The organism is Nocardia cyriacigeorgica (assembly GCF_029868385.1).
Lineage (GTDB): Bacteria > Actinomycetota > Actinomycetes > Mycobacteriales > Mycobacteriaceae > Nocardia > Nocardia cyriacigeorgica_F.
This window is the reverse complement of sequence record NZ_JARWNX010000064.1, coordinates 1-230,686: the sequence shown is the minus strand read 5'-3', so window position 1 is coordinate 230,686 and position 230,686 is coordinate 1. Positions and strand designations below refer to the sequence as shown.

Genomic DNA, 230,686 nt, shown 5'->3' with positions numbered 1-230,686 from the left:
AGGAGTGGATGAACGAGTAGTAGCGGAAAGGCATCGGCGGGTCGGGAATCCACCGATGCCTTTTTCTATGCGCTGATCGCGGTCGCCCAACTCGGGAAACCCGGTGGCAGGTAGTGGAACTGTGTGCTGCCACCGCTGCCGCGGATGATCGGTAGTGGCCGCCGGTGTCGATCACCAAGCGAGACAAGCTCATCGAGAGCCTGCGAGCAGCGCCGTTCTCCGCGGCGCACCGCCGCCGGATCTGCCCGATTCTCCCGTTTTATTGCTGAGTGAGGCGAAGATCACAGCACTGATTTCGGTAACCCCGATGCTGCTGATCTGTCTGGACCGGACGTGCTTCGGCGGGCGTTTTCGTGACCGGATAACCCGCCGGTTAACTATGCGTAGGTACACGTAGATCGGTCGCTACACGATGCTGATCGTGTTTGTTCGGTAGTAAACAAACCTCTGGTCGCTTTCACGGCGTCGTTCGTTCAGCTATCCCCATTATCCACAGGGAATCCCCAGGTAGATCGGCATGTTGTGAGTACCGACCGGTAGCGGACAAGGCGGCGTGGCTAATCGCCTGAGGGTGTCCGCCGGGGTAGTGCCGGTGACCTCGAAAAACGAAATGCAATTGCAGATGAAAGGACCAAATCGCGGTTCACATCGGGCGCTGTGAGTTAGCTGGAACCGTGAAAAACGAGGTGTTCACAAGGGTTTGCCAGTGAGCTGCTTTATACGCTCGACCTCGGCGCGGAGGGTTGCACGGGCATAACGATTGTGTAGAGTCAACGGCAACGCTGGCCGCAGCTGAGCACGACTCGCTGCGGCCAGCGGAACTCAAATGGGGGAGTTCTTCACCGATCCGATTCCCGGCGTTGCCAACCGTTGCCCGAACCGTGATCGCTCACCGTGTGCTCGCCGATGGCTATCGCGATGCGATAACCGAATCGGCTACCGGCTGGTCGGTTTTATCGAGGTCCTGTTCCAGCGCCGCACGCCGCCCCGCACCGAACACGTACAACAGGAACAACGCCTCCGCTGCGAACCCGATCGCGATCCGTAGCGGCGCCGGCAACCCGCTCGGTGTCACGAAACCCTCGAGCAGGCCCGCCACCAGCAAGACCCCGACCAACCCGAGCGCGATCGTCGCGGTGGCCCTGCCCTGCCGCGCCACCGCCTCCAACCGGCTCGACCGGCCCGGATCCACCAGCGTCCAACCGAGTTTCAGCCCCGCGCCACCCGCGACGAAGACCGCGGTGAGTTCGAGAGTGCCGTGCGGCAGGATGAAGCCGAAGAACGAATCGAGCCGCGCCGCCTCGGCCATCAGACCGCCGGTGACGCCGAGGTTGAGCGCGTTCATGAACAGCAGATACATCGCTGGCAGGATCAGCACGCCGGTGAACAGGGCGATCGCCGACACCCAGGCGTTATTGGTCCACACCTGCGCCGCGAACGCCTCGTTCGCATGCTCGGAGTAGTAGGTCTCGAACGTGCCACCCGGTGCGGTGATCGCATCGGTGTCGTCGGGAATGCCGAGCACTGAACGCGCCGAATCGGAGTCGGCCACCCAGCCGCCGATACCAGCGGCGACCGCGAGGAACACCGCCGCCACCGACACCCACCACGGCCAGGCGCGATATACGGCGGCCGGGAAGCGGTGGGTGACGAAACGCCCGATCTCCGACCAGGTATCGGCCCTGGTGCCGAGCACCTTCGCCCGCGCCCGCGCCAGTACCGCGCTCAGGCCCGCGACCAGCTCCGGGTCCGGACTGTGGGTCTGCAACCGGGCCAGCTGCTGGGAGGTGCGCCGATACAGCGCGACGAGTTCGTCGGCCTCGGCCCCGGTGAGTTTGCCCTTACGGGCCAAGAAGTCCAGCCGGTTCCATGACCCGCGATGCGCGTAGCTGTATGCGTCCACGTCCATTCGGTTGCCTCCCACTCCCGCTCTGGGAAGAATGCTAGGCGACATGGCTGAGTTCACCACCGGCGAAGCAGTGGCCCTGGAGCTGCCCATCGCGCGCATACCCACCAGGGCGGCGGCGTTCTTCGTCGATGTGGTGATACAGGTGATCATCGGATGGATGCTGATGTTCGGCATCGTCGCCGTCTTGCTGCCCAGCGATCCGGACGCGGCCTGGCTGGCCACCGCGGTGCTGGTCACCGTCATCATCGTCCTGGTCGGCTACCCCGTCGCCAGTGAGACCATCGGCCACGGCCGCACCCTCGGCAAACTGATGTTCGGGCTGCGGGTGGTACGCGCCGACGGCGGCCCCACCGACTTCCGGCACGCCCTCACCCGCGGTCTGGCCGGTGCCATCGTCGATTTCTGGATGCTCGGCGGTTTCGGCGCCATCGCCATGATCACCTCACTGTGCTCACCCAATGCGCGTCGCGTCGGTGACGTACTCGCGGGCACCGTGGTGGTCTACGGACAGCAGCGGCTGCCGTTCCCCGCACTCGCGGTGCCGCCGCCCTGGCTGGCCGAATGGGCCGCCCGGCAGGACCCGGCCGCCCTGCCCGACGATCTCGCGCTCGCGGTCCGGCAGTACCTGACCAGGATCCGCACGCTCACCCCGGCCGCGCAGGCCGAACTCGGCAATGCCCTCACCGCCGCGGTCTGCACGCGCCTCGGCATCGCCCGTCCCGGTGACTATCCGCCGCCGCAGATCCTCGGCAGCATCATGGCCGAACGGCAGCGGCGCGCGCTGACCGCGCCGGTGGTCGTACCACCCGCCATCGGATGGGCGGCGAAGCCCGCGGCGATCCGGTAGGCGGTCTACATGCCGCCGGACTGCTTCAGCTCCAGGTATTCGTCCGCGAGCGCCTCGGGCAACCGATCCGGCGGCGCGGCCACCACGTCGATACCTTTGCGTCGCAGCGACTCCTGGACCAGCGCCCGCTCGGCGAGCAGCGATTCCGCGGCGGCCGCGCCGTAGAGATCGCCGGGGGCGTCGCGGCGGGTGGCCGCTGCCGCGACCTCCGGGTCGGTGACCGAGACGATCAGCACCCGATGGCGGTGTGCGAGCACCGGAAGGACCGGAAGCAGGTTCTCTTCGACCGCCGCGCCGTCGAGGGTGGTGAACCAGACGATCAGGCTGCGGCGGCGGGTACGGTCGATGGCCGCGCGGACCAGGGCGGCGGTATCGGTGTCGACGAGAGCCGGGGTCACCCCGGCCAGCGCGTGCATCAGTTTCAGTTGCAGCCGTTTACCGCCGATACCGCGCACCTCGGCGCGCACCGCACGGTCGAAGGCCAGGAGATCGACCGAATCACCGGCCGCGGCGGCCAGCCCGCCCAGCAGCAGCGCGGCCTCGATACTCGCGTCCAGTCGGGTGCCCTCGGCGCCGTCGGTGCCGACCCGTCCGGCGCTGACCCGTCCGGTGTCGAGCAGCATGAGCATGTGCCGGTTGCGTTCCGGGCGCCAGGTGCGCACCAGGACGTCGGTGGCTCGGGCGGTGGCCCGCCAGTCGATGGTGCGCACATCGTCGCCCGCGACGTATTCGCGGAACGAATCGAATTCGGTGCCCTGGCCACGCAGGTTCGCGACATTGCGGCCCTCGAGATGTTGCAGCCGTTTCACTTTCGAACCGAGCAGCCGTTCGCTGCGAAACGGTGGCAGGGCGCGAACCCGCGCGGGCACCGTGTGCCGGGTCTGGCGACCGGCCAGTCCGAGCGGTCCGAGCGCACGTATCGTGATCGGCCCTGCCACCCGATCACCCCGCCGGGCCGGCGTCAGGGTGGTGCGATAGCGCGAGCGGGTACCGGGCTCGAGTGCGATGCGGTGGGTGCGCCCGGCCGCATGCGCGCTGCCGGGCCAGTCGTCCCACAGCACGCCGCGCACGGTGCGCGGACCGGTATTGGTCACCACCAGCTCCACCTCGGTGCTGCGGCCGAGCCGCACGACCGTCAACGGGTCCCTGGTGAGAGTCAGCGCACGGGCGCTACCGGCGGCACCGAGATCGGCGAGCACCGCGCTGACCAGCAGCGCGCTCACCAGCGCGACGCCGAGCCAGGACGGAAGCACGAACGTGACCAACAGCGCCGCCACCGCGGCGACGGCGGCCAACCGGCCGGTGACGACCACGGCCCTACACCGGAACCGGGACCGCGAGCAGCAGCGACCGCATGACCCCCTCGGCGGTCACCCCGTCCAATTCGGCCTCAGGACGCAGATGCAGCCGATGCCGCAATACCGCCACCGCAACGGTTTTCACATCGTCGGGGGTCACGAACCCGCGCCCGTTCAACCAGGCGAACGCACGTGCCGCCGCCATCAGCGCGGTCGCGCCACGGGTGGATGCGCCGTGCTGAACGGCGGGCGCCGAGCGGGTGGCGCGGCAGATGTCGACGATGTAGGCCAGCACCTCAGGACTGATGGTGACGGTGCCGATCGCGGCTCTGGCGGCGGCGATATGCGCGGGACCGGCCACCGGACGCAACCCAGCTGCGGCCAGATCACGCGGATCGAAACCGCCCGCATGCCGTTGCAGGATGCGGAATTCGTCATCGCGTTCGGGCAGATGGATATCGACCTTGAACAGGAAGCGGTCCAGTTGCGCCTCCGGCAGCGGATAGGTGCCTTCCTGTTCGATCGGGTTCTGGGTGGCGACCACCACGAACGGGTCCGGCAGCGGTCGCGGCCTACCGTCGACGGAGACCTGCCGCTCCTCCATCGATTCCAGGAGTGCGGACTGGGTTTTCGGTGGGGTGCGGTTGATCTCGTCGGCGAGCAGCAGGTTGGTGAACACCGGGCCGGAGCGGAAGGTGAACTCGGTGGTGTGCGGATCGTAGATCTGCGATCCGGTGACGTCACCCGGCATGAGGTCGGGGGTGAACTGCACCCGCGAATGTTCCAGGTCGAGCGCGGTGGCCAGCGCACGGACCAGCAGCGTCTTCGCCACGCCGGGAACGCCTTCGAGCAGCACATGTCCACGGCACAGCAGCGCGAGCACCAGATACATGATGGCGTTGTCGTTGCCGACCACCGCCTTGCCGATCTCGGTGCGCAGCGCCGCGAACGCGGCCGCCGCCTCCTCGGCGCTCGGGGCTTTGCTGGTGTCAATGCTGGTCACGAGACCTCCGCTTCGATCCATTCGAGTTGCGCGGCAACCATTTCCAAGGTGGGTTCATCGGGCACCGGACCGTACAGCGCGGCATGCGCCCAGGCCGGGTCCGCCCCGGTCCGAGTGGTGACGGCGGCGACCACCTGCTCCGGCGCCGTGTCTGCGGTGACGCCGAGGGCCGCCCTGATCCGGCGCAGGGTGGCCGCGCGCAGCTTGGCCGCGACGTATTCGTGATCGCCCGAACGCCGGTACAGCGCCGCCTGCCCGGCGAGCAGTTCATTGGCGGTGACCTCCACCGGGCGCGGTTCACCGACCAGGGCGCCGCGGCGGCGCGCCCGCCACCACACCAGCAGCGCGCCCGCGATCAGGAACTGCAATCCGCCGAAGGCGATCGGTGCGGGCAGGCGTTCGAAGATCGAATCGGAGCCCGCGCCGACATCGCGGTCGACGTCGTCCGGGGAGTCGGGTTCGGGCAGATCCGGTGGTGGCGGAATATCCGGCGGCGGTTGCGGTGGCGTGGGAGCGTCGGGCGCACCGCAGGATTGCAGTGCCGCCCACAGCAGCACCGCCAGCGCGGCAACAGCAGCCACGGTGGCCCAGAACCTCGGGTCGCGCAGCAGATCCGGCAGCGGCGGTAGCGTGCGCCGGGTGCGGGCTCGCCGTTCGGTGGCCTCGACTTCGCGTGGTCCGGCCACCGGGGGTGGTGCGGCCGCGGAGTACTGATCGACGAAATCGAGCCGGCGGTATTCGTCCTCGGTGGCGCGTCTGCCGCCGTAGACGACCTCGTCGAAGCTGTGCGCGGCCGGGCGGAATTCGTCGGCGTGCGCCACCGGGACGGTCGCGGTGCTCACATCGTCGGCGGTTTCGGCCGCGGTGCGGGAGCGCCGGATCTCCAGCATGCCGCGCTGTTCCAGCCCGCGCAGTGTGGCACGGAAGCGTTCACGTAGCGCCAGATCGTAATCGCGGCGTTGGAGCGCGGATTCGGCGGCGGCGCGGTGATCGGCGGCGGAACCGAGCGCGGGCGGTTGCGGCGCGGGAGGGTCCGCGGGCTTGTTCAGGTCGGCCATGCCGCCCCCTCGATCACGGGCTGTCGCGTCGGCGCGGGGAGCCGGATGTCCATACCTTCGCGGCGGCAGCGCCGGTCCACATAGGCGACGACGCGGGTGGCGGATTCGACGATCTCACCGAACGCGGTGATCAGCAGGAACGCCGCGGTGGTCAAGACGATGACCGCCCAGCGATGGGTGCCGGAGAAATCGGAGAGGAACCAGGGGATGCCGAGCAGCGGCAACGCCATCAGGACCAGCAGCGCCCGGACGCTGAGCCACAACAGCGCGGTGGGCCAGTTGGCGCCGTCGACCAATAGTTTCGATCGCGCCACGGCATCGCGGTGACGGGCGCCCTCGGCGAATATCACCGGCATCGCGACGAAGCGCCGTGCCCGCAGCCAGGCCAGCCAGAGCACCGCGAACGGGAAGGTGATGATGAGCAGGGCGCCGAGCCCGAGCACCGCGACGCCGACCAGTGTGAACAGCGATCCGAACAGCAGTTGTGGGCCGAGCCGTGCACCGAATCGCCCCAGCGCGGTGCGCCAGTCGATCGGTGCGCCCGCGATCGCGGCGGTGCCGATCGCGGTGGTGATCCCACGCAGGACGAACCGGATCAGCCAGGCGCAGACCAGGGTGCTCAGCACCACCGCCCAGGCGACCGCGGCATCGGAATTGTCGCTGAGCCGTATGGTTCCGGCCGTCACCCCGGAGATCACGAGTTCGCCCGCGAGCAGCAGGGTGGCGCCGAATCCGGCGAGCGCGCGGATCGACGACTGGATGAGCGCGAACGGCGTATCGAGCAGTTCGCGGAAGGTCATCGGACGGATCGGCACCGTCGTTCCGAGAGACCCCGGCACCGGATCGTTTCCCGCCCCGACGGCACCGGCCGTTTCGGCTGGTGGCACGCGGCCGAGTCTAACCGGTCGTGGCGACGGGAGCCCGACGTTGCCGTGATGGGTGTGCTGCCCGATCGAAGCCTGGCGGTGCGGGTTCGCCCGTGCGGCGGTGGCCGCGCTCGCTAGACGGAGGAAGGGGCTGGGTCGCGCGGTCCCATGGTGCGCAGGTGGTGCTGGGCCGACATGGGCCGTTTCCCGACTCGAGCGCGCTCTGCCGTCAGCGCAGGAGGTGCTCGACCACCTGCCGGTATCGCGCCGGGTCGACCGGGGGCAGGCCGAGCAGGGCGCGCAGGTACACACCGTCACCGACCAACCGGATCAGATCCGCGCGCACCGGATCGTCGATCTCGGCGTCCAGGCCGTCGGACCAGGAGTTCATCATCTCGACGAGGGCCTGCTGGACGGCATCGGTCTCCGGGCCCGCGGTGGCGTCGACGGTGCGCATGGTGGCGAGCATCGATCGGTACAGCTCGAGTTCCAGCGCCTCGTCGGCGGAGTCGGTGTTCGGGATCTGGAGGTACCACTCGGCCACCGAACCACCCGCGGCGACCGATTCGTCGAGCTGGGTGTGGGCGCGTTCGGTGAGCCGTCGCACCAGACCGGCGAGCAGGGCGTCCTTGCTCTTGAAGTGATAGAGCAGCCCGCCCTTGGAGACGCCGGCGGCGGCGGCGACGCTCTCGAGCGTCACCTGGGACATGCCCTTGTCCAGCAGCAATGTCTCGAGCGCGTCCAGGATGCGATCACGGGTGGTGGTTGTCACGGGAATAACTGTACCGGCTGGACGGTAATGTTCGGTACTATACCGTCTGGACGGTTGGACACTGACGACGAAAGTCGAGAAGGATCATGGACATCACCACGGGGATCGGCCCCGACCTGCGCGACACCACGCCCCGCGCCACCACACGGGACTGGATCGGCCTGGCCGTGCTCGCCCTCGCGCTGCTGCTACTCGCGGTCGACGCCACCGTCTTGGATATCGCGGTGCCCGCCATCAGCGCCGATCTGGCGCCGAGCACCACCCAGCTGCTGTGGATCATCGACGTCTACTCGTTCGTGCTCGCCGGTCTGCTCGTGGTCATGGGCAACCTCGGCGACCGGATCGGCCGGCGCCGGCTGCTGTTGATCGGCGCCGCCGGATTCGGCCTCGCCTCCCTGCTCGCGGCATGGGCCGTCAGCCCCGAGATGCTGATCGCCGCCCGCGTGTTGCAAGGCGTCACCGGTGCCACCCTGATGCCCGCCACCCTCGGTCTGATCCGTTCGATGTTCCTCGACCCGCGCCAGCGCACCTTCGCCATCGCGGTCTGGGGTGCGATGGCGGGCGGCGGCGCCGCGGCCGGACCACTGTTGGGTGGTTGGCTGCTCGAGCACTACTGGTGGGGTTCGGTGTTCCTGGCGAACATGCCGGTCATGATCGCGCTGATCGTATTGGGACCGGTGCTGATCCCGGAATCGAAGGACCCGAATCCGGGCCGCTTCGATATCCCGAGCGCGGTGCTGTCGATGCTGGCGCTCGTGCCGTTCGTGTACGCGGTCAAGGAGTTCGCGGCGCACGGTGTGAGCGCGGTGCCGCTGGTCGCCGGTGTGATCGGACTGGTCTCCGGTGTGCTGTTCGTACGCAGACAGCGCACGCTGGAGCAGCCGATGCTCGACCTGCGGTTGTTCGAGGTGCCCCAGTTCCGCACCGCGGTGCTGACCAACCTGCTCGCGGTGTTCGCCCTTGCCGGTGTGCTGTTCTTCGGCTCGCAGTATTTGCAGCTTGTGCTCGGCCGCTCGCCGATGCAGGCCGGTGTGCTGTTGCTGCCCGGCCTCGCAGCCAGCGTCGTCGGCTCGCTGCTGGCGGCGGTGCTGGTGCAGCGGTGGCGGCCGACGGCCGTGCTCGGTGGTTCGCTGGTGGTCGCGGCGCTCGGTGCCGCGCTGTTCCTGTGGTTGACCGCCGATCCCGCGACCGGTGTCGCACCGTTCGTGCTCGGCTTCGGGCTGATCGGCACCGGCGTCGGCATCGCGTTGACGGTGTCGTCGGATCTGGTGGTCAGCTCGGCGCCGGTCGAGCGCGCGGGCGCGGCGGCGGCCATCTCCGAGACGGCCTATGAGACCGGTATCGCGCTCGGAGTGGCATTGCTGGGCAGCATGGTCATGGCGGTGTTCCGCAATGGCCTCGATCTCTCGGCCATCCCGGCCGGAGCCGATGGTGCGGCAGCCGAATCGCTCGGCGGTGCGGCGGATCTGGCCGGGCAGCTACCGGAGGCGGTGGGTGCGTCGTTCCTGGCATCGGCGCACGAATCCTTCGTCACCGGTATCCATCTGGCCTCGATCGGTACCGCTGGCATCCTGCTGGTCGCGGCGGTACTGGCGTTCCGGTCGCGCGCCGCGCGCGGCTGAACACCTGGAGCGAGCGTCCGAGGGCCGGGTGCCGCCGGGCGCTCGGCGTTGCACCGGCGCCGAGCGCCCGGTCGAGTGGTGGTTTGGGTCGAGTGGCGATGTGGGGTCGAGCAGTGGCGCCGGGCCGCACGGCGGCGCTCGGTCGCACGGCGGAGCAGATTGTCGCGTGGGAGTCGCCGGATGTGTGGCTCGTGCGCTCGGCCACACAACCGCACTCAGTTCGTCCGCGGCCGGGCGAGTTCGGTGCGCTGGGTGCGCCCACGCAGCGTGACCGATTCACCAAGCTTCCAGTGCGTCGCCTCCTCGGCGTCGGCCGCCGCGACGGTGGTGGCGGAGGTCAGCAGCAGGCCCGGATCCTGTTTGGCCAGTTCACACAACCGCGCGGCCTCGTTGACCGCGTCACCGATGACGGTGAACTCGTACCGCTGATGCGCGCCGACATTGCCCGCGACCACCCGTCCCGCGGCGACGCCGATGGCGGCGGAGAAATCGGAGGTGTGCGCGTCCAGCCGGGTACGGATGGCGCGGGCGCAGGCCAGTGCCGCGCCCGCGGCATCGGGCAACGGTGCGGGCGCACCGAACACCGCGAGCGCCGCATCGCCTTCGAACTTGTTGACCAGTCCGCCGTGGCGTTCCACTTCATCCACGACGATGGTGAAGAACTCGTTGAGGATGGCGACGATCTCGGTGGCGGCGCGGGTCGCGGTCATGGTGGTGGAGCCGATGATGTCGATGAACAGCGCCGCCGCTTCGCATTCCTGTCCGCCGAGGCGCGGATTGCTGCCGATCGCTGCGACCGCGACATCGCGACCGACGTGCCTACCGAACAGGTCGCGGATCTGTTCGCGTTCGCGCAGCCCGTGCACCATCCGGTTGAAACCGCTTTGCAGCTCACCCAATTCGGTGCCGTCGTAGACGGTGACAGCTACATTCAGATCGCCGCCCTCCACCTGACGCAGAGCGCGGCGCACCCCGCGGATCGGCGCCACCGTGGCGGCCGAGGCCTGCATCATCAACAGCATCCCGAAGACCAGGGTGGCGCCGCCGAGAGTGAGCACACAGACCGCCATGCGCTCGGTGCTGACATCGAAGCCGGTCAGCGACAGCAGCGCCACCACCATCGACAGCGCCACCGGCACCGCCGAACCGAGCAGCCACATCAGCATGGTGCGCCCGAAGACGCCGATGCTGTGAATGGCTCGACCCGGCGCCGCGTCGAGCACCCGCGCCGTCACCGCACGCAGCGCGAACTCGGCGATCAGATAGCTGTTGGCGCACACCACGATCGCGCTGAAGCCGATGCCGAGCACGATCTTCGGGATCAGCGCCGGATCGGCCAGGCCGTAGAGCAGGCTCAGGACCACCGCCGCGCCGAACCACAGCCAGGCCTGCTGGCGCACCAACCGTCGCGGTACCCGGACGGCGGTGCGCTGCTCGGCCTCGGTCGGGACGTGATCGGGATCGGTCGCCCAGCGCAAGGTGCGCAGCCCCGACACCGTTCCCCAGAGCGTGCCGATCACCAAGGCCAGCGCCGTGTACAGCGGGGTGGCAATCGCGTTGAGCGGTAGCAGCCGCAGCGTGAAGACCGTCGGTCCTGGCAGCACGAAGCCGATGAGCACGATCGCGACGGCGATACCGATCAGATTGGCCCCGAGCAGGGGGATCGTCAGCAGCAGCTGGATCCGCACCCGCCGGATCCCGGTCCGCTCGTCGGCGGGCCCGAGCAGGCGCGAACCCCACGGTTTGGAACCGAAGGCCGCTGGCGTCAACTGGCTGTCGGGCATGGTTGGCAGCGTAGGCGCGGACCCGTGCGTGGCCCGTCCACCTGCGGTGCCGGTGGTGACGTCGGACAGCTGCGTGTCCCTATCGTCGTGAGTCGTCCCGGATGCCCGGCGTCCGGCCGATCGGCGACGACGGGCGGTCACCGGCAGACCCCGACCGCGCGAGCGGAGGTCTCATGGCCCGAGCCGGAGACGCGGAACTTCACCGGCGCGCCGGACATGTCCTCAGCGACCCGGCGGGAGTTCGCGCGGGCCCGGATGTCCTGGCAGTTCGGGGGTATGGCGGCCCGGCAGTTTGTCGTGCGAGGCCGGGGGCAGCCCGTAGGTGGCCGAGGCCTGGGGGAGGGCCGAATAGCGCGGATCGGTCGAATAGCGCGGGTCGGTGGTCGGATAGTAGTGCGGCACGTTCGGGTCGACGGCCGCGGCGGCGACGCGCTGGGCATGCCAGTACTCGGGCGTACCCGGCGTCAGCTGATAGGGCTGGTAGCCGACCTGCGGTGCGGGCGGTGCGGCCGAATCCTCGGAATCGACGGTCACCTTGCGGGTGCGGCGCAGCGTGAAGGTGATCTCCTCGACCTCCTCGAAGGCCTGCCGTGCGGTGCGCAGCGGATGCGTCGCGGTGTCGATGGCATTGGCGACGAAGGAGGGAACCAGCGGGCGGATCCACCGGGCGGCCGTATCGGTGAACGGCACCTGACCGATCAGCGGCAGCGCCAAGCCACCACGCTCGGCGGTCGGTTCCTCGGCGGCCGTGGATACCGCCGGCGTGAGCGCGCCGGATACCGGGGCGATGGCATGCGCGCCGACCGGGGCGGGCAGGTTCGCGGGTGCGATCCCGTCGTATGACACGGTGGGGTCCTTTCGGTCGGCGGCCGCAGGTCCGGCCGGTAGTTCGGCGGGCGCGTCCGCGCCGACGGCGCGTCGCGAGGGTTCGGTGATACCGATCTCCAGCCCGCCGATGGCCGCGATGACGCGGGTGCGTTGGCGTTCCCGGTCGATCGCGGTATCGGCCTCGACGGCCAGCCGCGCGGCGGTGAGCTGCTGATCGGCGCGCAGCAGTTCGGCTTCGGTGCGCACCTCGGCCCGCTTCACCGCGATGGCCGCGTCGGCGGTGCGCTCGGCTCGGTCACGGATGGTGTCGGCGGCCAGCCGTCGGTCCTGTGCGGTCTCCCCGCGCCAGCGGCGCAGGATCAGCGGCAGCAGTGCCAGCAGGACGAACGCCGTGAGCGTCAGCAGTCGCAGCAGTGATGCACCGACGTGGGCGGTGGTGTGGTCGTGCATCGCGACCCAGCGGGCGCCGAGCCCGCGGTCCGCGTCGGCCAAGGCGGCGGTTTCGGCATCCTCGACCCGCCGCTGCGCATCGGTGATCCGCTGGTCGAGCGGTGCGATCCGCGCCTGCGCCGCCGCGAGCTGGGTGCGCGCGTCGTCGAGCATGTCGTCGGCCGTCTGTGATTCCGGCCCGCGGCCCGGTACGCCGGTGATCCTGGTCTGCGGGCACTCCGAGGTGGGGTTGTATTCGCAGCGCGCGGTGACCAGTGCCTTATCGATATCGGCCTGAGCCTGCGTGATCGTCTGGTTCAGGTTCGTCCGGTCGGTGCTGGCCCGGTCCAGATCGGCGCGGGCATCGCGGACCGCCGGTACCGAGGCTGCCGAAGCCGCGCCGCGCTCGTCGAGCAACCGGTCGACGGTGCCGCCGAACAGCACGGTCGAAGCGAGTTCGGCCACCAGCGCACCGGTGATCACGGCGACGGCGATTCGGCCGAGTGAGCCGCGCCGATCGGCGGTCGCGCCCTCCCCGCGCAGGACGGTCTCGGGGCCGACCGTGGCCAGCGCCTTACCGACCGCCGTGGCGAGGAGCGCGACGACGACAGCGGCGGCGAGCACACCGACCGTCGGCCAGCGCGCCGCCGCACCGGCCACGGCGGTGACGGCGCCCGCGACCATCGCGAACAGCGCGACCACCGCACCGGTGAGCGCGTATCCACCGCGCTCTCGGCGGCTATCGGTGTTGTCGTCGATGTCCGGGCGGGCGTCGGAGTGAGCACCGCCGAGCCAGGTGAGCATGCCGATGACGGTCATGGAATCCCCACATCCTCTACATCCGAGTCCTTGTCGCGCTCGGCTGGCGATCTGGCGCGCCGGGCCGGTCCGCCGCCTGCGACGACGGTGCGCCCGCACTTGGCGAAAGTGTCACGGATTCGTTGTCACAGCGTGACAGGCGGGCTGCCGATCCATCGAGTGTGGAGCCGGGGATGTGGTCAGCTTCACAACGGGCCCGATCGTCGTCGCCCGGTCGGCGCGATGGCCGTCGCGGGGGACCGGCCGGTTCCGATCGTGCAGGTAGCGCCCTGTGTGACGAAGACCGCGGCGCGGCAACGACATCCGGATCCGCCCACCGGCCGGCGCGGCGCCGGAAAGATGTGTCGAAGACCACTTTTCGACTATTTGCTGCGAGTGTGCTGAACCGCACTCCAAGTAAAACAGGCCGAACGGTCGGATCATGTTCTGTGCTCGTCACAACCCTGTCGGAAATATCTCACCGGCCCGCGCAATGGTTAGCCGCACCACGATTGGTTTGCCCGGCTCGGACGAGGGGAAATCTGCTTCGATGCAGGTGAAAGCGGGTGTTCGAGCGCAACGGCGCGCTCGGTCATCAACCGGGAAGTCCCCTGAGAAACCCTCCGACCTGCGCGGAACGGGATCGATCAGTGCCCGGAAGCTGCTTTACACTGGACGACGCGCACACGTGGAGGACCTGAATGAAGAAGCCCAGCTAGACCCGGGTATTAGTGCAACCTAAGTTGGTTGGGCTCGAGTCCTGACTTATCGTTTGCTCTTACGCCGAACACAGAATGTTCGGCGCCCAACCGCCCGCACGGGCAGCCCGAACCGTGCCGAGCGTAGTGGGCACACCCCGCACGGCGGTAAGGAACACGTAAGCGTTCCGTTACTTCCGAGCACCCCTACTGCATAACAGGAGCGGGTGGACAACTGGAGACGTGACTGCACGCCGAAGACCATCAGCGCGGCTGGATTCGGAACGTACGGACGCAGTCTTGACGGAGGCGTTCGACAAGGCCGTTATTTCGATGGCCGCCCGAATCGAGGGCCGACTTTCTTGAAGGCAGAGGCATGACGCAACTTCCCGGCCACAGGTCACCTGGACCCATCGGTCTCTACGACCCGGCGAACGAGCACGACGCGTGTGGCGTCGCATTCGTCGTGGACATGCACGGCCGCCGCAGCCGTGACATCGTCGACAAGGCCATCACCGCCTTGTTGAACCTGGAGCACCGTGGTGCCGCGGGCGCCGAGCCCAACAGCGGTGACGGCGCGGGCATCCTGATCCAGGTGCCCGACCGCTTCTTCCGTGCCGTGGTCGACTTCGAGCTGCCGCCGGAGGGCTCCTACGCCACCGGTATCGCCTTCCTTCCGCAGGCCCGCCGCGAAGCCGCCGTCGCCGCGTACGGCGTCGACAAGATCGTCAAGGAAGAGGGCCTCGCGGTCCTCGGCTGGCGTGAGGTCCCGATCGACGAGTCCTCGCTCGGCGCGCTCTCGCGTGACGCCATGCCGACCTTCCGGCAGATCTTCATCGGTTCCCCCGCGGGCGGCGAACAGCTCACCGGTATGGACCTGGAGCGTCGCGCCTACGTGGTGCGCAAGCGGGTCGAGCGTGAACTCGGCAAGGCCGGCGCCGGTGAGGGTGCGGTCGGCCGCGAGTCGGTGTACTTCCCGAGCCTGTCCGGGCAGACCTTCGTCTACAAGGGCATGTTCACCACCCCGCAGCTGCGCGCCTTCTACCTGGACTTGCAGGACGACAGGGTGGAATCGGCGCTCGGCATCGTGCACTCGCGCTTCTCCACCAACACCTTCCCGTCCTGGCCGCTGGCCCACCCGTTCCGCCGGGTCGCGCACAACGGCGAGATCAACACCGTCAGCGGTAACGAGAACTGGATGCGCGCGCGTGAGGCGCTGCTGCGTTCGGATGTCTTCGGCACCGACACCGCTGGCAAGAACCGGCTGGAGAAGATCTTCCCGGTCTGCACCCCCGGCGCCAGCGACACCGCCCGCTTCGACGAGGTGCTCGAACTGCTGCACCTGGGCGGACGCAGCCTGCCGCACGCGGTGCTGATGATGATTCCTGAGGCATGGGAACGCAACGAGACCATGGACGCGCAGCGCCGCGCGTTCTACGAGTACCACTCGATGCTGATGGAGCCGTGGGACGGCCCGGCATCGGTGTGCTTCTCCGACGGCACCGTCATCGGTGCGGTGCTCGACCGCAACGGTCTGCGCCCGAGCCGCATCTGGGTCACCGACGACGGCCTCGTCGTCATGGCCTCCGAGGTCGGCGTGCTCGACATCGACCCGGCCCGGGTGATCAGGAAGGTCCGCTTGCAGCCGGGCCGCATGTTCCTGGTCGACACCGCGCAGGGCCGCATCGTCGGCGACGACGAACTCAAGGACCAGCTCGCCGCCGAGCACCCCTACCAGGAATGGCTGGACGCGGGTGTGAGCCGGTTGGCCGATCTGCCCGACCGCCCGCATGTGCACATGTCGCATGATCGGGTGCTGATCCGGCAGCAGATCTTCGGATACACCAACGAGGAACTGAACCTGCTGATCGCGCCGATGGCCAAGACCGGCGGTGAGGCGCTCGGTTCGATGGGCACCGATACCCCGATCGCGGTGCTGTCGAGCCGGTCGCGGCTGCTGTTCGACTACTTCTCCCAGCTGTTCGCGCAGGTCACCAACCCGCCGCTGGACGCCATCCGGGAAGAGGTGGTGACCAGCCTCAAGCGCAATATCGGTCCCGAGGCCGATCTGCTGCATCCGGGACCGGAGTCCTGTCAGCAGATCGCCATCGAGCAGCCGATCCTGGACAACGACGAGCTGGCCAAGCTCGTGCACATCAACGATGACGGCTCGCAGCCGAATCTTCGTTCGGTGGTCGTGCGCGGTCTGTACCCGGTCGCCGAGGGCGGTGCGGGTCTGCGCAGGGCGCTGGCGGCCATCAACACCCAGGTCTCGGCCGCGATCGACGGTGGCGCGCGCATCATCGTGCTGTCGGACCGCGAGTCCAACGAGAAGTTGGCGCCGATCCCGTCGCTGCTGCTCACCTCGTCGGTGCACCATCACCTGGTCCGCGAACGCACCCGCACCATGGTCGGGCTGGTCGTCGAGGCCGGTGACGCCCGCGAGGTGCACCATATGGCAATGCTCGTCGGCTTCGGCGCGGCGGCCATCAACCCGTACATGGCGTTCGAGTCCATCGAGGACATGCTCGAGCGCAACGGTCTGGAGATGCCGGGCAGCACCGGCGATCATGCCGTCGATTTCCGCAAGGCGGTGGCCAACTACAACAAGGCCGCGAGCAAGGGCGTGCTGAAGGTGATGTCCAAGATGGGCATCTCCACCCTCGCCTCGTACAACGGCGCCCAGCTGTTCCAGGTCATCGGCCTGGACCAGGAGCTGGTCGATGAGTACTTCACCGGTCTGCGCTCGCATCTGGGCGGTATCGGTCTCGACGACATCGCCGACGAGGTGGCCGCGCGGCATCGGATTGCATTCCTGGAGAACCGCACCGAGCGCGCGCACCGCGAGCTCGAGATCGGCGGTGAGTACCAGTGGCGGCGCGAGGGTGAATACCACCTGTTCAACCCGGACACCGTGTTCAAGCTCCAGCACGCCACCCGCACCGGGCAGTACTCGATCTTCAAGGAGTACACCAAGCTGGTCGACGATCAGTCCGAGCGGTTGGCCGCGCTGCGCGGGCTGTTCAAGTTCAAATCGGGTGAGCGCGCGCCGATCTCGATCGACGACGTGGAGCCCGCCAGCGAGATCGTCAAGCGGTTCTCCACCGGCGCGATGAGCTACGGCTCCATCTCCGCCGAATCGCATGAGACCCTCGCCATCGCGATGAACCGGCTCGGCGGCCGTTCGAACTCCGGTGAGGGCGGCGAGCATCCGGCCCGCTTCGAGGTCGAGGCGAACGGCGACTGGCGCCGCAGTGCGATCAAGCAGGTCGCCTCCGGCCGCTTCGGTGTGACCGCGCACTACCTGAGCAACTGCACCGATATCCAGATCAAGATGGCCCAGGGCGCCAAGCCGGGCGAGGGCGGTCAGCTGCCCGCGCACAAGGTGTACCCGTGGGTCGCCGAGGTGCGCCACTCCACGCCGGGCGTCGGCCTCATCTCGCCGCCGCCGCATCACGACATCTACTCGATCGAGGATCTGGCCCAGCTCATCCACGATCTGAAGAACGCGAACCCGCAGGCGCGGATTCACGTGAAACTGGTCGCCGAGCCCGGTGTCGGCACCGTCGCCGCCGGTGTGTCCAAGGCGCATGCCGATGTGGTGCTGATCTCCGGCCACGACGGTGGCACCGGCGCCTCGCCGCTCACCTCGCTCAAGCACGCGGGTGGTCCCTGGGAACTCGGCCTGGCCGAGACCCAGCAGACGCTGCTGCTCAACGGTCTGCGCGACCGCATCGTCGTGCAGGTCGACGGCCAGATGAAGACCGGCCGCGATGTGATGATCGCCGCGTTGCTCGGCGCCGAGGAGTACGGTTTCGCCACCGCTCCGCTGGTGGTCTCCGGCTGCATCATGATGCGGGTCTGCCATCTGGACACCTGCCCGGTCGGCGTCGCCACGCAGAACCCGATCCTGCGTCAGCGCTTCACCGGTAAGCCGGAATTCGTCGAGAACTTCTTCATGTTCATCGCCGAAGAGGTGCGCGAACTGCTGGCCTCGCTGGGCTTCCGCACACTGGACGAGGCCATCGGCCGGGTCGATCTGCTCGACACCGCCAAGGCCAAGCAGCACTGGAAGGCGGCCAAGCTGGACCTGTCGCCGATCCTCGACGATGTCGAGACGGCGTTCATGTACCAGGACCGCCGCTGCACCAAGACCCAGGACCACGGGCTGGACCGGGCGCTGGATCAGCAGTTGATCGCCCAGTCCGCCGATGCGCTCGAGCGTGGCAAGCCGGTCAAGTTCGACACCAAGATCACCAACGTGAACCGGACGGTCGGCACCATGCTCGGCCACGAGGTGACCAAGCTCTACGGTGGCGCCGGCCTGCCCGATGACACCATCGACATCACCTTCACCGGTTCCGCGGGCAACAGCTTCGGCGCGTTCGTCCCGGCCGGTATCACCCTGCGGGTGCAGGGCGATGCCAACGACTACGTCGGCAAGGGCCTGTCCGGCGGCCACCTGGTGGTTCGCCCGGCGCCCACCGCGCCCGCGGAGTTCCGTGCCGAGGAGAACATCATCGCGGGCAACGTGATCCTGTTCGGCGCGACCAGCGGACACGCCTTCATCAACGGCATCGTCGGTGAACGGTTCGCCGTGCGTAACTCGGGCGCCACCGCGGTGGTCGAGGGTGTCGGCGATCACGCCTGCGAATACATGACCGGCGGCAAGGTCGTGATCCTCGGTGAGACCGGCCGCAACTTCGGTGCCGGAATGTCGGGCGGTCTCGCGTTCGTCTACAACCCGGAGGGCACCTTCGAAGCGAAGGTCAACCCCGACCAGGCCGAGGCGATCGAACCGCTGTCCGGCGATGACTTCACCTGGCTGCGCGACATCATCACGCAGCACCGCGACCAGACCGGTTCGGCTGTCGCCGAACGGATTCTGAGTGATTGGTCGCAGCAGGTGAACCACTTTGTGAAGGTTATGCCACGCGAATACAAGAAGGTGCTGCTCGCTATCTCCGAGGCTGAGAAGAGCGGCAAGGACGTGGACGAGGCAATTATGGAGGCTGCTCGTGGGTGACGCGCAGGGATTTTTGAAGCACACCTCGCGTGAGCTGCCCAAGCGGCGTCCGGTGCCGCTGCGCCTGATGGACTGGAAAGAGGTCTACGAGGAGAACTTCTCCCACCAGACCCTCCAGCGTCAGGCCAGCCGGTGCATGGACTGCGGTATTCCGTTCTGTCACAACGGTTGTCCGCTGGGCAACCTGATCCCGGAATGGAACGACCTGGTCTACAAGGACCGCTGGCGCGACGGTATCGACCGGCTGCACGCGACCAACAACTTCCCGGAGTTCACCGGGCGGCTGTGCCCGGCGCCGTGCGAGGCATCTTGCGTGCTCGGGATCAACCAGGATCCGGTGACCATCAAGCAGGTCGAGGTCGAGATCATCGAGAACGCCTTCGACGAGGGTTGGGTCACCCCGGTGTACCCGACCCGGCTCACCGGTAAGAAGGTCGCCGTGGTCGGTTCCGGCCCGGCCGGTCTGGCCGCAGCCCAGCAGTTGACCCGTGCCGGTCACACCGTGACCGTGTTCGAGCGGGCCGACCGCATCGGTGGTCTGCTGCGCTACGGCATCCCGGAATTCAAGATGGAGAAGCGCTTCATCGACCGCCGCCTCGCGCAGATGGAGGCCGAAGGCACCATCTTCAAGACCGGGGTGAACGTCGGCGTCGACATCACCGCCGATGAGCTGCGCGAGCAGTTCGACGCGATCGTGCTCGCCGGTGGCGCCACCCTGGCCCGCGATCTGCCGATTCCGGGCCGTGAGCTGGACGGCATCCATCAGGCGATGGAGTTCCTGCCCTGGGCCAACCGGGTGCAGCACGGCGATCCGGTCACCGACGCCGACGGCCTGCCGCCGCTGCACGCGCACGGTAAGAAGGTCGTCATCATCGGTGGCGGTGATACCGGCGCCGACTGCCTCGGCACCTCGCACCGGCAGGGCGCGGAGAGCATCCACCAGTTCGAGATCATGCCGCGTCCGCCGGAGGAGCGCGCCGGTTCCACCCCGTGGCCGACCTACCCGCTCATGTACCGGGTGTCCTCGGCGCACGAGGAGGGTGGCGAACGGGTGTTCTCGGTGAACACCGAACGCTTCGTCGGTAAGAACGGCAAGGTCACCGGCCTAGAGGCGCATGAGGTCACCATGGTCAACGGCCGTTTCGAGAAGGTCGAAGGCACCGACTTCACCCTCGAAGCCGATCTGGTGCTGCTCGCCATGGGCTTCGTCGGCCCCGAGAAGCCCGGCCTGCTGACCGACCTCGGCGTCGGCTACGACCAGCGCGGCAACGTCCAGCGCGACAAGAACTGGGCCACCAACATCCCCGGCGTCTACGTCGCCGGCGATATGGGTCGCGGCCAGTCGCTGATCGTATGGGCCATCGCCGAAGGCCGCGCCGCGGCCTCGTCCGTGGACAAGTTCCTGGAGGGTGAGACCGCCCTCCCGGCGCCCATCCCGCCGACCGCGGTCGCCCAACGCTGAGCTGAACAACCAAGGGGCGTTGTGCCGGCCCCGAAACCAGAAGGGGTGCGCAGGCAATCGGCCTGCGCACCCCATCTGGTGCTATCAGCTCAGATCAGGGCTGACCGGTCGCGAACGCGATCAGTGCGTCCAGGAACGGCTGGCCGCCCATCACGTAGCCGCCGATGACCGCACCGGCCGGGATGGTGATGATCCACAGAAACGGGATGAAGCAGCCGATCAGGGCGCCGATGGCGATGCCAGGCAGGTTCTTGTTGACCTGGTCCATCAGCCGGTCGTAGGAGCTGATGTCCTTCAGCTCCGCGACGTCCTTCAGCTTCGAGCTGTCCTCGGGCGTCATGGTGGCGGTCAGCGTCACGCTGCGGCCGTCCGCGCTGATCTCCTCGTCCACCGCGATCGGCAGCCCAGCAACCTCGGAGCGCAGTGCCACCTGGTCCACCGTCGCGCCGGTGTCCGACTTCAGCAGCACGGCCGAACCGTCCGATGCCAGCTCGAACTTGCCGCTGTCGACCGACCAGGTGATGGTCTTGTCAGAAGGGGAAACGGTGGTGTTGTAGTTGATTCCGCTCACAACACCGGAAGTCGCGTCCCCCGAAGTCACCACGGCCGACTCGTTCGCCACAGCGGGCTGACCATTGGCGGTGGCCGCGGTAATCCCCACCGCGGTGACAGCCATGAAAACGGCAGAAGTGATCTTTCCGAACTTCATTCTTTGAATTCCCTCCGCTTTGTCCGTCCCTCTGGATCGGACACAAAACGACCCTATCGTGTGGAATACGCTGCCGTGCAACGGGGTTCGTAACCGGCACCGTCAGTCATTTGCTGAATCGGTTCGATTGTCGAATGATTCGATGTCGAGAAGTCGAATATCCAGGTAGTCCAGGGTATTCGGTGCATTCGCTCGCGGTATGCTGCATCACGCTCTGGTTGCGCGAGTCGCATGATGAACCGGGTGTGCGCGACCGGGAAAGTCCGCCCGCCACCGGGTTCGCGCCGGACGGCAGCGCTAGTCCGTTCCCAGGACCTTGCGGGCCTTGTCGTAATACTCTCGGCGCTCGGTGAGGCCATTGCCGCCACCGTTGATCGTCTTGGTGATCGCGTCGAAATCCGAGGTGCTCCGCACCCGGTCGGCGTCATCGTTGAGCCGTTTCGACTCCCAGAACCAGGTGGCGACGTCGAAAGCATGCTCGGGCTTCGCAGCCAGGCCGGGGTCGCGGATCAAATCGACGTCGAGCGCCTCGCCCGCCTGCTCGTAGTTGTACCGGCCGGTGATCTGGAGCGCGCCACGGCCGCGGAAACGCGCACCGTCGCCGGGCCTTTCGTTGCCGAGGTCGCGACCGACCGTCGTGCCCGGTCCGTAATTGCGTTCGAAGTATCCCTTGTCGCCGTATTCGGTGAGTGTTCGCAGCTTGTCGGTTTCGTGAAGAACCTGCGCAAGGAATGCGGCCTTGCGTTTCGGGTTGACGATTCCCGCTTCTCGCATCGCTGTATTGAGATGCGGCAAGTAAGCCGCCAGCTTGTCCCGATCCGTCTTGGGGGCGAGGGCTCTCAACTGCTCGAGAGTGATCGGCTCGATGTTGTCACGGCTTTCCTTGATGTAGCCCGTCGCCGCCTTGTACTTGGTCCAGACCCGCTGTAACGACAATCCGAACGTGTCGAGCAGTGCGGTCTCGACATCGCGCGCGAGCTTGCCGCTTCCGACGGCAGCGACGGCCTCGCGGAGGTCGACCACCTCGTCCCAGATATCGATATTGAGCCTGGTGCCCTGCCGGGCGGCCGCGACCACCTCGGCGGAGACGTCCTTGTCGCGGGCGACGAGATTCTGTGTGATCTTCGCTATCTCGCCTTCGTTGTCGTCATAGGCCGACATCGCGATGGATGTGCTCTTCGGGTCGTACAGCCCGGCCTTGCTGAGCAACTGCGTCACGTCCGGCATGTCCGCGGGCTCGCCGACGCCGAGTTGATCGACCAACAACTGGAAGATGGCTCGGATCATTCCGATGGTGTTCTTGGCGGGTTCGGAGGCGCGCGGCGGAGGGTCCAGCTGGACCTGCCAGCCGAACCATCCGTAAGTAGGGCAGATGGGTGCGTTGTCGGGACCGGCAGCGCCGGGCGATGTCGCCCGAGATGGGCCGGAACGATCGGTGTCGATCGGCGCAGACCGCGCCGCCGGTGTGTCGCTCCTTGGCGCCATACCGACCAATTGTGGCAGGGGCACGCAGGCGAGATCGGCCAATTGTGGCAAGAACCGTGGCGCGGCACCGGTGAAAATCGGTCAACCGATCTCGTTCGGTTGGCGGGGGTACGGGTGTGGCCCTATTGTTATTCGCGGTGTGTGCGTCGGGGCCTCGGATGTTATCCGGGTGTGCGCACTCGGTGGGATGAATGGTGTTCACTTCGTGTGCACCGGTGCGACATCCGCCGAGTTCAGCATCGAAGCGACAGCGTGTACGGGAACGCCCTCACCAGGGCATGGGTTGACTGGAGCAGTATGCAGTTCAAGAAGGTTGCCGCGACGTTCGGCGCGTGCGCGGCGATCGCATCCGGGTTGGTATTCGGAGGTAACACCGTGGCCTCGGCCGCGCCCGGATGCCCGAGTCTGTATGTGGTCGCCATCCCTGGCACCTGGGAAACCGGCCACGACAAGAAGCCGCAACCGGGCATGCTCTCCGGCGTGACCAATGGGCTGGGGCCGGAGACCAAGGTCGACTACATCACCTACGCCGCCACCGCGTTCCCGTGGGAGGGCGACGTCTACGGCCAATCCAAGCGGGAAGCCACCGATAAGGCGCGCGGCCTGGTCAGCGCCATGGCGCAGCGTTGTGGTGCGACGAAGATCGGTCTGCTCGGCTACAGCCAGGGCGCCGACGCCGCCGGTGATCTCGCCGCCGAGATCGGCACGGGTGTCGGTGTGGTTCCGCCGAGCCGGATCGCCGGTGTCGGTCTGATCTCGGATCCGCGTCGCTCGCCGACCGACGCCCAGGTCGGCCCGCATGCCGGTGGCGCCGGTGCGGGCGGCCCACGGGTCGGCGGCTTCGGCTTCGTCAGCGACCGCACGCGCACCATCTGCGCGACCGACGATCTCTACTGCGCGACCGCCTCCAACGATTTCGTCACCCGCTTCGCCGGATTCCTGGCGCAGAGTTCGGATGCCAACCCGGCCAATATCTGGCGCTACCAGCTGGAAGCCGGTGCGATCATCGGCGATCTGATGGCCAACGGCGGTATCCCGACCTTGCAGGCCCAGCTCACCGACTCGGCCAACCAGCAGCGGGCCAACGACCTGGAAGCGTTCTACAAGTCGCACACCCACACCAGCTACGGCACCTACCAGGTGGGCGGCGGGCAGACCGCCATCTCCTGGATGCACAACTGGTTCGCGCGCATGGCCTGATCCCACCGCGGACTCGGCTGCGGCCACCCGCTCGGCGTCTGCCGGGTATGGGTGGCCGCAGTCTTTTGCACGGGCTTCGGGATACCGGTGCGATGGGGCCGGAAGACTGTCGGGAATCGCTCAGGCGCTGATATTGCGCGGCAGCAATTCCCATACATGCCCGTTCTCGTTGATCGTCGCGGCGGTGCGCCGACCGGTGCGGGAGAACAGGATCCGGGTGACCGAGCAGTAGTCGATCGGGAACGTCAGCGGCCGCGCCAGGCCGAGCACGTCTTGCAGCAGGATATTGATCACGCCGCCGTGCGCGAACGCGACCACCGTATCGGCGTGATCAGCGGTCACGGCGATCTCGGTAATGGCATCGAGCACTCGCGATTTGAACGCCGGTTCATCGATCACCGTCGGCAGATGCCCGGCCTTGATCCGGTCGTATTCCGCCTGGAACTCGACCTTGGCGTCCTCGATGGGGATATAGGCGGGCAGATCCCGGTCGTATTCGGCCAGACCATCGAGCACCTCCACGTCGAGCCCGAGCTTCGCGGCCGTCGGCCCCGCCGTCTCCCGCGCCCGCCGCTGCGGACTGCTCAGCACCCGCTTGATCCGGTGATGTCCGAGCGCCGCGGGCACCCGCTCCGCCTGCTCCACCCCGATCCCGGCCAATCCGGGGTCGGCCGCCCCCTCGACCTGCTCGATCCGAATGGGTTGCGCATGGCGAACGAGAATCAACTGCACCCCCATACTGTGCCGCATCGAGGTCGACGCTGCCCATCGGGAGCCCGGTCGCGTCCACCACCTGCCCCGCTCCGCTCACCAGCCGGACGATCGGGCCGATGACGCAGTCGACCACCAGTACCCGGCGGTAGACGCACGGGACTCGGCGGCGGACAGTCATTCGTGCCCTGGATATGAAACGGCCCGGGTCGCGCTTCGCGACCCGGGCTCGGGTGTTCGGAATGCTCAGTGATTCTGCGGCGGGTACTGGCTGCCCTGCGGTGGGTAGGGGTTCTGTTGGCCGTGGGGTGGGTACTGGCCCTGCTGGGGGAATTGCCCTTGCTGCGGGTATTGGCCCTGCTGGGGATACTGCCCCTGCGGGGGGAATTGGCCCTGCTGCTGGTCGAATCCGCCCTGCACCGGCTGCTGCCCGGACTGGTTGTTGTTGCGGCTTTTCAGGAAGAGTGCGACCGGGATGGCGATCAGCAGGACGACGACGACCAGGCACAGGATGATCCAGATCCCTCCGCCCTTCTTCTTCCCCTTCTTGGCCAGCTCCTGCTCCATCGCCGACGTCAACACCTCCGGGCTCGCCCAGGTCGAATGGTCGAGGGTGCTGGCATTGGTCAGCAGGTCAAGGTAGTACAAGTGAAACCCCAATCGAAATCGTCGGCCGCCTCCTCCGGGCGAACCGATCCTTCTCCCTAGTGCCCGGACCGATATCCGGCGAAACATGCGATTCGAGCTTTTCGAATCCATTCCTCCGCCGGGCGATTCGAGCGCGTCCGATAAGCTACCTCGGCTTCACCAGTGGGAATGGCAGGGTCTCGCGAATACTGCGGCCGGTGATGAGCATGACGATGCGGTCGACGCCCATGCCGAGTCCGCCGGTCGGCGGCATGGCGTGTTCGAGGGCCTGGAGGAAATCCTCGTCGAGTTCCATGGCCTCCGGATCGCCGCCCGCCGCGAGCATCGACTGTTCGGTGAGTCGGCGCCGCTGTTCGACCGGATCGGTGAGTTCGCTGTAGGCGGTGCCCAATTCGACGCCCCACGCCACCAGATCCCAGCGTTCGGCGACCCCGGCGATGCGTCGATGGCTGCGGGTCAGCGGTGAGACCGAGGTGGGGAAATCGATATAGAAGGTGGGTTCCGCGGTCCGGTCCTCGACCAGATGCTCATACATCTCCAGCACGATCTGGCCCGCGTCCCAGGCGTGCTGATACGGGATGGCGTTGGCGTCGCACAGTTCCCGCAGCCGCTGCACATCGGTGCGCGGCGTGATCTCGGTGCCGATGGCCTGTGAGATCGCCCCGTGCACCGTCTTGACCGGCCATTCACCGGAGATGTCGACCGCTTCGAGGGTGCCGTCTTCCCTGGGTCGCATGGCCACCATGGCGCCGTTGGCGGCGAGGGCCGCGTTCTGGATCAGCTGGCGGCACAGGTGCATCATCCGCTCGTAATCGCTGTGCGCCTCGTAGGCCTCGAGGATGGTGAATTCCGGGTTGTGGCTGAAATCCACGCCCTCGTTGCGGAAGGTGCGGCCCAATTCGAACACCTTCTCCACGCCGCCGACGCACAGCCGTTTGAGATACAGCTCGGGTGCGATGCGCAGGTAGAGATCGAGATCGTAGGCGTCGATATGGGTGCGGAACGGTGTCGCGTTGGCGCCGCCGTGCACCTGTTGCAGGATCGGCGTCTCGACCTCGATATAGCCCCAGTCGGTGAGCGAGTCCCGCAGCGAACGCACCACCGCACTGCGTTTGGTGAGTACCTCGCGGGTCTCGGGGTTGATCATCATGTCGACGTAGCGCTGCCGCACCCGCGATTCGGGATCGGCAAGGCCTTTCCATTTGTCCGGCAGCGGGTGCAGGCATTTGCCGAGCATCCGCCAATCCGCGACGAGCAGCGAAAGTTCGCCGCGCCTGCTGCGCCCGATCCGGCCGCTGACCTCGATCAGATCGCCGAGGTCGAAGAACTCGCCGAACTCCGCGCACCGTTTGGCGCCGAGGCGTTCCCGGTCGAGCACGAGCTGGATGTCATCGGACCAATCGCGCACCACCGCGAACACCACACCGCCGTAGTCGCGGATGCGCAGCAGCCGCCCGCAGACCCGAACGGTCGTGCCGCGCGGTGAGCGGCGCGCGGCGGCGACGGTGTGAGTCGGCGGATAGGCCACCGGATAGGCGTCGACGCCGGTGGCGGCCAGCCGGTCCAGTTTGGACATCCGCACCCGCACCTGTTCGGGCCTGCGCGCCAGCAGCAGCTCCTCCTCCGATTCCGGCGCTTGCGGTGGGCTTCCGTCGGCGTGCAGGCCGGTCATGGTGGCCGGGACCGCGCTGTGGCGTCCGGTGTGGGTGGTGGCATCGGGTTCGGCGCCGAACCGCGGTAGGAATCCCTCGGCCAGCCCGCTGGCCATCGCCACCCGCGGCAGTTGCCTGCGTTCCTCGAACAGGAAGAACCGCGGCACCCAGTTCGGCTGGTATTTCACATTCGACCGGTACAGCGCCTCGAGCTGCCACCAGCGGGAGAAGAACAGCAGTATCCCGCGCCAGGCCCGTAGCACCGGTCCGGCGCCGATGCGTCCGCCCTCTTCGAACACCGAACGGAACACCGCGAAGTTCAACGAGATCTTGGTGATGCCGTATTGGTCTGAGGTGAGCGCGAGCTGCGAGATCATCAGCTCCATCACGCCATTGGGGCCGAGCGGGTCGCGGCGCATCAATTCCAGTGACACCCCGGTCCGGCCCCATGGGACCAGCGACAGCATCGACAGCACCCGGTCGTCGGAGTCCACGGCCTCCACCAGCAGGCAGTCACCGTCGAGCGGATCGCCGAGTCGGCCGAGCGCCATGGAGAATCCGCGTTCGTTCTCGGTATCGCGCCACGCCTCGGCCCGCGCCACGATCTTGGCGAATTCGCGAGCGGGGATCTCGGAGTGTCTGCGGATGCGCACCGAGACGCCCTGCCGGCGCAACCGGTTCACGGCCTGGCGCACCGGTTTCATCTCGGCACCGGCGAGGGAGAAGTTCCTGGTGTCGAGTACGGCCTCGTCGCCGAGCCGCACCACCGACAGTCCGGCCCTACGGTAAGCGGTCGCTCCCAGTTCGCTGGCACCCATCACCGCGGGCGCCCAACCGAACCGATCGGCCAACCGCAGCCAGGCATCGATCGCCTGCGGCCACGCCTCCTTGAGGCCGATCGGATCACCGCTGGCCAGACAGACGCCGAGTTCGACCCGGTAGGTGACGGCGGCCTTACCGCTCGGCGCGAACACCACCGCCTTATCGCGGCGGGTGGCGAAATAGCCGAGCGAATCCTCCACATCCGAGCGGGCGAGCAGCCCGCGCAACGCCGATTCGTCCAGGCCGGTCATGGCGTTGTCGGCGCGCTGGGAACGCAGCAGCACCAGGAACGCGCTGAGCAGCGCGACCGCGCCGAACAGGCCGAGCAGGAAGTTCACGAAATGGTGTGGTGAACCGTCGAACTGTTCGTTGTCCACCAGGATCGCGCCGGTCACCCGGTACACCGCCCACAGCGGCCGCTGCGCCCCACCGGGCAGCGAGCCGGGGAACATCTCGACCAGCCCCCAGCCGAGCAGACAGCCCAGCGCGAGCCCGCCGACCAGCGCGACCAGCGCTTTCCGGCCCGCACCGCGCCGGACCCTGGTGTAGAACTCGGGCCAGGCGGCGATGAGCACGCCGATCACCGCCAGATGCACCACCCCGGCGACGAGCGCGTTGATATCGCGGTCCTGGATGAAGGCCACCGCGTTGTCCAGCACCCAGGTCACCAGATAGATGACGAGCAACCACCAGGCGATACGTTTTCGCCCGGCCGTCGCCGCGGCCAGCAGACCGACCACCAGCGCCCAGACCAGGCTGGTGTCGGGGGCATCGAAGTAGTAGTCGTCGATGTAGTGGCGCGGGGCGTGGGTGAGATAGCGCAGCGCGGGCGACAGGCTCCACAGCAGACAGGCCACCGCGAACACACCGAGCACGAGTCCGGCGTAATGCGGGACCTCGGCGAACCTGCCGCGCCCACGATGCGGTACCGGCGGAACGGGTCTGCCCACTGATAGCTCGGTGGTGCTGCGTAGGTCGTCCGGCGCGGAAGTCACCGATCCAGTGTGACCGTTGGGGTGGATTTGCCGGTAGTTTGTCGCGGCGTGTTCTCGGCCCCTTTGCGCCGTCTCGGCAATGGCGGAATACGGCCGGATACCGGGGTGGCGCTCGGCCGAGCGGGCCGGGGGAGTAAGTATTTAGGACATGTCGGAACCAGTCGATGTGCCGATCGATGACGAAGCCATTCGGCTCGGCCAGTTTCTCAAATTGGCCAATCTGATCGATTCCGGTTCGGAAGCCAAGACGGTGATCGCCGCCGGACTCGTGCGGGTGAACGACGAGGTCGAGCTACGGCGCGGACGGCAATTGCACGTCGGCGATATCGTCGCCCTCGCCGGTCACCAGGCCCGAGTCGCGGATTAGCCGACCGATCAGCTCTCGGCGCGCACCACGACGCCGTCGTGATCGCTGTAGAGCATGTCGCCGGGGACGAAGGTGACCCCACCGATCTCCACCGGAACGTCCTTGTCGCCGGAACCGGTCTGCGTGCTCTTACGCGGATTGGTGCCGAGCGCCTTGATCCCGATGTCGAGGGTGCGCAGAATGGCCGAATCGCGGACCGCACCATTGACGATGACACCGGCCCAGCCGTTGTCGACGCCGCGTCCGGCGATGATGTCGCCCACCAGCGCGGTGTGCACGCTCGCGCCGCCGTCGACGACGAGCACTTTGCCCGCGCCCGGTTCGCTCAACGTCTGCTTCACCAGCAGATTGTCCTGGAAGCAGCGAATGGTGGTGATCCGGCCGGAGAATGCGGCCCGGCCGCCGAACTGGATGAACTGGGTATCGCAGCTACGAATTTCGGGGCCGATCTCATCGGCCAGGTCCGCGGTCGCCACAACATCTGTCGGTTCGGTCATGGCAGTCAGCTTAAAGGTGGCCGAATTCCAGCCCGAACGGACCGTTGGGTTCGTTCCACGTGAATCACGACGCGCTATCGATGTCCGTGGCGCAGTTCGTACATATGACGTTCGTGTTCGGAGATCTTGCCGTGATCGACCAGATCCGGATCGAGACCGTGCTGCACCAGCCGGTACCGACGCCACACATAACTGAGCGCGACCGTGAAGATGACCATCGGAACGATCATCATCACGATCAGCCCGATCTTGAGCGGCATCGGACCGGGAAACAGCAGCACGAGCGCGAAGAACGGAATGATCGGCCCGAGGAACCTGACGAGATAGCGCTCCATGGCCCCATGCCCGATGAGGTCGTTGGTCACCCACTCGTGCAGGTTCGCGGGGAGTTCGCGACCCAGATCGTAGGCAATGCGCTGCCTGAAGGTGGGTTTGTTCATACCTCGAGGCTATGCCTGTGACGTGCGTCTCGCCAGGGTCGAGCGGGCCACACCTCCGGCATCGGCGACCGGCCGGGCACCTACGGCGATGATGACCCTCCGCGCGCTCACTCCGCGCTGTTGGCGGCCCCGCCCGCGCGGTGGAATTCCTCGATCTGCTTGGTGAGGTTCTCGGTGCTGTGCTTCACCGCGATCTTGACGAACGGTTCGATCGTCTTGCCGAGCGCGCGCCCGGCCAGGCCGCCGCCGACCCGGTAGTCGACGATGGCGTCGACGGTGCAGCGTTCGGTGCCGGTGGCATGGAACAGGAAGGTCGATTCGACTTCGAAACCCTTGATCGACTTCACCCCGATGGCGAAGTTCTCCTCCCAGCGCACGATTTCGATCCGGGAGTTCAGTGAGACCGGACCGAGCTTGATATGGCCGTCGAACGTCGCCCCGAGACCTTCGATCTGGCTACCCACCGGCGTGAACGATTCCACCTCGCGCAGGAAACGCGGCAGATTGCGGTAATCGTTCACATAGGCGAAAGCGGTTTCGGCCGAGGCGTCGCATTCGGCGACGATCTTCACTTCGGTCATGGCGCAACTGTAACCGGGAGTTCGCGCAATTCCGTCATGCCGTGACGGCCAGGGTGGCCGCCAGGCCGAACGCCACCGCCATCACCACCACCTCGATGGTGGCCCGGCGCAGCGAGGCCGCGGCCGTCATCCGATGATCGGCGGCCCGGTCCACCCAGTCGCGTCGCCACCACCAGCCCAACGCCAGCAGCACGAGCAGGATCAGCGTCTTGGCCAGCAGCAGTCGGCCGTATCCGGTCTGCACCAGCGGCGCGAGGCCGCCGATGCGGACCAGTCCGTTCACCAGTCCGGTCACCGCGACGACCGCCACCAGCGGCATCGCCACCGCCGAATAGCGTGGCAACGCGAGCGCCCATTCACCGCGCGAGCGCACCACCAACGCCAGCCCGAGCAGCAGACCCAGCCAGGCGCCCGCGGCGAGCGCATGCACCGCCGCGAGCACCGAGCCGAACGGTTGCTGTGACATATGACCGGTGATCGGCCGCAACGTCAGCGCCACCGCGGCGAAGACGAGCACCAGATCCGGGGAGGCGATATCCGGGCGCCGGAAACCGAGCGCGCAATAGCATGCGATGGCGCCGGTGCCGAGCAGGATCGCGATACCGACCTGACCACCACTGAGTTCGGTGAGGAAGGTGCCGAAGCGCCCGCCGTCCAGCGCGCCGATCGGTACGCCGACGATATCGGCGGCCTCGAACACCAGCACCACGAATTCACTGCCGCACCACAGGCCCGCGACCACGGCAAGCAGCCGCCACGACGGCCGCAGCCGATCGTGCAGCCGTGGCAGCGCCGCGAGCCCGAGCACGGTGGCACCCGCGATATCGGCGAGTACCCGGACCGCGCTCTCGGCGCTGACCGCGGTCAGCGCCCAGGCGATCAGAACGCCGAGCAGCCCGGACGGGACGACCAGCAGCAGTGCCGGGCGGCGGTCACGGCCGCCGGTCGTCCGTGCGGTCACCGGCCGCTCTTACCGCTGCCGCCCTTGCCGAACAGCCCGGTGCCGAACAGGGCGAAGGCGAGGCCGCCGCCGAACAGCACGATGGCGCCGAGGATGAACACCCAGATCGGGATGCCGCCGGAATCACCGTTGCTCGCGTTCGCGGCGCCGACCTCGGGGCCGGGCGTTCCGTTACCGGCGGTGGTGAGGGTGAAGGTGAGTTTGCCCTCCACCGGATGGCCGTCGGCCGAGGTGACCCGATAGCCGACCCGGTAGGTGCCCGCCGGTCCGAGATCGCCGACCGCGACGCTCACCGTTTTGCCGTCAACCACCGGATCGCCCTTGGACCACAGCCGATCGTCGGGACCGACGACGGTCAGCGACGGGAAGTTCGGCTGCAATGCCTCGTTGAAGGTGATGGTGACCCGCTCCGGGCCCGCGTCCAGCGAGGCGCCGTCCTCGGGGGAGGTGCCGACCACCGCGGAATGGGCCGATGCCGGTCCGGCGGCGAGAGCGCCGACGCCGAGGCACAGTGCCCCGATCACGAACGCGAACAGCAGTCTGCGCAGTTCGAGGCGTCGCCCACTCATGACTGCCGTCCCCGGATCACCGAGCCGACACCGAGTCCGAGCCCGAGCAGCCCGGCGGCGAGCCCGATCCCGCCGAGCCAGCGCGCGGTGGTGTCGGTGCTCGCGTCATCGGATGCGGAGGCCGCTGTCTCGGTGTGGTTCTCACTTTCGACGCCGTGTTCGCCGGTGCCGTTTCCGGTGGCGGCGCCCAGTGTGAGAGTGGGCGCCGGGCTGGGGACCAGGCCCTTGTCGGCGGGCTGGTTCCAGTCGACGACCTTGCCGTCGCTGTAGGTCTGCTTGGTCGGGAAGCTCACCGAATCCTGTTGCGGCATCGGGCCGAGCGCCACCGCGAACTGCTGGAACTGGCCGGGCCCGATACCGGGCGCGCCGGGGTCCGCGGTCCAGGTGACCGCGACGACCTCGTTCTTGTCGTTGCGCTCGACTCTGGCCGTCCAGCCGGGGACCGGTTCGGTCATGGCCATCCACAGCTTCGGCACCGTGACGGTGACCGAGGTCGTTGCCGCGGTATCGGATTCGGTCGGAACCCGGAAGGTGGCCACGGCCATCGAACCCTTGGTGGCGCCGGGCGCGTCGACGGTGACGTGCGCGTTGGCCAGCCCACCGGCCGAGGCGAGCAGCCCGCCACCGAGCGCGGCCGTGCACAGGGCACGCGAAATGAACCTGTTCATGAATGAAAAGCTTTCTCTCCGAAATGAATTGATGCTGTCAGGCGCGCGCCAGCGGCGGCGCGCGTGGACCGGCAGCACCGATCGGAGCGAAGCTCGGTGGTCCGACGACGGAGGTGAACGCCTGCGCTCGATGTCGTGGCACACCCGCACGAGGCGTGCCGAGCACGACTCGCAGCACCGCTGACACGGCGGCGTACAGCCGTTCGGCGAGCGGGATCAGGGCGGCGCAGACCAGGGTTGCGCCCAGATGGGCCAGCAGCATTGCGCCGGAGGGCAGATAGCCGCCGAGTAGTTCGCCCGCGAGTGGAGCGTGGGCCGCGGCGGCGTGTTCATGGTCGTAGAGCCCGGTGAGCGCGACGTGTCCGGCCGCCTGCCCGGCGAACAGTGCGACGAGTACCGGCAGCGGGCCGTACCGCACCGGCATGGCACCCGCCGCCGCCCCGGTGACCGCGGCGACGAGCAGGATGAGCGCGAGCTCGGCCGAGGACGGATAACCCCCACCGCCGAGCCCGTGCGCGGCCACCGCGAGCGCACCGGCCAACGCGCCGACCAGGATGCCGCGCGGGCTATCGGTGGTCGGGCGTCGGTGCATCGGCGGAGTGGATCAGCGCACGCCGAGCCGGGCCAGCACGTCGGATTCGATTCCGGTCAGCTCGGTGGCGATGGAGGTGTGCACGGCGCGGCGACGCTGCGCGGGCATCTGGTCGGCGGTGCGAACCGCGGCGGAGAGGGCCTCGAGCCGGTTGCGGGTGGCCGCGACGAACTTGTCGGATTCACCCTTGTCGCCGTTCGTGCCGATCTTGTCGAGCGCGGCCTCGGTAGTGGCGATCCTGGCGTGCAGTCGCGCGCCGTGTCCAGTGTACTCACCGAGCTGCTCCACCCCGATGCCGAGCTGATGGGCCTTGCGGTTGTCGAGCTGACCGCGCACGAAGGTGGCGCCCCGGTAGGCCAGCGGTGCCAGCACCGGAACCAGGATCCGGGCCACACCGATGTACTTCTTGACCTGGTTCACGCTGAACGGATCGCGTTCGGCCTTGGCCGCGGTCTTCAGTGCCGCCTTCTCCTCGGCCTGCAATGCGGCGATCTGCGCCTTGGCGACCTTCTTCTGGGTTCGGCTCTCGGCGCGACGCTGTTTGCGGTCGTTCTTGGCGCCGAGCTTGGCTTCCAGACCGGCCTTGTGCTTGAGGGCTTTCGCCTCGGCCCGGCGGCTCGGGCGCCGCTTGCGCTTCCTGAACAACCCCATCGATGGCCCTCCGTCATGCTGGTTCGCCCTGGCGGCTCGGCGCGCGAAATGCCCGTCCGCCCATGTCACACGGTTTGCCGACACCCTATCCGGTCGTGGCCGCTCGCTGCGAGGGCGGCGGTCCGATCGCGGGCGGCCGCACCGACGATTCGTGGATCTGTCGGGGGTAGGGACCATACTGCTTACGTGCATCCGGGCAGTGCCGACCGAGAGGGTCGTGAAGTGGGCGAGGGAACCGAACAGAATCGGTCCGCCGTCGCCGCGACCGCGTTTCTCGACGCCAGGAGTCTGATCGGGTGCAGGCATCGGCTGAACATGAACGCCGCCCATCCCGAGATGCTGGCCGGTGTCCGGGAGGATCCCGGCGTCCAGCAGCGCCGCGACGCGGCCGTCGCGCACCGCGAACGGGTGCGTAACGCGCTGGTCGGTGCGCGCCCGGAGCAGTGGGTGGTGATCGATCCACTGCTTCGTGCGGGGGAGCGGGCCGAATCCACCCTGCGGGCCTGCGCCGCGGGCGCCTTGTACATCTGGGGTGGACTGTTGCCGCAGGAGCCCGATACCGGACGGCGTGGCGGCGCCGAGATCCTGATGCGTGATCTCGACCGCGGCGGCTATATCCCGGTGATCGTGGTCAACCACAAGGTCACCGATCCCCGGCAGCCCGAACCGGCGGAGTTCCACCCGACCACCTCCGACCTCTATCACTGGGATCCGCAACCAGATCCGCATCGCAAACTGCGTCAGCAGCCGCGCGATCAGCAACGTCTCGCGCATCTGTATCGCATGTTGCAGCGGCACGGCCTGGCCAGCCCGGCCCTGGTCGGCGGGGTGATCGGCTTCCATTTCGACCGCATCCTCGTGCACGACCTCACCCATGTGCTCGCCGATTACGACAAGCGCTACGCCGACCGGATCGCCGTGGTGCGCGGTGAACTGCCGACGGTGCCGTCCAAGGTGCCCGAATGCAGGCAGTGCCCGTGGTGGACCCGCGGCGGCGCCGACGGCCGCGGCTGTGAGGGCTGGTTGATCGACCACCGCGACGTGAGCCTGGTCGCGCCCGGTTCACGCGCGGATGTGCTGCACGGGCACGGTGTGCGCACCATCGACGATCTGGCGGCCTGGTCGGGCCCCGAACCCGAGGACTGGCAGCACGGCCCGTTCGACGAGGCGGTGGTCACCGCACGCGCCTGGATCGCCGGTGCGCCGCTGGTGCGCAGGTTCGAGCAGGTGCGGGTGCGCCGGGCCGATGTCGAGGTCGACGTGGATCTGGAGAGCTTCCAGGAATTCGGCGCCTATCTGTGGGGCACCCTGCTGGACGGGGTGTACCGCCCGTTCGTCACCTGGGATCCGCTGCCCACCGAGGACGAGGGCCGCTCCTTCGGCGAATTCTGGACCTGGCTGATGCGGGTACGCGCCGAGACCGTTGCCGCGGGCAAAACCTTTGCCGCCTACTGCTACTCGCGCACCGCTGAGGACAAATGGCTCTACGAGTCGGCCCGCAGGTTCGCGGGTAAGCCGGGAGTGCCGACGGTGGAGCAGGTGCGCGCCTTCGTCGATTCGCCGCAGTGGGTCGATATGTTCCAGGCGGTCACCGAGCAGTTCATCTGCCCGAACGGCAAGGGCCTGAAGAAGATCGCGCCCGTCGCCGGTTTCTCCTGGCGCGATTCCGAGGCCAATGGTGAGGCGTCGATGAGCTGGTATCGGCTGGCCGTCGGCTATGACGGCGAACCCGATCTCACCCAGCGCACCCGGCTGCTCGAATACAACGAGGACGATGTGCGCGCCACCATGGTGCTGCGGGAATGGATGAATCCGCGGGTGCCCGGCCCACATCGCGCCGATCTGGAGGTTCCGGCGCTCGCCGATTTCGCGCGGGTATCGGGGGCTGTCACCGGCGGCGGTATCATCTCGGCGTGACAGAGCACGTCGAACACCTCGAGTTCCAGGCCGAAACCCATCAGCTGCTCGAGCTGATGATCCACTCGGTCTACTCCAACAAAGACACGTTCCTGCGGGAGCTGATCTCGAACGCTTCCGACGCGCTGGACAAGCTGCGGCTGGAGTCCTATAGGGACAAGGACCTGCATGTCGACACCTCCGATCTGCACATCGAGCTGGAGGTCGACACCGACGAACGGGTCCTGACGGTCCGGGACAACGGCATCGGCATGTCGCGCGCCGAGGTGGTGGATCTGATCGGCACCCTCGCCAAATCGGGCACCGCCGCGCTGCGCAAACAACTCAGCGAGGCCAAGTCCGAAGCCGCGGCCGAGGAGCTGATCGGCCAGTTCGGTATCGGCTTCTATTCGACCTTCATGGTCGCCGACAAGGTCACCCTGACCACCCGCCGCGCCGGGGAAGCCGAGGGGACCCGGTGGGTCGCCGAGGCGGGCAGCTCCACCTACAGCATCGAGACCGTCGAGGACGCCCCGCCGGGGACCGCGGTGACCTTGCAGCTCAAGGCCGCCGACGAGGACGATCACCTCTTCGACTACACCAAGGAGTGGAAGCTCCGCGAGATCGTCAAGAAGTACTCCGATTTCATCGCCTGGCCCATCCGCATGCAGGTGGAGCGCACCGTCACCGAGGGTGAGGGCGAGGACAAACAAGAGAAGACGATCGTCGAAGAGCAGACGCTCAACTCCATGAAGGCGCTGTGGACCCGCCCCAAGAGCGAGGTCAGCGACGAGGAGTACCACGAGTTCTACAAGCATGTCAGCCATGCCTGGGACGAGCCGCTCGAGACCATCCCGCTCAAGGCCGAGGGCACCTTCGAATATCAGGCGCTGCTGTTCATCCCCTCGCAGGCGCCGTTCGATCTGTTCACCCGCGAGCACAAGCGCGGTGTGCAGCTCTACGTCAAGCGGGTGTTCATCATGGACAACTGCGAAGAGCTGATGCCGGAGTACCTGCGCTTCATCAAGGGTGTGGTGGACGCGCAGGACCTCTCGCTCAATGTCTCGCGCGAGATCTTGCAGCAGGACCGCCAGATCCAGATGATCCGCAAGCGCCTGGTGAAGAAGGTGCTGTCCACGGTCAAGGACATCCAGGGCGCCGAGGAGCAGGACAAGTACCAGACCTTCTGGCGCGAGTTCGGTCGCGTCCTCAAGGAGGGTCTGCTGTCGGACTTCGACAACCGCGACACCATCCTCGCGGTCTCGTCGTTCGCATCGACCGACTCCGACTCCGAGCTGACCACGCTCGCACAGTATGTGGAGCGGATGAAGGACGGTCAGGACTCGATCTACTACATGACCGGCGAATCGCGCCAGCAGGTGGAGAGTTCGCCGCATCTGGAGGCCTTCCTGGCCAAGGGTCTCGAGGTGCTGATCCTCACCGATCCGGTCGATGAGATGTGGGTCGGTTCGGTGCCGGAGTTCGACGGCAAGCCGTTCGTCTCGATCGCCAAGGGCGAGGTGGATCTGGAGACCGAGGAGGAGAAGAAGGAGTCCGAGCAGCTGCGTGAGCAGCAGGACAAGGACTACGCCGAACTGCTGACCTGGCTGGGCAAGACCCTCGAGGACAGCGTCAAGGAGGTGCGCCTGACCAACCGGCTCACCACCTCACCGGCCTGCCTGGTCGGCGATGTCTTCGACTTCACCCCCATGCTGGAGCGGATGTACCGGGCCTCGGGCCAGGCGCTGCCGGAGTCCAAGCGGATCCTGGAACTCAATCCGACCCATCCGCTGGTGACCGGGCTGCGCGAGGCCTATGACACCCGCAAGCAGGACGCCGACGAGGGTAAGGTTCCCGAACTCACCGAGACCGCCGAATTGCTGTACGGCACGGCCGTGCTTGCCGAGGGCGGCGAGTTGAAGGATCCGGCGAAGTTCGCGCACATCCTCACCGATCGGCTCACCCGCACGCTCTGATCGGTCATCCGGTAGGGCGAGGGCGGTATCGCGGATGCCGCCCTCGCCCGTCTGTAGCTACCTTTCGGCTACCGTGTGTCGCGGCGGAATCGGTCGGCCGCTGCGCAGCTCGTAAGGGGTGAACCGCACTTTATTGTGCTGCGGTTTGTAATACCTCGGTATCGACAGCGATAGCTCGGTCTGAAGTGTGCGCACTGCACACCGGATAGGAGATCGAACATGTCGAGCACGACCACGCGCAGACGCAGCATCCGCCGCGCAATGGCACAGACCGTGCTGCTCGGAGCCATCGCGCTGGCGCCGGTGCTTGCTGCCGCGCCTGCGTCCGCCGAGCCGACAACTCAACCTGCGCCGACCACTCAGCCTGCGCCGACAACCCAGCCTGCGCCGACCCACAATCCGCCGAAACCGTGCCCGGGCGGCGGATTCGATATGGGCACCGGCTGCCCGTACGACCAGCACGGCTACGACCAGCACGGCTACGACCGCTCCGGTTATGACCGTTTCGGCTACGACCGCAATGGTTACGACCATTCGGGCCGTGACCGTTCGGGCCGCGACCGCAACGGCTTCGACCGTTTCGGCTACGACCGCTTCGGATATGACCGCTTCGGTTACACCCGTGAAGGCTGCGGTGTGAACGGTAACGACCGTCCCGACGCCGATCGTCGGGTGTGTGAGGAGCGGCGTTCCCGTCCGGCCACCGGTAGCGCGGGCTGATCGCCCGCAGGGTCAACCGGTGCCGCTCCTCGTCGTGGCACCGGTGGGCCGGGCGGCGGTGGACGCGGTGGTGAACGCACTACGCCCGCCGTCCCGGTCGGCCGGAACAGCGGGCGTAGTGGTGGTTCGCCGAGATTACCGCGGCGCCATGCGCAGTGCGCCGTCCATGCGGATGGTCTCGCCGTTGAGGTAGTCGTGCTCGACGATGTACTGCGACAGCTGCGCGTACTCGTCCGGGCGGCCGAGCCGCGACGGGAACGGCACACCGGCCTCCAGGCCCTTGCGGTACTCCTCGGTGACACCGGCAAGCATCGGGGTGTCGATGATGCCGGGGGCGATGGTGTTGACCCGGATGCCGAACTGGGCCAGGTCACGTGCGGCGGGAACGGTCATGCCGTGCACACCACCCTTGGATGCCGAGTAGGCGATCTGGCCGATCTGGCCCTCGAACGCGGCGACCGAGGCGGTGTTGATGACGACGCCGCGCTGGCCGTAGTCGTCGACCGGATCGGTCTTGGCGATGGCGTCGGCGGCCAGGCGCATCACATTGAAGGTGCCGAGCAGGTTGACCGTGATGACGGTGCGGAACAGCTCCAGATCGTGCGGGCCGTTCTTGGACAGGATGCGACCGGCCCAGCCGACACCGGCGCAGTTGACCACGATGCGCAGCGGCACACCGGATTCGACGACCTTCGCCACCGCGGCGCCGACCTCGTCATTGCTGGTCACATCGGCCGGAAGGAGGGTGACACCGGCGGGCACATTGTCCCCGGCGCGCTCGATCGATTGCGGCACGTCGAGTCCGAAGACGGTGGCGCCCAGTTCGGCGAAACGCTTGGCGGTGGCGGCGCCGAGGCCGGACGCACCTCCGGTGACAATGGCGGCGGAACCCGAAATCTCCACGATGGTCCTCTCGTTCGTGACAAGCCAGTTGGCCCTTCGTCAATTGCACCCTAACCGGTGTGGGATGAGGCGCGGATCACGGCTCCCACGGTCGGCGTCCACCGGTGCGCGATATTTACGAACATCAATGTTCGCAAGTGGTACGGTCGGCCGTATGACGTCGATATTTGGTGGCTCGGTCGCTGGACGCCGGGTGCTGATCACCGGTGCGGCCCGCGGTATCGGAGCCGCGCTGGCCAGGCAGTTGTCCGCGCACGGCGCCCGAGTGGCGCTGCTCGGACTGGAATCGGGAGCATTGGCGGAGGTGGCGCGTGAATGCGGCGGTGCCCCGTGGCGCTACTGCGATGTGAGCGACCGCGCGCAGGTGGACGAGGCGGTGGCGGCCGTCGTCGGTGAACTCGGCGGACTGGATGTGGTCGTCGCCAATGCCGGTGTGGCCAAACAACTGCCGCTCATCGGCGGTGATCCCGAGGTGATGGAGCAGACGCTGGCGGTCAATGTGCTCGGCGTGTACTACACGGTGCGGGCCGCGGGTCCGCATATCGCGCATTCGGACGGTTACGCATTGGTGGTCTCGTCGCTGGCGGCGGCGGTCCACCTGCCCCTGCTCGGCGCCTACAGTGCGTCCAAAGCGGGCGTCGAGGCACTCGGCGACACCCTGCGTCACGAACTGCGCCATACCGGCGCGAAGGTGGGCACCGCCTATTTCGCCGAACTCGACACCGATATGACCGCGCGCGGCTTCGGCACCGAAGCCGCGCGTTCACTACTCGGCCGGGCCTCGGTATCCGGTGTCGCGCCATTGGCTCCGGCGATCGACGCGGTCGAGCGGGCCATCGCGCGGCGCCGCCGCCAGGTGGTTTCGCCCTGGTGGGTGGCGTTCGTCCTGCCGTTCCGGCCGATCGCGCAGCGCGTCACCGACCTCGGGTTGCGCCGCGGGGTGGCCGAGGCCCTGCGCATCGCCCGCACCGAAGCGACACCCTTCACGACCGAACAGCCGACGCGTACCAGCAGAATGGATCGGCACCCGCCCGACCGAACACCGGAGTAGCCCGCATGACCGACCCGGCCACCCGTCTCCGACAGCTGCCGCGCGGCAGGCATGGTCTGCCGAGAGAGCAGGTGGTTGCCTCGCAGCGGGAGCGGATCTTGCAGGCGATGGCCGAGGCGATGGTCGAGGGCGGCTATGTGGGGACCTCGGTCGCGGCGATCCTGAAGAAGGCCGGTGTCTCGCGGGAGACCTTCTACGAACAGTTCCGCTCCAAGGAGGATTGTTTCGAGGCCGCCTACGAGCGCGCCGTCCAGCAGCTGCTCGAGCGGATCGCCGAGGCCGACGCTTCGATCGCCGATCCGACGCTCCCCGAGCCGGACCCCGTCGACCGGATGCGCATGCTCCTCGACACCTATCTGCGGCAGTTGGTCGATGATCCGGCGGGCGCGAGACTGTTCCTCGTCGAGGTCTACGCGGTCGGTCCGGCGGCCATCGCGCGTCGCGTCGAGCTACAGGCGCTGTTCGTCGACCGGATCGTCGATGTCCTCGACGCCCGCACCGCCGAACAGCGTTTCGCCTGCCGGACCCTGGCCGCCGCCATCGGCGCCATGGTCACCGGCAAGGTCGCCGCCGACGATATGCCGGGGCTGCTCGCATTGCGCGAGCCGCTGCTGGATCTGGTCGTTCGTGGCAGGGAGTTGTACGGGCAGGCGCTGGCCTGACGGGGCCTGCCCGGCCGATGGCGACGCGTGTGGGCGGGTCGCCATGGGTCGGGTCGGCGCGTGCGATTGATCGGAATCAGGCGTTCCCGCTGCTGAAGTAGCGACGGCGGATCGTGCGGCGCGCCGCCTGCTCGGTACGGGTACTACCGCAGTTCGTCGGTCGGCTGCGCGCGGAGTGCATCCGCGTCGATGCGAGCGGTATCCGCGTTCCGCCGGATCAACGCGTACAGCACCGCCCCCGCAATGAGCGCAATCACGATGGCCACGGCGGCTCCCGGCAGTGTGCCGAGGTTCGGCCACACAATGCCGGTGAGCGTCAACGAGCCGAAGAACAGGAACAGCAGGCCCGAACCGATGCCGATGGCGCGTTCGGGCAGATGTTTGCCGACGAGGATGCCGACGGCGATGGCGAGGGCGTCGGCGGCGACCATGCCGATGGTCGAGCCGAGCCAGACACCGGCCCAGTCGTAATCGGTGGCCAGCGCCGCGGTCGCGAACATGGTGCGATCACCCAGTTCGGCCAGCAGGAACGCCGAGAGCACCACGAAGAACGGGGCGGCGGTGGCGAAGCGGGAGACCTTGGGCGCTTCGTCCTCGTCGTCGGGATGGACGTGTTCGCGCAGCGTCCAGATGCCGACGGCGAGGAAGGTGAGTGCGGCGACCAGTGCGATGGCGGTGGTCGGCAGCGCCGCACCGAGGAAATGTCCGACCGCCACCGAGATGACGTGCACCGCGGCCGTGGCGGTGGCGATACCGCCGAGGACCACCCACCAGCGATAGCGCAGCGCGAACGTCAGCGCCATCAGCTGGGACTTGTCACCGAGTTCGGCGAGGAAGACGATGCCGACGCTCAGCAATACGGTGGCGATCATTGGTGTGTACTCCCGTGTCTCCGGCCAGTCGGTCGGAAAACGGGACGCCTCCGGCCGACAACGAAAAGGTTGTCTCGGCCGAAGGTCTCGCCCACCGGATGGGATCCGGTTCACGCAGCCGGACCCGCGCCGCATGCGGCGGTGGATCAGTATGTCGACTGCGCGATTGGGGGCTACTCCCCTTCGCTGCCGCCGACTCTACCCGCACCGGCATCGCCGCGGCAACTCACTGCTTCCGAAATCGCAAAGCGCACAATAAGTTTGGTGATCCGCGCGGTAGTTTTCGGGTTCCCTTACGCGGCGAGCAGCATGGCAAGAACCGCAGTATCGGGATCACTGATCGGATCGAGCCCGACCCGGCTGACCAGCGAGGTCACCGTCCCGTCCAGCTCCGCCTCGGCCCACGCCGCGCGGTGTTCGAGCCCGAGATGCGGCACTCCTGGCAGCAGCACACAGCCCGAAGCGGCGCCGCTGCATTCGGGCAGGGACGGATTGGTTTCCGACGGCGGATGCAGCATCAGCAGAGCGGGTGGCACATGATCGGCAAACTTTCCCGGCGTCACCGCGGCCTCGCCGAGCACCGGTCCCTCGGCCAGCACCAGGCCGACGGTGCCGGGTTCCGGATCTTCCGGAAGATCCTCGCGCGCCCCGAAGACCGTCGAGGTGGACAGCAGCCCAGGCATGCTGGCCACCCGCACCGCGAGCACCAGCAGCTGCGCCCATTCCTTGGTGGTGTCGGGCCAGCGCCCGGAGATGACGAACCCGCACAGAGATCCGCGGGCCTGGAACGGCGTGACGCCGATCGGACCGTTACTGCGCATGATGCCTCCCGTCACGAAACCGGGGGCGGCTTTGCCCGTCCTCGAACTGTGGAATTGAAGGATGAACCACAAGCCATCTGGCACACAAGTACCAAAGAGTGCTAGAGCCAGTGTCCTTGGCCGCTGGCGCGGCGGGTTCGCGGCCCCTGGGTGTCTAGCGTCTACGCGAACGGGGCTTGGGATCGGGTTGCGCCGGGGTAGCGGAGCCGCGAGACGGGCCGCGAACTTTGGGGCTCGGTCTCGCTTCGCTCGAAAAATGGGGTGTGACCGGCCGTTGTTCGGTGGCGTTCCGGTCGAGGTGGGGTTCCGGTGGAGGTGGGGTAACGGTGCATCTGCGCCGTGCGAAAGGGCTCCCCGCCGATCCGGCGGGGAGCCTCTTACTCAATGCAGTGGCTTTCTCAGCCGAAGATCAGGCCCTTGCCCTGGCCGACGGCCTTGGCGAAGCGGTCCTGCACGTCGGCCCAGTTGACGACGTTCCAGAACGCGGTCACGTAGTCGGCCTTGACGTTCTTGTACTGCAAGTAGAACGCGTGCTCCCACATGTCGACCTGGAGCAGCGGGATGATGCCGAGCGGCACGTTGGCCTGCTGATCGTAGAGCTGGAAGGTCAGCAGCTTCTGGCCGAGGGTGTCGTAGCCGAGCACCGCCCAACCCGAACCCTGGAGGCCGTTGGCCGCGGCGGTGAACTGCGCGCGGAACTTGTCGAACGAACCGAACTGGTCGTCGATGGCGGCGGCCAGCTCGCCGACCGGCTTGTCGCCACCGTTGGGCGAGAGGTTCTTCCACCAGATGGAGTGGTTGACGTGTCCGCCGAGGTGGAACGCGAGGTTCTTCTCGTTCAGGAAGATGGCGCCGTGATCACCGGCTTCGCGAGCGGCTTCGAGCTTCTCGAGCGCGGTGTTCACACCGGCGACATAGGCGGCGTGGTGCTTGGAATGGTGAATCTCGTTGATCTGCCCGGAGATGTGGGGTTCCAGGGCGCTGTAGTCGTAATCCAGATCCGGCAGCGTGTACTCAGCCACGATGTCCCTTCCTTGTCGGGCCGCGCGCTCACGAACCTCGTGAGCGCTCTCGACCATCATTCGTACACCCGATCGGTTCCAACTCGCCCCGATGCCCCGGCATTCCGGTGACGGTGCTCACTCGGGCTGCCGGGACGTGCGCACGTCACGCGCGCCGACGACCGCCGGAACCGCACTCGTAGCATCGAACCACGTCCTGGTACGACGAACTAGTCGGGCGGGAGAGGTGACTCGCGCGAGCGCTACAGCGGCGGCGCGATGCCCGGACGCCTGGTACGCGGATCGCCCGCGTCGTGCGCCTCCCACCAGCGCACCCCGCCGGAGACGAAATCGTTCAGCGGGATCTCGTTGCCGTTGGCGTCCTGGATGGTGATGGTGTCGAACCAGACGCGGACGTCGAGTTCGCGCGGGTCGAGGCCTTCCTCCTGGGAGAATTCGAGTACATGCGCCGATACCCGCTGATCGATCATGGTGTCGAAGCTCAGCAGTTCGCTCCACAGCGCCCAGCCGCTGTCATCGATATCGATGAATTCCCAGCCGTGCATCCGGCCGCCGCCGAAACTGGTGATGGCATCGCCGAGCCCGGACAGCTCGAGCGGCAGCACGGTGGGTTCGACGTCGTCCCAGCGGTGGATGCGCAGCGAGGCCGCGACCCGGCTGACGCCGTGCAAGGTCATGCGGACCCTGGTGTCCGCGGAGGGCTTTTCCTGTTTCGGAAGTGTCAGCACCTCCAGGTCGAGTCGTAGTGTGCCGGCAGCGGCGTCGACGTCGAGACCGAGGCACGCGGCCTCCGACAGTGCTGTGTCGATTCCGGCGGTATCCAATCCGTCAAGTAGCCCCCTGCTCGAGTTCATAGCGCCAGGCTACCGAGATCGCCGCCCAGATCGGCGCATTTCAAGTTTTCGCTAGCGTTGTCGTTTTTTTATGGAACCGAATCCGGGTTGCTTCCGTCCAAGTACATGTCGGGAGCTTCGACGGCGCAGCTCCCGAAGAGGCGGCGGATGACCGCTCCGGGATGGCTGGAGGGGAGTCCCGGATCGGTCGTTCGCAACCCGCCCAACCGTGATCACGCTGATGAGACACCCGATAGCGTCTCCCTGTGGGCGGTGCGCTCACCGATAGCCGACCCCTGTGGATCAGGTTGTGGAATCTGTGGATAACTACACCGATCCATCCACATGCCCCCGGAAATCGGGGCATCGGTGCGGCGGTGGCGCGGCATAACCTACGCGGAGCCCGCTGCGCCCGGTGCGGGCGGGGCATCGGTGTCCTCATCGGTGGTCGGGCACGGAAGTCCGCGATCGTACGGCACGCATGGCAGGATCGAACACGTGACGAGCTCCGAGGTCCCGACGGTACCGCTGCACGAGGTGCCAGGTGCGTTCGACGACAGCGCACGCGCCGCGGCCCAGCGGGCCGAGGCGATCCTGCTCGATGTGCGCGAACCCGATGAGTGGGCGCTCGGCCACGTGCCGGGCGCGATCCACATCCCGGTGGACGACATCCCCGCGCGGCTGGACGAACTGGATTACGACGCCCAGCTCTACGTCATCTGTCGACAGGGCGGCCGGTCCATCGAGGCGGTCAAGTACCTGACACATGTCGGATTCGACGCCGTGTTCGTCGTCGGCGGCATGGTGGAGTGGCAGCGCACGGGTCGCCCGCTGGTCGGCGAGGGCGAGCACGAGCCCAAGATCTACTGACGAAAGAGCGAGGTGCGACGTTGAGTACGGTGGTGCAACCCTGTGCGCGCTGCGGCGCGCGCTGGGCCGTACAGCAGTCGGCGCCGATGCACTGGTGCCCGCGTTGCCGTGGCGTGCTGCTCTCGCCCGGCCCGATCGACGCACCCGCCGAGCGCCGCAACTACCGCTGGGTCGCCCGCAGGCCCGATCATCGTCCGCGCGGTGCGGCCGCGCCCGGCGCCACCGGACCGACCCCGACACCCCGCTACACCCAGATTCCGCGCTGGGGTCTGCGTGACGTTCCTGCTCGGGCCGCCGCCACGCCGCGCAGACCGCTGAGTGTGCTCGCGGGCTGGCTGCCGGGCCTGCTGGTTGGTGTCGCGCTGATGTTCGGCATCGCCGCAGGCGCCGAACTCGGCCGTTATCTGCTGCTGTTGCGCAATCGCACCAAGTTGATCGATCCGCTGCTGCTGAATTTCTCCGATGCGCTGGTCAACGCCTCCGCCCTGTTCGCCGCGGTGCTTGCGTTGATTGCGGCCGTCGGTGCGGTCGGCTGGTTGATCGAAGCCAGGCATACCGCCTACGCCCGGCTCGGCAGGCGTGATCCGCGCTCGCCGCGCACGCTGGTGCTCGGCTGTGTGATCCCGGTGGTCAACCTGCTCTGGCCGGGTATCTTCCTGACCGAGATGGTGGCCGACCGCGCGGATCCACGTGCCCTGCGCGCGGTGCGCGTGTGGTGGGCGATATGGGTGTTCGGCGGTGCCTGCGCGGTGGCCGCCCTGTTCTGGCGGACCGCCGACTCGCTACAGGCCGAGGCCGACGGCGTGCTGTTCAGCGCGTTCACCGATGCCGTTGCCGCCGTTGCCGCGGTGGCAACGCTGTGGGTGGTGCGGGTCGTCGAGGGCCGGGATCTGCGCGGTCGCGACCATATGGCCCATCGCTGGGTCATGGCCGCCGATCCGGCGGTGCCGGTCATCGAGCCGGTACAGCCGGGGACGGCGGCCGCGCGCGCCGAGGTCGACGATGCGGAACCGGCAGCGGAGCCGAGCCGCGAGGTCGGCCGTGAGCATCTGGAGCAGGAGGTTGTCGCGAAGTGAGTCAGACCGATCGCGCACCATTCGTCGTCGCGCATCGTGGCGCGTCCGCGGATCGCCCGGAACACACCCTCGCCGCCTATGAACTCGCCTTGCAGGAGGGCGCCGACGGCGTCGAATGCGATGTCCGGCTGACCAGGGACGGTCATCTGGTGTGCGTGCACGACCGCACCGTCGACCGCACGTCCTCGGGGACCGGGCTGGTCAGCGAACTCACCCTGGACGAGCTGAAATCGCTGGACTTCGGCGCCGCGGGCGAGCCGGCCTCGGTGCTCACCCTCGCCGAGCTGATCGGCCTCGTGCTCGACTGGCGCAGCCGCCCGACCAAATTGTTCATCGAGACCAAACATCCGGTGCGCTACGGCGCGCTGGTGGAAAACAAACTGCTCGCCGAACTCCAACGCTTCGGCATCGCCACCCCCGCCTCGGCCGACCATTCCAGGGCCGTGGTCATGTCGTTCGCGGCCACCGCGGTCTGGCGGATCCGGCGGGCGGCCCCGCTGCTGCCGACGGTGCTGCTCGGTGAATCCTCGCGCTACCTGGGCGGTAGCGCCGCGACCACCGTCGGCGCCACCGCCGTCGGCCCGTCGGTGAAGACTCTGCGTGAGCATCCCGATCTGGTGGACAAGGCGGCCGCGGCGGGCCGCGCCACCTACTGCTGGACCGTCGACGACGCCGACGATGTGCGGTTGTGCGCCGATCTCGGCGTGAGCTGGGTGGCGACCAACCATCCCGGCCGGACCAAAGCGCTGCTGGCCACCGCCTGAGGCGGTCGAGCCCGGAGGCGGTAGCGCAGCGTCACCATGGAGGGCCCCCGGCTCAGGCGCATCGGAGACCGTCTGAGGCGGCGCGCCCACCTGAACGAAGGCGTGACGCGCGGAGGATGGGTGTAGTTTGACCAGCCGTGGGTAAGAGCAAGCGCAACAGTCCGAAGCCCGGCGGGAACCGGGCCCAGCGTCTGGCCGAACGGCGGGCCGCGCAGGAACAGGCCGCCAAGGCCGTCACGCGCCCGTTCGAGGGTCTGGCCGCCGAATGCGATCTCGTCGCGTTGCGCGAGTTCGTGCCTTCGGCGACCGCCACGTTGAAGCTGTCGCCCGGTGCCGCGGCCGAACGTTCGGTCGTACTCGCCACCGTGCTACCCGGTGCGGTCGCCGCGCTGGTGCGCGCCGGTGACGAGCCGACCGGCTATGTCGGCGTGCAGGTGCAGGCCGAGGGCGAGAACCCGGCCGCCGATATCGCCGCCGCCATCCTGTGGACCCAGTCGGCCGAACCGGGCGAATCGCTGCCCGCGGCCGAGAGCGTCGAGGGTGGACCGGCGTTGGCCGATGTCATCGATCCGGGCGCTGCTCTCGAGCTGACGGTGCATCAGGATTTCGACTGGTGGGTGCCCGAAGGTGTGGAGCCCGATCCGCAGGTCGCCGCGACCATCGAGCAGGCCAAACAGGCCATCATGCCCTCGGATCGGCTCGATCTCGGCGCCGACGCGATCGGCGCGGCCTGGTGGGTCGACGCGGGCGAGAAGGCGCATGTGCGCTGGGTGCGCCCGGAGCCGGAGGACGATCTGATGCTGGCGCTGGCCCGGCTGCACGCCGCGGGCGGTCTGCATCTGGGTGAGGGTTCGCGTTTCGCGGGTTCGTTCCGCACGCACGGGCTGCTGGTGCCGGTGTTCGATCTGGACCCCGAGCGTCATGCGAGCGAGTGGGCGGCGCCCGCGATCGAGTTCGGGGCCCGGCTGGCCGAGGCGTTGGCCTCGGACGCGCCGCTGTCGGCGGAGGAGCGGCGTTCGCGGGACGGGCTGCGGTCGCGTCAGGTCACGCTGCGCTGAACCACACCGTGAAGGGCGGCTTCGGTGTCCGGCGATATGCCGGGCCCGGAGCCGTCGCTGTTTCCGGCGCAGAATTCCAGTGGAGTAATTTTGTGAAATACGCTCCTTTCTAATCTCGGCTGGGCTACCTTCTCAGCATCACCGAAAGCTGGTGAAGGTGAGGGAGACCTCACCGGCCGATGAGGAAAGTAGGGAAATCATGGACGCCATTCTCGAGCTTGTGACCACGCTTATCAGCACCCTGAGCGCCAGCGCGGGCTGACCCGTGCGAAATACGGCAGCCCCAGCACGTCGCGAAGTGCTGGGGCTGCCGTCGTTCGGCGAATGGTGAGCCGTACTACACGGATCCACCCGCCGCCGACGGCGCACCGGAAGTATTGCTGGGGCCGCTCATCTCGCGGGCGATGAATTCCTCCAGATCGAACAGGTTCGACCCGGCGCGATCGGCGATCGTGAGCAGGGTGTTCATATTGGCGACTTCCTCGACCTGCTCCTTGAGGAACCACTGCATGAACTGCTCGCCCAGGTAATCGCCCTCTTCGCGGGCGGTGCTCGCCAGCTGGATGATCTGGTCGGTGACGGTCTTCTCCTGCGCGAGTGCCAGCGCGATGGGCTCGCGGGCATTCTCGAAATGCGATTTCGCGCCGTCGATGCCACCGATTTCGATGCTGATATCCCGATCGAGGAAGTACTGCACGATCATCATCGCGTGGTTACGTTCCTCGACGGCCTGAGCGTAGAAGCGTTTCGCCAACTGCGGCAGGTCGGCATTGTCGAACCAAACCGCAATCGCGATGTACTGATGCTCGGCATTGAATTCATGCCGGATCTGATCGTGGAGCAGGCTGTGGAATTTGCTGCGCGGGCTTTCCGGATGGCTGGACATGACACAGACGTTAACGCTGGTCAGCGCACTTGTCATCCAAGTCCACCCTTATTGAGGATAGTGTTTCCTAATTTAGTTGCGCACTGTCCCAGCCATTTTCGGCAGCGAGCCGGCGACCGGCGCGGGGGTGGTGCGCAGTTCACGCGCGGCGAACTCCTCCACATCGAACAGGTTGCCGGCGGCCCGCTCGAATACGGTCAGCAGAGTGGTCATCCCGGCGACCTCGTCCATCTGCTGCTCCAGGAACCACTGCACGAACTGCTCGCCCAGATAGTCGCCCGAGGCGCGGGCGGCCTTCGCGAGTTCGACGATCTGATCGGTCAGTGTCCGCTCCCGCGCCAAGAGGAAAGCTATTGCGGTGTGCGGTGATTCGAAGGTGGGCCGCACCTCGTCGAGGCCGCCGACGGTGACCTCGAGATCGCGGTCGAGCAGATGCTGCACCATGCGCAGCGCATGCCCGCGATGCTCATCGGAGCGGCCGTAACAATGTCGGGCCAGCTGGGGCAGCCGTTCGGCTTCGAAGTAGACGGCGGCGGCCAGATACTGCTGGCCCGCGGTGAATCCGTGCCTGATCTGATCGCGCAGCATGGCCGGGAAGGACCGGTCGACATCGTTGTCGGGCATGTGTCCGACGTTACTCGCCGCGCAGGTCCTCCGGAATGGGTCGGCCGGCAGCCAGCGCTTCGAAAAAGCGGCTCGCATTCGCCTGGTCCCACAGCAGCACATTGCCGCTGGAGGTGTCGGTGAACCCGCCGATCGGCACCGTGGTGGCCAGCGTGTCGCCGCGCAGCGCCCAGCCGAGCCGGGCCAGATCCCAGATATGATCGCCATTGTCGACGGTGAGCGATTTCGCGGTGTCACGGGCCATCGGCCAGAGCTTGAACGGATTGGCCAGCGTGCTCGGACTCGTGGCCTGTTCCAGCAGCGCGGACAGGAACAACCGCTGGTTGTTCATCCGGTCGATATCGGCGAGCGCGGTCGCGCGGCTGCGTACGAAACCCAGCGCCTGCGGACCGTCGAGGCGCTGGCAACCCGCGGCGAGGTTGATACCGGCGAGCGGATCGTCGATGGGTTGCGGTACACAGACGTCGATTCCGCCGAGCGCGTCCACCACACCGGCGAATCCCGCGAATCCGATCTGCGCGTAGTGGTCGATGTGCAGGCCGGTGGCGATCTCCACCGACTGCACCAGCAGCTGGGGGCCGCCGAAGGCGAACGACGCGTTGAGCTTGTCCTGGCCGTAGCCGGGAATGCTGACGTAGGAGTCGCGCGGCAGGCTCACCAGCGTCGTCCGGCCCGAGGGCGGGACATGCACGAGGATGATGGTGTCGGTGCGCTCCGGCCCGACGTCGCCGCCGGTGGCGAGACCTTGCTCCTGATCTGCCGACAGCCCCGATCTGCTGTCCGAGCCGACGAGCAACCAGTTGGTTCCCGGAGTGTCTCCGACGCGATCGGTGTAGTCGGCCAATGCGTCGATGCGGCTCAAGGTGCGATCGAGCTGGATGACGGCGGTCACGATCAGCAGTGCGAACACCACGAGCATGACCAGAATCCACCGGAAGATATGCCGTTTGCGCTTGGGGCGCGGCGGTCGCGGGGCCCGGCCACCACCGCGCGGGGGACGGCTCGGCGGCGGCGGGGGAACATCGCCACGTCGCCTGCGCGGGGGCTCGTCCTCGCGGAACGGGACGGGTTTCTGCGTGGGCGCGTGGGTGGCATCGCGCGGTGGCGCCGTCTGCCGGGGTGGGGCGTACGCCGGATCGGGGGAGGCGACCGTCTCGCGCAAGGTCGCACCGTCGCGCGGGGGAGGCGGCGGCTGTCGGTGGGTGGGTACCTCGGACCAGGCCAGCGGCGGTGCGTGCTCACGGCCGTCGCGATGCAGGACCTGGGTCGGCTCGATATGCCGCGGTCCCTGTGCACCGGGACCGTTCTTGTGTAACCCTTGACCGCCTTCGGGCCGTCGCATGACCGGTTCGCCGGGGCGTCCTGCCGGGTTGTCGCGATATCGGTCTGCTTCGAAGCCACGCGGGCCTTCGGCGCCCGGACGTCGAGGCGCGGGCCGGTCGGCTGCCGGGGCGGGCTCACCGGGCCTGCCGCCGTATCCGTCCTGACGAGGACCGGGACCGCCGGGTCCTGGCCGCCGCGCGCCCGGCTCACCCGCGGGATATCCGCCGCGTTCGGTGGGCCTGGCATCCGGGCGGTAGGCGCCGGGGTCTGGTCGGGGGCGATGTTCGTCCGGTGCGGGCCGCCTGCCGGGCTCGGGCTCACCTGGCCTCGGACGGCGCATACCGGGTTCGGCGGGACGCCCCGGTTCGCCTGGTCGCGCGTCCGGTCGGCCGGGTGCGCCCTGCGGCGGGACCCGGCGCCTCCGTGGGTCGTCGCCGTTCATCATGTTGAACTCTACTTACCCACTTCGGCCCGCTGTGTTACCCGACGGCGCGCCGAAACGCCGGTGTCATCGCTCACGGGCGGGTGTTCGCAACCGGCTGCGCCGGACGTCCGCGGCGTCGCTCACGGCAGCCAACCGACTCGTCCACGCAGCACCGTGTACCCGGTATAGGCGACCGCGTCGATCACCGCATGGGCGATCACCAGCGGCCACAGTCGGCCCGTGCGCTGCCAGTATCGGCCGAAGACCACGCCCATCACGATATTGCCGAGCCCACCGCCGAGGCCCTGGTAGAGGTGGTAGCTGCCGCGCAGCAGCGCCGAGGCGAGCAGCGAACGGTTCTCCGACCAGCCGAGCGCACGCAGGCGGGTGATCAGATAGGCCACCACGATGATCTCTTCGGCGGCGGAGTTCGCGCAGGCGGACAGGATCAGGGTGGGCAGCCGCCACCAGTGTTCGTCCAGTGCGCTCGGCACGATCGTCACGCTGACGCCCGCCGCGTGCGCGATCAGATACAGCGCGAGTCCGGGCAGGCCGATCACCGCGGCGAGCACCAGACCGTGCAGACCGTCAGGCCGCCACCGCAAGCGGGCCAGGCCGATGGCGCGCGGTCCGATACTGCTGCGCCACAGCAGGTACAGCCCGAGTGCGGCCCACGCTGTCAGTCGCAGTACTCCGAGTAGCTGGAACAGCAGGTCGATGATCGACTGCGCCGAGCGCGACGCATTGAGCGCGACGGTCTGCTCGCCGACCCCTCCGGGCTCGAGCGCGCTCTCCACCAGCGACAAGGCGGCGTTGAGCCCGCTCAACCCGAAGGTGACGCCGAGAACCACCAGGATCTCGAGCCGGATACCGGTCCGTTCTCGATCGGTCAGCTCACCGGTGCCCGCCCGGCCGACGTCATCGCGCATGGGCCGAATCTATTGCCCGGCGGCCAGGAGGGTGGTCTCAGATGCGGCGTAGGCCGTTGAGGAAGGGGCAACCGGCCAGGATTCGTACCGCCCGGCTCAGGGATTCGACGTCGTCGGCCGGGGTGGCGAACGGCAGCCGGAAGTCGTGGTCGCCGTCGGTGCCCTCGACCCGCAGGGTGAGCCCGTAGCGGTCGATGGCCAGCGGATGCACCCTGCCGCGCTGCAACCGCGGCGGCAGATGCCTGGCCAGCTGGGCGACGACATCGGCGTGGTCGGCGTCCATATGTTGCAGCCAGGCCGATTCCATGGTGCAGAACGGATCGGGCCGAGCCATGCGCAGCTCCTCGGCGCACACCGATTCGGCACCGGTGGAGTCGGCGACCACGGCCGAGTTGATCACCAGCCGCAGCAGGGTGGCGGTGTGGCCGACGTCGAGCAGTGCCGGATCGGGGTTCTCCTTGGCCACCTCGGTGGCCAGCGCACGCTGTGCCTGTGCGGGGACCGCCCGCACCCAGCCACGCAGCCACACCAGTGCGCGCACCGGTTCACGCAGCGGAAGCGGGGCGTGATCGGTGAGTTCGAGGACGGCGGGCGCGCCCGCGGTACCGGAGGCGGCGGCATGGGCGGCGGCGCTGTCGCGCGGGACGGCGATCACCGCGTCACCGCATTCGCGCAGATGATGTACCGAGGTGGAGATGGGATCGGTGCCGGGCAGCGCCAGCACCGAATACTCGGCATGCGCACACGCGCTACGGACCCGCTCGGCGGTCGTCGGTGCGCTGATCGTCTCCGGCATACAAAACCTCCACTGGGTGAGCCGTGCCCCACTTCACATCTGCTCAATTAGGTTAACCTAACCTAAGCGAACCTGGGGATGTCCGCAACACCTGTGTGCGGCCGATGGGTAAGTTGAATGTCATGAGCAGCGAGCCGGTCCTGGTCGCGTTGACGGTGCCTGCACGGCGAAACCTGGTCGACGGCCTCGTCGTCGCGCCCGGTGCGGCGCCCGCGGGCCGGGTGATCGAATCGGCGGCCGAGATCGCCGAGATCGCCGATATCCTCGCCGCGGCCGCCCATTCCGACACCGGTCTGATCGCACGGACCGCCGACCCCGACCGTGCGCTCGCCATCGTCGCGGGCACCGCCGCCGCACTGTGCGGTGAGGACATCCGCACCGCGCTGACCACACCCGATACCGCCTTCCTCACCGGCCTGAACCCGCAGGCGGTCGAAGCGGTGCGCGGGGTGTTGCTCGCCATCGAATCCGAGCGTCCGGATCAGCTCACGCAGGCGCTCGGGGCGATGCTGCGCCCGGTCGCCGACTGATAGCCCGGCCGTTCCCTACCTCGGGAAGTCGGCGGGGCGCGCCGGACAACGCAAGTAATCTCGTAGGCGTGCCGCGAATAGCGTATTTCGGGCCCTCGGGAACCTTCACCGAGATGGCCCTCGCCGAACTCGAAACCTCGGGGTCCTTCGACGGGCCGGTCGAGCGGATCGCCGCGCCGAGCCAGGGCGCGGCGCTCGACCTGATCCGTTCCGGCGAGGTCGACGGCGCGGTGGTGCCGATCGAGAGTTCGGTGGAGGGCTCCATCCCGGCAACGCTGGATTCGCTGGCCGTCGGGCCGCGGCTCCAGATCATCGCCGAGACCGAACTCGAGGTGAGCTTCGCGATTCTCGCCCGTGCCGGGACCACGCTCGCCGATGTGCGGTCGGTGGCGGCCTATCCGGTCGCCGCCGCGCAGGTGCGGCTCTGGCTCGAGCGCAACCTCCCCGATGCTGCGCGCTACGTATCGGCCTCCAATGCGGCCGCCGCCGAGGACGTGCTCGCCGGACACGCCGACGCCGCGGTATCCACCACCCTGGCCGGACAGCGCCTCGGCCTGGTGGCGCTGGCCGAAGGCGTGGCCGACCACGAGGACGCGATCACCCGGTTCGTCCTGGTCACCACCCCGCGCGTGGCGCCGCGGCCCACCGGCGCCGACCGCACCTCCCTCGTACTCGAACTACCGAACGAACCCGGCGCGCTCATGCGGGCGTTCGGCGAATTCTCCACCCGCGGTATCGATTTGACCCGTATCGAATCGCGGCCGACCCGAACGGGAATGGGCACCTACCGGTTCTATCTGGACTGCGTCGGCCATATCGACGATACGGCTGTCGCCGAGGCGCTCAAGGCGCTGCACCGTACGGCCCGGATCCGGTACCTCGGCTCCTGGCCCGCCACCTCGGCGACCGGGACGCCGCCGCCATCGGACGAGGAGTCCGCGCAATGGCTGGACCGATTGCGAAAGGGGGTTGCCGACCTGTGACCGGCAAACTGATTCTGGTGCGGCACGGTGAGACCGAGGGCAATGTCGCGCGCATCCTCGATACCAGCCTGCCCGGCCTGCCCCTCACCCAACGCGGTGCGGCGCAGGCCAAGACCTTCGGCTCGCGGCTGACCATCCCGCCGCGACTGCTGCTGTCATCGCAGGCATTGCGGGCCCGGCAGACCGCGGGTTTCATCGAGGGCGCGACGGGCGTATCGGCCGGGGTGCTCGACGGTGTGCACGAGGTGCAGGTCGGTGATCTGGAGGGGGAGAACAGCCAGGAGGCGCATGAGCTGTTCCTGCGGGTCTACCGGTCCTGGCACGAGGGGGAATTGGCGCAGCGTCTGCCCGGCGGGGAGTCCGGGCAGGAGGTGCTCGACCGATTCCTGCCCGCGATCACCGATCTGCGCGACGGCTATCTGGCGGGCGCGGACGCCGGTGATGTGCTGCTGGTGAACCACGGTGCCGCCATGCGTTTGGTGGCGCGAACCCTCACCGGCGTCGCACCGCCGTTCACCATCGACAACCATCTCGACAACACCGAGACCATCGAACTGGCCCCGCGCCAGGACGGCACCTGGGAGTGCGTGCGCTGGGGCCGCTACACCCCACCGTTCGGCCGCGCTCCCGCGCTCGGCGCCGACGACCCGATGGGCTGAGCGGCGCAGTCGGATCTGTTCGCGTCCAACCGAATCGGGCGTGCGCGACTCGACGGACGTGGGCCGAATCGGTGCGTGCCCGACTCGACGGCTGAGCGGGTCGAACTCGCATCCGAGTCGACGGTCGGATCCGAATCCTTGTCGTGCCGAATCGATATCGCGGTCCATTCGGCTGTCGGTACCCGAAAACGATGCCGTGTCTTCCCTGTCGGGCCCGCGGTCGCTGCCTGCCGGAGTCGGCGGGTGGGCGGACACCTGGGGCCGAGGACAGGGCCGCGAAACGACACCGCGCCCGGTCGTGTGGCGTGACCGGGCGCGGTGCGCGGATGGATTGACGGATCGGTCGATCAGGCCAGGGCCGGATTACCCGGAAAATCCTCGCGTTCCGGCAGGGAATTGATCAGATCCAGGAGCGCCGTACGCAAGCGGGCATTGTTGCCGCTGCTGAACGAGGTCCATTTGACGCCGTCGTCGGACATGCTGGCCGTCGCGATGAAGCGACCGGCGCGGGTGTTGTAGACGGCGATATGGTTGTCGGCGATTTCGCGGGTGCCGTCGCCGTAGACCACACCGACGATCTCGGCATGCGATTCGAGATGCACCAGCGCCGAGGCGAGTACCTGCGCATCGCGCGGCGGATTGCACACCTCGCTGAGGCGGGCGGTGGTGGCCGCCGCGTCACCGAGATCCTCGAAGATCGGCAGCAGCTGCTCGGTCGGCGCGTTCATGCCGGTGAGCTCGAGCCCCTCCGCGGGGCCGAGCGCCGACAGGACCGGGCCGGGCAGATCTTCGTCGGCCTCGTCGATCACGTAGGACGTGGGCCCGCGGAGGGCGACGGTCACCAGATCGTCGCCCTTCGACAGACACATCCGGCTCACCTGACCGGCGACGACCAACCGCAGCGCGATCACCCAGTGCGGGCGGTACAGTCCGCGCAGCCGATCGGCGAGTTCCGGGTGCACGACCTCACCGTCGAGCAGTTCCCGTTCGGTGAGCGACTGGGCGGCCACGGCCAGCGCCGCATCGTGCGCCGTCTCGTTGTCGTAGCGCCCGATCGCGTTCAACACGACGGGAACCTCGTCGATCTGCAAATGTTCCAGCAGGAACTGCATTTCGTCGAGCGACAGCGTGACGGCGCCGAGCGTCGCCGGGCCGCGACCGGCACCGAGTACCGTCATTTGGCCGTTCCGGCGGGATCGCCACCGATGACACCGTCGGCGGCGAGGCGGCCGTCGGTGAAGTGGTCGGCCCGCAGGTAATCGGCGCCATTGTGCTCGGACTCGTCGTCCTCGGAGTTGGCCGTACCGCGACCCATCAGCGGACTGGTTGGACCACTGTTGGCGGGACGGATCGGCGCGGCCGATTCGGTACGCGCGACGGCGACCTCGGTGACCGGAGCGGCGGCACCAGCACCGCTGCCGACCGGCGGCGCGCCCCAGCCCTCCGGCACCTTGAACGTGCTGTTGCCGCCCATGCCGACGGAGGCACCCATACCGGCGGCGCGCGTGGACGCGCCCGCGGCGGCTGCGGCGCCACCGGTCGCGATGCCCATCGGCGCCATGGCCGAGGCGCCGGGCGCACCCGAGCTGGTGACGGCGGCGATGGCATTGGCGCCCAGGTTGCCGACGGTGCTCACACCACTGGTGGCCACCGAACCGGCCACATTCGCGACCTGGGTGACCGCACTGCTGATCGCCGGGTTCTGCACCACCGCACCGGCGGCGGCGAGTGCGGTCTGCACCGGATCGCCGCTGCCGCTCTGGAAGGCCTGATCGGCATTGGCGGCGGCATCGGCGGAACCGGCACCGTTGGCGATCGGCGGCGGGTTGATGAACTCACCGGGAGTGACGACGGTCGCGGTGGTCGCGGCCTCGTAGGTTTCCATCACCAGTGCGGCGCGAATGTCCATGGCGTGCTTGGCGATTTCGGCCGCCTCGAACGCACCCGACATCGCACCGGCCGGGTTGGCGGATACGGCGACGGCGGTATTGGTCGCGATGATCTCGGGCAGGCTCGGCATGGCGAGCGAGGCGACGGTGTAGGCAGTGGCGTTGGCGGCGGCCTTGCTGCCCATCGTGGCGGCCATGACGCTCTGCTGTCCGGCCCAGGCGGTGAAGGCGCCGAGCCGGGCCAGCGCGCCGATGCCGTTGATGCTCTGCAAGCCGAGGCCGACCTCGGCCATCACCCGCGTGACGGTCGCGGTCGCGTCCACCCAGGCGCCGGTCAGCGTCCCCCACGAGGTGGCGGCGGCGGAGATCGGAACGGCGTGCGCGCCCGCGTTGAGCGCGACGGAGTTGAACTCGGCCATGCGGGGCAGCCAGAACACCCCGGTGATTCCTGCGGTCATGATTGGATTCTCCCCTTGTGTGAAGCTCGGAGCCGGATCAGCGGTCGGCTAGGCGACGATCGAAGTGAACGGCGCGCCGGTGAGCGTGACGATGCCAGCGGATGTGGCGTCCTCGGCCAGGTACTGCGCGAGCTGGGTACGCAGGATCGCGGCGGCGTGGTGCAATTCGAGGATGGCCTGTGCGACCGACCTGTCGTGGGTGAAGGCCGCGTGGTTGAAGTGGTTGGCGGCCATCAGCGACACCTCCTCGGCGCCGGAGGGGAGGACATGGGTTGCCGGGCCTGCCAGAGCGGCCGCACCTGCCAGACGGTCGGCGAGCAGATCCAGCTCGACACTCGCGGCGAGGATGATCTCCGGTGTGACGTGCACGTTGCCGATCATGTCTCGACTCCTTCTAGTGGTAGCTGTTCGGTGGAACCACGAGAATTCCCCCTACGAGTACATTGGACGCGACAGCACCGCGATCGGTTCCCTCGAGTCCAGAGTTTCTTCCGGTCTTATCTGCCGGATGCGAACCCCCATCCATAGGTTCGCATACAGCTCGGGCTAAGGCTAGCCCCATCCCAGCTGATGGAGCCGGTCTTCGTCAATCCCGAAATAGTGTGCTATCTCGTGGATCACGGTGATCGCCACCTCCTCGACCACCTCGTTCTCATCGGCGCATATCTCCAGCAGGGCATCTCGGTAGATGGTGACCGTATCCGGCAGCGCGCCACCGTACTGACTGTCGCGCTCGGTCAACGCGATTCCGTGATACAGCCCGAGCAGATGTGGATCCTCCGGATTGCGAGGTTCGATCAGCACCACGACATTGTCGATGGCTCGGGCGAGTTCGGGCGGAATGAGATCGAGGGCGTCGGCGACCAGCTCTTCGAAGCGGTCCTCGGACATGGCGACCGGCATGGACGTCGTCGACCGCCTATCGCGGCTGCGCGGGCAGCGGTGCGGCGCCGGGCAGTGGCGGCGGGGTGTAGCGGCCGTCGCTCGGCGGCGGAACCGGAGCCTGGCCGTTGATCAGGATGTCGCCCTTGGCCGATCCGGTGATCGGTGCGAACCCTTCCTGATCGGCGCCCTTGCCGACCATGCAGTCGAGCTTGCGGCTGCCCGCCAGCCAGCTGCGCGCATCGATGTAGTCGAAGAACAGCGTCAAGGTCTTGTTGCGCAGCACATCCGGGCCACCCAGGTAGTCGGTGGACAGCCGGGCACATTCACCCTCGACGAACTTGTCCTGCTCCTCCTTCGGCGGCGGCGGTCCCTGGAAGCGCGTGCCGAGATCGACGGTCGCCACGATCTCCACCGCATGCGGCTGGGTGCAGTCGACCGGATCGGTGGGCAGGTTCTGGTTGATGCCCAGGCAGACGCCGGGCGCGAACACCTTGGATTGATCGTTGTCCCGCACGGTTCCGGTGGTCGGCAGCGGTGCGGACGCCGCACCGGTCAGACCAGCGGCCTGAAGACCGCAGCGCAGCTTGCGATCTCCGGTCTTGGCCCAGCCCTCCGGGCTCGGGTACATCAGGCCGACGACGAAGCGCCCGCGCGGATCGAACTGTCCGCCGAGGTACTGCTGCGCGGCGGTGACGCAGTGCTCCTCTTTGAGTTCGGTGAACCGCAGCGAATCCGGGAAGCGTGAACCGGGGCCGAATTCCTTGCCCGGATACCTGCTCAGGTCGATATCGGCGGTGACCTCGAACATATGCTTGTCGGCGCAGTCGACCTCGACTAGATCGGACCGGTCGGGCGCGGTCCAGCTGAGGCAGTCGCCGCGGGTGGCGGTGCCGAAGGTCTTCTCGGCGCCTGCCGGGACGGCGACGGCCGGGTTGTGCGCCTCCAGGCCGGAATCGTTGTCGAAGCCGGTGACGAACAGCGTCACCATGGCCGCGGTCACCGCGCCGACGGCGACCGCGAGCAGGCCCCAGCGCAATTTCGGCGCGGACAACAGCAACTTGGACCCGGACGCGGCATCGGTGCCCTCCGCGGGGCCCGCCGCATCCTGCGACGGCCGTCCCTGCCGCGGTTTCGACCGGCCGAACGGGGCACCGGACGAACGCCGACCGGCGGAGCCGCGAGCGGAGCGGCCATCGGTGGGCCGCGACGGATCACCGTCCCGAGCGGGCTCGGGCACCGGCGGGGGCGTTGGCGCGTTATCGGAGGTCATCGCGATCCATCATGGCAGTGTTGTGCGCCACCGTGCCATGAGGCCGTCGGTTATGGCGTGTGACCGGGGGTGTCGCCTCACCCGCGCAGTGCCGAGGCGAACACCCCCGGCAGCCGGGCCGGGTTGCCCGCCGCGTAGAACTCGGTGAGCCTGCGCCCGGTGGACGCGGCGGTGGCGTTGTCGACGAACCACGGCGGCTTGGGCGAGAGCGCCCACTCCGCGTGCAGCACCGAACGCGGCGCCGGGCGGAACGGGCCGCGCACGACGGTGCGCTCCACATCGTCGAGCAGCAGCGCGTTGTGCACGATGCCGATGCCGCTCTGCACATCCTCCAGGGTGTGCCCCGGGTAGGCGCCCCAGGACGCGCGGGGCGTGAGGAACGCGAGCCCGGTCCAGGCGTTGATCGCGACGGTGCCGTAGCGCAGCCGCTCCACCGCCCGGTCGAAGGCGATACCGAGCCGTTTGATGCTGGTCGGATGCGCGATGATGTTCGCCCCGAGGGTGCCGGTCAACTCATCATTGGCGAAGTCCACCGCCCGTGACAGGAACTCACCACCGCTCGTGGCGGTCAGTTCGACGACGCCGAGCACGGGCGCGAAGTACTCGGTGCGCAACAGCGCGGTGTCGGCCGCGGGCAGATCTTCCACCAGCAGCCTGCCGGGGCCGAGCCGGGTGGCATCCGGATACGAGGCCAGCGCCTCCGATACCCGCTTATCGCTGCCCGGGTAGTAGGCCGGACGCTGCGGCGCCTCGGCGATCGCCTTGCGCAGCTCGCGCAGGAACCGCTCCTTCTGCGGCCACTGTGCGCTCAGCACCACGGTCTGCGCGGCCACACAGTTGTAGCCGCCGTTGTGCAGCCGCTGGGTGGCCACATGCGCGGCCTGGTAGCGCAGATCGGCCTCGGACCATTCGCCCGGCACCACGATGGTAGGCGAGACGCCGCCGAGTTCGCTGGTGATCGGCTTGTCCAGCAGCGGCCGCCGGTCGTGTCGGCGTTCCGAGTGCATCGAGGCCGGTGCCCCACACGATGGCGTCATGGGTCAGGGCGCTGCCGGTCATATGCACATGCGCGACGTCGGGGTGCCGCACCAGGTAGCCGCCCTCGGCCGCGCCGCCGGTGAGGATGCGCAGTACGCCGAGTTCGATGAGCGGGGCGAAGATCATCTCGAACACCGTGAACAGCGGATCGGTGATCGGATTCAGCTTCAGCGCCACGACCCGGTTGTTCGCGTACAGCTCGTACAGGGTGTCCAGCGGGGCGATCGACATGATGTTGCCCGCGCCGAGGACCACGCCGACCCCGCCCGTCGCGGCCGGTTCGAGCTGGGCGAGTCCCGCCTTACGCCGCGCGGTCTCGGCATCGACGCCCTTCCGCAGCCATACCTCCCCGGAGAACCCGCTGAGCAGCAGTTTGTCGTGGGGCCCGTGCGGCAGTACCGGCACCGCGACCCGGCCGCCGGGCGCGGAGGTCAAGGAGATGCCGTCGAGCGGGCTGCGTCCGGACTCGAGCGCGCGCAGCGTTTCGGCGAGTGCGGTGGTGGCCTGCAACAGGGTCAGCGGCCCCGACATCCATTCCTCGCCGACCAGCGCGGAGTCTTCGTCGAGCTGTTTGATGGTGCATGCGGCCCGTACCCAGTCGGCGGCGAAGCGCGCGGTACGGGCATGCAGATCGTCGAGGAGTTCGCGGCGGCGGCGCAACGGCGTGCTCGCCCACACCTTCTCGCCCGCGGCCAGTTCGGCCAATGCGTTGTCGATTGCGGTGTCGTCGAAAGTGGTGGCCACAGAACAACTATGCGCCTGCGGGCGGGGTCGCGGCGAGTATCCGGTGATCCGGGCGCGCGGTAGGGGCGGCGTTCCACGGGGTCGAACCGATATCCGATTACGTCCGGGGGGTGCCGCCAACTAGGCTGGTCAGCCATGATCGACCTCCGATTCCTGCGCGAGCATCCCGACGCCGTCCGCGCCTCGCAGCAGGCCCGTGGCGAGGATCCCGCCCTCGTCGACGCGCTGCTCGAGGCCGACGCCGCGCGCCGGGCCGCGGTCGCCACCGCCGACAATCTGCGCGCCGAACACAAGGCGATGGGCAAGAAGATCGGTAAGGCGAGCAAGGAGGAGCGCCCGGCGCTGCTCGCCGAGGCCACGGAGATGTCGGCCAAGGTCAAGGAGGCCGAGGCGGCCCAGCACGCCGCCGACGCCGATCTCGACGCCGCGCAGCGCGCCATCTCCAATGTCGTGCAGGAAGGCGCGCCGTCGGGTGGCGAAGCCGATTTCGTCCTGCTGGAAACCGTCGGCACGCCGCCCGAGTTCGACTTCACCCCCAAAGATCATCTCGAGCTGGGCGAATCGCTCGGCCTGATCGATATGGAGCGCGGCGCGAAGGTCTCGGGCGCGCGGTTCTACTTCCTCACCGGTTACGGCGCGCTGTTGCAGCTGGGCCTGTTGCAGCTGGCGGCGCAGCGCGCGGTGGCCAACGGTTTCACCATGATGATCCCGCCGGTACTGGTACGGCCGGAGATCATGGCGGGCACCGGATTCCTCGGCCAGCATTCGGCCGAGGTGTATCACCTGGCCGATGACGATCTGTACCTGGTCGGCACCTCGGAGGTGCCGCTGGCCGGATACCACTCCGACGAGATCCTCGACCTGAGCGGCGGCGCCAAGCGCTACGCCGGTTGGTCGTCGTGCTTCCGCCGGGAAGCGGGCAGCTACGGCAAGGACACCCGCGGCATCATCCGGGTGCACCAGTTCGACAAGGTCGAGATGTTCGTCTACTGCCGTCCCGAGGACGCCGACGCCGAACATCAGCGGCTGCTGGCCTGGGAACGCGAGATGCTCGCCGCCATCGAGGTGCCCTACCGGATCATCGATGTCGCGGCGGGCGATCTCGGCAGCTCGGCCGCCCGCAAGTTCGACTGTGAGGCCTGGGTGCCGACCCAGCAGACCTACCGGGAACTCACCTCCACCTCGAACTGCACCACCTTCCAGGCCCGCAGGCTGTCGGTGCGTTACCGCGACGAGAACGGCAAACCGCAGATCGCCGCGACGCTCAACGGCACGTTGGCCACCACCCGATGGATCGTGGCGCTGCTGGAGAACCACCAGCAGGCCGATGGTTCGGTGCGGGTGCCCGATGCGCTGGTTCCGTTCGTCGGTACCGACGTGTTGACGGTCCCGAAGTAGCCCGCGTGTTCGGCCATGGTCGGTCCTGATGTCCGATTCCTGTGATGTGGCAACCGGGGGGTCGGGTCTTGTCTAGGCTGTCGGTCGTGCGAGGAATCGGGTCTCGCGGCGATACCCGGACCCGGGTGCGGGCCGCGTCTGCGTTGGCGACGGCCATGGTCATGTCGAGGACCACGGGGGCCTTCTATGTGATGGGTGGTGCGCTCGGCCTGGTGATCACGGCCGTCGCGCCCGGCGACGAGGGCAATCGCCCGCTGGTGGGCAGTGCGGCCGCGGTCGCACTACTGCTCGGCATCAGCCTGCTGGGCTGGGGTCCGCGGCTGCCGCACAGCATCCACCACGGCTACGTCGCCATCGCGACGATCCTGGTCACCATCGCCGTTTACGCCTTCCCGAACACGGTCGGCGCGATCACGCTCGCCTCGTTCTATGTGTTCGTGGCCTGTGATGCGGCGCTGTTCTTCGTCTGGCCGCTGGCGATGGCGCATATCGCGTTCGCCATGGCGGCCTGTCTGTTGGTGCTGCCGACCCGTGACGGGCTGCCCTGGTGGTCGGGCCTGATCCCGGCCGGGGTGACCTTCGGTGTCGGCGTCGTCGTCGGGATTCTCACCCGGATGGCCTCACAAGCCGATATCGATGTGCTGACCGGACTGCTGAACCGGCGCGGATTCGATCGGGCCCTCAATACCGCCATCGAGAACGCCACCCGCTCCGAGGAGGGGCTCGCGCTGGTCCTGGTCGATCTGGACCGGTTCCAGAAGGTCAACGACCATCTCGGGCACCGCGCCGGTGACGCCGTCCTCCAGCGCGTGGCCGATACCTGGGGCAAACTGCTCGCCCCCGATCAGCGGCTGGCCCGCTACGGCGGCGACGTCTTCGCCCTGCTGCTGCCCGGCACCACCGAACAGGCCGCGATCCTGCTGACCGAACAGCTGCGCGCCGCCGTCACCACCGGCTGCTCGGCCGGTGTGACGTCCTGGCAGCCGGGCGAATCCGGTTCGCTGCTGGTGAGCCGCGCCGATGTGGGGCTGTACCGGGCCAAGCAGGCCGGACGCAACCGGACGGTGCTGGAATCCTCGCGGCAGCTGCCGCTGGCGGTGGAACTGCGCGAGGCCATCGACCGGGGCGCGCTCGATGTGCACTATCAGCCGATCGTCAGCCTGAGCGAGGGCGGCGGCAAGGCGGTCGGGGTGGAGGCGCTGCTGCGGTGGTCGTCGAGCGCGCAGCCCGACGTCACCACCGAGGGCCTGATCCGGGTGGCCGAGGAATACGACCTCATCTCCGATCTGGACGAACTGGTGTTGCGCAGGGCCTGCGCCGACGCCGCGCGGCTCCAGGAAACCTTCGCCCAACTCGATCTCACCCTCAATGTCAATGTGAGCGGGCTCGAGCTGGCCGAGACCGGGTACGCGGATCGGGTCACCGACATCCTGAACAGCACCGGATGGCCCGCCGATCAGCTGGTGCTCGAAGTGACCGAGAGCGAACTCGCCGCCGAATCACAGACCGCCATCACGAATCTGCACACGCTGCGCGACCGTGGCGTGCGCATCGCCATCGATGATTTCGGCACCGGCTACTCCTCGCTGAGCAGGCTGGCCACGCTGCCCAGCGACATCATCAAGGTCGACCAGTCCTTCGTGGCCGCGATCCGCTCGGATTCACCCGCGCCGCCGCTGCTCGGGGTGATCGCCGCGCTGAGTAAATCGCTGGACCTGCAAGTGATCGCCGAGGGCGTGGAGACCGAATACCAGGCCGCGGTGCTCACCGAACTCGGTTTCGCGCTGGCCCAGGGCTACCACTACAGCGATTCGCATCCGGTCGCGGAACTGATCAGCGATCTGAACCAGAATCAGGGTCGGGTCGGTCCGGGCGCCGACGCCGATCGCAATGGCTGGGTCCCGCTCGGCTGATAACCCCTTGACCGGTGTTGCCGTCTACGACGATGCTGATCACATGCGTTTGCTCATCTACGGCTGTTGATTCGGTCCGGTCGGATCGGCCGAGGCGATCGGCATGCGTGCGCTGACCGTACGGGCGGTGCTGTTCGCCGCACTCGGCGACTTCTTCCCGCTCTACGCCGTCTACGCCCTGCTGTTCGCCGACCACGGCCTGAACGCCGGGCAGATCTCCTCGTTGTTCGCCCTGTGGTCGGCGACGGCGTTCCTGCTCGAGGTGCCCTCCGGCGCGTGGGCCGATACCGTCTCGCGACGCGGCCTGCTGATACTCAGCGGCGTGCTGCTCACCGCGGGATTCACGCTGTGGACCGTGCTGCCGACCTACCTCGGCTTCGCCGCCGGGTTCGTGGTCTGGGGCATATCGGGGGCATTGCAGTCCGGGACGTTCGAGGCGCTGCTCTACGACGAACTCAGCGCACGCGGTGAACCCTCGGCCTTCCCACGCATCCTCGGCTATTCGAGGGCGGCCACCGAAACCGCCGCGCTGATCGCCATCCTGGCCGCGACCCCGCTGTATCTGGTCGGCGGTTATCCGTTGATCGGCTGGGTGAGTGTGGCGATGGCGGCCGCGCACACCGTCGTCGCGTGCACCCTGCCCGCCGCACCGAAAGCGGTGTCGACGGCGGAGGTGGACGAACTCGACGACGAAACCGCCGAGCCAGCGGCTGTAGAACCGCGGTCGACCGCTCGACCGATCGCACGCTATCTGTCCATGCTGAGATCCGGTGTGCGCGAGGCGACCCGGATCAAGAGCGTGCGCAACGGCGTTCTGCTCGGCGCCCTGCTGTACGGCATCACCGCCTTCGACGAGTATTTCGCGCTGGTGGCGGGAGAGGCGGGGGTCGCGACCGCGGTGGTGCCGCTGCTGGTGGCTGTCACGGTGGTCGGCTCGCTGATCGGTTCGGTGACGGCGGGCCGGACCGAGACGATGCGGGCACGCACCATGGGTATCGCCGTCGCGGTGGCCGGTGTGCTGTTCATCGCCGGTGCGGTGGTGGTCGGGCTCGCGGTGCGGTGGCCCGCGGCGGTGTACGTGCTGACCGGTTCGGGATTCATCGCACTCGGTATCTCGTACGGCATCGTCTACAACGCGACCGTGGTCGCCGAGGCGCGGCTCCAGGACGCCATCGAGGGTCCGGCGCGAGCCACGGTGACCTCGGTGTCCGGGCTGCTGTCGGAGGTGGTCTCGCTGATGGCCTTCGGCTTCGTCGCACTGGTGACGGTGTGGTTGTCGATGTCGGCGACGGTCGCATTGCTCGGATTCGCAGTGCTGGCGATCGCGGCGGTGACACCGGCGTGGTTGCCGCGCCGATCGTCGGTGCCGAGCCGGGTGGTCGACCACAGCGGATGACGCGTGCCCTCCGCTGTGTGCGGTGGACGGCGATGGTGTCGACGCAGGGGCGCGTGTTGCCGTCCTCGATATCGGTATTACTGGTCGGCCGAAGCTCGCCGGTACACACCGTGGTGGCCGGGCCGTACGCGGTTAAGGTGGCGCGGTGGCGGTGCACATGCGGCTCGGGCTCGGTCTCGGCATGTCGATCGGGGCCGGGGTGGCGGTGCAGGCGCGGATCAACGGTGCGCTCGGCGCGCGGCTGCACGACGGAATCGCCGCCGCTGTCGTCAGTTTCGGCACCGGTCTGCTGGTATTGGCGGCGGCGTTCGCCTGCTCACGGCGGCTGCGTACCGGGCTCGGCGATATCCGGCGTGCGGTGGCGGCGGGGCAGTTGCGGCCATGGCAATTGCTCGGCGGACTGTGCGGTGCGGCCTTCGTCGCGAGTCAGGGCCTGACCATCACCGCGCTCGGGGTCACCGCATTCACCGTCGCCGTGGTGGCGGGTCAGTTGACGAGCAGCCTGGTGGTGGACCGGCTCGGGTTGGCGCCGGGCGGCCGCACTCCGGTGACGTCGCGCCGCGTCGGCGCCGCTGTCCTCGCGGTGTTCGCGGTGGCATTGGCCGGGCTCGGCAGCGCACAGGTGAGCGGTGCGCTCTCGGCGCCGACCGCCCTGGCCGAGGTCCCCGCGGCGGTGCTCATCCTCGTGCCAGCGCTTGCGGGTATCGGTCTGGCCTGGCAGCAGGCGGTGAACGGCCGAGTCGGCGCGGTCGGCGGACCGTTCCCGGCGACCGGCATCAACTTCGCCGTCGGCCTCATCGGACTGCTCGTCATCGAGGCCATGGTCGTCGCGGGTGCGGGCCTGCCCGCCGAGTTCCCGACCGAGCCTTGGCTGTATCTCGGCGGCGTCATCGGCGTGGTGTTCATCGCCCTCGCCGTCCTCGTCGTTCGCTGGATCGGCGTGCTACTGCTCGGACTCACCTCGGTGGCCGGTCAGCTGATCGCTTCGATCGCCCTCGATATCGCCACACCCACCGGCGCTGGACTGTCCATGACGGCTGTCGTCGGCTGTGTCCTCACGCTGGTCGCGGTGGCATTGGCGACGGGCGTACCGATGGGCAGGCGTACCGAACGGCCGACCTGACCCGGCCGCCGATCCGGTGCCGCCGTCGACCCCCTATGGTCCAGGGCCCGCAACCGGCCCGCTGCGAGCCGGGCCCCGGCGATCGGGATCCGCCGTGCGCGCTCAGACCAGCTTGCGCGAGCGCAGCTCATGCCCCTTGGAGGTCTTGCAGCGCCCGGATTCCAGATCCCACTGCCAGCCGTGCAGATTACAGGTGAGCGTATTGCCTTCGACGACACCGAATTTGGACAGGTCGGCCTTGAGGTGGGGGCAGCGGCGTTGCACTTCCCAGCCCGCCAGCTCGGTGGACGCGGAATCGTCGTGGGCTTCGGCGAACCAGCCGTCGGCGTAGGCGATGCGCTCATCGGTGAGGCATTTGAAGAAGGTGTAGAGGAACTCGTTGTAGCCGCCGATGCGCCACGCCTGGAACCGGGTGGACAGGAAGATGGTGTTCACCCAGTCCGGCTCGTTATCGCGCAGTACGGTGCGCACCAGCTCCGGCGCGATCCGGAAGCCGTAGCGGTATTTGCCCTCGCCCTCGATCGGGCCGCGCACCAGGCGCTTCGGGAAGTCCAGCACCACGGTTTCCTCGCCGATCACCAGGCCGACGGGATAGCCGATGCCGTCGCAGATGAGGTCGCTCTGCACCATGATCGGCTCGAACAGCGCCTTCAGCGGTTCCAGCAGCGATCCCTCGCCGGTCGCCCAGGATGCCTTCTCGGCAGCGATCACCGGCGCCATGCGCTCGGCCATCCGCTCGATATAGGCGGCCTTGTCGTCGTAGATCTCCGCCGGATCGAACGGGTGGGTCAGGGCCAGTTCGCCGCCGTGCACCTCGGCCACCGAACCGGGGATCATCAGGATCCCGCCCTCGTTGCCGTGGATCCGCATCTGCTCGAGGAACACCATCTGATCGGGGAAGATGTTGCCCTCGTCGCCGCGGTCGTCGTTGAGATAGCGCAGCTCCTCGTCGAGGAAGACCGGCGGCCCGGCCGACGGCACCACCCAGGTCGCGCCGACCTGTTCGATATAGCTACGGGCCCGGTCCATACCGCGCTGCCGTTTCTGCTTACCGAAATTCGACTTGGTGCGGTTGGGGATGTCGTAGACCATCGGGTACCAGATGGCGCCCGAATATTGCAGCAGGTGGATATCGATGTGCCCGAACGCGTCGTGCAGCACGTCCATATCCACCGGGCGGGCATCGTTCATATTGAAGCAGGTGGTCTCGCCGTCGGAAACGATGAGTCCGGAGTCGCCGATCGGGCCGTCGGCGGGGGCCCGCAGCGCGATGATCATGATCTCGAGATCGCCGCCGGGCCCGGTCACCGTGTGCTTGACCGAATCCTCGGTCTCGAAGAACTTGTGGAAACCGAGTTTCTCCAGCTCCCGGCGCAGATCCGGGACCGGATAGTCCGGCAGCAGGACGGTGGCGTCCTTGTTGACGTGGGCGGCGAGGTTCTCGGCGTCGAAGTGGTCGCGGTGCAGATGGGAGACGTAGAGGAAATCGCAGTTGCCCAGCGCGTCCCAATCGAGCTGCGTGTTGTCCGGGAACGGGACCCAGGAGGCGAAATAGGCGGGATTCACCCAGGGATCGCAGAGGATCGATCCGGCCGTCGTCTGGATATGGAAACCCGCATGTCCGACGCTGGTGATCTGCACGAGCCTATTCCTCCTGAACCGCGGTGTTTCCGTACTGTCAGCCGGTCGTCCAGGGTAGTCGTTACGGGGAAACGTCCCCGATGCAGTAGCCGTCTGCGGCCTCACCGAGAGTGAAGGTGCGGTTCTGCGTCACACCCGACGAGTTGGTGACCGGCACCTGGACCCGGACATATCCGGCACGCAGCGGCGATGAGTTGATCTGCTGATCGGCGAAGGCGGTCGTGCCGGTCAGCTGTCCGGGATTGTCGGCCAGCGGTGCGCGCACCGGGCTTCCGGTGCCCTGTGGATCCCAGGTCGCCGGAGTCGCCGGGCACAGCAGCGGATGGGTGCCTTCCTGATCGGCCGCATCCAGCGGGTCGCCGGTGAGCCGGGCCAGATAGCGGCGCACGGTGTGGCGGGCGTCGGCATCGTCGTAGCCGGGTTCGACGCCTGCGGGGTATACCCGTGGACAGGCGTACCCGGAGTCGAGCGCGGCTCGCTCGACGGTGACGGTGGTGCCCGCACCACGCCAGGTGACGACGTCGTCGGTGGCCGTGCCCGGCTGGGCCAACGCCGCGAGCACCGGCTGCGGGTCGGCGTACATTTCCGCGACGGTCAGCGGTGGCAGCGTCCAGCAGGTGGCCTGCAACTGTGCGATGGTGCGGGTTTCCAGGTCGACGGCCCAGCGCTGCATCGCGGGCGCCGCCGCCGGCAGTCCGGGCACCGCGCCCACCGGGGGAGCGTCGGCCGGAACCGGCGGGGTGGGCGGTGCGGGCGGCGTCTGCGCCGGGATCGCCGCGGGCGGCGTTGTCACGGGGGTGGTCGTGGCCGGATCGTCGCCGGGGATGCCCACCGCCGAATCGCATCCGGTGAGCAGGACGGCACCGGCGACCGCCAGGCCGATCACGACGGGACGCGCCACCGTGGCGGCCCGCCCCCGGAACGTCGTCGCACCATCGGTCCTGCGTCGAGGATCGGCGTCGGAGCCCGCCGGATGTGTCGTCGAGCGGGGACGAGTGACGTTCGAGGCGCTACGGCGGGGTACCTGCGACATCTGCTCGACGCGTTCCACTTCGACGATCACCTTTCTTCGTGCCTGTGACAGGACGTGCGTTGGCCGATCGCCCGACCACCGCCGACGCGGTGCGCACCGGTCGCCGCGCGCGCACCCGGACCGCACGCGGAGCGGACGGCGGGTCGCTGCGCCGAACGTGTTATCGCGGCGCACTGCCGGATCGGACGGGCAGCGACTACGCTAGCGGAATTGTGGAACCCGTCTACCGGACGATCATCGGCCTGGCCCGTACCGTCTTCTTCGTTGAAGGTCTGAAGTTCACCGTCACCGGCGATGAACACATCCCCGCGTCCGGTGGCGCCGTTCTCGCGGTGAACCACACCGGATACATGGACTTCACCTACGCCGGACTTCCGGTGCGCACGCCCAAGCGCTACATCCGGTTCATGGCCAAAAAAGAGGTCTTCGACAACAAGATCTCCGGCCCGATCATGCGGGCGCTGAAACATATTCCGGTCGATCGCGGCGCGGGCGCGGATTCCTATCAGGCCGCCCTCGACTATCTGCGTCGCGGCGAACTGGTCGGGGTGTATCCCGAGGCGACGATCAGCCGCAGCTTCGAGATCAAGGAATTCAAATCCGGCGCGGCGCGCATGGCCATCGAAGCCGATGTGCCGATCATCCCGATCGTCATCTGGGGCGCGCAGCGGGTGTGGACCAAGGGCTTCCCGAAGCGCCTCGGCCGCACCAACACCCCGATCTCCATCGCGGTCGGCGAACCCATCCAGCCCTACGAACCGGCCGCCGACCTCACCGCCCGGCTACGCGAGACCATGCAGCGCATGCTGCTCGAGGTGCAGCGCGACTACCAGCACGAACCCGGCGCCTACTGGGTCCCGGCCCGACTCGGCGGCTCCGCGCCCACGCTGGAGGAGGCCGACGCCATGGACGCCGCCGAAGCCGCGGCGAAGGCGGCCGCACGGGCCGAACGCAACAACGCCGACCAGCAGTAGACCTTCACCGGCGAAAGACACCCGGTGACAAGCCGGTTTGGTAGCAGACGCGCCTTACCGCTAAAGTTTGGCGTCGCACGATGACGCCGAGCGGATATCCACTCCGAGCCGATATCGCGCAATGCGGATGTAGCGCAGCTGGTAGCGCATCACCTTGCCAAGGTGAGGGTCGCGGGTTCGAATCCCGTCATCCGCTCTCTGATTCCTTTGAACTTCTTGTTCACAACGATTCGACACGAATGGGCGGGACGGCCGATCGCCGTCCCGCCCATTCGTCGCTGTGCCCCTACCGCGCGGTGGAGCGGAAGTTGCGCAGCCGCAGGCTGTTACTGACCACGAACACCGAGGAGAACGCCATCGCGGCGCCCGCGAGCATCGGGTTCAGCAGGCCCGCCATGGCCAGCGGAATCGCGGCCACGTTGTAGGCGAAAGCCCAGAACAGGTTGCCCTTGATGGTGGCGAGGGTGCGCCGCGAGAGCCGGATCGCGTCCGCGGCGGCCCGCAGATCACCACGCACCAGGGTCAGATCACTGGCCTCGATCGCGACATCGGTGCCGGTGCCCATCGCCAGACCGAGATCGGCCTGAGCCAGTGCGGCAGCATCGTTGACGCCGTCGCCGACCATGGCCACCACCTTGCCCTCGGCCTGCAACCGCCGCACGGTGTCGACCTTGTCCTGCGGCAGCACCTCCGCGATCACCTCATCGATGCCCACCTGATCACCGATCGCGCGGGCGGCGGCGGCATTGTCACCGGTCAGCATGATCGGGGTCAGGCCGAGCGCACGCAGCTGGGTGATGGCCTCCGCCGAGGTCGATTTCACCGCATCGGCGACAACCAGCACCCCGCGAGCCTTACCGTCCCAGCCGATCGCGACCGCGGTCTTGCCCTCGGCCTCGGCGGCCGCCATGGACCGTTCGAGATCCACGCCGAGAGGCTGCGACCAGTCCGCGAGCAACCGCGCCCGGCCGACGATCACCGCGCGACCGTCCACCACACCCTGCACACCGAGGCCCTCGATATTGGCGAACCCCTCGACCGGCTTCAGCTCACCGACAGCCTCCCGCGCACCCTTGGCGATGGCCTGGGCAATCGGGTGCTCGGAGGAATCCTCCAGCGCACCGGCCAGGGCCAGCACCTCATCGGCGTCCTCGCCCTCGGCCGCGATGACGTCGAGCAGGGTCATCTTGCCGGTGGTGACGGTGCCGGTCTTGTCCAGCACCACGGTGTCCACCCGGCGGGTCGATTCCAGCACCTCCGGTCCCTTGATCAGGATGCCGAGCTGGGCGCCGCGCCCGGTGCCGACCATCAGCGCGGTGGGCGTGGCCAGCCCGAGGGCGCACGGGCAGGCGATGATCAGCACCGCCACCGCCGCGGTGAACGCCGCCGCGATCGCACCGCCGGTACCGAGCCAGAAACCGAGCGTGGCCACCGACAGCGCGATGACGATCGGCACGAAGATACCGGAGATCCGGTCGGCCAGCCGCTGGGCCTGCGCCTTACCGGTCTGCGCGTCCTCCACCAGCTTCGCCATCTGCGCGAGCTGGGTATCGGAGCCGATCCTGGTGGCGCGCACCACGATCCGCCCGCCGACATTGACGGTCGCCCCGACCACCGTGTCGTCCTGACCGACCTCGACCGGGACCGACTCGCCGGTCAGCATGGACGCGTCCACCGCCGAGGACCCCTCGACGATCACGCCGTCGGTGGCGATCTTCTCACCGGGCCGCACCACGAACCGGTCGCCGACGACCAACTGCTCCACCGGAATCCGCTGTTCACCGTCCGCGCGCAAAACCGAAACTTCCTTCGCGCCCAGCTCGAGCAGTGCCCGCAACGCGGCCCCTGCCCGTCGCTTGGACCTGGCTTCGAAGAAGCGTCCGGCCAGGATGAAGGTGGTGACGCCCGCCGCGGCCTCGAGGTAGATGCTGCCGGACCCGTCCATCCGGGAGATGGTGAATTCGAACGGGTGGGTCATACCCGGCGTGCCCGCCGTACCCCAGAACAGCGCGTAGATCGACCAGCCGAACGCGGCGAGCGTGCCGATCGAGACCAGCGTGTCCATGGTGGCGGTGGCGTGGCGCAGATTCGTCCACGCCGCCTTGTGGAAGGGCAGCGCGCCCCACACCACCACCGGCGCGGCCAGGGTGAGCGAGAGCCACTGCCAGTTGGTGAACTGCAAGGCCGGGATCATCGCCATGGCGATCACCGGGACGGTCAGCACCAGCGAGACCAGCAGCCGGGTGCGCAGCGAGGCGGTCGGATCGTCATCGGCGGGCGCGGCCTCGGCCGCCTCGGCCTTCGGTGCGGGCAGTTCGGCGGTGTATCCGGCCTGCTCCACCGTGGCGATCAGCTCGTCGGGGGAGATGTCGCCGGTGAAGTCGACGCGGGCCTTCTCGGTCGCGTAGTTCACCGTGGCGGTGACGCCGTCGAGCTTGTTGAGCTTCTTCTCGATGCGGTTGGCGCAGGACGCGCAGGTCATGCCACCGATCACCAATTCGACCTGCCCGGTGGCTGGTGGTTGTGTCACGGTGGTCATGGGTCGCTCCGTTTCTGTGCTGCTGAGGAAATTGTCGCTCGGTGGGTTCGGACGGGCTACGGGGGCGTGTCAGTGCCCGTGGCCTGGTTGTTCGTCGTGTCCCGCATCGGAGGCCGAACCCGGTGCGGCCGTCGCGGTGAACTCGGCGGTCCGCACCGCGCCCTCGTGCTGGAAATCGAGGAAGAGCCGGTAATCGCCGGTGGTCGGCGCCGTCGCGTAGAAGGTGATGCCGGGGCCCGCGGCGGTGACGCCGTCGCCGGGCTCGCCCTCCGGGTGAACGTGCAGGTAGGCGAGGTCGGCGGCGCGCAATGCGACCAGATGACCATAGGCGCCGAGGTAGGGCTCGAGGTCGGAGACGGGCTGGCCGTTGCGGCTGACCGACAGGGTGAGCTTCGCGGACTGACCCGGCGTGAGGGCACCGTCGAGGGTGACGGTGTACTCACCGACCGTGGCGGTGGTCGCCGGTGCGGGCAGCGGCTGTGCGTCGTACTGGCCCGCGACCCGCAGATCGGCGCCGAGGGTCAGCGCTTCGCCGCCTTCGGGCGTGAAGTCGGCGTAGACGCGGTATTCACCGGCCCGCGCGAGGTTCAGCGCAACGCTCCAGGTGCCCGCGCTGTCCAGGACCGGGTGTACGTGCTGGAAGGCGGCCATATCCCGGCGGACCACGATCAGGTGCAGATCCTTGTCGTGCGATCGCACATATCGGGTGACGGGTGCGCCCTGGTCGTCGAGGATGCGGAATCGCAGCTGGGTGTCGGCGGCGGCGGTGGTCGTCGCGTTGTCCAGAGTGAGCGTGTAGCCGTTCTCGCTCGCGAGCAGTCCGCCCGGCAGTTCGGCCGAGCCGGATCCGCCGGTGGCGGCGGATCCGGCCGGGTGCGCGGTGTCGTGCCCGGCCGGATCGGCAGGTTCCGGACCGACCGCGGCACCGACGCCGAGAGCGATCCCGAAGACCGCCGCGAGGCCGAGGGCGAATCCGGCGAACTTGGTGGTTGTGTTCATCGGGAGGCTCCGTTTTCCAGGTAGTGGTTGTGGATTGCTGTGGATGGATTCAGTCGGCCAGCTGGAAACCGGCCGCGCTGACGGCCGCGGCGAGGGCCTCGCGTTCGATGGGTGCGCCGTCGACGGTGACCGTGCCGTTGTCCAGGTCGACGGCGACGTCGGTGACGCCGGGCAGGGCGCCGACCTTGTCGCGGACCTTGTTGACGCAGCAGCCGCAGGTCATCCCGGTGATGGTCGCGGTGGTGGTGCTCATCGAGTTCTCTCCTTCTCGGTGACGGACGATCCGTCGAACGTGGTTCTTACCATACCCCCCTAGGGTAACTTGTCAATTCCCGGCGGCGACTCCCTCCGGTGCGGGCGAGCGCATGATGGCGGCGGTGATACCGGCGCCCGCGACAGCGATGACGGCGGCGCCGAGGAAGGCCGCGGCGAACCCGTTGGTCAGTTCCGGCAGGTCACCGGCCTGATCGGCGCCGAACGCGGCCGCGACCGCGGTCATGGCGGCCAGGCCGATGGCCGAGCCCACCTGGTAGCTGACATTGACGATGCCGGAGGCCAGGCCGCCCTCTTCGGGACGCGCCGCGGAGATGGCGGTACCCAGCGAGGGTATGAACGCCAGCGACATGCCACCGGCCGCCACCAATGACGCCGGGAGGACGTCGACCCAGAAATTGCCGGTCGGCCGCACCAGCGACATGATCGCCAGGCCAGCGCCGAGCACCAGCAGACCGGTCACGATCATCGGCTTGGCGCCGAAGCGCTGCATCGCCCGCGGGGCGAGCACGACCATGCCGAGCATGATCAGCGTCGTCATCGGCAGCAGTGCGGCGCCCGAGGGGAATGCGCTGTAGCCGAGCACCTGCTGGAGGTAGAGGTTCAGGAAGAACCACATCGGCACCCAGGCCGCGCCGAGCAGTAGTTGTGCGATATTGGCGGCGGCCAGATTCGGTGCGCGGAAGATGCCCAGGCGCATCAACGGTTCACTGCGACGCGACTGGAGATAGACGAATCCGGCCAGCAGTGCCGCCGATACCGCGAGCACGCCCCATGTCTGCCCCGAAGCCCAGCCGACCTCCGGCGCCTGCACGATCGCGTAGACCGCCGCGGCCAGACCCGCGGTGACGGTGACCGAGCCGAGCAGATCCACCGAACCCGAGCGGGCGGGCGCGGCAGGCATCAGCAGTGGAACGGCGATCAGCGCCAGGATCGCGATCGGCACATTGATGTAGAAAACCCAAGGCCAGCTGATGTATTCGGTGATCACACCGCCGAGGAACACACCCGCGGTGCCGCCGGCCGGTGCCGCGGCGCCGTAGACCGCCAGCGCTTTGGTCAGCTCCTGTGGCGACGAGCCGAACAGCATCATCAGCAGTGTCAGTGCCGATGGCGCGATGAGGGCAGCGCCGCCGCCCTGGATGGCGCGTCCGGCCAGCTCGGTGGCCACAGTGCCCGCGGCGCCCGCAACCACCGAACCGGCGAGCAGCACCACCCAGCCCGCGGCGAATACCCGGCGCGCGCCGACCAGATCCGAGAGTCGGCCGCCGAGCAGCAGCAGACCGCCGAAGGCGATCACATAGGCATTGAAGACCCAGGTCAGATTCTCCTGGGAGAAACCGAGTTCGGCCTGCATCTTCGGTAGTGCGATGCCGATGATCGAGGTGTCCATGATGACCATGAACTGTGCGGCGGCGATCACCGCCAGCGCCCACCACTTCTTCGTGGTGGATCTGGTCTGCGTAGTCATGAGAGGTCCCTTCCTTCCCGGAAGCCGTATCAACTGCGCAGTACCATACCCCCCTAGGGTATTGAGATGTCAAGGCTCGGGCCACAAACGACTGCGCCGACACCGCGGAGGTGTCGGCGCAGAGCTGTTCGATATGGGGTAGCGGGCGATGAGCCACGCTTCGATCACGGGGCTCGGTTATCCGGGCCGACCTGCTCGAACGGGCTGTCGGGGGCGCTGGTTCAGGCCGAATGCAGGCGGCGGGCCGTCGGCGAGGTCGGCGTCATGGCCGGATCGGGGCAGGTTCCGAACAGGCGGTCGGCCGTACCCGAACTGGTGACCGTGAACCAGTAGTGCTCGTTCTTGTAGTGGTGATGGCGGTGGTTGCGCCAGATCGCCCGGTAGAGCGAATGTTTCGGCTTGTAGTCGGTGTGGATGAGATAGTGCGTCCACTCGTAACCGAGGCCGAGCGTGGTGACGGTGAGCAGGAAGGTCAGGCCGAGGCCGAGGCGCGGGAAGGCCAGCAGCGCGAGCGCGACCAGGACCACGACCAGCACGATCAGCGTCTTCGTCGGGATGAAGATCAGTGGGATATCGCGCGGATCCACATGATGCTCACGGTGTTTGCGCGCCAGTTCGCTATCGATCGCGATCGGGCCGACCTTGCGTGGGCGCCAATGCAACACCGTGACATGCACGACCCATTCGAAGATCGGGAAGACGGCCAGCATGGCGGCGGGAACCAGCGCGTCGGTGAGTTGCCAGTCGCCCACCATGATCCGCCCGACCAGTGCCGCGACCAGCGTGATCCCGATCAGCCACGGCGAGGGATGCCGGACGAATTCGCGGGCCGCCGCGCGACGGGTGAGGCCGCGACGCACTGCGCGTTCATCGCGGCGGACCAGGGCGCGCGCGGTGGTGTCGATCGAATCGGGTTCGGTGGTCATGGCTACTCCAAGGAAATGTGCTCAGTGCCCGTCGAGGACAACGATCAGGGCGTTGGTCGCCGGTTCGAGCAGCGCCCGAGCCTGCTCGGCGGCCTCGTGCGGTCTGCCCGCGACAATGGCGGCGGTCAGGGTGCGGTACCCGTCGGCATTGCCCACCTCGGCCGACATCACCGGGGCGAGCGCCGCGAGCGCGGGCTCGTACGCCGCGCGCAGCATGTTGAACATCAGTCGGAATACGATCGAATCGGCCGCGTCGACGATGTGATCCCAGAATTCGAGCGCGATCCGCTGCTGTGCGACCGGATCCGCCTCGGCGGCTATCGCGTCCACCAGGCCGTTCAACGTGCCGGCCAGCGCGCCGGATTCCGCCGGATGCCGCGCGGCGGCGAGTTCGGCCACCTTCGGACCGTTGTGCAACCGTGCCTCCAGAATGCTGCGCGCCACAGCCGGATCCAGCGCACCGGACCGCACGAGCAGCCGCGGCAACACCTCCAGCCCCGCCCCACGCCGATAGTCCAGCACCGTCGTCGCATCCCCCTGCCGCACCGACACCAGCCCCGCCGCCGCCAGCCGCTGCAACGCCTCCCGCACCGCGGGCCGCGACACCCCGAGCGCCTCCGCCAGCTGCCGCTCACTCGGCAACGCCGTCCCCGGCGCCAACTCACCGCTCAGCACATCACCGGCGATCTGCTCGAACACATCACCGGACACCGACCGCTTGACCACAGGTTGCAACGCCATACCTCACTGTGCGCCACATAGGTAAGGAGGTCAAGTGGTCAGACCAATTTGCCAGCTATTCGGCGCGCGGCTTCTAAACGGGCATGAACTTTCGGATACGCCTGTCGATCGACGTGACCGCGCCGCCCGCCCAGCAGGATGCGCCGTGGGCGTCGACGCGAACGGGCTACTTCAGCTCGGGTCCGAGCCGCGGATGGCGGAGAGCCAGAGGGCGGTGGCGGCCGCGACGCAGGTGGCGGCGGTGAAGGCGGGGATGCCGCCGCCGTCGATGTAGATCCAGAACAGGGCGGCGAATGGGGCCGCGACGATGGATTGTGCGTCGAGGAGTAGCCGTCGGAAGGGCGAGGCGGCCGCATTCGCCTGGGCAACGGCATCGGGATCGGGGCGGGAAGGGTTGTCGATCAGGCGGCCCGCTGGCTCGGTATCGCGCACCCGGCCCGATGGGTAGAGCCGGACTCCGTTCACGGTGATCGCCCGCTCGTCGAGTTCGGCCGTCGCCTCGGTCAAGGTGATCAGCGCGGGATCGAAATACACCGGAAGCCAGCGGGTCTCGCGACCCTGCGTGAACTCCAGCCACGATCGGCTGATCAGCCGATGCTGCTGCCGCACCCGCCGCACCGCCAACCGCTCCCGAGCCCCTATCCCACTACCGAGCCACCCGAGCGCCCGCGCCATCCGAACCCCGGCGTACCCGACGATCCCCACCGCGACTGCGGCGAGCGCACTGAGCTGGTCCACATCGGCGAACGGCGCCCACGCGGTGATCACCGCGAGGGCGCCGAAGGTGACGGTGAGCGGATAGGCCAGCGGATGTTCGGTCCGGCCTGATCCGCGGATCACTTCAGGAAGCCGATTTTCGTGTAGTCGAGCGAAGCCAGGCCCGCCGCACCGTAATTGGCGAGATCGGCACGTACGCCGACGTTTCCGGCCGACTGGAACAGTGGAAGTGAATGCCCTTCCTGCCAGATCTGCTGATCGACCTGGTTGGCCAGCTCGATCGCCTGCTGCGGATCAAGCTCCGAGATGGTCTGCTCGATCAAGGCGTTCAGCTCGGGCGAGCCGATGCGACCGTAATTGCCTTGCAGATCATCCGGGTTGTAGGCGTAGATCTGGTTGAGGCTGCCGAACGGGAACGGGTCGCCGACCCAGACCCAGAGCGCGACATCGAAGTCGCCGGGCTGGATGACATCGGTGAAATAGCCACGGCCCGGCTTGGTCTCGATATTCATCTTCACGCCGACCTGGGCGAGATTCTGTTGCATGATCTGCGCGACCTGCACCCAGGTGTCGTCGTTGTACATGACATTGCGGATTTCGAGCTTGCGGCCGTCCTTTTCCCGGACGTCGCCGTTGAGCTTCCAGCCGAGTTCGTCGAGTTCGCGGGCGGCGGCTTCCGGATCGAACGGTAGGCTGTTGTCCTGATATCCGTGCTGACCTTGCAGGTAGATGTGGTTGTTCAGCGGTTTCGGATTCTCCACCAGCCCGTTCTGCACGGCGGTCGCGATGCCCTGGCGGTCGATGGCCTTGGCGATGGCGACCCGCAGTTGTGGATCCTCCAGAATGGAGCCGGGTGCACCGTTGTAGGTCAGATGTGACCAGCTGTTGCCCGGTGCGCGGCGGATCGCCACGCCCGCGGTGTTTCTGGCCGTCTCCATATCGTCGCGGGTGGCGAGGCCGACGGCGTCGAGTTCATTGTTGGCGAGGGCGGGGACATACGCCGAGCTGTCGAGCACCGAGAAGGTGATCGTGTCGAGTACAGGCTTATCGCCCCACCAGGTGGGATTGTGCCCCAGCGTGATGCGGCCCTGCCCGCGGTCGGTCGACTGCACCATGAACGGGCCCGCGGTCACTTTGATCTCGTCGACGAGGCTGGTGTTGAACGCTTCGGGCGTCGCGGTGACCGATTTGGGGAACAGGAACGAATTACCGGCGAACTGTCCGCGCCAATCGGCATAGGGCCGGTTGAAGGTCAGCACCGCCTGGCGGTCGTCGACACCGCGTTCGACCTTCTCCACACGATCGAATCCATTGGTGCTCGCGATCAGGAAGCTCTTGTCCCTCCCGCTGAGCGCATTGGCCTGGGACGCGATATCTTCCCAGGTGATGGGGGTGCCGTCGGACCAGACCGCCTTGGGATTGATGGTGTAGACCACCGTCTGCGGATTGGTGTCGGTGAGCTGGATATCGGTGAAGTAATCGGTGTTGATGGATACTTCGCCCGCGGCATCGATCTTGTAGGACCGCGGCAGCATCGGTCGCTCGATAGCGCCGATATCGTATTCGTTGCCGTCATTGGACAGCGAATTCCAGTTCGCCGGATACGCGGTGACGGCAAGCCGCAGATTGCCGCCGGGCCGGAGTTCGCTCACATCATGCGGATTGATGTCGTTGGTTGCGCCGATCTCGGCGACGGCGCCCTCGGGGGCACCGCTGTCATCGCTGGCGCACCCCGCCGCGATGAGGCTGAACGCGAGCAGTGGAACCGCGAGTCGTCTGCGCAGCAATCGATTCCTCATGATCTGACCTTCCTGCTCGATCGTGCGTGATCGCAACGATTGTTCGCTCACTTCACGAACCCGACCTTCGTGTAGTCATAGGACGCGAGTCCGGGTGCTCCGTAATTGGCGAGGTCTGCGCGGACCGCGACGTTACCCGCCGACTGCACCAGGGGCAGCGAGAAACCGATCTCGAACAGTTTGCGGTCGATCTCGTTGGCGATCTCGATCGCTTTGTCGGGGTCGAGTTCGGCGAGCGCCTTGTCGATGAGGTCGTTGATCTCCGGTGATCCGATGCGACCGTAATTGCCCTGCATATCGTCGGGGTCGTAGCGGTAGATCTGCGGCAGGTTCTTCAGCGCGAATACATCGCTGGACCACACCCATTGCGCGGCATCGAAATCGCCTGGCTGGATGACATCGGTGAACAGGCCCTGGCCGGGGCGGGTATCGATGTCCAGCTTGACGCCGATCTGCGCGAGATTCTGCTGCATGATCTGCGCGATCTGCACCCAGGACTGTGCGTTGTACATGACGTCGCGGATGACGAGTTGGCGGCCGTCCTTTTCCCGGACGTCACCGTTGAGCTTCCAGCCGAGTTCGTCGAGTTCGCGGGCGGCGGCTTCCGGATCGAAGGGCAGGCTGTTGTCCCGGTATCCGTGCTGACCCTGGACGTACACGTGGTTGTTGAGCGGTTCGGGGTTCGCGACGAGGCCGTTCTGCATGGCGACGGCGATGCCCTTGCGGTCGATGGCCTTCGATATCGCCACCCGCAGCCGGGGATCTTCCAGAATCGAGCCGGGGGCCCCGTTGAAGGTCAGATGTGACCAGCTGTTGCCCGGCGCCCGGCGGATCTGCACGCCCGGTGTGCTCTGCGCGGTGCGCATATCGTCGATGGAGGCGATGCCGACCGCGTCGATCTCATTGTTCTGCAAGGCCGGGATCACCGCCTCGTTCGCCAGCACGGTGAAGGTGATGGTGTCGAGTTTCGGGGTGTCGCCCCACCATTTCGGATTCCGGCCGAGCACGAAACGGCCCTGCGCCTTGTCGACGGACTGGATGATGAACGGTCCGGCGGTGAGGCCGAGCGCCTCGAGCTGGCTCTTGTTGAACGCTTCCGGCGTGCTGGTCACCGAGGCCGGGAAAAGGAAGCCCTCACCGGCGAACTGGCCCTGCCAGTCGGCGTAATGCTCCTTGAAGGTGATGATGGCCTGCCGGTCGTCGACACCGCGTTCGACCTTCTCGACCCGGTCGAAACCGTAGGTCATCTTGATCAGGAATTCGGGGTTGGTCCCGCTCAACGCCGCGGCCTGTGAGCGCAGATCCTCCCAGGTGATCGGCGTGCCGTCGGACCAGACCGCCTCCGGGTTGATGGTGTAGACCACCCGCTGCGGGTCGGTGCCGGTGAGTTCGATACCGGTGAAGTAGTCGGTGTTGAGCGACAGTTCACCCGAGGCGCTGGTGTTGAAAGCGCGCGGCATCAGCGGGCGTTCGACGGAGGCGACCTCGCCGTCGGCGTCGATATTCAGCGCGTTCCACTGTTCGGGGAACGAACTCAACGCCAACCGCAGATTGCCGCCGTCACGCAGCTCGGAGACATCGCGCGGATTGATGTCGTTGGAGGTGCCGAGTTCGGCGACCTCGGCGCCCGGCGCCGGATCGTCGGAATTCGAACACCCGGAAAGCACCAGACCGGTCGCGAGGGCCGCGATGGCCAAACGTGAACCGAGGGAGTGTATCCGCACGGCAAACCTCCTATCGGCTCACGACGGGTTCGGGTACCGCGTCGATCAGTGACCGGGTGTATTCGTGTTCAGGGTTGCCGAAGATCTGCTCCGCCGGTCCGGATTCGACGATCTTGCCGCGATACATGACCGCGATGTCGTGGGCCAGATTGCGCACCACGGACAGGTCGTGGGAGACGAACAGATAGGACAGTCCGCGTTCGGCTTGCAGATCGCGCAGCAGATTGAGCACGCCCGCCTGGATGGAGACGTCGAGGGAGGAGACCGGTTCGTCGAGGACGAGCAGTTCCGGGTCGAGGGCGAGGGCACGGGCGATGCTGATGCGTTGTTTCTGGCCGCCGGAGAAATCGGCGGGATAGCGGTCGGCGTGTTCGGGGCGCAGCCCGACCTGGGTGAGCAGTTCGGGGACCCGGCGGGTGATCTCGGCGCGTGGGCGGCCGTCGATGCGCAGCGGTTCGGCGATCGCGTCGTGGATCGGCAGCCGTGGATCGAGCGAGGCGGTGGGATCCTGGAAGACGATCTGCATCTTGCGGCGGATCTCGCGCCTGCGGGCCTTGGTCAGGGTGGCGACATCGCTGCCCATGATCTCGATGTGGCCCGATTCCGGGCGCACCAGATCCAGGATCTGGGTGAGTGTGGTGGATTTGCCGGAACCCGATTCACCGACCAGCGCGAGTGTGCGGCCCTTACGGACCTCGAAGCTGATGCCGTCGACGGCGCGGACCTCGCCCTTGCGGCGGCGGAACACCACTCCCGACGTGATGGGAAACGTCTTGACCAGGTCCTCGACCCGCAACACCACCTCGGTATCCGGTTCGGCGACGGCCTCGGGTTCGGTGATCTCGCTGCGATAGGCCTCGAACAGCTCCGTCGACCCGACCTCGGCGGTGCGGATGCAGGCGGCGGAATGTCCGGCGGCAATACGTTCCAACGGCGGTTCGGCGGTGCGGCAGTCATCGATGGCAATGGGGCAGCGCGGTGCGAATGAGCAGCCTGGCGGTAGGGCGTGCATGGCGGGCGGCGCCCCGACGATGGGGATCAGCGGGCTGCGGGCCGGGCCGTCCATCCGCGGGATGGAACCGAGCAGGCCGACCGTGTACGGCATCCGGGGTGCGTTGAACAGCTCTGCGGTGGTGGCGGTTTCGACGATCTTGCCCGCGTACATCACCGCAACCCGATCGGCGAGAGTGGCGGCGATACCCATGTCGTGGGTGATCATGATGACGCCGGCGCCGGTGATATCGCGCGCCTTGCGCAGCAGGTTCAGGATCTGCTTCTGCACGGTGACATCGAGCGCGGTGGTCGGCTCATCGCAGATGATCAGCGCCGGATCGTTGGCAATGGCCATCGCGATGACCACGCGCTGACGCATACCACCGGAGAACTCGTGCGGAAACGCCTTCGCACGCATCTGCGGGTCCGGGATACCCACCAGTTCGAGCAGTTCGACGGCCCGTTTCGCCGCATCGGACTTGCTCATCGAACCGTGCGCCAGTAGCGCCTCGGCGATCTGATCACCCACCCGGTACACCGGCGTCAATGCCGAGAGCGGGTCCTGGAACACCATGCTGATCGAGCTGCCGCGCAATGCGGACAGCTGCTTGTCGCCGAGTCCGAGCAGTTCACGACCACGCAACCGGATGGACCCGTTGATCCTGGCCTGTTCCGGTAGCAGGCCCATCACCGCGAGCGAGGACACCGACTTACCGGACCCGGACTCGCCGACGATCGCGAGGACTTCCCGATCGGACACGGTGTAGTCGACCCCGCGCACGGCATCGACCCTGCCCTCCTCGCTGGGGAAGGAGACCCGCAGATCGGTGACCTCCAACAGCGGTGCGGTGGAGTTCTTCTCCAGCGAAGTCTTCTCGGCCGTCGTCCCGGCAGTATCCGTCATGCCTTTGCCTTCGCCTTCCGCGACCGGGCCCGCTTGGCGCTCGGATCGAACGCGTCGCGCAACCCGTCACCCACCAGATTCGCGCACAGCACCGTGATGATCAGCAGACCACCGGCGAACAGGAACAGCCACGGGTAGGTCAGCGCGGATTTGGTGCCGGAGGCGATCAGCGAGCCGAGCGAGACATCCGGCGGTTGCACGCCGAAGCCGAGGAAGCTCAGTCCGGTTTCGGCCATGATCGAGGCGCCAACGGTGAGGGTGGTGTCGATGATCAGGATCGAAGCGATGTTCGGCACGATATGGCTGATGATCACCGTCCGGGTGGGCGCACCCATATACCTTGCGGCCCGGACGAATTCGCGTTCGCGCAGGCTCAGCGTGAGCCCACGCACGATCCGCGCGCTGATCATCCAGCCGAACAGCGCCAGCAGCACGATCAGCAGCGCGATCGAACCGCTGCCCTTGGTGCGCGGTGCGAACAGGGCGATGATGATGAAGCTCGGCACCACCAGCAGCAGGTCGACCAGCCACATGATGGCCTTATCGGTCCAGCCGCCGAGCAGTCCGGCGATGGCACCGGCCAGCGCGGCGATGGTGGTGGAGATGATCGCCACGCAGAATCCGATGATCAGCGATTTCTGGAGTCCGCGCAGCGTCTGGGCGAGTACGTCCTGGCCGATCTGGGTGGTGCCGAACGGATGCTCCGGGCTCGGTGGTTTCAGCAGTGCGGTGTAATCGAGCTGCTGATAGTCGTAGGGCAGGAACGGCGGCAATGCGAAACTGACGATGAACAGCACCACCAGCGTGATCGCGCCCGCGACGGCGGGCTTGTTGCGCAGGAACCGGCGCAGTACCAGTTTGCGTCGTCCGGTGGCGGCGACCTCCGGCGCACCCTGGACGATGATCTCGGCTTCGGTCACGGTGCCCCCATGGTGGGATTCGCGGGCTCTACGTGGTTACGCAAGCTGCCTCCTCCGGGCCCGACGCTCATGCTTGCGCCCATGGTGGGATTCGCGGGCCCTGCGTGGTTACGCAAGCTGCCTCCTCCGGGCCTGACGCTCATCCCACACGCACCCTTGGGTCGAGAATCGCGTACACGATGTCGGACAACAACCCCGACACCAGCACCACGAGACCGGCGAACGCGGTCACCGTGACCACGACATACAGGTCCTGGGCATTGATCGAATCCACCAGCCATTCGCCGACGCCGTGCCAGCCGAAGATCTTCTCGGTGAAGGTGGCGCCGGTGATCAGGCCGCCGAGGCTGTAGGCGAACAGGGTGGCCATCGGGATCAGCGCGGTGCGCAGGCCGTGTTTGTAGAGCGCCTTGCTCCTGGTCAAGCCTTTGGCGCGGGCGGTGCGGATGAAATCGCTTTGCAGCACGTCGAGCATGGCGTTGCGCTGGTAGCGGCTGTAACCGGCCATACCGCCGAGGGCGAGCGTCAGTGTGGGCAGCACCAGATGCTGGAGCCGGTCGAGCAGCTGTGGGCCGAACCCTTCGATGGTGCTGGCCGAGGTCTCGCCGGTGTAGAGGAAGATCTGCTGGCCGGTCATCGAATTGATCTCCAGCGCACCGTATTTCAGCAGCGTCGCGAGCAGGAACACCGGTGTCGACAGGATCAGCAGCGAGACGATCGTGGTGAAGTAATCGCTGAATTTGTATTGGCGTATCGCCCCGGCGGCGCCGATCAGCACACCGAGCACGGTGCCGATCACCGAACCGATGATGAGCAGACGCAGCGATACCGCGACCCGGCGCGGCAACTCCTCGCTCACCGGCTGCCCGGACAGCGTGGTGCCGAAATCTCCTTGCGGGATTCCCTTCAGCCAGGTGAGATAGCGCTGCGGAATCGGCTCGTCCAGATGCAATTCGGCGGCCTTGGCGTCGATCACCGCCTGCGGCGGCCGCGGATTGCGCTGTTCCAGGCTGTCCAGCGGACGAAAAGTCAGCGACGCGAGGCTGAACGTGAGAAATGAGGCCAGCAGCAACAGCACGACATAGTTGAGCGCACGTCGTAGCAGAAAGCCGGTCATCGGTCCCCTCGAGTCCTGGTGTAGCCCCCGATCATAGGGAGCCACCGGCCACCGCGCGCGCCCGACGGGTTACCAGCGTGTTCATCGGTCGGCAATCTCGAATGCGTGCGCCGGGCAACCCTTCGGCGTCGACGGCCGGGGGGGCGCGGCGCCCGCGGTGGAGAGACAGCACAATGGAATGGGTGACCCGTGTGCATCTGCCGAAGCCGGAACTCGTCGCCTCCGATGTGGACGGCACCCTCATCGACCCCGACGAGCGGGTGACCGCACGCACCAAAGCGGCCGTCGGCGCGCTGGTCGCCGACGGTGTGCCGTTCGTGCTCGCGACCGGAAGACCGCCGCGCTGGATCCGTCCGGTGGTGGACGGCCTCGGCTTCGCGCCGCTGTGCGTCTGCGGCAACGGCGCCGTCATCTACGACAGTGCCGCCGACCGGGTGCTGACCAGCCACACCCTCGATATCGACACCCTCGGCTGGATCGCCGACCTCGCCGAGGCGACGCTGCCCGGCTGCGGCCTGGCCGCCGAGCGGGTCGGCGCGAGCGCGCACGACGCGGTGACCCCGCAATTCGTCAGCTCCCCCGAATACGAGCACGCCTGGCTCAATCCCGACGACACCGCCGTCGCGCGGCACGAGGTGATCGACGCACCGGCGATCAAGATGCTGATCCGGCTGCCCGGCGCCCGCAGCGGCGATATGCTGCGTGCCCTGGCACCGCTGGTCGGCGACCGCGCCGACATCACCTACTCCACCGACCACGGCCTGATCGAACTGTCGGCGCCCGGCGTCACCAAGGCGTCGGGTCTGCGCACGGTCGCCGAACGCCTCGGCGTCGACCCGAGCGCCGCCATCGCCTTCGGCGATATGCCCAACGACATCCCGATGCTCACCTTGGCCGGTCGCGGCGTCGCCATGGCCAACGCCCACCCCGAGGCCCTCGCCGCGGCCAACGAGGTGACCACGACCAATGCCGAGGATGGTGTGGCGCGGGTTCTCGAACGCTGGTGGATGTAGCGGTCGCGCTCGCGCTATCGAGTCGCCGCGACGGCTTCAGTTGTGCATACCGACAAGGCCCGGCGCGGTCGATGCCCTCGCACGCGGCGTGGCTCGGCAGCTGTGCCGATGTCGCGTTGGGCCGGGAGGCGTCGTGCCGGGCCGCGTCACCGTCGCGTCGGGCCGCTGTCGCTGGGCGGCCGCAGTGGTGTCGGGTCGGGGCGATCGCCGTGTCCGAGGACCTACCGAGTGGCGCTTCGACCGGAACCCATGGCCTGAAGCGGCCGAACCCGGGGCCCTCCGGTCGGATCTGCGTGCGCAGTCGGCCGTGCGACCCCGGGGTCGGTATGCGGTGGCCGTCGGACCGGCCAGTACCGCGGAGGTGGATGGTCGTCAGCCGACCGGTGCGGGTGCTTCCGGTGCGGGTGCCGTTTCCGGCGTGACGGCCGGTGCCGGGACCGGTGCTTCCGGTGCGGGGGCCTGAGCGGCGTCCGGTGCCGGAACTTCCGGTGCGGGCGCTGCCTCGGGCGCCGGGCCTGGGAACGGTGCCTGCTCATCCGCGGGAGCCGGTGCCTGCCCCTCCGCGGGAGCCGGTGCCTGCCCCTCCGCGGGAGCCGGTGCCTGCCCCTCCGCGGGAGCCGGTGCCTGCCCCTCCGCTGGCGTTGGGGCCGGTGGCTGCCCCTCCACCGGGGCGGGCGCCTCGACCGGTGGGGCGGGTGCGCCGGGATCGGGTGCCGCGACCGGGTTCGGACGGTTCATTTCCTGCTGATAGGTGTCGTTGTAGGTCTTCCAGACGGTGGTGACGATGCCGGTGACCTGGTTCAGGATCAGCGAGCCGTGCTGGAAATCCTCGCGCAGACCGTCGGGGACGGCGTAGGAGTTGCCGAGTGGCAGGCCGAGCACGCCCGCATCGGCGCCGAGTTCGAGGAAGCGGTCGAGGATCTTGCCCACCACCTCGACCGCGGTGCCCTCGGGTGTGGCGTACACGTACCCGTTGACGAACTGGGCGTACTGCCCGCCCTGCGCCGCGGGCAACGGTTCGGATGCGGCCTGTCCCAGCGGGCCCTCCGGTCCGCCCTTCGAGGCCCAGTACTTGGCGATGATGTTGTCGTTGACCATCGTCAGCAGCTTGGCGGTCAGATTGGCCAGCGCCGCCACATCGGATTGCACCCGTCGTGAGGGCGGGGAGCCGCCGGACGAGCCGGGCGCGCCGGCGGCGATATCGCGGATCCGGTCCATCATCGCGTAGGCCGCATCACCGGGGCAGCTGGTGTTGCCGACATCGCGGTGGGCGAACACCACCGGCAGCTGCACCTCCTCACCCTGGGCGTACGGGGTGAACTCGGTGCCTTCGGAGTACATGGTGGTGTAGCCCTTCGGGTCGAGCCCGGCGACCTTGGTGCGCCAGCCGACGAACCGCCCGGCCGAATTGATCGCCGCGCTCGGCGGCGTCTCGGATTCGTAGTTGCCCATCAGCGCCACACCGGAGGTGTTCTCGTTGAATCCGCCCGCGTGCGCGCCCTGCACCGCCTTGTCGAGTCCGCCGAAGCGACCCTCGAAGATCTGGCCGTACTTGTCGACCAACGCGTGGTATCCGATATCGCACCAGCCGAGGGTTTGGGCGTGATAGGTGTAGATCGCGCGGACGATGCCCGCCGATTCGGCCTTGCTGTAGTCGTTGCGGCCCGCGGTGTGGTGCACGGTGACGCCGCCGAGGCCGTCGTCGTAGGTGGGGGAGTCGCAGCGGATGGATTCGTCGGCGCCCCACTGACCGCGGGTGATCACATTCGGGCCGCCGCCGGGCAGCGCGGCCGCGACATCGCCGAGCGCGCCGTCGATGGCGCCGCGGCCCGGATCGATCAGCACCGCTTTGAGTTCGGGTTGTGGCTGGTCGACGGGTGCGGCGGCGGGCGTCGGCTGGATGGGCGCACCGTGGTCCTGCGATGCGGGCGCTCCGGCGGCGGGTTTGCGGGTCACCAGGACCTGCACGGCGGTGGTGTTGCCGACATAGATCGGTTCGGTGCCCTCGGTACCGGTCGGTGCCGCGTTATCGGCGGCGGCGGTATCGATCGGCTCGGTCTCGTACCAGGGGCCCCAGGTGCCGTCGGGCTGTTTGGCCCGGACCATGGCCTTGGTGTTCACCAGGTCCTCGGCGGTGAGGGCGACGACGCTGAACGGCGTGTCGCGGGAGAGTTCCTTGACCTGTGCGCCGACCTCGGACATGAGTTCCGGCGGTACCGCGCCCGGACTGAGGGCCGGGGTGTTCGGGTCCGTGCCCACCGCGGGGTCGGCGATGAACTGCGCGCCGGTGGGTATCCGTCCGGGAACTGCCTCGAGCTGCGGTGCCGACGGTTGCTCGGCGTCGAATTGGGGTAGCGGGATTTCGCTGGGTAATTGAATGCCGGGCGGTAGCGGAAGGCCCTGCGGCACCGGGACCGATGCGGGAAGTGGGATCTTGCGGAGATCGGAAAGTCGCAGGTCGGGCAGGTCGAGACCGGTCAGTTCACGCAGTGGGAGCACGATATCGGGCGCCGAGTTCAGCACCACCTCGGCCAGTTGCGCTGGGACGGCGGCGAGCTGGGCCTCATTGGCGGTGCGGTAGTCGGAGTCGCTCGGCAGCAGAGTGGCGAGCGGGGCCGCGACCGCAAGCGTTGTGACCACCGGGAGCACGTAGGAGCGTTTCGGTTTGCGGTACGGCACGAGCTTCTCCAATCGGGTCGAACCAGTGATCCGTGTGCGGTCGATGCTTGCGTCCAGATGTCCCAAGGATCACACTAGTCACAACTTTCACATATCTAAACCTCTGGTTGAGGATTATGTGTGCTCGAATGTAGCTCTCGGATCGTGGCCGGTCGCAACGACATGCCGACAGGCGCCGAACCCTGTTCGGCTCTTGAAAACCAAGGGGAGTGAACGGATGCCGCAACGAAACGACGGCGCCCGCGCGGAATTCGCGCTACGGGCGAAGAATGTGCTGGCAGCGCCGCATTTACCGCAGTCGATGCATCGGCGCCGAGGCAGGCGGAGTTCGATCCTCGTCATCGGCGCGACAGCCTTGCTCGCCGCCGGTCCACTGCTGCTGTGGACCGGCGGCGATGTGTATAGACCGCTTGCCGGGCCGGGGCACGGCCGTGGCATGAGCCAGCACGGCGCGCTGCACAGCGCGCAAGACGGCTGGACAGCCGAACAGATTCTCGGGCACTACTATCCGGGCGCGACGCTCGGCGCCGTCGGACCGACGACGCTCGCCGTCCGGCTGATGGCACAGGACGACTCGACCCTCGACGCCTACTCCGACGCCGGTGCGCGGGTGGCGGGCCGGATCATCGGCCCCGGCGAGGCCGCCCATCTCACCGCACTGCCCGACGGCGGCGCGAATGTCGTGGTCACCTCAGGATGCGACGGTGAAGTGCTGTGGCAGACCTCGACCGCCGACCCATGGGTCTATCCGGTGGACCCCGCACCCGGGCGGCCCGCCACCGAACATCTGACCCTGTGCGGCGGCACCGCGTATCGCGGTTCGCTCGGCGTGGCGACCGAGGACGGTGCCGCGCGCACGATCAACCGGGTCGATGTGGAGGACTATCTGCTCGGTGTGCTCCCGGCCGAGGTGCAGGCCAACTGGGCCGACAAAGGCGCGGTCGAAGCCTTGCGCGCACAGGCCGTCGCGGCTCGCTCCTACGCGCTGGCCGAGACGCGCTACCCCTACGCGCAGACCTGCGACACCACCGACTGCCAGGTCTATCCCGGCACCATCAAGGAGGATCCGCGCACCGCGGACGCCGTGGCCTCCACCGCAGGCATGGTGCTGTTGCGTGACGGGCACATCCTGCGATCGGAATACTCCGCCGCGCCCGACGGCGGGCAACCGGCCGATATCCAGACCTTCGAGGTGGGGCCGACGCCTGCCGAGCTGAGCGTCGGCTCGCCGCCGCCCGGCCCGGCGCCGCGTACCAGGACCTCCGACACCGAATCCCCGATCGATATCGAATACGCGCGGCTCGGTGGCGCGGCGAGTTCGGTGGGCGAACCCATCGGACCGGAGATGGTGCTGCCGGAGAACGCAGGGATCTACCGGCTCTACAGCAACGGCGTCATCATCTACACGCCCACCCTCGGCGCCCAGGTCGTCGATTTCACGACCCTGCTCGAACTGGTCCCCGACCTGACCACGTCCGCACCCGGCAGCGCGGAATCCGGGATGTCCGACACGCCCGCTGGGCGCACCATTCCCGACGGTGTGGTGCCCGGGCCCGGTGAGTCGGCCGAAAGTCCGGGCGCGCCGGGGACTCCCGCTGCGCCGGGTGAGTCAGGAGGGGCGGTGCCCGGGACTCCAGCGGCGCCAGGTGATCCCGAAGGGTCGGCATCAGGGGCACCTGCGATCGAGGGCCCCGAGGGGTCGGCACCAGCGCCAGGCGGTCCGGCAGGGTCGGAGTCAGGAACGCCGGGCGGTCCGGCAGCGTCGGAGCCGGGAACGCCCGGCGATCCGGCGGCCCCTGCGCCAGGAACTCCGGCCGCCCCGGGAGACCCGGCGCCGCCGCCCGCCACCGACACACCCGATGCGCAGGGCGCCCCGGCGGCCGCGACGCTCGAGATCCAGCCCCCGGGTGCGGCGGTGTGGTCGGAGCTGCCGACCGAGGCCGATGTTTTCGGTGATCCCCGAGTTCGGGGCGGTTCCTGACAGTTCCGTGCGCAGGCGCGTGCGTTTCCGCGCCTGGAACCGTGCGTGTCCGCACCCAGAACTCGGCCGCCCGAGAGAACTCTTGACCTTGACGTAGCGTCAACTTGCAAGCTGGTTGCACTGCCTCGACAAGGAAGGAGTTCAGGCCATGGGAACGGGCGCCCGGACCGGTGAATGGTCCATTCAGGATCTGGCCAAGGCAGCCGGTACCACCAGTCGCACGCTGCGCCATTACGGCGAGCTGGGGTTGTTGCCGCCGCGCCGGATCGGGACCAACGGGTACCGCTACTACGACCAGGACTCCCTCGTGCGGTTGCAGCGCATCCTGCTGCTGCGAGAACTCGGCCTCGGCCTTCCGGTCATCGCCGAAGTCCTCGCCGGTGCGCAGGACACCACCGCTGCACTGCATACGCACCTGGAACTGCTTCGGCAGGAACAGGATCGGATCCGGCGTCGGATCGAGTCGGTGCACACCACGCTGCGGAAAATGGAAAGAGGTGAAAAGCTCGTGGCAGCAGAAGTTTTCGACGGGTTCGATCACACCCGGTACAAGGACGAGGTGATCGAGCGGTGGGGCAAGGATGCCTACGACAGTGGTGACCGGTGGTGGCGTTCGCTGAGCGAGGCCGATAAGCAGGCCTTCCAGCAGACCCAGCTCGATATCGCCGCTGATTTCGGTCGGGCCCATGCGGCGGGCCTGGACGCCGGAAGCGATGAGGTGCAGGCCATCACTGCCCGCCACTACGACTGGGTGGCCGCAGGTTCGCAGGGCACGCGCCCCGGTGACGACCACTTCGCCGGACTCGGTGAGATGTACGTCGCCGACCCACGATTCGGGCAGAACTACGACCGGCACGGCGCGGGCACGGCCGAACTCGTGCGTGAGGCCATGCGGGTCTACGCGGAGCGCAACCTCCGCTAGCCCCTCGACGGTGCCGACGCATCGGCTGTTTCGACGACGCCCGCACGGGGAACCTCCCGCGTGCGGGCGTCTTCGGCTGGAAGCCTGTCGTGGCGGCACGGTAGAGTTCCGCCGACATCGAGGAGGGGGGAATTCCCATGAGCTATCCATATGGTCATCCGGGTCAGGGTCAACCCGGTTACCCCGCACAATCCGGGTACGGACCGGGATACGGCGCGCCACCTGCCTACGGCCAGCCGCCCGGTTACGGATATCCACCGCCACAGCCGCAGCAATCGGCAAGCGGCGGAACCGGTATCACGGCCGGCATCCTGGCGCTGATCTGCGGTGGTCTCTACGTCTGGGGAGTCATCCGGGCGGTGCAGCTGACCAACCAGCTCGGCGCACCGGTGATGAGCGGAGCCCGCCGTCGTGGTGGCGGGGGCAGCAGTTCCCGCAGTGATATCGACATCGACCTCGATCTCACCCACAACACCGCCGATCTGATGCTGTGGCTGTCGGGCCTGATCGCCTTCCTCATGCTGCTCGGCGGCCTGCTGCTGTTGTGCCGCACCAAGTTCGGCCGCGTGACCGTCATCATCGCCAGCGTGCTCGCCCTGCTGAACATCGCCTGGGCCATCAGCGTGATCGGCACCATGGTCGGGCAGATGTTCATCGACCTCGCCCTGGTAGCCGCCATCCTGATCCTGGCCTCCCTCAGCGCCACCGGCCGCTGGATCCGCGCCCCCCGCACCCCGACCCCCGCCCCGATGTACGGCCAGTACCCCTACCAGTGAGCAATCCCGCCGCCAGCTGAGCGGACCAGCCGTGCTCGAGCGGCTCGAGCGTGTCCGTGCAGACGGGCACCGCGACGGCTGTCGTCGCTTGCTACAGCCGAGCGCCCCCCTCGGCGACGGCCGCCGCTGATCCCGAGGCTCCCGCCGCCGCCGGCCGATAATTGGACAACTGATCAGCTCTGCCGCGCATCGCATCGTGCGCCGGTTTCGGCGACCTGCCCGCCCTGCGCGGCCACCGACGGAATCAGGGCGATCGATCCGTGAAACCGGTGGCAGGACGCTCGGCGGGTGCGCAGGCTGTGACTCGGCCGGGAGCTTGCGCCGAAGTCCGATACTCTGGGCTCCCGTGACCGTCGCATCAACACCCTTCGACCTGATCGTCGTCGGCTCCGGCTTCTTCGGGCTGACCATTGCCGAACGCACCGCCACGCAGCTCGGCAAGCGGGTGCTGGTGCTCGATCGCCGCTATCACCTCGGCGGTAATGCCTACTCGGAGCCCGAGCCGGAAACTGGTATCGAGATCCACAAGTACGGCGCGCACCTGTTCCACACCTCGAACAAGAAGGTGTGGGATTACGTCACCCAGTTCACCGAGTTCACCGGCTACCAGCACCGCGTCTTCGGGCTGCACAAGGGGCAGGCCTACCCGCTGCCGATGGGCCTCGGCCTGATCTCGCAGTTCTTCGGCCGGTACTTCACCCCGGAAGAGGCACGCAAGCTCATCGCCGAACAGGCCGCCGAGGTCGAATCCGGTGATGCGCAGAACCTCGAGGAGAAGGCGATCTCGCTGATCGGCCGCCCGCTCTACGAGGCGTTCATCCGCGACTACACCGCCAAGCAGTGGCAGACCGACCCGAAGGAACTGCCCGCGGGCAATATCACCCGGCTCCCGGTCCGCTACACCTTCGACAACCGCTACTTCAACGACACCTACGAGGGCCTGCCCAAGGAGGGGTACACGAAGTGGCTGGAGAACATGGCCGCCTCCGAGCTCATCGAGGTGCGCCTGAACACCGACTGGTTCGATGTGCGTGAGGAGATCCGCGCCGCGAACCCGGACGCACCGGTCGTCTACACCGGCCCGCTGGACCGCTACTTCGACTACGCCGAGGGCGAGCTGGGCTGGCGCACGATCGACTTCGAGACCGAAGTCCTCGACACCGGCGATTACCAGGGCACCTCGGTGATGAACTACAACGACGCCGACGCCCCCTATACCCGCATCATCGAACCGCGCCATTTCCATCCCGAGCGCGATTACCCGACGGACAAGACGGTCATCATGCGCGAGTTCTCCCGCTTCGCCCAGACCGGCGACGAGCCGTACTACCCGATCAACACGCCGGAAGACCGCGCCAAGCTGCTGGCCTACCGCGAGCGCGCCAAGAACGAAACCGCAACGGCCAAGGTCGTTTTCGGTGGCCGTCTGGGTACCTACCAGTACCTGGACATGCATATGGCCATCGGTAGCGCGCTGAGCATGTTCGACAATGTGCTCAGGCCGCATCTGGAATCGGGCGCGCCGCTCATCGACGGCGAGCAAGCGTAGCTGCCCGAGCAGTCCCGGCCGAGCGACCACAGGGAACGAATGACCTCGCAATCGATTCTGGAAGAGATGACGACCGAGACCCGAGCGAAGGCGCTGCTCCAGCGCATCATCCTGCCTCGGCCGGGTGAGCCGCTGGATGTGCGGACCCTCTACCTGGAGGAATCACCGACCAACGCCCGCCGCGCGCACGCACCCACCCGCACCTCGCTATCGGTGGGTGCGGAGTCGGAGGTGTCGTTCTGCACCTACTTCAACGCACTGCCCGCCAGCTACTGGCGTCGGTGGAGCATCCTCGGTTCGGTGGTGCTGCGGCTGGAACTGGCCGGTCACGGCCGCGTCGACGTCTACCGTTCCAAGGCCGACGGCTCCCGCATCCATGTGCAGGGCCGGGAGTTCGCCGTGGCACCGGGCGCCGATTCGGTGTTCGTCGAGTTCGAAACCGAGCTGGCGCCGTTCGAGGACGGCGGCTGGATCTGGTTCGACATCACCACCGACACCGCGGTCACCCTGCTGGCCGGTGGCTGGTACGCCCCCGTCGAGGCGCCGGGTGACGGCAGCATCGCGGTCGGCATGCCCACCTTCAACCGCCCCACCGACGCGGTGAAGACCCTGGCGGCGCTGGGCTCCGATCCGCTGGTGCTCGATCAGATGAAGGCCGTGATCATCCCCGATCAGGGCAACCGCAAGGTGGTCGACGAACCGGGTTTCGCCGAGGCAGCCGCCGTACTCGGCGATCGGCTCGCCATCCACGATCAGCCCAACCTCGGCGGCTCCGGTGGTTACAGCCGGGTCATGTACGAGGCGCTGAAGACCACCGACGCGCAGTACATCGTCTACATGGACGACGATATCGAGATCGAACCCGATTCGATCCTGCGTTCGCTGGCCTTCGCCCGGTTCGCCAAATCGCCGATCCTGGTCGGCGGGCAGATGCTCAACCTGCAAGAACGTTCACATCTGCACACCATGGGCGAGGTCGTCGACCGCGGTATCTTCATGTGGACCGCCGCGCCGAATGTCGAATACGACCACGATTTCTCCAAGTACCCGCTGCGCGACCGGGACAATTCCAAGCTGCTGCACCGGCGCATCGACGTCGATTTCAACGGTTGGTGGACCTGTGTCATCCCGCGTCGGGTGGCCGAGGAGATCGGCCAGCCGCTGCCGCTGTTCCTGAAGTGGGACGATGTCGAATACGGGCTGCGCGCCCGCGGCGCCGGATACCCGACGGTCACGCTGCCGGGTGCGGCGGTATGGCATATGGCATGGTCGGACAAGGACGACGCCATCGACTGGCAGGCCTACTTCCACCTGCGCAACCGCTTGGTCGTGGCCTCACTGCATCTGCCGGGTGACGGCAAGCCGATGATCGCGAACACCATCAAGGCCACCCTCAAGCATCTGCTGTGCCTCGAATATTCGACGGTCGCGATCCAGAACGAGGCGATCCGCGATTTCCTTGCCGGTCCAGAGGGTCTGTTCGATCTGCTGCCGAGCGCCCTCGGCAAGATCCACGCGATGCGCAAGGAGTACCCGGACGCGGTGGTGCTGCCGTCGTCGACGGAACTGCCGCTGCCGAGCCACCACGGTGTCGGCGCGGTCGGCGAGCCGGGCAACCCGCTCGCCAAGGTCGCGCGCCTGGCCAAGGGTGTGGTGCACAACTTCCGCAAGGCCGATCCGGCCAACCACGAGACCCCGCAGTTGAACGTGCCGACGTTGGACGCGCGGTGGTTCCTGCTCTCCCAGGTCGACGGCGTCACCGTGACGACCGCCGACGGCCGCGGCGTCGTCTACCGCAAACGCGATCCGCGCAAGGCGGCCGCCCTGTTCAAAGAAGCGTTGCGGCTGCGCAAGGAACTCACCGCACGCTTCCCCGAGATGCAGCAGCGCTACCGGGCCGCACATGCCGAGCTGACCAGCGCGACGGCCTGGGAGCAGACCTTCGGCGTCAGTCAGAACGGAACCGAGAAGTGAACGCGATGAACCCGAGCCTGCCCGCGGTCGAATTGGTCGACGAGGGCTGCGGCGGCGACTGCGCCTGTAGTGGTGGGTACGTGGAGGTCCCCCGCGAGGTCGCGATCATCAACGCGGTGCAGGCCACCATCGGCGCCAAGCCCGCCGTGGTGTCGGCGGCGCGCGGGATGTCGCATTTCGGTGAGCACGCGCTCGGCTGGGTCGGCATCGCCGCCGCGGGCTGGCTGGTCGACAAGCCGCGGCGCAGGCAGTGGGCCGGGGTCGCGGTCGGCGCGGTCGGTGCGCACGCGGCCTCCATCGTGATCAAGCGGGTGGTCCGGCGTCCACGCCCGAACGACCCCTCCGTGCAGGTCAACGTGTCGACGCCGAGCAAACTGAGCTTCCCGTCCTCGCATGCGACCTCCACCGCCGCCGCTGCGGTGTTGCTCGGCAGATTGACCGGGCTACCCTTGCCTGCGGTGCTCGTCCCACCGATGGTGCTGTCCCGGGTCGTCCTCGGGGTGCACTATCCCTCGGATGTGCTCGCCGGTTCCGCGCTCGGTGCGGCCTCCGCGGCCGCCCTGCTCGGTGCCGAGAAGCGACTCGCTTCGCGATCCGAGCGACGACGGGCCCGGAGGAGGCAGCGTGCGTAACCACGGAGGGCACCGGGAGTACCGCACATGGACACAGTGACCGCTCGAGAAAAGGCCTTGGTTGAGATGAGTGAAGAGCCGACCGGCGCGGATCTGGCCGAAGCCGTCGTCAAGGGGCCGCCCAAGACACTGGCCGGTGGCCTGATCAAGGCGGTCCGGCCGCGTCAGTGGGTCAAGAACGTCCTGGTGCTGGCCGCACCGCTGGCCGCTGGCCCCGATGTGCTCAGCGACGTCTCCGTGCTCGGCCATGTCGCGATCGCGTTCGTCGTGTTCTGCATGGCGGCCTCCGGCATCTATCTGGTCAACGACTCGATGGACGTGGAGGCCGACCGCGCCCACCCGACCAAGCGTTACCGCCCGATCGCCGCGGGCGTGGTGCCGGTGAACCTGGCCTACATGCTGGCCGTGGTGCTGCTGGTCGGTTCGATCCTCGGCTCGCTGCTGGCGTCGTGGCAGCTCGCGGTGGTGATGGCGGTCTACATCGGCATCCAGCTCGCCTACTGCTTCGGGCTCAAGCATCAGGCCGTGCTCGATATCTGCATCGTGTCCTCGGGCTTCCTGCTGCGCGCCGTCGCCGGTGGCGCGGCAGCCGATATCGAGTTGTCGCAGTGGTTCCTGCTGGTCATGGCCTTCGGCTCGCTGTTCATGGCGGCGGGTAAGCGCTACGCCGAATTGCAGATCGCGCTGGGCACCGGCGCCAAGATCCGCAAATCGCTGGAGTACTACACCCCCACCTATCTGCGCTTCGTCTGGACCCTCGCGGCGACCGGCCTGGTGATCTTCTATGGTCTGTGGGCGTTCCAGCAGGGCGAGAAGAACGAAACCATCTGGTACGCGATTTCGATGGTGCCGTTCACCATCGCAGTCCTGCGGTACGCGGTCGACGTCGATGGCGGCGAGGCCGGTGAACCCGAAGAGATCGCACTGGGGGATCGGATCCTCCAGTTCCTCGCAATCGCCTGGATCGGAGCGGTAGGTGTCGCTGTCTATCTCACCTGACGAGATGCTGGTAGCGGGAGTGGAGGGAACCGAATACGCGGACCGGGCGGCTGCCGAGGAGCAGACCGCCCCGGCTTCGCGTTTCACCCGACTATCCCGGGCCACATTCGTCGGTGGGGTGGTGCTCACCGCCGCACTGTTCGCGATCGGCGGCTGGCAACGCCGCTGGATCGCCGACGACGGCCTGATCGTGCTGCGCACCGTGCGCAATCTGCTCGCGGGCAACGGCCCGGTGTTCAACGCGGGCGAACGGGTCGAAACCAATACCAGCACCGCGTGGACCTACATCGTCTGGTTCTTCAGCTGGCTCACCCAGGCCCGCCTGGAGTACGTGGTGCTCGGCGTCGCGATGACCTTGTCGGTGCTGGCGATCGTGTTCGCCATGCTCGGCGCGGCGCGGCTGTGGGGCGGCACGTCGTCATCGCTGCTGCTGCCCGCGGGTGCGCTGGTCTATATCGCGGTGCCGCCCGCGCGTGACTATGTGACCTCCGGGCTGGAGAGCGGCCTGGTCATCGCCTGGCTCGGCCTGCTGTTCTGGCTGATGGTGTGGTGGAGTCAGGCCGAACGGGTGCGGGTGCCCGCGCTGTTCGGGCTGGTCTTCCTCGCCGGACTTGCCCCGCTGATCCGGCCGGAGATGACGCTGGTCGGCGGTCTGGCGCTGATGATGATCTTCCTCGCGCCGATGCCCGAATCGCGGCTGCGTCCCGCCGTGCTGCGGGTGATCATCGTCGCGGTGGCGGGCCTGGTGCCGCTGGGCTATCAGATCTGGCGGATGGGCTACTACGGCCTGCCGTACCCGAACACCGCGGTGGCCAAGGACGCCGGTGGCGCCAAATGGGGGCAGGGTTTCACCTATCTGTGGGATCTGGTCGGCCCGTATTCGCTGTGGGTTCCGCTGCTGATCCTGCTGATCGCCGGGATCGTGGCGGCCCGTGCTGGGCGCGCGGGCGCCGCCGCCGAGGCTGGCTCCGACGATGACGGCCGCCGCTGGACGGCACGGGCCCGCATCTGGCTGCGTTCGCCCGCCGCGGTGGTCACGCTCATGCTCGGCAGCGGCGTCATCCTCACCATCTACGCACTGCGGGTCGGCGGCGACTTCATGCACGGCCGGATGCTGCTGTCGCAGTTGTTCTGCCTGATCGCGCCGGTCGCGGTGCTGCCGGTGCGGTGGCCGGAGGGCGGGTTGCGCTCGGTGTCGGCCAGCAGCGGCGCTTTCGTCGCCACCTCGGTCGCGCTCGTCGCCACGGTGGTGTGGTCGCTGTTCGCCATGGGCACGACCGCGATCACGACCGGCACCAAGATCAGCTCCTCCGGCATCGTCGACGAGCGCGTGTACTACGTGCTCAACACCGGCCACGACCATCCGATCCTGGCCGAGGACTACCTCGATTACGCCCGGATGCGGCCCATGGTCAACGACATCATGGCCAACCCCAACGGCGGTCTGCTGCTGAATTCGCCGTCGTTCATGTTCTGGTACGTCGCGCCGCCGCCGCAGCCCATCCCCGAGGGCGGCGTCGGACATACCGTCTACTTCCTGAACCTGGGCATGACCAGTATGAACGTGCCGCTGGACGTGCGCGTGATCGACCCGATGGGCCTGTCCTACCCGCTGGCCGCGCATACCGACCGGCTCGAGGACGGCCGCATCGGCCACGACAAGAGCCTGTTCCCGGACTGGGTGATCGTCGATACCGGCATGGTGGACCAGAAGCCGTGGATGCCCTGGTATCTGGACGAGAAATGGGTGACCCAGGCCAGGGTCGCGATGTCGTGCCCGCAGACCCACGCGCTGATGCTCTCCTACCGTGACGAGCTGACCTGGGACCGGTTCAAACACAATCTCCGCAACGCGCTGAGCTTCGCGAAGTACCGTATCGACCGGGTACCCAAGTACGAGATCCAGCGCTGCGGGTTGGTCGATCCCTATCCGCAGCCACCGCGCTGAGTGTGTTGTCGAGCGCGCCGTGCACAAAGCGGCGTGCCTCACTTTGTCTCTTTTTGATAACGCTCCGGCATAGGTCACGGGTTAGGCTGCCGTGGTACCCCGGCGTGCTCTGCCCGAAACGTGGGCGTGGGCACGGCGGCACCAAGTAACGCGGCGACCCGCCGCATGACGAAAGGCCGAGAACACATGCGAGGCGTGATCGCGCGCAGAGCGCACGGTGGCCGACCGGGAGTCCGAAGAGCCGGGTCCTGGTTGAAGCGATCGATGCTCATGTCGCTGGCAGTGCTGCTACCGCTCGGGGCGTCGGTGGCAGGCCCCGGCGCGACGGCGTCGGCGGCATTCAACCCCGCCGGAATCGACTTCTGGGTCGATTCGGAAATGGGGCCGATCAAGTCCCGCGTCTTCCGCGCCGCGGACGGCAACACCGGCCGGGTCGTATACGCCCTCGACGGTATGCGGGCCCGTGGCGACCTGAACGGCTGGGAGATCGAGACCGAGGTCGTCCGTGAGCTGACCAAATGGAACATCAACGTGGTCATGCCCGTCGGTGGACCGTCCAGCTTCTACGCCGACTGGAACGGCCCGAGCGATTTCCTCGGGCTCAACACCGGTTCGGCGGGCTCGTCCTCGGGTTCGTCGTCCGGTTCGGCCGCGACCGGCTCGTCGGGCTGGACCGAGACCCTCGGCAAGACCAACACCTACAAATGGGAAACCTTCCTCACCAAGCACCTGCGTTGGGCGCTGCGTGACCGGCTCGGTTTCAACCCGAACAACAACGGTGTCTTCGGCCTGTCGATGGGCGGTAGCGCCGCCCTGACCCTGGCCGCCTACCACCCGGATCAGTTCAGCTTCGCCGGTTCCTACTCCGGTTATCTGAACAATTCTGCGCCCGGTATGCGTGAGGCGCTGCGCGTGGCCATGCTGAGCGCGGGCGGCTACAACATCGACGCCATGGCACCGCCCTGGGGTCCGCAGTGGCTGCGGATGGATCCGTTCGTCTTCGCACCGCGACTCAAGGACAACAACACCCGTCTCTGGATCGCCGCCGGTAGCGGTCTGCCAGGCCCGGCGGACGCCACCGCGCCGCTCGACGTCATCCAGGGCATGCCGCTCGAGGCGCTGGCGCTGGTCAACACCAGGGCCTTCCAGGTGCGCATGATGACGCTCGGCGCGAGCAACGCGACCTACAGCTTCCCGGCCGTCGGTGTGCACAACTGGCGCAACTGGGAGTCGGAGGTCTACCGGATGATCCCCGACCTCTCGGCCCACATCGGGTAGCGATAACAGCTCGAACGAACAGGCCGTCCGGCGCGTCACGCACCGGACGGCCTGCTTCGTCCGGTGGGAAGTCCTCGGTTCGCTCGGCAACGAATGTGCATACGGAAGGCCCTTGGAGTTGTGGGATGGATCACCATCCAGCAACATGGAGGCGTTCATTGTCGATTGATACACCAGGAACATGCACACAGGTGGGCGCGCTCCGAGATCGTCGAACGCGGTCATCAGGTGTCCGATGAGGTGCCGGTTTCGTAGCCATGTGATTGCTGACCGGCTGTCCAGGCGAAAGGTCTAGTCGAATGCGAAGTGCGCGCAGGCCCGGTAGATCGGTGCGGTCCGGCTCATGGGTGAAACGTGCGGCGATGGGAGTCGCCGCGGCGATGCTCGTTCCCATGGGGATATCGATAGCCGGTCCGGCCGCGCCCGCCTCGGCGGCCTTCGACCCGTCCGGCTTCGATTTCTGGGTCGATTCCGGGATGGGCCCGATCAAATCGCGCATCTTCCGCGCCAAGGACGGCAACACCAACCGCGTGGTCTATGCCCTCGACGGTCTGCGCGCCCCCGAGACGCTGAGCGGTTGGGAGATCGATACCAATGTCGCGCAGCTGCTGACGGACTGGAACATCAATGTCGTCATGCCGGTCGGCGGTATGTCCAGCTTCTATGCCGACTGGAATGCGCCGAGCAGTTTCGTCGGTGTTCCGCCCGGCACCGGCTCGTCCTCGGGTTCGGGCGCGCTCAACGCGTTCGCCGCTGGCCCGGGTAAGAGCTACCGGTACCAATGGGAAACGTTCCTGACCCAGAATCTGCGCTGGGCCCTGCGTGATCGACTCGGATTCAATCCGAACCGTAATGGCGTATTCGGTTTGTCGATGGGCGGCAGTGCGGCACTGACCTTGGCCGCCTATCACCCGGATCAGTTCAGTTTCGCCGGTTCGTACTCCGGTTACCTGAACATTTCCGCGCCGGGTATGCGTGAGGCGATCCGGGTGGCCATGCTCGACGCCGGCGGCTACAACGTGGACTCGATGGCGCCGCCGTGGGGCCCGCAGTGGCTGCGGATGGACCCGTTCGTGTTCGCGCCGATGCTGCGTGACCACAACACCCGCCTGTGGATCTCGGCGGGCAGCGGTCTGCCAGGTCCGGCCGACGGGCCGACGGCGGGCACCGTGAACGGTATGGCACTCGAGGCGCTTGCCCTGGCCAATACCAGGGCCTTCCAGGTCAGGATGGCGACGCTCGGTGCGAACAATGTCGTCTATTCGTTCCCGAATGTCGGTATTCACGCCTGGTCGTACTGGCAGGACGAGGTGTACCGGATGACGCCGGATCTGTCGGCGAATATCGGCTGACCCGCACATTCGATCGGGCCCTGTTCGGCGCATCCGCCATGGATGCCCGAACAGGGCCCGAATTCATGTGCTGAGGCTATTTCCGGGCCGATTCTCGGCGATATTCGTCGAATCGATGTGCGATGTGCGAAGTGCGCGGGAAAGTTGCCGGGCCGGTTGTCCGGAGAGATCGTCGCGGCGTGTTCATGTTCGCGTCATGTGATGTGCGGGTGCGTACGGTGCGATGCGGTTGATCTTGGTGTCCCGGTGTGGATTCGGGATAACGAACAAATAAAGCGGTCCGCCGCGACATCAACGGCGAGACACGGTAGTGTCACCGCACGATCACCGATTGTCGCGGGCGGATTTCGGCCACCACATCAACCCCGGTCTTGCTAAGGATTCGGGGGTCGAATATCGTCCAGCGAGCATCAGTGTGACCAGATCGTTGTAGCGCCGTCGACGGCTGTACCGGAAGGTCGGGATTCGGGTACAGGCCCCGGCGGCGTCTCGTTGACACAGAACGGGTGTCGCCCGCGGACCGTGGGTGGCTCCACAACAGCAGAAAGAGAGCAGGATTCATGCGTTTCGGCAGGGCGGCCGCCCCGAAGAGGACCACGGGACGGCGAGGCGCACCTCGCGGTTGGCGTAACCGGATTCTGGCCGTCGGCGCCGCGGCGCTGGCGCTGCCGATCGCCGCGGGCGTTGCTGCTCCGACCGCCATGGCGGCGCCGGTGCACGGCCCGGTCCTGCGCGCGCCCGCCGGTGGCTACGAGGAACTGATGGTTCCCTCGAGCATGGGGCCGATCAAGGTCCAGGTGCAGTGGGCCAAGCGCGGCGGCAACGCGGCGCTGTACCTGCTCGACGGTCTGCGCGCCCGCGACGACCGCAACGCCTGGTCGTTCGAGACCAACGCGATGGAGCAGTTCGGCAACGACAACATCACCCTGGTGATGCCGGTCGGCGGCCAGTCCAGCTTCTACGCCGACTGGTACTCCCCGTCCAACACCAACGGCCAGAAGACCACCTACAAGTGGGAGACCTTCCTGACCAAGGAGCTGCCGACCTTCCTCGAGGGTTACGGCGTCTCCCGCACCAACAACGTGGTCGCGGGCCTGTCCATGGGTGGTAGTGCCGCCCTCGCCCTCGCCGCCTACCACCGCGATCAGTTCAAGGCCGCCGCGGCGTACTCCGGCTACCTGAACATCTCCGCGCCCGGTATGCGTGAGGCGATCCGTATCGCGATGCTCGACGCAGGCCGCTACAACGTCGACTCGATGGCCGCTCCGTGGAGCCCGGCCTGGCTGCGGATGGACCCGTTCGTGTTCGCGCCGCAGCTGAAGGGTCTGCCGATGTACATCTCGGCGGCCAGCGGCCTGCCCGGTGAGCACGACCACCCGAACTCGGCGATCGGCGCGTTCAACACCGGTAACGCGATGGCCCTCGAGGCGCTGTCGCTGGTGAACACCCGCGCTTTCCAGGCTCGCCTCGGCAAGCTCGGCATCCCGGCCCACTTCGACTTCCCGGCCTCGGGTACCCACAGCTGGAAGTACTGGGAGGGCCAGCTCTTCGCCTCCCGCAAGATGTTCCTGGACGCCACCGGCGGCTGGTGACCATCGCACGCTGACGCATTCGACGGCGCCGCTCGTTTCCTCGGAAGCGGGCGGCGCCGTTTGCTGTGTGGTGACCGGTGGATCGGTTGCGGCACAGCCGAATACGCGCCGAACCGCCGGATGACCAGAGCGGACCGGCAATCCGCGGCTGCGAACCAATTGGTTTGCTCCTGGCGCGTCCTCCCCGGAACATCGCCGCGACCGGAGTACAAACATCCATGTGGTAGGTATTTCGCGCGGTAGGCGGGGCAGCGGCGGACGGTCCGACCGGCAGCCGCGTTCGATCCTGCCCGCGCTCGCCACCGGCCTGGTGTTGCCGCTGGCCGCGGGACTTTCGCTCGCCCAGGTGCCCGCCGAGGCCCAGCCCGCCGTCACCGCGGCGGCGCCTGCCACCTTGCGCAATGTCGTCTGGTTGACCGACCGGCATGTCGAGCTGTGGGTGAACTCGCCCGCCATGGGCGCCCCGATCCAGGTCCGTCTGCTGCTGGCCAGGGACTGGAACACCAGCCCGGAGGCCAAGTTCCCGGTCCTGTACATGCTCGACGGATTGCGCGCCACCGACGAGGTCAGCGGCTGGATCCAGGATGCGGGCGCGGTCGATTTCTTCGCCGACAAGAACGTGACCGTCGTGCTGCCGGTGGGTGGTCAGTCCAGCTTCTACGCCGACTGGCTGGAGCCGAACAACGGCAAGAACTACAAATGGGAGACCTTCCTGACCAAGGAACTCCCGCCGCTGCTGGAGGGCCAGTGGCGGGCCACGAATGTGCGTGGCATGGAGGGCCTTTCGATGGGCGGCACCGCCGCCATGTTCCTGGCCGCACGCAATCGTGATTTCGTCAAGTACGCGGCCTCGTATTCCGGTTTTCTCACCACGACCACGCTGGGTATGCCGCAGGCGATCAATTTCGCCATGCGTGATGCGGGCGGCTACGACTCGTCCGCGATGTGGGGTCCGCCGACCAACCCGCAATGGGAGCAGCACGATCCGTATCTGCTGGCGGAGAAGCTGAAAGGGATCAGCCTCTACGTGTCCAGCGGGTCCGGTGCGACGGGGCCGTTCGACTCGCCGGGTGGCATCGTGCCCGGCGTCAGCACGAACCTCGCGGGTATGGGTCTGGAGATCCTGTCCCGGATGTCATCGCAGAATTTCGTGACCAAGCTCGGCGACCTGAGCATCCCGGTGCAGGTGAACTACCGCGCCTCGGGCACTCATTCGTGGCCGTACTGGGATTTCGAGATGCGCCAGTCCTGGCCGCACGCCGCCGCCGCACTCGGTGTGGAAGCCGATAAGCCCGCCTGCGAGGCCGGTGGCGCCATCGCCCCGGTGGTGGCCGCCAATGGTTGGCTCGGGGATTGCCTGACCGGCGAATATCCGGTGAACGGCGGTGTGGCCCAGGACTTCCGGCACGGCCGGGTGCTGTTCTCGAAAGACGGTGGGGCGCATCCGGTCGCCGGCATGATCGGCGGCGGCTACCAGGCCGCCGCGGGCCCGGCCGGTGCGCTCGGCCTGCCGACCGGACCGGAGCGCGGCCTGCCCGACGGTCGCGGCAGGGTGCAGCCGTTCCAGCACGGTTCGCTGTACTGGACCCCGCAGACCGGCGCCCAGGTGGTGCGCGGCGCGATCCTCGCGGAATGGGGCAGACAGGGTTTCGAGGGCGGACCCGCAGGCTATCCGGTGGGCCCGGAGATCAGGACACCCAACCGCGACGGCGCGGTACAGGGTTTCGAGGGCGGCCCGATCTATTTCAGCCCCGCCACCGGCGTGCACCGGGTCGAGGGCCTGATCCTCGGCAAGTACGCCGATATGGGTTTCGAGAACAGCTGGCTGGGCTTCCCGGTGTCGGCCGAGCAGCCGTTGAAGGACCTCGGCCGCTACAGCCGCTTCGAGGGCGGCAGTGTGTACTGGAGCCCGCTGTCGGGTGCGTGGGCGGTGCGCAACGGCCCGATCATGGACGCCTGGCGGTACGCGGGCTATGAGAACGGCCGCCTCGGCTTCCCGATCAGCGACGAGTTCGCCATCCCCGGCGGGATACAGCAGAACTTCCAGACCGGATTCATCACCGTCCGCGACGGGAAAACCGAAGTCCACCCCTGATCGCGGTGTGGGAACGCGTGGCACCCTTGACGGCGAGTCGGGCGCCCGGCGCTCCACTGCCTCACCCCCTGTGTCATGCGCCACACTTCGCAGCCGAGCGGCCGTATCCGCAACTGGGTACTACCCTCGGTGTTCGCCCCCAAGGAAACCTCAGCGGTTTGCGGCCCGTCTCGTGTTTCCGGGGCCGCTGCGCCCGCCGAAGGCAAGCAGCGGCCCCGGGAAACACGAGACACCAGGGGCCGCAAACCCCGCCGCGCCAGCGGCCAAAAACAAAGGACTCTCATGTTTCGGACCCGTGGCAAGGTAGTCGGCGTTGCGGTGGCGATCGCCGCATCCGGGCTGTTGCTCACCGCTTGCGGTGACAACGATTCGACGGCGTCGAGCACGCCGACGCTGACCCCCTCCACGTCGGCGCCGGCACAGGCGTCCGGATCGGCAACGGCTGCGCCCGCGCCGGAGGGCGAGTCCGCTCCGCCCGCGGAGCCGAGCCCCGAGGAGAGCCCGCAGGACGCGCCGCAGGAGCGCCCGGCCCCGGTGTCGCCGGAGGCGATTCCGCCCGCCGAGACCGCGAATCTCGGTGACAAGGAGAAGAAGTTCATCGATGAGCTGAACAAGCAGGGCGTCAACCCGTCCAACCCGCAGGACGCGATCACCATCGGCAACTACGTCTGCGGTGCCGTCGCCGCGGGTCAGCCCGATGATCAGATCGCCGTCTACGCCAACGCGATGGCGGGCGCCGATCCGGCGTTCGATCCGGCCAAGATGCCCGTGGAGCAGGCCGGGAAGATCTACATCGACGTCTCGAAGCAGACGTACTGTCAGTGAGCGCGCGTCGCGGGTCGAGATCCCGCCGGTCCCGGCCGGTGGGATGTCTGGTGCTGCTCGCACTGGCGGTGCTGGTTGTCGTCGTGATCGTGCTGGCGTGGTATCTGCTGGCGGGGCGGCTGCGCGAACCGGAGCCGGGTCCGAAGCCGCCGCCGGAGCGGCCGACCAGCCAGCCGGCGAGCTGCCCTGATGTGCAGATGATCTCGGTGCCGGGCACCTGGGAGTCGAGCAGCAATGACGATCCGCACAATCCGACGGCCAATCCGGCCTCGCTGATGCTGAACGTCACCGGGCCGTTGCGGCAGCAGTTCCCGGCCGAGCGGCTCGATATCTTCACCGTGCCCTACGTCGCGCAGTTCTCCAATCCGATCGCCCTACCACCGGACGGCCAGCAGTCCTACAACAACAGCCGCTCCGAAGGCACCGCCAGGATGGTCGACGCGCTCACCGCACGGCACGCCGAATGTCCGCTGACTTCGTATGTGTTCGCCGGGTTCTCCCAGGGCGCGGTGATCGCGGGCGATATCGCGGCCCAGGTGGGTGCGGGCAGCGGCCCGATTCCCGCCGATCTGCTGCTCGGGGTGACCTTGATCGCCGACGGACGCCGCACCGGCGAGACCGGGCCCGGACAGCCGACGCAGATCGGCCCCGTTCCGGCGGGTGTCGGCGCCGAGGTGGCGTTGGCCGGGCTCAACGTCCCAGGGATCACGATGACGGGTCCGCGCCCCGGTGGGTTCGGTGAGGTCACCGATCGCACCTACACGATCTGTTCGCCCGGTGATCTGATCTGCGACGCCCCACGTGACGCGCTGCGCCCGACCAATATCGTCGGCAGCCTGACCACGTTGATCGGTGCGGTCGGCAATCCGGTGCACAGCCTCTACAACGGTTTTGTGGTCGATCCCAATGGCACCACCGCGACCCAGTGGACCGTCAACTGGGCAAACGGCCTGATCGAGGCGGCGCCGACGCCGCCGCATTCGTGAGGTCCCCACAACGTCGGACGGCGCGGCCGGTGCCCGCCGTCAGGCTGTAAAGTGCGCTGATGATCGCGCGCCCGCCCCTGCACGGCCGGTGGGCCCGCGCAGGCAATTTCCGATAGCCAGGAGCATGAGTTCATGACTGAAGCCGCCGCACCGGCTGGTGAGTTGAGCGCGCTGGGTTCGCCGCTGCGTCCGTTCCGCTTCGCGGCTGCGGGTGAGGGAAACAAGCAAGAGGGCGGAGCCCGCAAGTTCATCCAGACGGCGCAGCAGGCCGAGGAGTACGGCTACGACACCTTCGTCGTCCCGGATCACCTCGGCGACCAGATCGGCCCGATCGCCGCGCTCGGCGCGTTGACGCAGGCCACCGAGCGGATCCGGCTCGGCACCTCGGTGCTGGCGAACGGGTTCCGCAATCCGGTCGTGCTCGCCAAGGATCTGGCCACCATCGATGTGCTGTCCAAGGGCCGGCTCGAGGTCGGCCTCGGCGCGGGCTGGAAGGCCGACGAGTTCCAGGCCGCCGGTCTGGAGTTCGATTCCCCCGGTGTTCGCCTGGCCAAGCTCGATGAGGCGTTGAGCATCCTTGACGTGTTGTTGCGCGGCCAGGAGTGCACCTTCGAGGGCAAGTACTACCAGGTGCGTGGCATCAAGGGCACGCCGCGACCGCGGCAGGGCCCGCGCCCGCCGATCTGTACCGGCGGTGGTGGCCCCAAGATGCTGCGGCTGGCCGCCAAGCACGCCGATATCGTCTCCGTCGTTCCGGTCACCACCAAGAACGGCAAGGGTCTGCTCTCCGGTATCACCATGGAGAAGACCCTGGAGAAGGTGAATCTGATCAAGGAAGCCGCGGGTGCGCGCTTCGATCAGATCGAGCTGAACTGGGCGATCACCGCGATCGTCATTACCGATGACCGGGAGAAGACCGCCGAGATGGCGTTGGCCGCCATCGACCGCGGGCTGCATCCCGATCTCGAGGTCGACGTGCAGCTCTCGGTCGAGGAGATCTTGAACTCGCCTTATGTCGCGATCGGTTCGTTCGAGGAAATCGCCGGCCAGATCCGTCGGGTGCGGCAACTCACAGGGATGTCCTATGTCGGCGTGTTCCCCACCCAGATGGACGCGTTCGCACCGGTGATTCCCTTGCTGCGGGACGAGTGATTGGCTCTTCTCTGTAACATGTCTCTGGTTTGAGAACATCTAGCCGATAGGCGGTCACCGCGCAGACCGCAACAAAAAACTGCTGGGCCGTCCCGGTGCAGACCGGGCTCCCGCGGGCGAAAGCGAGTCGGGGCCTCACAGGGAACAGCGGCGAATGTCGTCGTCTGGCTGCGTGTGCCTCGGAGGAGAAGGAATGGACGAGACTTTCGACGATTACCTGGACGAGAGCGGGAACATCACAATTCCCGAGGATCGGACCCTGGTCGATCACGTCGAGAAGCACACACGCAATGACGCGAACACGCTCGCGTACCGCTACATCGATTACTCGCGTGAGCGAGACGGTGAGGTGCACGAGCTGACGTGGCAGCAATTCGGGGTGCGCCTGCGCGCGGTGGCCGCCCGCCTTCAGCAGGTGACCAACCCGGGTGACCGGGTCGCGATCCTCGCACCGCAGGGCCTCGACTATGTGATCTCCTTCTTCGCCGCCATCTACGCGGGCAATATCTCGGTGCCGCTGTTCGATCCCGACGAGCCCGGTCACACCGACCGGTTGCACGCCGTGCTCGGTGACTGCGAGCCGTCGGCCATCCTCACCGCGAGCTCCTCCGCGGCCGGGGTGCGCCAGTTCTTCCGTGGTCTGCCCGCCGCCCAGCGCCCGCGCATCATCGCCGTCGACGCCATTCCCGACAGCGTCGGGGACAGTTGGGTTCGCCCGGATATCGCCGTCGATGACATCGCCTACCTGCAATACACCTCGGGTTCGACCCGAGTCCCGGCCGGTGTGGAGATCACCCACCGCGCGGTGGGCACCAACCTGTTGCAGATGGTCGACGCGATCAACCTGGACTGGAATTCCCGCGGCGTCACCTGGCTGCCGCTGTTCCACGATATGGGCCTGCTCACGGTGATCCTGCCCGCGGTGGGCGGCAAGTACATCACCATCATGTCGCCGAGCGCGTTCGTGCGGCGTCCGTACCGCTGGATCAAGGAATTGGCCGCGGTCTCCGATGGCGCGGGCACCTTCGCGGCCGCCCCGAACTTCGCCTTCGAGCATGCCGCGGCGCGTGGTCTGCCGAAGAACGGCGAGTCGCTGGACCTGTCCAATGTCATCGGCCTGATCAACGGCAGCGAGCCGGTCACCACCTCGTCGATGAAGAAGTTCAACGAGGCGTTCGCGCCGTACGGTCTGCCCAAGACCGCCATCAAGCCCTGCTACGGCATGGCCGAGGCGACGCTGTTCGTCTCCGCGACCAAGGCCGAGGACGAGGCCAAGGTCACCTACGTCGACCGCGATGAGCTGAACGCGGGCCGCATGGTCAAGGTGGATCCGGGCGCCGAGAACGCCATCGCGCAGGTGTCCTGCGGGTATGTGGCGCTGTCGCAGTGGGCCGTGATCGTGGACCCGGAGACCGTCGAATCCGATGGTGGCGGCCATGAGCTGCCCGACGGCCGGGTCGGTGAGATCTGGCTGCACGGCAACAATATGGGCATCGGCTACTGGGGCCGCCCCGACGAGACCGCGGCGACCTTCCAGAACAAGCTCACCGAACGCCAGCGCGAGGGCAGCCACGCCGAGGGTTCCGCCCCCGATGGCAACTGGATGCGCACCGGCGACTACGGCGTCTACTTCGACGGTGAGCTCTACATCACCGGCCGCGTGAAGGACCTGGTCATCGTCGACGGACGTAACCACTACCCGCAGGATCTGGAGTTCTCCGCGCAGGAGGCCAGCAAGGCGCTGCGGCCCGGTTTCGTCGCGGCGTTCTCGGTGCCCGCCAACCAGTTGCCCGCCATCGTCTTCGAACAGGGCAGCCATTCCGGGCTGAAGTTCGACGCCGACGACGCCTCCGAGCAACTCGTCATCGTCGGCGAGCGTGGTCCGGGTGCGGGCAAGGCCGATCCGCAGCCGATCGCCGACGCGGTGCGCGCGGCCGTCGCGCAGCGCCACGGCGTCACCGTCCGCGATGTGCTGCTGGTGCCCGCGGGCTCGATCCCGCGCACCTCCAGCGGCAAGATCGCCCGCCGCGCCTGCAAGGCCGAGTACATCGGGGGCACCCTGCGGGGTGGCTACACCCAGCAAGCCTTCCCGGACGCCCCCGAGGATTGAGTTGTCCGGCCCGTCGCGGTTGTGCCGCGGCGGGCCGAGTGCCCTGTTCGAGTCGGTAGCCGGCTGAAACAGTGGCCGGGTCGTCGACCGATATGGCTGTTCGAGAGACTTCGTGTTCGACCGATCGATGCCCGCCGCCGGGCGTCGTAGAGAGATGGGCGACGGTGCCCATTCGCCGCCGCGCCCAGCGCGCTTACAGGTAGCTTGAGGATTGATGGCTGAGAACGAGGGCATGGCACCCGAGACGACCGACAACCTTCCCGTCGATCCAGGCGCGGATGCCGAAGCGGCTGCCCCCGTGGCCTCGTCCGGCGCACCGGCGAACCCGGATATCTCCGTGGCGGAGTTGCAGGAATGGCTGCGCAATTGGGTCGCGGACGCGACGGGTCAGCAGCTCGAGCAGATCACCGTCGACCGGCCGATGGAGGAATTCGGTCTGGCCTCGCGTGATGCGATGGCGCTCGGCGGCGATATCGAGGAACTCACCGGCGTCATCCTGAACCCGACGGTGGTCTATCAGCATCCGACGATCGCCTCGCTGGCCGATGTCATCGTCAACGGTGAGCCGGAATTGCCCGCCGAGTCGGGCGACGAACTGTCCTACACGGCCGGATACGCCCCTGGCGAGGCGCACGATATCGCGATCGTCGGCCTGTCCACCCGGCTGCCGGGTGCGGGCGACACCCCGGAATCGACCTGGGAATTCCTGATGAACCGCGGTGACGCGATCCGGGAGCTCCCGGAAGGTCGCTGGTCGGAATTCCTCGGTGAACCCGCGGTCGCCAAGGCGGTGGCCGAGGGCAATACGCTCGGCGGCTACCTGGACCAGGACGTGGTCAAGGGTTTCGACGCGGAGTTCTTCGCGATGTCGCCGATCGAGGTGGAGCGCGTCGATCCGCAGCAGCGGCTGATGATGGAGCTCACCTGGGAGGCGCTCGAGCACGCGAGGATTCCGGCGAGCGAACTCAAGGGCGCGCCGGTCGGCCTGTTCATCGGCTCCTCCACCAGCGACTTCCAGATGATCGCCGCGCTCGGGCTCAGCGACCCCGATCCGACCCTGCCCGCCTCCGCCGAGGCGTACGCGATCATGGGCAGCTCCAACGGCATCATCGCCAACCGCGTCTCCTACTTCTACGATTTCCGCGGCCCATCGGTCACCGTCGACACCGCGTGCTCGTCCACCTTGGTCGCGGTGCATCAGGCGGTGCGCGCGCTGCGTGAGGGCGATGCCGATCTGGCGCTGGCCGGTGGCGTGAACATGCTGCTGATGCCGATGACGACGCTGGGGTTCGCGCCCGGTGTCGCCAAGGACGGCCATATCAAGGCCTTCTCCGCCGACGCCGACGGCATGGTCCGTTCCGAGGGCGCCGGTCTGGTCGTGCTCAAACGTCTCGCCGACGCCGAACGCGACGGCGACCACATCTACGCGGTGGTCAAGGGCTCGGCGGTCAACAACGACGGCCGCTCCAACGGTCTGCTCGCGCCGAACCCGGACGCCCAGGCCGATGTGTTGCGCCGCGCCTACCGCGACGCCGGTATCAAGCCGTCCACCGTCGACTACATCGAAGCGCACGGCACCGGCACCCCGATCGGTGATCCGATCGAGGCCGATGCGCTCGGCCGGGTGATCGGCCGCGGCCGTGACGCCGATAAGCCGGCGCTGCTCGGTTCGGTCAAGACCAACTTCGGTCACCTCGAGTCGGGTGCGGGTGTACCCGCGTTGGCCAAGGTGATCATGGCGTTCCAGCACAATGTGGTGCCGCCGAACATCAACTACGCGGGTCCGAGCCCGTTCATCCCGTTCGAGCAGGCGCGGCTGAAGGTCGTCGACGAGCCGACCGAATTCCCCCGCTACAGCGGCACCGCCACCGTCGGTATCTCCGGTTTCGGCTTCGGCGGCACCAACGCGCATGTGGTGTTGCAGGAGTATGTGCCCGCGGATGCCGCGGCGGCGCCGAGCACCGATGCCGCCGATACCGATGTCGAGACGACCGATGTGGTCGCCGAGGCCGAGGGCATCGTCGCCGAGTCCGAAGCCGCCGAGCGGGCGAACCCGGTCGCGGAAACCGTTGCGGTAGAAGCCGAATGGTCCGCCGATCGAGCCGAGCCGCTGCCGGTGATCCTGCCCGTCTCGGGTTATCTGCCCTCACGCCGTCGCCGCGCCGCCGCCGAACTGGCCGATTGGCTCGAGTCCGAGCGGGGCGCCGAGACGCCGCTCGCCGATGTCGCGCGGTCGCTGGCCAAGCGCAGCCACTGGCGTTCGCGCGGTGTGGTGCTGGCCAAGGATCACGCCGAGGCCGTCGCGGGTCTGCGCGCCATCGCGGCCGGCAAGCCCGGCACCGGTGTGTTCACCGCCGACGCCCCCGCCATCAAGGCTCCGATGTGGGTGTTCGCCGGTTTCGGCGCACAGCACCGCAAGATGGGTAAGCAGCTCTACCAAGAGAATTCGATCTTCCGCCGCACCGTCGACGAGGTCGACGAGCTGGTGCAGGACGAGGCCGGGTACTCGATTCGGGAGATGATCCTCGACGATGCCCAGGACTACAACGTCGGCACCTCACAGGTCGGTATCTTCACGATTCAGCTCGGTCTCGCCGCGCTGCTGCGCGCCCACGGCGCCGAACCAGCCGCCGTGGTCGGCCACTCCATGGGTGAGGTGGCCGGTGCCTACATCAGCGGCGGTCTGTCGCTGGAAGACGCGGTGCGCGTGATCTGCGCCCGCTCGCGTCTGATGGGCGAGGGCGAGCAGATGATCACCGATGACGATGTGCGCAATATGGCGCTGGTGGAACTGAGCGCCGCCGATGTGGCCGAACTGCTCACCGAGTTCCCCGATGTCGAGGTGGCGGTGTATGCCGCGCCGACCAACACCGTGATCGGCGGTCCGCAGGAACAGGTCGCCCAGATCGTCGCGCGGGTCGAGGAATCGGGCAAGTTCGCTCGGGTGCTGCAAACCCGCGGCGCGGGCCACACCTCGCAGATGGATCCGCTGCTCGGTGAACTGGCCGCCGAGCTGGCCGGTATCGAGCCGACGAAGATGACGGTCGGCCTGTACTCGACCGTCGACAAGGAACAGTTCTATCCCGCCGGTCACGACCCGGTCCACAATGAGGACTACTGGGTCAAGAACATGCGCCACAGCGTGTACTTCACCAATGCGGTGAAGCTCGCCGTCGATTCCGGCCACACCACCTTCCTGGAGTTGGCGCCGAATTCGGTGGCGCTGATGCAGGTGCTCGGCACCACCTTCGCGGCCGGGCTGCACGATGCGCAGCTCATTCCGACGCTCAAGCGCAAGGAAGACGAATCGGCCGGTGTGATCTCGGCGCTGGCGCAGCTGTACGTGCACGGTCACGCCGTCGACCTGCCGTCGCTGCTGCCCGCGGGCGAGTACGCCGACATCCCGCGCACCGCGTTCGTGCGCAAGGAGTACTGGCCCAAGGCCACCATGTCCGCCGGTGGCAACAACCGGGCGCCCGGTGCGCATGTCGCGCTACCGGACGGCAGGCATGTGTGGGAGGTGCAGGCCGGTGCGGTCGCCGATCTGGCCGCACTGGTGAATTCGGCTGCCGCGCAGGTGCTCGGCGAGGTGGCGCTCGGCGCGTCGATCGCACACAGCGCACCGCCCGCCTCCGGCACACTGACCACCACGCTGACCCCGCATCCCGGTGGCGCGTCGGTGCAGGTGCACGCCCGCGAGGGCGCCGGGTTCCGTTTGCTGTTCGACGCCGTCGTCACCTCCGGCGCCGCGCTGCCCGAACCCGCCGCCGCGGTCGCGGCCGCTCCCGCCGAGACCACCGCGGCCGCCGAGGTCGAGGTCGTCGAATCCTTCGGTGACCGCTGGGATCCCAACGGTTCCCAGACCGTCGAGGAACGGCTCGCGCTGATCGTCGCCGAATCGATGGGCTATGCCGTCGAGGATCTGCCGATGGAGATCCCGCTGATGGAACTCGGCCTCGATTCGCTGATGGCCATGCGCATCAAGAACCGCGTCGAATACGAATTCGATATCCCGCAGCTACAGATCCAGGCCGTGCGCGACGCCAGTCTGCACGAGGTCGGCAAGGTGCTGCGCTACGCCATCGAGCATCGTGACGAGGTGCAGGCCATCGCCGAACGTCAGGCGGCGGGCGAAGACGTCACCGTCGACGAGGGTTTCGTTGCCGCCGCGCGGGCCGCGCTCGAGGCGGGCGAGGACCCGGCCGCGGTGGTGCAGGCGGCCACGGGTGAGTCGGCGCCGAAGACCGACGCCGAGAACACGACCGTCGAGGCCGAAGCGGAAAAGATTGTCGCGGAAGCGGAGTCGGCGGCGAAGGCCGAGCCCGTCGCGGCGGCCGCGATCTTCGGCGGCGGCGCCACCGAGACCGAAGACGACGTCCCCCCGCGCGACGCCGCCGAACGCCTGACCTTCGCCACCTGGGCGGTCGTCACCGGAAAATCCGCCAAGGGCATCTTCAATACCCTGCCGATCCTCGATGAGGACACCGCGGAGAAGCTGGCCGCACGGCTGACCGAGCGGGTCGGCGCGGAAGTCACCATCGATGATGTGCTCGATTCCGAGACCATCGAAGAACTCGCCGACGTGGTGCGCAGATTGCAGGACAGCGGCGCCGATGTGGACGGGTTCATCCGCCCGCTGCGCCCGCGCGCCGAAGGTTCGAATGCCGTGCCGGTGTTCGTGTTCCATCCTTCCGGCGGCAATACGCTGGTGTACGAACCGCTGTTGAAGAAGCTGCCCGAGACCACGCCGATGTATGGCCTCGAGCGCGTCGACGGCGAGATCGACGAACGTGCCCGCCAGTATGTCCCGGAGCTGCGCAAGATCCAGGGTGACGGACCGTACGTGCTCTACGGCTGGTCGCTGGGTGCGGTGCTGGCGATGGCCGTCGCGCAGATCCTGCGCGCCGAGGGCGCGGACGTCCGTGTGGTCGGCCTGATCGATCTGGCGATCCCGACCGAGCCCGAGGACGACAGCCCGCAGGAGCGGGTCCGCCGCATGCAGCGCTACCAGGCCTTCGCGAAGAAGACCTACGGTGTCGAGGGCGAGCTGCCCGACGAGCAGCTCGAGGAGCTGGCGGCGGCTTCCGACGAAGACCAGATCAAGATCGTCACGGACCTGGTCAAGATGACCGGCGCCAAGATCCCGGGCGGTGTGCTCGAACATCAGCGCACGTCGTGGATCGAGAACCGAGCACTACAGAAGGTGCGCCCGACACGTTACGACGGTGACGTGGTGCTCTACCTCGCCGACCGCTACCACGACGGCATGCTCGAACTGGAGCCGCGCTACGCCGACCGGCTGCCCAACGGCGGCTGGGACGAGTACGTGCCCAACCTCGAGGTCATCCATATCGCCGGTGACCACCTACAGATCATCGATGAACCACGCATCGGAAAGATCGGTGCGGACCTGTCCGCGAAGCTCGCGGAAATCGAGGCGAAAGGGGCCAAGTGAGCACTACTGCCGAGAAACTCGCGGACCTGCGTAAACGCCTCGAGCTGGCGCAGGAACCCGCGGGCGGAGCGGGGGTGGCCAAGCGGGCGAAGAAGGGGATTCCCAGCGCCCGCGACCGGATCAACATGCTGCTCGATCCGGGCACCTTCGTGGAAGTCGGTGCGCTGGTGCGTAAACCGGGCGACCCCGACGCGCTCTACGGCGATGGCGTGGTCACCGGGCACGGCCTGGTCGGCGGCCGTCCGGTCGCGGTGTTCTCCCATGATCAGACCGTCTACGGCGGTTCGGTCGGTGAGATGTTCGGCCGCAAGGTCGCCGGGATCATGGAGTACGCCGAGAAGGTCGGCTGCCCGGTCGTCGGTATCAACGACTCCGGCGGTGCGCGGGTACAGGAAGCGGTGACGTCGCTGGCCTGGTACGCCGAACTCGGCCGCCGCCAGGAACCGCTGTCGGGTCTGGTGCCGCAGATCTCGATGATTCTCGGCAAATGCGCCGGTGGTGCGGTGTACGCCCCGATCAACACCGATGTGGTGGTGGCGACCGAAGAGGCGTACATGTTCGTCACCGGCCCCAAGGTGATCCGTGAGGTCACCGGCGAGGAAGTGAGCCTCGAGGAACTCGGCGGGGCCAACAGCCAGGCCCAGTACGGCAATATCCACCACGTCGCCGAGGACGAGAAGGCCGCCTTCGAATGGGTGCGCGCCTACCTCGGCTATCTGCCGACCTCCTGCCAGGAGCAGCCGCCGATCGTGAATCCCGGTCTGGAGCCGGAGATCACCGATTCGGACCGGGAGCTGAACGGGATCGTCCCCGATTCGGACAATGCCGGTTACGACATGCACGACATCCTGCTGCGCATCTTCGACGACGGCGATTTCCACGAGATCGGCGCGACGGCCGGACGCAATATGATCACCGGCTTCGCCAGGGTCGACGGCCGCACCGTCGGTGTGGTGGCCAACCAGCCGATGGTCTACGCGGGCGCGTTGGATGCGCGGGCCTCGGACAAGGCGGCGCATTTCGTGCGGATGTGCGATGCCTTCGAGATTCCGCTGGTCTTCGTGGTCGATACGCCCGGATTCCTGCCGGGGGTGGAGCAGGAGAAGATCGGCGTCATCAAGCGCGGTGGCCGGTTCCTGTTCTCCTTCGTCGAGGCGACCGTGCCCAAGGTGACCGTGGTGATCCGCAAGTCATACGGCGGCGGATACGCGGTAATGGGTTCCAAACAGCTCGGCGCCGACGTGAACCTGGCCTGGCCGACCGCGCGGATCGCGGTGATGGGCGCCGAGAGCGCGGTGAGCCTGATCGGCGGTAAGCAGATCGCGGCCGCGCCGGAGGAGCAGCGCCCGGTGATCCGTCAGCAGATGATCGACTTCTACAACGCCACCGTCGCCACACCGTGGGTGGCGGCCGAACGCGGCTATATCGACGCCGTCATCGAGCCGTCGTCGACGCGCCTGGAACTGCGCAAGGCCCTCCAGTTGCTGCGGGACAAGACCATCGTGCGCAGCCCGCGCAAACATCATCTGCTGCCGCTGTGATCAGGCAGCCGTAGCGGGCGTCGACCGCCGAGGTATCACATCCATCGGTCGGTAACGGCCCGTTTTTCGGGCGAAGCGAGACCGAGCATCGCAGTTCGCGGCCGGCTCGCGTTTCCGCGCCCGCCAGATAAGTAGCGGGCGGCGGAAACGCGAGACATCGAGGGTCGCGAACCGCGCCAGCGCAGGTCCTACGCAGCGACTTTCGCGGATTCGATCACCACGGCTTCGGCCGGAACGTCCTGGTGGACGCCGTGCGAGGAGGTGGAAACGGCGGCGATCTTGTCGACCACCTCGGTGCCTTCGGTGACGGTGCCGAACACCGCGTAGCCCCAACCCTGGCCTGCGGGCTGGGTGTGGTTGAGGAAGTCGTTGTCGGCCACGTTCACGAAGAACTGCGCGGTCGCCGAATGCGGGTCGTTGGTGCGTGCCATGGCGACGGTGTAGCGGTCGTTCTTGAGGCCGTTGCCCGCCTCGTTCTGGATCGGAGCGTTGGTCGGCTTCTGCTTCATATCGGCGTCGAAGCCGCCGCCCTGGATCATGAAGCCGGGGATGACGCGGTGGAAGATGGTGCCGTCGTAGTGCCCGGCGTTCACGTACTCCAGGAAGTTCTTCACCGTGTTCGGCGCCTTGGCGTCGTCCAGCTCCAGCCCGATGGTTCCGTAGTTCGTCTCGAGATTCACCTTTGTCATACCCACAGCTTTCCATGCTGGGTTTGATTTGCCGCTGGCGCGGCGGGTTCGCGGCCCTGTGTGTCTTGCGTTTCCGTGGCCACCGCTTGCTCCTTCGTCGCGGGCGCGGCGGCCACGGAAACGCGAGACGGCCGCGAACCGGGCTCCTCGGGGTCGCCCGTCCGGGGTCGGGTCGAGTGGTCCGGGTGCTGATGGCATGCGAGGCTGCTGCGAAGGGGTGGCATTCGAGGCTGCTGCGAAGAGGCAATGTCCTACTGGACACGCCTTGTCGAAGGCCGCGCTCTAGACTTCCCAACCGTGTCAGATGCAGTCGCTGTTTTGCCGGAGACGCCGCCCGCCCCGCAGGTCGCTCCGCGCGATTTCCGGACCGCGCGGCTCATCGCGCTGCTCGCGGGCGTGCTCGGCGCCCTGTTCGCGCTGGCCACGCCGTTCCTACCGGTATCGCAGACGACGGCGACGTTGAGCTGGCCGCAGCACGGTCAGCTCGGCAATGTGCAGGCACCGCTGATGTCGCAGGTGCCCATCGAGCTGAGCGCGACCATTCCGTGTTCGGCGATCGAGCAGTTGCCGCCGCAGGGCGGGATGCTGCTGGCCACCGCGCCGCCGCAGGGCGATCAGGCGGCACTGGAGGCCCTGTTCGTCCGGGTCTCGGACAGCTCGGTGGATGTGGTCGACCGCAATGCCGTGGTGGCCTCGGCGCAGCGTTCCGAACTCGCCGGGTGCACGAGCATCACCATCACCTCCGATATCGACCGGACGCACGCGGTCTTCGACGGGCTGACCACCGAGACCGGGCAGCCGGTCGAGGGCCAGCTGCTCGGTGATCTGCGCCCCCAGGTGGTCGGCGTGTTCTCCGACCTCGAGGGCGCGGTGCCCGCGGGCCTGGCCTTCGATATGGAGATCGACACCCGGTACAGCTCCACGCCCACCGCGATCAAGATGATCGCGATGATCGCCGCCGTGCTGTGCACCCTGATCGCGTTGGCGGCGCTGGCGCGTCTTGACACCAGCGACGGTCGCGGCCATCGACGGTTCCTGCCCTCGCACTGGTTCAAACCGACCTGGGCCGACGGCGCCGTCATCGGCACGCTGCTGGTCTGGCATTTCGTCGGCGCCAATACCTCCGACGACGGCTACATCCTGAGCATGGTCCGGGTCGCACCGGACGCGGGCTATATGGCCAACTACTTCCGCTGGTACGGCGTGCCCGAGGCGCCGTTCGGCTGGTACTACTACGTCATCCAGCTCTTCGCCGAGATCTCCACGGCCAGCCCGTGGGTGCGGTTGCCCGCGCTGGTGTGCGCGATTCTGTGCTGGATGGTGATCAGCCGCGAGGTGGTGCCGCGTCTCGGTCGCGGTGTGCGCAGCAGCCGGGTGGCGCTGTGGACCGGCGGGCTGGTGTTCCTCGCGTTCTGGCTGCCGTTCGACAACGGCCTACGTTCGGAGCCGATCGTCGCGCTCGGCGCGCTGCTGACCTGGGTGTCGATCGAGCGGGCCATCGCGACCGGCCGGTTGCTGCCCGCCGGTGTCGCGGTACTGGTCGCCGCGTTCACACTGGCCGCAGCACCCACCGGCCTGATGTGTATCGCGGCCCTGCTGGCCGGTATCCGCCCGCTGGTGCGGATCGTGGTGCGCAAACGCAAGGAACACGGCACGCTGCCGTTGCTCGCGCCGATCGCGGCCGCCGGTCTGCTGGTCTTGACGGTCGTCTACAGCGATCAGACCTTCGCCGGTATCCAGGAAGCCAACCGGGTGCGCCAGCTGACCGGCCCGAACCTGGCCTGGTACGAGGACTACCTGCGCTACTACTACCTGTTCGTGGAGACCGTCGACGGTTCGGTCTCGCGCCGGTTCGCGTTCCTGGTGATGCTGCTGTGCCTGTTCACCACCATGCTGGTGCTGCTGCGGCGGCGCCGGGTGCCCGGTATCGCCAGCGCACCGACCTGGCGGTTGATGGGCGTGGTGTTCGGAACCATCTTCTTCATGATGTTCAACCCGACCAAGTGGACCCACCACTTCGGCGCCTACGCCGGTATCGCCGGTTCGCTGGCAGCGGTGACAGCGGTCGCGGTATCGGCCAGCGCTCTGCGGGCCCGTAAGAACCGGGCGATCTTCCTGGCCGGGCTGCTGTTCGTGCTCGCGGTGGCGTTCTCCGGGATCAACGGCTACTGGTATGTGTCCAGTTTCGGTGTGCCGTGGTTCGACAAGCGGGTCTCGGTGAGCGGTATCCAGTCGAACACGGTGATGCTCATCCTGTTCGGGCTCGCGCTCGCGCTGGTGGCCTGGCATACGCTGCGCGAGGGCTATGCGAAGCCGCCGAGTTCGGCCAAGACGGCGCGCGGTAGGCGGATTCGCAAGTTCGCCGCGATCCCGCTCACCGTCGTCGCCGCCGCGATGGTGCTGTTCGAGGTGCTGTCACTGGTCAAGGGCGCGTATTCGCAGTATCCGGGCTATTCGTTGGCACGTTCGAACATCGACGCGCTCTCCGGTGACAGCTGTGGTCTGGCCAATGATGTGCTCGTCGAGGCGGACCCCAACGGGGGACGGCTCAACCCGATCATCGATCCGGCGACCCCGCCCACCAACCCGAACGATCCGCTGGCCGGTGTCGATCCGGTGGGCTTCGATCCCAACGGTGTGCCCGATGATCTGTCCGCCGACGCGGTCGAGGTGAAGCCGGGTACCGGCAACACCTCCACCCAGTCGGTCGGCGCCGCCTTCGCCGAGGGGCAGAGCGCGGGCACCGGTGGTGGTCAGGGTGCGCAGGGTGTCAACGGCAGCACCGTGGCATTGCCGTTCGGGCTCGACCCGGCGTCGACGCCCGTGCTCGGCAGCTACCAGAACGGCGTGCAGCAGCCGGCCTTCGTGACCTCGAGCTGGTACGGGCTGCCCGAGCGTTCCGAGGACAAGCCGCTGATCGTCATCTCCGCCGCCGGTCGCATCCTGTCCTACGACGACACCGGCGCCATGCAGTACGGCCAGTCGCTGACCGTCGACTACGGCAAGCGCCAGCCCGACGGCAGCGTCACCCCGCTCGGCACCTACCTGCCGCGCGATATCGGCCCGTTCCCGTCCTGGCGCAATCTGCGGGTGCCGCTGGACGAAATCGCACCCGAAGCCGATGCGGTGCGCATCGTCGCCAACGATCCGATCCTCATCGGCGACCAGTGGCTGGCCTTCACCCCGCCGCGGGTGCCGACGCTGGAGTCCATCAACAGCTTCATCGGCTCCGAACAGCCGGTGCTGCTGGACTGGGCCGTCGGCCTCCAATTCCCCTGCCAGCGCCCCTTCGCTCACCACAACGGTGTCGCCGAGGTCCCGCGCTACCGCATCCTGCCCGACCGCCCCCTCGCCATCAGCTCCACCAACACCTGGCAGGCCGAAGAATTCGGCGGCCCCCTCGGCTTCTCCCAGATGCTGGCCAAGTCGGTCACCATGCCGACCTACCTGAAGGACGACTGGGCCCGCGACTGGGGTTCCCTGGAACGCTACGACCAGTACTACGACGCGACTCCGGCCGAACTGGACACCGGCACCGCTTCGCGCCACGGGTTGTGGATGCCGGGGCAGCTGCGGGTCTTCTGAGCAGGCTGGACTGTTGTAAGTCTGACGGTACGCTCGTCGGCATGACGAGCGGCGCCCCGAGCGATTGGTACCGGTGGATTCCCGAGCAGATCACTGCGGCGGAATACGAGGCGCTGCCTGCCGATTTCAGCCGCACAATCGAGGTGGTCGACGGGCATATCGTGAAATGCGAGAGCCCGTCTCGGCTGCACAACCGGGTGGCGCGCAGAATCGCGGCGTCACTGGAGAGTGGCCGTAAGCCTGAGCCCTGTTTGATGGTCGAAACGGATGTCGACGTACGGCTCAGCGATGTTCCGCTGAGCCTTCGTCGACCGGACGTGACCGTGTACCACTGCTTGGAGGATGACGAGCGTCTTTACGCCGGAGACGCTGTGCTGGTGGTGGAGATCGTTTCACCGGACAGCTCCTTCCGGACCGACACCGTCGAGAAGAAGGCGGTCTATGCAGCTGCGGGCATTCCGGCCTACCTGATCGTGTATCCCAACGAATCCGGTGACGGGATCTCCCAGATCGAAGAGTTCCGCTTGTCCGACGGGCGTTACCACTTGGTCTACCTACACACTCGTCGCCTGACGATGGAGGACCCGGTGCCGGTCGATGTGTCGTTCGCCGATCTGATCTCCGGGTGAGCGGAGGCCATCGCTCAACCGGATCGGCAAGATTATTGGGCCGCTGAGCTGACGAAGGGCGGCGCTCGTCGAATGACGAACGCCGCCCTTTGCTTGGCCGACGGGATGCTGCTGGTCTACGCGTTTGTCATACGCCTACCGAGTTCACGACGTAACACCTCTTGGTCGGGTAGGCGGTTGAGCACCCGTAGCACCGACGGGCGTAGTTCTCGTTGCTCCTCGTCGGTGAGCAGTCCGACGAGATCGCGCAGGGGCATATCTTCGAAGGCCGGAGTCATACGTTCAACTGTACGACCCGTCGCTTGGTAAATCCTGAGATCGAAACAAGCAGTAGCGCAACGTTTCCCGGGGTGAAACTGAGTGACCGATGAGTTACTGCCGCATGTCGGCTGCGGCCGGAAAAATGCCGTTCCCTACTCGGGGAGTGCCCACGAGTGGGGAGGGCATGTCGTATAGGTGATTGAGGTCAGAGCGTTGTCGGCAATCCTGTAGCGCCGCTCATGGCGCCCCAGTGAGGTCCGGCAGGCGACGAGCACCGCTGGCAAGCTCGAACGACAGGTCGCCATAGCCGAGTGACAGCTCGGCAAGTCGCTGCCAGGCGAAGTGCAGTTCCCATGGCCTGGTGTCGCGGGTGAGGGCCGCGTGGGCGAGAACGGAGTATCGAGCCAACCGATCGACAACCGCACCCATGGTTTCCGTGTGCATGTAGGCGGCGCCAAGCGGGGCGGGCATGAATCCGGCGACCCACCGGTCGACGCGCTGCATCAAGATGACTCGTTCAGAGTTCGTCTCGCCCAGGGCGACGGCGGTTGCCTCTGGTCGAGCTTCATGTAGCGCGGCGAGTTCGTAGGCAGCCTCCAGCACCGGATGTGGTTGATGGATCGTCCCTGAGCAGGCCTCCAGGACAAGGTCTTTCGAGGGCAGTGTGAGCATGCCAGTTCCTTGGGATCGGCCCACGTCGCCATATCGGGGTCGCAATCTTGCGCACGTGGGTGGGCGGTCGTCCAACGATGCTGTGAAGCAGCACAAGCGAGAGAGCAGAGGCGAAGCTGCTACCAGTATGTCTTCTATAAACTAGAAGTCAATGGATTGTTGAGATGGAGTTGATCGTCGGATAGGGTTCTGGTCGCCCTTAGCGGAAGGAGTCGAACCATGGCCCCAGCGTCGCCGATCGTCGCCCGATGGGAGCTCATGCTTCGGCTACGCGACCGCAGGAAAGAGCTCGAGGTCAGCCCGGCCACGATTGCGAAGAAGCTCGGTATCTCCAGCGGGTACTGGTCCCACATCGAGGGAGAGCGGAACCTCCTATCCGAAGACAAACTTCGGTCCCTGCTCGATTGGTTCGAGTTCGATGAAGACGAGAAGCAGGAGTTACTCGGACTCCGCGTAACCGCCAAGGAGCGTGGCTGGTGGAGTCGATACTCCGGGATGCTCGGCCCTGAGCAACTGCGACTGATCGGGCTCGAGCACGGCGCGCAGAGCCTCCGCACCTTCGAAGGTGTGTTGATCCCCGGCTTGCTGCAAACCGAGCGATACGCGCGCGCTCTCATCGCGTCGACACCAGGGAATGTGCGGCCCGCTGAGGTCGAGCAGCGTGTTGATGTGCGCATGCAGCGCCAGCGCCGGCTGGGCGGACCCGATGCGATACAGCTGACAGCGGTGGTCGGAGAGGCGGCCTTGGTGCATCGAACGGGTGGCTCTGAAGTGCTCCGCGAACAGCTCCTCAGCCTCATCGACCTGGTGGAGAAGCATGAGGAGAACCTCGACCTGCGCGTTATCCCATTCGAATCGGAGGAGGGTAATGCATTGGGCGGTGGGACATTCCACCTGGTGGACTTCGAGAGCACGAAGCTCCCGACGTTGGCCTGGCAGGAGGCCGCAGTCTCGAGCGAGACCAGCGACAACGACGCACTCGTCCGTGACTTGTCGTACGTTTACGGTAAGGCCCGGACGATGGCGTTGGGGCGCGATGAGTCTCTAGCCCTGATAGAGCGGTCGGCCAGCCAGCTATGATCACGCCTATGAGCACCACGAACACCGCTCGGAATCTGGACGGTCGCTGGATCAAGTCATCCCGGTCCAACGCCAACCAGAATTGCGTCGAGGTTCGGTTCGATGGTGCCGTGGTGCTCGTTCGGGACAGCAAGTACCTGCGCGATCCAGCGAATGATCCTCTGGAGCAGCCAATTATCGCGATTCCCATGGATACTTGGCCCGAGTTCCTAAACTCAGCAGTCGATGGGGCAACACGCGAAACGACAGGAACGCCACAAATCAAGCGCCACACAGATGGCGTGACTGTCAGCGCAGGTGATGTTGTCCTGGACTTCAGCGCAGGAGAGTGGGAAGCATTCGTCGACGGTGTTGGCATTGGCGACTTCGAGGCCGCATAAGTATTGCCAGTAAGCGCAGGTAGTGAGTCTAAGGACTCGTGGGCGTACATCTAAGAATGCGACGAGAAGATGGGGGTTATGCGATCGAGCGTCGGCACGCTAGTGATGGCGGGTCTTCTGGTTGGGCTACCTGCTTTGGTCGGGTGCGGCTCATCAACGCGCGGCACGGAACCGAGTATGCCCTTGTTGTCATTTGCCGCGGAGGTGCCACAGGGATACAACTCATGTCAAGACGTGCCGCAGGGTGTGCTGGACGCAGAGCAGTTGCACAGCAAGGAGCCCGTCGAAGGCGAGTCACGCCTGCCTGTAAGCGTGGTCGAAGATCCGTGGATGAAGTTCCGGGGCTGCCGGTGGGTTCGGACGAACAGCCATCGCGTGGAGGTCACCACGACTGTGCTCACCGTCGACGTCGCCCTGTGGACCCAGAGCCGCCGCAGCGAGCTTCCGGCTGCACATGAGTTCACCATCGCAGGCGGCGGGCGATCTTGAGACGTCCGAACCTCTACCTGATCAACATCGCGTGTGTGGTGAATGCCGATATGAAAGGCGGCAGCCTCCAAATCGAAGTCTAGGATGTGGCTCCACGAGCGAATCCCGGAGTCAATCCGACGCCAAAATTGAACCCTGGCAGTACCGACGTATGTGTGCGCGCAGGCAGTCTGGCGGAACAAATCGCGCCCGGCCTGCCCTCAACTGCCTGACCGGCAGGCACTGGCCACGCACAAGTCCGCAGCTGGAGCAATCGCGTCGGGTTGGCTGGAATCGAGGCTGGCCGTTGACCGGCCGGCGCAACCCGGGCTCGCCAACTCCCTCCAGGTGGATGGCCGAGCCGCTTCTGATAGCGTCGGCGTAAACCACGGGAACGGGGGCAGACGAGTGGCAGAGGCAGACATCAACTTTGGGCAGGCACAGATCGCTGCGTTCAACGCGGCCGCAAGGTCTGGTGTAGTCCGGTACGAACCAGAGGTCGCCCAGCAGGCCGCCGCTGAGTATGGACGCGTAGTCAACGAACTGCTTGCAATCCGGGAGAAGCTTGCTGAGGCGACGAGACCCGCAGGATTCGGCGGCCTCGAGTCGGGCAAGCAGTTGCAGCAGGGGTTCGCAACGAAGGCTATTGATGGCGTCGACGTGCTGAATAAGTTGGCTGTCGGAGCGATGCAGTTGCAGGAGGCCTATCTTCGCGCTGGGAATCTACTTGAAGATGCTGACGCGCAGAACGCTGTGACCATGCGGTTCATGGCAGATACGGCTTCTGAAGGTCCACAGCGATGAATCGCAAGTTTGGTGTAGGTCTTGCCGCATTCATGCTGGCCCTTTCGGGGTGTGGAAGCGATTCCGACAATGCTCTCGAATCCCGAACGCCCACGCCGACAACTGCACCGCAACTGTCGGTTTCTGTCCAGCCGGCTCCCGTTCAACACAACATCGGGCGCGATAAGGTCGAGTTTGATCCCTGTGTCGGAGTAGGCGACGACAAAATTGTTGCTGCCGGGTTCGAACCTGGGAGTCGGGAAAGAAGCGACTACATATTCGATGATTACTCGTTCATCGGGTGCTCTTTCGAATTCAAAGAATCGGTCCATGGACAGAAGGTGACGACTCGGACGCTGACGGTGTGGTCGGGAAATATCACACTTGAAGAGTATCGAGATAGATATGGAACAAACTCGACCGAGTTGACAATCGATGGTCGCGCTGCGATGCACTACTCAAATCCGGAACTTCATGATGAGTCATGCAGCGTAGCGATACAATCGTCAGATGGTGTCCTGGATGTAACAAAGAGTACTCGCTCGGTATTTACTACAGAGAAACCTTGCGATCGAATTGAAGAGATATCGGCGATTATATCTGATGCTACTCCGGATTAGCAGGCTGTGCTCCGAATGCTACCGAATCACTACGCAATTGGGTTACTCCGGGATTCAGGCCGCCCCCGGTACTTAAACGAAGGGGCCTAGTTGTCATTCGTTGGAGTCGGAGTGATTCGCGTGCGCGGTGGGGGTTCAAGAGATCTGCACTCTTGTAGTAGGTCTATTCCGGAGGAGGTTGCATAGAGTAGGAGGCGCGGTTCCGTGGTCTTCTGCCCGCCTCGTGACCATTTTGTGGTTCTCATCACGTAATACTTGACCGGAAGAATACGTACAGGCTGTGGTTTGAGTTCGCCACCTTCCTGGATTCTGTAGAGTCCAGGTGTGTCGAACTCGCAAGCGCCCACTTCGAACGTGTCGACATTCGGTCCCGGTGATACTCGTATTATTCTTCCGGTCAAGCCGCCAGTTTCATCAATCCCTGGCCTGGATCCGCTGAAGTTGGGAGCTATGCGATTCTCCCATTCGGAGAGCAAATCGCCGTTGGAATTTGCATCATTGCCGATGTTCAGTGATTCGGCCACAAATTCCGCGATTTTCTTTTGGTCGGCCGGGAGGTCTCCCACAACTTCCCAGTTGCTCACTGATGGCGGGTAACGCGGGGGATCCTCACTGGAGAGGACGCAGGATGACATTGTGAAAGAACCCACGACGGCAACGAGGGCGGAAGTCAGACGCCTACTCATTAGCTTGATTCCACAATTTTCGCTCACTTTCCAGGGTCCCTGCCGGTCAAGATCATCTCCAAGCTGGATCCACTCTTCCCGATTCCCTGTAGAACCTCGATTCCGTGGGTCTGATGGTAGTCAGTAACTATTTGTGCCAGCCCGGCATTGCTGATGAAATCGGTGAGCGCTTGATGCTTAGTACTCGGAAGGGTCGAACCCATTCCTTCTTCGGTCACATTAATCGGCTTTCCCGTTTGGGGGTTCATTAGTTCGGGTGGGATCTCATGGCCAGCGTTGAATGCTGAGTTCAGAATCTCTTGCTTGAAATCTCGTGAAGCCTGATGGTTTATTTCCGTGAGATTCGGATATTGGACTTCCATCAGTTCGGGCTCGGGTACAAAGCTATTGATCGCCGACTCGGTCGCCTTCTCTTTCAGCGTGTCGGCGATCTGACCCGCTATCGGACCGCCTGGAGCCGTTGGTGGCACCTCGATCAGGCCGATGGTTGAGTCTGCGACGAACTGGGCTGCCGCCTTCTTGGTTTCGTAGATGCTCAGCTGATGGTCATTGTACGTCTTGATCGCATTGTCATCCTGGAACGTCATGGCATTCTCGGATGCATTCGTTATACGTCCATCAAGCTGCGCGATTGCAGCAAACTGTTGAGTAAAATCAGATGGCACCTTGCTGTCATCGGTTCTAAGGGCCTCGGTTAACAGATTGCTCTCGTACAACTGTCGTGAGACCTCGAGAGTCATCCGTCCCTGGTCGGATTGACTGGCCAAGAATAGAAGACGGTTAGCTTCGGTCGTTTCCAGCTGGGTTTCGTTGTCGCCTTCGATAAATATGGTCTGGCCAAAAGGTGTGGCGTAGGTATCGATGTTGGAGCCCATCACCTTGCCAAGAGCATCAGACATCGCAGGATTCTCTGCGAACATCTTGGCGTTGTTCTTGAACGTGTCCGCGTCGATCTGGAGACCGCCTCGATGGACGCTCGGGGCGCCGTCGGGCGAATCCGGATCCTCCATGGGTGTAAAGACTTCGGGCAGCTCTGCGATCGTCCGCCGCGCCAGGATCGCTTGATCGGTGAGCTTGCCGTCCGGCCCGGTCTCATGACTTTCGGTTGCGGTCCAATCGAACAGCTCTGCTGCGGCCTTGCCATCGTCAGACCACTCGCGACCGAACACGGTCGCTGCGAACTCGTCACGATTGAACGGTTGCGGCTGGTACTCGCCGGCTGTAGGAGAAGGTCCGGCGACCTCCGGCAAGCCTTCGCCGCTGAGCAACGCGGCGTTGGCTTCGAAGTTGCGTGCGCCGACGGACAATAGGTTGCTTGCGCCGGATTCGATGGATTTCTCGTCGTCCTCGGTGTAACCCGGCGGCCAGCTTTCGCCAAAGCTATCGAAGTAGTCGACCATGCTGGCGGCCTGACGGGACATTTCCACACCCATCGTCTTGCCGGGCGGGATGTCTGGGTCGGCTTGCGCCACCAGATCTCCCAGTTGGGTCAGCTCCGCGAACTTCTCCGGCTGATCACCTGTGGTCGAAAGGTCGGCGTACTCCTTCCAGCGGCCGGATACAAGGTCGCGCATATCTTGCGGCAGAGCCTCGTAGCCGCCCGGCGACTGGAGTTTCCCGTTGGTATCTCGCCCAGTACCGATCTTTTCGTTCGACACAACCAACAGCCCGTTGGCAAGCGCATCCCTGCGGGCCGACGCCACGGGATTGCCGCTGGCCTCTTGCGTCTTCAGGTGCTCACTCAACGCCAGCACGCCATCTTTGCCAGCGCCCTGGAAGAACTCCCGGTAGTACTGCTGAGTCGACGCGGGCACAGTGGACAGTTCGCCGCCGTTCGCAAGGATCTGCATGTCACTCTCGGTGAGGATGCCCTGCGGAAGCCTGCTGGCGATCTGGTCGAGGACTGCCGGGTCGACCGTGCCGTCGGGCCGTATCGCAGCGGCCACTGCCTGCCCATCTTCCTTGCCGATCACACCTGAATCTGCCGGTGCGGCAGTCGGAGCGTCGATACCGTCACCCAGTTGGTCGCCCCTGACTCGAATCTCCTGAGTTGCGGTGGTGATCGCGGTGCCGACTTCGCTTACCGCACCGACCAAGGCGTGGTAGGCCGTGTTGATGAGCCCCTGGTGCGCATTGACTTTATCGATCGCTTTCTTGCGGTCGTCCGCCGACAGATGTGCGCCGATAGTGGTGCATGACACCACCCACACATCGCTTACGACGAGCGGGATCGGTGACTCCGCGTCATTCTCAGCGTCGCTGACCTTCCCGAGCAGCAACCGCTTCTCGTTAGACAGTCGCTGATCCGCGGCCCTGAGGGCTGTCGCGACGTCGCGGACCTCCTGCGACAGTTTGCGCCCCTGGTCGTGCTCCTCGGTGAACCGGTCCGATGCCGCGTCATGCGCCTTACCCGACCACGTGGTCCCGGTGAAGTGGGTGAGGATCTGCCCCAACTGGGTCTCGTAGAACTGGGTGTCGGTCTCGAGCTCGGTTGCCCATTCGGAGAGCTTCTCGGGCTTCCAGTTGTTGATGTCGTTGCGAGTCGGCATCGCTGGCTACCCCCGGCCCTTGAAGTCCATCGTGTCGAGCTTCTTCTTGAAGTCCTCGTCGGTCATCTGCATGTTGTCCGCGCACTCTTTGACGAGTGTGGACAGTGCTTGGATGCGCTGAGCGACTCGAAGCCAGGCGCCCTCGGTGAACTCGCCGGTCTGGGCGCAGACCTGGCCGATCGAGCAGCCGGGCAGCGCCGCACCGATCTGATCGCCTGCGGTGCGTACGTCGATCTTGTCGATCTCGCCGCTGACGGTATCGAGCGTGGTCGCCAGCTTCTCGAGCTGGTCGATATCGGCCTGGATCATCGTGGCGTCCCCCTACTCGGCTCGGGCCGATCGCTCGGCGCGCCGTGAATGTTCAACTGCGGCGGAACAATATCGGAGTTGTGGCAGTGGCTGCCAGGCGACTCCGGTCAACCTTGGCGGTGCTGGGAAGCGTGTTAATGTGCCTGATCGGGGTGTTGTTCGGGCAGTGTCGAGGGGATGTGAAGGGGGACCGCGATGGGCGGGCAGGATGGCTCGGGAGCGCAGCTACCACCAGCGAGTTCGATCCCCATTCCGGGGATGCAAGAGCTCATTGTCTCGAAGAACGCACAGAACGCTGCCGACCGTGCCCGCACGTCACTGGGGTTCGCAGCAGATGACGATGCTCGTCTCGGGGAGCTGGGCGCCGGGACCGATCCGGACTTCGTGAGCACGTTCGAACACTTCGAAGGCATGACGCACGCGGCGATGTACCAGGCGGTGCACGGGCCGGGCGGCATCGACGCCGCTGGTATGCGGACTTTGCAGCGCGTGTGGCAGGAATGCGCCACCGACCTGATCAATCTCGGCACATTCAACAAGCTGGCGCTGAACCGCATCTTCGGTTCGGGGGAGTGGCAGGGGGCGAGTGCGGACGCCGCGGAGACTGCATCGAACCTGTTCGCGAGTGGTACGAGCCAGATCGGCCAAGTGTTCAATTCGGTGAACTTGCGGCTCGACGCGTTGTCGTGGGCTGCCGAGGCGGTGCGGACAGCGATCCAGCCACCGGCGGCGTCGCCATACCCTCAGGCCGACCCCGACAACCCGGATCAGTCCTCGGCGCCCGGACTGATCAACCCGGAGTACGCGGATAGTGACCGTGCGGCAAGGGAACTCGCTCGGCAAGATGCTGTGCGGGCGATGAATACGCTGTACAAGCCGAACTTTCCTCCGGCGGGGGCCGGTGTGCCCTCGTATATCGAGGTTCCGCAGATCAACAGCGGCGACGGTGGTAACACGGGCAGTGGGGCGCCGAATGGCCCTGGCGGTCTCAACGGTCCTCCGCTTTCCAGCGACAACGGTCGGCCTGATGCCGGAACACCGGTGGGTGAGACTCCTCCGGACAATGGTCAGGGCGGGCCGAATACCGGACTGGAGGGCCTCGGTATTCCGGACGGGTTGGGGATCCCCGAAGGACTGTTGCCGGGCGCCGACGGCACTGCTCCGGCATCGACCACCGCCGCAGGTCTCGGACCTGGCGCGACGCCCGCACCGAGCACAACCGGGTTGGGCAGCTCGGGGCCGGGCGGTTCTGGATCCGGAATGGACGGTGCGGACCGGGCAGGTAGGCCGGTTTCGGAATCCGGTGGTCCCGGCTCGTCGCGGCCAGGCGTGTCCGGCGTCGGCACGGGTGTCGGCCCCGGAGGAGCGGGAGCGGGTTCGCGTGCGGCTGGCGGAGTTCGGGGAATGCCCATGGCGCCGATGGCGCCAGGTGGCGGGCGGCGCACGGGGGAGGATGACGCCGAGCATTCAGCCCCCGACTACCTGCGCACAGTCTCTGACGAATGGACCGAGGGACTCGACAGCCCGGTCGGCGTTATCGGTGAAGGTCTTGCACCCGAATCGGACGTCTGGTCCGATCAGACGGCGGTGAACTACGGGTCGGATGAGGCAGTGTCCGGCCGATCGACGCAGGACATGAACCTGTCCACGGCGCAGCCCTCAGATGTTCGGCGGCCGGAAACCGATGCACCCGAAGATGATTGGGATGTAGATTTCGGTGTCGACACCGAAGCTGCGAGCCTGGCCACCCAGGGTGACGCTTCCTGGCACGGGGTGGACACCGCGGCGAGTGCAAGTGCTGCACCGGCAAGCGCATCCCAGGCTCCCGAGGTATTCAGCGTCTCCGGCGCCGGTCCGATGATGGATGATTCAGCATCCACGCAGCCTCCGAGCGAGCCGGAGATCTTCAGCGTCTCCGGCGCTGGGCCGATGATGGATGACCCTCTGCCGCCCTCCGACACTGAAACTTCTACGCATTTCAGCGTGTCCGGGACAGGGCCGATGATGGATGACGAGGGCTCTGGCCCAGCCGAAAAATCTTCCGAGCCCGAGATTTTCACCTTCTCGGGAGTCGGTCCGATGATGGATGAAGCGTCTGAGGGTGCCGATCGACGGTGACAAGAACAAAGTGGGCCTTCACACCTGACGAGTTCGCGTGGGTGTGGGGCGAGACCGGGCTCGACGAGTATCCGGATCCGATCAGCATCATCGAATCCGCCACCACCGAGGACGAGTACGCCGAGCTCGTCGGCCCGATCAGCGCTCGTTATCCGAGGTTCGCAGATCCAGATCTCACCGGCCCCCTGCGCGTCCTGGCCGATCCCGAATTGCGGATCATCTGTACGGGCCACTCACACCGATCGGGCAGGCGTGCACGTTCAGTCGGTGCGGTTGCCGGCGGACTCGGCGTGATCCTGTTCCAGAAGTCCGGGCAGACGGTGGAGTTCGGCGGGGATATCCAGCTGGTCGTTACTCGCCGGCAGAGTCTCGCCAAACAGATCGCCGCGACGATGCCGCCCGCAGAGCCAGGCGCCGCCGGGGACATGACCGGCTACACACCGCGTGTCCGTGGTGAGGAACCGCCGAGTTCCTGGGGGCGATCCCGGAATGACGAGCTGCCTGTCGAGGAACGTATTCGTGCTTTATTGCGGGCGCCACGCAGTGCCGAGGGCTATCTCAAGGTGATGACTCACCTACAAGCCAACCGATCACAGCCGCCGACCTATCTGAGCTGGATCGATATCCGTAGCGATCACCCGGCTGCGGGCCGGTATCTGGTCGACGTCAACCATCACGACACCAAACTCAAAGCGGCGACCCCGGATGCGACCGCCGCCGCATTGGCTCGCAGAGCGGGTCTCACCCAGCAGTGATTTCTCCAGCGGGCGGCATCTGACCCCGTAGCGTATCGGCGATGTCGGTCACCACCTCGATCGGTAGGCGTCGCTGAGGCCGGTCGTCACCCGTCCCGCTCGCGGACATGCTGATGCGTCTTGCGAGCGGGACGGCTGACTTCCCTACCTGATCCGAATCGGATCATCCTTCTCCAGGCCCGAGCGGGTCACCGTTGTGACGCCGACTTCCGCTGGTGTGGCGGTCGGGTCGTAGGGGGTGAATCGTTCCAGGGAGCCCCAGTCGCGGGACCAATCGTTTTCCAGGTAGGTCGGGACCGACTCCGCTTGCAGGAGTAGTTCGGTCCAGCCGAGCGGGCCGCCGCCGATATCGTCCTGCCAGGCGTTGGAGGCGTCGGAGCCGACGCGGTCGGGCAGGATGCGCCAGCGGGGGGTTTCGGCGACGCCGTAGCGATGGTCGAAGGGGCGTTGGCAGGGGAAGGCGAGGCCGACGTGCCAGTCCAGCAGGACCGGGTCGGTGTGGCCGACGACCGAGTCGAGGGTGGCCAGGCTCGGCAGGCGGGGTGGGGTGATGGCCAGCCATTGGCGCTGGGTGATGTCGTTGTCGGTCGCCACCAGGCGTACCGCGTTGACCTCTTCGGGGATCTCGTCGAGCGGTACCCGCAGGTTCCGCCAGGACGGCGCCGGTCCGATATCGGTCGGGGTGATCGCGCCGAGCACCGTCATGGAGCCGTCGGCGGCGCGGGTTCCGTACTCCAGCACCAGGTCCTGGCCGTAGGTGAGCACACCGTCGGCGTCGACGGACCGGATGCGTCCGGCCACGGTGATGGCGAGCACGTGCAGAGCCGGATCGTCGCGCCGGGAGCCCGACAGGTCGAGGCGGTACCACTGGGTGGTCAGCTTCGCCTGCTTCTGGTCCTCGTCGGTGTAGCTGCCGAGCACCGGGGTGCGGGCGGGGTCGAGGCCGAACGGCAATGCCACCGTCGAACCGTTGATACCGGTCTGGGCGGTGGTGCCACCGCCGGTTCCGGCCCCGGTGGTATCGCTGGTCTTGTTGTCGTTATCGGTTTCGACGGTGTTGGCGCCGCCGCCCGCGACTTCCTCCGCGTCGGCGGTGAGATCGTCGGCCACGCCGTCCGGGGTGAAACCGACCGACTCCACGCCGGATTCGGTGGAGATCAGGCCGTCGGCGGGTGCGCCCTCGTACGGAACGAGCAGTGAATCGGCGGTGTCGGTTTCGACGAGCACCGAATCGGCGAGCGCGCACGGCCGAGCGACCAGCGACCGCATATTGGATTCGGCCACCGAATACGCCGGGAACTGGGTGACGGCGGCCTTGGCCAACGACGCCACTTCGAAAACGACCATCAACGCGGCGGCAATCGTCAACGGCGCCGAGGTGTAGCGATCCCAGCGTGAGCCGGTGCTGCGCCGGTACGGTTCGCGGTAGTGCAGCCACAGCGCGGCCAGCAGCGCAACCACACTGAGCCCGAGGAACAGCGTCGACACACCCTTACCCGCGACCAACGGCGCTTTGTCCCACCACGGGACACCGTAACTGGACACGTACCACCAGCCGTTGGAGCCGGTGAAGGTGATGGCGAGCAGGAACAGCACCGCAGCGGCGAACAGCGCCCGATTGCGTGCCGAGCGAATCCCGTTGACGCCCACCGCGACCGCCGCCAGCGCCGCCAGCGATCCGGCGAGACCGGCGTACACGCCGAAGTGGTGCGTCCACTTGGTCGGCGTCCACATCATCAACAGCAACGAGGCGAACACGATACCGAGAATGCGCACCGACGGACCACGTGACGTTCCGGGAATCCGGCCCTTGCGCAGCACCTGGAGCACACAGACCAGCAGGCACAGCAGCATCAGCAGCACACCGAACCGCCGCGACAGCGATCCGTCCGGCGCGAGCATGAGCAGCGAATCCCAGCGGGTGCGTTCATCGAACCAGGCGACGTTCGGCCCGACGATGGTGCGCACGCGGGTGGCTTCCATGACGGTGGACAGGGTCTGGTCGGCGAAGATGACGACCAGGACCAGGGTTCCGGCGGCAAGGCCGGGTGCCAGAAGCGCGGCGTAGCGGAAGATCCCACTGCCGAGCGAACCACGCGGGCGTTCGGCAGGTTTCGCGTCGTTGTCCCGAACAGCACCACTGTCGGTATTCCGAGGAGCTTCGGCGTCGGGCCGCGATGCGTCCCTGACCTGCGCCCGCGCTTCGGCCAGGATCGACCGCGTCGCCGCTTCACCGCGCGCCCGCTTCACGATCACCTGCAACACCGGCCGCGATCCCGCGATCAGCGCCGCGATACAGATCAGCCCCGTCGGCCCGGCCGCGAGCGAGAACGCCGCGATGAGAACGCCGATCGCCGCAGGCAGCAGCCGCGCGGTGGCGATGGCGCGTTCGATCGAGCACCAGGTGAGCAGTGCGCCAGCGGCGATCAGCGGTTCGGGACGCAGACCGTTGTCGTAGGGCAGCCAGAAGGCGAGGAACACCAGCCCGGCCGTCCACAGCGCGACCTGATTGCTGCGCACCCGCGCACCGAGCCGCGGCAGCACTTCGCGGCTGATCACCAACCAGCACACCACCCCGGCCAGCAGTGCGGGCAGCCGCATCCACGGGCTGGCGTCGGAGACGCGCGTCATCCAGGACAGCACCTCGTAGGACCAGCCGAACGGCGCTTCGGGGACACCGAACCATCGGTAGTAGTTGGCCATGTACCCGGCGTGCTCGGAGGCGCGCGCCATGTTCAGGATGTAGCCGTCGTCGGAGGTGTTGGCGCCGATGATGTGCCAGACCGCGAGGGTGCCGAGCACCGCGCCGTCGGCGGGGGTGAAGCGCCACCAGTGCGCGGGCAGGAAGCGGCGAGTGCGGCGGCCGTCGGAGGTGTCGAGCAGATGCAGGGCGATGAGCGCGACGATGGTGCTCAGCACCGCGATGATCATCGCGGCGAGCTTCAGCACGGTGGGGGAGGAGCTGAAGCGCGAATCGATATCGGCGTGCAACCGGATGCCGTCGAGCCGCGCCTGGTCCAGCTCGGTGAACACACCGACCATCTGCGGTCGGATATCGCGAGTGACGCTGGAGCGGAAGGGTGTTCCGTCCGCGCGGTTCACCCCGACGATCTCGGCGTTCGTGGCGGCGGCTGTCGAGGTGACGCTGATCGCCGTGCAGTCGCCGATCTCGGCCATCGGCGCCGACAGCAGCGGGACGTCACGCAACAGCACCGTGAGCGTGCCGTCGCGCACGGCGACGATCAACCCCTTGGCCGAGGCTTGATCGGAGTCCATCGGAATGGTCGAGACCAGTGTGCCGGTCGCGTCCCGCAGTACCGGGCACGGCACCGTGAGTTCGAGCCGCAGCGGCTCATAACTCACCAGTGGCGCTTCGACACTCGTCTGCCCGGCCTGCGGCCAGTCGAGGACCGCCTGCTCCTGACGCACCGGCAACAGCGGGGTCAGCAACGCCAGCACGAATCCGAGAAATCCGGAGACGAGGGCGATCAGGCGGAGACGGTTGAACGCTCTGGGAGATCGGTCCGGTCGCACGGGACTCGACTCTAACGGGCGCCGCCGCGCGGAGCCCGCCCCCAGCCCGCATGGCCGAAGCCGATGCGACCGCGGTGGTCGCGGCTACCGCATCGACCGCACGTCCCAGACCCACACGTCCTGCACCCGAGTCGGCGGTGTGCCGAGCAGTGCGGTCATGGTCTGGCGCAGGGTGTCGGCATGGGTGGTCTGCGGCAGCACCACCACATCGGCGCGCCAGAACCGCAGATCGGCCAGCGCCGCGGCGCGATCGTCGGCATCGATGACGGGCACCCGGCCGGTGTCCTGGGCCTGCACCAGCAGCGATGCGGTTGCGCGCGCCGCCGGACCGTAGATGCCCTTCTTGTCCGCGCCGGTCGGCCCGACGAAATAGCCGCCCGCCAGCGGGAAGGAGAAGCCCGCGTCGGCCTGCCAGCGCAGGGCGCGCGCATCGGGCGGGCGTGGCGGCGGTACGACCACGACCGAACCATCCTCGACATACCGGTCGACGGTGCCGTCGGTGAAGAAGTCCGGTGTCGCGGTCCGTTCGGCGACCGGAAGGATCGTCGGCACCAGCGGCAGCAGCGCGAAGGTCAGGGCGGCGAACCACGCCAGCGGTTTGGGGTCGACCGCCGATTCCTTCCACAGCGCGATCGCGCGTTCGCAGGCCAGCGTGAGAATCACCGCGATGGCCGGAATAGCGGCCATGGTGAGCCGGGTCTCCAGCATCGAATTGACCAGCGGCACCGATTCCAGCAGCCGCCACGGCAGCGCGATCCCGGTGCCCTGCTTGCCGAACATGGCTTCCGAGCCGAGTGACAGCACTCCGAACACCACGATGACGCCGGTCGCGGCCCGCACCATGCGTTCACGCCACAGCAGCACGGCCGTGACCACCAGCAGCAACAGCAGCGGCCAGCCGAAATAGGCGTTCTGCTCGGTCGGATTGATCGCCACGCTCTGACCGGGTGAGAACATGCCGCCCAGCGATTCCGAGGGGAACTGGGTGATCGTCTTCAGGTCGTTGCCCATCTGACCGTGGTCGATGGACCGGTAGCTCTGCGGTCCGAAGAACTGCCACCACAGCGGAATCTCGGTGAGCACGAGGGTGATCACCGCGGCCAGCGCCACCGTGGGGGTGATGCGGCGCAGTATCCGCAGTCCGGTGCGCGGTTCGCGCAGGTAGTAGCCGATCGCGAAGACGGCGAAGGCCAGCGCGAAGATCAGCAGCGGTTCCTCGCCGAGCGCGATCTGCAAGGCCACGAGCAGACCGAGGATCACCGCATCGCGGACCCGGCGGCGCGGGCGCGGATCCGCGGTGACGTTCGCGCGCCGCGCCATCCTGATCAGCTGTCCGGTGATCACCGGCAGCAGGATCAGCAGCACGAAGTTCGGATGGGCGTTGGCATGCGAGATCATCGCGGGCGCGAAGCCGCAGAACAGGCCACCGATCACCGCGGCCGTGCGCGAACTCACCAGTTCCGTGGCGAACAGCCGGTACCAGGCGAATGCGGTGCCGCCGAGTCCGAGCGTGAGGACCAGCACGAAGGTGACGGTCGGACCGAACAGCAGGGTGACCGGCGTCAGCGGTATGCCGACGCCGAACATGGCCGTATTGGCCATCATGTTCACCCCGGACGGGAAGTTCTGGAGGTGCGTGCCGAGCGGATTGTCCAGATTGGCCACCGAATGGGCGGTGACCGCGAAGAACCACTCCCACATGGTCTGGTCCTGACCGCTCTTGATCAGGTAGGAGCCGCTGGTATCGCGCCACTGTCCGGACAGGATGATGGCGGCAAGCAGCAGATATCCCGCACCGATCGCCAGGTCGGGCCGCGGTATCCGCAAGCGTGGACGGGACCGTTCGGATGCGCGCCGCGAGCTGGGTCGCCGGGCCGTCGCCGACCCTTCGGTCACGACGTCCACCGCCGTCGATCCGCCCCGCTCGACGTCAGATTCCCCACTCACAACGTAAGACAACTCCTTGTACCGGCTCGATCAGCAGCCCACCGTACCCAACCACCCTGAATCGGAGCTGACAAGCCGGAACCTGGCCGGATGGCCTCAGCGCGCGACCGTGATCAGCGTGAACGGTCCGATATCGGTGCTGGTGAAGCGCGGATCGGCGAACAGCGCGCCGGGGAAGGTGACGGTGTAGCGGCTCACATTCGGATCGTTGGGATACACGTCTTTCGCGAGCCTCAGTGTGTAATCCTCGCCGCTGCGGCGGAACAGGAACGCATCGGGCGCGCGCCAAGGCGCCGCCGCCATCGCGTCGAGCAGTTCCTGCGGGGTCTCGAGCTTGCTCCACTGTTCGATGGCCGCCGCGCGTTCGGGGAACTCCGCGAGCGGATTGGCGTAGTGGGAGGTCAGGCCCTGGAAACCGAAGTACGGGTAGTAGGCGAGGAAGGTGGTGTCGGCGGTGAGCAGCACCGTCTCGGAGCGGGGGCGGCCGGTCTGCGCGGTGAGCGCGGCGTCGATCTCGCGGTAGTGATACTCCGCCGCCGGATCGCGCTGATCGGCGCGGACACCGTCACCGTCGGTGTCGGTGTAGGCCGTGGTGATCTCCGGCGCCAGCACCCGTGGAATGTCCTGGGTGAAGGCCAGCGCACCGACCAGCACGACAGCGACCACGACGATCCGGAACCGCTCGGGCTCGTTGAACGCCTGGTAGGCGGCCCGCGCGCCCTCGACGACGCCGAATGCGCCAGCGGCGGCCAGCAGGACGTACAGGATCGGTTCCAGCCGGAACGACAGCAGCGTCGTCCCGGCGACCGTCGCCAGCATCGACAGCAACGACCACAGATACACCGCGAGCACGCCGATGCCGAGCGCCTGCGCCCGCCGCGACGATCCGGCCCGCAGCACCAGCCAGATCGTGCCGATCAGGCAGAAGCAGCCGATCAGGGAGAACTCGACCATCGGGAACGGCAGTTCGGCGCCTGCCTCGGGCAGATAGTGGAATGCCGTGCCGCCGCTGGGCCAGGTGCCGCCGAGCAGTTCCAGCAGGAACGGCAGGTACACAGTCAGCGCGATGAGCCCGGCGATGACACCGATGACAACGAGGCGGGTCAGTGGGGGAATTGCTGCCCGCCACGCGCCGCCGTTCGCATTGCCGGTGCTGCGCGCGACGGTGGTCGCCGACGAGTCGGTTGTGCCCTGCGACGCGTCTACGTCTTCTGCGTCGGTGGCTTCCCGCGCATTGCCGGTGCCCTGCGTGGTGGTGTCCCGAGCGGCAGCCGTACTTCGCGAAACGGCGGCACTCCGGCGATGCGAGCGGCCCGCCGCCCGTCGTGCCCACACCGCGTATCCGGCCGCGACCAGCGCCATCAGTGTCACCACGAACGCCGCGAACGCGAGGTACAGCGTGTAGAAAGTGGCCGCGACGCCGAGGAACACCCCGGTGCCGATCACCGCACCCCAGCCGCCTGCCGTCCCACGCTGATCCTCGGGCCGATGCAGCGCACCCCACGCCAGCACCAGCACCGGCGGCAACAGAATCGCGATCACCGCGCCGTACGCCTCGGGCGAGGCGAAGGTGACCCCGACCGCGGCCACCGCCGTGGCGACCCCGACCGCCCAATCGGCGCGAATCAGCTCAGACCAGAGCACCAGCGCGATGACCGCCGCCACCGCGATCGAACCGATCGCGTACGGCTTGAAGACCTCCCACCCGTCCATCCCGAGCACATTCGCCACCCGGCCGCCGATCCAGAACCATCCGGCGGGATAGAACGGCGGCAGATCCGCGTAGGTCATATCGCGCAGGGCGGCGCTGTCGGTGAGCCTGGTCAGATATTCGGTGCGGAACTCCTGATCGACCGAGACGCCGAACAGGTACAGCTTCGACGCCGCCAGTGGCATCCCGAGCGTCACCGTGACGAAGGCCGAAATCCCCGCCCACGACAGCAGTTTCGCCAGCCACAGCCGAGCCTTGCGCCGGTACAGCACGATCGAGGCCACCAGCAGGGCAGCGGCAGCGACCTGCCCGACCGTGGTCAGCGCCCGAGTCACATGGGAGGAGTTGAACGCAGGCCACTGCACCAGCGAAAACGCGTACAGGCCAACGGTCGCCACCAGGGCCGCCACCACCGCCGCGACAAACGCGGTACCAGCACTCGCACCGACCCGCCGCACGGCCTGCCCGAGAGCCCCGCCGCGCTCGGCCACCTGCGTGTTCATGCCATCACTCCGACAAGATCGGAGCGGATCTGGCCAGAAATATCGGACCGCGATCGCGACAACACTCCCGCGGACATATGACACCGGACGGCGCGCCGATTCCCGTCCATGGGACGCGGAGCTGTCGATCTGTTCGACCTATCCGCATAGCGGGCGCGGTGCTGCCCGAATGCTCGCATGCTGCCTCCGGATCGATGGCTGATACTCCGCGGTCGGCGCAACGCTATCGCGGACCGCCGGGCACGGACCGCCGAGCACGCCGGATGATCCTCGTCAGCGGTGGCCGTCGTGATCGGACGCCCACCGCGACGGGAAACGAATCACAGGGGAAGTTTGCGGAAAACCGGGCGCGGGATGTGGCGCAGCACCGACATCAGGTAGCGGACCTGGCCGGGGGCCCAGATCAGTTCCTTGCCCTTCTGCGATGCGGCGACAGCGAGGGCCGCGACCTCTTCCTTGTCCACCGTGAACGGCGCTTCCTTGGCGCCGGTCGCCTTCCAGTGTTCGAGGGTGGTCGTGGTGCGCACCTGGCCGGGCCGGATGACGAGCACGCGCGGACCGTACGGGCGCAGTGCCTCGCCGAGGCCGAGGTAGAAGCCGTCGAGACCGGCCTTGGTCGACCCGTAGACGAAGTTCGAGCGGCGCACCCGCTCACCCGCGACCGAGGACATGGCGATGATGCGGCCGAAGCCCTGCGCCTTCATCTTCTCGCCCACCAGCACACCGACCGACACCGCCGCGGTGTAGTTGATGCCCGCGATCTGTACGGCCTTGCGCTGGTTCTGCCACAATTCCTCGGCGTCACCGAGCATGCCGAAGGCGACGATGGCGACATCCACATCGCCGCCGTCCCAGGCCTGATCGATCACCTTGGCGTGGCTGTCGGTGTCGAGCGCGTCGAAATCGATGACGTCGACCTGCTCGGCCCCGGCCGCCCGCATCTGCGCGACCGCGCTCTCCCGCAGCGGATCGCCGGGCAGGGCGGCCAGAATGATGCGGGCCGCGCCCTTCTTCAGGTACTCGGCGCAGATCGCCAGCCCGATCTCCGAGGTTCCGCCGAACAGCAGGATGGTCTGCGGGTTGCCAACTGCGTTGATCACTGGAGCTCCAGCCTCCTGGCCATATCGGACATGAAAACGCCTGTGGGGTCGACACTTCGGCGGATCTTGATCCACTCGTCGATCCGGGGATACATCTGGTGGAAGGTTTCGGCGGTGGTGCGCGAATCCTTCGCGGTGTAGAGGCGGCCGCCGAATTCGAGGACGCGCTTGTCGAGTTCGGTGACCAGCTCGTTGAGACCGGGCCGGATCGGGAAGTCGACGCAGATGTTCCAGCCCGGCATCGGGAAGCTCAGCGGCGCCTGGTTACCGGGGCCGAACAGCTTGAACACGTTGAGCGCCGAGTAGTGCCCGGAGGCCTGGATGTCGACGATGATGCTCTTGAACGCCTCGACCGCCTCGGTCGGCACCACGAACTGGTACTGGAGGAAACCGTTGGAGCCGTAGCCACGGTTCCACTCGGCGATCATGTCGAGCGGGTGATAGAACTGCGTCAGGTTCTGCACCTTGCCGGTGTAGTTGCCACCCATCGCGTAGTACGCCTGGCCGACGGCATTGAGCGTCAGCTTGTTCATCGTCCAGTTCGGGAAGATGTCCGGAACGGTCATCAGCTGCGGCGCGTCGAATTTGAGCGGCCGCTTGCGCAGCTTCTTGGGCAGCTCGTCCAGCTTCGCCAGACGTCCGCGGGTGAGCGTGCAACGGCCGAGCGCTGGCATCGGGCTGATCACATCGAACCACGCGCTCGAATACGTGTAGTTCGCTTCGCTGCCGTCACTGTGCACCGCGATCGTCTCGTCCAGGGTGCTGGTCTTGACGCCGTCGTTGAGGAAGTAGGCGGTCTCGGTCGGGATCATCTCGATCGTCGCCCGCAGGATGACGCCGGTCAGCCCGTTGCCGCCGACGGTCGCCCAGAACAGCTGGGCGTTCTTCTTCGGCGAGATGGTCTGCACCTGCCCGTCGGCGGTGAGCAGATCGATGGAGCGGACGTGGTTGCCGAAGCTGCCTTCGGAGTGGTGGTTCTTACCGTGGATATCGGAGGCGATGGCGCCGCCGATGGTGACCTGCCTGGTGCCCGGTAGCACCGGAACCCACAGCCCGAACGGTAGTGCCGCCTTCATCAGCTGATCCAGGCTCACACCACCGTCGACATCGACCAGGTGGGTGTCGCCGTCGATGCGGTGGATGCGGTTGAGCGCGGTCATATCGATGACGAGGCCGCCGCCGTTCTGCGCATGGTCGCCGTAGGAGCGGCCGAGGCCGCGCGCGATGACGCCGCGGCGCAGATGGGTGGGCTTGCCGTCGTTGTCCTCGGCGACCATGGCCACGGCCTTGGCGATCAACTCGGGATCGCTGGTCGAGAGCACTTCGGCGGATGTTGGCGCGGTGCGACCCCACCCGGTGAGCGTGCGGGTGCGCGTCGGTAGTTCGAACGTGCGCGCCGCGCCGTTGGTGGCGGCGGAAACGCTGTCGTCACCGGTCGTCGTGGTGGGGGTCGTAGCTTTCGTGGACATCGGCATAGAGGCTACAGGTATCGCCGGACGCGTGGCCGGGGTCGCCGTACCGGCCGGTATGGGATCGGCCACGCGGGCATCGGATCGCCCGCGGCCACGACGAGCACGGGCCGACGACGGACCGCGGCGGGTCGCGTCGTTTAGGCTCGTGCGCGTGAGTGCCGAACCCCATCTGCCGCTTCCGGTCGAGATTCCGCTGGTCGATGAGCCGGGCGGCGTGACCGACGGGCCCGCAGGAGGCAGCGTGCGTAACCACGTAGGGCCCCGGGAGCGCCGAGTCGGACAGAGCACGGATGTCGATCTGAAGACGCAGATCATCCGGTTCGGGGTGACCGGCGGGTTGTCGGCCGTCGTCGACTTCGGTCTGTACTCCCTGCTGTACGCGGTGGGACTCCAGGTCAATATCGCCAAGGCCATCGGCTTCATCGCGGGCACCACCACGGCCTATCTGATCAATCGCCGGTGGACATTCCAGGCGCCGCCGAGCCGGACCAGGTTCCTCGCGGTGGTCGCGTTGTACGCGTTGACCTTCGCGGTGCAGGTCGGCATCAACTGGGTGATGTATCAGGCCCTGGACGAGGTGTGGTGGCGGCTGCCGCTGGCGTTCGTCATCGCGCAGGGCACCGCCACCGTGATCAATTTCGTCGTGCAGCGGATGGTCATCTTCAAGATCGACTAGAGGATGCCGGACCATCTCCGGCAACGGCGAAGACCCCGCCGGTGAACGGCGGGGTCGGTGGCTACCGTGTGCTGTTGTCTACCTGGACGGTCTGTCCGTGGCTTCGGTGCCGACTCAGCAGGCGACGCTGGTGAGCTGTCCACGCGCCCGAGCCGATGCGGCCCGGACAGCGGCGCTGATCGCGACCACCGGCGGCACCCAGCGGGCCTCACCCGGGGCGATGCCCCAGGAGGCCGACCCGGCCGAGAGATGCGTGGGCGGCAGCGGGACGCCGGCACCGTCGGTGTGGACGGTGGCTCCGGCCTCGCGCAGCGCCTCGATCGCCATGGCCGCCTTGCGGACGCCGGTGACGAGGTGGATTTCGCGACGTTCGGTACCGGGGATCTCGATCACCGGTCCGGACAGGTTGTTGGCACGCAGGAAGCGACGGACCTCGGCGGCCAGCTCCCCGCTGACCTCGATGGCGGAAATGTCGTCATCGGTGATCAGGCACAGACCGTTGGCCGTTTCAGCGACCGTCCAACCGCGCCGGTTGTAGTCCTGCGCGGCGGCGGACATGGTGTCCGCCGAGACGGAAGTCGGAAACGTCGTACGCACTGTCTTCTCCATTCCCCGTTACAGATCAGGTCCTGCATTCATGGTTCGTATCGACGGCAGGTGCCCGAAGCGTTACGAGATTTCCCGAATTTTTCACAACTGTCGGATTCGTCTCATTTACCCGCCGGTAATGCCGATCGGTGCTAGGGCTCGGCAGCGTCGGTCGCGCAGGTCGGACTCCGGTGGATGTGACGAGGTCGGGGGTGGTTTCGAGGCCGGAGAGCGGGAAGGATTCTGGTCATGACAGATGAGTCCACCGGGACCGGATCGCCGCAACCGGACGACGAACTGGAGGCCGAGTCGCGCTGGATCACCTGGCGCTCGACCGCGGCGCGCCGGTTCCCCGGTGCGGCCGCCGAGGAGGAGACCCAGCCGGAGCCGTTCGTCAGCAGGCGCGCGTTCCGGCAGTGGTGTGCCGATGCGGTGCGCGGTCTGCTCGATGTGCAGTTCCGCCGGCCCGCCACTCGGACCATCCTGCCGCTGGCCTATCTACTCGGACTGCTGTTCGCCTTCGGCATTCCGATCGCGTTGACGGTGCTGATGTGGCAGGTGTCGGCCTTGCTCGGGATCTTCGCGGCGCTGATCGCGGTGCCATTGGGGCTCAGCATCGCCGCGTCGGTGCGGCTGGTGCTGGAGTTCCTGGTGAACGCCTCCCGGCTGGCGACGCGGGTCGAGCACATCAGCGATCTGGCCGATGACCTGTTCCAGGCCCTGTCCGATGTCGCGGAGCCGGTCAACCAGCTCTCCGAAGACGTTCGCGCGGTGCAGTTCTGGCGGTTCCGCCGCGGCGGCTCGCGTAAATGACCGACACAGAAGCGACTTCGGCCTTGCTGTGACATGCCAGGTATTCCCCGCCTGGTTTCCTTGTGGAACAATGCCGTTCGTCAGACTAGGGGGAGAAATGGCATTACCACAGGGGACCACTGGATCGACCATGCCGAGGCGCCGCCTCGGCAGGCAGCTGCGCGATCTGCGCAACCAGGCCAGGATGACCACTCGCGCCGCCGCGCAGCATCTGGAGTGGTCGGAGGCCAAGATCTGGCGCATCGAAACCGGACAGACCTCATTGCGTGGGCTGGACGTGGAGGCCATGTGCAAGGTCTACGGGGCGCCACCGGAGGCCGTCGCGCCGCTGACGGCGCTGGCCAAGGAGACCAAGTCGCGCGGCTGGTGGACCGGTTACAGCGATGTCATCGGGGAGGGTTTCGAGGTCTACCTCGGCCTGGAGGAGGCCGCGTCCAGGCTGTTCACCTATGAGGACCAGCTGATCCCCGGCCTGCTGCAAACCGAATCGTATGCGCGGGCGCTGCTGCGGGCCGCGCGTCCGGAACTGTCGGAATCCGATGTCGAGCGCCGGGTACGGCTGCGGCTGGCCCGGCAGTCGCTGCTCACCAGGGACGAATCGCCGCTGCGGCTGGATGTGCTGATCGGGGAGGCGGCGCTGTGGCGTGCATCGGGTGAGCGTTCGGTCCTCGCGGGTCAGCTCGACCATCTGCGGCTGATGTCCGAGCTGCCGCATGTGCGTATCCAGATGGTGCCCGCCGATGCCGGATATCACCGCGGTATCGAGTCCGGTCCGTTCGTCCTGCTCGAATTCCCTGCCCCCGCGGTGGGGACGCCGGAACCGCCGGTGGTCTACGTCGAGGCGTTCACCGGGCCGGTCTATGTGGACAAGGCCCATGAGGTCGATCGTTATCGGGCGGCGTTCGACAGCATCCGGTCGGTGGCGGTGGACGCGCGCACCGCGATAGACGACGCGCGCGCTAACTGCGCCTGAGCGCGGCGCATCGCCTGGACCGATGCGGACGGCGGCCGTGCCCGTCGGTGACATCCGATGCGCCCGCGCGAGGCCGACCGGAACGACCCGGCCGGATGTGGAGCGGCCGATGCGTCGACCACGGCGGTCGCCGGATCGGGTCGATCGGGCGGCGACGGGCTCAGCGCTGCGACAGCCGCGGCGCGGCGGCGTCCTTCGGGGAGCGCAGATAGGTGAGCGGGCGGCCCTCGCGATCGGTGCTCGGCCAGTCGATGGCCAGCTCCGGGTCGAAAGCGTCGAGGTCCCGGTCGAATTCGGGGGAGTACTCGAGCGAGCACAGATAGGTGACGGTGGAATCGTCGGCCAGTGCGAGGATCGCGTGACCGAGCCCCTCGGACAGGAACACCGAACGGCGGTCCACATCATCGAGCAGCACGCTGTCCCAGCGCCCGAACGTCGGCGAGCCCTCGCGCAGGTCCACCACCACGTCGAGGAACGCGCCGCGGACACAGCTCACGTATTTGGCCTGGCCGGGCGGATTTTCGGTGTAGTGGATGCCGCGCAGCACGCCGGCGGCCGAAACCGAGGTGTTGACCTGGAGCAGATCGAAGCGCCGTCCGGTCGCCTTCTCGAATTCCGAGGCCTTGAACGTTTCGGCGAACGTGCCGCGCTCATCGCCGAGCAGGCGCGGGGTGAATACCCACGCCCCCGGAATCGACATCTCTCTGATCTGCATGTTCACCAACCCCGTCCGAGCTCGAGCAGGTCGAGCAGATAGCTTCCGTAACCGGACCGGACCAGCGGATCGGCCAGCGTGCGCAGCTGTTCGTCATCGATGAAGCCGAGCCGCCAGGCGACCTCTTCGGGTGAGCCGATCTTGAGGCCCTGGCGTTCCTCGATGGTGCGGACGTAATTGGCGGCGTCCAGCAGTGAGTCGAAGGTGCCGGTGTCCAGCCATGCGGTGCCGCGCGCGAGTACGTCGACCCGCAGTTTGCCCGCCTCCAGATAGGCCCGGTTGATATCGGTGATCTCGTATTCTCCGCGCGCCGACGGGCGCAGGTCACGGGCGATCTCGACGACATCGTTGTCGTAGAAGTAGAGCCCGGGGATCGCGTAGTTCGACCGCGGCGATTTCGGCTTCTCCTCGATGGATATCGCGCGGCCGTCGCTGAATTCGACCACGCCGTAGGCGGTCGGATCCGATACCCGGTAGGCGAACACCGCACCGCCGTCCAGTCCGGCGAACCGATTCAGGCTGGTGCCGAGCCCCGGCCCGTGGAAGATGTTGTCGCCGAGCACCAGTGCCGCGCAGTCGGTGCCGATATGGTCGGCGCCGAGGACGAATGCCCTGGCCAGGCCGTCGGGTTCGGGCTGGACCACATAGTCGATGGCAATGCCGAACTGGCTGCCGTCGCCGAGCAGGCGCTGGAACGAATTCGCGTCCTCCGGGGTGGTGATCACCAGGACGTCGCGGATACCGGCCAGCATCAGGGTCGAGAGCGGGTAGTAGATCATCGGCTTGTCGTAGACCGGGACCAGCTGTTTGCTGACACCGCGCGTGATCGGGTGCAACCGGGTGCCGGTGCCGCCCGCCAAGATGATTCCGCGCATGTCTGCACAGTCTGCCAGCCCGGCGGTCCCCGGCTACGACCCGGTTCGATCCGTCCGCTCCTGCCGCGATGACGTTCGGCCGCCGGGTGGCGTGGCGGGTCGGTCCAGGATTCGGTGCGGTTCCGACTCCTGTTCGAAATGGTTACGGAGTGCCGGTACCAGGTATGGGCGACGGCGGATTCGGGCACTGTTGTTGCACAGATCACGTTCGCGTGGTGTGCTCAGGCCGCGAGTTTTGAAACGTTCGCGTTTCTGAAGCGTCACCGTGTGCGATCGGTGCGAACGTCGGTGTCGACGCTCAACCGGGCAGCTGTCCGGCCGGGATTCGACGCCCCAGCGGAGGCAGGTGTGCGATGACCAGAGAGCACGGCATCGTGGTGAATCCGGGTGGACCGAGCGCGTCGGGGCGCGTGTTCGAGGCAGCCTTCCGTGGCGTGGTGCGGCCGGTGCTGCGCGGCTTTCCGATCAACAGGACCACCCTGCCCGTCGGTGCGGCGCTGGTGGACGGGCTGTCGATGTTGCGCCCGGAGCCACCGGGCGTCGACCGTGAACAGGTGTCGCTGAACGGTTTCCGGATGGAGATCATCCGGCCCGCGGGCGCGGCACGTTCCCTGCGCCACGGCGCCGTACTGCATTTCCACGGCGGCGGCTTCGCCATCTGTGGATTGCGTACGCACCGGCCGGTCGCGGCGGGGCTGGCCCGGCGCACCGGGCTGCCGGTGGTCAATGTCGAATATCGGCAGCTGCCACGCACCAGGATCACCGATTCACTGGCCGATTGTCTGCATGCCTACCGCTGGCTGCTGCGCCATCGCGTCGATCCGGCGCGCATCGTCATCGCCGGTGATTCGGCGGGTGGCCTGCTGGCGTTCTCGACGGTGTTCGCCGCGCTCGAAGCGGGTCTGCCTGCCCCGGCGGGTCTGGTCGGGTTCAGCCCGCTGCTCGATCTGGACTATGCGGCCAAACGCGATTACGAGAAGACCGCGCGCGACGCCTACATCCCGCTGGCGGCGCTGGCCGCGGTGGTGAAACTGGGCGGTGAGGTCGGCGGAGTGCTCGACCCGAAGCTGTCACCGGTCAATGCGACCCTGACCGGCCTGCCGCCGGTGCTGCTGGTCGCGGCCGAGCGGGAACTGCTGCGCTACGACAGCGAACTCATGGCTCGGCGACTCACCGCCGCCGGCGTGCCGAACTCGCTGGAGCTGTGGCGCGGCACGGTGCACGATTTCATGAGCATCGCGCCGAATATGCCCGAGAGCAGAGCCGCACTGGCCCGCGCGTCACGATTCATCCGGGCCAGGATCGAACAGCCCGCGAGCATTCGCACCGCATGATGCGTGAACAATTCGGTGCCGTCACCGTCGAAAAAATGTTCCGTAATACAACGGATGAATTCTGGACCGGTGAACTATTGGCGAGCGCGCACGGAAACCCCGCCCGGCGTGCTGCCGGACGGGGTTTCCGCGGTAGACCTGCGGCTCGAATTACTTGGCCGGAGGGGTGAACGGTGCGTTGACCGTGGTGAAGTACTGGATCGCGGCGCCGATGGCGACCGGCGCGGTGATCAGGATCTGACCGGCCAGGGTGCCGAGCGCGCCGATGGCGAGGATGCCACCGAGGCAGCCGACCGCGGCGGCCGGGATGAACGGACCGAACAGGCCGATGATGGTGGCCGAGGCGACCGTCGCGCCCGCGATACCGCCGAGCACACAACCGATCGCGCCGCCGCCGATGCCGCCGACCAGGGTGCCGATGGTTGCGCCGGTGCCGATGGTGTCCTTGAGCCGGTTGAAGGCGTCCTTCTCCCGGTCATAGGGCGTTTTCCAGTTGGCCTGGTCCTCGAACGGCAGGGCGACCGGCTTGTAGACGGCCTTGTCCAGCTCCAGCTGCGGGGTCAGGGTGGCGGTGCGACCGGCGATATCGGCGGCGATCGGGAACTCGAAGTCGTCCACCCGGAAGGTCAGCGGAGCGCCGGCGAGCACGGTGCCATCGCTGGCCTTGATCTTGAAGGTGTCGTCTTCGACGACGAGCGAGCCCGCATCGGTGGTGATGATCGACGACGAGCCCTTGCTCTCGGCGGTGAAGCCGACCGCGGTCTCGGTGGCGGGCGCGGGGGCGGCGTTGACGGCACCGGCCGTGACACCGAGCGCGGCGATCAACAGCGCGGAAGTCGCGGCGAATTTCCTCATCAGCATTTCTGGAACCTCGATGTAAAGCGTTCGGAGGGGACGAAATGATGGAAATCGAATTCAGCTAACGAATGGTGAACCGGCTGTATCCGTTCGTTCAAATTCCGTTCACCGTGGACGGGTTTGCCGTTGTGCGGTCTTGGAAACGTGTACTCCTGGAGCGGTTTTGCCTGGATACGCCGCCGCGCTGCCGGTGCGAGCCGAGAATTCGGCGAGAGCAAGAACACATGGGTGGGGTTCGGCTATCTTCGCAATTCGCCCATCCCCGCGATGGGGCGGGGCGGGGCGAGTCGACGTAAGGTCGTGGGGTGCGATTGCTGGTAACCGGCGGTGCCGGGTTCATCGGGGCGAACTTCGTCCAGCAGACCGTGACCGAGCGGCCCGAGGTCACGGTCACCGTGCTCGACGCGCTCACCTACGCGGGCAACAGAGCCTCGCTCGATCCGGTGGCGGGTCGCATCGACTTCGTGCACGGCGATATCGCCGATCTGGACCTGGTCGACGAACTGGTCAGCGGTGTCGACGCGGTCGTCCACTTCGCCGCCGAATCGCATAACGACAACTCGCTGACCGAACCGTGGCCGTTCGTGCAGACCAATATCGTCGGCACCTATTCGCTGCTCCAGGCGGTGCGCCGCCACGATGTGCGCTACCACCACGTCTCCACCGACGAGGTGTACGGCGATCTGACCCAAGCCGATCCGGCATTCACCGAACAGACCGCCTACAACCCGTCGAGCCCCTACTCGGCGACCAAGGCGGCCAGTGATCTGCTGGTGCGGGCCTGGACCCGCTCGTTCGGGGTGCGCGCCACCCTGTCCAACTGCTCCAACAACTACGGCCCGTACCAGCATGTGGAGAAGTTCATTCCGCGCCAGATCACCAATCTGATCGACGGTGTGCGGCCGCGGCTCTACGGCGCCGGTCATCAGATCAGGGATTGGATCCACGTCGACGATCACAATCGCGCGGTCTGGGATGTGCTGGAACGCGGCCGGATCGGGCAGACCTATCTCATCGGCGCCGACGGCGAACTCGACAACAAGACCGTTGTGCAGCTGATCCTCGAAGCGTTCGGCCGTGACCCCGGCGATTTCGACCACGTCACCGACCGGCCGGGCCACGACCAGCGCTACGCCATCGACGCGAGTCGGTTGCGCACCGAACTCGACTGGCGGCCGAAGTACGCCGACTTCCGCGCGGGCCTCGCCGACACCATCGCCTGGTACCGCGCGAACGAGGACTGGTGGCGCCCGCACAAGGCGAATACCGAGCGCGCCTACGCCGCCGCCGGTGAGACGACGATCAGCCCCACACCACCACGTAGTACTTGATCGCCGCGGCGGCCAGCGCGATCGAGGTCGCCACCACGATGGTGATCGGTGCGGCCCGTCCCGGCGCCTTACCACCGGGACCGGTGAGCCGCAGCGGCATCCAGCGCAGCAGCACCGCGAAGGTGAGGATGGCCAGCGGTACGAAGTAGCGGCCCTGCACACCGTCGATGATGTAGAAATCGATCGGCGTGAACGACATGTAGAGCGTCACGTAGATCATCGCGACACTGGCCGCGAGGGTCAGCGCGACGATGAGGGTGCGACGGAAATCCGGGGTCGTCATCCGCTCGGCGATCCCGAGGCCGACCGCGAACGCCAGCAGGCAGGTCACGATGGACATCGCGGGCACATCGACATAACCGAAGCCCAGCTCACCGAAGAATTCGGTGAACCATTCCTGATCGCGGCGGGCGATGCTCTCCCCGAAGACGCCGAGGAAGCCGAACGGATCGCTCAGGATGCCGCTGAGCTGTTCGCCCGGATTCACCGTGTACCACTGATGCCTCGGCCGCATCAGGCTCATACCGTCGCCGGTCGGTGCGGCGATCTTCATCCACACCGCGAACCCGATCGCGCCGATCGCCGCGCACACCACCGGCACCCATCGCAGCAGACCGGAGAAGCCGAACCGCTTGGCCGGAACGAGTACGACGAGCATGGCGAGCAGCACGTAGGTCGGCTTGCTCAGCGGCAGTAGCACGGTCGCGGCTAGCAGCGCCGTGCTCTCCACCCGGCCGAGTCCGCGGCCCAGGAACAGCGCCTTGACCAGTAGCGCCGACACCATGATGGCGAGCGCGTTGGTCATCGTGTCGGCGGTGACGGTGCCCGCCTGGAACACCGCGATGGGCAGCAGCGCGATGCTGAACGCCAGCCACTGCACGCGGTAGGCCCGCAATGCCCAGAGCGCGAATCCGACGATCACGAGGTAGGCGAGCAGTCCGGCGAGGCGCGTCAGCAGCACCATGCCGCTCGCGTCGAGGCCGGTCAGCTCCGCCACCCGGATGCCGATCGCGGCCGGTACATACGGGACGGGGGAGTAGGCGGCGGTGTTGGTGAACCAGATCGTCTTGTGCTCCGAGGTCACCTCGGCGCCACCGACCCGGTCGTACCCGGCCGGATCGCCGACCATCGCGCCCGGTTCCTCCGGGTTGTCGTTGTAGTCGCGGAAGGCGTAACCCATCAGCGCGTCGATCGCCGCCGGTGCCTGACCGCCGTAGGCGACGCCGCGATCGTCATCGATCTCCTGCGGCAGGAAACCACCGTGGGCCACCTGGTAGGCGCGGCCGAACTGGGTGATCTCGTCATGACCCCAGAACGGCGGGGTGATCACGGCGAAAACGGCGCCGAACAGGGTGGCGAGGATGGTGAACGCGACCGTCGCCGCGCCGAATCGGGTGATCAGCGCTCGGGCGGTGCGTTGCAGTGGGCCTGGCGATGTGCCTGCGGTGGACTTCTCGGCTGCCGCGTCATCGGAGGTGGGTGGGACGGCGGACTTCTCGGCTCCGGCGCTCGTATCGGGGTGAGTCACGGTGTCGGATCGAGGATCCGACGGCGTCGACCCGACATCGGTCGCCGTACCGGATTCAGACTCGACATCGGTCGCCGTACCGGATTCGGTGGTGGCCGTCGATGATTCGGTCGCAGCGGAATCGGCTGCACCGGTTTCGGCACCGGTGCTCGGCGCGTCGGGATCGACTGGTTCCTCGGCGGATTTCCGGTCGGCGGAGGTGGTCAACGCCCGGCCTCGCCGGGACGCGGGTCCTCCCCGGGAGCCGAATAACGCAGGTAGACCAGCCGAGCCGTTTCATGCCTGGACCGGCGGATGCCATCGAGGATCATGCCCGCGGTCCAGGCCAGGCTGCCGAGCAGCAGCAGCGTGAAAGCGAGGAACAGCGTCGGGAAACGCGGCACGGTATGCGAATCGTAGAACTCGATGACGATCGGAATCGTCAGGATCACCGACACCAGCCAGCTCAACGTGCCGAACAGACCGTAGAACGCGACCGGCCGCTCATGCCTGGCCAACCCGATGATCAGGGCGAGGATCTTGAAACCGTCGTGATAGGTGCGCAGTTTGCTCTCGCTGCCCGCCGGACGGTCACGGAAACCCACCGGCACCGCGGTCTGCGGTACCCGCAGATGCAGCGAATGCACCGTCAGCTCGGTCTCGATCTCGAATTCACGCGAGACGGCGGGGAAGCTCTTGACGAACCGACGCGAGAACACCCGGAACCCGCTCAGCATGTCCTCGACGTTCTCGCCGAACACCTTGCCGACCACACCGTTGAGCACCTTGTTACCGGTCTCGTGCCCCGCGCGGTACGCCGAACCGCCCGCTTCCTGCTCCTGCTTGCGCACACCGAGCACATGGTCGTAGGGGCCGTCGAGCAGCGTCTTGATCATCAGCGGCGCGGCCGAGGCCTCGTAGGTGTCGTCGCCGTCGATCATCAGATACACATCGGCTTCGATATCGGCGAAGGCGCGGCGAACCACATTGCCCTTGCCCTTCGTGGTCTCGGCACGCACGATCGCACCCGCTTCGCGGGCCCGTTCGGCGGTCGCGTCGGTGCTCAGGTTGTCGTAGACGTAGACGACGATGCCCGGCACGGCAGCCTGGAGGTCGGTGACGACCTTGGCGACCGAAGCCTCTTCGTTGTGGCAAGGGACCACGGCGGCAATGCGAAGCTCGGTGGGATCCACCCGGGTCAATCCTCGAGGTCGGCTGTGAATGGGAACACCGGGAGATTACAGGTGCGCGCGGGCAAACGCCCCAGCGAGGTGCCTGCGGTACCGTCGCCCGGGTGTCACCCAGTGAGCCGACCAGCCCCGCATCCGAGTCAGCGCCCTCGGCGCGCCCTTCGCTGACCGGGAAGGTGCTCACCGCACTTCGTCAGGGCGGTGCGTTCCTGGTCGTCGGTGCCCTCGGTTTCCTGGTCGACGCGGGCACCTACAACCTGCTCGTGTTCTGGGGCGGGGAAGGGGTGCTCTATCACGCACCGCTGCCCGCCAAGATCATCGCGATCGCCGTCGCGACGGTTGTCACCTATTTCGGCAACAAGTGGTGGACCTTCGCGCACAAGAAGACCGACAACCCCGGCCGCGAATATCTGATGTATGCGGTGTTCAACGTCATCGCGATCGGTCTGCAACTCGGCTGCCTCGGCTTTTCCCGCTATATTCTCGACCTGTCCAGCCCGCTCTCGGACAATATCTCCGGCACTCTGATCGGCCAGATCGTCGCGGTCGTATTCCGGTACTGGGCCTACGACAAGTTCGTGTTCACCGGTAAGGCCGAACCGGCCGCGCAGCGGATCGGCGCCGAGTGAACGATGACACGGGCTGGGTTATCCGACCCGCCGGGTGGGTAGCTACTCGGCGGGCTTACGGCGTGTGCGATTGATATCCTCGCTCCCGCCGCGAACCGTATGCAGGGACATGTCTGTCCCGTCGGCACAATGAGGAATTTCGAGGACTTCATGGACCAGTCGGCTACCCAAGCCGTTACCGAAACGAACGATCGCTCGGACGTCGCGCCCGACGCGCTGCGTGCCGCCTCGCATCCGGCGCCCGATCGGCTGGTGCTGCAACGAGGGATCTTCACCGGCCCATCGCCGAAGGTGAGCGATGAGCTGTACGCCGTGGTCAAGGGCCGCTCGACGCGGGAGCGGCAGGCCCTACGGCTCGACAAGGGCGCCATGGCGCACACCAACACCTACTTCGGCCGGTTCGCGGCCAGCTACTGGCAGCGCTGGACCACGGTCACCGCGATCGAGGCCTCGATGGTGCTGGATGTGGCGAAGAAGGCGCGGGTGCGGCTGGTCGCCTCCGATATCGCCGGACACCGGCGCATCGTCGCCAGCGCCGATATCGACGCTAGCGGTCCGCTGACGCTGTCGGCGCCGCTCGACCAGTACGTCGACGGCGGCGCGCTGTGGCTGGAGTTCGACGCGGTCGGCGCCGAACTCGGCATCTCCGAGCTGACCTGGACCACCGAGGCGCCCGAACGGGTGCGCCCGGTCGCCATCGCGATCTGCACGTTCAACCGGGCCGAGGACTGTGCGCACACCGTCGCCGCGCTGGCCTCGGACCCGACCGTCCTCGCCGCCATCGACGCGGTCTACGTGGTGGACCAGGGCACCGATCTGGTGCAGGACCGGCCGCTGTTCCAGCAGACCCTGCCGGTCTTCGGCGACAAACTGCGCTATATCCGCCAGCCCAACCTCGGCGGCGCGGGTGGTTTCACCCGCGGGCTCTACGAGGTGTCCGGCGCCAACGAGCACGCCGACGTCATCCTGATGGACGACGACATCCTCTGCGAGCCGGAAACAGTGCTCCGGCTCAACGCCTTCGCGAATCTGACCGTCGAACCGACCCTGGTCGGCGCGCAGATGCTGTTCCTGCTCAACCCCGATTACCTCAATGTCGGCGCCGAGGAAGTGCATATGCACGAACTCAGCCACGGCCAGAAGGTGCCGAAGGCGTTGCGCAACACCAGCATGCTCAAGCGCAATCAGGAACGTCGCGTCGACGCCGGTTACAACGCCTGGTGGACCTGCCTGATCCCGGCCGAGGTGGTCAGGAAGATCGGGCTGCCGATCCCCATCTTCTTCCAGTGGGACGACGTGGAATACGGCATCCGCGCCCGCGAGCACGGGTTCGTGACGGTGACGCTGCCGAACGCCGCGGTCTGGCACGCCGATTTCTATTGGAAAGATTTCGACGACTGGGCCCGCTATTTCAGCACCCGCAATTCGCTGATCGTCTGTGCGATGCACACCGATCTCGACGGTAAGTCCATCACCCGTCAGCTGTTCCGGAATCTGGCCGAGCATCTGGTGGCCATGCAGTACGGCCTCGCGCACACCACCCTGCAAGGTATCGAGGACTTCCTGCGCGGTCCGCAGGTGCTGCGTGACGGCGGTATCGAGGCGCTGGCCGCGGCCCGCACCAGTCGCGGCGCCTACCCCGAGACGGCCAAGCATCCGGCCGCCACCCCGCCGGTGCCCTCGGCCGAGATCCAGGTCCGGCGCGCGGGCGGTGAGCCGAGCCGTCTGCTCGCGGTGCTCGTCAAGCGGGCGATCACCCAGTGGACCGGGCGCACCCAGCACGGCATCGTCGGCGTCACCCGCGAGGACGCGCACTGGTGGCATGTATCGCTGTTCGACCATGTGGTCGTCACCGACGCCTCCCAGTCGGGTGTGCGAGTTCGCCGTCGCGACAAGGCAACCGCCCGCAAACTGCTGCTGCGCACCGTGCGTGTGCTGCGCCGACTGCGCCGCGAACTGCCCGCGCTACAAGAGCAGTACCGTGCCGCGATGCCGGAACTGACCAGTCGCGCGAACTGGGAGCGGTTGTACGGGATCGATAAAGGCTGAGGTTCGAAACCTGCTCCGCCACGATTGCATGATTCGAGTGCGGCAGGGCTGGGTAGGTACTGATGAGCCCGCGCTGCCCGAACCCGGCAGCGCCGCGTTGATCGGACACAGCCGCCCCCTCCTGTCTCGACATGAGGGGGCGGCGAAACACCGGTAGGGTGCGGCCTGCACGTTACCGATCTTGGGAGGAATCGATGAGTTACCCCGGGGCGCCGCAGGGGCAGCCAGGTCAGCCACAATTCGGAGCGGCACCGCAGTTCGCGGCGCCCGGCGCCCCGGCGTACGGGCAGCCGCCCATGCCCGGCCATCCGGCGCCGGGACAGCCGATGCCGTACGGTCGCCCGCCCGGACAGCCCGTGCCGAATGGTCCGGCGCCGTTTCCGCAGGGCGGGCCGTATGGTCAACCGCCGCAGGGGCAGTCGCCGTACGGTCAGCCCCCGGTGCCCAACGGTCAGCCGCAGATGCCGTATGGCGCGCAGGGCGGTCCGGTCGGCCAGGGCTTGCCCGGCGATCCGCCCGGACTCACCATCGACGCCTCCTACACGCCGATGGCCTTCCTGCTGGCCATCACCAAGCCGAAGATCCACATCAACGGCCAGCAGGTCCCCAACACCCGCTGGGGCGCCAACCACATCCCGGTGGGCCCCGGCCAGCACCAGGTCAAGGTGAGCACCCCGTGGCTGTTCGACATGGGCCCCGCCACCACCGTCGCCCCCGTCTCCGAAGGCCAGGCCGCCCGCATCTACTACCGCGCCCCCGCCCTGATCTTCCTCAACGGCGCCATCGGCCCGGCCCCCCAGAAGACCCCCGGCATGGTCTTCATCTACATCTCCTGGGCCTTCGCCGCCCTCATGTTCCTCCTCGCCTTCCTGCCCCTGCTGCTGATCTAGCCACCCACTCGCACACACGTCGGAGCCGGGCCTCGAAGGCCCGGCTCCGTTCGTGTGCGCATAGCGCCGCGGCTACAGGAACAGGTCGGTGGTGAGGGGGCCGTCGCCGGGGGTGACGCGGTATTTGTCCAGGTCGGTGATGCCGTGGGCGGCGAGGACGTCGTCGTCGATGAAGAAGTTGCCGGTGGTTTCGGTCGAGGGGGAGGTCAGGACCAGGTAGGCGGCGTCGGCGTAGATGTCGGGGGTGCGGGAGGTGGCGACCATGTCCTCGCCGCCGAGCAGGTTCTTCACCGCGGCGGTGGCGATGGTGGTGCGCGGCCACAGGGAGTTGACGCCGATGCCGTCGGACTTCAGCTCTTCGGCGAGGCCGAGGGTGGTGAGCGACATGCCGTACTTGGCGATGGTGTAGCCGAGCGAGGAGCCCGCCCATTTCGGGTCGAGGTTCAGCGGCGGCGACAGGGTGAGGATGTGCGGATTGCGCCCGGCCGCGGCGGATTCGCGCAGCGCGGGGATGCACAGCTTCGACAGCAGGAAGCTGCCGCGGCAGTTGATGTCCTGCATGAGGTCGTATTTCTTCATCGGTAGCGCATCGGTGGGCGACAGGTCGATGGCCGAGGCGTTGTTGACCACGATGTCGATGCCGCCGAACCGCTCGATCGTCTGCTCGACCGCCGTCGCGACCGATTCGTCGATGCGCACATCGCCGACGAACGGCAGCACCTTGCCGCCGGCGGCCTCCAGTTCCGCGGCCGCGGTGTGGATGGTGCCGGGGAGCCTGGGATGGGGCTGATCGGTCTTGGCGATGAGCGTGATGTTCGCGCCGTCCGCCGCGGCCCGCTTGGCGATCTCCAGCCCGATGCCGCGGCTACCGCCCGACATGATCAGCGTCTTACCCGCGAGCGGCTTCGATTCGGTCATTGACTGCTCCTGTCGTGTCCGCCGCGGCTACGGCATCCGCGGCCATCCGCTTCTCGACACTAAGGGTAGACCAAGGCCCTATGCAACCAGTTGCATAGGGTGTTCGGGAAGACCAGTAGAGGTCGCCCGCTGCGAGGCCCGGGATCGGGCGCGAGCCGACAGGTGAGCCGGGGGAGTGTTCGGCCGGGTTACCGAGTGACCCGGTAACCCGGCCGACCCGATCAGCGTCGCGAGTTCTTCTCCCGCACCATGCGACGCTGCTGTTTGGTGATATCGCGCCACACCTTCTCGCGTTCGGCACGCAGCCGCTTATCGGTACGAGCCGCCATCCACTCGTTCTCGCGCGCGAGTTTGCGGTAGTTGTCGAAGCGGCGGTCGGTGAGTTCACCGCTGTCGATGGCGGCGCGCACGGCGCAGCCGGGTTCGGTGCCGTGGGCGCAATCGTTGAATCGGCAGTCGGCGGCGAGGGATTCGATATCACTGAAGGCGCGTTCGATACCGTCGCTCGCGTCCCAGATGCCGACGCCACGCAGACCGGGCGTATCGATCAGGGTTCCGCCACCGGGCAGCGGCCGCAGTTCGCGATGCACGGTGGTGTGTTTGCCCTTCTTGTCCACCGCGCGAACATCGTTGGTGGCGAAGACTTCCGCGCCGAGCAGGGCATTGGCGAGGGTCGACTTCCCGGCGCCGGACGGGCCGATCAGCGCGACGGTTCCGTCCAGTAGCGCGATGAGCACCTCGAGGTCGTACCCGGTGGTCGCGCTCACCGCGACCACGGCCGCACCCGGCGCGACGGCGCGCACCTCGTCGAGCCGGAGATGTTCGGCCGCATCGGCTTTGGTGAGTACCACCACGGGTTGCGCCTCGGACTCCCAGGCCAGGGTGAGCATCCGTTCGATCCGGCCGAGGTCGACGTCACCGTCGGCGGCGGTGCACACCAGCACCGTGTCGACATTGGCGGCGAGCACCTGTGCCCGCGAATCACGTGACGCGGTGGACCGCATGATCGCCGAGCGGCGCGGCAACATCCGGCGCACGTTCATCGCCGGGTCGATGAGCACCCAGTCGCCGGTGCACAGCCCGCTGATCTCGGAATCCGAGCGCGGGCATATCGCCCGGCCCGGTCCGGTGGGTGTGGCGACATCGCATTCGCCGCGGTCCATCCGGATCACCCGTGCGGGTACGCGATCGGCCTCGAGCAGTGCGGCGTATTCGAGCCGGACGCGTTCGGTCCAGCCATAGGGAACCAGCTGGTCGTAATCGACCATGATGAGAGAACCTCCGTGAGGGCGCTGAGCCCCGGCACGGAGCTCAGCGAGTTGAGTACGAGATGGAGTTCGGTCCGGCGGCATGCACGCGCACACTCGGCCTGGACACGACGAACCGCGCCACAATCACCACGAACTCCACCTCCTCGTTCACCTCGAAGTTCCCCCAACTCTCACATCGGTACCGATCCCGCGCAACCGAATTTCGCTGCCGCCCGCTACTCGGGCTTCCCGAACTGCTCGTGCCGCCCGAGGCTGCGCAGATGGAACCATTCGCGCAGACCGGCCGGATCGCGGCGGGTGACGAGGAAGAACCAGGAGAAACGCACCCATTCCTGGGGCAGGAGTTTGCGCATACCCGGCTGGGACATGAGGTAGCCGCGGTTGCGGTAGGTGAAGTACCGCTTCACCGGGTCGTCCGGGTACTGGGTGTGCATGCGCCCGCCGAGGATGGGCTTGAATTCGGCGGCACCGTTGGGATGCAGGTAGGCGGTCTGCAAACAGGTACCGAACGGCAACCCGGAACGGACCAGGCGGCGGTGCACCTCCACCTCGTCGCCGCGCACGAACAAACGCAGATCGGGGACGCCGATGACGTCGATCGCCGTGGCGGAGATGAGCGCGCCGTTGAACAGTGAGGCGATTCCGGGCAGGAAATCCTCCTCGCCGAGTTCGGAGCGCAGCCGCCGCCACACCACTCCGCGTCGCAGCGGGAACGCCAGCCGGTCGGGTTCGTCGATATCGCAGACCACGGGCGAGACCTCGACCAGGCCGTGCCTGCCCGCACAGTCCAGCAGCGTGGCCAGCACCTCCGGGCCTTCGGGCCTGCCGTCGTCATCGGCCAGCCACACCCAGTCGGCGCCGAGGCTCAGCGCGTGCAGGATGCCGAGCGCGAATCCGCCCGCTCCGCCGAGGTTGTGCGCCGAGCCCAGATAGGTGGTCTCGAGTGGCTGATCGCGGACCAGGTCGGCGACCTCCGGCTCGTTGCCGTTGTCGACGACGATCAGATGGTCGACCGGACGCGACTGCGAGGAGAGCACCTTCAACGATTCGGTCAGCAGTTCGCGCCGCTTATGGGTGACGACGACGGCGACGATACGGGCGGTCGCGCCGGTATCGACCGCCACCTGTTCGGCGGAAGCCGCGGACCCGACCGGGGACGCCCCGGCAGCGATCGGGGTGTTCGGCCCGGTCGGCTCAGTCATGTCTGGTTCGGCTCCAGTTCTCGTTCGGCGTCATCGGCGGCCTTCTCGGCCGCCAATTCGGCAAGGACGGTCGCGACGTGATTACCCGCCTCCGGGCCCTCGTATGCCCGCACCACTTCCTCGATGCCGCCGTGCAACCGGACCTGTCCGTGATCGATCCACAGGGCCGAATCGCAGAGCTGGGCGAGGAATTCATTGGAATGGCTGGCGAAGACCAGGATGCCGGATCGGGCCACCAATTTCTGGAGGCGCAGCCGGGCTTTTTTCATGAATTCGGCGTCGACGGCGCCGATGCCTTCGTCCAGCAGCAGGATTTCCGGGTCGATCGAGGTGACGACGCCCATCGCCAGGCGCACCCGCATACCGGTGGAGTAGGTGCGCAGCGGCATGGACAGATATTCACCGAGTTCGGTGAAGTCGGCGATCTCGTCGATCTTGGCCATCATCTGCTTACGGGTCTGCCCGAGGAACAGGCCGCGGATGATGATGTTCTCGTAGCCGGAGATCTCCGGGTCCATCCCGACGCCGAGGTCGAACACGGGCGCCACCCGACCGCGAATGCGGGCGGTGCCGCGCGAGGGTTCATAGATGCCCGACAGCAGCCGCAGCAGGGTGGATTTGCCCGCGCCGTTATGGCCGACCAGGCCGATCCGATCACCCTCCTTCAAGGAAAGGGTGATATCGCGCAGGGCCTCGACCACGACGACATCGGACTGATTGCGTCCGATCGCGCCGCCCGCCTTACCGAGGAAGGCCTTCTTCAACGACCGCGATTTCGCGTCGAAGATGGGGAACTCCACCCACGCGTTGCGGGTTTCGATGCTCACATGATCTGTCATCGCTGCATCGGCTCCTATACCCAGTACGGCACGCGCGAACGGAACTTCTTCAGGGCGAATACGGCCGCGATCCAGCCGACCACGGTGATCACGCCGACGATCACCCAGTGGTAGAGCTTCTGATCGTCACCGAGCAGCGGCGCGCGCACGATTTCCAGATAGTGGAAGGTCGGCACGATTTCGGCCAGCTTCGCCCGTTCGGCCACATCGCCACCCTGCTCCTGGAGGCTCTTGGTGTTCCACATGACCGGGGTCAGCACGAACAGCATCAGGGTCATACTGCCGAGGATCGGCGCGATATCGCGGTAGCGGGTGCTGAAGATGCCGAACAGGATCGACACCCACATGGAATTCAGGAAGATCAACAGCAGGGCCGGTATCGCGAAGACCACCGTCCAGTGCAGGTTCTGCCACACCCCGAAGGCGACCAGCACCACGAAATAGATCGCGAAATTGTGCGCGAAGAACAGGAACTGCCGCCACACCAGGCGATAGACGTGCACGCTCAACGCCGACGGCAACTGTTTGATCAGCCCCTCGTTGGCGATGAACACATCGGAGCCTTCGAGAATGCTCGCCTGGATCACATTCCACACGATCAACCCGACGGCCACATACGGCAGATACTCCCGCAGCGGCTGCCCGAGCAGCGCCGAATAGAGAATGCCGATGGCCGTGGCCTGCACGCCGGTGGCGATGGTGATCCAGAACGGGCCGAGCACCGAACGCCGGTAGCGCTGCTTGATGTCCTGCCAGCCCAGCGAGAGCCATAGTTCGCGCTGGCCGAAGCCGTTGCGCATGTCCTGGAACGCGCGGGCGAAGGACTGCGAGTCCGACACCAGCGGCTCGGCAGGCTCGACGGGCGCGGTGACGGTGGGTTCTGAGGTCTGTTCGTTACTCACTTCGGAAACCGAGTCGGGGCGAGCGGCAGCGGCGGGCACGGTGCTCGACACTACTCGGCCGATACGTTCCGGGCCCGGCCACCACTACAGGTACTGGCCGGTGCCACCGATGGTGTGGTGGCTGCCACGGGGGTCGCTGGCGTGCACACCGGGCGGCAGCGCACCCTGGCGCATCTGCTCGAGCTGTGCCCGCGCCGCCATCTGCTGGGCGAACAGTGCGGTCTGGATGCCGTGGAACAGACCTTCCAGCCAGCCGACCAGCTGAGCCTGGGCGATACGCAGCTCGGCGTCCGACGGCACCGACTCATCGGTCAGCGGCAGGGTGAGCCGCTCCAGCTCCTCGCGCAGTTCCGGGGCAAGGCCCTGCTCCAGTTCGCGGATCGAGGACTTGTGGATCTCGCGCAGGCGGGCCCGGCTGGCATCGTCGAGCGGGGCCGCGCGGACCTCCTCGAGCAGCTGCTTGATCATGGTGCCGATCCGCATGACCTTCGCGGGCTGCTCGACCATATCGGCCAGTGATTCGCCGGAGTCGTCGCGCTCGCCGGAGTCGTTGGCTTTTTCGCCGTCGTCGGAGACCACCTGGGCGGTGAAAGGCGCGTCCGAATCCTTACCGCCGGGTAGCAGCAGGGGGCGTCCTTCGGGTCCGATTACGACGACGGGATCCGATGCGTCATCCGAGTGCGTCATGGTCTCCATCATGTCGCGTCGGCGGCGAACGTGCTGAAGACGGTGCCTGTGGGGAGGGTTACGCAGCCTCGCCCGCTGCCCTTAGAGTGGCCAGCATGACTTACGACGTCGCACGGGTTCGGGGCCTGATACCGTCCCTGGGCGACGGCTGGATCCATCTCGACCCGCAAGCGGGCATGCTGGTTCCTGATCTGGTATCCCGAGCTGTCTCAACAGGTTTCCGCACCTCGTCGTTTTCGCATGTCGGCCGCCATGGTGCGGCCAAGCGCAGCGCCGCCATTCTGGACGCGGCGCGCGAGGCTGTCGCCGATCTGGTCGGCGGTGATCCCGCCGGTGTCGTGCTCGGACCGGATCGTGCGGTATTGCTGGCCTGGCTGGCCGAATCGCTGAGTTCGCGTCTCGGGCTCGGTACCGGGATCGTGCTGTCGCGCCTGGATGACGAGGCCAACGTCGCCCCCTGGCTGCGCATCGCCAACCGGTACGGCGCGCACGTGCGCTGGGCCGAGGTCGAGATCGAGACCTGCGAGATGCCGTCGTGGCAGTTCGAGGAGCTGATCGGCCCGACCGCGCGCCTGGTCGCGCTCACCGCCGCCTCGCCCATCGTCGGCTCCGCGCCCGCCGTACGGGTGGCCGCGGATCGGGTGCACGAGGTGGGCGGTCTGCTGGTGGCCGACGCGTTCGGCGCGGCGCCCTATGCGCTGATCGACATCGATGAGCTGAACGCCGATGTGGTCGCGCTGAGCGCGCCGTCCTGGGGTGGACCGCAGATCGGCGCGCTGGTCTTCCGCGATCCGGCCTTCCTGGACCGTATCCCGTCGATGTCGCTCAATCCGTACGCCAAGGGCGCCGAACGACTGGAGGTCGGCGGCCATCAGTACTCCCTGCTGGCCGGGCTCACCACCTCGATCGACTATCTGGCGGGCCTGGACGAACGCGCCACCGGCACCCGCCGCGAGCGCCTGGAAATCTCCATCACCTCGTTGCAGGACTATCACGACCAGCTGTTCGAGCATCTGATGGACACCCTGGACAAGATCGACAACCTCACCGTCATCGGCCGCGCCTCCACCCGCATCCCGACCGTCAGCTTCACCATGGTCGGTTTTCAGGCGGAGAAGATCGCCGCCAAGCTCGCCGACAACCGCATCGGCGTGCTCAGCGGGACGCACGGCGGCAGCAGACTGCTCGACGCGCTCGGCGTCAACGACGAGGGCGGCGCGGTGACCGTCGGCCTCGCGCCGTATACGACGAAGTTCGAGATCGACCAGCTCGGGCGTGCACTGTCCTCGCTGGACTGATTCGTCCAGGCCGGACGAGCGGCTCGGAGAAAAGCAGGGGCCTACCAGCGCGTCCGGCTGGATCGACATCAGCAGGCTGTACGAAGTCGCAGGGCTATTTATCACAGCCGTGATAGAATAATGCGCTTGTGGAACACATCGACCTCAACTCTGTTTCTTATGAGCTTCCCGACGGCCGGGTGCTGCTGGATGAGATCTCGTTCCGGGTCGGAGACGGGGACAAGGTCGCGCTGATCGGTGCCAACGGGTCGGGCAAGACGACGTTGCTACGCCTCATCGCCGGAGATCTGGCACCGCACGGCGGCGCGGTGAATCGGAGCGGAAGCCTGGGTGTCATGCGGCAGTTCATCGCCCGAGAGGGCGCCCGGGTACGTGATCTGTTGTTATCGGTGGCCGACCCTCGTATCCGCCGGGCCGCCTCCGTGGTGGATGCGTCGGAGGCCGCCATGGGTCGAACGGGGACACCGATGCGCATATGGCTTACGCGGCGGCGTTGGCCGAGTGGGGCGATGTCGGCGGTTACGACGCCGAGGTGCTGTGGGATGTCTGTACCACCGAGGCTCTCGGCATATCGTTCGACCGGTGCCGGGAGCGCACGGTGGACTCGCTGTCCGGTGGTGAGCAGAAGCGGCTCGTCCTCGAGGCGCTGCTGCGGGGCCCGGACCAGGTGCTGCTGCTCGACGAGCCGGACAACTACTTGGACGTTCCAGGTAAGCGCTGGCTGGAGAACCGGCTCCGCGAAACGCCGAAGACCGTTCTGTATGTCAGCCACGACCGTGAGCTGTTGGCGCGGACGGCGGCCGGCATCATCACGGTCGAACTCGGTGCGGCGGGCAACACCGCCTGGATCCACCCGGGCGGTTTCGACACCTACCACCAGGCGCGGACCGAACGGTTCGAGCGGTTCGACGAGATGCGCAGCCGCTGGGACGAGGAGCGCGCAAAGCTGAAAGCGTTGGTGCAGATGTACCGGCAGAAGGCCTCGTACAACTCGGATATGGCCTCGCGCTACCGTGCCGCGCAGACCCGTCTCGACCGGTTCGAGAACGCGGGCCCGCCGCCCGCGCGGCCGCGCCAGCAGCAGTTGGCGATGCGACTGCGCGGCGGGCGGACCGGACGGCGGGCCGTGATCTGCGAAGGCCTGGAACTCACCGGACTGATGCGGCCGTTCGATCTGGAGGTCTGGTTCGGCGACCGAGTCGCCGTCCTCGGCTCCAACGGCTCGGGCAAATCGCACTTCCTGCGGCTGCTCGCCGGGGGCGGCAGTGTCCCCGAGTCCGAACGCGAGCCGTCGGGCGACCTTGTGCCGGAGCCGGTATTGCACCAAGGGACGGCGAGGCTTGGCGCGAGGGTACGTCCAGGCTGGTTCGCGCAGACCCACGGGCGGCCCGACCTCGTCGGCCGCACGCTCGTGTCCATCCTGCACCGGGGCGACGAGCGCCGGGCGGGGCTGGCGCGTGAGGAGGCTGCACGGGTCCTGGCGCGCTATGGGCTGGCTGTCGCGGCGGAGCAAGAGTTCGACTCGCTGTCCGGGGGTCAGCAGGCGCGCTTCCAGATCCTCCTGCTCGAACTCGGCGGTACGACACTGCTCTTGCTGGACGAACCGACCGACAACCTCGACCTCGTCTCCGCCGAGGCCTTGCAGCAGGCGCTTCGCGGCTTCGAGGGGACCGTGCTCGCGGTGACGCACGACCGTTGGTTCGCGCGGGACTTCGGCCGGTTCCTTGTCTTCGGTTCCGACGGCACCGTCTACGAATCGTCGGCTCCGGTGTGGGACGAGGAACGCGTCGTGCGGCGACGCGGCTGATCGGCATCGAATTCCGTCGCCGTGCGGAGTCGAGGCCGGTGTGGCGGCGGTTTCGCTTACTTATCACAGCTGCGATATTTTGTGGATATGCCAGCTCGGATCGATCTCGAACAGCGCCGCAAGGACGTTATCGAGGCGGCCTTTCGCCTCGTGGTCGCCGGAGGCCTCACCGATCTTTCGCTCCGGAAGGTCGCCGCGGAATCGGGGCTGAACATCGGGTCGGTGCGCCACTATTTCGACGACCACCGCAACCTTCTCATCGCGGCCGCCACCGAGGTCGGCGACCGTATGGAGAAGAGGCTCACCCGGTATTCGACGGACACGCTGGCCGGACTCGAGGGCGAATCCGCCGTAGACGCAGTGCAGGCCCTCCTGGAGGAACTGCTTCCGCTCGACGATGAACGCCGTGTCGAGTCGATCGTGCTCATGGAATTCATCGTCGCGGCACGAGTGAATCCGGTCTTTCGCCCGGTGACCGAGCAGATGGCCGCCGATATGCGCCAGGTGATCGCCGACGCCCTAGGGGTTCTCGACGTGCCCGAGCCGGCCGAAGAGGCCGAACGTCTCACCGCGCTCATCGGCGGCTTGGCTCTCGACTCGGTGACCCCACACGGATCGCTCAGCGTCGAGCGACTTCGCAGGACGCTTCGAGCGCATCTGCGCTCGGTGTTGGTGCCCGCGCACGATGGTCGTCGTCGATTGGCCTGATAGACGCGCTGTCAGTCACCGTCCGCGTCCCAGGCACTGGCACTCAACACTTCGGGAACCTATCTCGGGTCTCGATGGGTGGCGCCGTCGGCGGTCTGACCGTGAGCGGTGTGGAAGTCGCGGCCGATCATTGAATCCCGTCGCAGAAGAACTCAGTAGTCCCCGATCTGCAACACCACTTTGCCGACCGTGTCGGGGGAGTCGAGCAGCTGGTGTGCCCGGCCGACCTCGGCCATCGGCAGTTCGGCCGCGATCACCGGGACCACCGCACCCTCCGCGACCAGCGGCCACACCCGCTTGTCGACCTCGGCGATGATCTCGGCCTTGCTGCCGGGCCCGGTCGCCGGACGTCCGCGCAGGTTCGTCGCCCGGACCGCGGCGCGCTTGCCCAGCAGCTCCGCGAGGTTCAGCTCGCCCTTGACGCCACCCTGCAATCCGATGACGACCAACTGTCCGTAGGTGGCCAGGGCCGCCACATTGCGGGCCAGATAGGCCGCGCCCATATTGTCGAGAATGATGTCGGCGCCCGGACCGCCGCTGCCCTGTTCGGCGCGGATGACGTCGACGAAATCCTGTTCGCGATAGTTGATCAGAATGTCCGCCCCCAGCTCACGGCACTGCTCCAGCTTGCCAGCCGAACCCGCCGTCACCGCGACCCGCGCGCCGAGCCGTTTCGCGATCTGGATCGCATGCGTTCCGATGCCGCTGCCACCACCGTGGATCAGCACCAGCTGTCCCGCGTGCAGGCCGGCGGTCATCACCAGGTTCGACCACACCGTGGCCGCGACCTCGGGCAGTCCGGCGGCCGCGCCCAGATCGAGCCCGTCCGGGATCGGCAGCAGCTGTCCGGCCGGTGCCACTGCCCGTTCGGCGTACCCGCCGCCGGACAGCAGCGCACACACCCGATCACCCACCGACCAGCCGCGCACACCCTCACCGAGCGCCGCGATCACACCCGAACACTCCAGTCCGGGAACCTCGCTGGCACCGGGCGGCGGCGGATAGTGGCCTTTACGTTGCATCACATCGGCCCGGTTCACCCCGGCCGCCGCGACCTCGATGAGCACCTCACCCTGTTTCACCTCGGGTTCGGGCGCCTCGACCCACTCCATGACCTCCGGCCCACCGAAACCGTTCAACCTGATCGCCCGCACCCGCCCCATCCTGCCGGACAGCCCTCGCCGCAACCGCGCGAGTGGCACACGGTCGAGGCATCGGGTGGTACTCGTGGTGTGAGATCGACCAGGCGTTGCGGTATTTGGACGTGTGGGCCCGGTCGAGGGGTGTAAGGGCTAGCGTCTTCGAGCGTGAGCAGCTTCATCGACTTTCAGAACGAGATCTACTTCCGCGGGTTGGGCGGCGAGGTGCCCGAACTGCCGATGACGGCCGACGGGCTCGAGGCGCGCGCCGCGGAGTTGCTCGGGGCCGAAGCCTTCGCCTACGTCGCGGGCAGTGCGTCGGGGGAGCGGACGGCGCAGGCCAACCGCGCGGCCTTCGATCGGTACCGGCTGGTCCCGCGCATGTTGCGGGGCACAACCGGCTACGGCGCCCGCGATCTGTCGGTCGAGGTGCTCGGCACCAAACTGGCAGCGCCGGTGCTCACCGCGCCGGTCGGCGTGCTGGAGCTGCTGCAAGATCGCGGTGAGACGGTGGTCGGTGAGGTCACCAAGGAACTCGGGGTCGGCATGGTGCTGTCGACGGCGGCGTCTTCGACCATCGAGGAGGTCGGCGCGGTTTCCGGCGAATGGTGGTACCAGCTGTACTGGCCCGCCGACAACGATCTGGCCCGCTCGTTCGTCCAGCGGGCGGAGCAGGCCGGGGCCAAGGCGATCGTCGTCACCGTCGACACCCCCTCGCTCGGCTGGCGGCCACGCGATCTGGAAGTGGCGCATCTGCCGTTCCTCCAGGGCAAGGGCATCGCCAACTATCTATCCGATCCGGTCTTCCGGGCCAAGCTACCGGCGCCACCGGAGGACAGCGAGGACGCGATGCGCACCGCGATCCTCACCTGGGCCGGACTCTTCGGCAACCACACGCTGCGTCCGGCCGATATCGCGCATCTGCGGGAATGGACCGATCTGCCGATCGCGGTGAAGGGCATCCTGCATCCCGACGATGCCAGGCAGGTGGTGGACGCGGGCGCCGACGCTGTGGTGGTGAGCAACCACGGCGGTCGCCAGGTCGACGGCTCCATCGCGGCGCTGGACGCACTGCCAACGGTCGTCGCGAGCGTCGGCGACCGGGCGGATGTGCTGTTCGACTCGGGTATCCGCACCGGATCGGACATGCTCATCGCCTTGGCGCTCGGTGCGAAGGCGGTGTTCTACGGTCGGCCGTGGGCCTACGGTCTGGGCATCGCGGGCCATGACGGCGTCCGCCATGCCTTGCGTCTGCTGCTGGCCGACTTCGATTCGGCCATGGGCCTGTCCGGCCACGCGAAGGTCGGTGATCTCTCGCGCGATCTGCTCGTGACGCCGCGCTGAGCCCGACAAGGGTAACCGGCCGGTAACTTCGCTGGTCGGAGGACATAGAATACCGACGTGCCTACCAAACCAAGCGGTCGCGTTTCCGCTGAGCCGGACTGGTTGACCCCGGCTCAGCAGAACGCGTGGCGGGCGTTCATGGACGGTCACCTCCGCCTGATGACCACGTTGAACCGCCAGCTTCAACGCGATAACGATCTGAGCCTGGCCGAATACCGCATCCTTGTGCTGCTGTCGGAGGCTCCGGGGCAGGCGCTGCGCATGAGCGAACTCGCCGACGGCGTGCTGTCCTCGCGCAGTCGCCTCACCCATCAGATTCGCCGGATGGAGGCGCAAGGACTGGTGCGCCGCAACACCTGTCTCGAGGACGGGCGCGGTGTACTCGCCGAACTCACCGACACCGGGATGAGCACGCTGTCGGAAGCCGCACCCGGCCACGTCGAGGCGGTCCGCAAGGGTTTCATCGACCTGCTCACTCCCGAACAGCTCGACGTCATCGCCGACGTGTTCAGCCGCATCGACCTGGAAGCCCTCTCCGACGGCGGCTGACCATCCGGCCGGATCGGTTACGATCGTTGGCCTGGAGACGTGGCAGAGCGGCCGAATGCACTCGCCTTGAAAGCGAGCGTCGTGAGAGCGACCGGGGGTTCAAATCCCTCCGTCTCCGCAACGAACCGCCTGCCGCGGCCCGGAATCATCCGGCCGCGGCAGGCGTGAACGCCCCCATACCGATCACATCCCAGCCCGATGACACGCCAGCGATTATCGAGTGTGTCGTGCGGGGTGAGTGTTTCAATGCGGCTATGACGTGGACCACCATCGCTAGATCCCTGACCTTGCTGGCCGTGGGCACCGCGGCCGGTCTCACCCTCGCCGCGGCCCCCGCCCAGGCGAGCGACGCCAACCCGCTCGACTGCGGTGGCGTGCCGTATGCCCAGGGTGTGGCCGACCGCCACAGCGCCGCACGCGGCGTCCCGGTGGTGCCGGTGTGCATGAACAACAAGGTCTACGTCGGAATACCGCTCGCGGTCTCGCCATTGGCGAATATCACCCTGCCGGGCACGACCACCATGTGCCTGGTGGAACGCGAAACCGTCGAGGCCGCCGCCCGATTCGAATGGCGCAGAGATCAGCATGTGGTGCCGATGTGTATCGCCAACCGCGCGTACGGCGTCTACGAGCCCTGAGTTCGGCTGTCAACCCTGCTGACGGGGTGAGCCCGCGCGTGGGAACTGCGTCGCCGCAGCGCCGTCGGTGCTTCTGGCAGTATGGCCACATGCTGTCACGGCGTGGATCGCGGCGCTGGCTGTCCGGCGTGTTGATGAGCGCCGCACTGCTGATCGGTGCGGCGGCGACCGGCGCACCCCTCACGGCAGCGGCACCGGGCGAGGAACAGGGCACCGGATCATCCGACGGCCCCGGTATGGCCGAACAGACCAGGCCCATGTCCGCCCGCCCCCAGATCAGCGGTATCAGCGAGATCACCGACCGCAGGCTCCGGGTCTACGTCGATTCCCCCGCGATGAGCCGCACGGTCGAAGTGCAGGTGCTGTTACCGCGTGATCGCAGCGCACCGCGCCCCACGGTCTACATGCTCGACGGTCGCAGCGCGGTCGAGGACAGCAACAACTGGATCGAACGCGGCCGCGCGATGGAGTTCTACGAGGACAAGAACGTCAATGTCGTGCTCACCGTCGGCGGCCCGGCCAGCTACTACACCGACTGGCAGAAGCCCGATCCGGTACTCGGCACGAACATGTGGGAGACCTTCCTCACCAAGGAACTGCCCCCGCTGATCGACGCCCGATTCCAGGGCAACGGCCGCAACGCTCTCATGGGGGTGTCGATGGGCGCCGAGGGCGCCATGATGCTCGCCGTGCGCGAACCGCAGCTCTACACCGCCATCGCCGCGCACAGCGGCTGCTACACCAGCGGATCCGATCTGGGTCAGGCCCAGGTCCGTGCCGTGATCGCCACTTACAAGGGCAATCCGAACAATATGTTCGGCGCGCCCGACGACCCGGCCTGGCTCGCGCACGATGTGACCCGCCGGGCGGAAGCGTTGCGCGGGAAGGCCATCTACCTGTCCGCGGGCAGCGGTGTCCCCGGCAAGTACGACGTACCGGGCAATCCCGAACTGATCACCGCCATCGGCTTCGGCAGCCCGCTCGAGGCGGGTACGACCACCTGCACCCGCCGCCTCGTCGACCGGTTGAACACCCTCGGCATCGCCCATACCGCGCATTTCCGATCCACCGGCACCCACTCCTGGCCGTACTGGGCCGACGAGCTGGTCGACTCCTGGCCGACCATCGCGCGTGGGCTCGGGGTGTCCTGAGCACTGATAGGTCCCAGCGGCGGTGCAGCGTCCGCTCAGGCGGTGCAGCGGGCGGTCAGGCGGTGAAGCGGGCGGCGACCGCCGGATCGGTGGCGAAGCTCAGGAACAGATCGTTCTCGTGCTGGTCGCCGGTGGTGACGCGCACGCCGTCACCGGCGAACGGCCGCACCAGCACACCGGCCTCGGCACTCGCCTCGGCGAACGCGGAACTGTGCTCGCCCAGCGCAAGCCAGACGAAGTTCGCCTCACTCGGCGGCACCCGGTAGCCGGCGGCGAGGAGGGCTTCGCGCACCCGGTCGCGTTCGGCGATCAGCGGCTCGGTGCGGTCGAGCAGTTCGTGCCGCGCCTCCAACGAGGCGATCGCGGCGGCCTGCGCCACCCGATTGACGCTGAACGGGATGTGCACCTTCAGCAGCGCGGTGATCACCTCGGGTGCGCCCACCGCATAGCCCGCGCGCAATCCGGCCAGACCGTAGGCCTTCGAGAAGGTGCGCAGCACAACGACATTGGGGCGGGTCCGGCCGAGTTCGACGCCGTCGGGATGGTCCTGCGGTGTCAGCCGCATGTACTCGTAGTAGGCCTCGTCCAGGACCACGAGCACGTTGCTCGGGACGGTGTCGAGGAAGCGGGTCAGCGCCTCGCGGCCGACGGCGGTGCCGGTGGGGTTGTTCGGATTGCAGATGAAGACCATCTTCGTGCGGTCGGTGATCGCGGCGGCGATCGAGTCCAGATCGTGCACCAGCTCCGGGTCCAGCGGCACCGGAACGGCCTTGGCATTGCCCACCTGGGTGACGATCGGGTACGCCTCGAACGAGCGCCACGCGTACACCACTTCGTCCTCGGGTGAAGAGCAGGTGATCTGCACCAGCTCCTGGCACAGTGCGACGCTGCCGCAGCCCACCGCGACGTTCGCCAGGGAGACGCCGAGGAACTCCGCGAGCGCCGAACGCAGCTCCGTGACCTGATTGTCCGGATAGCGGCTCGCCAGCTCGGCCGCCTCCGCGATGGCCTTCATGGCGGTCGGCAGCGGGCCGAAGGTGGTCTCGTTACTTGCCAGTTTGACCGCACCGGGGTGGTTGCGGCCGGGGACGTACGCCGGAATCGAATCGAGGTCCGGCCGAATCTGCGCGGTCACCCCCCAACCATATGCCCGGCCCAGGAATTTCCGTGCGGGAGGGCCTCTCACGTGCAATTTCTCCCCAAGATCAGATTCTGGTCCTACGCTGGATCCATGTCGGGCACTTATGACGATCTAGCGCCGCTGCGCGTCGGGGACGACATGGCGACCGAGGGTGAGCAGGAGCCGGATCAGCGCCCGGCCGCACACCGGCAGGTGCCCATCACGGTGGTCGAACCCGAGGGCAATGCCCGCGGCGGCATCGTGCTGCTGCACGAGTCCAGCGAGTTCACCGGGCCGTTGCTGGAACTGATGCAGGCGCTGGCCACCGAGGGTTGGACGGTGGTCGCGCCCAACCTGTTCCACCGCGCCACCGACACCCCGTCGACCGGAGTGTTCGGCGACGAACTCTTCGAGGATTTCGACGCCTGCTTCGACTGGCTCACCCGGCGCGGGGTGTTCCCCGATTGCATCGGCGCGCTCGGATTCGATACCGCGGGCACCGCCGCCCTCCTCGTCGCGACCAGCAGGCCCATCGGCGCCGCCGTCAGCGTCGCGGCTCCTGGCATCACCAGTCCGCTCACCGATCAGGCCGACGCGTTGGTGCGGGTGGCCCCGAGTCTGCAAGCGCCATGGCTCGGTCTGTTCGGCGATACCGATCCGGCCACCCCGCCCGAGGAGGTCGAGCAACTGCGCGACGCCGCGGCCCGCGCCTCGGTGGCCAGTCTGGTGATCAGCTATCCGGGTCTGCTGCACCGCGCCGACAACCCCGGCGACGACGATGACGAGCGCGACGATCTCGTCGACGCGCAAACCCGCATCTTCGACTGGTTCGACAGCAATTTACGCTAACTACCAGCCGTTTTGCACTCTGTGGATCGGCTACTGTAACCTTGCTGCTCGGCGGTTCGAAAGGACCGGTGCCCTCGAAGAGAAGGCTCCAGGAGGCGTGCCAGAGCGGCCGAATGGGACTCACTGCTAATGAGTTGTCCCTTCACGGGGACCGGAGGTTCAAATCCTCTCGCCTCCGCCAAGCCCGGGAAACCGGGTGAACAACTGAACACCGCATGCGCCCGTAGCTCAACGGATAGAGCATCTGACTACGGATCAGAAGGTTAGGGGTTCGAATCCCTTCGGGCGCACATCAGAAGGCCCCTCCCACTCGGGAGGGGCCTTCTTGTATTTGCCCGCGTCCACGGGTTCGGGCCGCGTGGTCGTTGTTCTGCTATATTCAGAATATTGTGAATATGACACAGGCATTAGAGCTTCCGGGGTGCGCGATCCGCTACTACGACAGTGGTGGCGAGGGATTGCCCGTGCTGTTCACCCATGGTGCGGGTGTGGACGCGGACATGTTCGACGAACAGATCGACGCGGTGCGGCGGGCCGGGATGCGGGTGGTCGGCTGGGATATGCGCGGACATGGTCGGTCACGCCCGAACGAGGACGGGTTCACCGCCGAGCGGGCATTGGCCGATCTCACCGCCCTGATCGAGCACCTCGGGCTGGAGCGGCCGGTGCTGGTCGGGCACTCGCTCGGCGGGAATCTGAGCCAAGCCGCGGTGCATCGGGAACCGCGCCGCTACTCCGGGCTGGTCGTCATCGACTCGACCTGGAACCACGGGCCGCTGCGGGCCTGGGAGCGCGGTCTGCTGCGGATGGCCGCACCACTGCTGCGGCTCATACCGGCACGAACGTTGCCGCGGATGATGGCCGACGCCTCCGCCGTGACGCCCGCGGCCCGCACCTACGCCGCCGACGCCTTCACCCGGATCGGCAAGAACGAATTCATCGAGGTCTGGCGGGCCACCGCCAGCCTGGTCGAACCGGAACCCGGATACCGGACCCCGCTCCCGCTGTGCCTGATCCGCGGCGCCCTCGATCGCACCGGGAACATCGCCTCCGCGATGCCCCGATGGGCGAAGGCCGAAGGGGTCGGCGAACACGTCATCGCCGACGCGGGCCACCTCGCGCCATTGGACGCACCCGAAGCGGTCACCGCTGTACTGCTCGAATTCCTGCGCGAGATCCGATCATGAGCACCGATGAGCGAGAAGAGTTCGCCCAGCAGGTCGGCGACCTGTTCGCCTCCTGGAACCTCGCGCGGGTCACCGGCCGCGTCTACGGCAGGCTCCTGCTCGAATCCGAACCGGTCGGCCTCGACCACCTCGGCGCGATCACCGGAGCCAGCAAAGGAGCGGTGAGCACAGCGGTCCGCGAACTGGTGTCCTGGGGACTGGCCCGCACCATCGCGCAACCCGGCAGCCGACGGCTACTCGTCGAGGCCTGCGGAGGTCTGGAGAACCTGCTCGCGGCCAGCCAGCAACGCGCGCGCCGATTCATCGACGTCCTCCGTCAGGGCGCCGAACTCACCGACGGCCCACCGGCCCGCGCCCGCCTGGCCGATGTCACCGATCTGTTCGAGCGCTACGTCGACGCCGGAGACCAGATCCTCCGCCCGCGCCCGACCGGCGGCAGTTGACGCCCGCCAGCGATGGGGATGGTAGGCGAGCTGCTTGTAGCATCGGCGCGTGAAACTCGGAATGGTCTCCTGCATGGGCGCTCTCGCCATCGTCGCGGCATCGGTGGTCGCGCCCGCCGCGTCCGCCTTCCCCACCGGATCCTTCGGTGGTGGCGGCGGTGACGGCCGCGAGGTCGTCATCCTCGACGGGACGCTCGAACTGAGCAACCTCGACCAGTGCTGGGCCAGCGGCTTCCCGCGCCAGATCGAGGTCGACAACCGCAGCTCGCGCGCGTTCCTGCTCTTCGCCTCCGACAACTGCACCGGCGCCCCCGTGGCGACGGTAGCCCCCCACAGCCGCCTCACCCACCACGGCTGGTCCGCCAAAGCCGCCTGAGGCCCGCGAGTGGCACCTGGCTGCGGACCCTTCTCGACGTTCACCGCAGCCAGGTGCCACTCGACTACTTCCAGGCGGGAAGTGGGGGGAGTGGCCGGGGGAGGGTGTCGGGGGTGGTGCGGCCGAGGAGCCAGACGAGGGTGTCGGCGGTGGGGGCGGTGATGGTGTGGGTCGGAGTGCCTTCGCCGATGGTGGTGGTGAGGTCGGGGGTGATGATCTCGAACGGCTCGGTGGCGGTGGCGCTCAGTGCGGTCGCGGCTTCGGGGAGCAGACGCGCGATGAAGTCGGCGGGCCAGTCGGTGTGGGTGTAGCCCGCGTCCAGGTCGACGTGGTGGATTTCGACCTCCTGCCAGCGCATCCACACGACCTCGGTGGCGGGGATCGGACGGCCCTGGCGAGTGCGGACCTCGGCCTGCCATTGCTCCGGGCTGAGGGTGCGGGCCAGACCTGCGAACCGCTCGGCCGACTCCACGAAATCGGTGCGCTGTTCGGCGAGCGGGCGCGGTGCGCCCTCCTGGATATCGGATTCACGCAGGAAAGCGCTTGCGTACTGCGGGATCTCGACGCCGGTGCGGGCCCACAACAGCAGATTGACCAGGCTGTCGGCATTGCGCGACAGATGGGCGAGTACGTGGCCGCGGGTCCAGCCGGGCAGCAGGGACGGCTCTGGCAACGCGGCATCGTCCAGGGAATCGATCGTGGCGAGCAGACGCCGGGTCGATTCGGTGACAGTATCGAGCAGCTCGAGGGCCGCCTCGTGAGGTTCGCTGGTCACGGTTCGAGATTAATAGCGGCCTCGGCGCGCCCGGCTATGTCCACCTGTCGTGCGGCACATGCCGGGTGGCGATGCGGTGGATCAATCGCGCCGCCGTGCGTGCGGTCCGATTGTCGATATCCAGCCCCGGATTCAGCTCCGCCACATCCACGACGGCGAGTTTGCCGCTGGCGGTCACCCGGTCGCAGACCGCCTGGATCGTGGCGAGCGGGATGCCGAACGCGGCGGGCGCGCTGACGCCCGGTGCGACCGATGCGGGCAGGACATCGAGGTCGATGGTCAGGTACAGCAGGTCGATCTCGGCGAGGAAGTCGTCGACGAAGGTGAGCGCGGCCGCCCGATCGCAGTCGTCGTCGAGCAGATAGCGCACGTCGAACTTCGCGGCGGTGTCGAACAGCGCGGCGGTATTGCTCGGCTGACTGATGCCGAGCACGGCGTAGCGCACACTGCCGTCGGCTTCGAGGATCTGCCGAAACGGGGTGCCAGAACTGGGAATCGGATCGGCGCGCAGATCGAAATGGGCATCCAGGTTGAGGATTCCGATCCGTCCGGCCGCGCTGCCGCGCGCCGAGCCCGCGACGCCGAGGTAGGTGCCGTAGGCGATCTCGTGTCCGCCACCGAGCACGATCGGGAAGTGACCGGCGTCGAGCAGGGTGCTCACTTCGGCGCCGAGTACCCGCTGACCCTCCTCCAACCGCTCGTCCGTCACCGTCACGGTGCCCGCGTCGAAGGCCCGATGCGGTGCCGCCAACGCCATCGGGGCCAGCGCCTGCCGCAGCGCATCCGGGCCCGCCGCCGCGCCCACTCGACCCTTGTTGCGCCGCACGCCTTCATCGCTGGCGAATCCGAGGAATACGCACGCGCCGGGCGCGACTCCCTTGCCATACGGTTCGACAACCTGATGCCAGCGCAGATGCTCTGGCGTGGTGCCGTCGGTGCGTCCGGTCCAGCGGGGTTGCATCGGGTGCTCCTCAGTTCGAGTAGGCGAGCGTGCCGTTGCGCCACACTCGGCTGATCAGTGGGACACCGGGCCGGTAGGCCAGGTGCAGATGGGTCGGCGCGTCGAGCGCGAGCGCGTCGGCGCGGGAACCGGGGGTGAGTGCGCCGACGTCGGTGCGGCGCAGCGCACGAGCGCCACCGGCGGTCGCCGCCCACACCGCCTCGTCCGGGGTCATGCGCATATCGCGGACCGCGATCGCGATACAGAACGGCAGGCTGGTGGTGTAGCTCGTGCCCGGATTGCAGTCCGCGCCGAGCGCCACGGTCACCCCGGCGTCGATCAGCGCGCGTGCGTCGGGATAGCTGCTGCGCGTGCAGAAGTCGGCGCCGGGCAACAGGGTCGCGACGGTGTCGCTATGGGCGAGGGCGTCGATATCGGCGGCATTCACATGTGTCACATGATCGACCGACGCCGCACCCAACTCCACCGCGAGCTGCACCCCCGGCCCCTGCCGCAGCTGATTGCCGTGCACACGGGGGATCAGGCCGTACGCCATACCGGCGGTGAGCACGGCGTGCGCCTGATCCCGGTCGAACGCGCCCTGCTCGCAGAACACATCGATCCATTTCGCATGCGGTGCGCACTTCGGGATCATCTCGGCGACCGTCATCGCGACGTACTCGTCGACGCGCCCGGCGTATTCCGGCGGCGGCACATGCGCGGCCAGCAGCGTCACCTCGTCGGTGTAGCGGCCCGCCACCTCGACGCTGCGCAGTTCGTCGGCGACCGTCTGCCCGTACCCGGATTTGCATTCGACAGTCGTGCTGCCCGCGCGCAGCGACTCGTCCATGAGCCGCCGCACATTGGCCCCGAGCTGTTCATCGGTGGCGGCCCTGGTGGCCGCGATGGTGGTGCGGATGCCACCGGCGGCGTACTTCTGCCCGGACATCCGCGCCGCGAACTCCTTGGCGCGATCCCCGGCGAACACCAGATGCGAATGCGATTCCACGAATCCGGGCAGTACGGCTCGCCCGTCCAGCTCATGGCCGGTGTCCGCGGCCGGTGCGTCGGCGGAATCGCCGACCCACGCCACCACGCCGTCCTCGAAGACGATCGCGGCGTCGCGGCGCAACCCGAGCGGGCCGTCACCGAGGGCCGGGTCATTGGTGACGAGCAGTCCGATATCGGTCAAAGCGGTGGTTGTCATGCACGAACTCCTAGATCCGGGTGTCGACCATCTCGGTATGCGAGGGGTAGATCATCTGCGCGGGCGGGTGGTTGGTGCGTTTGGCGATCGGGTAATAGATCGCGCCGGTGAATACGATGCCGACGATCCAGGAGATATCGGCGCCGCCGAGCAGATCGGTGATCGGCCCGGTGTAGAGCTTCTGCGCCAGGAACGGAATCTGCGCGACCACGCCGAGGGCGTAGCAGGCCAGCGCGGGCACATTCCAGGCGCCGTAGCGACCTGCCGGATCGTAGAGCGCGGGCAGATCGATGCGTTCCTTGGAGATCAGGTAGTAGTCGATCAGGTTGATCGCGCTCCACGGTGTGAACACCATGAGCAGGACGAGGACGAAGTTCTTGAAGTTCTCCAGGAAGTCGGCGCTCGCGGCGATCGCGATCAACATCGACACCGCGACGAACCCGAGGATGTAGAGGCTGCGGGCGACGGTGGAGATATGCGAGCGGCCGTTGAACGCGGTGACGCTGGTGAGTACCGACATGAACCCGCCGTAGGCATTGAGCACGTTCACCGTCAGCTTGCCGACCACGATCACCAGATAGATCAGGAACGCGAGGATCGCCGGTCCGGCGAGTTCGCCGAGGAATCCGACCTGATTGCCGAGGAAGGCGTCACCGGCGACCGTGGCGACCAGCGCGCCGAACGTCATCGACCACTGCGATCCGATCACGCTGCCGAGGAAGGTCGACCAGAAGGTGGTGCGTTCGCTGGTGCTGCGCGGCAGGTATCGCGAATAGTCGGCGACGTAGGGGCCGAAGGTCAGCTGCCAGCCCGCGCCGAGGGAGATGGCCAGCAGGAAGGTGACCGCGTCGAATCCGACGATGCCGACGAAATCGCCGACGTTGTATTCGGCGAACAGGCGGATCGCCAGATAGGTGAAGCCGAGGATCCCGATCACGGTGGCGATCCGGCCGACCACATGGATCAGCCGATAGCCGGTGATCGCGACGAATGCGGTGAGTGCGCCGAAGATGACGATGCCGACGGTCGGATTGTCGATTCCGAGCATCTTGTTCACCGCCTGCCCGGCCAGCACGGTCCCGGTGGCGGCGAATCCCAGATACATCAGGATCACCAGCACCAGCGGAACCACCGCGCCCTTGACGCCGAATTGGGCGCGGCTCGAGATCATCTGCGGCAATCCCATACGCGGGCCCTGCGCCGAATGCAGCGCCATGACCGCACCGCCGAAGACGTTGCCGATCAGTAGCCCGAGGATCGCCCAGAGCGCGTCGGCGCCGAAGACGACCGCGAGCGCACCGTCGACCACCGCGGTGATCTGCATGTTCGCCCCGAACCATAGAGTGAACTGGCTGCGGGGTGTGCCGTGCCGTTCGTTGTCCGGTACGACGTCGATGGTGCGGCGTTCGAGCCTGAGGAGGTCATCGGAGGTGCCGTCGTTGTTCATAGGCCTGACTTTCTGCGGCGTCGACATGGGTGGCGACCGACTGCGCGGTGGTTACCCGCTCTGTGTGGTGGATCACCCCATGGCGAATATGTATATGCCTGTATAGACAGGCTGTCAAGGGGCTGACATGGCGATTCGTCCGTTTCGGGCGCCGCGGGCGCGAGTCGCCCGATATGTGTGCGTTGACATTCCTGTATAGACAGGCTTATACATGTAGGGCCAATGTGACGGGACACACAACCGCGGTCCGAACGCATCGGTCGCTTTCCGCCTGAACGATCTCGGGAGAATGGTTTGAACAAGACCGCCGACGTGCTGACCCGTGGGCTCAACGCCAGGCACATACGTTTCATCGCGCTCGGATCGGCCATCGGGACCGGCCTGTTCTACGGCTCGGCCGAGGCGATCAACCGCGCCGGGCCCTCGGTGCTGCTGGCCTACCTCATCGGCGGCGCCGCGATCTACATCGTGCTGCGCGCCCTCGGCGAGATGGCCGTGAGCAATCCCGTCTCGGGCTCGTTCGGCGAGTACGCCAGCAAGCACCTCGGCCCGCTGGCCGGATTCATGACCGGCTGGACCTACACCTTCGAGATGATCATCGTCTGCCTCGCCGACGTCACCGCATTCGGCGTGTACATGGGGCTGTGGTTCCCCGATGTGCCCCGCTGGATCTGGGTGCTGTCGATCATCTTCTTCATCGGCGCGATCAACATGCTGCACGTCAAGGTGTTCGGCGAGGTCGAATTCTGGTTCAGCCTGGTCAAGATTGTCGCGATCGTGGCAATGATCGCGGGCGGCATCGCCATCCTGATCTTCGGTTTCGGCATGCACGACACCAGCACCGGGGTATCCAACCTGTGGGCCGACGGCGGCTTCTTCCCTGAAGGGTTCGGTGGTTTCGTCGCCTGCTTCGCGATCGTGATGTTCGCCTTCGGCGGCACCGAGATCATCGGTATCACCGCGGGCGAAGCCGAGAACCCCGAGCGCACCATCCCGCGCGCGATCAATACCGTGCCGGTGCGGATCATCCTGTTCTATGTGCTGACGCTGGCCGTCATCATGGCCATCAACCCGTGGCAGAGCATCAGCGGTGAGAGCAGCCCGTTCGTGCAGATCTTCCAGGGACTCGGCATCGGCCCGGCCGCGACGGTGCTCAATATCGTGGTGATCACCGCGGCGCTGTCGGCTATCAACAGCGATATCTTCGGCGCGGGCCGGATGATGTTCGGAATGGCCCAGCGCGGCCAGGCGCCCGCGGTGATGAAGCAGGTCTCCCGCAATGGCGTGCCCTGGATGACGGTGGTCATCATGACCGTCACGCTGCTGGTCGGTGTGCTCCTCAACTATCTGATCCCGGACAAGGTGTTCCTGGTCATCGCCTCGATCGCCACTTTCGCGACCATCTTCGTCTGGTTGATGATCCTGCTCTCGCACTACCGCTCGCGCCGCAAGATGAGCGCCGAGGAAGCCGCGGCGTTGAAGTTCCCGGTGCCGTTCTGGCCCTACGGGCAGCTGATCACCATCGGATTCCTGGTGTTCGTGATCGGCGTGATCGCCTTCGACACCGACAGCAGGGTCGCGCTGGTCGTCGGCGTCGGGTGGCTGGTGCTGCTGTTCATCGCCTATCGCTGGTGGGTTCGTCCGCAGCCCGAGCCGGACGACGTTCCGGTCGCCGCGCCGGTGACCGAGCGCGCCTGAGTTTGTCCTGATACCTCTTTCGGAACGGAGAACAATTGTGAGTATGGAGACCTTGCGCCGCACCGAGCGTGGAGCGACCGGAAATGCCGATCCCGTCGTCGTCGGGACCGGTCCGGTGGCGCCCGAGGACGTGGTGCGCGTCGCCAGGGGCGGCGCCCCGGTGCGGTTGTCCGAGGACGCGCTGGACGCGCTCGCGGAAAGCCGCAAGCGGATCGAGGCGCTGGCGGCGGACCCGAAGCCTGTCTATGGCGTATCGACCGGATTCGGCGCGCTCGCCGTCCGGCATATCCCGCTGGAGCTGCGTAAGCAGTTGCAGCGCAGTCTGGTCCGTTCGCATGCCGCTGGTTCCGGCCCCGAGGTGGAGCGGGAGGTGGTGCGCGCGTTGATGCTGCTGCGACTGTCCACTCTCGCCACCGGTCGCACCGGCGTCCGCCCGCAGGTGGCGCAGGTCTACGCCGATCTGCTGTCGGCGGGGATCACGCCGGTGGTGCACGAATACGGCAGCCTCGGTTGCTCCGGTGATCTCGCGCCGCTGTCGCATGTCGCGCTCGCGGTGATCGGCGAGGGCACCGTCCGCGATGCCGACGGTGAGCTGATGCCCGCCGCGCAAGCTCTGGCGGCGGCCGGTATCGAGCCGGTCGAGCTGGAGGAGAAAGAGGGCCTGGCCCTGATCAACGGCACCGACGGCATGCTCGGCATGCTGGTGCTGGCCTGCGACGATCTGCGCGAACTGCTCAAGCTCGCGGACGTCACCGCGTCGATGAGCGTGGAGGGCCTGCTCGGCACCGACAAGGTCTTCGCCGCCGACCTGCAAGCTCTGCGCCCCCAGCCCGGCCAGGCCATCGCCGCCGCGAATATGACTCGCCTGCTCGCGGATTCGGCCATTGTCGCCAGCCACGCGACCCCCGACTGCACCGTCGTCCAGGACGCCTACTCCCTGCGCTGCGCGCCCCAGGTCGCGGGCGGCGCCCGCGATACCCTCGCCCACGCCGAACGCGTCGCCGCCTGCGAACTCGCCAGCGCCGTCGACAACCCCGTCGTCACCCTCGACGGCCGCGTCGAATCCAACGGCAACTTCCACGGCGCCCCCGTCGCCTACGTCCTGGACTTCCTCGCCATCGTCGTAGCCGATGTGGCCAGCATCAGCGAACGCCGCACCGACCGCTTCCTCGACAAGGCCCGCAACCACGGCCTGCCGCCGTTCTTGGCCGACGATCCGGGCGTCGACAGCGGACACATGATCGCCCAGTACACCCAGGCGGCCATCGTTTCCGAACTCAAGCGCTTGGCTGCCCCCGCCAGCGTGGATTCGATCCCGTCCTCGGCGATGCAGGAAGACCACGTGTCCATGGGCTGGTCGGCCGCGCGGAAGCTTCGTCGGGCGCTCGACGGGCTGACCCGCGTCCTGGCCATCGAAGCGCTGACCGCAGCCCGCGCGCTCGACCTGCGCGCCCCGCTCGAACCGTCCCCGGCCACCGCTGCCGTGCGCGCGGTGCTGCGTGAGCACGTGGAAGGCCCCGGGGCCGACCGCCATCTCGCACCGGAGATCGAAAAGGCCGTGGAGCTCGCAGCTTCTGGTGCGCTGGTCGCCGGTGCGGAATCGGTGATCGGACAGCTGGACTGAGTTGGCGCCCGGTCTCGCCGGGAGAATTCGATGGCACCTGCCCTTCAGCGGCAGGTGCCATCGGTCAAGAACAGGGCCGAGCCTCCCCGGCCGCCTACACGGGGATCACGTTCAACAGCGGGCCCAGACCCTTGAAGTCATCGGGATTGCGTGTGTACAAGGGCAGGGCGTGCTGCACTGCCGTCGCAGCAATCTGGAGGTCGGCGACTCTTCCCCGGGGCTTACGTCCGATCTGCTCGACGAGGAATGCGAGCGACCCGTACACATGGGCGGTTTCGGCGTCGAAAACAAGCGGTTCGAACGATTGCACGACCCAACGGAACTGCAATTGACGCTCGGCTTGCCGGACCGGGTCTTTCGAAGAATGTATCCCGGCGGCAAGCTCAGCCAAGCTGATTGCGCTGATCGAGGCGTCGGCTTCCTCCGGAAGCGCTGACTGTACTTCGGCAAAATCGATGAGAACCGAAGTGTCGAGCAGGATGCTCTGGTCGGACTCACTCACGGTCGGGAAGCTCCTGGTCGAGCATCGCGTCCATATCGGCGCGCCATTCGGCGTAGTCGACGCGAGGCAGACGGGCGCTGGTGCGGGCGAGTTCGGCCACGGGAACAAAGGTCCGTCGGGTCAGCGGCCGGAGTTCAGCCACCGGCTTGCCGTTGCGGGTGATGGTGAAGCTTTCACCGGCTTCGACCGCAGCCAGGACTTTGCCGCTGTCATTGCGTAGATCGCGTTGCTGGATCTTCTTCATGCCTACAGCGTACGTGAGAATGCTACGTTGTGGGCAAAGTGCTACACGGGGGTGAAAGTTCCTCACTCATCCGCCTCCTGCCGCAGCTCCTCCAGCAACTCCTCGAGTGTTCGCCGTTCGCTCGGCATTCCGTACCCATCCAGCGTCGACCAGGTGCTGTCATCCCAGTGGACCCACCCGCATGGCTCATCCTCGGGGCCGGTCACCGCACATACCGCTCGGCGCGCTGATCCGGTGTGATTGCCCCGACCGCGACCGGCGTCCGGTAGGCGTCCCGCTTATGCGGCCTTTGCGGTTGCCCGGACCTTCACCTGCGAGTGCCCGCCAGGCATGTGGCCTCACTCGCCCTCCGCCCGTCGCAGGCTCTCCAGCATCTCCTCGAGCGTCCGCCGCTCGCTCGGTGTCCCATACCCGTCCAACTCCGACCAGGTCCCGTCATCCCACTGCACCCACCCGCACCGTTCCTCGCCGGGATCGGTCACCGCATGTACCGCTCGGCCCGCAAATCCGGCGTAATCGCCCCGACCGCAACCAGCGTCCGATACGCATCCCGCTTATGCGGGCAGTCTTCGATACTGCACCGCCTGTGCACCTGCATGAGCGCATGCGCCGTCTGCGCCGACATTCTCGGCGCCCGCGCGGTAATCGGCGGCTCGTCCTCCCCGAAGGTGTAGGGCAGCACGTAGATCAGGCCGAGTAGCAACACGGCTATCGAACCGGCCACGGCAAACGCGGCAATGTAGTCAGCCATCGAACCCCCTGCGGTAGTTGGTTGTTGGTGACCACCCGGCGCCGGGGAATGAGGGGCACGCACCCGGCGCCGAGGGCTGAGTGTGACAGTGCCTGAGCTTTCGGCCGCGAAGTACGAAGATTCTTCGTACTCTTGGCACGAGAGGCGACGTTGAATGGAGCCGTGACTATGAGCGAGTCTCGCGCCAGCGTGGCAGCGCGTGTAGCAGAGGCCCGGAAGTTGGCTGGGCTGACGCAGAAGCAGCTGGCCGACAAGTCGAATGTTTCGGTCGGCCTGCTTCGGTCGGTTGAGCAGAAACGGGTGTCGGCGACGCCGGGGTTCCTGGGAGCAGTGTCGAAGGCTCTGAATGTCAGCGTGACCGAACTGACCGGACAGCCGTACCCGCCTGCGCCAGGCCCCGATACCCAGGTGCACACCGCCATTTCGATCCTGCGCGCCGAGCTGGCCGCCCACGACATGGACAACACGCGTGTGACCGAGACGCGGCCGATGCAGGAGATGGCCGAATCGGTAGTAAAGGTGCGCCGATCTCGGCGTGCAGCGTCATTCCATCGGCTCGGTGAGTCGCTGCCGCCATTGCTCGGCGAGTTGCGGGCGGCGATACACCGCAGTCGCGGCAGCGAACGAGTCGAGGCTCAGACCTTGATGTGCGAGCTGTACTACTCCTGCCATAGCCTCGCGCACAAGCTCGGCTACATCGACCTCGCTGCGCTCGCGGTCGACCGGATGGCTTGGGCGGCAAGCGAAGCCGATCACGGTCTGTGGGTCGCGGCTGCACAGTTCCAGCGGGCGGCAGGGCTGACCGCAGGCGGCGACTGGGCGGCTGCGCTCGCCTACCTGGAACGCTGCCGCGCAAAGATAGAACCCCGACTCGGAATCGGCCGCCGAGACGACCTGATCGCATGGGGCGGACTGCACCTGCAATCCGGTCTCGCGGCGTCCAGGTCAGGGAAGCGGGATCTCGCAGATGCCCATCTGGCGGAAGCTCGCGCGACCGCGCTCCGGCTCGGCGACGACCGAGATCCCATTCTGTCGTTCGGGCCGACGAACGTCGGTATTTGGTCGGTAGCCCTTGCGGTCGAGGCGATGGATGGCACGGAAGCCCTCAACCGCGCCCGGTCCCTGGTCATCCCGACCGACGCACCCAAGGAACGCGCCGGCCACCATTACATCGACCTTTCACGAGCGCACTTGCTACACGGCGACAGACGCCGCTCGTTCGCCGCGTTGCAGATGGCGAAGGACATCGCTCCATCGCAGACCCGGTACAACCCGATGGTTCACGAGGCGGTGCGCGCTCTGGCTCGCGCCGAAGCTCGCACGGTCGATACCGTCCACGGGTTCGCAGTCTGGTGCGGGATCGCGGAACGGCTGTAGCCCTCAAGCACCAGCAATGCCCTTCGCAACTCCCGGAGTCAGGAACTCCACCCGGAAATCGGCGACGAACTCACCGCGTCTTTCGAGGAACCGCCGTGTATGTGGCTGCCGCTCATGCTCGTCGAACGCCGCCCGGTCGCGGTACACCTCGTAAAAGACCCGGGCGAGCGGCTCACCCTCGACGAGATGCGTGGCGTAGACCAGCGTCCCCGGCTCGTGCTCAGCGATATCCCGCACGGTCTCCGCGACGAGCTGGTCGAAAGCGGCGGCCTTCGCCGAATCCTGAAGCTCGAACTTCACAACGAGTGCAAACACCAGCCCCACTGTAGTAAGCGGATGCCCCCCGGCCGACTCATTCGGGCCGGCACGTGACAGGAGATCCGCGCTGCGGCATGCTGGCCGCGTCGAGCCCGGTCCCGCCCATCATTTGAAGAGGTAACGCTGTTGCGCGTCGCTGACACCGGAGCCGCAGGTGAAGAGCCCGATCTCCTGGCTACATTGTCGGCAGTCGACTCCGCCTATGTGGAGCACCGGCGCGAGTCCCGGGCCGGGATGAAGCGAGTTCTCGGTGCACATACACCGCAGCGATACCGGGCCACCAAGGTCTTCCGCATCTACGAGCACAATGTGATTCCCGGGATGTTCCAGACTGCGGACTACGCACGGGCAATGCTCGAGTTCTGGGTCCGGTTCCTGAATACCCCGAATGACATCGATGAGGCCGTATCGATCCGGATGGAGCGTCAGCAGATCGTGCAGCGCGGCGGCCGCCGGTTCGTCGTTGTCCTCGAAGAGCAGGCGCTGCGCACCTGGTTCGGATCCGCCGAGGTGCAGGCCGGGCAGTTCGGCCGCCTACTGGAAGTAATGGCCTTGCCGCAGGTCTCCCTCGGCATCATCCCGCTGATGCGCGAACGCGGCGGAGTGGGCAGCACCGGGTTCTGGATCTTCGACGACGACCTGGTCGCTCTCGAAACTCCGTCCGCGAGCATCCAGGTAACGCAGCCCGCCGAGATCAACCTCTACGCCCGCATGTTCGAGGAGTTGAAGCGGTCCGCTCTCTACGGTCGCGAAGCCAGGCAGCTGATCGTGTCAGTTCTCGACGAACTCGACCGATAGCGCTCAGCAACAATGGGACCCGGTGATCGATAGCGCCCGATAGCCGCCGACAACAGTAGCGTCGGCGCGAGTGGCACATTGCGGTGGGAAACGCCGAGAAGCGCCCGCGTCATGTGCCACTCGCGTGTCAGCTGCGAAGCAGCTGTTCTACTGGTTGGCGATGTGTCATCCGGTTTGTCGATACGGGAAGGAACGCTGTTGCGCATCGCTGTCACCGGCCACATGAACATCACCTTGAACACGGCGAAGCTGGTCTACGACCGGATCGTGCAGGAGTTGAACGGGCACGAGAACTTGGTCGGCGTGAGCTGCGTCGCCCGGGGTGCGGACTCGGTGTTCGCGCAGGCGGTGTTGGATTGTGGCGGGCAGCTCGAGGTGGTGTTGCCTTCGCGCAACTATCGGGAGCGCAAGGTGAAGCCTGACCATGCCGAGTTGTTCGACCGCCTGCTGGCCAGTGCCGCGTCCGTCCACGCCATGGACTTCGATGACGCAGGCCGCGACGCCTACGAAGCCGCCAACGCCCAACTGATACTCGGAGCCGATCGGCTGATAGCAGTGTGGGACGGGCAGGTCAGCGAACGCGGTGGCACCGGAACCGTCGTAGACCTCGCCCGCAATGCAGGCATTCCCGTCGAGATCGTCTGGCCCGAGGGTGCCCAGCGCAACTGACCAGGCGGGTGGCCTCAGGCTGCCGCAGGTGGTCAGCGGCTGGCATGGGTGTGTCGGGTGTGAAATGCCGCTGGCCCGACGCGTCGCCCTCGCCGGCGGGTCACCTTCCGTGACGCGCTTCTACGCGGTTCCAGGGGTGCACCTGCGCCTGGCACCAAAACGGCGGTTCCTACTTTCCGCGCGAGGTGGTCTCGCGGGGTGGGAGCTTCTTGCCGAGGAGCTTCTCGGCTTGGCGGCGCCGTGCCTCGACCTGCTTCGGGGACAGTTTCACCTCGACGGCCTGCAACGTTTCCCGCGTCAATGCACTCATCGCTAGCCCTCCACAACAATCGCCTGAATACGCCACATGCTCCCAGCCGACACCAACCACGAAGTAGGTGCGCGCGTCGATGACCAGGACCTCACGTTCGTCAGGGATCTCCGCCAGCTCCCCCAGCCGTAAGGCCGGGGTGCCCGCAGGGACAAGCAGGTCAAGGATCACAGGGTCGACATGGCGACGTGATCGAGGAGGGTTCGCCGCTCCGCTCGCAGACAAGAAGCCACGATGTGTGAACTCCCGATAGATCAGTGCGCGTGCCGAATCATCGTCGGCGATGCCGAAAATATGCGCCCCTGTTTCACGAGTGACGCGAACCATCGCCGGGAGTGGGTATTTCATCAGAGCCGATCTGATGGTGTCGATGAGCTGGGCAAGGGTGGGCGTCATCGGGATTTGCTCCCAGAGAGCTCTATTGATCCGCTCGAACCCGTTCAGAGCGTATGACTGGATTGCGTCACGTTCGCTGGAAGACAGTAGGTCCAGGTTCTGGCCGGCGAGCGCAGCCTCGGCAAGGGGAACCCCATCGAACAGGTCGTTCTCGTCGGTCACGCTCGGGATTCTGTCCGATCGGGCAAATTACGAGCGAGGCAGTCCCTTTCGCTACGCGGCAGTACTCTCGCCGTCGCAAGCAACGTCGCTGAGACCGAACGCACGACGACCTCGGAGCTGCCCCTCACGCAGCTCCGAGGTCATCGCAATCGTCGGCGCGCCGGCAGTTGGCCGCCGCACCGTTCAGATCAGCTCTCCTGCATCGGAATCCGGACTCCGCGCTCCCGCGCGATCTCGGCGGCGTGCTCGTAGCCGGCGTCGACGTGCCGGATCACACCCATGCCGGGATCGTTGGTCAGCACCCGCTCCAACTTCTGCGCCGCGAGCTCGGTGCCATCGGCGATGCACACCTGACCGGCGTGGATGGAACGGCCCATCCCGACGCCACCACCGTGGTGGATGGACACCCACGACGCGCCGGACGCCGTGTTGAGCAGGGCGTTCAGCAGCGGCCAGTCGGCGATGGCGTCGGAACCGTCTGCCATGGCTTCGGTTTCGCGGTACGGAGACGCCACTGAACCGGAGTCGAGGTGGTCGCGGCCGATGGCGACAGGGGCGGAAAGCTCACCGGAAGCGACCATTTCGTTGAACTTCAGGCCCGCGCGGTGGCGTTCGCCGTAGCCGAGCCAGCAGATGCGCGCGGGCAGGCCCTCGAACTGCACCTTTTCGCCCGCCATGGTGATCCAGCGCTTGAGGTGCTCGTTTTCCGGGAACAGCTCGAGGATCGCCTTATCGGTGGCGGCGATGTCCTTCGGGTCGCCGGAGAGCGCGGCCCAGCGGAACGGGCCGAGCCCCTCTTCGAACAGCGGGCGGATGTAGGCGGGCACGAATCCGGGGAATTCGAAGGCGCGGCCGTAGCCGCCCTTGCGGGCCTCGTCGCGGATGGAGTTGCCGTAGTCGAAGACCTCCGCGCCCTTGTCCATGAAACCGACCATGGCTTCGACGTGCTTGGCCATCGAGGACTGGGCTTCGGTGGTGAACCAGCCCGGATCCTTGTCGGCGAGTGTGTGCCAGTCCTCGAGCGCGACGCCGATGGGCAGATAGGACAGCGGATCGTGGGCCGAGGTCTGGTCGGTGACGATATCGATGGGCGCGTCCATCTCGAGCAGCTGCGGGAAGATTTCGGCGGCATTGCCGACCAGGCCGATGGACAGCGGTCGCCGCTCATCGCGCATCTTGGTGGCGAGGTCGAGCGCTTCCTGCACGGTGTCGACCTTGGTGTCGAGGTAGCCGTGGTCGATGCGGCGGTCGATACGGGCCGGATCGCAGTCGACGCAGATCGCGACGCCGTCGTTCATGGTGACGGCCAGCGGCTGCGCGCCGCCCATGCCGCCCATGCCCGCGGTGAGGGTGATGGTGCCGGCCAGCGTGCCGCCGAAACGTTTGCGGGCCACAGCGCCGAAGGTTTCGTAGGTGCCCTGGAGGATGCCCTGGCTGCCGATGTAGATCCAGGAACCGGCAGTCATCTGGCCGTACATGATCAGGCCGAGCTGTTCGAGCTTGCGGAACTCTTCCCAGTTGGCCCAGTCGCCGACCAGGTTGGAGTTGGCCAGCAGCACGCGCGGCGCCCACTCGTTGGTGCGGAACACGCCGACCGGCTTACCGGACTGCACCAGCAGCGTCTCGTCGGATTCCAGCGTCTTCAGCGTGCGCACGATCGCGTCGAATGCCTCCCAGCTGCGGACGGCGCGGCCGGTGCCGCCGTAGACGACGAGGTCGTCGGGGCGTTCGGCGACCTCGGGGTCGAGATTGTTCATCAGCATCCGCAGCGCGCCCTCTTGCTGCCAGCCCCGTGTGCTGAGCTGGCTGCCATGGTCGGCGGCGACGGGGCGCGGGCCGGATTGCGGCGCGGTGGAGGCGTCGGTCATGGGGTTCTCTCCTCGGAATGACGAATGTGTGCCCGGTCACTGAAAATCAGGATTTACGTGTATAGTCCTGTATATACAACCACCTGTCAAGCGTCCTCGGTGGAAGCGATGGCTTTTCCGCTCGGAAGGTAGTGACATGAAGGCAACGTCCACGGCTCCGGTACGCGATTCGAATGCGGGGGTGCGGCACGAGCGGTCCGGCGGCGACTGGGATGCGCGCTTCCTCGCCACCCCGATCGCTCGCAACCTGGCCGACCACTATGTGTCGGCCATATCAGAAGGCTATAAGCAGGACGTCGATCCGGGTAGTGCACCGAACGACATCGGCCGACTGGAGCGCCTGGGCCCCGACACCATCGATCTGCGGCTGGAACGGATGGCCGCAGCCCCGGACCAGTGGCGGCTGACCCTGTACCTCGGCGGCCGATCGGCCTCGCTGAGCGAGGTGCTGCCGATCCTGCAAAGCCTCGGCGTCGAGGTGCTCGATGAGCGGCCGTATGTCATCGACAACACCAGCGCGCTCGCCTGCCGGATCTACCGGTTCTCGCTGCGCTACCCCGAGCGCGTACTGCCCGCCCACCTGGACGTCACCGACTTCGCCCGCCGCTTCACCGACACCTGCGCCGCCATCTGGCACGGCCGAGCGGAGGCCGACCGATTCAACGAGCTGGTGCCCCGCGCCGGACTGGATCATCGGCAGGTCACCGTGCTGCGCGCCTACGCGAACTACCTGCGGCAGGGCGAATTCCCGTACAGCCGCGCCCATATCGCGAGCGTGCTGGCCGAACATCCGGGAATCACCCGTGGCCTGGTGGAGCTGTTCGAGGCCCGGTTCGACCCCGACGCATCGGATTCGACCGCCGATTCGCTGCTGGAAGTACTGGAAGACGGCATCGCCGCCGTGCCCGGCCTGGACGCCGATCGCATTCTGCGTGGATACCTCAGCGTCATCCGGGCGACCTTGCGCACCAACCACTATGTGCACCCGGACCCCGATGAATGGACCTGCCTGACCTTCAAATTCGATCCGCGCCGGATTCCCGAGCTGCCGTTCCCGCGGCCCCGCTTCGAGATCTACGCGTACTCGCCGCGAGTCGAGGGTGTGCACATGCGGTTCGGTGCCGTCGCGCGCGGTGGGCTGCGCTGGTCGGATCGTAAGGAGGATTTCCGCACCGAGGTACTGGGCCTGGCGAAGGCGCAGGCGGTGAAGAACGCCGTCATCGTCCCCGCGGGTGCCAAGGGCGGTTTCGTGGTGAAGCGGCCGCCCGCGCCCACCGCCGATCGGGAAGCCGTTCGGGCCGAGGGGATCCAGTGCTACCGCTCGTTCATCGCTGGCCTGCTCGACCTCACCGACAATATGGACCTGACCACCGGCGAGACGATCGCGCCACCACGGGTCCGCCGCCACGACGGCGATGACACCTACCTGGTGGTTGCCGCCGACAAGGGCACCGCGACCTTCTCCGATATCGCCAACGACGTCGCGGCCCGCTACGGATTCTGGCTCGGCGACGCCTTCGCTTCCGGCGGCTCGGTCGGCTACGACCACAAGGCGCTCGGTATCACCGCGCGTGGCGCGTGGGAGAGCGTGAAACGGCACTTCCGTGAGGTGGGTGTGGATCCACGATCCGAGGATTTCACCGTGGTCGGCATCGGCGATATGAGCGGCGACGTCTTCGGCAACGGGATGCTCTCCTCCCGGCATATCCGGCTGGTCGCAGCGTTCGACCACCGCCACATCTTCCTCGATCCGAACCCCGATCCGGCGCTTTCCTTCGCCGAACGCAGCCGTCTGTTCGCGATACCGCGCTCCAGCTGGGCGGATTACGCGCCCGAGCTGATCAGCGCGGGCGGCGGGGTCTGGGAACGCAGCAGTAAGGCCGTGCCGATCAGCGCGCAGGTGCGCGCCGCGCTCGGCTTGCCGGAGGAGGTCGTACGGATGACGCCGCCCGAGCTGGTGCGCGCGATCCTGCGGGCGCCGGTCGATCTGCTGTGGAACGGCGGCATCGGCACCTACGTCAAAGCGACCACCGAAACCCACCTCGATGTCGGCGACAAGAACAACGACGCCGTGCGGGTCGACGGCGCCGAGGTGCGGGCCCGGATCGTCGGCGAGGGTGGCAATCTCGGCTTCACCCAGCGCGGCCGGATCGAATACGCGCAGGCGGGCGGCCGGATCAATACCGACGCACTGGACAATTCGGCGGGTGTCGACTGCTCCGACCACGAGGTCAATATCAAGATCCTGCTCGACGCGCTGGTCGGCTCCGGCAGGCTCGACACCGCCGGACGCAATGACCTGCTGGCCGCGATGGCCTCCGAAGTGTCGCGGCTCGTCTTGTCCGACAACAAGTCCCAGAACCAGCTCATGGGTACGAGCCGCGCCAGGGCGGCAGCGTCGATCGCGGTGCACGGCAGGCTCATCGACCACCTCGAGGCGACCACCGGCCTGGACCGCGATTTGGAGGTGCTGCCGAGCAAGAAGGAGATCACCGCCCGGCGACGCAGCGGCGCAGCGCTCACCTCGCCCGAACTGGCCACCCTGCTCGCGCACGTCAAGCTCGGGCTACAGGCCGATCTGCTGGCCGGTGACCTCCCCGACAGCCCGGCATTCGCCGACGACCTCGCCCGCTATTTCCCGCGACAACTGCGCGCGGAATACGGCGATGTCATCGCCGACCATCCGCTGCGCCGCGAGATCGTGGCAACGGTATTGACCAACGACGTCGTCGACAACGGCGGCATCACCTACGCCTACCGGCTCACCGAGGAGTCCGGCGCCAGCAACGCCGACGCCGTGCGCGCATTCGCCGTCGTCGCGGCGGTTTTCGACCTGCCAGCCCTGTGGCGCGATATCCGGGGTAGCGGGCTGAGCGCCGAACTCACCGACGAGCTGATCGTGCTCAGCCGCCGTCTGCTCGACCGCGCGTCGCGATGGATGCTCACCCAGCGTCCGCAACCGCTGGCCGTCGGCGCCGAGATCCGGCGGTTCCGCACCCAGATCGCCGCATTGACACCGCATATCGCGGGGTGGCTGTCCGGTAGCGACGCGGCCGCGCTGCACGCGCGCACCACAGCGTTGGTCGACCGTGGCGTACCCGAGGAGCTGGCCGCGCGAGTGTCGTTGCTGCTGGACCGGTTCGCGCTACTCGATATCGTCGAGGTCGCCGAGATCTCCGGCCGCCCGGCCGCATCGGTCGCCGAGGTCTACTACCTGCTCGGTGAACGGCTCGGTGTGGTGGCGCAGCTGGTCGCGGTATCGCGGCTGGAACGTGGCACCAAATGGAACGCGCTCGCGCGAGTCGCACTGCGCGACGAGCTGTACGCCACGATCCGCGCCCTCTGCCAGGACGTACTCGCCGATGGCGATCCGGCCGAACCCGCCGAGGACATCATCGGCGAGTGGGAGCACCGCAGCGCGGCCCGGCTCGACCGTACGCAACGTATCCTCGGGGCAATCTCGGAATCGGGCGACCGGGATCTGGCGGCCCTGTCGGTCGCGACCAGACAGCTACGGGCGCTGGCGCGATGACAAGGGCCGGTGCGAAGCCCCGTGAGGCGAGGGAACGGATATCGGTGGTGGCGATCGAAGTAGTCGACACGGAGTTGGCCGCGCTCTACGGCGGACTTGGCACCGAGTCCGCCGCGTATGAACGCGTCAAGCAGCTGATCGTGTCGCAGATCAAGGGCGGCCGGTGGCAGGAGGGCGATCAGATCCCCTCGGAGAACCAGCTGGTGAACGCGCTCGGCCTGTCCCGGATGACGATCAACCGCGCCCTGCGCGATCTCACCGCCGACGGTGTGCTGAACCGGGTGATGGGTGTCGGCACCTTCGTCGCCCCCACCAAGACGGCCTCACCGCTGTTCGAGGTGAAGAACATCGCCGATGAGATCTCCCAGCGCGGACACCGCCACCGCACCGAGGTCGTGTTCGTTCGGGCCGAGGAGGCCGAAGCCGGACATCCGGTGCTCGGTAACGACCTGGGCGGCAAGGTCTTTCATTCGCTGATCGTGCACTTCGAAGATGATGTGCCGATCCAGGTGGAGGACCGCTACGTCAACCCGGCCGAGGCGCCGCAATACCTCGATCAGGACTTCACCGTGCTGACCCCGAACACCTACCTGAGCGAGGCGGCACCGCTCGAACGCGGCGAACACGTTGTCGAGGCGGTCCTGGCCAGCGCCGAGGAATGCCGCCTGCTCGGCATCCCGCGTTCCGAACCCTGCCTGCTCATCCGCCGCCGCACCTGGTCGCGCAGCGGGCTGGTGAGCTCGGCACGGTTGATTCATCCGGGGTCGCGGAATCGGCTGGAGGGCAGTTTCGGGGGCGGGCAGGGCTGAGTCGGCCGACGATCAATCCTGGCGCAGCGCGGCCGAGATCCGATCGGCCGATTCCACCGGGTCCTCGTGCTCCCAGACCCTGATGACCTGCCAGCCCGCCGCGGCGAGGTCGGCGTCGGTGGCACGATCGCGTGCGACGTTCGCGGCGAGTTTCTCGGCCCACCATTGCGCGTTGTTCTTCGGGTGGGTCGCGTGCTGCGGGCAGCTGTGCCAGAAACATCCGTCGACGTAGACCGCGACACGCAGGCGCGGAAAGACCACATCGGCGCGGCGACGTTGGCCGGGGATCGGCGCACGATCGACGAAGTAGCGCAGTCCGCGCCGGTGCAGCTCTCGGCGCAGGGCCAGTTCGGGTTCGGTGCCCGCGCGACGCTGACGGGACATGCGCGCGCTGGTCGCGGCGTCCGTCGGCGGGCGCTGCCCGTTCATGCCGCCCAGCCGCCCATGCGGTCGAGGTGCGCTTCCATATCGTCCAGAAAACCCGGCGGGAACCGCAGATTGCCCATCGTGGTGCGGCGCAGGAATCCGGCGGTGGCGCGGGCGGAGAGCAGGCGGGATTCAGTGAGGAAATTCTTCAGATCCTCGTACGGTTCGTGCACCGGCCAGGTGGAGACCGGGACCTGGAAGGCGCGACCAGCGCGGCCCCACGCCGCCACCGGCCACGGCTGACCAGGTGGTAGCGGGACGTCGCCGGGGAGCGGTTCGAGCGGTGCCGCGAGCCGAGCGCCCACCCAGGACGCCATCCGGACACTGACGGCGTTACCGACCAGCTTCCAGCGGTGGCCCTGCCGGATACCAGGAACCTCGGTGGCGGGCGCGGTCCAATCGGGGTCGAAACCTTGCAGCATTTCCCCATCGACGATGCCGGGCGTGACGATCTCCCCTGAAGGCAACCGAACGGCCGGTGGGCTGGCGATACCGAGACCCGAGCCGCCCTTGAGCGTCGGCACCGCATTCACCGCCCAACCCAGCCCGCGCACACCTTCGGTCCAATAGAAACCGCACGGATCGCTGTGTACGTCACCGACCGTGCGCGGGCCCGCGTCCTCACCGAACAACACCCCGCGCGGGTCCTCCGTGCGCGACGCCAGCATGAGCACCCGATTGCGCCGCTGCGGCAGGCCGAACGCGCGCGCGTCGACCACCCGGTAGGCCCAGGTGTAGCCGAGTTCCTCGAGCGCGGCGGTGATATGCCGCATGGCCGCGCCACGGCCGAGTTGCAGCATGAACGGAACGTTCTCGATCAACAGCCAGCGCGGCCCGCGTTTACGCCGCACCAGCCGGAAAACCTCGTCCACCAGGCCGGATCTATCGCCGGTGATCCCCGCCGTCCGGCCCGCCTGTGACAGGTCCTGGCAGGGAAAGCCCGCCGCGACCAGTTCCGTTCCGGCCGGAATCGCACGCAGCCGGGTGATATCGGCCTGCAACGGAATGTCCGGGAACCGCGCCGCCAGCACGCCCTGCGCACCGGGATCGATCTCGCACAGTAACTCGGTCTGCCAGCCGTGCCCGGCCAACCCGAGTTCGAGCCCGCCGATCCCGGCGAACAGCCCGACCATCCGCGCGCCCGTCAACGAACATCCTCTCCTCAGCGGCTGCCCGCGCACCCGTGAAACCCGAGTGGAACGTTACTGTGTTTGATATGCGGCGCCTGCGGCACCGCGTGTTCGCGGCCCCTTGGTGTCTCGCGTCTCCGCTGCCGCTGCTTGCCTTCGGCTTGCGCAGCGGCAGCGGAGACGCGAGACGGGCCGCGAACTGTGGGGCTCGGTCTCGCTTCGCTCGACAATTCAGGTCGGACCGGCCGGTGTGTTCGGTGGGTGATAGGTGACGCCGAAGTTCGGCTGTTCCACGCGATAGCGGACCTGCCGTGCCGGGCTACGGCGGCTCGGGACTCAGAGTGGGACTTCGTTCGTGCAGTCGAATTCCCGCACGTCGGCGGAGGTGATGTGGACGTCGAGATCGCCTGAGGTGCCCTCACCGCGGAACACTTCTACGGCGGCGCGGTTGGTCCAGCGTTCGTAGACGTTGACCCGGTCCGGTTCCACCAGATCGGCGCCGAGGGTGAAATCCAGGCAGCCGGGTGCCTCCCTGGCCAGCTCGACGACTTCGCGGCACGCCTCGAGATAGCGGTCGCGTTCGGTGACTCGAAGATATCCGGCGACGATCAGCACACCCGGAGTCTAAGTCCGAGCGACGGTGCGGCAGGAAGAAAATCGGTTGGCTGTTCGTTTCCCTGATGCCAGGCTGAATGAACCCGTTTGTTGTCATACCCCGCTGCGATGATCGAAGGCGTCGCCGGAACAGGGGTGCGGATCGCCGGTGACATCGCTGAACCGAAGGGGGAGATTTGTCCGTCACTGTGGACGTGCCTTCCGTCGAAGCGGAGGCCGACAGATCACAGCCGTCGGCGCCTGCGCGCGGACGGTTGACCTCGCTGCGCCGGTTCTGGCCGTACCTGCGGCCGTACCGATTCGAACTCATCGCGGCCACGGCGCTGTCGGTGGCCGCGATGCTCACCGCCGTCTTCACACCACTGGTGATCGCGCGGATCGTCGACGGACCGATCGCGCGCGGCGATCTCGGCGGCATCGTCGTGCCGGTGCTCGTCGTACTCGCGCTCGGTGTGATCGAGGCGGTGGGAGTGTGGGGCAGGCGCTGGTTGCTCGCCAAGCCCGCCACCCAATTCGAGATCACCATGCGGGCCAAGATCTTTCGTGAACTCCAAGCCTTGGCGATCGGCCGCCACGATTCCTGGGAGTCGGGCCAGCTGCTCTCCCGCGCCGTCGACGATCTGGCCACCGTGCGCCGATTCATCGGGTTCGCCGGCCCGGTGCTGGTGATCCATGCCGTCGTGATCCCGGTCGGATTGGCTGTGCTGATCGCGATGAGCTGGCAGATCGGGCTGATCTTCATCGCCGCCGCGCTACCGCTGGCGATCATCTGCACTCGCTTCGTGCGCCGCTACGGTGTGGCCTCACGGCGCTCGCAGGATCAATCGGGCGATCTGGCCACCACCGCCGAGGAATCCGCGCAGGGTATCCGGGTGCTCAAGGCCTTCGGGCGCGGCAGCTACTTCGGCGGCCATTTCACCGCGCAGGCCCGCGAACTCCAGCGCACCGAGATGTACAAGGTGCGCCTCGACGCCACGCTGTGGTCGGCGATGGTGGTGCTGTCGGAATCGATCCTGGTGTTCGCGCTCGGATTCGGCGCCTACGCGGTGGCCAGCGGCACGATGACGCTCGGCGCCGTGGTCGGCGCGATCACCCTGGCGACCTTTCTGCAATGGCCGATCATCTGGACCGGCTTCCTGCTCGCCGAACTGAACGACGCTGGCACCGCCGCCGACCGCTACTGGGAGATCATCGACACCCCGGTCGACATCACCGATCCGGCCGATCCGGTGCCGCTACCGGAGCGCGTCATCGGTGAACTACGCCTGGACGGAGTGCGTTTCGCCTTTCCGGAGGCCGAAGATGATGTGCTGCGTGATGTTTCGCTGGTGATCCGTCCGGGGGAGACCGTGGCACTGGTCGGTGCCACCGGTAGCGGTAAAACCGCCCTGCTCAACCTGATTCCGCGCCTCTACGACGTCACCGGCGGCGCTGTCACCATCGACGGCATCGATATCGCTGATCTGCGGGTGCGCGATCTGCGCTCGCTGGTCGCCGTCGCATTCGAGGAGCCGGTGCTGTTCTCGGCGAGCGTGCGCGAGAACGTCGCGCTCGGCGATCCCGATGCCTCCGACGAAGATGTGCACCGGGCGCTGGAGATCGCACAGGCCACGGATTTCGTATCGAACCTGCCGTGGGGTCTCGATACCAGGATCGGGGAGCAGGGGCTGAGCCTGTCCGGCGGACAACGTCAACGACTGGCGCTGGCCCGCGCGGTGCTCACCAGGGCCGGTCGGGAAAAACGCGCCCGGATCGTCGTGCTGGACGATCCGCTGTCCGCGCTCGATGTGCAGACCGAGGAGAAGGTGCAGGAACAACTGCGCACCGCGCTCGCGGGCGCCACCACCCTCCTGGTCGCACACCGCCCCTCGACCGCCGCACTCGCCGACCGCGTCGCCCTGCTGGCCGACGGCCGCATCGTCGCCGAGGGCACCCACGACCGATTGCTGCGCACCAGCAGCCGCTACCGCGAACTGATGGGAGGTGAACGATGAGCACCGGCACTGATCTCGAGCCTGGACCGGCCGACGATCCGGCGGGCTCGGCACGTGTCGGGCCCTCGCCGGATCATGTCGGCGTGCGACCGGCCGTGGCATCGGATTCGAACTCGCATGAGCGCCCTGCACGGGACCGGACCGCCGACGGGGTGGCGGGTGGCGCCGGTTCGGATACCGCTGTGGCGGTGCGGGACCGGGCCGAAGAAGCCGCCGATTGGCGCGGTATCGCCAGCGAGGACAAAGAGGTCACCGAGACCGGGAACCTGGTGCTCGCGGCGCGGTCGCGGCGGCTGCTGGCCGAACTGGTTCGCCCATACCGCAAGCTCGCGGCGCTGGCTCTCGCCATCATCGTGGTCGACAACGCCGCGACCGTCGCGGGACCGCTGTTCGTGGCCTACGGGCTCGACCGTGGCATCGCCGAAGGGCGGCTCGGCAACTGGGTGCCGCTGATGTGGGCGGTCGGCGGATACTTCGGCGCCGCGCTGCTCGGCGGGCTCACCACGTTCTGGTTCGTTCGAGTCGCGGGCAGGCTGAGCCAGAACGTGCTGTTCGATCTGCGGGTGCGGGCGTTCGCCCATGTCCAGAGCCTCGACGTCGAATTCCATGAGAAATACACCTCCGGCAAGGTCGTCGCCCGATTGACCGGCGATATCGAGACGCTGCAAGAACTGCTGGAGGGCGCGCTCAACGAGGCGTTGAGCGCCATCCTGTCGGTGCTCACCATCGCGGTGCTGCTGGTGTACCTGGACCTGACGTTGGCGGCGGTGGTCTTCGCCGGTTTCGTGCCGCTGTTCCTGGTCACCCGGTGGGCTCAGCGCAGGCAGCGCGCCGGATACCGCCGTACGCGTGGCGCCATCGCCAAAGTGGTGGTGCAGTTCGTGGAATCCATGGGCGGTATGCGCGCGGTGCAGGCCTTCCGCCGCGAGGAACGCAACCAATCGGTGCTCGCCGTCGAGGACGCGGCCTACCGCGACGCCAATGTCACCGCGGTGCGTGGGATGGGCGAATACGCGGGTCTCACCCGGCTGCTCGGCAACCTCACCACCGTCGTGGTGATCATTGTCGGCGCCTGGCAGGTCATCGAGGGCAATCTCGCCGTCGGCGTACTCGCCGCCTACCTGCTGTACCTGAAGAATTTCTACGGCCCCCTCGACGAGCTGGCACAGGTCTTCAACTCCTACCAGTCCGCGGCCGCCGCGCTGGAGAAGATCTCCGGCGTACTGGAGGAACAGCCATCGGTCGCCGAACCCACCGAACCGGTACCGCTGGGCAAGGTCGCGGGTGCGATGCGATTGGACCGGGTGTGGTTCGACTACGCGGCCCGGCCCGGCGCGGGCGAATCGGGTGCCGCCGGATCGGGGACAGCTGCGATCGGCCCGAGCGCCACTGACCGGGAGTTGGGCGACAGCGCACAGACCTTCGATCGGGTGGCAGGCGGTGCGTCCGGCCTCGGGTCACCGCGCGGTCCGGTGCTACCCGAGCTGACCCTCGATATCCCGGCCGGTCAGGTCGTGGCGCTGGTCGGGCCCACCGGGGCGGGCAAGTCCACGCTGGCCAAGCTGCTCACCCGCTTCTACGACCCGTCCGGCGGCGCGGTGACGCTGGACGGCATCGATCTGCGGCGGATCACCGACGCCGATCTGCGCCGTCACATCGTCATGGTCACCCAGGAGGCATATCTGTTCTCCGGTTCGGTCGCCGACAACATCCGGTTGGGCAGGCCAGAGGCCACCGACGCCGAGGTGCACGACGCGGCGCGTGCGGTGGGGCTCTACGAGTTCGTCATGGCGCTGCCCGAGGGATTCGACACCGATGTGCGCAGGCGCGGCGGCAGACTCTCGGCCGGACAGCGGCAGCTGGTGGCGTTCGCGCGGGTGTTCCTGGCCGATCCGGCGGTGATCGTGCTGGACGAGGCCACCTCGAGCCTGGACATCCCCAGCGAACGGCTGGTGCAGGACGCCTTGGAGACCGTGCTGCGCGACCGCACCGCGGTGATCATCGCGCACCGTCTGTCCACGGTCGCCATCGCCGACCGGGTGCTGGTGCTGGAGTCGGGCCGCATCGTCGAGGACGGCGCACCCAGCGAGCTGATCGCGGGCAATGGGCGCTTCGCCGGCCTGCACGCGGCATGGCGCGAGTCACTGGTGTGATGCGGTCATGACGCCCTCGTCGCTTACGGTAGATACGTGACGCACGCGACCGACGCAGCATCTGGCCACCAGAGCCCGGCGCCCTCCCGGTGGCCCGCGGTCCTCACCTGGCGCGCACATGACGCGACGCGGATGGAATCGGTCCGCGTGACGGTCAACGGCAACCGTATCCGGGCCACCGGCCGCATCATCGGCGGCGCGGGCGCCGAGCATCCGGCGTTCAGCGCCTCCTACGACCTGGTCACCGATGAGAACGGCGCCACCAGGCGCCTATCGTTGCGCAGCACCACCGCCGCGGGGGAGCGGCACGCCTCGATCTCACGGGACGAGGAGAACTACTGGTTGATCGACGCCACCGGAGCCCACATCCGCTCCACCTTCGGCGGCGCACTCGATGTGGACGTCGTCCTCAGCCCGTTCTTCAACACCCTGCCCATCCGCCGCTTCAGCCTCCAGCACGCGGTGGAAGACGTGCAGGTCCCGGTCGTCTACGTCCGTCTACCGGATCTGACCGTCCAGGAAGCCAGCCTCACCTACAGCAGCGCAAGCGACGGCATCAGCGTCCTCTCACCCGTCTCCAGCGCAACCGTCACCGTCGACCCCGACGGCTTCGTCCTCGACTACCCCGGCCTGGCCGAACGCGTCTGAGCGGACGACCACCGCGGTGCGCTGTCCCGGCAGCGTCCGAAAACGGCCACGGTCGGCTGAGTCGTACCCGGTCGACCATCACGAACGATTCGATCGCCTCACGTCCGATACTCGCCGGGTGCTGACCCGCCGCGCAGGCCAGAACTACTCAACGCCCGCCACCGCGTAGCCCGCCCGGTGTCGAGTGGCACCTGGGTGCGGCAAACGTCGAGAGGCCCCGCGCTCAGGTATCACTCGCGGGGCCAGGGAGGTGGGTGATGATGCCGCCGCGGCGTCCGGCGTCGTGTAGGCGCTCCAGCCAGGCGTGGTCGCCGGGGCGGATATCGGTGATCTCCCAGCGTTGCGCTGTCTCATAGCGCTGGCGGGCGTCGTGACCGGCCTCGGTGAGGTCGGTGAGGGAACCGTCTTCGGCGAGTACATCGCGGGCGGCGCTCAGCACGGTCAGCGTTTCGTCGAGTACTTCCAGCAGGGCCGCGGCGTTGGGCTCGCAGATGGCGCGCACCAGATCCGGGGCGGTACCCGCGACGCGGGTGCCGTCGCGGAACGAGCCCGCGGCCAGACCGAGCGCCAGTTCACCACCACCGGCTCCGGCCAGCGCGAGCGCTTCGGCCAGCACATGCGGCAGATGCGAGATCCGAGCCACCGCGCTGTCGTGTTCGGCGGAGACGACCGGCACGACCACCGATCCGCAGGCCAGCGCCAGCCGTACCACCCGCGTCCACGGCTGCGGATGGGTGCCCGCGTCGACGCCGACGGCCCAGGCCGCGCCCTGGAACAGCGTGGGATCGGTTGCCGCCCAGCCGGACTGCGCGGTACCGGCCATCGGATGGCCGCCGACGAAGCGCGCCGCCAGCCCATGCCGCTCGACCGCCGCCGCGACCGGCGCTTTCACGCTCACCACATCGGTCAATGCGCATTTCGGCGCGAATGTGGCGATCGCGGACAGCATCTGATCCACCGCGGGCATCGGTACCGCGACCACGATCAACGCATCCGATTCGGCGGCCCTGGCCAGCACCGCGGGCAGATCGCCGGTGACGTCGAACCCGCCCGCGCGGGCCGCCGCCGCACCCGCCTCGGACCGGTTGTAGCCCCACGCCCGGAATCCCGCTCCGACCGCCGCGCGCAGCAGCGATCCGCCGATCAATCCGGTCCCGAGAACGCATACGGGTGCTTGCTGGTCACCAGTCACCGGAACAGATTCGCATACGACTTCAACATTTGACCTCGAGCCGACTACCGTTGCGGCCATGGCAGCACAGCGCTCGGGCGGGAACAGGGCGACGTCGGACGATTTCGACGACGTGGAAGGTTTCGCGGTAGCCGTTGTCCGTGAGGACGGCGCCTGGCGGTGTAGTCCGCTCAGCTCGGCAGCACTCACCAGCCTGGCCGCCGCCGAAGACGAACTCAAGGCGTTGCGCAGCTCGGGCGCGGTGTTCGGCCTGCTCGACGTCGACGACGAGTTCTTCGTCGTGGTGCGCCCGGCCCCCAGCGGCACCCGGCTGCTGGTCTCGGACGCGACCGCCGCGATCGACTACGACATCGCCGCCGATGTGCTCGAGGCGCTGAACGTGGAGATCCCCGATATCGATCCGGACGAATTGGACGATGTGGACCCGTGGGAGGAAGGCGATCTCGGTGTGCTCGCCGACCTGGGTCTACCCGAACCGGTGTTCAGCGTCATCCTCGCCGAAACCGATCTGTACCCCGACGAGCAACTCGGCATGATCGCCCAGCGCCTCGGCTTCGCCAACGAGCTGTCGGCCGTGCTGGACAAACTGCCCCGCTGACGTGAGCCGAACGCCGTTCGGGCCGCCCGGAACTCGACCCTCCGACACCGACATGGTCCGCGCCGCGATCGAAGCCGCAGCCGCCGCCGACCCCCGTGACGTCCCCGTCGGCGCCGTCGTCTTCGATGCGAACGGCCGTGAGCTGGCCCGCGCCGCCAATGCCAGGGAGGCGCTCGGCGATCCCACCGCGCACGCCGAGGTCCTGGCGCTGCGCCGGGCCGCGGAGGTCCACGGCGACGGATGGCGGTTGGAGGGCGCCACCCTCGCCGTCACCCTCGAACCGTGCACCATGTGCGCGGGCGCATTGGTGCTGGCTCGGGTCGGCCGCCTCGTCTTCGGCGCCTGGGAACCCAAGACCGGCGCCGTCGGCTCCCTCTGGGACTTGGTCCGCGACCGCCGCCTCAACCACCGCCCCGAAGTGCGCGGCGGCATCCTCGAACCCGAATGCGCCGCCCTCCTCGACGAGTTCTTCCACTCCCAGCGCTGAACCACCCCACCCTGACCTGCCGATTTAGCGTTCAGCGCCGATTCCGGTAGCCTAATCGGCGGTGGCGTGTCCGAGCGGCCTAAGGAGCACGCCTCGAAAGCGTGTGAGGGGTAACCCCCCTCCGAGGGTTCAAATCCCTCCGCCACCGCCAAAGCCCCTCACCTGTGAACTCAGGCGAGGGGCTTTTTCCGTTCCTCGGCACCCGGCATCAGCTGGCCGCTGTACCGCAGGTGGTCAACCCCTCTCCTGCGCTCGCGACACCACCGCCGAGTACCGGCTCGACGAACGTGAAGACATCGCGGTGTTCCGTGCAGATCGGCGGACTATTCGTAGTGACCCCGGCAAGCGATGACGATCACGCTATCGTCATCCGCTCGATAGACGATGCGGTGCTCGTGATCGATCCGGCGCGACCACCATCCGGACAGATTCTGTCGCAGCGGTTCAGGTTTGCCGGTGCCCTCGGCGTTGCCATTGCGTCGGATTTCATCGATCAACCGGTTCAGCTTTCTGAGCATCGAGCGGTCGGCGCTCTGCCAGTAGACGTAGTCGGTCCATCCAGTGTCGGTGAAGGTGAGCTTGCGGCTCACAGATCGTCCTCGGATGCAGCGGCGTCGTCGGCATCGATGAGTTCGCGTGCGGTGGCCTGTCCTGCATCGGCCTGTGCGATGCCCTTTGCCAGCCACGCGGCGTTGGCCGGGTTGGACAGCAGATAGGCGGTCTCCTTCATTGCTTCCCACTCGCGCAATGAAACGACCACGGCCGGTTCCTTCCCGCCGCTGCGGGTGATCACCACTTCGTCGTTGTCTTCGGTGGCCGCGTCCAGCACGGCCGCGAAGTTGTTGCGTGCGTCGGTAGCATGCATCGCTCGCATAGCGATCATCTCCTCGGTTCCGATTCCCCCATCATGGTAGCAATGACGTACATGATTGTGTACGTGAAACTGATGGGTCGCGCCCGCTCACAAACGGGGCGCGGTCACGGCGAGCTGTTCGGACAGCCGACGCCGCCGGAAGTTTCGTGGCGTTTCGCCGTATTCGGATTTGAACGCCGTCGAGAATCCGGCGCCGGTGAACCCGCAGCGTGCGGCCACCTCACCGATGGACAGCGGGCCGGGACGCGCCAACAGATCGCGGGCGGTGCGCAGCGCTTCGGTCCGCCGCAGGTCCCGGTAGGTGATCCCGGTCTGGTGCAGTACCGACCGCAGTTGGCGGGGCGACCAGCCGAGCGCCCGAGCGACCGCGGGCAGCCGCACGTCACCGGAGCCGAGGTTCGTGCGCACGAATGCCCGGATGGCATCGACGGTCTCGGCCACATGGGCCTGCTGCGGCCCGACGTCGCCGATGAGCATCAGGCACAGCAGTTCGGTGATTCGATCGCAGATGGCGTCGAACTCCAGCGTCGTCAGGTCCGATTGTCCGGCGAGCGTGGTGGTGAGCATGCTCAGCACCACGCGGCCGAGACCCGATGACATATTGAGCACCGTCTTCGAGCCGGTGCCCGCGGGCAGCCCCTGTTCGAGCTGTGCGCGGGGCAGCAGCAGCGCATGGGCCGTCGAGCCGGGGAGCAGGACCCGGCAGGTCTGGTCCAGTTCCAGGACGAACCCGTGCCGCGGCGGCACCCGAGTGAGCCGATCGGGCTGCTGGATGACGTATTCGCCCTGTTCGGGAAACACGATCCAGCAGTGATCGGTCGGCCCGCGCTGGACATGTGAGCGGCTGCGGTTCATCAGATGGTCGCCACGCTGCTGCGCGCGCAACAGCGTGTAGCCCGAGGATTCCTGCACCGTGATCCTCGACCACCAATTGGCCGGATCACGGTACCGGTGCTCGGCGGTCAGGAAATGGTCGGTGACCTCGGTCCACACCGCTGTGCTCGCTACGGTCAGCTCGGAATACCGCATGAGGGAAACTCGGTCGCTCTGATCTTGATCTCCACGTGTCCGCTCAGCGGTGGTCAGAAAGCATTCTTACATCTTCCCGCCTGCGGGGCGAGGCATGCTCAATCAACGGATCGGAGCCGGACCGGCACGCTGAGTGGGCCGTTGGTCATGAACTGCGGCGCGTACGCGATCTCGGCCGGATCGCACGCCAGCCGCAGATGCGGGAACCGGTCGTACAGCGTCGACAGCGCGACGCGCGATTCCAACCGGGCCAGATGCGCGCCGAGGCAGAAGTGCGGGCCGCGCCCGAAGCCGAGCTGATCGGAATTGTCGCGATCGATATCGAAGACATCGGCGTCCGGGTGCTTGTTCGGATCGCGTCCGACCCCGGCGAACCAGCCGACGATCGCACCGGCGGGGATGTCGACCCCGGCGATCGTGACATCTTCGAGGGAATAGCGGTTGAACATGGCGCAGGCGGCGTTGCGGTAGCGCAAGGTCTCCTCGACGACATCGGCCCAACGGCCACCTTCCCGCGCCGCCGCGAGCTGTTCGGGATGAACGTCCAAGGCCACCACCGCATTGCCGAGCAGATGCATCGTGGTCTCGTGCCCGGCCACGATGATGATCCACAGCATTTCGACCAGTTCGGCGTCGGCGATCCCGTGTTCGGGCTGTGCCTGCACCAGATCGGAGGTCAGATCGTCACCGGGGTTGCTGTGCTTGTCGGCGACCAGCGCGCTCAGATAGCCGACCATCTCCTGCATGGCGGCCTGGGTCTGCTCGCCGGTGCTGGTGTGCGAGATGAGGGTGGAGGTCCAGCCACGGAATTTCGGCTGATCGCTGGCGGGAACGCCGAACAGTTCGCAGATCACCGCGACGGGCAGCGGCATGGTGAAGTTCTCGACCAGATCCACCTCGGGCAGGTCGGCGAATCGGTCGATCAGATCGTCGGTGAGCTGCTGGATGCGTGGTTCGAGCTGGGCGACCCGAGCCGGGGTGAAGGCACGGGCGATGGCGCGGCGCATCCGCATATGGTCGGCGCCGTCCTTGTTGAGCAGATGATCGGCGTCGGTCAGCACGCGCAGCGGCCAGTCGGCGGGGACGGTGCCGTCGTGCATCGCCGGGCACTTCTTCGCGCTGTGGCTGAACAGGGTGCCGTCACCGGCAAGCACCTCGGTGACCGCCTGATGGCTCACCGCGAGCCAGGCCCGAACCCCGCCCGGCAGCTCGTAGGGCACGATCGGCCCGGTCCGGATCATCCGGTCGAAGGTGTCGATAACTGGTTCTCCAGCGGTGGGCAGCTGGATGAGGGACTCGGTCATGCGGTTCTCCGTGCTGTGATCGGCCTCTGACTGCGCGCGTCGATGAGCGCTTGAAGAGTGTGGGCCGGGCGAGGGGACCGCATCGACTCGATCGGGATTCTCTGCCCCACAGCGAAATCCACCGAGGTGAAATCCAAAAATTCGGACTGATGTGGTCCTCGAACCAGTGCTCACCAGCACCTGTGCCGGGCGCTCGATGACCGCGATCAGCGATCCTCGAGTGTTGTCTCGTTCTCCTGGGCCACACTCGCGCTCCTGCTCGATGTCTCGCCGCCGCTCCCTCATCTCCGACCAACACACCGCCACGAGAACCGCTACCGGAATCCCCACCGCCAGCGTGAATCCGCATCCGACGGCAAAGCTCACCGCAGCGATCCGATCGCCGTCCAACGTGCGAAAGATAGCCGCGGGCAGACTGTTTCGATGTCACACAGGTGCATGATCGTGTCGAGGGTGAGCGGGTCGAGGTGGTTCGGAGCGGGAAGGAGTACCGCATCCACATCGGCCTCTCGGACCTGATCGGCAATCGGTAGACACGAGTTCTCCTGCGGGAACACCAGGCAGAACCCGAGCCTGCGCGCGAGGCGCTGTACCTGGGCGGTGTCCCATTCCGGTGCGGTGCTGATCTCGGGGTCGATCCATGCCAGTGCTGTTGGTAGTGACCTCATGTGCGGCACCCCTCCTTTTGTCGTCGCATCAGATTCGGCACCGGCAGGGGCCACGAGGGACAGCGAAGGGACAGAGGCGAGTTCGGCACGCGGACACGCGCGACAGGTCGCCGGGATCGATCTACGCTCGAAACATGTGGCAGCACGTGGGGCAAGCGGTGGCCGCGGAACGCAAGATCGCGGGTCTGAGTCAGCGGCAGCTGGCTGATCGGGCGGCTTACAGCCTGAGCATGGTGAAGGCGGTGGAGCAGGGGCGGGAAGTCGCATCGCCTGGATTCGTCTCGGCCGTGTCCCGGGCTCTGCGCATCACGCCGGAACAGCTCACCGGAGCGCCGTTCGATGATGGAAAGCCTTTGTCGGACGCGGTGAACGAACTGTCGATACTGTTGGCGCAGGGGCGATACGCCACCGCAGAGGAGCCGAGGCCATTGCCGCAGCTCGCGGCGGAATTGTCGGCGGCGCAAGATCTGTATCGCAGTGACCGCACGCGCCAGACGCTCGAAGCGCTGCCCGGTGTCATCCGCCGGTTGCATGGAGCCGTTCGAGATCTGTCCGGTGACCAGCAGTCTCGCGCGTACTCGCTGTTGGCTTCGGCTTACATCCTTGCCGAGTGGTCGGCCCGCAGGACCGGTCATCTGATGCTTGCCCTGCCCGCGCTGGATCTCGCCGATGGCTACGCCCCCTTGGGCGATGATCCGAACTTCGGTGCGTTCTCGGCGCTGGCTCGGGCCCGTGTGCTGACCCATTACGGCGAATCACGGGTGGCCGCGGAACTGATCGAGGGCGCGATCGCCGCTGCCGACGACACCCCACAGGGTTTGGTGCTTGCCGGATACTCGCATTTGGCCGGTGCGATCAACGAAGCCCGCAAACTCGACTACTCGGCGGCTACCGACCATGTCCGTGCTGCCAGGGAACTCGCCGCGCGGACCGGCGAGACCGACCTGTATATGACAGCGTTCGGCCCTTTGAATGTCGAGATCCACGCGCATGCCATCGAATTGGAGGCCGGTGACCCGAACCGCGCCGCACTCGACGGCGCGCAACTGACCTACGGCGCGGACGCCCCACCCACTCGAGTCGCCCACCACTGGCACGACAACGCCCGAGCCTGGCTCATGTCGGGAAAGCCGGACCGAGCGCTCGCCGCGCTCAACAAGGCCCGCTCCGCCGCTCCCCAACAAACCCGCCTGCACCCCTCGGTCCGCGAAACCGTTTACGGCATCGCCTCCGCTCAGCGGCGCCGCTCCGATACCCTTCTCGGCTTCGCGCACTGGCTGGGGGCGACGATCTAGCTCGGCTTCTCGTCGCCGTTCCGCCAGCGTTCAGCGATCCAGCCCTGACAGGCGCTGGGCGAGGCGGGCGCGGACGGCTGGAATCTTTCCGGCGAACCGCATGATCGTGTTGCGCAGCGGTCGCATCCTGGCCGATACGGTGGCGATATCGGTGAGGCGGCTCGCGATCGAGACCACACCTTCGGCGGTGTGGCGGCGGGCGGTGGCGAGGTCGTCGAGGAGGGTGTCCGGCTCGCCTGCGAGCACGCGCGAGAGGGCCTCGGCGGAGGTGATCGCATCTTCGATGCCGAGGTTCATACCCTGCCCGCCTGCTGGTGAGTGCACATGGCCCGCGTCGCCTGCCAGCAGGATGCGGCCGGAGCGGAAGCTGTCGGCGATGCGGTGGTGGACGCGGAACCTGGAGCCCCAGACCACTTCTTCGACCACCGCGCGATGAGCTTCGGGGCCGCGTTCGTCCAGCAGTCGCTGCACGAACGCGATATCCGGTTCGTGTGGCGCTTCATCGACGGTGGCGACGATCCGGTACATATCGTCCGGCAGCGGCGCGACGACCACCAGGCCAGCGGGGGAGAAGTACAGGATGACCTCGTCCTGCGGGACGCCGCCCGACATCCGCACGTCGGCGAGGGTGAACGATTCGGCGTAGGTGCCGCCGGTGAATCCGATACCGGCCTGCTCGCGCACCAGGCTGTGCATCCCGTCCGCGCCGATGAGGTAGCGGGCGCGGATCTGCTTGCCGTCGTCGAAGGTCGCGGTGACGCAGTCGGCGTCCTGGACGACTTCGGTCACCGTGGCCGGGCGGATCACCTTGCCGCCGAGGTCCGAAAGCCTTGCCAGTAGGAACTTTTCGGTATCGGCCTGGGAGATCATCAGCGTGTACGGGTAGGCGGTGGGCAGGTCGCTGAACGGGACGCCGATCAGCAACTGGTCGCGATCGCGGATGGTGAAGGTCGGGGTGTGCAGGCCGCGGTCGACCAACGCGGGGGTGACGCCGTAGGGCTCGAGCAGTTCGAGGGTGTGCGGATGTACGACCGCGGCCCGCGAAGTGTTCGCTCCTTCGCTCTGGCTGTCGACGACGACGACATCGTGGCCGAGCTGTTCCAGAACGACCGCGGCGGTCAGGCCGACCGGCCCGGCTCCGACGATCAGAACGTCTGCGATGGAGTTCGTCATCTCGGTACTCCTCAGAAAGTCAACAACTGTTGGCATTGAAGGTAGAGGGGTGGATACACCATGTCAACAGTTGTTGGCCTACACTCGTTGACATGAGGAGATCTTCGGGCGAGACGAAAGCCGTCATCCTCGCCGCGGCTCGTGAACGCTTCGCCGCCGACGGATACGACAGGGCAACCATTCGCGCCATCGCGGCCGACGCCGATATCGATCCGGCGATGGTGATGCGCTATTTCGGCAACAAAGAGCGGCTGTTCGCCGCCGCGGTGGAATTCGATCTGGAGCTACCGGATCTGTCGACGGTGCCGCGGGACCTGCTCGGGTCCACCGTTGTCGCGCACTTCCTGGAGCGCTGGGAGCGCGATGAAGCCTTGCTGATCCTGCTGCGCGCCGGTGTGACCAACGAGTCCGCCGCCGAGCGGATGCGATCGATCTTCGCCGCGCAACTCGCACCCGTCGTGGCCCGCGCGGTCGACGATCCGCGGGAAGTGCCGATGCGGGCGGGCCTCGCGGCTTCGCAGATCCTCGGCATGGCACTCGGCCGGTTCGTGCTGGCATTCCCGCCGCTGACGGCGATGAGCCGGGAAGATGTCGTGGCGTGGATCGGGCCCACGCTCCAGCGCTATCTCACCGGGACGCCCGACTCTGCCGCGGCCGAGGTGCTACCGGGGAAGCCCGAGACGGGCCGCTAGCTGCCCGGCCAGCGCGCTCGGCGGGGTCGCCTCGAGATACCCGAGTACGAGTGGGCGATGGTCGTCGCTGCACCCAACGCCACCGATCCGACCCCGGGTTTGTCGATCCGTGCTCCGGATGCGGTGCGCTCAGTTCATGAGCCAGACGAGGCAGAAGGTGTGTCCGACCGGGTCGGTGTATACGCGGAAATCGTGGCCGGTCTGAACGAATGTCGCTCCCGCCGCGAGGATGGCGGGTTCGGTGACTTCTACATCGTCGACGAGGATGTCCAGGTGGATCTGCTGTGAGGCTTTCGGGTCGGGGAAGCGGGGTGGTTCGTATTCGGGGGCGTGCTGGAAGGCGAGGCGTCGGCCCTGCGGGTCGGTGATCGCCACCCACCGCTCGTTACTTTCGGCTTCGAGGATTTCCCCACCGAGTATTCGCAGATAGAACTCGGCGAGTCGGCGTGGTTCGGGACAGTCCAGAACGACCGACCGCAAGCCGATGACACCAGGTACCGCCATCCCGGCCTCCTTGTCCGATACGTGATCACTCCAGATCTACCCCGGTGACGCGGCGTGTATTCCGCGGCCGGGGTGCCGGTCCGGTGGCTGCCGTTGCTCGGGTGCGGCCCCGACCCTGGCCGCCCCCGCGGTCGCCGCGACGACCAGCACGATTCCCGCCCACTGTGCCACCGCCAGCGACTCGCCCAGCAGCACGAGCCCGGCCGCGGCCGCGACGGCGGGTTCCAGGCTCATCATGATGCCGAACGCGGACGGGGTGATGCGACGTAGCGCTTCCAACTCGATCACATGCGGCACCAGCGACGACAGGACCGCGATACCGGTGATCGCGGCCAGGAACCACGGGTCGAGCAGGGCCGCACCGGCATCGGCGAGTGCGGGCGGGCCTGCGATCGCGGCGCCGAACACCATGGCGAGGGCCAGGCCGTTGCGGCCGGAGGTGCGTTCGGCGACGGCCGCGCCGAACAGGATGTAGGACCCCCATCCCACGCCCGCGACCAGGGCGAACAGCACACCGGACCAGGAGACCGAGCCACCGGATTTCATCAACAGCACGACGCCGCCCGCCGCACAGGCCACCCACACCAGGTCGCGCCTGCGGCGGGAGCCGAGCAGCGCGACGGCGAGTGGGCCGAGAAACTCGATGGTGACCGCCACGCCGAGTGGAATGCGTTCGATGGCGGCATAGAACGCGACGTTCATCGCGGCCACCGCGAGCCCGAGTCCGGCGATGGCGGGCAGTGCTCGCCGATCGACCCGCACCGACGGGCGCCACAGCACACAGGCGATGAGCGCGGCGACGGTCAGCCGCAGCCCGGCGACGGTGGTGGCGTCGGTGATCTCGAACAGATCCTTGGCCAGCGCCGCTCCCAGCTGAATACTGGTCATAGCGCCCAGAACGAGCAGGGGCGCGGGCACGCTGCCGAACAGTCGATCGGCCGGGCTCGGACTCGGCCGGGAGATTGGTGCGGTTCGTTCGGCCGCAGTGGTGACAACCACGGGTGATACTCCGATCTCTGGGGTTCCCCGCGGAAGAAGCTAGGTCCGGTTCGTAACGACCGGTGGACCTGCCGGTTGCCGATCTGCGGTCCCGACCTTGCGAAATGTCGCACGATATGTGCTGTCCGGCACAGTGATAGGCGGGCCGCACACCGGGTATTCGAGAGAAACCCGGAGATGGAAGGAAGCGATTGCCATGCGCGAGCCCTCTCTTCGCGCCAGATCGTCACGTGGGTTCGGTGCGAGCCTGCTGAGCTTGTTGGTGATGGTGTGGTTGGTGACCGGTTTCGTCGCGGCGTTCCAGCGCGACTACTTCACCGCGGCCCCGGCCGAATGCCGCGATTTCGCCACCATCGCGTTGACCGTGGTCGCGGGCCCACTCAATTACGCGGGCCTCAACCCGAAGGTCGAGCACTGCACACTGCCCGAGCCGAGTCAGTAACTCGGTGAGCCCTCGCTCGGCGGGCGAGGGGTTCGGCAGGTCATCCACGGTCGGCGCGCTCTGTCCCGGCGCCGTAGTTCAGGCGTGACCGTCCGACTCGGTGCGCCACCTCGGGCGCACATACGAGCGAACCCCGCCCGGCTGGTTGCCGGACGGGGTTCGCTGTCTTCGGATGATGCTCGCGGACGAGCCTCGGGAACGACCCTCGCGGATCAGACCCCGGCCTGTACCGGCTTCTTTGCGGCCTCGGCCTCGCGCTGCTGGAGTTCGCGCAGCTTGGTGCCTTCCACGTCGATATCCGGCACGATCTTGTCCAGCCAGGCCGGCAGCCACCAGGCCCATTTGCCCATCAGCACCAGCAGCGATGGGATCAGCACCATGCGGACGAGGAACGCGTCGAAGAACACGCCGGCCGCCATCGCGAAGCCCATGGACTTCGAGGTGACATCCGAGGACAGCATGAATCCGGCGAACACCGAGATCATGATGACCGCCGCCGAGGTCACCACGCGGGCACCGTGGTGGTAGCCGTCGATCATGGCGTCCTTCGGCGATTTGCCGTGCACGAACTCCTCCCGCATCCGGGTCACCAGGAAGACCTGGTAGTCCATGGCGAGACCGAACACGATGCCGATCAACATGATGGGCAGGAAGCTGATGATCGGGTGGGTGTCGTCGATGAGGCCGAGCGCACCCTCCTGGAAGACCAGCACGGTGACACCGAAGGTGGCCGCCATCGACAACAGGAATCCGAGCGCGGCGGTCAGCGGCACCAGGATGGACCGGAACACCAGCACCAGCAGCAGGAACGCCGCACCGGCGACGATCGCCAGATAGGGCACGATGCTGGCAAGCAGCACATGGTTGACGTCGGCGTAGATCGCGGTCTCACCGGTGATGCCGTATTCCATGCCGTACTTCGAGGTGAACTCACCCTCGGCATCGCGGACATCGGCGACCAGATCCTGGGTCGCGGCACTGTTCGGGCCGGACTTCGGCACCGCCATGAACAGCGCGGCCTGCCCGTCCTCGCTCGGCTGAGCGGTGGTCAGGTAGTCCATGTCCTCGTAGCCCGACAGCCTGGTCCGCAGCTCCGACAGCGCGGGTTCGCGCTGGTCCTGCGGCACCTCGGACAGGTCGACGGCCACCACGAGCATGCCGTTCTTGCCCTCGCCGAAGCCTTCGGTCTGCAATTCGTAGGCCTTGCGGATCGAGGAATCCTTCGGCGCGCTGTCACCGCCGGGCAGGCCGAGGTTCAGGTTCAGCGCCGGTGCGGCGAGCGCACCGAGCGCCACGACGCACAGGATCAACGTCACGGCGGGAGCCTTGGCGATGAGCTTGGCGAACCGCATGCCGTTGGTGACCGAGTTGTCGTCCTCGGGGTCGTGCTTGGCGACGAACGGGACCTTCGGCTTGAACAGGAACCGGCCGAACGCACCCATCAGCGCGGGCAGCAGGGTGATCGCGGTGACGACGGCGAACGCGGCGGCGACCGCGCCACCGATACCCATGGCGGTCAGGAAGCTGACGCCGACGATGCTCAGGCCCAGCAGTGCGATGAGCACGGTCAGACCCGCGAACACCACGGCCGAACCCGCGGTGCCGACCGCGACGCCCGCGGCCTCTTCCGGCGAATCCTGCACGACGAGTTCATGCTTGTACCTGGACACGATGAACAGCGCGTAGTCGATCGACAGCGCAAGACCGATCATGGACGCCAGGATCGGCGTGAAGGTGGGGACGGCGGTCAGCGAGGTACCGGCCACGATCAGCAGACCGGCCGCACCGACGCCGACGATGCCGGTGATGATCGGCACGAAGGCGGCGACCAGGGCACCGAAGGCGATGATCATGACGATCAGCGCGACGCCGATACCGATCATCTCCGCCGAACCCTGCTCGGGCTGTTCCTGGGCGAGGACGCCGGTCATCTCGGCGGTCAGACCCGCTTCGCGGGCACGCTCGACGACGGCCTCGGCGGCCTCCCGGTGCTCGGGCTTGACGTCGGAGAACTCCGCCATCGTGAACGGCACGGTGATCACCGCGACGGTGCCGGGGTTCTGCTCGTTCAGCACGTTCAGCGGCGCGCCGGAGCACATGCCCTGGAAGTCGGGCGCGTTCGGATCGTCGAGGCAGTTGGGCGAGGGGATCGGCGGTGCCTGGCCCGGTTCGAGCGCGGCCATGGCCTCGGCCTGCTTCTGGGCGGCTTCCGGGCTCGCTGGCATCAGCTGCGTCGCGGTGACCGGGTTCACGATCGGCTTGGAGTGGTCGACGATCTCCTGATCACCGAGCTTGGGCGCGTTGAACTCCGCGACCATCGCGTCGAGGGCCGCCATATTGTTCGGGTCGGAGAGCTTCCCGTCCTTGGCGGCGACGACGAAGGTGGCCGAGATCGCATCGATGCTGAATCCCGACGCGTACTCGGGCATGTGCTCTTCGAGGATTTCGGTGGCCCGCTCCGACGGCAGGCCCGGCATGTCGAATTTGTCCTGGAACGGCTTCGACATGGATGCCGCGACCCCGCCGAGCAGCACCAGAAGGAGCAGCCAGACGGGAAGCACTAACCACTTCCTGCGGAAAGCGAACTTTCCCCATCGGTACAGATATACGGACACGGGGGTCTCTCCTAGCTGTCGCTGTAGCTTGCTCGGGATCGATTCAATTGCTGGAGCGTGTAGACAGCACCTCTGTCGCGGGTGCTTGCCGTCCCCGCCTCCAATTGACGCGCTCTGCCTACCGTGCGGTAGGTAGACTACCGTAGGAATCAACCGGAGGGGCAACCTCAATTTTTCGGGCACCCGGAGCCGGGCAGGACAGTGATGAGAGGATCATCCCATGACCATCCGTGAGTCATCGGACACCATTGTCGCAGGTGGAGGCACTAAACAGGCCATTCGAGACGCCGCGGTCACGCTGTTCACCAATAAAGGCTTCGAACAGACGAGCCTGCGTGAAGTCGCGGATGCGGTGGGAATCACAAAGGCCTCCCTCTACTATCACTACGCTTCGAAACTCGATCTGCTGCTGGCGATCATCGACCCGGTGATCGATCACATGCGGTCGGTGGTCGAGGACATCGACGCCGTCCCGCACGATGCGGAGGGCATCCGGGCGGTGCTGCGGGCCTACGTCCGCGGCATGGTCCGCCACCGCGACGCGGGCGCGATGTGCATGCGCGACACCATCGCCATCGTCAACGCCATGGCCGACCGTTACCCCGATGTGGCCGACAGCACCAGGGAACTGCGTCATTGGCTCGCCGGTCCCGATCCGACCGATGAGGCCTTGCTGCGGGCCAGTGCCGCCCTGGAGATCCTCGGCGTGGCGCTGCTGTCCACCGAACTGGTGCCCGGCGCATCGGAATCGCTGGTGGAATCGACCCTGCTCGACGCCGCGACATGTGTGCTGACCGCCGGGGCCACCGCGTAGATTCGTCCGCGTCACCTCGGATACGTCAGGAGCCGGACAGTTGCACATCACCGCGAAGGTCGACCACGCGGTGCGAACGTTGCTCGAGATCGCCGACGCGGGAGGAAGCGGTGCGGCGGTGAAAGCCGAGACGATCGCGTCGGCGCAGCGGATCGCCCCGAAAGTGCTGGAGAGCGTGCTCGCCGAACTGCGCCGCGCGGGCCTGGTGACGAGCAGGCGCGGTCCGGACGGCGGCTACCGGCTGGCCAGACCGGCCGCCGCCATCTCCATCGCCGACGTCATCCGCGGGATCGAGGGTCCGCTGGCCTCGGTGCGCGGTGAGCGTCCCGAGGACATCCGCTATGCGGGCACGGCCGAACCGTTGCAGCGGGTGTGGATCGCGTTGCGGGTCAATATCCGTGCCGTCCTCGAGGACGTCTCGATCGCCGATATCGCCGAGAACCGGTTGCCCGGATTCATCGATACGCTGACGGCCGACCCCGGTGCGTGGGCCCGCCGTGAGCCACGCGACGACCAGGAACTGCTCGGCCGCGCCTGATCCGGCACTGTTTCCGGACACTTCGGACACTCGACCAGCTGGCACTGGAATGTCCTCGTCACGTCCGATGAATTGCCGGTAGCCTCCAGTCATCATGCTGATCTCACTGCTACGCACCTATTTGGCTCCGTATCGAGCGCAGCTCGCGGGAGTGGTCGCGTTGCAGCTGATCTCGGTCATCGCGATGCTCTATCTGCCGAGCCTGAACGCCGACCTCATCGATGAGGGTGTCACCAAGGGCGATATCGGGTTCATCTGGCGCACCGGATTGTGGATGCTCGTGGTGACCGGTGTGCAGATCGTCAGCTCGGCCGCCTCGGTCTATCTGGCCGCGCAGGCCGCCATGGGCGGTGGCCGCGATATCCGCGGTGCGCTGCTGCATCGGGTCGGCACGTTCTCCGCGCGCGAGGTCGGCACCTTCGGCGCGCCGTCGCTGATCACGCGCAACACCAACGATGTGCAGCAGGTGCAGCTGCTGATCGTGATGGCCGCGACCATCTTGGTGATGGCGCCGATCATGTGCGTCGGCGGCATCGTCATGGCGCTGCGTGAGGACCTGAAACTGTCCTGGGTGCTGCTGATCGCGGTGCCGGCGCTCGGACTGAGTATGGCGCTGATCATCGCCAGGATGGTGCCGGGGTTCCGGGCGATGCAGGCCAGGATCGACGAGGTCAACCGGGTGCTGCGGGAGCAGATCACCGGTATCCGGGTGGTGCGGGCGTTCGTGCGGGAACGGCAGGAGGCCTGGCGGTTCGGGGTGGCCAACAACGAACTCACCGAAACCTCGCTGCGGGTCGGGCGGTTGATGGCGTTGATGTTCCCGACCGTCATGCTCATCAGCAATCTCACCGGTGTGGCCGTGATCTGGTTCGGCGGCCATCTGGTCGATTCGGGCGAGATGCAGATCGGTTCGCTCACCGCGATGCTCGCCTACATCATGCAGATCCTGATGGCCGTCATGATGGCCTCGTTCCTGGCCATGATGGCCCCGCGCGCCGCGGTTTCCGCCGACCGCATCGGCGAAGTGCTCGGGACCAGTTCGTCGGTGCATCCGCCCGCGATACCGCAGCCGTTTCGCGGTGATCCGGCCGAGGTCGACGTCCAGTTCGCCGAATTCAGCTATCCGGGTGCGGAGAAGCCGGTGCTGCACGCGATCCGGTTCCGGGTCGAACCCGGCCGGACCACCGCCATTGTCGGTGCCACCGGTTCCGGTAAGACCACGCTGCTCAACCTGATCCCGCGACTGATCGACGTCACCGACGGCGCGGTCTACGTGGGCGGCACCGATGTCCGCCATCTCGACCTCGCGCAACTGCGCGCGCAGATCGGGCTGGTGCCACAGAAGGCGTACCTGTTCTCCGGCACCATCGCCAGCAACCTGCGCTACGGCAATCCCGACGCCTCCGATGAGCAACTGTGGCGCTGTCTGGAGATCGCGCAGGCCGCCGACTTCGTCCGCGAGATGCCCGAGGGCCTGGAAACCCCGGTCGCGCAGGGCGGTACCACGGTTTCCGGTGGTCAGCGTCAGCGTTTGGCCATCGCCCGCGCGCTGGTGCGCACACCGCGCGTCTACCTGTTCGACGATTCGTTCTCCGCCCTCGACGTGGCCACCGACGCCCGCCTGCGCGAGGCGCTGCGCCCGGAGACCCGCGACGCCTCGGTGATCATCGTGGCCCAGCGCATCGCGACCATCCGCGACGCCGACCAGATCGTGGTGCTCGAAGACGGCGCCATGGCGGGCATCGGCACGCATGAGCAACTGCTGCGCGACTGCCCGGAATACCAGGAGATCGTCGAATCGCAGCTGAGCGTGGAGGAGGCCCGATGAGGCCGGGGGCGGTTCCGGGCGGACCGGACAGCAAGGCGAAATCGTTCGGTCCCTCGCTGAAACGGCTGCTGCGCAGGCTCGCACCCGAGCGGACCAATGTCATCGCGATCGTCACCTTGGTGATCGTGTCGGTGGTGCTCAATACCCTCGGCCCCTACATTCTCGGCCAGGCCACCAACCTCGTCTTCGACGGCGTGGTCGGTAAGCAGCTGCCCTCGGGAATCAGCAAGGACGAAGCCATCGCGGGCCTGCGCGCCGAAGGCGAGAACACCCTGGCCGACATGCTGTCGGGCATGGATGTGGTGCCCGGCGTCGGCGTCGATTTCGACGCGGTCGGCCGGGTACTGATGCTGGTGCTCGTGCTGTATCTGGGCGCGGCGATATTCAGCTGGTTGCAGGGATATCTGCTCAACAACGTCATCAACCGGACGGTGAAGCGGCTGCGCGGCGATGTCGAGGACAAGATCCACCGGCTGCCGCTGAGCTATTTCGACTCCGCCCCGCGCGGTGATGTGCTCAGCCGGGTCACCAATGACGTCGACAATGTGTCGCAGACCTTGCAGCAGACCATGAGTCAGCTGCTGAACTCGGTGTTCTCGGTGCTCGGCATTCTGGTGATGATGTTCTGGATCTCGCCGCTGCTCGCGCTGATCGCCCTGCTCACGGTGCCCGTCGCCATCGTGGTCACCGCCCAGATCGCCAAACGGTCCAAACCGCATTTCGTGGACCAGTGGAAATACACCGGACTGGTGAACGCCCAGGTGGAGGAGGCCTACACCGGCCACGAGATCGTCACCGCGTTCGGGCGCAGCGACGAGGTGGCCAAGGAGTTCGACAAGCGCAACGATCAGCTGTTCCAGTCCAGCTTCAAGGCCCAGTTCATCTCCGGCCTGATCATGCCCGCCATCATGTTCCTCGGAAACGTGAACTATGTGCTCGTCGCACTGGTCGGCGGCCTGCGGGTGGCCACTGGGCAGCTCTCGCTCGGCGAGGTGCAGGCGTTCATCCAGTACTCCAGGCAGTTCAGTCAGCCGCTGACCCAGATCGGTGCGATGGCCAATCTGTTGCAGTCAGGGGTCGCCTCGGCGGAACGGATCTTCGAGATACTCGACGCCGAGGAACAGAGCCCGGACCCGGTGATGGAGGACGTGCGCCCGGTGGATCGCGGCCGGGTGGAATTCGAGTCGGTGTCGTTCCGGTACGAACCGGACAGGCCGATCATCGAGCGTTTGTCGCTGGTGGCCGAGCCCGGCCATGTGGTGGCCATCGTCGGCCCGACCGGCGCGGGCAAGACCACACTGGTGAACCTGCTCATGCGGTTCTACGAACTCGACGCGGGCGCCATCACCATCGATGGCGTCGACATCACCGAGATCACCCGCGACCACCTGCGTTCCCGGATCGGCATGGTGTTGCAGGACACCTGGTTGTTCAAGGGCACCATCAGGGACAACATCGCCTACGGCAACCCGAACGCGAGCGAGACCGATATCCTCGCCGCCGCCCGCGCCGCCTATGTGGACCGATTCGTGCACGCGCTGCCCGACGGCTACGACACCGTCATCGACGAGGAGGGCACCGGAGTCAGCGCCGGTGAGAAACAGCTCATCACCATCGCGCGGGCCTTCCTGGCCAAGCCGTCGATCCTGATCCTGGACGAGGCCACCAGTTCCGTCGACACCCGCACCGAACTGCTGGTGCAGCATGCGACGTCGGCGCTGCGGCGCGACCGCACCAGCTTCGTCATCGCGCACCGGCTGTCCACCATCCGCGACGCCGATGTGATCGTGGTGATGGAGCAGGGCCAGATCGTCGAGCTCGGCAACCACGAGCGGCTGCTGGAGAACCGCGGCGCCTACTACCGGCTCTACAGCGCGCAGTTCGCGGCGGCGGCCGCGGAGGCGTAGTGCGATCGATGGACCGGCGGCGTCTCCTGCGAAGATGAGCCTCGTGTCTGACCGCGATGCTTTCTCCTTCACCGTCGGTACCCGCCTCGACGGGCAGTACGGGCGGACCGGGGTGATCAGCACACCGCACGGCGATATCGCCACGCCCGCGTTCATCCCGGTGGGCACCAAGGCCACGGTGAAGGCCGTGCTGCCGGAGACGATGAGCGAGATCGGCGCGCAGGCGCTGCTCGCCAACGCCTACCACCTGTATCTGCAACCCGGCTCCGATATCGTCGACGAGGCCGGTGGGCTGGGCCGGTTCATGAACTGGCCGGGGCCGACCTTCACCGACAGCGGCGGCTTCCAGGTCATGTCGCTGGGTGTCGGGTTCAAGAAGGTGCTGGCCATGGAGGCCGTCGATGTGCGCAGCGATGACGTCATCGCCAAGGGCAAAGAACGCCTCGCCACCGTCGATGACGACGGCGTCACCTTCCGATCCCATCTCGACGGCTCCCGGCACCGCTTCACTCCCGAGGTGTCGATGGGTATCCAACATCAGCTCGGCGCCGACATCATGTTCGCCTTCGACGAGCTGACGACCCTGCTCAATACCCGCGGCTACCAGGAGAAATCGCTACAGCGCACCCATGAGTGGGCCCAGCGCTGTATCGATGAACACGAACGGCTCACCCACGCGCGCACCCATCGCCCGTACCAGGCGCTGTTCGCGGTGATCCAGGGCGCGCAGTACGAGGACCTGCGCCGCAAGGCCTGCCGCGAACTCGAGGCCATCCGCGGCCAGGACGGCACCGAGTTCGACGGTTACGGCATCGGCGGCGCGCTGGAGAAGCACAATCTCGGCGCCATCGTCGGCTGGTGCAGCGCCGAACTGCCCGAGCACAAGCCGCGCCATATGCTCGGCATCAGCGAACCGGAAGACGTGTTCGCGGCGGTCGCCAACGGCGCCGACACCTTCGACTGTGTGAACCCCTCACGGGTGGCCCGCAACGCCGCCATCTACGTGGACGCGGGCCGTTTCAATATCAACACCAGCCGTTTCCGCCGCGATTTCACCCCGATCGACGAGACCTGCGACTGCTACACCTGCGCCAACTACACCCGCGCCTACCTGCATCACCTGTTCAAGGCCAAGGAGATGCTGGCCGCCACACTGTGCACGATCCATAACGAGCGCTTCACCATCCGGTTGGTCGACCGCATCCGCGAGAGCATCGACGGCGGATACTTCGAGGAGTTCCGGACCGAAACTCTCGGGCGCTGGAAGGGGCGGGTCTCCGCGCCCTGACGCCTGCCTCGACGCGGCCCCGGCCCGAATTCCGTTGGGAAGCAGTGTGTTCGCTGCCGATACTCGGCACCGACCGGAACGGAGGCTGTGAGTGCCTCCACTTCGGCCGCCGCGGCGTGCGGACGTATCAGGAGTGCAGCGGGTCGAAATCCTTCGGCGCATAGCTCGGTTCATGCTTTTTGAGCAGTGCGATCACCCGATAGGTGATCGGCATGACCAGAATCTCGACCAGCGTCTTCCACAGGAAGCCGATGATCACGTAGTTGGCGAACTGCTGCCAGCTGTCGATGCCGATGGCGGTGGCGGCGATCGAGCAGAAGATGAGGGTGTCGGCGAGTTCGCCGACCACGGTGGAGCCGATCAACCGCGCCCACAGGTACTTTTCCCTGGTCCGTTCCTTGATCAGCACCAGCGTCGCCGAGTTCAGCAGCTGGCCCACGAAGTATCCGGCGAGCCCGGCCGCCACCAGTTGCGGCGTCGTGCCCAGGACGGTGCGGAAGGCTTCCTGGTTCCCGTAGAACACCGCGGGCGGCAGCTGGATCGCGACTGCGAAACACGCCACCATCAGCAGCAGCGCGGCGAAGCCGTAGTAGATGGCGCGGCGGGTGGCGCGGAAGCCGTAGACCTCGCTCAGCACGTCGCCGAGGATGTAGGCCAGCGGGAAGAGGAAGAACGCGCCGTCGGTGGTGATGGGCAGCACCTCCAGCGGGCCCCAGGTCACCGAATGGTCGGTGAAGAACTGCACGCCCTTGGTGGCGCAGACGTTGGAAATGATCAGCGTGGCCGTGAACAGTGCCACGATGGGGGTGTAGTAGCCCCGCGCGACCTGGGCGAATGCCGCATGGTCGGACGCGGGGCGCCCAGACTCCCCGTGCTCTGCGGGTTTGGTCGAATCACTCACCCGCCTCATCCAACCAGGTTTGCCATATGGTGTAGCCATGACCAATCCCGGCGATTCCGACGAGTGGTGGAAGCAGTACGGCGGCCAAGGTGTGTCGTCGGAATCAGCTGGCGCCGGTTCGGTCCCGCAGTACCCCGCAGCCGAACAGCCCGGATACCCGTCGGGCCAGCAATATCCTGCCGCGCCGCAGCCGGGTGTGCCAGGGCAACCGCAGTATCCGGCCGGTTCGCAACCGCAGTATCCGGCGGCTTCTCAGCCGCAGTACCCGGCATACCAGCAGCCCGCGGCTGATCCGTACGCCCAGCAGGGGTATCCGCAGCAGCCGGGGTACGGGTATCCGTATCAGGCGGGATATCAGCCCTACGGCATGCCACCGGTTGGCACCAACGGTATGGCGATCGGGTCGCTCATCACCTCCTGCATCGGACTGCTGTGCTGTGGTCTGCTGGTGCCCGGCCTGGTCGGGTTGGTGCTGGGTCTTGTCGCCCTCAATCAGATCAAGCAGACCGGACAGGAAGGCCGCGGCCTGGCGATCGCCGGTATCTCGGTCGGCGCCGTCGGCCTGGTGATCGGCATCCTGTACTGGATTCTCAATATCGTGGGTGCCGTCAGCGGCTGGGGCGCCTAGACCCCGGACCGCACATGACAACGAAGGGGCGCACCGGTTTCGGTGCGCCCCTCGTCGTCTCGGTGTGATGCCGTCGATGACGGCACCACCCTTGCTCAGCCCTTGACGACCTGTGTGCCGCCGGCGAACTTGTCGTGCCAACCCTGCTTGTTCGGGTCCTGCTCGATGGTGATCGCCATGTAGATGGCGAGACCGAGGCCGATGAGCTGGCCGATGCACGGAATGATGCTCACGGCCAGGTAGGTGTTGCGCTTCAGCGACACCTCCGGGCTGATCTTGGGTGCGCCGCCCGGTGCGATCACGCGCAGGCCGAGCACCTTCTTACCGAGCGTGGTGCCCATGTTCATCTCGAGCAGCACGAAGTAGGCGAGTCCGAGGGCCATGTAGACCATCAGGCCGACGAAGTAGCCCGCTGTGCCGCCGATCAGGCTCCATACGAGCATGAAAATGATGGTGCCGGGGATGCCGACGATGATGCCGTCGATGAAGCGCGCACCGAACCTGGTCAGTAGATCACCGGGCTGCCCGCCGAATCCCGGCTGCTGCCCGTACTGGCCGTACCCCTGCTGGGGCTGCGCGTACGGGTCCTGCTGACCGTACTGCGGCTGCTGACCGTACTGGGCTTGCTGACCATACGGGTCCTGCTGGGGCTGCTGACCGTACTGCTGCTGGGGCTGCTGCCCGTATGGCTGCTGCGGCTGCTGATCGTATTTCGGCTGCTCCCCGTACTGGGGCTGCTGCCCGAACTGCGGTTGCCCGTACGGCTGCCCGCCCTGCGGATACTGGTTGGGGTCGTACCCACCGCTTGTCATATGAAATCCTCGTCCGTCGAAAGATCGGTCGCTGGGTACGTTACGGACAACGATCATGTTGCAACAACCCGTCCGGGGCGAGCGTCCACGGCTCACGGGGCAGGTCGGCGGGGTCGAATCCGGCCAGCAGATCGGCCGCGGTGTGGCCGGAGTAGCCGAGCGAGCGGGCCAGCGCGGCGACCACCTGCCCGGTGCTCTCCCCGAGTGCGTGCCGGTCGGCGAGGGTCACCGCGCCGTCGCGTTTGGCCAGCCGCTGCCCGGATTCGTTGAGTACCAACGGAACATGCGCGTAGCGCGGCACCTCCAGTCCGAGCAGCGTGGCGAGATAGGCCTGACGCGGGGTGGACGGCAGTAGGTCGTCGCCGCGCACCACCTGGTCGATGCCCTGTTCGGCGTCATCGACCACCACCGCGAGGTTGTAGGCCGGGATGCCGTCGCCGCGGCGCAACACGACATCGTCGACGGGGCCGCGGTAGGGACCGTGCAGTTGATCGATCACCTCGAACTCGGTCACCCCCGCCCGCAGGCGCAGTGCCGCCGGTCGGCCCGCCGCGCGTCTATCCGCGCGTTCGGCCTCGGTCAGCTCGCGGCAGGTGCCCGGATAGGCGCCCATCGGCCCGTGCGGTGCGGTCGCGGCCTGCTGGATTTCTCTTCTGGTGCAGAAGCATTCATAGGTCAGGTCCGCGGCGGTGAGCCGGTCGATGGCCGCGGTGTACCGCGGCAGCCGGTCGGATTGGCGGACCACCGGTAGATCCCAGTCCAGGCCGATCGCGGCGAGATCGGCGAGCTGGCGGGCCTCGGCGCCGGGCCGCACCCGGTCCAGATCGTCGATGCGCAGTACGAATCGGCGCCCGGAACTACGGGCGAACAGCCAGGCCAGCAGGGCTGTTCGCAGATTGCCCAGATGCAGATCACCGGAGGGGCTCGGCGCGTAGCGGCCCGCGGGAGCGAGGTCGGTCGGCATCGCGGTCATGGTAGTCGCGGTCCGGTCATCGTTGCTGTGTGGCGGCGCCGCACAGGCGAGGCTTGAGCTGGTCCTCGGTGATCGGTGTTCCCGCGTCCAGCGCCGTGAGCAAGGTCTGTGCGTGCGCGATCAAACCGACGGCATCGATGCCGTAAGGAATGGGATCGGCGGTTTCGCTGCGGCTCTCGATGTAATCAGGATCACTCTCGGAGTGCTCACCGAATGACGAGATCCGGTTTATCGCTCGGGTCAGTAGGGTATGCGCACCCTTCGCGTTCCCGCGCTGAATGTGGGTGAGCCCCACGGCATACTGCGCCAGCCCCTGCCACAGCATCCTTTCGGCGAACGGCCCGTTCTTCCAGGCCGCCTCCAAAACCTCATGTGCGTTGAATGCCAGACCGTCGTCCAGGAGTTGCTGGGCGTAGGAAAGAGTTTGCTGGGGTGGCAGATTCAGGTCATCCGGAATTCGTGGCACACCCTCGCTACCCGGCGGCAGCGGCCGCCCGAATCGGTCCCGTGGACGAGAGTTGAGGGCGCGACCTGTGGCGTCGCGATCGCGTTCGACCATGTCCTCCATGATCCACGCTCACCGGGCGATGCGCTCGCGCGGTGTATCCGCCCGCGCTTTTATGACCGATCACAGGCCAATCACATCCGATGAATACTTCAACCATCGAAACCGTCTCAGAAAGAAAGCTGTTCGCTGGCAATGTTTCCGCAACAACAAAACTTCGCAAGGTTGGCAAAAGTGTTGAGGTAGTGGGCAAGAGGCCGGCAAACTATGGGTGGACCTGCTAGGGTTCTCTGCGCGGGGTCGGCCCACGTGGGCGTTTTCGCCGCGCAGCCCGTGCGTTCTCGGAAATGCGAGTGCATACAGGCGCACAGGGGAAGTCGCGCGCTATCACCAGGCGCACCACGGCGTTCGTCGTTCGGTGTCGGATGCCGGTTGATCGGAGCAAGTCAGAAGTCAGAACAAAATATCGTGACGCAGCAAAGGAGTCGGTGCCGTGGAGGTTGATTTGTCGGGGGCTGTGTGGCGGAAGAGCCGACACAGTGGCCCGGACGGGAACTGCGTGGAAGTCGCGCAGCTCGTCGACGGCAACGTGGCGGTCCGGGACACCAAGGACAGCGGGAACGGACCGGTGCTGGCCTTCGCCCCCGGCGAGTGGGACGCATTCCTAACGGGTCTGTCCAGCGGTCGGTTCGGACGCCGACAGTAGCGTCGGGCCGCAGCCGGAACACACAGCATCACGGGCCCCGGGTCGATTCGGACTCGGGGCCTTCGCAGTGCTGAATCTCGCCTGACCCGCGTGGCGACGCTGCGCTACCGCCTTCGGCCCTTGACCAGGTCAGGCGGTGCCGGATCAGTGTTCGGACTCGATGTCCTGCTGGCGGCGCAGCACCGCGAGCTGGCGGTGCTCCTCTTCCTCCTCGATCGCCAGATTGCGATCGGATTCGGCCGGTGGATCGGCCCGCAGCAAACTGCCGGTGCCGGGTTTGCCCGCGAGGCCGAGCTTGTTCATCTTCTTCGGCACCGGCGCCCCCTGGTACTCCAGCGGAATCGGATGACCGTGCTCGTCGACCGGGCCGAGTGGCTGATGCACCTCGATGTACTCACCATGCGGCAGCCGCTTGATCACACCGGTCTCGATGCCGTGCTCGAGCACGGCCCGGTCGCTGCGCTGCAAGCCGAGGCAGAACCGGTAGGCGAGGAAGTAGGCGATGGGCGGGGCGAGCAGCAGACCGATACGTCCGGCCCAGGTGGTGGCGTTCAGGGAGATGTCGAACTTGTAGGCGATGATGTCGTTGACGCAGGCCAGGGTCAGCACCACGTAGAAGGTGATCGCCATGGCGCCGATCGCCGTGCGTACCGGGACGTCGCGGGGCCGTTGCAGCAGATTGTGCGAGGCTCTGTCACCGGTGAGGCGTTTCTCGATCCACGGGTAGGCGATCAGCAGCACGAACACCAGGCCCATGGTCAGCGCCACCCAGGTCACCGCCGGGACCGTATAGCGGCCCAGATACAACTCCCACGGTGGCATGAGCCTGGCCAGGCCGTCGGTCCACATCATGTAGAAGTCCGGCTGCGAACCCGCCGACACCTGCGACGGGTTGTAGGGCCCGAGATTCCAGATGGGATTGATCTGGAGCAACCCGCCCATCACACCGACGATGCCGAGGGTGAAGGCGAAGAACGCGCCCTGATCCGCCGCGAACACCGGCACGATGCGGGCGCCGACCACATTGTTCTCGCTGCGCCCCGGCCCCGGATATTGGGTGTGCTTCTGATACCAGACGATCGCGATATGGGCGGCGATCAGCGCGAGCATGATGCCGGGGAACAGCAGTACATGCGCGATGTAGAGGCGGGGGATGATGATGTCGCCGGGGAAGTCGCCGCCGAACATCAGCCAGTGCATCCAGGTGCCGATCACCGGCAGTCCGATGGTGATGCCGGAGAACGCGGCCCGCAGGCCGGTGCCGGAAAGCAGGTCGTCGGGCAGTGAGTAGCCGAAGAAGCCCTCGAACATCGCCATGATCAGCAGCAGCGAACCGATCACCCAGTTCGCCTCACGCGGCTTGCGGAACGCGCCGGTGAAGAAGATCCGCAGCAGGTGCACGATGATCGACGCCGCGAACAGCAGCGCCGCCCAGTGATGCACC

At 67.0% G+C, this 230,686-nt stretch carries 193 protein-coding genes, 5 tRNA genes and 3 pseudogenes; 97 read left to right on the top strand and 104 right to left on the bottom strand.

Annotated features, from left to right (window positions below; translation table 11 throughout):
- Positions 1 to 910: 910 nt before the first annotated feature.
- Positions 911 to 1,909 (bottom strand): stage II sporulation protein M, encoded by a 999-nt coding sequence (locus QH168_RS26430; protein ID WP_280468615.1) that lies wholly within the window; start codon positions 1,907 to 1,909, stop codon positions 911 to 913.
- A gap of 43 nt (positions 1,910 to 1,952) precedes the next feature.
- Here QH168_RS26430 and QH168_RS26425 point away from each other — a divergent pair, with 43 nt between their 5' ends.
- On the top strand, positions 1,953 to 2,756 hold the full coding sequence (locus QH168_RS26425; RefSeq protein WP_280468614.1) for an RDD family protein: 804 nt from the start codon (positions 1,953 to 1,955) through the stop codon (positions 2,754 to 2,756).
- A 5-nt stretch (positions 2,757 to 2,761) separates the two neighbouring features.
- Here QH168_RS26425 and QH168_RS26420 read toward each other — a convergent pair whose 3' ends face one another.
- From QH168_RS26420 to QH168_RS26400, 5 genes are all read right to left on the bottom strand, one after another.
- On the bottom strand, positions 2,762 to 4,069 hold the full coding sequence (locus QH168_RS26420; RefSeq protein WP_280468612.1) for a DUF58 domain-containing protein: 1,308 nt from the start codon (positions 4,067 to 4,069) through the stop codon (positions 2,762 to 2,764).
- A 4-nt stretch (positions 4,070 to 4,073) separates the two neighbouring features.
- Positions 4,074 to 5,078 carry an AAA family ATPase gene (locus QH168_RS26415; protein WP_280468611.1) on the bottom strand — a complete coding sequence of 335 codons (1,005 nt, stop codon included), beginning with the start codon at positions 5,076 to 5,078 and terminating at the stop codon, positions 4,074 to 4,076.
- The gene (locus tag QH168_RS26410) at positions 5,054 to 6,115 is read right to left on the bottom strand and encodes a DUF4129 domain-containing protein (RefSeq protein ID WP_280468609.1); all 1,062 of its coding nucleotides are present in this window, start codon (positions 6,113 to 6,115) and stop codon (positions 5,054 to 5,056) included. The genes QH168_RS26415 and QH168_RS26410 overlap by 25 nt, the downstream gene beginning before the upstream one ends.
- The gene (locus tag QH168_RS26405; protein WP_280468608.1) at positions 6,103 to 7,002 is read right to left on the bottom strand and encodes a hypothetical protein; all 900 of its coding nucleotides are present in this window, start codon (positions 7,000 to 7,002) and stop codon (positions 6,103 to 6,105) included. The genes QH168_RS26410 and QH168_RS26405 overlap by 13 nt, the downstream gene beginning before the upstream one ends.
- Before the next feature lie 208 nt (positions 7,003 to 7,210).
- Positions 7,211 to 7,753: a TetR/AcrR family transcriptional regulator gene (locus QH168_RS26400; protein WP_280468607.1), complete on the bottom strand. Its 543-nt coding sequence runs from the start codon at positions 7,751 to 7,753 to the stop codon at positions 7,211 to 7,213.
- An 86-nt stretch (positions 7,754 to 7,839) separates the two neighbouring features.
- Here QH168_RS26400 and QH168_RS26395 point away from each other — a divergent pair, with 86 nt between their 5' ends.
- Positions 7,840 to 9,375, top strand: coding sequence for an MFS transporter (locus QH168_RS26395; RefSeq protein WP_280468605.1), 1,536 nt, complete (start codon positions 7,840 to 7,842; stop codon positions 9,373 to 9,375).
- Between the two features lie 215 nt (positions 9,376 to 9,590).
- Here QH168_RS26395 and QH168_RS26390 read toward each other — a convergent pair whose 3' ends face one another.
- Together QH168_RS26390 and QH168_RS26385 are read right to left on the bottom strand one after the other, a co-directional pair.
- A complete protein-coding gene (locus QH168_RS26390) occupies positions 9,591 to 11,159 on the bottom strand; it encodes an adenylate/guanylate cyclase domain-containing protein (protein WP_280468603.1) in 1,569 nt (522 codons plus the stop codon).
- Positions 11,160 to 11,381: 222 nt separating this feature from the next.
- A complete protein-coding gene (locus QH168_RS26385) occupies positions 11,382 to 13,235 on the bottom strand; it encodes a DUF4407 domain-containing protein (protein WP_280468602.1) in 1,854 nt (617 codons plus the stop codon).
- 1,053 nt (positions 13,236 to 14,288) lie between these two features.
- Between QH168_RS26385 and gltB the strand changes: the two genes are divergently transcribed.
- Positions 14,289 to 18,938: a glutamate synthase large subunit gene (gltB, locus tag QH168_RS26380; RefSeq protein WP_280468600.1), complete on the top strand. Its 4,650-nt coding sequence runs from the start codon at positions 14,289 to 14,291 to the stop codon at positions 18,936 to 18,938.
- Positions 18,931 to 20,400 (top strand): glutamate synthase subunit beta, encoded by a 1,470-nt coding sequence (locus QH168_RS26375; protein ID WP_280468598.1) that lies wholly within the window; start codon positions 18,931 to 18,933, stop codon positions 20,398 to 20,400. The genes gltB and QH168_RS26375 overlap by 8 nt, the downstream gene beginning before the upstream one ends.
- A gap of 94 nt (positions 20,401 to 20,494) precedes the next feature.
- On the opposite strand, the gene QH168_RS26370 is transcribed toward QH168_RS26375, so the two are convergent.
- Entirely contained in the window at positions 20,495 to 21,190 is a 696-nt protein-coding gene (locus tag QH168_RS26370; RefSeq protein ID WP_280468597.1) for a hypothetical protein, read from the bottom strand.
- A gap of 216 nt (positions 21,191 to 21,406) precedes the next feature.
- Positions 21,407 to 22,372, bottom strand: a complete 966-nt coding sequence (locus QH168_RS26365; RefSeq protein WP_280468596.1) for a glycoside hydrolase family 19 protein — start codon at positions 22,370 to 22,372, stop codon at positions 21,407 to 21,409.
- Positions 22,373 to 22,891: 519 nt separating this feature from the next.
- Between QH168_RS26365 and QH168_RS26360 the strand changes: the two genes are divergently transcribed.
- Positions 22,892 to 23,794 (top strand): cutinase family protein, encoded by a 903-nt coding sequence (locus QH168_RS26360; RefSeq protein ID WP_280468595.1) that lies wholly within the window; start codon positions 22,892 to 22,894, stop codon positions 23,792 to 23,794.
- 120 nt (positions 23,795 to 23,914) lie between these two features.
- Here QH168_RS26360 and QH168_RS26355 read toward each other — a convergent pair whose 3' ends face one another.
- The 3 genes from QH168_RS26355 to lysX all read right to left on the bottom strand — a co-directional run bounded on the left by QH168_RS26355 (position 23,915) and on the right by lysX (position 28,622).
- The gene (locus QH168_RS26355) at positions 23,915 to 24,526 is read right to left on the bottom strand and encodes a histidine phosphatase family protein (RefSeq protein WP_280468593.1); all 612 of its coding nucleotides are present in this window, start codon (positions 24,524 to 24,526) and stop codon (positions 23,915 to 23,917) included.
- Positions 24,527 to 24,751: 225 nt separating this feature from the next.
- Entirely contained in the window at positions 24,752 to 25,153 is a 402-nt protein-coding gene (locus QH168_RS26350) for a hypothetical protein (protein WP_280468591.1), read from the bottom strand.
- Positions 25,154 to 25,298: 145 nt separating this feature from the next.
- Positions 25,299 to 28,622, bottom strand: a complete 3,324-nt coding sequence (gene lysX / locus QH168_RS26345) for a bifunctional lysylphosphatidylglycerol synthetase/lysine--tRNA ligase LysX (protein WP_432421173.1) — start codon at positions 28,620 to 28,622, stop codon at positions 25,299 to 25,301.
- Positions 28,623 to 28,770: 148 nt separating this feature from the next.
- Here lysX and QH168_RS26340 point away from each other — a divergent pair, with 148 nt between their 5' ends.
- Positions 28,771 to 28,989, top strand: coding sequence for an RNA-binding S4 domain-containing protein (locus QH168_RS26340; RefSeq protein WP_280468589.1), 219 nt, complete (start codon positions 28,771 to 28,773; stop codon positions 28,987 to 28,989).
- An 8-nt stretch (positions 28,990 to 28,997) separates the two neighbouring features.
- Here QH168_RS26340 and rraA read toward each other — a convergent pair whose 3' ends face one another.
- From rraA to QH168_RS26300, 8 genes are all read right to left on the bottom strand, one after another.
- Positions 28,998 to 29,486, bottom strand: coding sequence for a ribonuclease E activity regulator RraA (gene rraA / locus QH168_RS26335; protein ID WP_280468587.1), 489 nt, complete (start codon positions 29,484 to 29,486; stop codon positions 28,998 to 29,000).
- A gap of 74 nt (positions 29,487 to 29,560) precedes the next feature.
- On the bottom strand, positions 29,561 to 29,926 hold the full coding sequence (locus tag QH168_RS26330; RefSeq protein ID WP_280468586.1) for a DUF5313 family protein: 366 nt from the start codon (positions 29,924 to 29,926) through the stop codon (positions 29,561 to 29,563).
- A 107-nt stretch (positions 29,927 to 30,033) separates the two neighbouring features.
- Positions 30,034 to 30,507 (bottom strand): SRPBCC family protein, encoded by a 474-nt coding sequence (locus tag QH168_RS26325; protein ID WP_280468584.1) that lies wholly within the window; start codon positions 30,505 to 30,507, stop codon positions 30,034 to 30,036.
- 34 nt (positions 30,508 to 30,541) lie between these two features.
- Entirely contained in the window at positions 30,542 to 31,468 is a 927-nt protein-coding gene (locus QH168_RS26320; RefSeq protein ID WP_280468582.1) for a CopD family protein, read from the bottom strand.
- Positions 31,465 to 32,037, bottom strand: a complete 573-nt coding sequence (locus QH168_RS26315) for a copper resistance CopC family protein (protein WP_280468580.1) — start codon at positions 32,035 to 32,037, stop codon at positions 31,465 to 31,467. The genes QH168_RS26320 and QH168_RS26315 overlap by 4 nt, the downstream gene beginning before the upstream one ends.
- Entirely contained in the window at positions 32,034 to 32,705 is a 672-nt protein-coding gene (locus tag QH168_RS26310; protein WP_280468579.1) for a YcnI family protein, read from the bottom strand. The genes QH168_RS26315 and QH168_RS26310 overlap by 4 nt, the downstream gene beginning before the upstream one ends.
- A 37-nt stretch (positions 32,706 to 32,742) precedes the next feature.
- Positions 32,743 to 33,297 carry a hypothetical protein gene (locus QH168_RS26305; RefSeq protein WP_280468577.1) on the bottom strand — a complete coding sequence of 185 codons (555 nt, stop codon included), beginning with the start codon at positions 33,295 to 33,297 and terminating at the stop codon, positions 32,743 to 32,745.
- A 12-nt stretch (positions 33,298 to 33,309) separates the two neighbouring features.
- The gene (locus QH168_RS26300; protein ID WP_280468575.1) at positions 33,310 to 33,948 is read right to left on the bottom strand and encodes a DUF6474 family protein; all 639 of its coding nucleotides are present in this window, start codon (positions 33,946 to 33,948) and stop codon (positions 33,310 to 33,312) included.
- A 315-nt stretch (positions 33,949 to 34,263) separates the two neighbouring features.
- On the opposite strand from QH168_RS26300, the gene QH168_RS26295 reads away from it, so the two are divergent.
- From QH168_RS26295 to QH168_RS26285, 3 genes are all read left to right on the top strand, one after another.
- Positions 34,264 to 35,865 carry a TM0106 family RecB-like putative nuclease gene (locus QH168_RS26295; protein ID WP_280468924.1) on the top strand — a complete coding sequence of 534 codons (1,602 nt, stop codon included), beginning with the start codon at positions 34,264 to 34,266 and terminating at the stop codon, positions 35,863 to 35,865.
- Positions 35,862 to 37,820, top strand: coding sequence for a molecular chaperone HtpG (gene htpG / locus QH168_RS26290; protein WP_280468574.1), 1,959 nt, complete (start codon positions 35,862 to 35,864; stop codon positions 37,818 to 37,820). Before QH168_RS26295 ends, htpG begins: the two co-directional genes overlap by 4 nt.
- A 219-nt stretch (positions 37,821 to 38,039) precedes the next feature.
- A complete protein-coding gene (locus QH168_RS26285) occupies positions 38,040 to 38,540 on the top strand; it encodes a hypothetical protein (RefSeq protein WP_280468573.1) in 501 nt (166 codons plus the stop codon).
- Between the two features lie 135 nt (positions 38,541 to 38,675).
- On the opposite strand, the gene QH168_RS26280 is transcribed toward QH168_RS26285, so the two are convergent.
- Entirely contained in the window at positions 38,676 to 39,443 is a 768-nt protein-coding gene (locus QH168_RS26280; protein ID WP_280468572.1) for an SDR family NAD(P)-dependent oxidoreductase, read from the bottom strand.
- A 154-nt stretch (positions 39,444 to 39,597) separates the two neighbouring features.
- On the opposite strand from QH168_RS26280, the gene QH168_RS26275 reads away from it, so the two are divergent.
- Both QH168_RS26275 and QH168_RS26270 read left to right on the top strand, forming a co-directional pair.
- Positions 39,598 to 40,494: an SDR family NAD(P)-dependent oxidoreductase gene (locus QH168_RS26275; protein ID WP_280468571.1), complete on the top strand. Its 897-nt coding sequence runs from the start codon at positions 39,598 to 39,600 to the stop codon at positions 40,492 to 40,494.
- Between the two features lie 5 nt (positions 40,495 to 40,499).
- Positions 40,500 to 41,156 carry a TetR/AcrR family transcriptional regulator gene (locus tag QH168_RS26270; protein ID WP_280468570.1) on the top strand — a complete coding sequence of 219 codons (657 nt, stop codon included), beginning with the start codon at positions 40,500 to 40,502 and terminating at the stop codon, positions 41,154 to 41,156.
- A 143-nt stretch (positions 41,157 to 41,299) separates the two neighbouring features.
- On the opposite strand, the gene QH168_RS26265 is transcribed toward QH168_RS26270, so the two are convergent.
- From QH168_RS26265 to QH168_RS26250, 4 genes are all read right to left on the bottom strand, one after another.
- Positions 41,300 to 42,028, bottom strand: a complete 729-nt coding sequence (locus QH168_RS26265) for a TMEM165/GDT1 family protein (RefSeq protein WP_280468568.1) — start codon at positions 42,026 to 42,028, stop codon at positions 41,300 to 41,302.
- Positions 42,029 to 42,321: 293 nt separating this feature from the next.
- Complete coding sequence (locus tag QH168_RS26260; RefSeq protein ID WP_280468566.1) at positions 42,322 to 42,849, bottom strand: peptidase; 528 nt, start codon at positions 42,847 to 42,849, stop codon at positions 42,322 to 42,324.
- Positions 42,850 to 43,247: 398 nt separating this feature from the next.
- Entirely contained in the window at positions 43,248 to 43,871 is a 624-nt protein-coding gene (locus QH168_RS26255; protein WP_280468565.1) for a superoxide dismutase, read from the bottom strand.
- Between the two features lie 242 nt (positions 43,872 to 44,113).
- Positions 44,114 to 44,725, bottom strand: a complete 612-nt coding sequence (locus QH168_RS26250) for a hypothetical protein (RefSeq protein WP_280468563.1) — start codon at positions 44,723 to 44,725, stop codon at positions 44,114 to 44,116.
- A gap of 477 nt (positions 44,726 to 45,202) precedes the next feature.
- On the opposite strand from QH168_RS26250, the gene QH168_RS26245 reads away from it, so the two are divergent.
- The 4 genes from QH168_RS26245 (at position 45,203) to QH168_RS26230 (ending at position 48,472) form a co-directional block, all read left to right on the top strand.
- Positions 45,203 to 45,574 (top strand): rhodanese-like domain-containing protein, encoded by a 372-nt coding sequence (locus QH168_RS26245; protein ID WP_280468561.1) that lies wholly within the window; start codon positions 45,203 to 45,205, stop codon positions 45,572 to 45,574.
- A gap of 29 nt (positions 45,575 to 45,603) precedes the next feature.
- Entirely contained in the window at positions 45,604 to 46,650 is a 1,047-nt protein-coding gene (locus tag QH168_RS26240) for a DUF4328 domain-containing protein (protein ID WP_280468923.1), read from the top strand.
- Positions 46,647 to 47,414: a glycerophosphodiester phosphodiesterase gene (locus QH168_RS26235; protein ID WP_280468559.1), complete on the top strand. Its 768-nt coding sequence runs from the start codon at positions 46,647 to 46,649 to the stop codon at positions 47,412 to 47,414. Before QH168_RS26240 ends, QH168_RS26235 begins: the two co-directional genes overlap by 4 nt.
- Before the next feature lie 137 nt (positions 47,415 to 47,551).
- Entirely contained in the window at positions 47,552 to 48,472 is a 921-nt protein-coding gene (locus QH168_RS26230; protein ID WP_280468558.1) for a DUF5926 family protein, read from the top strand.
- Positions 48,473 to 48,809: 337 nt separating this feature from the next.
- Here QH168_RS26230 and QH168_RS26225 read toward each other — a convergent pair whose 3' ends face one another.
- The 5 genes from QH168_RS26225 to QH168_RS26205 all read right to left on the bottom strand — a co-directional run bounded on the left by QH168_RS26225 (position 48,810) and on the right by QH168_RS26205 (position 53,454).
- Positions 48,810 to 49,358: a ferritin gene (locus QH168_RS26225; protein ID WP_280468557.1), complete on the bottom strand. Its 549-nt coding sequence runs from the start codon at positions 49,356 to 49,358 to the stop codon at positions 48,810 to 48,812.
- A 72-nt stretch (positions 49,359 to 49,430) separates the two neighbouring features.
- Complete coding sequence (locus QH168_RS26220; RefSeq protein ID WP_280468555.1) at positions 49,431 to 49,982, bottom strand: ferritin; 552 nt, start codon at positions 49,980 to 49,982, stop codon at positions 49,431 to 49,433.
- Between the two features lie 10 nt (positions 49,983 to 49,992).
- The gene (locus QH168_RS26215) at positions 49,993 to 51,324 is read right to left on the bottom strand and encodes an LCP family protein (RefSeq protein ID WP_432421185.1); all 1,332 of its coding nucleotides are present in this window, start codon (positions 51,322 to 51,324) and stop codon (positions 49,993 to 49,995) included.
- A gap of 545 nt (positions 51,325 to 51,869) precedes the next feature.
- The gene (locus QH168_RS26210; RefSeq protein WP_280468552.1) at positions 51,870 to 52,658 is read right to left on the bottom strand and encodes a CPBP family intramembrane glutamic endopeptidase; all 789 of its coding nucleotides are present in this window, start codon (positions 52,656 to 52,658) and stop codon (positions 51,870 to 51,872) included.
- A 37-nt stretch (positions 52,659 to 52,695) separates the two neighbouring features.
- A complete protein-coding gene (locus QH168_RS26205; RefSeq protein ID WP_280468550.1) occupies positions 52,696 to 53,454 on the bottom strand; it encodes a DUF2470 domain-containing protein in 759 nt (252 codons plus the stop codon).
- 122 nt (positions 53,455 to 53,576) lie between these two features.
- On the opposite strand from QH168_RS26205, the gene QH168_RS26200 reads away from it, so the two are divergent.
- The 3 genes from QH168_RS26200 to QH168_RS26190 all read left to right on the top strand — a co-directional run bounded on the left by QH168_RS26200 (position 53,577) and on the right by QH168_RS26190 (position 55,626).
- The gene (locus QH168_RS26200; RefSeq protein ID WP_280468548.1) at positions 53,577 to 53,984 is read left to right on the top strand and encodes a hypothetical protein; all 408 of its coding nucleotides are present in this window, start codon (positions 53,577 to 53,579) and stop codon (positions 53,982 to 53,984) included.
- Positions 53,985 to 54,052: 68 nt separating this feature from the next.
- Positions 54,053 to 54,967 (top strand): prephenate dehydratase, encoded by a 915-nt coding sequence (pheA, locus tag QH168_RS26195; RefSeq protein WP_280468546.1) that lies wholly within the window; start codon positions 54,053 to 54,055, stop codon positions 54,965 to 54,967.
- On the top strand, positions 54,964 to 55,626 hold the full coding sequence (locus tag QH168_RS26190) for a histidine phosphatase family protein (RefSeq protein WP_280468545.1): 663 nt from the start codon (positions 54,964 to 54,966) through the stop codon (positions 55,624 to 55,626). The genes pheA and QH168_RS26190 overlap by 4 nt, the downstream gene beginning before the upstream one ends.
- Before the next feature lie 347 nt (positions 55,627 to 55,973).
- On the opposite strand, the gene QH168_RS26185 is transcribed toward QH168_RS26190, so the two are convergent.
- From QH168_RS26185 to QH168_RS26160, 6 genes and pseudogenes are all read right to left on the bottom strand, one after another.
- The gene (locus QH168_RS26185) at positions 55,974 to 56,804 is read right to left on the bottom strand and encodes an ESX secretion-associated protein EspG (RefSeq protein WP_280468544.1); all 831 of its coding nucleotides are present in this window, start codon (positions 56,802 to 56,804) and stop codon (positions 55,974 to 55,976) included.
- Positions 56,801 to 57,973, bottom strand: coding sequence for a PPE family protein (locus QH168_RS26180; RefSeq protein WP_280468543.1), 1,173 nt, complete (start codon positions 57,971 to 57,973; stop codon positions 56,801 to 56,803). The genes QH168_RS26185 and QH168_RS26180 overlap by 4 nt, the downstream gene beginning before the upstream one ends.
- Positions 57,974 to 58,021: 48 nt before the next feature.
- Positions 58,022 to 58,354 carry a PE family protein gene (locus QH168_RS26175; RefSeq protein WP_280468542.1) on the bottom strand — a complete coding sequence of 111 codons (333 nt, stop codon included), beginning with the start codon at positions 58,352 to 58,354 and terminating at the stop codon, positions 58,022 to 58,024.
- Positions 58,355 to 58,525: 171 nt separating this feature from the next.
- Entirely contained in the window at positions 58,526 to 58,876 is a 351-nt protein-coding gene (locus tag QH168_RS26170) for a metallopeptidase family protein (protein WP_280468540.1), read from the bottom strand.
- A gap of 16 nt (positions 58,877 to 58,892) precedes the next feature.
- A complete protein-coding gene (locus tag QH168_RS26165; RefSeq protein ID WP_280468538.1) occupies positions 58,893 to 60,128 on the bottom strand; it encodes a septum formation family protein in 1,236 nt (411 codons plus the stop codon).
- A gap of 77 nt (positions 60,129 to 60,205) precedes the next feature.
- Positions 60,206 to 61,910, bottom strand: a pseudogene (locus QH168_RS26160) (aldehyde dehydrogenase family protein).
- A 135-nt stretch (positions 61,911 to 62,045) separates the two neighbouring features.
- Here QH168_RS26160 and serS point away from each other — a divergent pair.
- From serS to QH168_RS26140, 4 genes are all read left to right on the top strand, one after another.
- Complete coding sequence (serS, locus tag QH168_RS26155; RefSeq protein WP_280468537.1) at positions 62,046 to 63,308, top strand: serine--tRNA ligase; 1,263 nt, start codon at positions 62,046 to 62,048, stop codon at positions 63,306 to 63,308.
- Positions 63,309 to 63,433: 125 nt separating this feature from the next.
- Positions 63,434 to 65,221: a putative bifunctional diguanylate cyclase/phosphodiesterase gene (locus tag QH168_RS26150; RefSeq protein ID WP_280468536.1), complete on the top strand. Its 1,788-nt coding sequence runs from the start codon at positions 63,434 to 63,436 to the stop codon at positions 65,219 to 65,221.
- A gap of 103 nt (positions 65,222 to 65,324) precedes the next feature.
- On the top strand, positions 65,325 to 66,617 hold the full coding sequence (locus QH168_RS26145) for an MFS transporter (protein WP_280468535.1): 1,293 nt from the start codon (positions 65,325 to 65,327) through the stop codon (positions 66,615 to 66,617).
- A 145-nt stretch (positions 66,618 to 66,762) separates the two neighbouring features.
- Positions 66,763 to 67,740, top strand: coding sequence for a DMT family transporter (locus tag QH168_RS26140; protein WP_280468534.1), 978 nt, complete (start codon positions 66,763 to 66,765; stop codon positions 67,738 to 67,740).
- A 102-nt stretch (positions 67,741 to 67,842) separates the two neighbouring features.
- On the opposite strand, the gene QH168_RS26135 is transcribed toward QH168_RS26140, so the two are convergent.
- Together QH168_RS26135 and QH168_RS26130 are read right to left on the bottom strand one after the other, a co-directional pair.
- Positions 67,843 to 69,381, bottom strand: coding sequence for a Rieske 2Fe-2S domain-containing protein (locus QH168_RS26135; RefSeq protein WP_280468533.1), 1,539 nt, complete (start codon positions 69,379 to 69,381; stop codon positions 67,843 to 67,845).
- Between the two features lie 61 nt (positions 69,382 to 69,442).
- Complete coding sequence (locus QH168_RS26130) at positions 69,443 to 70,444, bottom strand: hypothetical protein (RefSeq protein ID WP_280468531.1); 1,002 nt, start codon at positions 70,442 to 70,444, stop codon at positions 69,443 to 69,445.
- A 182-nt stretch (positions 70,445 to 70,626) separates the two neighbouring features.
- Between QH168_RS26130 and QH168_RS26125 the strand changes: the two genes are divergently transcribed.
- Positions 70,627 to 71,388 (top strand): lysophospholipid acyltransferase family protein, encoded by a 762-nt coding sequence (locus QH168_RS26125; protein ID WP_280468530.1) that lies wholly within the window; start codon positions 70,627 to 70,629, stop codon positions 71,386 to 71,388.
- Positions 71,389 to 71,511: 123 nt separating this feature from the next.
- A tRNA-Gly gene (locus QH168_RS26120) sits at positions 71,512 to 71,584 on the top strand.
- 90 nt (positions 71,585 to 71,674) lie between these two features.
- Here QH168_RS26120 and QH168_RS26115 read toward each other — a convergent pair.
- From QH168_RS26115 to QH168_RS26060, 12 genes are all read right to left on the bottom strand, one after another.
- Complete coding sequence (locus QH168_RS26115; protein WP_280468529.1) at positions 71,675 to 73,927, bottom strand: heavy metal translocating P-type ATPase; 2,253 nt, start codon at positions 73,925 to 73,927, stop codon at positions 71,675 to 71,677.
- A 69-nt stretch (positions 73,928 to 73,996) separates the two neighbouring features.
- Positions 73,997 to 74,926, bottom strand: a complete 930-nt coding sequence (locus QH168_RS26110) for a hypothetical protein (protein ID WP_280468528.1) — start codon at positions 74,924 to 74,926, stop codon at positions 73,997 to 73,999.
- Between the two features lie 49 nt (positions 74,927 to 74,975).
- Positions 74,976 to 75,179 carry a heavy-metal-associated domain-containing protein gene (locus QH168_RS26105; RefSeq protein WP_280468527.1) on the bottom strand — a complete coding sequence of 68 codons (204 nt, stop codon included), beginning with the start codon at positions 75,177 to 75,179 and terminating at the stop codon, positions 74,976 to 74,978.
- 72 nt (positions 75,180 to 75,251) lie between these two features.
- Positions 75,252 to 76,670, bottom strand: a complete 1,419-nt coding sequence (locus QH168_RS26100) for an MFS transporter (RefSeq protein WP_280468525.1) — start codon at positions 76,668 to 76,670, stop codon at positions 75,252 to 75,254.
- 221 nt (positions 76,671 to 76,891) lie between these two features.
- Positions 76,892 to 77,596: a sterol desaturase family protein gene (locus QH168_RS26095; protein ID WP_280468523.1), complete on the bottom strand. Its 705-nt coding sequence runs from the start codon at positions 77,594 to 77,596 to the stop codon at positions 76,892 to 76,894.
- A gap of 21 nt (positions 77,597 to 77,617) precedes the next feature.
- A complete protein-coding gene (locus QH168_RS26090; RefSeq protein ID WP_280468521.1) occupies positions 77,618 to 78,337 on the bottom strand; it encodes a FadR/GntR family transcriptional regulator in 720 nt (239 codons plus the stop codon).
- A gap of 171 nt (positions 78,338 to 78,508) precedes the next feature.
- The gene (locus QH168_RS26085; protein ID WP_280468520.1) at positions 78,509 to 79,177 is read right to left on the bottom strand and encodes a hypothetical protein; all 669 of its coding nucleotides are present in this window, start codon (positions 79,175 to 79,177) and stop codon (positions 78,509 to 78,511) included.
- A complete protein-coding gene (locus QH168_RS26080; protein ID WP_280468519.1) occupies positions 79,174 to 80,853 on the bottom strand; it encodes an ABC transporter family substrate-binding protein in 1,680 nt (559 codons plus the stop codon). Before QH168_RS26080 ends, QH168_RS26085 begins: the two co-directional genes overlap by 4 nt.
- Positions 80,854 to 80,900: 47 nt before the next feature.
- Positions 80,901 to 82,577: an ABC transporter family substrate-binding protein gene (locus QH168_RS26075; protein WP_280468518.1), complete on the bottom strand. Its 1,677-nt coding sequence runs from the start codon at positions 82,575 to 82,577 to the stop codon at positions 80,901 to 80,903.
- A gap of 10 nt (positions 82,578 to 82,587) precedes the next feature.
- Entirely contained in the window at positions 82,588 to 84,474 is a 1,887-nt protein-coding gene (locus tag QH168_RS26070) for an ABC transporter ATP-binding protein (RefSeq protein WP_280468517.1), read from the bottom strand.
- Complete coding sequence (locus QH168_RS26065) at positions 84,471 to 85,394, bottom strand: ABC transporter permease (protein ID WP_280468516.1); 924 nt, start codon at positions 85,392 to 85,394, stop codon at positions 84,471 to 84,473. Before QH168_RS26065 ends, QH168_RS26070 begins: the two co-directional genes overlap by 4 nt.
- A 139-nt stretch (positions 85,395 to 85,533) precedes the next feature.
- On the bottom strand, positions 85,534 to 86,511 hold the full coding sequence (locus QH168_RS26060; protein ID WP_280468515.1) for an ABC transporter permease: 978 nt from the start codon (positions 86,509 to 86,511) through the stop codon (positions 85,534 to 85,536).
- A gap of 173 nt (positions 86,512 to 86,684) precedes the next feature.
- Between QH168_RS26060 and QH168_RS26055 the strand changes: the two genes are divergently transcribed.
- A complete protein-coding gene (locus QH168_RS26055; protein ID WP_280468513.1) occupies positions 86,685 to 87,524 on the top strand; it encodes an HAD family hydrolase in 840 nt (279 codons plus the stop codon).
- A gap of 372 nt (positions 87,525 to 87,896) precedes the next feature.
- Here the strand turns inward: QH168_RS26055 and QH168_RS26050 are convergent, their stop codons facing one another.
- Positions 87,897 to 90,203 carry an N-acetylmuramoyl-L-alanine amidase gene (locus QH168_RS26050; RefSeq protein ID WP_280468512.1) on the bottom strand — a complete coding sequence of 769 codons (2,307 nt, stop codon included), beginning with the start codon at positions 90,201 to 90,203 and terminating at the stop codon, positions 87,897 to 87,899.
- Positions 90,204 to 90,420: 217 nt separating this feature from the next.
- On the opposite strand from QH168_RS26050, the gene QH168_RS26045 reads away from it, so the two are divergent.
- From QH168_RS26045 to QH168_RS25960, 18 genes are all read left to right on the top strand, one after another.
- Positions 90,421 to 92,184, top strand: coding sequence for a SpoIID/LytB domain-containing protein (locus tag QH168_RS26045; RefSeq protein ID WP_280468510.1), 1,764 nt, complete (start codon positions 90,421 to 90,423; stop codon positions 92,182 to 92,184).
- Between the two features lie 148 nt (positions 92,185 to 92,332).
- Complete coding sequence (locus QH168_RS26040; protein ID WP_280468508.1) at positions 92,333 to 93,106, top strand: MerR family transcriptional regulator; 774 nt, start codon at positions 92,333 to 92,335, stop codon at positions 93,104 to 93,106.
- A 137-nt stretch (positions 93,107 to 93,243) separates the two neighbouring features.
- Positions 93,244 to 93,882, top strand: a complete 639-nt coding sequence (locus QH168_RS26035; protein ID WP_280468507.1) for a hypothetical protein — start codon at positions 93,244 to 93,246, stop codon at positions 93,880 to 93,882.
- 346 nt (positions 93,883 to 94,228) lie between these two features.
- A complete protein-coding gene (gene glf, locus QH168_RS26030; protein WP_280468506.1) occupies positions 94,229 to 95,431 on the top strand; it encodes a UDP-galactopyranose mutase in 1,203 nt (400 codons plus the stop codon).
- Between the two features lie 39 nt (positions 95,432 to 95,470).
- Positions 95,471 to 97,405, top strand: a complete 1,935-nt coding sequence (locus tag QH168_RS26025) for a glycosyltransferase (RefSeq protein ID WP_280468505.1) — start codon at positions 95,471 to 95,473, stop codon at positions 97,403 to 97,405.
- The gene (locus tag QH168_RS26020) at positions 97,402 to 98,037 is read left to right on the top strand and encodes a phosphatase PAP2 family protein (protein WP_432421172.1); all 636 of its coding nucleotides are present in this window, start codon (positions 97,402 to 97,404) and stop codon (positions 98,035 to 98,037) included. The genes QH168_RS26025 and QH168_RS26020 overlap by 4 nt, the downstream gene beginning before the upstream one ends.
- A 66-nt stretch (positions 98,038 to 98,103) precedes the next feature.
- On the top strand, positions 98,104 to 99,036 hold the full coding sequence (locus QH168_RS26015) for a decaprenyl-phosphate phosphoribosyltransferase (protein ID WP_280468504.1): 933 nt from the start codon (positions 98,104 to 98,106) through the stop codon (positions 99,034 to 99,036).
- A gap of 4 nt (positions 99,037 to 99,040) precedes the next feature.
- The gene (gene zomB, locus QH168_RS26010; protein WP_280468503.1) at positions 99,041 to 100,984 is read left to right on the top strand and encodes a flagellar motor control protein ZomB; all 1,944 of its coding nucleotides are present in this window, start codon (positions 99,041 to 99,043) and stop codon (positions 100,982 to 100,984) included.
- A 186-nt stretch (positions 100,985 to 101,170) separates the two neighbouring features.
- Positions 101,171 to 102,262, top strand: a complete 1,092-nt coding sequence (locus QH168_RS26005; protein WP_432421171.1) for an alpha/beta hydrolase — start codon at positions 101,171 to 101,173, stop codon at positions 102,260 to 102,262.
- A gap of 299 nt (positions 102,263 to 102,561) precedes the next feature.
- The gene (locus QH168_RS26000; protein ID WP_280468501.1) at positions 102,562 to 103,614 is read left to right on the top strand and encodes an alpha/beta hydrolase; all 1,053 of its coding nucleotides are present in this window, start codon (positions 102,562 to 102,564) and stop codon (positions 103,612 to 103,614) included.
- A 560-nt stretch (positions 103,615 to 104,174) separates the two neighbouring features.
- The gene (locus QH168_RS25995) at positions 104,175 to 105,206 is read left to right on the top strand and encodes an alpha/beta hydrolase (RefSeq protein WP_280468500.1); all 1,032 of its coding nucleotides are present in this window, start codon (positions 104,175 to 104,177) and stop codon (positions 105,204 to 105,206) included.
- A 220-nt stretch (positions 105,207 to 105,426) separates the two neighbouring features.
- A complete protein-coding gene (locus tag QH168_RS25990) occupies positions 105,427 to 107,301 on the top strand; it encodes an alpha/beta hydrolase-fold protein (RefSeq protein WP_280468498.1) in 1,875 nt (624 codons plus the stop codon).
- Between the two features lie 282 nt (positions 107,302 to 107,583).
- The gene (locus tag QH168_RS25985) at positions 107,584 to 108,126 is read left to right on the top strand and encodes a DUF732 domain-containing protein (RefSeq protein WP_280468497.1); all 543 of its coding nucleotides are present in this window, start codon (positions 107,584 to 107,586) and stop codon (positions 108,124 to 108,126) included.
- Positions 108,123 to 109,112, top strand: coding sequence for a cutinase family protein (locus QH168_RS25980; RefSeq protein ID WP_432421170.1), 990 nt, complete (start codon positions 108,123 to 108,125; stop codon positions 109,110 to 109,112). The genes QH168_RS25985 and QH168_RS25980 overlap by 4 nt, the downstream gene beginning before the upstream one ends.
- A gap of 132 nt (positions 109,113 to 109,244) precedes the next feature.
- Entirely contained in the window at positions 109,245 to 110,264 is a 1,020-nt protein-coding gene (locus tag QH168_RS25975; protein WP_280468496.1) for an LLM class F420-dependent oxidoreductase, read from the top strand.
- Between the two features lie 193 nt (positions 110,265 to 110,457).
- The gene (gene fadD32 / locus QH168_RS25970; protein ID WP_280468495.1) at positions 110,458 to 112,374 is read left to right on the top strand and encodes a long-chain-fatty-acid--AMP ligase FadD32; all 1,917 of its coding nucleotides are present in this window, start codon (positions 110,458 to 110,460) and stop codon (positions 112,372 to 112,374) included.
- A 214-nt stretch (positions 112,375 to 112,588) separates the two neighbouring features.
- On the top strand, positions 112,589 to 117,829 hold the full coding sequence (gene pks13, locus QH168_RS25965; protein ID WP_280468493.1) for a polyketide synthase Pks13: 5,241 nt from the start codon (positions 112,589 to 112,591) through the stop codon (positions 117,827 to 117,829).
- Positions 117,826 to 119,370, top strand: a complete 1,545-nt coding sequence (locus QH168_RS25960; RefSeq protein ID WP_280468491.1) for an acyl-CoA carboxylase subunit beta — start codon at positions 117,826 to 117,828, stop codon at positions 119,368 to 119,370. The genes pks13 and QH168_RS25960 overlap by 4 nt, the downstream gene beginning before the upstream one ends.
- A gap of 188 nt (positions 119,371 to 119,558) precedes the next feature.
- On the opposite strand, the gene QH168_RS25955 is transcribed toward QH168_RS25960, so the two are convergent.
- A complete protein-coding gene (locus tag QH168_RS25955) occupies positions 119,559 to 120,059 on the bottom strand; it encodes a peptidylprolyl isomerase (RefSeq protein WP_280468490.1) in 501 nt (166 codons plus the stop codon).
- A gap of 246 nt (positions 120,060 to 120,305) precedes the next feature.
- Between QH168_RS25955 and QH168_RS25950 the strand changes: the two genes are divergently transcribed.
- Positions 120,306 to 123,644: an arabinosyltransferase domain-containing protein gene (locus QH168_RS25950; protein WP_280468489.1), complete on the top strand. Its 3,339-nt coding sequence runs from the start codon at positions 120,306 to 120,308 to the stop codon at positions 123,642 to 123,644.
- 41 nt (positions 123,645 to 123,685) lie between these two features.
- A complete protein-coding gene (locus tag QH168_RS25945) occupies positions 123,686 to 124,273 on the top strand; it encodes a Uma2 family endonuclease (protein WP_280468488.1) in 588 nt (195 codons plus the stop codon).
- A gap of 116 nt (positions 124,274 to 124,389) precedes the next feature.
- Here the strand turns inward: QH168_RS25945 and QH168_RS25940 are convergent, their stop codons facing one another.
- Positions 124,390 to 124,551, bottom strand: a complete 162-nt coding sequence (locus QH168_RS25940; RefSeq protein ID WP_280468487.1) for a hypothetical protein — start codon at positions 124,549 to 124,551, stop codon at positions 124,390 to 124,392.
- Between the two features lie 220 nt (positions 124,552 to 124,771).
- Positions 124,772 to 125,206, bottom strand: a complete 435-nt coding sequence (locus tag QH168_RS25935; RefSeq protein WP_280468486.1) for a DUF4254 domain-containing protein — start codon at positions 125,204 to 125,206, stop codon at positions 124,772 to 124,774.
- Positions 125,207 to 125,425: 219 nt separating this feature from the next.
- Between QH168_RS25935 and QH168_RS25930 the strand changes: the two genes are divergently transcribed.
- From QH168_RS25930 to QH168_RS25910, 5 genes are all read left to right on the top strand, one after another.
- Positions 125,426 to 126,286 carry a helix-turn-helix domain-containing protein gene (locus tag QH168_RS25930; protein WP_280468485.1) on the top strand — a complete coding sequence of 287 codons (861 nt, stop codon included), beginning with the start codon at positions 125,426 to 125,428 and terminating at the stop codon, positions 126,284 to 126,286.
- An 8-nt stretch (positions 126,287 to 126,294) separates the two neighbouring features.
- Entirely contained in the window at positions 126,295 to 126,666 is a 372-nt protein-coding gene (locus QH168_RS25925) for a DUF397 domain-containing protein (RefSeq protein WP_280468484.1), read from the top strand.
- Positions 126,667 to 126,843: 177 nt separating this feature from the next.
- Positions 126,844 to 127,155, top strand: coding sequence for a hypothetical protein (locus tag QH168_RS25920; RefSeq protein ID WP_280468482.1), 312 nt, complete (start codon positions 126,844 to 126,846; stop codon positions 127,153 to 127,155).
- Positions 127,156 to 127,542: 387 nt separating this feature from the next.
- Positions 127,543 to 127,938, top strand: coding sequence for a hypothetical protein (locus tag QH168_RS25915; protein ID WP_280468481.1), 396 nt, complete (start codon positions 127,543 to 127,545; stop codon positions 127,936 to 127,938).
- Positions 127,935 to 128,537 carry a DUF3558 domain-containing protein gene (locus tag QH168_RS25910; protein WP_280468479.1) on the top strand — a complete coding sequence of 201 codons (603 nt, stop codon included), beginning with the start codon at positions 127,935 to 127,937 and terminating at the stop codon, positions 128,535 to 128,537. The genes QH168_RS25915 and QH168_RS25910 overlap by 4 nt, the downstream gene beginning before the upstream one ends.
- Before the next feature lie 709 nt (positions 128,538 to 129,246).
- Here QH168_RS25910 and QH168_RS25905 read toward each other — a convergent pair.
- A complete protein-coding gene (locus tag QH168_RS25905; RefSeq protein WP_280468477.1) occupies positions 129,247 to 131,772 on the bottom strand; it encodes a hypothetical protein in 2,526 nt (841 codons plus the stop codon).
- A gap of 6 nt (positions 131,773 to 131,778) precedes the next feature.
- Positions 131,779 to 132,081 carry a hypothetical protein gene (locus QH168_RS25900; RefSeq protein ID WP_280468476.1) on the bottom strand — a complete coding sequence of 101 codons (303 nt, stop codon included), beginning with the start codon at positions 132,079 to 132,081 and terminating at the stop codon, positions 131,779 to 131,781.
- A gap of 195 nt (positions 132,082 to 132,276) precedes the next feature.
- Between QH168_RS25900 and QH168_RS25895 the strand changes: the two genes are divergently transcribed.
- Complete coding sequence (locus tag QH168_RS25895) at positions 132,277 to 134,199, top strand: hypothetical protein (RefSeq protein WP_280468475.1); 1,923 nt, start codon at positions 132,277 to 132,279, stop codon at positions 134,197 to 134,199.
- The gene (locus tag QH168_RS25890; RefSeq protein ID WP_280468474.1) at positions 134,196 to 134,954 is read left to right on the top strand and encodes an ESX secretion-associated protein EspG; all 759 of its coding nucleotides are present in this window, start codon (positions 134,196 to 134,198) and stop codon (positions 134,952 to 134,954) included. The genes QH168_RS25895 and QH168_RS25890 overlap by 4 nt, the downstream gene beginning before the upstream one ends.
- 144 nt (positions 134,955 to 135,098) lie before the next feature.
- Here the strand turns inward: QH168_RS25890 and QH168_RS25885 are convergent, their stop codons facing one another.
- From QH168_RS25885 to QH168_RS25865, 5 genes are all read right to left on the bottom strand, one after another.
- On the bottom strand, positions 135,099 to 138,488 hold the full coding sequence (locus QH168_RS25885; RefSeq protein WP_280468473.1) for an arabinosyltransferase domain-containing protein: 3,390 nt from the start codon (positions 138,486 to 138,488) through the stop codon (positions 135,099 to 135,101).
- A gap of 84 nt (positions 138,489 to 138,572) precedes the next feature.
- Positions 138,573 to 140,393, bottom strand: coding sequence for a glycosyl transferase (locus tag QH168_RS25880; RefSeq protein ID WP_432421184.1), 1,821 nt, complete (start codon positions 140,391 to 140,393; stop codon positions 138,573 to 138,575).
- A 138-nt stretch (positions 140,394 to 140,531) separates the two neighbouring features.
- Positions 140,532 to 142,649 (bottom strand): galactan 5-O-arabinofuranosyltransferase, encoded by a 2,118-nt coding sequence (locus tag QH168_RS25875; protein ID WP_280468470.1) that lies wholly within the window; start codon positions 142,647 to 142,649, stop codon positions 140,532 to 140,534.
- Between the two features lie 320 nt (positions 142,650 to 142,969).
- The gene (locus QH168_RS25870) at positions 142,970 to 143,749 is read right to left on the bottom strand and encodes a decaprenylphospho-beta-D-erythro-pentofuranosid-2-ulose 2-reductase (protein ID WP_280468469.1); all 780 of its coding nucleotides are present in this window, start codon (positions 143,747 to 143,749) and stop codon (positions 142,970 to 142,972) included.
- Entirely contained in the window at positions 143,746 to 145,224 is a 1,479-nt protein-coding gene (locus tag QH168_RS25865) for an FAD-binding oxidoreductase (RefSeq protein WP_280468468.1), read from the bottom strand. The genes QH168_RS25870 and QH168_RS25865 overlap by 4 nt, the downstream gene beginning before the upstream one ends.
- Positions 145,225 to 145,366: 142 nt before the next feature.
- Here QH168_RS25865 and QH168_RS25860 point away from each other — a divergent pair, with 142 nt between their 5' ends.
- Entirely contained in the window at positions 145,367 to 145,897 is a 531-nt protein-coding gene (locus QH168_RS25860) for a GtrA family protein (protein ID WP_432421169.1), read from the top strand.
- 114 nt (positions 145,898 to 146,011) lie between these two features.
- On the opposite strand, the gene QH168_RS25855 is transcribed toward QH168_RS25860, so the two are convergent.
- Positions 146,012 to 146,494, bottom strand: a complete 483-nt coding sequence (locus QH168_RS25855; RefSeq protein ID WP_280468466.1) for a hypothetical protein — start codon at positions 146,492 to 146,494, stop codon at positions 146,012 to 146,014.
- Between the two features lie 240 nt (positions 146,495 to 146,734).
- Here QH168_RS25855 and QH168_RS25850 point away from each other — a divergent pair, with 240 nt between their 5' ends.
- Together QH168_RS25850 and QH168_RS25845 are read left to right on the top strand one after the other, a co-directional pair.
- Positions 146,735 to 147,298 carry a DUF4282 domain-containing protein gene (locus tag QH168_RS25850; protein ID WP_280468465.1) on the top strand — a complete coding sequence of 188 codons (564 nt, stop codon included), beginning with the start codon at positions 146,735 to 146,737 and terminating at the stop codon, positions 147,296 to 147,298.
- Between the two features lie 130 nt (positions 147,299 to 147,428).
- Complete coding sequence (locus tag QH168_RS25845; RefSeq protein WP_280468464.1) at positions 147,429 to 148,271, top strand: helix-turn-helix domain-containing protein; 843 nt, start codon at positions 147,429 to 147,431, stop codon at positions 148,269 to 148,271.
- A 160-nt stretch (positions 148,272 to 148,431) separates the two neighbouring features.
- Here QH168_RS25845 and QH168_RS25840 read toward each other — a convergent pair whose 3' ends face one another.
- Positions 148,432 to 148,986, bottom strand: a complete 555-nt coding sequence (locus tag QH168_RS25840; protein ID WP_280468463.1) for a dTDP-4-dehydrorhamnose 3,5-epimerase family protein — start codon at positions 148,984 to 148,986, stop codon at positions 148,432 to 148,434.
- A gap of 2 nt (positions 148,987 to 148,988) precedes the next feature.
- Positions 148,989 to 149,861, bottom strand: a complete 873-nt coding sequence (rfbA, locus tag QH168_RS25835) for a glucose-1-phosphate thymidylyltransferase RfbA (RefSeq protein WP_280468461.1) — start codon at positions 149,859 to 149,861, stop codon at positions 148,989 to 148,991.
- A gap of 353 nt (positions 149,862 to 150,214) precedes the next feature.
- On the opposite strand from rfbA, the gene QH168_RS25830 reads away from it, so the two are divergent.
- Positions 150,215 to 151,195: an alpha/beta hydrolase gene (locus QH168_RS25830; protein ID WP_280468459.1), complete on the top strand. Its 981-nt coding sequence runs from the start codon at positions 150,215 to 150,217 to the stop codon at positions 151,193 to 151,195.
- A 150-nt stretch (positions 151,196 to 151,345) separates the two neighbouring features.
- Here the strand turns inward: QH168_RS25830 and QH168_RS25825 are convergent, their stop codons facing one another.
- Entirely contained in the window at positions 151,346 to 152,056 is a 711-nt protein-coding gene (locus QH168_RS25825) for a hypothetical protein (protein ID WP_280468457.1), read from the bottom strand.
- A 302-nt stretch (positions 152,057 to 152,358) separates the two neighbouring features.
- Between QH168_RS25825 and rfbB the strand changes: the two genes are divergently transcribed.
- Positions 152,359 to 153,384 carry a dTDP-glucose 4,6-dehydratase gene (gene rfbB / locus QH168_RS25820; protein ID WP_280468456.1) on the top strand — a complete coding sequence of 342 codons (1,026 nt, stop codon included), beginning with the start codon at positions 152,359 to 152,361 and terminating at the stop codon, positions 153,382 to 153,384.
- Here rfbB and QH168_RS25815 read toward each other — a convergent pair.
- Positions 153,356 to 155,119, bottom strand: a complete 1,764-nt coding sequence (locus QH168_RS25815; protein WP_280468454.1) for a DUF2142 domain-containing protein — start codon at positions 155,117 to 155,119, stop codon at positions 153,356 to 153,358. The two genes, rfbB and QH168_RS25815, sit on opposite strands and share 29 nt — an antisense overlap.
- Positions 155,116 to 156,084 carry a glycosyltransferase gene (locus QH168_RS25810; RefSeq protein WP_280468452.1) on the bottom strand — a complete coding sequence of 323 codons (969 nt, stop codon included), beginning with the start codon at positions 156,082 to 156,084 and terminating at the stop codon, positions 155,116 to 155,118. The genes QH168_RS25815 and QH168_RS25810 overlap by 4 nt, the downstream gene beginning before the upstream one ends.
- Positions 156,085 to 156,185: 101 nt before the next feature.
- On the opposite strand from QH168_RS25810, the gene QH168_RS25805 reads away from it, so the two are divergent.
- The 3 genes from QH168_RS25805 (at position 156,186) to QH168_RS25795 (ending at position 159,649) form a co-directional block, all read left to right on the top strand.
- Complete coding sequence (locus tag QH168_RS25805) at positions 156,186 to 156,710, top strand: GtrA family protein (protein WP_280468451.1); 525 nt, start codon at positions 156,186 to 156,188, stop codon at positions 156,708 to 156,710.
- Between the two features lie 150 nt (positions 156,711 to 156,860).
- Entirely contained in the window at positions 156,861 to 158,759 is a 1,899-nt protein-coding gene (locus tag QH168_RS25800) for a glycosyltransferase (RefSeq protein ID WP_432421183.1), read from the top strand.
- Between the two features lie 194 nt (positions 158,760 to 158,953).
- Positions 158,954 to 159,649, top strand: coding sequence for a hypothetical protein (locus tag QH168_RS25795; protein ID WP_280468448.1), 696 nt, complete (start codon positions 158,954 to 158,956; stop codon positions 159,647 to 159,649).
- 72 nt (positions 159,650 to 159,721) lie between these two features.
- Here the strand turns inward: QH168_RS25795 and QH168_RS25790 are convergent, their stop codons facing one another.
- The 6 genes from QH168_RS25790 to QH168_RS25765 form a co-directional block, all read right to left on the bottom strand.
- Entirely contained in the window at positions 159,722 to 160,567 is an 846-nt protein-coding gene (locus tag QH168_RS25790) for an SDR family oxidoreductase (RefSeq protein ID WP_280468446.1), read from the bottom strand.
- Between the two features lie 221 nt (positions 160,568 to 160,788).
- Positions 160,789 to 161,835: a ribosome small subunit-dependent GTPase A gene (gene rsgA / locus QH168_RS25785; protein ID WP_280468444.1), complete on the bottom strand. Its 1,047-nt coding sequence runs from the start codon at positions 161,833 to 161,835 to the stop codon at positions 160,789 to 160,791.
- A gap of 218 nt (positions 161,836 to 162,053) precedes the next feature.
- Positions 162,054 to 163,040 carry a galactofuranosyltransferase GlfT1 gene (glfT1, locus tag QH168_RS25780; protein WP_280468442.1) on the bottom strand — a complete coding sequence of 329 codons (987 nt, stop codon included), beginning with the start codon at positions 163,038 to 163,040 and terminating at the stop codon, positions 162,054 to 162,056.
- The gene (gene wzt, locus QH168_RS25775) at positions 163,037 to 163,879 is read right to left on the bottom strand and encodes a galactan export ABC transporter ATP-binding subunit Wzt/RfbE (protein WP_280468440.1); all 843 of its coding nucleotides are present in this window, start codon (positions 163,877 to 163,879) and stop codon (positions 163,037 to 163,039) included. Before wzt ends, glfT1 begins: the two co-directional genes overlap by 4 nt.
- 14 nt (positions 163,880 to 163,893) lie before the next feature.
- Positions 163,894 to 164,781: a galactan export ABC transporter permease subunit Wzm/RfbD gene (gene wzm, locus QH168_RS25770; RefSeq protein ID WP_432421168.1), complete on the bottom strand. Its 888-nt coding sequence runs from the start codon at positions 164,779 to 164,781 to the stop codon at positions 163,894 to 163,896.
- A gap of 84 nt (positions 164,782 to 164,865) precedes the next feature.
- On the bottom strand, positions 164,866 to 165,468 hold the full coding sequence (locus QH168_RS25765) for a bacterial proteasome activator family protein (protein WP_280468438.1): 603 nt from the start codon (positions 165,466 to 165,468) through the stop codon (positions 164,866 to 164,868).
- 95 nt (positions 165,469 to 165,563) lie between these two features.
- Between QH168_RS25765 and QH168_RS25760 the strand changes: the two genes are divergently transcribed.
- The 3 genes and pseudogenes from QH168_RS25760 to QH168_RS25750 all read left to right on the top strand — a co-directional run bounded on the left by QH168_RS25760 (position 165,564) and on the right by QH168_RS25750 (position 169,281).
- On the top strand, positions 165,564 to 166,766 hold the full coding sequence (locus QH168_RS25760) for a cysteine desulfurase-like protein (protein ID WP_280468437.1): 1,203 nt from the start codon (positions 165,564 to 165,566) through the stop codon (positions 166,764 to 166,766).
- A 128-nt stretch (positions 166,767 to 166,894) separates the two neighbouring features.
- Positions 166,895 to 168,573, top strand: a pseudogene (locus QH168_RS25755) (ATP-binding cassette domain-containing protein).
- Between the two features lie 87 nt (positions 168,574 to 168,660).
- Positions 168,661 to 169,281: a TetR/AcrR family transcriptional regulator gene (locus tag QH168_RS25750; protein ID WP_280468436.1), complete on the top strand. Its 621-nt coding sequence runs from the start codon at positions 168,661 to 168,663 to the stop codon at positions 169,279 to 169,281.
- Between the two features lie 152 nt (positions 169,282 to 169,433).
- Here the strand turns inward: QH168_RS25750 and QH168_RS25745 are convergent, their stop codons facing one another.
- Positions 169,434 to 170,444, bottom strand: a complete 1,011-nt coding sequence (locus QH168_RS25745; protein ID WP_432421182.1) for an NAD(P)H-quinone oxidoreductase — start codon at positions 170,442 to 170,444, stop codon at positions 169,434 to 169,436.
- A gap of 144 nt (positions 170,445 to 170,588) precedes the next feature.
- Between QH168_RS25745 and QH168_RS25740 the strand changes: the two genes are divergently transcribed.
- From QH168_RS25740 to QH168_RS25720, 5 genes are all read left to right on the top strand, one after another.
- The gene (locus QH168_RS25740; protein WP_280468433.1) at positions 170,589 to 171,764 is read left to right on the top strand and encodes a lactate 2-monooxygenase; all 1,176 of its coding nucleotides are present in this window, start codon (positions 170,589 to 170,591) and stop codon (positions 171,762 to 171,764) included.
- Positions 171,765 to 171,902: 138 nt separating this feature from the next.
- The gene (locus QH168_RS25735; protein WP_348537619.1) at positions 171,903 to 172,313 is read left to right on the top strand and encodes a MarR family winged helix-turn-helix transcriptional regulator; all 411 of its coding nucleotides are present in this window, start codon (positions 171,903 to 171,905) and stop codon (positions 172,311 to 172,313) included.
- Between the two features lie 33 nt (positions 172,314 to 172,346).
- Positions 172,347 to 172,431: transfer RNA gene (locus QH168_RS25730), tRNA-Ser, on the top strand.
- Between the two features lie 136 nt (positions 172,432 to 172,567).
- Positions 172,568 to 172,951, top strand: a complete 384-nt coding sequence (locus QH168_RS25725; RefSeq protein ID WP_280468431.1) for a hypothetical protein — start codon at positions 172,568 to 172,570, stop codon at positions 172,949 to 172,951.
- An 89-nt stretch (positions 172,952 to 173,040) separates the two neighbouring features.
- Positions 173,041 to 174,102: an alpha/beta hydrolase gene (locus tag QH168_RS25720; RefSeq protein WP_280468430.1), complete on the top strand. Its 1,062-nt coding sequence runs from the start codon at positions 173,041 to 173,043 to the stop codon at positions 174,100 to 174,102.
- A gap of 55 nt (positions 174,103 to 174,157) precedes the next feature.
- Here QH168_RS25720 and hisC read toward each other — a convergent pair whose 3' ends face one another.
- Positions 174,158 to 175,237 carry a histidinol-phosphate transaminase gene (hisC, locus tag QH168_RS25715; RefSeq protein WP_280468428.1) on the bottom strand — a complete coding sequence of 360 codons (1,080 nt, stop codon included), beginning with the start codon at positions 175,235 to 175,237 and terminating at the stop codon, positions 174,158 to 174,160.
- 96 nt (positions 175,238 to 175,333) lie between these two features.
- Between hisC and QH168_RS25710 the strand changes: the two genes are divergently transcribed.
- The 6 genes from QH168_RS25710 to QH168_RS25685 all read left to right on the top strand — a co-directional run bounded on the left by QH168_RS25710 (position 175,334) and on the right by QH168_RS25685 (position 178,077).
- Positions 175,334 to 176,071 (top strand): dienelactone hydrolase family protein, encoded by a 738-nt coding sequence (locus QH168_RS25710; RefSeq protein WP_280468427.1) that lies wholly within the window; start codon positions 175,334 to 175,336, stop codon positions 176,069 to 176,071.
- Between the two features lie 91 nt (positions 176,072 to 176,162).
- Positions 176,163 to 176,252: transfer RNA gene (locus QH168_RS25705), tRNA-Ser, on the top strand.
- Positions 176,253 to 176,288: 36 nt separating this feature from the next.
- Positions 176,289 to 176,361, top strand: a tRNA-Arg gene (locus QH168_RS25700).
- 105 nt (positions 176,362 to 176,466) lie between these two features.
- Entirely contained in the window at positions 176,467 to 177,258 is a 792-nt protein-coding gene (locus QH168_RS25695; protein ID WP_280468425.1) for an alpha/beta fold hydrolase, read from the top strand.
- Positions 177,255 to 177,701, top strand: a complete 447-nt coding sequence (locus QH168_RS25690; protein WP_280468424.1) for a GbsR/MarR family transcriptional regulator — start codon at positions 177,255 to 177,257, stop codon at positions 177,699 to 177,701. The genes QH168_RS25695 and QH168_RS25690 overlap by 4 nt, the downstream gene beginning before the upstream one ends.
- A 49-nt stretch (positions 177,702 to 177,750) precedes the next feature.
- Positions 177,751 to 178,077 carry a hypothetical protein gene (locus QH168_RS25685; RefSeq protein WP_280468422.1) on the top strand — a complete coding sequence of 109 codons (327 nt, stop codon included), beginning with the start codon at positions 177,751 to 177,753 and terminating at the stop codon, positions 178,075 to 178,077.
- 64 nt (positions 178,078 to 178,141) lie between these two features.
- On the opposite strand, the gene QH168_RS25680 is transcribed toward QH168_RS25685, so the two are convergent.
- Genes QH168_RS25680 through QH168_RS25665 form a run of 4 tightly spaced genes read right to left on the bottom strand, consistent with a single transcriptional unit; the run spans position 178,142 to position 182,446 of the window.
- Positions 178,142 to 178,852, bottom strand: coding sequence for a maleylpyruvate isomerase family mycothiol-dependent enzyme (locus tag QH168_RS25680; protein ID WP_280468421.1), 711 nt, complete (start codon positions 178,850 to 178,852; stop codon positions 178,142 to 178,144).
- Between the two features lie 34 nt (positions 178,853 to 178,886).
- Positions 178,887 to 179,813 carry a formimidoylglutamase gene (hutG, locus tag QH168_RS25675; protein ID WP_280468419.1) on the bottom strand — a complete coding sequence of 309 codons (927 nt, stop codon included), beginning with the start codon at positions 179,811 to 179,813 and terminating at the stop codon, positions 178,887 to 178,889.
- Between the two features lie 10 nt (positions 179,814 to 179,823).
- Complete coding sequence (gene hutI / locus QH168_RS25670; RefSeq protein WP_280468418.1) at positions 179,824 to 180,999, bottom strand: imidazolonepropionase; 1,176 nt, start codon at positions 180,997 to 180,999, stop codon at positions 179,824 to 179,826.
- Between the two features lie 10 nt (positions 181,000 to 181,009).
- Positions 181,010 to 182,446, bottom strand: a complete 1,437-nt coding sequence (locus tag QH168_RS25665) for a purine-cytosine permease family protein (protein ID WP_280468416.1) — start codon at positions 182,444 to 182,446, stop codon at positions 181,010 to 181,012.
- A gap of 294 nt (positions 182,447 to 182,740) precedes the next feature.
- Here QH168_RS25665 and QH168_RS25660 point away from each other — a divergent pair, with 294 nt between their 5' ends.
- Entirely contained in the window at positions 182,741 to 184,144 is a 1,404-nt protein-coding gene (locus tag QH168_RS25660) for an amino acid permease (protein WP_280468414.1), read from the top strand.
- 43 nt (positions 184,145 to 184,187) lie between these two features.
- The gene (gene hutH / locus QH168_RS25655; protein WP_280468914.1) at positions 184,188 to 185,768 is read left to right on the top strand and encodes a histidine ammonia-lyase; all 1,581 of its coding nucleotides are present in this window, start codon (positions 184,188 to 184,190) and stop codon (positions 185,766 to 185,768) included.
- 94 nt (positions 185,769 to 185,862) lie between these two features.
- On the opposite strand, the gene QH168_RS25650 is transcribed toward hutH, so the two are convergent.
- From QH168_RS25650 to QH168_RS25640, 3 genes are all read right to left on the bottom strand, one after another.
- Positions 185,863 to 186,270, bottom strand: coding sequence for a type II toxin-antitoxin system VapC family toxin (locus QH168_RS25650; protein ID WP_280468412.1), 408 nt, complete (start codon positions 186,268 to 186,270; stop codon positions 185,863 to 185,865).
- Positions 186,263 to 186,514: a type II toxin-antitoxin system Phd/YefM family antitoxin gene (locus QH168_RS25645; protein WP_194986026.1), complete on the bottom strand. Its 252-nt coding sequence runs from the start codon at positions 186,512 to 186,514 to the stop codon at positions 186,263 to 186,265. The genes QH168_RS25650 and QH168_RS25645 overlap by 8 nt, the downstream gene beginning before the upstream one ends.
- Positions 186,515 to 186,992: 478 nt before the next feature.
- Positions 186,993 to 187,265, bottom strand: coding sequence for a hypothetical protein (locus tag QH168_RS25640; protein WP_280468410.1), 273 nt, complete (start codon positions 187,263 to 187,265; stop codon positions 186,993 to 186,995).
- Between the two features lie 168 nt (positions 187,266 to 187,433).
- Between QH168_RS25640 and QH168_RS25635 the strand changes: the two genes are divergently transcribed.
- Positions 187,434 to 188,642 (top strand): helix-turn-helix domain-containing protein, encoded by a 1,209-nt coding sequence (locus tag QH168_RS25635; RefSeq protein WP_280468408.1) that lies wholly within the window; start codon positions 187,434 to 187,436, stop codon positions 188,640 to 188,642.
- Positions 188,643 to 188,645: 3 nt separating this feature from the next.
- Here QH168_RS25635 and QH168_RS25630 read toward each other — a convergent pair whose 3' ends face one another.
- Entirely contained in the window at positions 188,646 to 188,966 is a 321-nt protein-coding gene (locus QH168_RS25630) for a putative quinol monooxygenase (RefSeq protein ID WP_280468407.1), read from the bottom strand.
- A gap of 174 nt (positions 188,967 to 189,140) precedes the next feature.
- Between QH168_RS25630 and QH168_RS25625 the strand changes: the two genes are divergently transcribed.
- Positions 189,141 to 189,758: a DUF5753 domain-containing protein gene (locus QH168_RS25625; protein ID WP_280468405.1), complete on the top strand. Its 618-nt coding sequence runs from the start codon at positions 189,141 to 189,143 to the stop codon at positions 189,756 to 189,758.
- Between the two features lie 198 nt (positions 189,759 to 189,956).
- On the top strand, positions 189,957 to 190,427 hold the full coding sequence (locus QH168_RS25620; protein ID WP_280468404.1) for a hypothetical protein: 471 nt from the start codon (positions 189,957 to 189,959) through the stop codon (positions 190,425 to 190,427).
- A gap of 169 nt (positions 190,428 to 190,596) precedes the next feature.
- Here QH168_RS25620 and QH168_RS25615 read toward each other — a convergent pair whose 3' ends face one another.
- Positions 190,597 to 191,295 (bottom strand): ADP-ribosyltransferase, encoded by a 699-nt coding sequence (locus tag QH168_RS25615; protein ID WP_280468402.1) that lies wholly within the window; start codon positions 191,293 to 191,295, stop codon positions 190,597 to 190,599.
- A 188-nt stretch (positions 191,296 to 191,483) separates the two neighbouring features.
- The gene (hutU, locus tag QH168_RS25610; protein WP_280468400.1) at positions 191,484 to 193,163 is read right to left on the bottom strand and encodes a urocanate hydratase; all 1,680 of its coding nucleotides are present in this window, start codon (positions 193,161 to 193,163) and stop codon (positions 191,484 to 191,486) included.
- A 184-nt stretch (positions 193,164 to 193,347) separates the two neighbouring features.
- Here hutU and QH168_RS25605 point away from each other — a divergent pair.
- Positions 193,348 to 196,695, top strand: a pseudogene (locus QH168_RS25605) (NAD-glutamate dehydrogenase domain-containing protein); the annotation flags it as partial.
- Entirely contained in the window at positions 196,692 to 197,504 is an 813-nt protein-coding gene (hutC, locus tag QH168_RS25600; RefSeq protein WP_280468399.1) for a histidine utilization repressor, read from the top strand. The pseudogene QH168_RS25605 and the gene hutC, both read left to right, overlap by 4 nt.
- Positions 197,505 to 197,516: 12 nt before the next feature.
- On the opposite strand, the gene QH168_RS25595 is transcribed toward hutC, so the two are convergent.
- From QH168_RS25595 to QH168_RS25585, 3 genes are all read right to left on the bottom strand, one after another.
- Positions 197,517 to 197,933 carry a very short patch repair endonuclease gene (locus QH168_RS25595; protein ID WP_280468398.1) on the bottom strand — a complete coding sequence of 139 codons (417 nt, stop codon included), beginning with the start codon at positions 197,931 to 197,933 and terminating at the stop codon, positions 197,517 to 197,519.
- Positions 197,930 to 199,063: a DNA cytosine methyltransferase gene (locus tag QH168_RS25590; RefSeq protein ID WP_280468912.1), complete on the bottom strand. Its 1,134-nt coding sequence runs from the start codon at positions 199,061 to 199,063 to the stop codon at positions 197,930 to 197,932. The genes QH168_RS25595 and QH168_RS25590 overlap by 4 nt, the downstream gene beginning before the upstream one ends.
- Before the next feature lie 333 nt (positions 199,064 to 199,396).
- Positions 199,397 to 199,675, bottom strand: a complete 279-nt coding sequence (locus QH168_RS25585; protein WP_280468396.1) for a putative quinol monooxygenase — start codon at positions 199,673 to 199,675, stop codon at positions 199,397 to 199,399.
- 176 nt (positions 199,676 to 199,851) lie between these two features.
- On the opposite strand from QH168_RS25585, the gene QH168_RS25580 reads away from it, so the two are divergent.
- From QH168_RS25580 to QH168_RS25570, 3 genes are read left to right on the top strand one after another with little or no spacing between them, the layout of a single operon-like run.
- A complete protein-coding gene (locus QH168_RS25580; protein WP_280468394.1) occupies positions 199,852 to 201,669 on the top strand; it encodes an ABC transporter ATP-binding protein in 1,818 nt (605 codons plus the stop codon).
- Positions 201,666 to 203,822: an ABC transporter ATP-binding protein gene (locus tag QH168_RS25575; RefSeq protein WP_280468393.1), complete on the top strand. Its 2,157-nt coding sequence runs from the start codon at positions 201,666 to 201,668 to the stop codon at positions 203,820 to 203,822. The genes QH168_RS25580 and QH168_RS25575 overlap by 4 nt, the downstream gene beginning before the upstream one ends.
- A gap of 36 nt (positions 203,823 to 203,858) precedes the next feature.
- Positions 203,859 to 204,470, top strand: a complete 612-nt coding sequence (locus QH168_RS25570; RefSeq protein ID WP_280468391.1) for a putative glycolipid-binding domain-containing protein — start codon at positions 203,859 to 203,861, stop codon at positions 204,468 to 204,470.
- Between the two features lie 223 nt (positions 204,471 to 204,693).
- Here the strand turns inward: QH168_RS25570 and QH168_RS25565 are convergent, their stop codons facing one another.
- Positions 204,694 to 205,662 (bottom strand): prephenate dehydrogenase, encoded by a 969-nt coding sequence (locus tag QH168_RS25565; RefSeq protein WP_280468389.1) that lies wholly within the window; start codon positions 205,660 to 205,662, stop codon positions 204,694 to 204,696.
- Positions 205,663 to 205,720: 58 nt separating this feature from the next.
- Here QH168_RS25565 and QH168_RS25560 point away from each other — a divergent pair, with 58 nt between their 5' ends.
- The 3 genes from QH168_RS25560 to QH168_RS25550 all read left to right on the top strand — a co-directional run bounded on the left by QH168_RS25560 (position 205,721) and on the right by QH168_RS25550 (position 206,898).
- Positions 205,721 to 206,260 (top strand): tRNA adenosine deaminase-associated protein, encoded by a 540-nt coding sequence (locus QH168_RS25560; RefSeq protein WP_280468388.1) that lies wholly within the window; start codon positions 205,721 to 205,723, stop codon positions 206,258 to 206,260.
- A gap of 52 nt (positions 206,261 to 206,312) precedes the next feature.
- A complete protein-coding gene (locus QH168_RS25555; protein WP_280468910.1) occupies positions 206,313 to 206,747 on the top strand; it encodes a nucleoside deaminase in 435 nt (144 codons plus the stop codon).
- A 60-nt stretch (positions 206,748 to 206,807) separates the two neighbouring features.
- Positions 206,808 to 206,898: transfer RNA gene (locus QH168_RS25550), tRNA-Ser, on the top strand.
- Between the two features lie 172 nt (positions 206,899 to 207,070).
- On the opposite strand, the gene QH168_RS25545 is transcribed toward QH168_RS25550, so the two are convergent.
- The 5 genes from QH168_RS25545 to QH168_RS25525 all read right to left on the bottom strand — a co-directional run bounded on the left by QH168_RS25545 (position 207,071) and on the right by QH168_RS25525 (position 210,622).
- On the bottom strand, positions 207,071 to 207,337 hold the full coding sequence (locus QH168_RS25545; RefSeq protein WP_280468387.1) for a Txe/YoeB family addiction module toxin: 267 nt from the start codon (positions 207,335 to 207,337) through the stop codon (positions 207,071 to 207,073).
- On the bottom strand, positions 207,334 to 207,621 hold the full coding sequence (locus QH168_RS25540; RefSeq protein WP_280468386.1) for a type II toxin-antitoxin system Phd/YefM family antitoxin: 288 nt from the start codon (positions 207,619 to 207,621) through the stop codon (positions 207,334 to 207,336). The genes QH168_RS25545 and QH168_RS25540 overlap by 4 nt, the downstream gene beginning before the upstream one ends.
- A gap of 87 nt (positions 207,622 to 207,708) precedes the next feature.
- On the bottom strand, positions 207,709 to 208,650 hold the full coding sequence (locus QH168_RS25535) for an AraC family transcriptional regulator (RefSeq protein ID WP_280468384.1): 942 nt from the start codon (positions 208,648 to 208,650) through the stop codon (positions 207,709 to 207,711).
- Between the two features lie 98 nt (positions 208,651 to 208,748).
- Entirely contained in the window at positions 208,749 to 209,954 is a 1,206-nt protein-coding gene (locus tag QH168_RS25530; RefSeq protein WP_280468382.1) for a cytochrome P450 family protein, read from the bottom strand.
- A 362-nt stretch (positions 209,955 to 210,316) separates the two neighbouring features.
- Positions 210,317 to 210,622: a hypothetical protein gene (locus QH168_RS25525; protein WP_280468381.1), complete on the bottom strand. Its 306-nt coding sequence runs from the start codon at positions 210,620 to 210,622 to the stop codon at positions 210,317 to 210,319.
- On the opposite strand from QH168_RS25525, the gene QH168_RS25520 reads away from it, so the two are divergent.
- Positions 210,595 to 211,917: a helix-turn-helix domain-containing protein gene (locus tag QH168_RS25520; RefSeq protein WP_280468380.1), complete on the top strand. Its 1,323-nt coding sequence runs from the start codon at positions 210,595 to 210,597 to the stop codon at positions 211,915 to 211,917. The two genes, QH168_RS25525 and QH168_RS25520, sit on opposite strands and share 28 nt — an antisense overlap.
- Before the next feature lie 30 nt (positions 211,918 to 211,947).
- Here QH168_RS25520 and QH168_RS25515 read toward each other — a convergent pair whose 3' ends face one another.
- The gene (locus QH168_RS25515; RefSeq protein ID WP_280468379.1) at positions 211,948 to 213,090 is read right to left on the bottom strand and encodes an FAD-dependent oxidoreductase; all 1,143 of its coding nucleotides are present in this window, start codon (positions 213,088 to 213,090) and stop codon (positions 211,948 to 211,950) included.
- Positions 213,091 to 213,182: 92 nt separating this feature from the next.
- Between QH168_RS25515 and QH168_RS25510 the strand changes: the two genes are divergently transcribed.
- Positions 213,183 to 213,782: a TetR family transcriptional regulator gene (locus tag QH168_RS25510; protein ID WP_280468378.1), complete on the top strand. Its 600-nt coding sequence runs from the start codon at positions 213,183 to 213,185 to the stop codon at positions 213,780 to 213,782.
- Between the two features lie 129 nt (positions 213,783 to 213,911).
- Here the strand turns inward: QH168_RS25510 and QH168_RS25505 are convergent, their stop codons facing one another.
- Together QH168_RS25505 and QH168_RS25500 are read right to left on the bottom strand one after the other, a co-directional pair.
- On the bottom strand, positions 213,912 to 214,286 hold the full coding sequence (locus QH168_RS25505) for a VOC family protein (RefSeq protein WP_280468377.1): 375 nt from the start codon (positions 214,284 to 214,286) through the stop codon (positions 213,912 to 213,914).
- Between the two features lie 36 nt (positions 214,287 to 214,322).
- Positions 214,323 to 215,174 carry an EamA family transporter gene (locus QH168_RS25500; RefSeq protein ID WP_280468375.1) on the bottom strand — a complete coding sequence of 284 codons (852 nt, stop codon included), beginning with the start codon at positions 215,172 to 215,174 and terminating at the stop codon, positions 214,323 to 214,325.
- 307 nt (positions 215,175 to 215,481) lie between these two features.
- Between QH168_RS25500 and QH168_RS25495 the strand changes: the two genes are divergently transcribed.
- A complete protein-coding gene (locus QH168_RS25495; protein WP_280468374.1) occupies positions 215,482 to 215,727 on the top strand; it encodes a hypothetical protein in 246 nt (81 codons plus the stop codon).
- A 212-nt stretch (positions 215,728 to 215,939) separates the two neighbouring features.
- Here the strand turns inward: QH168_RS25495 and QH168_RS25490 are convergent, their stop codons facing one another.
- Positions 215,940 to 218,342 (bottom strand): MMPL family transporter, encoded by a 2,403-nt coding sequence (locus tag QH168_RS25490; protein WP_280468373.1) that lies wholly within the window; start codon positions 218,340 to 218,342, stop codon positions 215,940 to 215,942.
- Positions 218,343 to 218,562: 220 nt separating this feature from the next.
- Between QH168_RS25490 and QH168_RS25485 the strand changes: the two genes are divergently transcribed.
- The 5 genes from QH168_RS25485 to tgt all read left to right on the top strand — a co-directional run bounded on the left by QH168_RS25485 (position 218,563) and on the right by tgt (position 224,717).
- Positions 218,563 to 219,156: a TetR/AcrR family transcriptional regulator gene (locus tag QH168_RS25485; protein WP_280468372.1), complete on the top strand. Its 594-nt coding sequence runs from the start codon at positions 218,563 to 218,565 to the stop codon at positions 219,154 to 219,156.
- A gap of 40 nt (positions 219,157 to 219,196) precedes the next feature.
- Positions 219,197 to 219,694, top strand: coding sequence for an RrF2 family transcriptional regulator (locus tag QH168_RS25480; RefSeq protein WP_280468371.1), 498 nt, complete (start codon positions 219,197 to 219,199; stop codon positions 219,692 to 219,694).
- A 94-nt stretch (positions 219,695 to 219,788) separates the two neighbouring features.
- Positions 219,789 to 221,522, top strand: a complete 1,734-nt coding sequence (locus QH168_RS25475) for an ABC transporter ATP-binding protein (RefSeq protein WP_280468369.1) — start codon at positions 219,789 to 219,791, stop codon at positions 221,520 to 221,522.
- Complete coding sequence (locus tag QH168_RS25470; RefSeq protein WP_280468368.1) at positions 221,519 to 223,429, top strand: ABC transporter ATP-binding protein; 1,911 nt, start codon at positions 221,519 to 221,521, stop codon at positions 223,427 to 223,429. Before QH168_RS25475 ends, QH168_RS25470 begins: the two co-directional genes overlap by 4 nt.
- Positions 223,430 to 223,463: 34 nt before the next feature.
- The gene (gene tgt / locus QH168_RS25465; RefSeq protein WP_280468366.1) at positions 223,464 to 224,717 is read left to right on the top strand and encodes a tRNA guanosine(34) transglycosylase Tgt; all 1,254 of its coding nucleotides are present in this window, start codon (positions 223,464 to 223,466) and stop codon (positions 224,715 to 224,717) included.
- Between the two features lie 127 nt (positions 224,718 to 224,844).
- Here the strand turns inward: tgt and QH168_RS25460 are convergent, their stop codons facing one another.
- Positions 224,845 to 225,627: a queuosine precursor transporter gene (locus QH168_RS25460; RefSeq protein WP_280468364.1), complete on the bottom strand. Its 783-nt coding sequence runs from the start codon at positions 225,625 to 225,627 to the stop codon at positions 224,845 to 224,847.
- A gap of 28 nt (positions 225,628 to 225,655) precedes the next feature.
- Here QH168_RS25460 and QH168_RS25455 point away from each other — a divergent pair, with 28 nt between their 5' ends.
- Positions 225,656 to 226,246, top strand: a complete 591-nt coding sequence (locus QH168_RS25455; protein WP_280468363.1) for a DUF4190 domain-containing protein — start codon at positions 225,656 to 225,658, stop codon at positions 226,244 to 226,246.
- A gap of 95 nt (positions 226,247 to 226,341) precedes the next feature.
- On the opposite strand, the gene QH168_RS25450 is transcribed toward QH168_RS25455, so the two are convergent.
- From QH168_RS25450 to QH168_RS25440, 3 genes are read right to left on the bottom strand one after another with little or no spacing between them, the layout of a single operon-like run.
- Positions 226,342 to 227,058, bottom strand: coding sequence for an RDD family protein (locus tag QH168_RS25450; protein WP_280468362.1), 717 nt, complete (start codon positions 227,056 to 227,058; stop codon positions 226,342 to 226,344).
- A gap of 40 nt (positions 227,059 to 227,098) precedes the next feature.
- Positions 227,099 to 228,022 (bottom strand): tRNA glutamyl-Q(34) synthetase GluQRS, encoded by a 924-nt coding sequence (gene gluQRS / locus QH168_RS25445; protein WP_280468360.1) that lies wholly within the window; start codon positions 228,020 to 228,022, stop codon positions 227,099 to 227,101.
- Positions 228,023 to 228,047: 25 nt separating this feature from the next.
- Positions 228,048 to 228,590, bottom strand: a complete 543-nt coding sequence (locus QH168_RS25440) for a DUF309 domain-containing protein (protein WP_280468358.1) — start codon at positions 228,588 to 228,590, stop codon at positions 228,048 to 228,050.
- Positions 228,591 to 229,029: 439 nt separating this feature from the next.
- On the opposite strand from QH168_RS25440, the gene QH168_RS25435 reads away from it, so the two are divergent.
- Positions 229,030 to 229,242, top strand: coding sequence for a DUF397 domain-containing protein (locus QH168_RS25435; protein WP_280468356.1), 213 nt, complete (start codon positions 229,030 to 229,032; stop codon positions 229,240 to 229,242).
- A 144-nt stretch (positions 229,243 to 229,386) separates the two neighbouring features.
- Here the strand turns inward: QH168_RS25435 and qcrB are convergent.
- On the bottom strand, positions 229,387 to 230,686 hold a 1,300-nt coding region (gene qcrB / locus QH168_RS25430; RefSeq protein WP_280468355.1), incomplete at its 5' end, for a cytochrome bc1 complex cytochrome b subunit.

Excerpts from the sequence above, each read along its gene's own strand:
- QH168_RS26430 (WP_280468615.1), bottom strand. The coding sequence starts at position 1,909 with ATGGACGTGGACGCATACAGCTACGCGCATCGCGGGTCATGGAACCGG.
- QH168_RS26425 (WP_280468614.1), top strand. The coding sequence starts at position 1,953 with ATGGCTGAGTTCACCACCGGCGAAGCAGTGGCCCTGGAGCTGCCCATC.
- QH168_RS26415 (WP_280468611.1), bottom strand. The coding sequence starts at position 5,078 with ATGGATCGAAGCGGAGGTCTCGTGACCAGCATTGACACCAGCAAAGCC.
- QH168_RS26410 (WP_280468609.1), bottom strand. The coding sequence starts at position 6,115 with ATGGCCGACCTGAACAAGCCCGCGGACCCTCCCGCGCCGCAACCGCCC.
- QH168_RS26395 (WP_280468605.1), top strand. The coding sequence starts at position 7,840 with ATGGACATCACCACGGGGATCGGCCCCGACCTGCGCGACACCACGCCC.
- QH168_RS26390 (WP_280468603.1), bottom strand. The coding sequence starts at position 11,159 with ATGCCCGACAGCCAGTTGACGCCAGCGGCCTTCGGTTCCAAACCGTGG.
- QH168_RS26385 (WP_280468602.1), bottom strand. The coding sequence starts at position 13,235 with ATGACCGTCATCGGCATGCTCACCTGGCTCGGCGGTGCTCACTCCGAC.
- gltB (WP_280468600.1), top strand. The coding sequence starts at position 14,289 with ATGACGCAACTTCCCGGCCACAGGTCACCTGGACCCATCGGTCTCTAC.
- QH168_RS26360 (WP_280468595.1), top strand. The coding sequence starts at position 22,892 with ATGCAGTTCAAGAAGGTTGCCGCGACGTTCGGCGCGTGCGCGGCGATC.
- QH168_RS26340 (WP_280468589.1), top strand. The coding sequence starts at position 28,771 with ATGTCGGAACCAGTCGATGTGCCGATCGATGACGAAGCCATTCGGCTC.
- rraA (WP_280468587.1), bottom strand. The coding sequence starts at position 29,486 with ATGACCGAACCGACAGATGTTGTGGCGACCGCGGACCTGGCCGATGAG.
- QH168_RS26330 (WP_280468586.1), bottom strand. The coding sequence starts at position 29,926 with ATGAACAAACCCACCTTCAGGCAGCGCATTGCCTACGATCTGGGTCGC.
- QH168_RS26325 (WP_280468584.1), bottom strand. The coding sequence starts at position 30,507 with ATGACCGAAGTGAAGATCGTCGCCGAATGCGACGCCTCGGCCGAAACC.
- QH168_RS26315 (WP_280468580.1), bottom strand. The coding sequence starts at position 32,037 with ATGAGTGGGCGACGCCTCGAACTGCGCAGACTGCTGTTCGCGTTCGTG.
- QH168_RS26310 (WP_280468579.1), bottom strand. The coding sequence starts at position 32,705 with ATGAACAGGTTCATTTCGCGTGCCCTGTGCACGGCCGCGCTCGGTGGC.
- QH168_RS26305 (WP_280468577.1), bottom strand. The coding sequence starts at position 33,297 with ATGCACCGACGCCCGACCACCGATAGCCCGCGCGGCATCCTGGTCGGC.
- QH168_RS26300 (WP_280468575.1), bottom strand. The coding sequence starts at position 33,948 with ATGGGGTTGTTCAGGAAGCGCAAGCGGCGCCCGAGCCGCCGGGCCGAG.
- QH168_RS26295 (WP_280468924.1), top strand. The coding sequence starts at position 34,264 with ATGAACGCCGCCCATCCCGAGATGCTGGCCGGTGTCCGGGAGGATCCC.
- QH168_RS26285 (WP_280468573.1), top strand. The coding sequence starts at position 38,040 with ATGTCGAGCACGACCACGCGCAGACGCAGCATCCGCCGCGCAATGGCA.
- QH168_RS26275 (WP_280468571.1), top strand. The coding sequence starts at position 39,598 with ATGACGTCGATATTTGGTGGCTCGGTCGCTGGACGCCGGGTGCTGATC.
- QH168_RS26270 (WP_280468570.1), top strand. The coding sequence starts at position 40,500 with ATGACCGACCCGGCCACCCGTCTCCGACAGCTGCCGCGCGGCAGGCAT.
- QH168_RS26265 (WP_280468568.1), bottom strand. The coding sequence starts at position 42,028 with ATGATCGCCACCGTATTGCTGAGCGTCGGCATCGTCTTCCTCGCCGAA.
- QH168_RS26260 (WP_280468566.1), bottom strand. The coding sequence starts at position 42,849 with ATGCGCAGTAACGGTCCGATCGGCGTCACGCCGTTCCAGGCCCGCGGA.
- QH168_RS26250 (WP_280468563.1), bottom strand. The coding sequence starts at position 44,725 with ATGAACTCGAGCAGGGGGCTACTTGACGGATTGGATACCGCCGGAATC.
- QH168_RS26225 (WP_280468557.1), bottom strand. The coding sequence starts at position 49,358 with ATGTCCAGCCATCCGGAAAGCCCGCGCAGCAAATTCCACAGCCTGCTC.
- QH168_RS26220 (WP_280468555.1), bottom strand. The coding sequence starts at position 49,982 with ATGCCCGACAACGATGTCGACCGGTCCTTCCCGGCCATGCTGCGCGAT.
- QH168_RS26215 (WP_432421185.1), bottom strand. The coding sequence starts at position 51,324 with ATGCGACGGCCCGAAGGCGGTCAAGGGTTACACAAGAACGGTCCCGGT.
- QH168_RS26210 (WP_280468552.1), bottom strand. The coding sequence starts at position 52,658 with ATGCGCGATGACGTCGGCCGGGCGGGCACCGGTGAGCTGACCGATCGA.
- QH168_RS26205 (WP_280468550.1), bottom strand. The coding sequence starts at position 53,454 with ATGCCGGAGACGATCAGCGCACCGACGACCGCCGAGCGGGTCCGTAGC.
- QH168_RS26200 (WP_280468548.1), top strand. The coding sequence starts at position 53,577 with ATGAGCAGCGAGCCGGTCCTGGTCGCGTTGACGGTGCCTGCACGGCGA.
- QH168_RS26185 (WP_280468544.1), bottom strand. The coding sequence starts at position 56,804 with ATGACGGTACTCGGTGCCGGTCGCGGCCCGGCGACGCTCGGCGCCGTC.
- QH168_RS26180 (WP_280468543.1), bottom strand. The coding sequence starts at position 57,973 with ATGACCGCAGGAATCACCGGGGTGTTCTGGCTGCCCCGCATGGCCGAG.
- QH168_RS26175 (WP_280468542.1), bottom strand. The coding sequence starts at position 58,354 with ATGATCGGCAACGTGCACGTCACACCGGAGATCATCCTCGCCGCGAGT.
- QH168_RS26170 (WP_280468540.1), bottom strand. The coding sequence starts at position 58,876 with ATGCCGGTCGCCATGTCCGAGGACCGCTTCGAAGAGCTGGTCGCCGAC.
- QH168_RS26165 (WP_280468538.1), bottom strand. The coding sequence starts at position 60,128 with ATGACCTCCGATAACGCGCCAACGCCCCCGCCGGTGCCCGAGCCCGCT.
- serS (WP_280468537.1), top strand. The coding sequence starts at position 62,046 with ATGATCGACCTCCGATTCCTGCGCGAGCATCCCGACGCCGTCCGCGCC.
- QH168_RS26145 (WP_280468535.1), top strand. The coding sequence starts at position 65,325 with ATGCGTGCGCTGACCGTACGGGCGGTGCTGTTCGCCGCACTCGGCGAC.
- QH168_RS26115 (WP_280468529.1), bottom strand. The coding sequence starts at position 73,927 with ATGACCACCGTGACACAACCACCAGCCACCGGGCAGGTCGAATTGGTG.
- QH168_RS26110 (WP_280468528.1), bottom strand. The coding sequence starts at position 74,926 with ATGAACACAACCACCAAGTTCGCCGGATTCGCCCTCGGCCTCGCGGCG.
- QH168_RS26105 (WP_280468527.1), bottom strand. The coding sequence starts at position 75,179 with ATGAGCACCACCACCGCGACCATCACCGGGATGACCTGCGGCTGCTGC.
- QH168_RS26100 (WP_280468525.1), bottom strand. The coding sequence starts at position 76,670 with ATGACTACGCAGACCAGATCCACCACGAAGAAGTGGTGGGCGCTGGCG.
- QH168_RS26095 (WP_280468523.1), bottom strand. The coding sequence starts at position 77,596 with ATGACCACCGAACCCGATTCGATCGACACCACCGCGCGCGCCCTGGTC.
- QH168_RS26090 (WP_280468521.1), bottom strand. The coding sequence starts at position 78,337 with ATGGCGTTGCAACCTGTGGTCAAGCGGTCGGTGTCCGGTGATGTGTTC.
- QH168_RS26080 (WP_280468519.1), bottom strand. The coding sequence starts at position 80,853 with ATGAGGAATCGATTGCTGCGCAGACGACTCGCGGTTCCACTGCTCGCG.
- QH168_RS26070 (WP_280468517.1), bottom strand. The coding sequence starts at position 84,474 with ATGACGGATACTGCCGGGACGACGGCCGAGAAGACTTCGCTGGAGAAG.
- QH168_RS26060 (WP_280468515.1), bottom strand. The coding sequence starts at position 86,511 with ATGACCGGCTTTCTGCTACGACGTGCGCTCAACTATGTCGTGCTGTTG.
- QH168_RS26055 (WP_280468513.1), top strand. The coding sequence starts at position 86,685 with ATGGAATGGGTGACCCGTGTGCATCTGCCGAAGCCGGAACTCGTCGCC.
- QH168_RS26045 (WP_280468510.1), top strand. The coding sequence starts at position 90,421 with ATGCCGCAACGAAACGACGGCGCCCGCGCGGAATTCGCGCTACGGGCG.
- QH168_RS26040 (WP_280468508.1), top strand. The coding sequence starts at position 92,333 with ATGGGAACGGGCGCCCGGACCGGTGAATGGTCCATTCAGGATCTGGCC.
- QH168_RS26035 (WP_280468507.1), top strand. The coding sequence starts at position 93,244 with ATGAGCTATCCATATGGTCATCCGGGTCAGGGTCAACCCGGTTACCCC.
- QH168_RS26025 (WP_280468505.1), top strand. The coding sequence starts at position 95,471 with ATGACCTCGCAATCGATTCTGGAAGAGATGACGACCGAGACCCGAGCG.
- QH168_RS26015 (WP_280468504.1), top strand. The coding sequence starts at position 98,104 with ATGAGTGAAGAGCCGACCGGCGCGGATCTGGCCGAAGCCGTCGTCAAG.
- zomB (WP_280468503.1), top strand. The coding sequence starts at position 99,041 with ATGCTGGTAGCGGGAGTGGAGGGAACCGAATACGCGGACCGGGCGGCT.
- QH168_RS26005 (WP_432421171.1), top strand. The coding sequence starts at position 101,171 with ATGCGAGGCGTGATCGCGCGCAGAGCGCACGGTGGCCGACCGGGAGTC.
- QH168_RS26000 (WP_280468501.1), top strand. The coding sequence starts at position 102,562 with ATGCGAAGTGCGCGCAGGCCCGGTAGATCGGTGCGGTCCGGCTCATGG.
- QH168_RS25995 (WP_280468500.1), top strand. The coding sequence starts at position 104,175 with ATGCGTTTCGGCAGGGCGGCCGCCCCGAAGAGGACCACGGGACGGCGA.
- QH168_RS25985 (WP_280468497.1), top strand. The coding sequence starts at position 107,584 with ATGTTTCGGACCCGTGGCAAGGTAGTCGGCGTTGCGGTGGCGATCGCC.
- QH168_RS25975 (WP_280468496.1), top strand. The coding sequence starts at position 109,245 with ATGACTGAAGCCGCCGCACCGGCTGGTGAGTTGAGCGCGCTGGGTTCG.
- fadD32 (WP_280468495.1), top strand. The coding sequence starts at position 110,458 with ATGGACGAGACTTTCGACGATTACCTGGACGAGAGCGGGAACATCACA.
- pks13 (WP_280468493.1), top strand. The coding sequence starts at position 112,589 with ATGGCTGAGAACGAGGGCATGGCACCCGAGACGACCGACAACCTTCCC.
- QH168_RS25955 (WP_280468490.1), bottom strand. The coding sequence starts at position 120,059 with ATGACAAAGGTGAATCTCGAGACGAACTACGGAACCATCGGGCTGGAG.
- QH168_RS25950 (WP_280468489.1), top strand. The coding sequence starts at position 120,306 with ATGTCCTACTGGACACGCCTTGTCGAAGGCCGCGCTCTAGACTTCCCA.
- QH168_RS25945 (WP_280468488.1), top strand. The coding sequence starts at position 123,686 with ATGACGAGCGGCGCCCCGAGCGATTGGTACCGGTGGATTCCCGAGCAG.
- QH168_RS25940 (WP_280468487.1), bottom strand. The coding sequence starts at position 124,551 with ATGACTCCGGCCTTCGAAGATATGCCCCTGCGCGATCTCGTCGGACTG.
- QH168_RS25935 (WP_280468486.1), bottom strand. The coding sequence starts at position 125,206 with ATGCTCACACTGCCCTCGAAAGACCTTGTCCTGGAGGCCTGCTCAGGG.
- QH168_RS25930 (WP_280468485.1), top strand. The coding sequence starts at position 125,426 with ATGGCCCCAGCGTCGCCGATCGTCGCCCGATGGGAGCTCATGCTTCGG.
- QH168_RS25925 (WP_280468484.1), top strand. The coding sequence starts at position 126,295 with ATGAGCACCACGAACACCGCTCGGAATCTGGACGGTCGCTGGATCAAG.
- QH168_RS25920 (WP_280468482.1), top strand. The coding sequence starts at position 126,844 with ATGCCCTTGTTGTCATTTGCCGCGGAGGTGCCACAGGGATACAACTCA.
- QH168_RS25910 (WP_280468479.1), top strand. The coding sequence starts at position 127,935 with ATGAATCGCAAGTTTGGTGTAGGTCTTGCCGCATTCATGCTGGCCCTT.
- QH168_RS25905 (WP_280468477.1), bottom strand. The coding sequence starts at position 131,772 with ATGCCGACTCGCAACGACATCAACAACTGGAAGCCCGAGAAGCTCTCC.
- QH168_RS25900 (WP_280468476.1), bottom strand. The coding sequence starts at position 132,081 with ATGATCCAGGCCGATATCGACCAGCTCGAGAAGCTGGCGACCACGCTC.
- QH168_RS25895 (WP_280468475.1), top strand. The coding sequence starts at position 132,277 with ATGGGCGGGCAGGATGGCTCGGGAGCGCAGCTACCACCAGCGAGTTCG.
- QH168_RS25875 (WP_280468470.1), bottom strand. The coding sequence starts at position 142,649 with ATGAACACGCAGGTGGCCGAGCGCGGCGGGGCTCTCGGGCAGGCCGTG.
- QH168_RS25865 (WP_280468468.1), bottom strand. The coding sequence starts at position 145,224 with ATGCCGATGTCCACGAAAGCTACGACCCCCACCACGACGACCGGTGAC.
- QH168_RS25850 (WP_280468465.1), top strand. The coding sequence starts at position 146,735 with ATGACAGATGAGTCCACCGGGACCGGATCGCCGCAACCGGACGACGAA.
- QH168_RS25845 (WP_280468464.1), top strand. The coding sequence starts at position 147,429 with ATGCCGAGGCGCCGCCTCGGCAGGCAGCTGCGCGATCTGCGCAACCAG.
- QH168_RS25840 (WP_280468463.1), bottom strand. The coding sequence starts at position 148,986 with ATGCAGATCAGAGAGATGTCGATTCCGGGGGCGTGGGTATTCACCCCG.
- rfbA (WP_280468461.1), bottom strand. The coding sequence starts at position 149,861 with ATGCGCGGAATCATCTTGGCGGGCGGCACCGGCACCCGGTTGCACCCG.
- QH168_RS25830 (WP_280468459.1), top strand. The coding sequence starts at position 150,215 with ATGACCAGAGAGCACGGCATCGTGGTGAATCCGGGTGGACCGAGCGCG.
- QH168_RS25825 (WP_280468457.1), bottom strand. The coding sequence starts at position 152,056 with ATGCTGATGAGGAAATTCGCCGCGACTTCCGCGCTGTTGATCGCCGCG.
- QH168_RS25800 (WP_432421183.1), top strand. The coding sequence starts at position 156,861 with ATGGACCAGTCGGCTACCCAAGCCGTTACCGAAACGAACGATCGCTCG.
- QH168_RS25795 (WP_280468448.1), top strand. The coding sequence starts at position 158,954 with ATGAGTTACCCCGGGGCGCCGCAGGGGCAGCCAGGTCAGCCACAATTC.
- QH168_RS25790 (WP_280468446.1), bottom strand. The coding sequence starts at position 160,567 with ATGACCGAATCGAAGCCGCTCGCGGGTAAGACGCTGATCATGTCGGGC.
- rsgA (WP_280468444.1), bottom strand. The coding sequence starts at position 161,835 with ATGGTCGATTACGACCAGCTGGTTCCCTATGGCTGGACCGAACGCGTC.
- glfT1 (WP_280468442.1), bottom strand. The coding sequence starts at position 163,040 with ATGACTGAGCCGACCGGGCCGAACACCCCGATCGCTGCCGGGGCGTCC.
- wzt (WP_280468440.1), bottom strand. The coding sequence starts at position 163,879 with ATGACAGATCATGTGAGCATCGAAACCCGCAACGCGTGGGTGGAGTTC.
- QH168_RS25765 (WP_280468438.1), bottom strand. The coding sequence starts at position 165,468 with ATGACGCACTCGGATGACGCATCGGATCCCGTCGTCGTAATCGGACCC.
- QH168_RS25760 (WP_280468437.1), top strand. The coding sequence starts at position 165,564 with ATGACTTACGACGTCGCACGGGTTCGGGGCCTGATACCGTCCCTGGGC.
- QH168_RS25750 (WP_280468436.1), top strand. The coding sequence starts at position 168,661 with ATGCCAGCTCGGATCGATCTCGAACAGCGCCGCAAGGACGTTATCGAG.
- QH168_RS25745 (WP_432421182.1), bottom strand. The coding sequence starts at position 170,444 with ATGGGGCGGGTGCGGGCGATCAGGTTGAACGGTTTCGGTGGGCCGGAG.
- QH168_RS25735 (WP_348537619.1), top strand. The coding sequence starts at position 171,903 with ATGGACGGTCACCTCCGCCTGATGACCACGTTGAACCGCCAGCTTCAA.
- QH168_RS25725 (WP_280468431.1), top strand. The coding sequence starts at position 172,568 with ATGACGTGGACCACCATCGCTAGATCCCTGACCTTGCTGGCCGTGGGC.
- QH168_RS25720 (WP_280468430.1), top strand. The coding sequence starts at position 173,041 with ATGCTGTCACGGCGTGGATCGCGGCGCTGGCTGTCCGGCGTGTTGATG.
- QH168_RS25710 (WP_280468427.1), top strand. The coding sequence starts at position 175,334 with ATGTCGGGCACTTATGACGATCTAGCGCCGCTGCGCGTCGGGGACGAC.
- QH168_RS25695 (WP_280468425.1), top strand. The coding sequence starts at position 176,467 with ATGACACAGGCATTAGAGCTTCCGGGGTGCGCGATCCGCTACTACGAC.
- QH168_RS25690 (WP_280468424.1), top strand. The coding sequence starts at position 177,255 with ATGAGCACCGATGAGCGAGAAGAGTTCGCCCAGCAGGTCGGCGACCTG.
- hutG (WP_280468419.1), bottom strand. The coding sequence starts at position 179,813 with ATGCAACCCCGCTGGACCGGACGCACCGACGGCACCACGCCAGAGCAT.
- hutI (WP_280468418.1), bottom strand. The coding sequence starts at position 180,999 with ATGACAACCACCGCTTTGACCGATATCGGACTGCTCGTCACCAATGAC.
- QH168_RS25665 (WP_280468416.1), bottom strand. The coding sequence starts at position 182,446 with ATGAACAACGACGGCACCTCCGATGACCTCCTCAGGCTCGAACGCCGC.
- hutH (WP_280468914.1), top strand. The coding sequence starts at position 184,188 with ATGGAGACCTTGCGCCGCACCGAGCGTGGAGCGACCGGAAATGCCGAT.
- QH168_RS25645 (WP_194986026.1), bottom strand. The coding sequence starts at position 186,514 with ATGAAGAAGATCCAGCAACGCGATCTACGCAATGACAGCGGCAAAGTC.
- QH168_RS25640 (WP_280468410.1), bottom strand. The coding sequence starts at position 187,265 with ATGGCTGACTACATTGCCGCGTTTGCCGTGGCCGGTTCGATAGCCGTG.
- QH168_RS25635 (WP_280468408.1), top strand. The coding sequence starts at position 187,434 with ATGAGCGAGTCTCGCGCCAGCGTGGCAGCGCGTGTAGCAGAGGCCCGG.
- hutU (WP_280468400.1), bottom strand. The coding sequence starts at position 193,163 with ATGACCGACGCCTCCACCGCGCCGCAATCCGGCCCGCGCCCCGTCGCC.
- hutC (WP_280468399.1), top strand. The coding sequence starts at position 196,692 with ATGACAAGGGCCGGTGCGAAGCCCCGTGAGGCGAGGGAACGGATATCG.
- QH168_RS25595 (WP_280468398.1), bottom strand. The coding sequence starts at position 197,933 with ATGAACGGGCAGCGCCCGCCGACGGACGCCGCGACCAGCGCGCGCATG.
- QH168_RS25590 (WP_280468912.1), bottom strand. The coding sequence starts at position 199,063 with ATGGTCGGGCTGTTCGCCGGGATCGGCGGGCTCGAACTCGGGTTGGCC.
- QH168_RS25575 (WP_280468393.1), top strand. The coding sequence starts at position 201,666 with ATGAGCACCGGCACTGATCTCGAGCCTGGACCGGCCGACGATCCGGCG.
- QH168_RS25560 (WP_280468388.1), top strand. The coding sequence starts at position 205,721 with ATGGCAGCACAGCGCTCGGGCGGGAACAGGGCGACGTCGGACGATTTC.
- QH168_RS25555 (WP_280468910.1), top strand. The coding sequence starts at position 206,313 with ATGGTCCGCGCCGCGATCGAAGCCGCAGCCGCCGCCGACCCCCGTGAC.
- QH168_RS25540 (WP_280468386.1), bottom strand. The coding sequence starts at position 207,621 with ATGCGAGCGATGCATGCTACCGACGCACGCAACAACTTCGCGGCCGTG.
- QH168_RS25535 (WP_280468384.1), bottom strand. The coding sequence starts at position 208,650 with ATGCGGTATTCCGAGCTGACCGTAGCGAGCACAGCGGTGTGGACCGAG.
- QH168_RS25530 (WP_280468382.1), bottom strand. The coding sequence starts at position 209,954 with ATGACCGAGTCCCTCATCCAGCTGCCCACCGCTGGAGAACCAGTTATC.
- QH168_RS25520 (WP_280468380.1), top strand. The coding sequence starts at position 210,595 with ATGCCAGTGCTGTTGGTAGTGACCTCATGTGCGGCACCCCTCCTTTTG.
- QH168_RS25525 (WP_280468381.1), bottom strand. The coding sequence starts at position 210,622 with ATGAGGTCACTACCAACAGCACTGGCATGGATCGACCCCGAGATCAGC.
- QH168_RS25515 (WP_280468379.1), bottom strand. The coding sequence starts at position 213,090 with ATGACGAACTCCATCGCAGACGTTCTGATCGTCGGAGCCGGGCCGGTC.
- QH168_RS25510 (WP_280468378.1), top strand. The coding sequence starts at position 213,183 with ATGAGGAGATCTTCGGGCGAGACGAAAGCCGTCATCCTCGCCGCGGCT.
- QH168_RS25505 (WP_280468377.1), bottom strand. The coding sequence starts at position 214,286 with ATGGCGGTACCTGGTGTCATCGGCTTGCGGTCGGTCGTTCTGGACTGT.
- QH168_RS25500 (WP_280468375.1), bottom strand. The coding sequence starts at position 215,174 with ATGACCAGTATTCAGCTGGGAGCGGCGCTGGCCAAGGATCTGTTCGAG.
- QH168_RS25495 (WP_280468374.1), top strand. The coding sequence starts at position 215,482 with ATGCGCGAGCCCTCTCTTCGCGCCAGATCGTCACGTGGGTTCGGTGCG.
- QH168_RS25485 (WP_280468372.1), top strand. The coding sequence starts at position 218,563 with ATGACCATCCGTGAGTCATCGGACACCATTGTCGCAGGTGGAGGCACT.
- QH168_RS25475 (WP_280468369.1), top strand. The coding sequence starts at position 219,789 with ATGCTGATCTCACTGCTACGCACCTATTTGGCTCCGTATCGAGCGCAG.
- QH168_RS25470 (WP_280468368.1), top strand. The coding sequence starts at position 221,519 with ATGAGGCCGGGGGCGGTTCCGGGCGGACCGGACAGCAAGGCGAAATCG.
- tgt (WP_280468366.1), top strand. The coding sequence starts at position 223,464 with ATGAGCCTCGTGTCTGACCGCGATGCTTTCTCCTTCACCGTCGGTACC.
- QH168_RS25460 (WP_280468364.1), bottom strand. The coding sequence starts at position 225,627 with ATGAGGCGGGTGAGTGATTCGACCAAACCCGCAGAGCACGGGGAGTCT.
- QH168_RS25455 (WP_280468363.1), top strand. The coding sequence starts at position 225,656 with ATGACCAATCCCGGCGATTCCGACGAGTGGTGGAAGCAGTACGGCGGC.
- QH168_RS25450 (WP_280468362.1), bottom strand. The coding sequence starts at position 227,058 with ATGACAAGCGGTGGGTACGACCCCAACCAGTATCCGCAGGGCGGGCAG.
- gluQRS (WP_280468360.1), bottom strand. The coding sequence starts at position 228,022 with ATGCCGACCGACCTCGCTCCCGCGGGCCGCTACGCGCCGAGCCCCTCC.
- QH168_RS25440 (WP_280468358.1), bottom strand. The coding sequence starts at position 228,590 with ATGGTCGAACGCGATCGCGACGCCACAGGTCGCGCCCTCAACTCTCGT.